The following is a 223,296-nucleotide window of genomic DNA, read 5'->3' as shown; positions in this document are numbered from 1 at the left end:
GCGCGGCTCGCGCCGCAGCGCCTTCTGAAAGTGCTCGACCGCGCCCGCGCTGTCGCCGAGCGCGTTCAGCGCCATGCCGAGGTTGTTGTGCGCGCCCGCGTGGCCGGGGCGGATCTTGAGCGCGCGGCGGAAGGCTTCGGCGGCTTCGGCGTGGCGGCCGAGCGCGTGCAGCGCGTTGCCGAGGTTGTTGTGCGATGAGGCGTCGCCGGGCTGCAGGCGCACGGCGTGGCCGAACGCGTACATCGCGTCCTCGTGGCGGCCGATCGACGCGTAGGCGTTGCCGAGGTTGTAGTGCGCGAGCGCGAAGGCGGGCGCGAGCGTGAGCGCGTTGCGAAAGCGCTCGATCGCGCCCTCCAGCTCGCCGAGCGCCTTGAGCGCGTTGCCCAGGTTCAGCTGGAGCGCGGCGTCTTCGGGACGCAGCTCGACCGCGCGGCGAACGAGGTCCGCCGCTTCGGCGTGCTGGCCCTGTTGATGCCGCAGCACGCCGAGCAGATGCAGCGCATCGACGTGCACGGGATCGGCGGCGAGCGTCGCGCGGTAACCGCGCTCGGCATCAGCCAGCCGGCCGTCGCGATGTGCGGCGTACGCGCGGACAAAGACCTGTTCCATGAACCAGTGGCGAGACGTATAGAAAACGAACCCGCCATTTTCCCACACTCGGGGGAGGCTACCGCGAAGTTGAAAGGTAACGTTGCGGTTTTATCGCATCGCGCCTAACGTATGAATGACGGTTCATATGTTGCGGATCCTGACCATGCCGACGTTTTCCGCCGAATTTCGCGGCGAATTTCGCGGCGAATTTTCCACCGAATTTTCCACCGAATTTTCCACCGACGAGCGGGTCGCGCCGCTCGCCGATTTGTTCCGCCTGCTGGGTGACCCGACGCGCCTGAAGATCGTGCTGCTCTGCGTGGCGGGACGCCGCGCCGTGGGCGCGATCGCCGACGCGCTCGGACTCTCGCCATCGCTCGTCAGCCATCATCTGCGGCGCTTGCGCGCGGCGCGCATCGTGCGGGCCGAGCGCGAGGGCAAGCAGGTCTTCTACGCCGCCGCCGACGCGCATATCGGTGCGATGCTGGCGGGCATGCTCGCGCATGTGGCCGAACCGGTCTCGGCCGGGCAGGAGCATGGACGATGACTGCCGCGCACGAGCATCCGCACGATCACGGCGATGCGCACGATCACCACCGGCACGACGCCCAGCAAGCCGATCACGCCGATCACGACGGCCACGGCCACAACCACAGCCACCACCACGCGCCCGCCCCGGGCCATCACCGCGCGTTCGCGCTGGCCGTCGCGCTGAACCTCGTCATCGTGATCGCGCAGGCGGTGTACGGCGTGATCGCGCATTCGACCGCGCTGCTCGCCGACGCGGGCCACAATCTCTCTGACGTGCTCGGCCTGCTGCTCGCCTGGGGCGCCGCCTGGCTCGCCACGCGCCGTCCGTCGGCGCGCTTCACGTTCGGCTACGGCAGCTCGTCGATCCTCGCCTCGCTTGCCAACGCCGCGTTGCTGCTCGTGGCCTGCGGCGCGATTCTCGCCGAAGCGGTGGGGCGGCTCCTGCATCCGGCGAGCGTCGCGGGCTTCGACGTCTTCGTGGTCGCGACGCTCTGCATCGTGGTCAACGGCTTTTCGGCGTGGCTGTTCATGCGCGGCCAGGCCGACGATCTGAACATTCGCGGCGCGTTCCTGCACATGGCCGCCGACGCCGCCGTGTCCGCCGCCGTCGCCGTGAGCGGCCTCGTGATCCTCGCGACCGGCTGGAACTGGGTCGATCCGGCGATGAGCATCGCGGTCGTGGGTGTGATCGTCTACGGCACGTGGGGCCTGCTGCGCGAGTCGGTGCGGCTCGCGCTCGCGGCGGTGCCGCAAGGCGTCGACATCGAGCGTATTCGCGTCTTTCTCGCAGAGCAGCAAGGCGTGACCGACGTGCACGATTTGCATGTCTGGGCGCTCTCGACCACCGGCACCGCGCTGACCGCGCATCTCGTGATGCCCGCGGGCCATCCCGGCGACGCGGTGCTCGATGCGATCGTCAGCTCGCTCGGCGAGCGCTTTCGCATGACGCATGTGACGCTGCAAGTCGATCTCGGCACCAGCGCGCATCGTTGCTCGCTCGACGGCGCGACACAGATCCATCGCTGAGCTTTTAAGTCGTTACGTCGATACGCGGTCGCCGATGCGCCATGCGTGGCAGGACACGCTGAACCTGCCGGCGCCAGCCGGACAAGCGGGTTGCGGGCGTACACTACGAGTCATGTCGACCGCATGGAGGTCTGCATGACCGAGGCTTTCTCCCAGCCGTCCGTGCTCATCGTCGGCGCGGGGCCTACGGGTCTCGCCGCCGCGCTGAGTCTTGCCCGCGCGCGCATTCCGGTCCGCGTGATCGATCGCGCGCACACGCCCGGACGTTATTCGCGCGCCATCGGCATTCAGGCGCGCACACTCGAACTGTTCGAGCAGCATCGCATCGTCGAGCCGTTTCTCGAACGCGGCCATCGCGCCCACGTCGCCAATCTCTATTCGAACGGCCAGCGCCGCGCGCGGCTCGACTTCGATCCGCTGTTCACGCGCTATCCGTATCTGTTGTTCATCGATCAGACCGAAACCGAGCGCATCCTCGCCGCGCAGCTCGCCACCTTCGGCGTGCAGATCGAGCGCGGCGTGGAGCTGATCGAATTCGTGCAGGGCTCGGCGGGCGTGAGCGCCGACGTGCGCCGCGCCGACGGCCGCAACGAGGCGCTGCGCTGCGCGTATCTGATCGCCGCGGACGGCGCGCACAGCACGGTGCGCCATCAACTGAACATGAAGTTCGACGGCGAGACGCTCGCGCAGTCGTTCCTGCTCGCCGACTTCAGCGCGAGCACGCCGTGGTCTGACGACGAATTCCACATCTTCGCCTCGGGCGACGGGCTGGCCGCGATCTTTCCGTACGGCCATGGCCGCTATCGCCTGATCGCCGATCACAAGACGATGCTGCCCGCCGCGCCCGAAGGCGCGATGCCGGTGCCCACACTCGAGGAGTGCCGCGCGGTCGTGCAGCATCGCGTGCATCATCCGGTGTCGATCAGCGAGATGAGCTGGTCGTCGTACTTTCACGTCAACAGCCGCATGGTGCGGCAGCTACGCATGGAGCGCGTGTTCTTCGCGGGCGACGCGGCGCACGTGCACAGCCCGGCGGGCGCGCAGGGCATGAACACGGGTATCCAGGAAGCCTTCAATCTGGGCTGGAAGCTCGCGCGCGCGCTCGGCGGCGCGCCTGATCGGCTGCTCGACACGTATCACGCCGAACGCTATCCGATCGAGCGCATCGTCTTGCAGCAGACAAGCTTCATGACGCAGCTCGTCGAAGCCGATCACGGTCCGCTCAAGCTGCTGCGCGAGCGCGTGATGCCGGCGCTGGTCGCGCTCGGCCCGCTGCGCGACGCGGCGCGCCAGGCGGTCAGCGAGTTGTCGATTCAGTACCGGCGCAGTCCGCTCACGCTCGAACGCGTGCTCGACGGCGGTCCGCGCGCGGGCGAGCGCGCGCCCGATGCGCAGGTGCGCGTGGTCGACGGCCCGCTCGGCAAGGCGCCGGGCAAGGGGCGCATCTTCGATCTGCACGATCCGGCGAGCTTCTCGCTGTTTCTGCTCGTCGACGACGAGGTGGCGCGCGAGATGGATGCGATCGCCGAAGGCGAGGGCACGAGCGCGGGTGCGAACGCGAAGAACGGCGTCGAGGCTTTGCGCCGGTTCACCGAAGCCGTCGAAAGCGTGCTGCCGCGCGCGGTGCGCGTCTGGTGGCTCGCCGATCTGCCCGAGGGCGAAGCGCCGCCCGTCGATGGCGGCGCGGCCTCGCTCGGCGATGCGTATGGCCGCACGCGGCCCGCGTTCTATCTCGTGCGGCCCGATGGCTATCTGTGCGCGCGTGGGCGTCCGCATTCGGATCTCAACGGGCTGTTGCGGCATTGCGAGACGTGGTTCTCGCCGGCATCGTCGCCGCATCCGGTTGCGGAGTAAACGTGAAAACGCCGCGCGGCCCGTCGAGGCCGCGCGGCGTCTTATCTACAGATAGTTAGCGTAACTAGGCAGCCGCAGGCGCCAGCGCCGCGCGATGCGTCGAGAGCGCCGCGAACACGATCTCGCTGAACCCCGCCTCTTCCTGCGCGTGACCGTCGAGCGCCGCGAGCAGCGTGCGGCGCATGCGCGGCTCCCAGAACTTGCGGATGTGCTCGGCAATCCCGAACAGCGCTTCTTCGCGATCCGGCAAGGAATCGAAGAACATGCCGATCTGGTTCGCCATCTCGATCAGATGATCTGCTTTCATCGCTTATTTCCCCGAAGTGGTCAACGGTTCGCGCGAGCGGTGCAATTCGAGCTGCGTCTCGTTGAAGCGCGAATACTCGCGCTGCCAGTCCGACGGCTGTTGCACATGGTTCACCTGCACCGCGGTCACCTTGTACTCGGGGCAGTTGGTGGCCCAGTCCGAGGCGTCCGTGGTGATGACGTTCGCGCCCGATTCGGGGAAGTGGAACGTCGTGTAGACCACGCCCGGCTGCATGCGCGTGCTGACCTTCGCGCGCAGCACGGTCTGCCCCGCGCGCGATTCGATCCCCACCCAGTCGCCTTCGCGGATGCCGCGATCGTCGGCGTCGACGGGATGGATCTCCAGCCGGTCCTCTTCGTGCCAGCGCGAGTTGTCGGTGCGGCGCGTCTGCGCGCCCACGTTGTACTGCGACAGAATCCGGCCCGTCGTGAGCAGCAGCGGGAAGCGCCGCGTGACCTTTTCCGGCGAAGCGATGAACTTCGTGATCACGAACTTGCCCTTGCCGCGCACGAACGCGTCGATGTGCATGATCGGCGTGCCGTCCGGCGCCGCTTCGTTGCAGGGCCACTGGATGCTGCCCATTTCATCGAGCCGTTTGTACGAGACGCCGTGGAAGGTCGGCGTGAGACGCGCGATCTCATCCATGATCTGCGACGGATGCGTGTAGCCCATCTCGTAGCCCAGCGCGCGCGCGAGCAGGATCGTCGCTTCCCAGTCGGCGTAACCGGCGATCGGCGGCATGACCTTGCGCACGCGCGAGATGCGGCGCTCGGCGTTCGTGAAGGTGCCGTCCTTTTCGAGGAACGACGAACCCGGCAGCAGCACGTGCGCGTACTTCGCCGTCTCGTTCAGGAAGATGTCCTGCACGACGATGCACTCCATCGACGAGAGCGCCGCCGCCACGTGCTGCGTGTTCGGATCGGACTGGACGATGTCCTCGCCCTGGCAGTAGAGACCCATGAAGGTGCCGTCGAGCGCCGCCTCGAACATGTTCGGAATGCGCAGGCCCGGCTCGCTTTGCAGCGCGACGTTCCAGGCGTCCTCGAACAGCGCGCGCGTCTCGGCGTCGCCCACGTGGCGATAGCCCGGCAGCTCGTGCGGGAACGAGCCCATGTCGCACGAACCCTGCACGTTGTTCTGGCCGCGCAGCGGATTCACGCCCACGCCTTCGCGGCCGATGTTGCCCGTGGCCATCGCGAGGTTGGCGATGCCCATCACCATCGTCGAGCCCTGCGCGTGTTCCGTGACGCCGAGGCCGTAATAGATCGCCGAATTGCCCGGCTGCGCATAGCGCCGCGCGGCGGCGCGCACGAGCGCGGCGGGCACGCCCGTGAGCGCTTCCATCGCTTCCGGCGAGCTCTCGGGCAGCGCGACGAAATCGCGCCATTGCTCGAACGCGCGCGTTTCGCAGCGCTCGGCCACGAAGGCTTCGTTCACGAGCCCTTCGGTGACGATCGTGTGCGCGAGCGCGTTGATCATCGCCACGTTGGTGCCGGGGCGCAGTTGCAGATGATGCTCGGCCTTCACGTGCGCGGTATCGACGATATCGATACGGCGCGGATCGATGACGATCAGTTTCGCGCCCTGGCGCACGCGCCGCTTCAGACGCGAGCCGAACACCGGATGGCCGTCGGTCGGATTCGCGCCGATCACCATGATGACGTCCGAGTGATCGACGGAGGCGAAGGTCTGCGTGCCCGCCGATTCGCCGAGCGTGGTTTTCAGGCCATAGCCGGTGGGCGAGTGGCAGACGCGCGCGCAGGTGTCGACGTTGTTGTTGCCGAACGCGGCGCGCACGAGCTTCTGCACGAGATAGGTTTCTTCGTTCGTGCAGCGCGAGGACGTGATGCCGCCGATCGAATCGCGACCATGCTTCGCCTGGATGCGGCGGAACTCGCTGGCCGCATAAGCGATCGCTTCTTCCCAGCTCACTTCGCGCCACGGATCGGTGATCTTCGCGCGAATCATCGGCTTCTTGATGCGGTCCTTGTGCGTGGCATAGCCCCACGCGAAACGGCCCTTCACGCAGGCATGGCCTTCGTTCGCCTGGCCGTTCTTGTGCGGCACCATGCGCACGACCTCGTTGCCCTTCATCTCGGCCTTGAACGAGCAGCCGACGCCGCAATACGCGCAGGTCGTCACCACCGAGTGTTCGGCCTGACCGAGCATCACCACGCTCTTTTCCTGCAGCGTCGCGGTCGGGCAGGCAGCCACGCAGGCGCCGCACGACACGCATTCGGAATCCATGAACGACTCGCCCGCGCCGGCCGCGACGCGCGATTCGAAACCGCGCGCGGCGATCGTCAGCGCGAACGTGCCTTGCGTTTCTTCGCAGGCGCGCACGCAGCGATTACAGACGATGCACTTCGACGGATCGTAGGTGAAGTACGGGTTCGATTCGTCCTTCTGGTTCTTCAGGTGATTTGCGCCGTCGAAGCCGTAGCGCACTTCGCGCAGGCCCGTCACGCCCGCCATGTCCTGCAGTTCGCAGTCGCCGTTGGCGGGGCAGGTGAGGCAGTCGAGCGGGTGATCGGAGATGTACAGCTCCATCACGTTGCGGCGCAGCTTTTGCAGGCGGTCGGTTTGCGTGCGCACCTTCATTCCCGCTTCGACGGGCGTCGTGCACGAAGCCGGATAGCCGCGTCGTCCTTCGATTTCGACGAGACACAGACGGCACGAGCCGAACGGTTCGAGCGAGTCGGTCGCGCAGAGCTTGGGCACGTTGATGCCCGCTTCGACGGAAGCGCGCATCACCGAGGTGCCCGCCGGAACCGTCACGGACTGGCCGTCGATTTCGAGCGTGACGTCGACATCGGCGTGGCGCAGCGGCGTGCCGAAATCGGTGTCGTCGAAGGGCGAGCGTGCGTTGGCCTTGTTCATCGCCGCGGATTTGCAGGCGCAATTGCCGGAACCGCAACCACCGGCTTGGGACATGATCGTGTCGGACATGGTGGTTCCTCGTTCAGGCGGCCGCGTTCTGTTGCGCGACGGGTTCGAGACCGAAGTCTTCCGGGAAGTGATTGAGCGCGGAGAGCACGGGGTAGGGCGTCATGCCGCCCATCGCGCAGAGCGAGCCGGACACCATCGTGTCGCACAGATCGCGCAGCAGCGTGACCTGCTTTTCGGACGTGTCGCCCGTGCGGATCTTCGCGATCACCTCGACGCCGCGCGTCGAGCCGATGCGGCACGGCGTGCACTTGCCGCACGATTCGAGCGTGCAGAACTCCATCGCGTACTGCGCGAGATCGGCGAGATTCGACGTGTCGTCGTGCACGACGAGACCGCCGTGGCCCACGACCGCGCCGACCGCCGCATACGCTTCGTAGTCCATCGGAATATCCCACTGGCTCTCGGGCAGATAGGTGCCGAGCGGGCCGCCGACCTGCACGGCGCGCGCCGGGCGGCCGCTGGCGGTGCCGCCGCCGTAGTCGACCATCAGTTCGCGCAGCGTTACGCCGAACGCGAGTTCGACGAGCCCGCCGCGCGCGATATTGCCCGCAAGCTGGAACGGCAGCGTGCCGCGCGAGCGGCCCATGCCGAAGTCCTTGTAGAACGCCGCGCCCTTCGCGAAGATGATCGGCACCGTGGCGAGCGTGATGACATTGTTGATGACCGTGGGCTTGCCGTAGAGACCGGCGAGCGCGGGCAGCGGCGGCTTCGCGCGCACGACGCCGCGCTTGCCTTCGAGCGATTCGAGCAGCGCCGTTTCCTCGCCGCACACGTAGGCGCCCGCGCCCTTGGCGACGAACAGATCGAAGCGCTTGCCGCTGCCGAGCACGTCGTCGCCGAGCCAGCCCGCGACGCGCGCGCGGCGGATCGCTTCTTCGAGCGCGGCGATCGAATGCGGATACTCGCTGCGCACGTAGATATGACCGATGGTCGCGCCCACGGTGAGGCCCGCGATCGTCATGCCTTCGATCAGCACGTAGGGGTCGCTTTCCATCACGAGGCGGTCGGAGAAGGTGCCCGAGTCGCCTTCGTCGGCATTGCAGACGATGTACTTCTGATCGGCCTGCGCCTGCGCGACCGTGCGCCATTTGATGCCGGCGGGGAAGGCCGCGCCGCCGCGTCCGCGCAGTCCCGATTCGACCAGCGCTTCGCAGGCGTCGGCGCTCGTCATCGTGAGCGCGTTGCGCAGGCCTTCGAGGCCGCCGTGCGCGATGTAGTCGTCGGTCGAAAGCGGATCGGTGATGCCGATGCGCGCGAAGGTCAGGCGCTGCTGCTTGCGCAGATACGGAATCTGTTCGACGAGGCCCACGCCGCGTGCGTGCTGGCCGCCTTGCAGGAAGTTCGCGTCGAACAGCGCGGCGATGTCGTCTTCCTCGACGTTCGCGTAGCCGACGCGGCCATCGGCCGTTTCGACTTCGACGAGCGGTTCGAGATACAGCAGACCGCGCGAGCCGTTGCGCACGAGTTCGATTTGGATGCCGCGCGCGGCGGCTTCGCGTTCGATGGAAGCGGCGATGTCGTCCGCGCCGAGCGCGAGCGCCGATGAATCGCGGGGAACGTAGATGCGCGTCATGCGGCCTCCTCGGTGCGCACGACGGCGGCCAGCGCCTTCGCGAGCAGCGCGTCGAACTTCTGCGGGCTTACTTTTGCGTGCAACGTGCCGTTAATCATCATGGCGGGCGAGAGCGCGCACTGGCCGAGGCAATAGACCGACTCCAGCGCGACATCGCCCGTGGCTTCGTGAGCGTGTGCATGGCCCGCGTGTTCATCGCCATGACCGTGCTGCGCGCCGAAACGGCAACCCGTGCGCGCTTCCACGTGCTGTGCGAGCGCTTCGCTGCCCATGCTGCGGCACGCTTCTGCGCGGCACAGCTGAACCGTGACGGGCGCGGGCGGCGCGGTGCGGAAGTGGTGGTAGTAGGTGATCACGCCGTGGACTTCGGCGCGTGAGAGATTCAGGGCTTTTGCGAGCGGCGCGACGGTGGCCGGCGGTACAAAGCCGGTTTCGTCCTGGATCGCATGCAGGATCGCAAGCAGGTTGCGGCCGGGTTGTGCGTGACGCTGCACCAGAGCATCGGATGCGGCGGCCTGTGACCCGGCGGTCAGGGTTGTCTCGTCCAAAGTGGGGCTCCTCCTGTCACATATATGCACTTGTTATTCATAAAGTGTGCATCTATGCTGGGGTTGTCTCGTTGTATGGACGAACAATAGGCCCGTAGAATGCCGGATGCAATAGGAAGGAAGACTTCATAATGATCAAGGTGGAGTGCCAGGCGCAACTGGTCGTGCGCGACGCGGATGGCCGCGAGGCAAGCCTGACGGACGTTGTGCCGCTGCTCGCGCTCGTTGCGGAAGAAGGCAGCATCGCGCAGGCCGCGCAGCGTAAGGGTTTGTCCTATCGCCATGCGTGGGGTTTGTTGCGCGAAGTGGAGGAGCGCCTCGGCGGCGCGCTGATCGCGAAAGCGCGCGGACGCGGCTCGGTGCTGTCCGAACTCGGCGAAGCGGTGCTGCGTTCGCAGCGGCTGTGCGGCGAGCGTCTTCAGGGCAATCTGCAGGCGCTCGCGAGCGAAGTGGCGAGCGACCTCAACCGTTGGCTCGCGCCCGCCGCGCAGGATCTGCGCATTCACGCTTCGCATGGCTACGCGGTGGCCACACTCGTGACGGCGCTGGTCGCCGATCAGGTGCCGGTGGAGATCAAGTACCGCGATAGCGCCGACGCCATCACGGCGCTCGCGCGTGGCGAATGCGATCTGGCGGGCTTCCATCTGCCGCGCGGCGATTTTCGCGACGCGTGCGCGGACGCCTATCGCAGCTGGCTCGATCCGCAGCGCCATGTGCTGATCCATCTCACGCGCCGCAAGCAGGGGCTGTTCGTGGGGCGCGGCAATCCGCGGCAAGTGGCGGGGCTCGCCGATCTCGCGCGCGGCGACATCCGCTTCGTGAACCGGCAGCCGGGCTCGGGCACGCGCATGCTGATCGATCTGCTGCTCACGCGCATCGGCGTCGATCCTGAGCGCGTCAACGGTTATGCCTCGTCGGAACTCACGCACTCGGCGATCGCGGCTTTCGTCGCGAGCGGGATGGCGGACGTGGGCTTCGGCGTGGAGCCGGCCGCGCATCACTTCGGCCTCGACTTCATTCCGATCGTCGAGGAAGACTATTTCTTCGCCTGCGAGCGCGCGCAGCTCGAACGCGAGCCGCTGGCGGCGGTGCTCGAACTGCTGCGCGGCGCGCAGTTCCGGCAGGCGGTGGCGCAGCTCGAAGGCTATGACCCGGACACCTGCGGCGACGTCGTGGCGCTTGACGAAGGCTGGGCGGGCGTGAGTTGAGGCGCAAGCTGGGGCGTCAGTCCGGGTGTCAGTTCGGACATCGGTTCGGACGCGCGTCCAGCGGCGCCGCGACGGTCGCGGCGCTGTAATACGACGCAACATGTCTGTCCGGCGCGGCTGCAGAGTGCCGCGCTTTTTGTGATACTTTCAAACCGTATAGGTTCTTCCCGTTCCAGATGCGCGTTGACCGCGCCGATCGACCATGAAATTTGTGCTTAATCTTTGTGCAGCCGCGGCCACCGCGGGCGTCCTGTTCGCCACCGTCAACGTTGCCTTCGCGCAGAACTCGCCGGGCGTGCCGGGCGGCATTCTCGCCGACGAGTTCAAGTTCAACGCGCATCCGCAGATGCAGTTCGCGGCTTCTGCGCCGGACGCCAAATATCAGCACGGCAAACCGACGTCCGCGCGTAAAAAGGGCGATCTCGGCGATCCGAATGGTTGTAATCTGCAATGCCCGCAGGACAATTGATATTTTTATGACAATTTAATGAAAGCCGGCGCCGTCGAACGATATTGGCGCCGGTTTTGATTTATCGCAGATTATTGCGGTGCAAAAACAAAAAACTCGCGAAGCTTGTAAAAGCTTTCGCGAGTTTTTTATTTGCTGCGCAGAAATTTTGGTGGAGCCGGCGGGAATCGAACCCGCGTCCAGAAGCAGTCCATAAACAGTTCTACATGCGTAGTTCTGTCTTTTGATTTAACCGGAGCGACGCGGACGAACACGCTGCGCTACGGCGATTCACTAAATTTTCGACTCTGGCGTCGTGACGCCGACAGAGCTTAACTGACGTATATGACCTCTGGCGGTATTGCTACCGGTCTTGCGACACTAGCCCGTCAGTGAGCCAGGCAGAGGACGGCGGCCCTTAGGCTGCCAGTGCGAACGTTTCGTCGTTTGCAGTTACGTTTTTCCCATTGATTAACGAGGTGACGGGTCCTCGGCATGCCCTGCCTACTTCATAACCCCTGTCGAAACCAGGTCGGCCCCAGAGGAAGGATCAATTATCCCATAGTTCGCGAGATGAGGCGAACCGCGCCCTTTTCAAGGGGCGCGGCGGCGGCGAACGTGTTGCGGCGCGTCAGTTGCGGTCCGCGCGGCTGGTCGGGCAGGGCCGCTCAGGCAGCGTCGCTCAGGCAGGGCCACTCAGGCGCGGTTGCCCACCGGGCGCAGCAGGGCGAGCAGGGTCTCGGCCGTGTCGGCCAGATAGTCGGCGTTCCACTGCGCGGGCGGCTCGACGTTGCCGCAGTAGCCGTAGGCGGCGGCGATCGTCGCCATGCCGGCGGCGTGGCCCGCCTGCACGTCGCGCAGGTCGTCGCCGACATACACCACGCGTTGCGGCGCGATGCCGAGCGCCTCGGCCGCATGCAGCAGCGGGGCCGGATGCGGCTTGGAGTAGGGCGTGGTGTCGCCGCTCACGACGCAGGCCGCGCGCGTGTCGAGATGCATCAGCTTCACGAGCGGATCGGTCAGCCGCGCGACCTTGTTGGTCACGATGCCCCAGCGCACGCCGCGCGCGTCGAGGTCGTCGAGTACGGCGTCGATGCCGGGGAACAGCGCCGTTTTCACGCGCAGGTTGGCCGCATAGTTGGCGAGAAATTCCTCGCGCATCGCCGCGAACTCGGGGTCGTCGGGACCGATGCCGAAGGCGCCGCCGATCAGGCCCCGTGCACCCGCGGAGGCGAGCGGACGCAGCTTCTCATAGGGCGTGGGCGCGAGGCCGCGCGCGTGGCGGATCTGGTTGACGGCGGCGGCGAGGTCGGGCGCCGTGTCGGCGAGCGTGCCGTCGAAGTCGAACAGCACGGCGTCGCAGGCGGCGAGCGCCGCAACGTCACGCAGCGCGGACGGCGTATCAAGCGGAGTCTGGGTCATGTCGGAAAGTGACGGGCGCGCCGCGTCAGGCTTCGCGCCGGCAGGCGATCATGTAATTGACGCTGGAATCGTTCGAGAGCGCGAAGTGGCGCGTGATCGGGTTGTAGGTGATGCCCTTGATCTCGACCGCGTTCAGCCCGGCCTGGCGCACGAAGCCCGCGAGCTCGGAGGGACGGATGAAGCGCGCGTAATCGTGCGTGCCCTTGGGCAGCATCTGCGCGATGTATTCCGCGCCGATCACGGCGAGCAGGTAGGACTTCACGTTGCGGTTGAGCGTCGAGAAGAACACCCAGCCGCCCGGCTTCACGAGCGTCGCGCAGGCTTTGACCACGCTCAGCGGCTCGGGCACGTGCTCGAGCATTTCCATGCAGGTGACCACGTCGAACGAGGCGGGCTCGCGCGCCGCGATCGCTTCTGCTGCGATCTCCTCGTATTCCACCGTGATCCCGCTTTCAAGACTGTGCAGATCGGCGACACCCAGCGCTTCGCTCGACAGGTCGATGCCTTTGACGTTCGCGCCGAGACCGGCCATCGACTCCGACAGAATGCCGCCGCCGCAACCGATGTCGAGCACGCGCTTGGACGGCAGGTGCGCGTGGCTGTCGATCCAGCCGAGACGAATGGGGTTCAGCTCGTGCAGCGGCTTGAACTCCGCATTCGGGTCCCACCAGCGATGAGCGAGATCGCTGAATTTCTGTAGTTCGTGGGGATCGGCGTTGGTCATGTCGAAGCGGCCTGGGGCGCGGTAGAAGGTGGGTGAAAACAAACCCCGAGTATATAGGCGAGGGCCGAAGGGGGCAAAACTCGGGGGCAGAAGCGGGGGCGAAACATCGGCCGTGGGGCGGCGCGCGGGTTGTACGTGTTGCGTGCGGCTTCGCTGCGCGTTGCACGCAGATCGGGACCTGTAAGGCGTACTTTGGCGGCGCAGAAATAAAAAAAGCCCCGCCGAGGCGGGGCTTTTTGAGTCGTGTAGCCGTAGCTCGCGATTACTGCTTTTGCGTGCCGACGACTTCGACTTCCACGCGGCGATCCGGTGCGAGGCACGAGATCAGCTGCTTGCGGTTCTTCTGGTTGCAGCCAGTCGTAACCGGGTTGCGCTTGCCCTTGCCTTCCGTGTAGATACGCTCTGCCGGGACGCCCTTGCTGACCAGGTACGACTTGACGGCTTGCGCACGGCGCAGCGACAGACGGTCGTTGTAGGCAGCCGAACCGATGCGGTCCGTGTAGCCCGTCGCAACGACGACTTCGAGGTTCAGAGCCTGGATCTTGCCTGCCAGATCGTCCAGCTTTTCCTTGCCAGCCGGCTTCAGGATAGCCTTGTCGAAGTCGAACAGAGCGTCGGCTTGATACGTGATCTTTTGGCTCGTGATAGCCGGCGGCGGCGGAGCGACCGGCGGCTGCGGTGCCTGGGCGACCAGTGCGCCATCGCACTTGGCGTTAGCCGTGGCCGGCGTCCAGAACGCGTCGCGCCAGCACAGTTCGTTCGTGCCGTTCATCCAGACGTATTCGCCCGTGCCGTTCACCCAGTTGTCATTGACGGCTTGTCGCGACGCCGGCACCGATTGTGCCTGTGCGCTTGCAGCGACTACTGCGGTAGCTGCAATGAACGCGAGCTTTGAAAAGTTATTCATATTTCTCCTCTCGAAATTGAGATTACCGCAGGTTTACTGCGAGCCATATGACGAAGACAAGTCATACATTGCTCGAAGTATAACATTGGCACGTTGTGGGGCACGTCTTGTGTAGACTTCGAGCGGTGTCTAACTTTGTGCGTTGGCATTTTGCCATATCGTTCCCTTCCAACGATAAAAAAAATCCGCCCCTTTCATTGCGGCTCGTCGAATGTGGTACACCCGCAACAAAAAGTTCCCGACGAATCTCCTGGTAGTGTGCCTGGTTATCTGCCTGTCAGTGTGTCTCGAAATAGGCCACCTGTCGCGCGGTGTCGTGTCGCCACGGAAAACCGCTTGGAGGTGGGCAAATCGGCCGAATCGCTCATCTGCCGCGCGGCAATTTCCGCGTTCCAATGACAACGATTCTTTCGCTGCGAATCATTCGCAGCAGCGCTGCGCATTGTCGGTCATATGACGCAAACGTGCGTTTCGTGTGACGTGAACGATGACACCGGTGCGCCGTCCGCGACATGTCGAATGCACGCCTGGTTCCCGCACGTTCCCATCGCTGCGTGCCCGTTCCGGGTGCGTCCAATCGCTCGATCCCATTAGCGCCGTTTTGAGCCGTTCCGGGTCACCCCTCTAATAGGTATACGTGGAGCGCTTCGAGTCGGCGGGCGGGGCTGCCGCGCATGATAGAATCGGAAGATTGCGCTGCGTCTGCGGCGTCCATGCGACAGCAAGGGCGTGTTGCGATGCGGTCAGGCCGCCAGGCCCGTCAGGTTTGGCAGGTGAGGCCCTAGCATCGCGCGTGCCCGATAACGACATCGATAATGGATCAATTCGCCAAAGAGACTCTGCCTATCTCCCTCGAGGAGGAAATGCGCCGCTCGTATCTCGATTACGCGATGAGCGTGATCGTCGGGCGGGCGCTGCCGGATGTGCGAGACGGCCTCAAGCCCGTGCACCGGCGCGTGCTGTACGCGATGCACGAGTTGAACAACGACTGGAACCGCGCGTACAAGAAGTCGGCACGTATCGTCGGCGACGTCATCGGTAAATACCATCCTCACGGCGACACGGCGGTGTACGACACCATCGTGCGTATGGCGCAGAGCTTCTCGCTGCGCTACATGCTGGTCGACGGCCAGGGCAACTTCGGTTCGATCGACGGCGACAACGCCGCGGCCATGCGTTACACCGAAATCCGCATGGCGAAGATCGGCCACGAACTGCTCGCCGACATCGACAAGGAAACCGTCGACTTCGGGCCGAACTACGACGGTAGCGAAAGCGAGCCGCAGATCCTGCCCGCGCGCATTCCGAATCTGCTGATCAATGGTTCGTCGGGTATCGCGGTCGGCATGGCCACGAACATCCCGCCGCACAACCTCAACGAAGTGGTCGATGCTTGTCAGCATCTGCTGAAGAATCCGCAGGCCACGATCGACGAGCTGATCGAAATCATCCCGGCACCGGATTTCCCGACCGCCGGCATCATCTATGGCGTCGCCGGTGTGCGCGACGGCTATCGCACGGGCCGCGGCCGCGTCGTGATGCGTGCCGCCACGCACTTCGAAGAGATTGATCGCGGTCAACGCATGGCGATCATCGTCGACGAACTGCCGTACCAGGTGAACAAGCGTTCGCTGCTGGAGCGCATCGCCGAGCTGGTCAACGAGAAGAAGCTCGAAGGCATTTCCGACATTCGCGACGAATCCGACAAGAGCGGCATGCGCGTCGTGATCGAGCTCAAGCGCGGCGAAGTGCCCGAGGTCATTCTCAATAACCTCTACAAGGCGACGCAGCTGCAGGACACGTTCGGCATGAACATGGTCGCGCTGGTGGACAACCAGCCGAAGCTGCTGAACCTCAAGGAAATGCTCGATCATTTCCTGTCGCACCGCCGCGAAGTGCTCACGCGTCGCACGGTCTACGAACTGCGCAAGGCCCGCGAACGCGGCCACGTGCTCGAAGGCCTCGCGGTCGCGCTCGCGAACATCGACGATTTCATCGGGATCATCAAGGCCGCGCCTACGCCGCCGATCGCGAAGCAGGAGTTGATGAACCGTTCGTGGGATTCGTCGCTGGTGCGCGAGATGCTCCAGCGCGCCGAGCAGGAGAATTCGGCGGCCGGTGGCCGCGACGCGTATCGTCCGGAAGGGCTCAACCCGCTGTACGGCATGCAAGGCGACGGTCTCTACCGTCTGTCCGACACGCAGGCGCAGGAAATCCTGCAAATGCGTCTGCAACGCCTGACGGGTCTGGAGCAGGACAAGATCATTGGCGAGTACCGCGAAGTCATGGCGCAGATTGCCGACCTGCTCGACATCCTTGCGCGCCCCGAGCGCGTAACGACCATGATTTCCGACGAACTCACCTCGATCAAGAGCGAATTCGGCGACGCCCGCCGCTCGAAGATCGAGATGAACGCCACGGAACTGAACACCGAAGATCTGATCACGCCGCAGGACATGGTCGTGACCATGTCGCACGCGGGTTACGTGAAATCGCAGCCGTTGTCCGAATATCGCGCCCAGAAGCGCGGCGGTCGCGGCAAGCAGGCGACGTCCATGAAGGACGACGACTGGATCGACACGCTGTTCATCGCCAACACGCACGACCACATCCTGTGCTTCTCGAACCGCGGCCGTGTGTACTGGGTGAAGGTGTATGAAGTGCCGCAGGGCTCGCGCAACTCGCGCGGCCGTCCGATCGTCAACATGTTCCCGCTGCAGGACGGCGAGAAGATCACGGTCGTGCTGCCGGTCAAGGAGTTCTCGGCCGACAAGTTCGTGTTCATGGCGACCGCGCTCGGTACGGTCAAGAAGACGCCGCTGGAGGCCTTCAGCCGCCCGCTGCGCAAGGGTATTATTGCGGTCGGCCTGGACGACGGCGACTACCTGATCGGCGCGGCCATCACCGACGGCCAGCACGACGTCATGCTGTTCTCCGACGCGGGCAAGGCTGTGCGCTTCGACGAGAACGACGTGCGTCCGATGGGCCGCGAGGCACGCGGCGTGCGCGGCATGCAGCTCGACGAGACCCAGCAGGTCATCGCGTTGCTGGTGGCCGGCGACGAGCAGCAGTCGGTGCTCACCGCCACCGAGAACGGCTATGGCAAGCGCACTCCGATCACGGAGTACACGCGTCATGGCCGCGGCACGAAGGGCATGATTGCGATCCAGACGTCGGAGCGTAACGGCAAGGTGGTCGCGGCCACGCTGGTCGACCAGGAAGCGCAAATCATGCTGATCACCAACACGGGCGTGCTGATCCGCACGCGCGTCTCGGAGATCCGTGAAATGGGCCGCGCAACGCAAGGTGTTACACTCATCAGCCTTGACGAAGGCACGAAGCTCTCCGGCTTGCAGCAGGTCGCCGAGGCCGACGCCGACGGCGATCTGGCCGAAGGCGAGGGCGAAAGCGAAGAGTAAGGCTGAGCCCGTAGTACCGGACGGCCCGCGCGAGCGGGCCGCTTCGTGTCCAGTGTCGCAGCCGGCGCGCTCGCGTATAAAATCGCGCGGGCGCCGAACGGCGAAGATGGGCGGCCACGGTACTGAATGATGGTGCTGAATGACGCCGGGTGGATTGGGCGGCGGGCGCGCAAGGCGTGCCCCGCGATCCGCGCGGCTGGCAGTTCGATTAATTTCTCTGAGGGAGTAATGATGCAAAAACGATTCAAGCAGGTTTTGTTGCTGGCCGCTCTCGTGCCGACGTTTGCCATGGCTCAGGCGCTCCAGAACCAGGCGCCCGAGCAGGCACCGGCCGCTGCCGCAGCACCGATCGATCCGGCCAAGCAAGCCGCGATCAAGGACCTGCTCGACGCAATCGACGCACAGAAGCTCGTCGGCGCGATCGGCAACAGCGCGCAGATGCAAGCCAAGCAGCTCGTCCCGGCGATCCTGTCGGACGCGCTGTCGGAAAACAAGACGATGACGGACAAGCAGAAGCAGGCTTCCGTCCCGTCGCTGCAAAAGAACGCTGTGCCGAAGCTGGTTGACTCGGCAGGCCAGGTCTTCGCGACCGACTCGTTCAAGCAGGACGCGATGCAAGCTCAGTACGAAGCCTACGCCAAGTACTACAGCACGTCGGAAATCAAGGACCTGACCTCGTTCTACCGCAGCCCGACCGGCCGCAAGTTCATCCAGGTTCAAGACCAGGTTGGCCGCGACGTCGTCAACGGTCTGATGCAGAAGTACATGCCGCAGTCGATCAAGGCAACGCGCGACCAGGCCGACAAGGAAGTCGCGTCGGTCAAGCCGGCCAAGTAAGTCAGCATCACCGTCGCGCCCGTTTGGGGCGCGATCGGTCGCAGCGTCCCGGCGAGCCCGCGTTGGCGGGTTCCCGGCGACAATGCGATAATGGCCGTTTGCGCGATATCAGCGCAAACGGCCTTTTCTTTTTCTGGCGCATCCCGGCGTCCTCAGCCGCCGCGCCTGCCTCGGGATCTCCTTACGATGCGCGTCTTCAATTTCTCCGCCGGACCGGCAGCCTTGCCGGAAGAAGTGCTCCGCCAGGCCGCCGACGAAATGCTCGACTGGCACGGCAGCGGCATGGGCGTGATGGAAATGAGCCATCGCGGGCCGGAATTCATGCGCATCCACAGCGAAGCGCTGCTCGATCTGCGCGAACTGATGCAGGTTCCCGCGAGCCACCAGATCCTCTTTCTGCAAGGCGGCGGCATCGGCGAAAACGCCATCGTGCCGCTGAACCTGTTCGGTGCGAAGCCGCGCGCGGACTTCGTCATCACCGGTTCGTGGTCGCAGAAGTCGCAGAAGGAAGCGCTCAAGTACGGCGCGTCGCACATCGCCGCCACGGGCCGCACCGAGGCGGGCTTTACGCATGCGCCGCAAAAGAGCGAGTGGCAGCTGTCCGACGATCCAGCCTACGTGCATCTGTGCACGAACGAGACGATCGACGGCGTCGAGACTTTCGAGATTCCCGACCTGGGCGATATTCCGCTCGTGGCAGACGCGTCCTCGCACATCCTGTCGCGCCCGATGGACATCGCCAAATACGGCGTGCTCTACGGCGGCGCGCAGAAGAACATCGGCATGGCGGGCGTCACCGTCGTGATCGTGCGCGAAGACCTGCTCGACCGCGCGATGCCCATCTGCCCGTCGGCGTTCGAATGGAAGACCGTCGCCGCCAACAATTCGATGTTCAACACGCCGCCCACCTACGCGATCTACATCGCGGGGCTCGTGTTCAAGTGGTTGAAGCGCCAGGGTGGCCTCGAAGCCATCGAGGCGCGCAATATCGAGAAGGCCCAGCTGCTCTACGACACGATCGACTCGAGCAGCTTCTACATCAACAAGGTGGAGCGCCGCGCGCGCTCGCGGATGAACGTACCGTTCTTCCTCGCCGACGAAACACGTAACGATGATTTCCTGGCCGGCGCGAAGGCGCGCGGGCTTCTGCAGCTGAAGGGCCACAAGTCCGTCGGCGGCATGCGGGCGTCGATTTACAACGCGGTGCCGCTCGAAGCAGTACAGGCACTGGTCGAGTACATGAAGGAATTCGAGGCGAAAGCCTGACCTCGCGTCGGGCGGCGCCTGCCGCGCGCGCTGCTGATGCCGCGCGCCTCCTTTCAGATTGCCGGTTTCACGCATGGACGACGAACTCAATTCCCAACTCAAGCCGCTGCGCGAGCGTATCGACGCCATCGATGCGCAGCTCATCGCCCTCCTGAACCAGCGCGCTTCGGTCGCACTCGAAGTGGGCGAGGTGAAGAAGCATTTCAACGCGCCCGTGTTCCGCCCGGAGCGCGAACTGCAGGTGATCGAACGCCTGCAGAACCTCAGCGCGGGCCCGCTCGGCAACGAGCACATCAGCGCAATCTGGCGCGAGATCATGGCCGCGAGCCGCTCGCTCGAAAAGACCATTTCGGTGGCCTTTCTCGGGCCGGTCGGCACCTATAGCGAACAGGCTGTCTACGGCTACTTCGGTCAGTCGATCGAAGGTCTGCCGTGCCCGTCGATCGACGAGGTGTTCCGTGCGGTCGAGGCGGGCAGCGCCGAGTTCGGCGTCGTGCCGGTCGAGAATTCGACCGAGGGCGCAGTGTCGCGCACGCTCGACCTGTTCCTGCAGACGCAGCTCGCGATCGGCGGCGAAATCGCGCTGCCGATCCACCACAACCTGATGACGCAAAGCGGCAAGCTCGCGGGCGTGACGCGCGTGTGCGCGCATCCGCAGGCGCTTGCGCAGTGCCAGCACTGGCTGACGGCGAACGCGCCGCATCTGGAGCGTCAGGCCGTGTCGAGCAACGCGGAAGCGGCGCGTCTCGCGGCGGAAGATCCCACCGTTGCGGCCATCGCGGGCGAGCGTGCAGCCACGCATTACGGCCTGCTGATCGCCAACGCGCTGATCCAGGACGATCCGCACAACCGCACGCGTTTCGTGATGATCGGCAAGCAGCCGGCGGGCGTGTCGGGCCACGACCAGACTTCGATGATCGTCTCGGTGAAGAACGAACCGGGCGCGGTCTACAAGCTGCTCGAACCGCTCGCGCGCCACGGCGTCTCGATGACGCGTTTCGAGTCGCGTCCGGCGCGCGTCGGCACGTGGGAGTACAACTTCTACATCGACTTCGAAGGCCATCGCGACGAACCCGCCGTGGCGGCCGCGCTCGACGAGCTCGGCAAGAAGGCGGCGTTCCTCAAGATTCTCGGTTCGTATCCGCGCTCGCGCTGAGCGCGCCGGGTGCCCGTGCGGCGCGCGCAGGCGCGCCTTCGCTGATTTACGTCGATGTCACGTCGATGATGCCGCGCCGCCGCACGCGAGCGGCCCTGGAGAGACACGCATGACCCAGCCATTCGGCCCTTCCTATGTGCGCGCGATCGCGCCGTATGTCGCCGGCAAGCCGATTTCCGAAGTCGCCCGCGAGTTCGGACTCGACGAGGCGCGCATCGTCAAGCTCGCGTCGAACGAGAATCCGCTCGGCATGCCCGCGTCGGCGCAGCGCGCCATTGCGCAGGCGGCGGCCGAACTGGGCCGTTATCCCGATTCGAACGCGTTCGAACTGAAGGCAGCGCTCGCGGCGCGCTACGACGTGCCGCCCGAGTGGATCACGCTCGGCAACGGCAGCAACGACATTCTCGAAATCGCCGCGCATGCCTGCGTGGAGCGCGGCCAGTCGATCGTCTATTCGCAGTATTCGTTCGCGGTCTACGCGCTCGCGACGCAAGGGCTCGGCGCGCGCCACGTGGTGACGCCGGCCGTGCAGTACGGCCACGATCTCGAGGCGATGCTCGCGGCCATCGCCGACGACACGCGCCTGATTTTCGTTGCCAATCCTAACAATCCGACTGGCACGTTCATCGACGGCGCGGCGCTCGAAGCGTTCATCGCGAAGGTGCCGGCCGAAGTGGTCGTCGTGCTCGACGAGGCCTACACGGAATATCTCGCGGCGGACAAGCGCTACGACTCGATCGCGTGGGTGCGCCGCTATCCGAACCTCGTGGTGTCGCGCACGTTCTCGAAGGCCTACGGGCTCGCGGGTCTGCGCATCGGTTTTGCGATCGCGCAGCCGGCGCTGACCGATCTGCTGAACCGTCTGCGTCAGCCGTTCAACGTGAACACGCTCGCGCAGGCCGCGGCGGTCGCGGCGCTCGGCGACGCGGCGTTTCTCGAACAGAGCGCCGCGCTCAACGCCGAAGGCTATCGCACGCTCACGGCCGCGTTCGAGCGCATGGGCCTCGAATACGTGCCGTCGGACGGCAACTTCGTGCTCGTGCGCGTCGGTCACGACGATCAGGCGGGCGAGCGCGTCAATCTCGCCTTGCTCAAACAGGGCGTGATCGTGCGTCCGGTCGGCGGCTACGGCTTGCCGCAGTGGCTGCGCGTGACCATTGGCCTGCCCGAGGAAAACGCCGCCTTCGTCGCGGCGCTCGAACGCAGCCTGGCGCCGGCATGAGCACGCAACTTTTTTTCGATCCGGTGATGGCGTGAGCGCGTTTCCCTTTAGCAAACTGGTGATTTTCGGTGTCGGCCTGATCGGCGGCTCGCTCGCGCGCGGGCTGCGCGAACGCGGCGCATCGCACGGTGTCAGCGGCCAAAGCGGCGGTCAGGTGATCGGCGTGGGCCGCCGCGCGCATTCGGTCGCGCGCGCGCTCGAACTCGGCGTGATCGATGCGGCCGCGACGCTCGACGACGAAGCGGCGCTCGCCGCCGCGCTCGACGGCGCCGACATCGTGCTGATCGCCGCGCCGGTCGCGCAGACCCAGGCGCTGCTCGAACGCATCGCGCCGCATCTTCAGCCGCACACCCTCATCACCGATGCGGGCAGCACCAAGAGCGACGTGATCGCCGCGGCGCGCGCCGCGCTTGGCGAGCGCATCGGCCAGTTCGTGCCGGGCCATCCGATCGCGGGCCGCGAGTCGAGCGGCGTCGAAGCGGCGCTGCCCGACCTCTATGTGGGCCGCAACGTCGTGCTGTGCCCGCTGCCGGAAAACGCGCCGCAAGCGGTGGAGCGCATCGCCGCGATGTGGCGCGCCACGGGCGCGGTGATCGGCCAGATGAGCGCCGCGCAGCACGACCGCGTGTTCGCGTCGGTGAGTCATTTGCCGCACGTGCTGTCGTTCGCGCTCGTCGACCAGATTCTCGATACGCCCGACGCCGAGCTGAAATTCTCGTTCGCGGCGGGCGGATTCCGCGACTTCACGCGCATCGCGGCGTCGAGCCCCGAAATGTGGCGCGATGTCTGCCTCGCGAACCGCACGGCGCTGCTCGCCGAGCTGGACGCCTACACTGAAGTGCTGGCGAAGCTGCGCGCGGCCATCGACGCCGGCGACGGCGCGGCGCTCGAAACCGTGTTCGCGCGTTCGCGCGCGGCGCGCGAGGCGTGGCAGGAGCGCGGCGGAAAGAAGTTCGCGCAGGCGGCGCCCGCGCCCGAAGCCGGTCCCGGAAAGTAAAGCGCAAACGCAGCGGTAAAAACAGCGTCAAAGAAAGCGATCAGTAGTCAAGCATCAGCCATGCGGCGCGGCGCAGTCCCGCGTCACGCCGCACCATCAGGACACGTCATGGAACACCTCGATCTCGGACCGTTCACCCGTGCGTCCGGCACGATCCGTCTGCCCGGCTCGAAAAGCATTTCGAACCGCGTGCTGCTGCTCGCGGCGCTCGCCGAAGGCGAAACCACGATCACGAATCTGCTCGACTCCGACGACACGCGCGTGATGCTCAGCGCGCTCGAAAAGCTCGGCGTGAAGCTCAAGCGCGAAGACGACACCTGCGTCGTGCAGGGCACGCGCGGCGCCTTCACGGCGGTGCGCGCGGATCTCTTCCTCGGCAACGCGGGCACGGCGGTGCGTCCGCTCACGGCGGCGCTCGCGGTCAACGGCGGCGACTATCGCATCCACGGCGTGCCGCGCATGCACGAGCGCCCGATCGGCGATCTGGTCGACGGCCTGCGCCAGATCGGCGCGAAGATCGACTACGAGGAAAACGAGGGCTATCCGCCGCTGCGCATCCGTCCGGCGCAGATCGACGTCACGGCGCCCATCAAGGTGCGCGGCGACGTGTCGAGCCAGTTCCTCACCGCGCTGCTGATGACGCTGCCGCTCGTGCGCGCCGAAGGCGGCATGACGGTCGTCGAAGTGGACGGCGAGCTGATTTCCAAGCCCTACATCGAGATCACGATCAAGCTGATGGAGCGCTTCGGCGTGAAGGTCGAGCGCCACGGCTGGCATCGCTTCGAGGTGCCGGCTGGCGTGCGCTACCAGTCGCCGGGCAAGATCATGGTGGAAGGCGACGCCTCGTCGGCGTCGTATTTCCTGGCCGCGGGCGCCATCGGCGGCGGCCCGATCCGCGTGGAAGGCGTGGGGCGCGCGAGCATCCAGGGCGACGTCGCGTTCGCGGCGGCGCTCATGCGCATGGGCGCGAACGTCACGGTCGCGGACGACTGGATCGAGGTGCGCGGGATAGGCAACGATCACGGCAAGCTCGACCCCATCGACATGGACTTCAACCTGATTCCCGACGCGGCCATGACGATCGCCGTGGCCGCGCTGTTCGCCGACGGCGCGACCACGCTGCGCAACATCGCGAGCTGGCGCGTGAAGGAAACCGACCGCATCGCGGCGATGGCCACGGAATTGCGCAAGGTGGGCGCGAACGTGGAAGAGGGCCCCGATTACCTGATCGTGCGCCCGCCCGCGAAACTCACGCCGAACGCGGCGATCGATACCTACGACGATCACCGCATGGCGATGTGCTTCTCGCTCGTGAGCCTCGGCGGCGTGCCGGTGCGCATTAACGACCCGAAGTGCGTCGGCAAGACGTTCCCCGATTATTTCGAGCGCTTCCTGGCGCTCGCCCAACCCTGAATTTTTTAGTAGCCGAGTCTCGTTGCCGAATGAAATCGACCCGTCCCTTTTATCCGACGCCCGTCATCGCGATCGATGGCCCGACCGCTTCCGGCAAAGGCACGGTGGCCACGCTGGTCGCCGCGCATCTCGGCTTTCACCTGCTCGACAGCGGTGCGCTGTACCGCCTGGCGGCGCTCGCGAGCATGCGTTACACGATCGCCGCCGATGACGCCGACGGTCTTGCCAAGCTGATCGACGATCTCCACATCACGTTCCGCGAGGGCATGGCCCAGCTCGACGGCGTTGACGTTTCGAATGAAATCCGCGCCGAGGAAGTGGGCAACCGCGCCTCGATGATCGCCGCGCATCCGTCCGTGCGCACCGCGCTGGTGGCCCGTCAGCGGGCCTTCCGCAAGCTGCCTGGCCTCGTTGCCGACGGCCGCGACATGGGCACGGTGATCTTCCCGGAAGCCGGTCTGAAGGTGTTTCTGACGGCCAGCGTGGAGGCCCGCGCGGCCCGCCGGTATAAGCAATTGATCCAGAAGGGATTTTCTGCTAATATGGATGACTTGCTCCGGGATTTGCGTGAGCGCGACGCGCGCGACAGTAACCGCGCGGCCGCGCCGCTCAAGCCCGCAGCGGATGCGAAGCTGCTGGACACCTCGGCGCTGACCATCGACCAGGCGGTCGAACAGGTCGTGCAGTGGTACCAGCAAGCTAGCGAACTGCGCAGCGAACAGCGGCCTGTGCGTCATGATGCACAAGGCAAATCGCAGTAAAGAACGCAGTACAGCAGTAGCAGTAAATGTAGTGGTGCCCTGCTGGGAAGCAGGGCGTGTCTTAAACCCTTTAACCCCGTATGGCTTTTGCATCTGTGCCACGAGCGTAAGCGCTCCGGCCTCAACGCCCAACCGGCCTAGACAGGCTGGAAGCGCAGCAGAACCATGCAAATCCAGATTTTTATGTCCGACCTGCAAACCTCCACCCCGAATACCGAATCTTTCGCGGCTCTGTTCGAAGAGTCGCTGACCCGCCAGGACATGCGCGCCGGCGAAGTGATTTCCGCCGAAGTCGTGCGCGTCGACCACAACTTCGTGGTCGTCAACGCTGGTCTCAAGTCCGAAGCCTATATTCCGCTCGAAGAGTTCCTGAACGACGCGGGTGAAGTGGAAGTGCAGGCGGGCGATTTCGTTTCCGTCGCGATCGACGCGCTGGAAAACGGCTACGGCGACACGATCCTGTCGCGCGACAAGGCGAAGCGTCTCGCTTCGTGGCTGTCGCTGGAAAAGGCCCTCGACAACAACGAACTCGTGACCGGCACGATCACGGGCAAGGTCAAGGGCGGCATGACCGTCATGGTCAACGGCATCCGCGCGTTCCTGCCGGGTTCGCTCGTCGACACGCGTCCGGTCAAGGACACGACGCCGTACGAAGGCAAGACGCTCGAATTCCGCGTCATCAAGCTCGACCGCAAGCGTAACAACGTCGTGCTGTCGCGCCGCGCAGTGATCGAAGCCACGCAAGGCGAAGAGCGCGCAAAGCTGCTCGAAACGCTGAAGGAAGGCGCGATCGTCAACGGCGTGGTCAAGAACATCACCGACTACGGCGCGTTCGTGGACCTCGGCGGCATCGACGGCCTGCTGCACATCACCGACATCGCATGGCGTCGCGTGCGTCACCCGTCGGAAGTCCTGTCGGTTGGCCAGGAAGTCACCGCCAAGATCCTCAAGTTCGACCAGGAAAAGAACCGCGTTTCGCTCGGTATCAAGCAACTGGGCGACGATCCGTGGGAAGGCATCTCGCGCCGTTACCCGTCGGGCACGCGCCTGTTCGGTAAGGTCACGAACATCACCGACTACGGCGCATTCGTCGAAGTCGAATCGGGCATCGAAGGCCTGGTTCACGTGTCGGAAATGGACTGGACCAACAAGAACGTTGCTCCGTCGAAGGTTGTCCAGCTGGGCGACGAAGTCGAAGTCATGGTCCTCGAGATCGACGAAGACCGCCGCCGCATCTCGCTCGGCATGAAGCAGTGCAAGCCGAATCCGTGGGATGACTTCAGCCGCAACTTCAAGAAGGGCGACAAGCTCCAGGGCGCGATCAAGTCGATCACCGACTTCGGCGTGTTCATCGGTCTGCCCGGCGGCATCGACGGTCTGGTTCACCTCTCGGACCTGTCGTGGTCGGAAACCGGCGAAGAAGCCGTCCGCAAGTACAAGAAGGGCGACGAAGTCGAAGCCGTGGTTCTGGGCATCGACGTCGAGAAGGAACGCATCTCGCTCGGCATCAAGCAGCTCGAAGGCGACCCGTTCAGCAACTTCGTTGCTGTCAACGACAAGGGTTCGACGGTCGACGGCGTGGTCAAGTCGGTCGACGCCAAGGGCGCTGTGATCACGCTGAACGCGGACGTCGAAGGCTACCTGCGTGCTTCGGAAATCGCGCAAGACCGCGTGGAAGATGCTCGCAACGTGCTGAAGGAAGGCGACAAGGTCAACGCGATGATCATCAACATCGATCGCAAGTCGCGTGGCATCAACCTGTCGATCAAGGCCAAGGATTCGGCTGAGACGCAGGAAGCTCTGCGCAGCATGTCGTCGGACACGACGGCCGCCACCGGCACGACGAACCTCGGCGCGCTGCTGAAGGCCAAGCTCGACGGCCAGAACCAGTAAGCCTCAAACGGGGGCAAGCTGAAGTATGACCAAATCTGAATTGGTCGCGCAGCTGGCTACGCGATTTCCGCAACTTGTCCTCAAGGATGCGGATTTCGCGGTCAAAACGATGCTCGATGCGATGTCCGAGGCGCTTGCCAAGGGCCATCGCATCGAAATTCGAGGCTTCGGCAGCTTTGGCCTGAACCGCCGGCCGTCGCGCGTCGGTCGCAACCCGAAGTCGGGTGAAAAAGTGCTGGTGCCCGAGAAGTTCGTGCCGCACTTCAAGCCAGGCAAGGAGCTGCGCGAGCGTGTGGACCGTCGATCGGGCGAGCCGCTGAAAGCGGACGAGCCGGACGACGATCTGTAAGCGCTGCAAGTTATTGCCGTGTTTGCGGTTGTCGGCAATCAATGCCAGATGGCCAGAACGCATGGACCGGAAAGCGCCGGGGTTAATAGCCCGGCGCTTTTTTTTCGTCCGCGTTTTTTGTTTGTTCGTTTTGTTCGTTCGTTTTTTCGTCCGTTTCGTGCGCATGCCGGGGCGTGGTGTGCTGCGTGCGGTTTTGTGTGTACCTGCGCGGTTTTGGCGCCGTTAAGCGTTCGCGCGCACGTGCGCGGGCGCGAGGCGTTCCATTACAATACGGGACACTTCGGCGGCGCCGCTGCTGCGGCGCAACACGCGTTGCGGCATGCTTGTGGCGTGTTTGTTGCAATTGCGCGGCGCCGGGGTTTGTTCAACTGCCAAGAGAATCCTTCATGAGATTGATCGCCTGGGTGATCCGTGTGCTGGTGTTCGTGCTGCTGCTCGTGCTCGCACTCGCCAACACGCAAACCGCGACGCTGAACTTTCTTGCCGGATATTCGTGGCAGGCTCCGCTGATCCTGATCGGCCTAGCGTTTTTCGTGGTCGGGCTGCTGGCCGGTCTGCTGTCCGCGCTGCCGGCGATTTTCCGGCTGCGCATGGAGAACGGCCGCCTCAAGCGCGAGCTGCGCACCGCGCGCGAAACGCCTGCGGTCGTCGCGGAACCGCCGCTGCCGCCGCTCATCTGATTCGACTTGCCGCCGCGCGCCCATCTGGGGGCGCGGCTTGATTACCTCTCACCATCGCTCGCATGGATCTCGATTTCTGGTGGCTCCTCGTCATTCCCGTGGCTTTCGCACTCGGCTGGATGGCGTCGCGCTACGACCTCAAGGCGCTGCTGTCCGAAAGCGCCAACCTGCCGCGCTCGTATTTCCGCGGCCTGAATTTCCTGCTCAACGAGCAACCCGACAAGGCGATCGACGCGTTCATCGAAGTCGCCAAGCTCGATCCCGAAACGGTCGAACTGCACTTCGCGCTCGGTAACCTGTTCCGCCGCCGCGGCGAAACCGACCGGGCGATCCGCGTGCATCAAAACCTGCTGTCGCGCGCCGACCTGCCCGTGAACGAGCGCGACCACGCGCTCTACGAACTGGGTCAGGACTTCCTGAAGGCCGGCATGCTCGATCGCGCCGAGGAAACCTTCAGCACGCTCAAGTCGGGCGACTATGCCCAGGGCGCGCAGCGCGCGCTGCTGACGATCTACGAGATCGAGAAGGACTGGAACCGCTCGATCGACACCGCGCGCCATCTGGAAACCATGGGCGCGCCGTCGCTCGATCTGGAAATCGCGCAGTTCCATTGCGAACTGGCGCAGGAAGCGCTCCAGCAGAAGAAGCCCGACGAAGCGCGCCGCCAGCTCGGCCTCGCGCTCAAGGCGAACGAGCACAACGTGCGCGCGACCATTCTCGCGGGCGACGTCGATGCGGCGAGCAACGACTGGGAGTCGGCGCTCGTGCAGTGGAAGCGCGTCGAAGCGCAGAATCCCGCCTATCTGCCGCTCGTGGCCGAAAAGGTCATGAAGGGCTACGAGGCGCTCGGCCGCGCGCAGGACGGCGCGCAGCTGCTCACGGAGTGGGTCGACCGCCATTCGTCGAACGATCTGCTCGACGTGGCCTATAAATATGTGTCGGAGCTCAGCGGCCCCGACGCGGCGCACACGCTCGCGCGCACGCAGATGCAGAAGTCGCCGAATCTCGCCGGCATGACGCGTCTGCTCGAAGCGCAGCAGGCCACGGCCGAGGAGCCGCGCCGCAGCGAACTCGAACTCATGCGCAAGCTGATCCAGCAGCGCACCAAGAACCTGCCGCGCTACACCTGCCAGAACTGCGGCTTCCGGGCGCGCCTGTTCTACTGGCAGTGCCCTGGCTGCAGCGGGTGGGAAACCTACGCGCCGCGCCGCGTCGAGCCGATCCCGGCTTCCAGCTGACGCGCGTCGCCGCGCACGCATTACCTCAATCCGAATCTGTTACCGGAGCGCGTATGAAAATCACCATTATCGGTACCGGCTATGTTGGCCTCGTCACCGGGGCGTGCCTTGCCGAAATCGGTCACGACGTGTTCTGCCTCGACGTCGATCCGCGCAAGATCGACATCCTGAACAACGGCGGCGTGCCGATCCATGAGCCGGGCCTGCTCGAGCTCATCCAGCGCAACCGCAAGGCGCGCCGCATCACGTTTTCCACCGACGTCGCCGCGAGCGTCGAGCACGGCGAAGTGCAGTTCATCGCCGTCGGCACGCCGCCCGACGAAGACGGCTCGGCGGACCTGCAATACGTGCTCGAAGCGGCGCGCAGCATCGGCCGCCACATGAACGGCTTCAAGGTGATCGTCGACAAGTCGACGGTGCCCGTCGGCACGGCGCAGCGCGTGCAGGCCGTGATCGCCGAAGAACTGGCGAAACGCGGCCTCGGCGCGAGCGACGCGCAGCGCTTCTCGGTGGTCTCGAACCCCGAGTTCCTCAAAGAGGGCGCGGCCGTGGACGACTTCATGCGTCCGGACCGCATCATCATCGGCATCGACGAGGACGCCAACGGCGAAGTCGCGCGCGAGAAGATCAAGCGCCTCTACGCGCCGTTCAACCGCAATCACGAACGCACGATTTACATGGACGTGCGCTCGGCGGAGTTCACCAAGTACGCGGCCAATGCGATGCTCGCCACGCGCATTTCGTTCATGAACGAAATGGCGAACCTGGCCGACCGCGTGGGCGCCGACATCGAGTCGGTGCGTCGCGGCATCGGTTCGGACCCGCGCATCGGCTATCACTTCCTGTACGCAGGTTGCGGCTACGGCGGCTCGTGCTTCCCGAAGGACGTACAGGCGCTGATCCGCACGGCTGCGGAATCGGGCCAGAACCTGCGCATTCTCGAAGCGGTCGAGGACGTCAACGACGGCCAGAAGGACGTGCTCGTGGGCAAGATCGTCCAGTCGATGGGCGACGATCTGTCGGGCAAGCGCTTCGCGGTCTGGGGTCTTGCGTTCAAGCCGAATACCGACGACATGCGCGAGGCGCCGAGCCGCCGCCTGATCGCCGAACTGCTGCGCCGTGGCGCGTCGGTGTCGGCCTACGATCCGGTGGCCACCGACGAAGCACGCCGCGTGTTCGCGCTCGATCTCGCGAGCGCGCCCGAACTGCAGGCGCGCCTGACCTTCGCGGCAAGCCAGGACGATACGCTCGCGGGTGCCGATGCACTCGTGGTCGTCACCGAATGGACGGCGTTCAAGGCGCCGGACTTCGAGTTCCTGAAGGAACAGTTGAAGGCGCCGCGCATCTTCGACGGACGTAATCTGTACGAGCCTGACGCGATGGCGGAGCTCGGTTTCGACTATCACTCGATTGGGCGTCCCCATGTCAAACACGCAAACTCGCCCGCAGTCTGACGCCATGACCGCCATCACCGACAATGCCGCGCTCGCGCCCGACGTGCAGGTCGTGCCGCGCGAGCAGTTCGCGCGCTCGCGCGTGCTCGTGGTCGGCGACGTGATGCTCGACCGTTACTGGTTCGGCGACGTCAACCGCATTTCGCCCGAAGCGCCCGTGCCGGTCGTGCACGTGCAGCGCCAGGAAGACCGTCTCGGCGGCGCCGCCAACGTCGCGCGCAATGCCGCGGCGCTGGGCGCGCAGGCCGGTCTGCTGTGCGTGGTCGGCCACGACGAGCCGGGCGAGCGCATCGTCACGCTGCTCGGCGAGAGCAACGTGCACGCGCATCTCGAACGCGATCCCGCGCTGCCCACCACCATCAAACTGCGCGTGCTGTCGCGCCAGCAGCAGTTGCTGCGCGTGGACTTCGAGAACACGCCCGCACACGAGGCGCTGCTCGCGGGCCTCGCGCGCTTCGACGCGCTGCTGCCGTCGCACGACGTGATCCTGATGTCGGACTATGCGAAGGGCGGGCTCACGCACGTCACGCAGATGATCTCGACCGCGCGCGCGGCGGGTAAATCCGTGCTGGTCGATCCGAAGGGCGACGACTGGGAGCGCTATCGCGGCGCGAGCGTGATCACGCCGAACCGCGCGGAACTGCGCGAAGTCGTTGGCACCTGGAAGTCGGAAGACGACCTGCTCGCGCGCGTGACGAAGCTGCGCCACGAATTGCAGTTCGACGCGCTGCTGCTCACGCGCTCGGAAGAGGGTATGACGCTCTTTTCCGACGAGGGCGTGCTGCACGCGCCGGCTGTCGCGCGCGAAGTGTATGATGTCTCGGGCGCCGGCGACACCGTCATCGCGACCGTCGCGGTCTCGCTGGGCGCGGGCCTTTCGCTCGTCCAGGGCGTCGCGCTCGCGAATCGCGCCGCCGGTATCGTGGTCGGCAAGCTCGGCACGGCCACCGTCGATTACGACGAACTCTTTCAATGACGTGCCGCGCGCGGCGGCCAGCCGGCTGCCGCGTGACGGACGCACCCCCGGGCCGGCTTCGGAGAGTTTTGCCGGTCCCGCGTGAACTCCTCTGCGCAGAACTACCATGACCCTCATCGTCACCGGCGCGGCCGGCTTCATCGGCAGCAATATCGTCAAGGCGCTCAACGAACGCGGTGAAGACCGCATCATCGCCGTCGATAACCTCACGCGCGCCGACAAGTTCAAGAATCTCGTCGATTGCGAAATCGACGACTACATCGACAAGACCGAGTTCGTCGAGCGCTTCGCGCGCGGCGACTTCGGCAAGGTGCGTGCGGTGTTCCATGAAGGCGCCTGTTCGGACACGATGGAAACCGACGGCCGCTACATGATGGACAACAACTTCCGCTACAGCCGTGCGGTGCTCGACGCGTGTCTCGCGCAGGGCACGCAGTTCCTGTATGCGTCGTCGGCGGCGATTTACGGTGGTTCGAGCCGTTTCGTCGAGGAGCGCGACGTGGAAGCGCCGCTCAACGTGTACGGCTATTCGAAGTTCCTGTTCGACCAGGTGATCCGCCGCGTGCTGCCCAAGGCGCAGAGCCAGATCGCGGGCTTCCGCTACTTCAACGTCTACGGCCAGCGCGAGACGCACAAGGCGCGCATGGCGTCGGTGGCGTTCCACAACTTCAACCAGTTCCGCGCCGAAGGCCGCGTGAAGCTGTTCGGCGAGTACAACGGCTACGCGCCGGGCGAGCAGACGCGCGATTTCGTGTCGGTGGAAGACGTGGTGAAGGTGAACCTGTTCTTCTTCGATCATCCGGAAAAGAGCGGCATCTTCAATCTCGGCAGCGGCCGCGCGCAACCGTTCAACGATATCGCGACGAGCGTGGTGAACACGCTGCGCGCGCTCGAAGGCAAGCCGGCGCTCTCGCTCGCGGAGCAGGTGAAGGAAGGCCTGATCGAGTACATCCCGTTCCCGGACGCGCTGCGCGGCAAGTATCAGTGCTTCACGCAGGCCGACCAGTCGAAGCTGCGCGCAGCGGGCTACGACGCGCCGTTCCTGACGGTGCAAGAGGGTGTCGATCGTTACGTACGTTGGCTGTCCGGCCAGGTGTAACGCGGGATCGTTGCTCCCTAAACTGGATTCTCCTCGCCGGCGATGGTCGCCGGCGAAGGCACAAGGGAGATCCAGCATGTTCAAGAAGCTTCTCGCCGTGGCAGCGCTCGTTGCCGCGTTCGGCCAGGCCTTCGCGGCCGTGGACGTCAATACCGCCAATGAAGACGCGCTGCGCGGCATCAAGGGCATCGGGCCCGCGCGCGCCAAGGCCATTCTCGACGAGCGCGGCGCGCACGGTCCGTTCAAGGACGCATCCGATCTCGGCAATCGCGTGAAGGGGCTCGGCGGCCATACCGTCGAACGTCTGCAGGCCGAAGGATTGTCGGTCGGGCCCGCGAACGCGCAGGCGGCCGCTGCGGCGCAAGGCGCGAAGGGTGCGCAGAGCGCGCAGGGCAAGAATGCCGCGCCGCAGCCGGCCACGGTCGCCGTCAAGAAGTAGGGCCACGCTGCAGTAGTGCGCGTGCCGGTGCGCAACGGTGCGCGCGAACCCGCTCGAAAGAGGGGGACGATTCCTTCAGGTGTCGCTTCGGCGACGTTGACCCGCGGCCCGCGCCGCGGGCTTTTTGCGCCACCGCCGCGCGTATGAGCGTCCGTTCGCGCCAATGCGCGTCCCCACCGATGTCAGGGCTAGTCGGCGAGGCCCGGCTGCGTGGTTTAGAATCGAACGATCACGTATTCGTACACGTATTCGCACAATCGCACGTCATCGCGCCTCACCATTCACTATGCCCTACAAGACTATTGAAGACACGATCGGCAATACGCCGCTCGTGCAGCTCGTTCGTCTCCCGGACGATGAAATCCGCGCCCGCAACAATGTCGTGCTGGCGAAGCTCGAAGGTAACAATCCGGCGGGTTCGGTGAAGGACCGCCCGGCGCTGTCGATGATCCGCAAGGCCGAGGAACGCGGCCGCATCAAGCCCGGCGACACGCTGATCGAAGCCACGAGCGGCAATACCGGCATCGCGCTCGCGATGGCTGCGGCCATTCGCGGCTACAAGATGGTGCTGATCATGCCCGAGGACCTCTCGGTCGAGCGCCGTCAGAGCATGGCCGCCTACGGCGCGGAAATCATGCTCACGCCGGTCAAGGGCGGCATGGAATACGCGCGCGATCTCGCCGAGCAGATGCAGCGCGACGGCAAGGGCATCATCCTCGACCAGTTCGCGAACCCGGACAATCCGCTCGCGCACTACGAGACCACCGGCCCGGAAATCTGGCGCGACACGGAAGGGCGCATCACGCACTTCGTGTCGTCGATGGGTACGACGGGCACCATCATGGGCACGTCGCAGTATCTGAAGGAACAGAGTTCGGCGATCGAGATCGTCGGCGCGCAGCCTGAAGAGGGTTCGCGTATTCCGGGCATCCGCAAGTGGCCCGAAGCCTATATGCCGAAAATCTTCGACCGCAGCCGCGTCGACCGCGTCGAGAACGTGAGCCAGGCCGCCGCCGAAGCGATGGCGCGCCGTCTCGCCTCGGTCGAAGGCATTTTCGCGGGCATTTCGTCGGGTGGCGCGTGCGAAGTGGCGATGCGCATCGCGCGTCAGGTCGAGAACGCGACGATCGTGTTCATCATCTGCGATCGCGGCGACCGCTATCTGTCGACGGGCGTGTTCCCGGCGTAAGCGCATCGCTCGCGCACTCAACGCGCACACTGAATAAAAACGGGCGGCCTGTTTGCGACAGGCCGCCCGTTCTGTTTGATGCTTGCTGCGTGGTGTTTGAACGCGATGCTTACTGCGCGCCGCCGTTGTCGTTCAGCGCCGGACCTTTGCCCACGTTCGGCTGCGTCGCGAGCATCTGCGCCTTCACGCGTTCGCCGAGCTGATACACCGCGAGCGCGTAGAAGAAACTGCGGTTATAGCGCGTGAGCACGTAGAAGTTCTTCAGGCCGAGCATGTATTCGGTCGGACGGCCAGGCGTCGGCAGGTCGATGACGGTGACGGGCGTGCCGCCTTCCGCCGCGATATCGATGTTCGGCTCGTTGAGCACGAGGCCCGAGCGCAGCAGCTGCACGAGCGGCCAGCGCGGTTCCGGCTTGCCGTCGGCGGCCGCCTGCGCGATACCGAGGCTGCCCGCGTCCTTCGCGATCTTCCAGACCACCGGGCGGCCCGGTTCCCAGCCGTTCTTGTTCAGATAGTTCGCGACGCTGCCGATCGCATCCGGCGTGCTGTTGCGCAGATCGATGTGATTGTTGCCTTCGTAATCGACGGCGTACTGGACGATGCTGCTCGGCAGGAATTGCGGAATGCCGATCGCGCCCGTGTACGAACCGAGCACCGACGACGGGTCGATCTGCGCGTCGCGCGTCCAGACCAGATAGTCCTCGAGATTCTTGCGGAACGTTGCCATGCGGTCGGCGCGGTTCGGCGTGTCGGGATAATCGAACGCGAGCGTGGTGAGCGCGTCGAGCACCCGGAAGTTGCCCATGTAACGCCCGTAAATCGTCTCCACGCCGATGATGCCGACGATCACCTCGGGCGGCACGCCGAACTGATCGGACGCGCGCTGCAGCGTGGCCTGGTTCGCGCGCCAGAAGCGCACGCCCGCGTTGATGCGCACCGCATCGAGGAAGCGCGCCTGATACGAGCGCCAGTTCTTCGCGCTCGGCGTGGGCGAGGGCGTGACGAGCTTCACGGCCGTGGCCGAATAGCTCGCGCTCGAGAACAGCGCGTGCAGCGCGTCGCTGTTGAAGTCGTAGCGCGCGACCATGTCGTTGATGAAGGCATCGACATTCGGATTGTTCGCGTAGCGCTGCGGGATGATTTCCTCTTCAAACGTTTGCCCTTGCGACGCGGCTTGAGGCTGCGTTTGCGGCGGCGTTTGCGCTTGAGGCTGCGCCTGGACTTGAGGCTGGGTCTGCGGCTGTGCCTGGGCGAGCGTGAGCGGCGCGTGCTGCGGGCTCAGCGCGTCGGGCGAGGCCGTTTGCGCCTGCGCGGCTGCGCCCCAGAACGCCGACGCGGCGCACAGTGCAAGGGCGAAAGACGAAAGGCGGGCGTGGCGGCAAGCAGGCAGAGCGGACTTGAGCGTCATGGGAGGCGGGTAGGTCGGGCAGGAGAGAACGGAATCCCGGGCAGTATACCCGAGCACCTTGCGTGAATCGGCCCTGGGCGTGCGGCGGCCGCCCATTGGCGCGGGTGCGCTGTGGTAACGTGATGACTGCCCGCGCTCGAATGCGGGCGCAGAAAAGCGGCACGAAAAGCAGCGGCTAGAAGTTTGGGAATGATTGCAGTCCCGCGCAGCGACCCCCGACGAAAGACCTGAAGGAGACCCGCGGCGTGCGTCCCGGCGCGCGCGGCGGCCAGCACGACACATGACGACCGGCTTTTTCTCGCATCCCGACTGCCTGCTGCACGAAATGGGCGAGTGGCATCCCGAATGCCCCGCGCGCCTGCAGGCCATCGAAGACCAGCTCATCGCGAGCCGTATCGAATCGCTGATCGAGCACGACAGCTCCGCGCCGCTCGCCGAAGAGTCGGCGTTGCTGCGCGTGCATACGCAAGCGCATATCGACTACCTGCGCGCGCTCTCGCCGCAGGAAGGCTACGCGGCGATCGACCCCGACACCTCGATGAATCCGCACACGTGGCAGGCCGCGTTGCGCGCCGCGGGCGCGGCCGTCGCCGCGACGGACGCCGTGCTCGCGGGCCGCTACGAAAACGCGTTCTGCAGCGTGCGCCCGCCGGGCCATCACGCCGAACCCGCGCGCGCGATGGGCTTCTGCTTCTTCAACAACGTGGCTATCGCCGCGCGTCACGCGCTCGACGTGCATGGCCTCTCGCGCGTGGCCGTCATCGACTTCGACGTGCATCACGGCAACGGCACCGAAGCGGCCTTCGCCGGCGACGAGCGCGTGCTCATGTGCAGCATCTTCCAGCATCCGTTCTATCCGTTTTCGGGCGCCGACCAGCAGGCGCCGAACATGGTCAACGTGCCGATGGCGGCGCGCACCAAGGGCATGGAAGTGCGCGAGGCGATCGACATTCTGTGGCTGCCGCGGCTGAACGAATTCAAGCCGGAAATGGTGTTTGTCTCGGCGGGTTTCGATGCGCACCGCGAGGACGATCTCGGCAATATGGGCCTCGTCGAAGACGATTACGCGTGGATCACCGAACAGATCTGCGATATCGCGAATCGCCATGCGAAAGGGCGCATCGTCAGCTGTCTCGAAGGCGGCTACAACCTCTCGGCGCTCGGGCGCAGCGTGGTGGCGCATCTGCGCGTGCTCGCCGGAATCTGATCGACTCGTTTCGAAGATGGGACGCGCGCGCTGCGTGTGTCTGCTCACGTCAACGTTAGAAGGAGTGTCGCGTCATGTGTGCCGCTGCTGTGCCGTCTTCGTCTTCCTCGTCGTCTGCCGCTCACGCTTCCCACGAATCCGCGCCGCTCGTCGAGATCGCGCATGACGCGTATGGCGTGCCCGGCGTCGTGCGCCTCACGCTCAATCGTCCCGATGCGTTTAATGCGTTGTCCGAAGCGCTGATCGACGCCGTGCAGACCGAACTCGGCGCGCTCGCGCAATCGGACGCGCGCGCGGTGGTGATCGCGGCGGCGGGGCGCGCGTTCTGCGCGGGCCACGATCTCAAGGAAATGCGCGCGGCGCCTTCGCTCGACTACTACAAGCAATTGTTCGCGCGCTGCTCGAAGATGATGCTCGCGATCCAGAAGATGCCGCAGCCCGTGATCGCGCGCGTGCACGGCGTGGCCACCGCGGCGGGTTGCCAGCTCGTGGCGATGTGCGATCTCGCCGTGGCCGCCGATACCGCGCGTTTCGCCGTGTCGGGCATCAATCTCGGGCTGTTCTGTTCGACGCCTTCGGTGCCGCTCACGCGCAACGTGTCGCGCAAGGCGGCCTTCGAAATGCTGATGACGGGCGAGTTCATCGACGCGCAAAAAGCGCTGCGCGAAGGGCTCCTGAACCGCGTCGTGGCCGCCGACGCGCTCGATGCCGAAGTGGCCGCGCTCGCTGCGAGCATTTGCGCGAAGCCGCGCGAGGCGGTGGCGGCGGGCAAGGGCCTGTTCTACCGGCAGCTCGAAATGGGTATCGAGGCGGCGTATCAACTCGCCGGGCAAACCATGGCGTGCAACATGATGACGGACCCGGCGCTCGACGGCGTGCAGGCCTTCATCGAGAAGCGCGGCGCGAAGTAAGGTTGAAAAGCGAGCGTTAAAAAAGCGAACGCCGCCTCAGCTGTGGCGTTCGATCCATTCCACCATCGACGCGATCACGCGCTCGCGATCCAGATCGTTGAGCGTTTCGTGATAGCTGCCTTCATAGAGCGTGAGCGTGCGATCCGGCGACCCCACATGCGCGCCGAACGCGCGGCTGCCGTCGGGTTCCGTGAGCTTGTCCGCGGTGCCGTGCCAGATCAGCACGGGCAGGCGCAACTGCGCGCGGCCCGCTTCGATGCGCTTCATCGCTTCCAGCAATTCCGCGCCCGTGCGCGCCGGAATCGCGCCGTGATGCACGAGCGGATCGGCGCGATTGGTCTCGACCACGGCGGCGTCGCGCGCGAGCAGGGCGGCGTCGATCTTCATCGCCGGAAAGCGCGGCCAGACGGCGCTCATCACGCGGCTCGCGGCGATCATCCAGTGCGGCACATCGCGGCCGGGCGCGAGCGCGGCGCTCGACAGCAGCAGGCCCGCGAGCGGCACGCCGCCTTGCGGCGCGCGTTCGATCGCATAGAGCGCGGCGATCGCGCCGCCCATGCTGTGGCCCATCAGAAAGAGCGGCGTGTGGCGCGCCGCGCATTGCGCGCCCGCGTGCGCGATCAGCGCCTGGGCGTCGTCCAGATATTCGTCGAACCGGTTGATCCACGCGCGCCGGCCGCTCGCGCGTCCGTGGCCGCGCAGGTCGATCGTGTAGACGTCGATGCCTGCCGCGTTCAGGCGCGCCGCGAGCGCGGCGTAGCGCTGCGCGTGTTCGGCGAGGCCGTGAATCAGCGCGATGGCCGCGCGCGGCGGCGTCCCGCGCGTGCGCCACGCGTAGAGCGGCAGTTCGGCGCCGTCGTGGATGCGCAGCGTCACCGTGTCGGGCAGGCGCGCCGCGGGCTGGGCGGCGTTGATTGGCTGGGTCGTCTCCATCTGCGCTGTCTCCGCTGTCTCTTTTAGTCGTTGTAAGTTTTTGTCTGACGGCAGAGTGTAGCCGCGGTTTCCCCGGGCTTTCCGTGCTTTTTGCCGCGCTGGGACTCTAATGAATTTCAGTAATGAATTTATCGAAATGGATTATTAAAAGGAATTTGGCTCGCCAGGGTAAAATGGCGAGTTGACTCCAGACCAGCAAACGGCGGCTGTCTGCCGGCGCGACGCGTTCAGGCGATCCCAACGATCGCGTGCACGGACGGCGCGCGGCACGCCCGCCGTTTCGTTTTTTCCATGATCGAAATTCGAAACGTTTCCCAGCGCTTCGCGGGCCCACAAGGCTGGATCGAAGCGCTGCACAACGTCAATCTGACGATTCCGCAGGGCGAGGTGTTCGGCATCATCGGCCGCAGCGGGGCGGGCAAGAGCACGCTCGTGCGCACCATCAACCTGCTGACGCGGCCGACCGAGGGCGACATCGTCGTCAACGGCCGCACGCTCACGTCGCTGTCGAGCGCGGACCTGCGCGAGGCGCGCCGCGAAATCGGCATGATTTTCCAGCACTTCAACCTGCTGTCGTCGCGCACGGTGTTCGATAACGTGGCGCTGCCGCTCGAACTCGCGGGCATGAAGCGCGCCGAGATCGAAGCCGCGGTGCTGCCGCTGCTCGAACTCGTCGGCCTCACGGCGCAGAAGGACCGTTATCCGTCGCAGATCAGCGGCGGCCAGAAGCAGCGCGTGGGCATCGCGCGCGCGCTGGCGAGCAAGCCGAAAGTGCTGCTCTCCGACGAAGCCACGTCGGCGCTCGACCCCGAAACCACGCGCGCGATTCTCGACCTGCTGCGCAAGATCAATCGCGAGCTCAAGCTCACGGTCGTGATGATCACGCACCAGATGGAAGTGATCAAACAGGTCTGCGACCGCGTGGCCGTGCTCGACGCGGGCCGCGTGGTGGAAAGCGGTCCCGTGATCGACGTGTTCCTGCAGCCGCGCCACGAAGTCACGCGCGCGCTGCTCGGCGACGTGATCGCGCAGGAACTGCCGCCCGCGCTCAAGGTGCGCGTGACCGAGCGTCTCGCGAAGGGCAACGCGCATCTGCTGCGCCTCGCCTTCACGGGCACGGGCGTCGATCAGCCGGTGCTCTCGGAAACGATTCGCCGCTTCGAACTCGATTTCAACATCCTGCACGGCCAGATCGACGAGATCCAGGGGCAGGCGTTCGGCTCGCTCGCGGTGCTCGCGGCCGGCGATCCGGTGAAGGTCGCGCAGGCGATTACGTGGCTGCGCGAGCAGGGTGTGGTGGTGGAGGAGCTGTCCCATGTGGAGTGAAATGTTCGATATGTTCGTCCAGTCCTTCTGGGAGACGCTCATCATGGTGGGCATCTCGGGACTGGTCGGCGCCGCCATCGGCCTGCCGCTCGGCGTGCTGCTCTATCTGACGGACCGCAACGGCGTGCTGCAGAACCTCGCCGTCAATCGCGTGATGGGCGTGATCGTCAACGCGGTGCGTTCGACGCCGTTCATCATCCTGCTGGTCGCCGTGATTCCGTTCACGCGCGTCGTGGTGGGCTCGTCGATCGGCACGGCGGCCGCCGTCGTGCCGCTGACCATTTCGGCCGCGCCGTTCATCGCGCGTCTGGTGGAAACGGCGCTGCGCGAAGTCGATCGCGGCCTGATCGAAGCTGCGCTGTCGATGGGCGCGAGCACGCGCCAGATCGTCTTCAAGGTGCTGCTGCCCGAGTCGCTGCCCGGTGTGGTGGCGGGTCTCACGATCACGTTCATCTCGCTCGTCGGCTATTCGGCGATGGCGGGCGCGATCGGCGGCGGCGGTCTGGGCGACCTCGGCATCCGCTACGGCTATCAGCGCTTCGAACCCGAAGTGATGCTGCTCGTGGTGGTCGTGCTGATCGTGTTCGTGCAGCTCGTGCAGTCGTTCGGCGACTGGCTCGTGCGGCGCTTGAGCCACAAGTAAGCTGCAAATAAGCCTGAAAACCAGCGGTAAACCGCGCCGATCACCGCGCCCATAACATCAACGAGACAGAGGTTTGGCCATGCAACGACGCTTCATGATCCGGCTGGCGAGCGCGCTCGGCGCGGCAACGCTGATTGCGCCGCTGTGCGCGCCGCTCGCGGCGCACGCCGACGAAACCATCAAGGTGGGCGTCACGGGCGGACCGCACGAGCAGGTGATGGAAGTGGTGAAGCGCGTGGCCGCGAAGAACGGGCTGACGATCAAGATCGTGGAGTTTTCCGACTACGTGCAGCCGAATGCGGCGCTCGCGGGCGGCGATCTCGATGCGAACAGTTACCAGCATCAGCCGTATCTCGATGCGCAGGTGAAGGATCGCGGCTACAAGCTCGTGAAGCTCGCCGACACGGTCACGTTCCCGATGGGCATCTACTCGAAGAAGGTGAAGACGCTCGCGGAGCTGAAGCCGGGTGCGCGGATTGCGGTGCCGAACGACCCGACCAACGGTGGTCGCGCGCTGTTGCTGCTGCAAAAACAGGGGCTCATCAAGTTGCGCGACGGCGCGGGTTTGAAGGCCACGCCGCTCGACATCGTGGAAAACCCCAGTAAGCTGAAGATCGTCGAACTGGACGCGGCGCAGATTCCCCGCTCGCTCGACGACGTGGACGCCGCCGCGATCAACACGAACTTCGCGATGGAAGCGGGGCTCAAGCCGAAGGCCGATGCGATCGCGATCGAGGACCCGAAAGGCCCGTACGTGAACATCCTCGCGATCCGCGAGGCCGATCGCAACAAGCCCTGGGCGCCCAAGCTGGTGGCGGCGTATCACTCGCCGGAGGTGAAGCAGTACATCGAACAGAAGTTCGGCGGCGCAGTGATCGCGTCGTGGTAAGCCCTGGGCTGACGGATTAGATAGAGAATTCAGTCGGAGCCCGGGCTTGAAGCCCGGGTTTTTTTCGACATAAAATCGCACGATCGTTCGCTACTGTTGGCCGGGCCGCAGCAAGCGGTTCGTGCGGGAAAAATGCTGGCGGCAAGCTGCGCCCTCCGGGGCTATCGCTATAATGTCCGCCAGGTTGACGTATTCGTAACTTCGGAGCATGTGAATGAAAGTCCTTGTGCCTGTCAAACGCGTAGTCGATTACAACGTGAAGGTTCGTGTGAAGTCGGACGGCACGGGCGTCGACATTGCCAACGTGAAAATGTCGATGAACCCGTTCGACGAAATCGCCGTGGAAGAGGCCGTTCGTCTGAAGGAAGCGGGTGTCGCGACCGAAGTGATCGCTGTGTCCGCAGGCGTCGCGCAAGCGCAGGAAACGCTGCGCACGGCGCTGGCGATCGGCGCGGATCGCGCGATCCTGATCGAGTCGAACGAAGACCTCCAGCCGCTGGCTGTCGCGAAGCTGCTCAAGGCGCTCGTCGACAAGGAACAGCCGCAACTCGTCATCCTCGGCAAGCAGGCCATCGACGACGATTCGAATCAAACGGGCCAGATGCTCGCCGCGCTGGCAGACCTGCCGCAAGCGACCTTCGCCTCGAAGATCACGGTCGCCGACGGCAAGGCCACGGTCGCGCGTGAAGTCGACGGCGGCGCGGAAACGCTGTCGCTCTCGCTGCCCGCAGTCGTCACGACGGACCTGCGCCTGAACGAGCCGCGCTACGTCACGCTGCCGAACATCATGAAGGCGAAGAAAAAGCCGCTGGAAACGATCAAGCCGGAAGACCTCGGTGTGGACGTCACGCCGCGTCTGAAGACGCTGAAGGTTTCGGAGCCGCCCAAGCGCAGCGCCGGCGTGAAGGTCGCCGACGTGAAGACGCTGGTCGAGAAGCTGAAGACCGAAGCCAAGGTGCTGTGAGGAGCAACGAAAAATGACGAATCTGGTTATTGCTGAACACGACAATCAGTCGATCAAGGCCGCGACGTTGAACGCGGTGTCGGCTGCACAGAAGATTGGCGGCGACGTGCACGTGCTGGTCGCGGGCCACAACGCGCAAGCGGCTGCGGATGCAGCGGCGAAGATCGTGGGCGTTTCGAAGGTGATCCTCGCCGACGCACCGCAACTCGCACAGGGCCTCGCGGAAAACGTCGAAGCCACGGTGCTGTCGATCGCGAAGAACTACTCGCACATCCTGGCTCCGGCGACGGCAGCGGGCAAGAACGTCACGCCGCGCATCGCCGCGAAGCTCGACGTCGCGCAGATCTCGGACATCACGGCCGTTGAAGCGCCGGACACGTTCGAGCGCCCGATCTACGCGGGCAACGCCATCGCCACGGTGCAATCGGCTGATCCGGTCAAGGTCATCACCGTGCGTACGACGGCGTTCGATCCGGTTGCAGCCGAAGGCGGCAGCGCACCGGTCGAAAAGATCGACGCGGCAGCGGACAACGGCAAGGCGCAATTCGTCGGCCGTGAAGTCACGAAGCTCGATCGCCCGGAACTCACGAGCGCGAAGATCATCGTCTCGGGTGGCCGCGGTCTGGGCAGCGGCGAGAACTACACCAAGGTTCTGGAGCCGCTGGCAGACAAGCTGAACGCAGCGCTCGGCGCGTCGCGCGCAGCGGTCGACGCGGGCTACGTGCCGAACGATTATCAGGTCGGTCAGACCGGCAAGATCGTCGCGCCGCAGCTTTACATCGCGGTCGGCATCTCGGGTGCGATCCAGCATCTGGCCGGCATGAAAGACTCGAAGACCATCGTCGCGATCAACAAGGACGAAGAAGCACCGATCTTCAGCGTGGCCGATTACGGTCTCGTCGGCGATCTGTTCACGGTCGTGCCGGAACTCGTCAACGAACTCGGCTAAGTATCGCGAACACCAGACGCCTGCATCACAAGACGTCTGACACAGAAAAGGGGCGCCTCGTGCGCCCCTTTTTTCGTTCATCAGCGGATGAAGGGCGCTGGCGGGTCTCGACGAGATCGGCGGGCTACCCGGCGGCGAGGACGCCACGCCCGACGCGCCTGAAGCCGTGCGGGCGCTCGCTGAAGATCAGTTCTGATTCACGGAGCTTGCAGACTGCGCGCCCATGAAAAAACGGCGGCCTCTTTGACAGAGCGCCGCCGTTTTTTTGCCGCTTTCGATGAAGCCGCGAATGAACCCCTGAAGCCTTACGCGTAAGCCGGGCGATGCGTGCCGTGCTGCTCGCCGAGGTAGCGATAGACCGAGAGGTCGTCGGCCTTGATCGCGGGCTTCTTGCCCGAGATGAGGTCGGCGAGCAACTGGCCCGAGCCGCACGACATGGTCCAGCCGAGCGTGCCGTGGCCCGTGTTCAGGAACAGGTTCGAGAGCGGCGTGCGGCCCACGACGGGCGTGCCGTCCGGCGTCATCGGGCGCAGGCCGGTCCAGAAGCTGGCCTTGGCCGTGTCGCCGCCGCCGGGGAACAGGTCGTTCACGCACATTTCGAGCGTTTCGCGGCGCGCCTGCTTCAGCGACTTGTCGAAGCCGACGATTTCCGCCATGCCGCCCACGCGGATGCGGTCGTCGAAACGCGTGATCGCGATCTTGTAGGTTTCGTCGAGCACGGTGGAGATCGGCGCGGCGTCGGCGTTGACGATCGGCGCGGTGATCGAATAACCCTTGAGCGGATAGACCGGAATCTTCACGAGACCCGCGAGCATCTTCGTGGAGTACGAACCGAGCGCGAGCACGTAGCTGTCGGCGCGCACGAGTTCGCTGCCGCATTGCACGCCCGCGATGCGGTCGCCCTGCACGGCGAGGCCGTCGATCGGCGTGTTGTAGCGGAACTTCACGCCGAGTTCGGCGGCCATCGCGGCGAGGCGCGTGGTGAACAGCTGGCAGTCGCCGGTTTCGTCGCCGGGCAGACGCAGCCCGCCCGTGAGCTTGTGCGCGACCGCGGCGAGCGCCGGCTCCGCGCGGCCGAGTTCGGCGGCGGTCAGCAGTTCGTACGGCACGTTGGCATCCTTGAGCACGGCGATGTCCTTCGCCGCGCCTTCGAATTGCTGCTGCGTGCGGAACACCTGCAGCGTGCCGCCCGTGCGGCCTTCGTACTGGATGCCGGTGTCGGCGCGCAGCGCCTGCAGGCAGTCGCGGCTGTATTCGGCCAGACGCACCATGCGGCCCTTGTTCTGCGCGTAGCGCTCGGCCGTGCAGTTCTGCAGCATCTGCCACATCCATTGCAGCTGGAACTTCGTGCCGTCGAGGCGGATGGCGAGCGGCGCGTGCTTCTCGAACATCCACTTGATGGCTTTGAGCGGCACGCCCGGCGCCGCCCACGGCGCGGCGTAACCCGGCGAGATCTGGCCGGCGTTCGCAAAACTGGTCTCGAGCGCGGGACCGGCCTCGCGGTCGATCACCGTCACTTCATGGCCCGCGCGGGCGAGATACCAGGCGCTGGCCACCCCGACCACACCACTGCCCAACACGACGACTCGCATAGCTGCTCCGTAGAGGTAATTGTTTGGGCTACGCGGTCTTGCCGGGGCTCCGCGTGGCCGTTTTGGTCGACGGCAGGGCGGATGGCATGAAAATCCGGGTGTAGCCAGTCATATCGACTATGCTATTGTTGTAAGCCTAGGTTTTGTTATTGTATTTATCTGATTTTCAGGAAAAAAGCATGAGAACGCAGCGTCAGCCGGTCCGCGCGCTCGACCGGCTCGATCACCGCATCCTCAAACTGCTCCAGCAGGACGGCCGCATGGCCATGAAAGACCTCGCGGAGCAGGTCGGTCTGTCGGTCACGCCGTGCATCGAACGGGTCAAGCGCATGGAGCGCGACGGCGTCATCACGGGCTACTACGCGCGCGTGAATCCGGGCGTGCTGGGCGCGGCGCTGCTGGTGTTCGTGGAGATCACGCTCGACCACAAGAGCGGCAACATGTTCGACCAGTTCCGCCGCGAGGTGCAGAAGATTCCCGAGGTGCTCGAGTGCCATCTGGTGTCGGGCGACTTCGACTATCTGATCAAGGCGCGCATCGGCGAAATGGCCGACTACCGCAAGCTACTCGGCGACATCCTGCTGCAACTGCCCGGCGCGGTGCAGTCGAAAAGCTATGTGGTGATGGAGGAGATCAAGGAGACGCTGACGATCGCGGTGGGCGAGTAGCGGGGGGGGGCGACCCGGCGGGCAAGCGACGCCGCCCCGTTTTTCGGGCTCGACAAAGCGTCTCGATACTGTATATTTGTACAGTATCGAGACGCTTTGTTTTTGCCCCCGTGAATCGCATCCCTCCCGCGAACGACACCGATCGCGCCCCCGACTCCGACGCCTGGTATCCCGTCGCGCCGCCCACGCCGCGCAAGGGACGCGGTGCGGTCACGAACCTGCAAGGGCGCTACGAGGTCGATCAGCGCGAGGCTTACGACGATGGCTGGCAGCACGTCGAATCGGCGTCCGACGCGCGCGAGCGCGGTGAAGAGGCGGGCGAGGAAGCCGGCGAGAGTGAAACGCCGGAGCCCGCGCTGCGCACGCAGATCTACGAGGAGCGCGCGAAAAGCATTCTCACGCGCAACCAGTCGCCGGACATTCCGTTCAACGTCTCGCTCAATCCGTATCGCGGCTGCGAGCATGGCTGCATCTACTGTTTCGCGCGGCCTACGCACAGCTATCTGGGGCTGTCGCCGGGCCTCGATTTCGAGAGCCGCCTGTACGCGAAGATCAACGCGCCCGAACTGCTCGCGCGCGAACTCGCTAAACCGAACTACGAGCCGGAACCGATCGCGCTCGGCGTGAACACCGACGCGTGGCAGCCCGTCGAGCGCGAGCTGCGTATCACGCGGCGCGTGATCGAGGTGTTGTCGGAACGACAGCATCCGTTCGCGGCCATCACGAAATCGTCACTGATCGAGCGCGATCTCGACCTGCTCGCGCCCATGGCCGAGCGTCAGCAGTTCATGGCCGCGATCACCATCACCACGCTCGATGCCGACATCGCGCGCACGCTGGAGCCGCGCGCGGCCACGCCGTCGCGCCGCCTGCGTACGATCCGCACGCTCGCGCAGGCGGGCATTCCGGTCGGCGTGAGCATCGCGCCGGTCATTCCCTTCGTCACCGAGCCGGACATGGAGCGCGTGCTCGAAGCCTGCGCCGAGGCGGGCGCAACGAGCGCGAGCTATATCGTGCTGCGGCTGCCGTGGGAAGTCGCGCCGCTCTTTCAGGACTGGCTCGCCGCGCATTTCCCGCAGCGCGCCGAGCGCGTGATGAGCCGCGTGCGCGACATGCGCGGCGGCAAGGATTACGAGTCGTCGTTTTCGCAGCGCATGAAGGGCACGGGGCTATGGGCCGATCTGCTCAAGCAGCGCTTTCATAACGCCGTGCGCCGGCTCGGGCTGAACGAGCGGCGTCACGGCATTCTCGATATGTCGGAGTTCGTGCGTGCGAAGGCGCTCGTGCAGAAGCGTCAGCTCGATCTGTTCTGAGCGCGGCGGCGTTGGGGCGGCGCTGGGGCGGCATATTGCGACGTCGTTATTGCGAAATCGCCTTGGCCGCTTCGACCTGCGATTCGAAATACGTCTGGAACGAGAGCGCGAGACCGGTCATCAGCAGGAACGCGCCGATCAGCAGCGAGAAGATCACCACGAAGATCACGGTCCAGCCCGAGCGGTTCGCGCGCTGGCCTGCGAAGGCGGCGTTGAATTGCGCGTCCCACTTCGCGTCGGGACGCAGGCCGTAGACGATCGCGGCCAGAAACGCCGAGAGCACCGAGACCGCGCCGATCACGGCGAGCCCCCAGCCCGGCACCGAGGCGCGCTCGGTCGCCATCAGCAGCAGCACGCCCGGAATGCCGATCAGCGTGCCGGCGATGTGCGCCCAGCCCCACACGTCGCGCGCGCCGTACAGATAGAAGCGGTGCGCGCCGAGGCTGCCGAGCAGGAAGGCGAGGGCGGCGGTGAGCGTCTTGTTGCGAAAGCGTGCTGCGGGTTTGTTTTGATTGGACATGAGCAGGCGAGGGCGTGATGGGCGCGCGGCTCATTGTACGTGGCGTGCGCGCGCGTCAGCAGCGCCTGGCGCTTATGTTCGCGCTCACGTGCGCGCGGTGGTCGAAGCCGCGCTTAGGGTTTCGAATACGTCACGCGATAGATCGCGCCCGCGTAATCGTCGCTGATGAGCAGCGAGCCGTCGGGCAGCGGCAGCACGTCGGCGGGACGGCCCCACTGGGTTTCGTCGGCGTTGAGCCAGCCTTGCGCGAACACCTGCTGTTTCGCGTTCTTGCCGTCCGCGTCGACGCTCACGCGCACGACGCGGTAGCCCGACTTCTTGCTACGGTTCCACGAGCCATGCTCGGCGATAAAAATGCTGTCGCGATACTCGGGCGGAAACATCGCGCCTGTATAGAAGCGCATGCCGAGCGCCGCCACGTGCGCGCCCAGTTGCGCGACCGGCGGCGTGAAGGCGCTGCACGGATGATCCTTGCCGAACTCGGGATCGCTGACATCGCCGCCATGACAGTACGGAAAGCCGAAGTCGAGGCCCGCGCGCGGCAGGCGGTTGAGCTTGTCGGAGGGGATATCGTCGCCGAGCATGTCGCGGCCGTTGTCGGTGAACCAGAGTTCGTGCGTGCGCGGATGCCACGCGAACCCGACGGTGTTGCGCACGCCGCGCGCGAGGGTCTCGTAGTGCGTGCCGTCCGGGTCCATGCGGCCGATCATGGCGTAGTGCGTGCGCTGCGGATCGTTGGCGGGCAGGCAGACGTTGCACGGCGCGCCTTGCGGCACGTAGAGCTTGCCGTCGGGACCGAAGGCGATGAACTTCCAGCCGTGATGGCGCGAATCGGGCAGCGAGGCGGTGACCACGGCGGGTTTGGGCGGATCGTCCAGATGGGTGTCGATGCCGTCGAGCCGCACGATCGACGAAACCGCCGAAATATAGAGCACGCCGTCGCGCCAGGCCACGCCCACGGGCATGGTGAGCCCCGAGGCCACCACATGCCGCTTCACGGCCCGGCCGTCGCGCAGTTCGAGCGCGTAGACGCGGCTGTCCATGCTGCCCACGTAGAGAATGCCTTGCGGCGAGAGCGTCATTTCGCGCGCGGCGGGCACGTCGTCGGAGAGGACTTCGATATGGAAGCCCGGCGGCAGCTGGATGCGCTCGATCGGCAGGGCCGCGCGCGCGAACGGCGCGAGCAGGAGCATCGACAGCGGTATCGACAGCGCGATGGCGAGGCGCATCACCGCGTTCGGCAGGCGCGATCTGTTGCGGTACAGATACAGGGTGGGATCGAACAGCGGATCAAGCGTGGCCGTCCGGGCGGCATCGTGGCGGCGGCCGAAAAAGCGGGCGAGCAGGGCGCCGGGCCGCGCCGTCAAACGCTGGAACGCCCGTGCGAGGCGGACGCGAAGCGCGGGTCGATCATCGTGCATCGTCGCTTTCCCCGGTGTTTTTCACAGGGTCTCCGAGCAGATTCCAGTTAAGTGTTTGTTATGCCATTGGTTTCGGGCTATAATCGCATGTTTCAGTAGTCCCGAACCCCCGGTTTTCAAGGATTCTAGTATGGTTATCATCCGTCTGGCACGCGGCGGCTCGAAGAAGCGCCCGTTCTACAACATCGTCGCAACCGATTCGCGTAACCGTCGCGACGGCCGTTTCATCGAGCGCGTGGGCTTCTACAACCCGGTCGCTACCAAGGGTGAAACGCTGCGTATCGCTCAAGATCGCGTGACGTACTGGCAGGAAAACGGCGCGCAAATGTCGCCGGCTGTCGAGCGTCTCGTGAAGCAATCGCAAAAGGCTGCTCCGGCTGCTTAAGTGGCTGCCTGAGTATGTGCTTGCTGGGCTGCGTCGCTTGACTACGGTTTTGTACCCGGTCTTGCCGCAGTCTTTCACCTGTTTCACCCCAGTGCGCGCAGCGTAAGCCGCGTGTACGACATCAAGCTGGCTGCGAGGTTTGTCCATGCCCGAGCATGACGACGCAAAAGCGGACGCCAAGGCTAAGGGCGAGGTATCGCAGAGCAGTGGCAAGACCGGCGGGCGCACCGCGCCGTCGTTCGGCGCGTTCGCGCGCAAGGCGCCGGTGCGCGAAGTGGTGCGTGAAAACGCCACCCAGAGCGCCGCAAAAGGCGAAGGCCTGCGCGCTGAATCTGAGGCGAGCTGGCCGGCCGACGCGGTCGAAGTCGGCGCCGTGATCGATGCCTATGGCCTCAAAGGCGGGCTGAAGATCGCGCCGCACGCCGAAGGCGGCCGTGCGCTCATCGCAGCGAAACGCTGGTGGTTCCTCAAGGGCCGCGAGCGTCCCACGCTGCATTCCGCGGTGCGCGCGAGCGCCAAGGTGCACGGCGACTCCGTCGTCGGGCAATTGAACGCAATCGCCGACCGCGACACCGCGCTGCAGTTGCGCGGTGCACGCATCTACGTGAGCCGCGCCGATTTTCCCGCGCCGGAAACCGACGAGTATTACTGGGTCGATCTGATCGGTCTCGACGTCGCCAACGAGGCGGGTGTTGAGCTCGGCAAGGTCGCCGGTCTCATCGACAACGGTGCGCAGTCGGTGTTGCGCGTCGAGTATCCCTCGGCGGGCAAAGACGGCAAGCCTGTCACCGGCGAGCGGCTGATCCCGTTCGTCGGCGTGTTTGTGAAGACGGTTGACCTGGCGGCGAAACGCATTGTCGTCGACTGGGATGCCGATTTTTGATCCTGCTGTGCTGATTCGCTGAACGGAGAGAGCGATGCAGTTCGATGTCGTCACGCTCTTTCCCGAGATGTTTCGCGCGATCACCGACTGGGGTATCACCAGCCGGGCCGCGAAGCAGGAGCGCTATACGCTGCGTACGTGGAATCCGCGCGATTTCACGACCGACAACTACCGCACCATCGACGATCGCCCTTACGGCGGCGGCCCCGGCATGGTCATGCTGGCCAAGCCGCTCGAAGCGGCCATCGGCGCGGCGAAAGCCGCGCAGGCGGAGCAGGGCGCGCCTTCACCGCGCGTGCTGCTGATGTCGCCGCAAGGCAAGCCGCTCACGCACGAGCGCGCCGTGGAGTTCGCCCAGGAATCCGGTTTCGTGATCCTGTGCGGGCGCTACGAGGCGATCGACCAGCGTCTCGTCGACCGTTACGTCGACGAGGAAGTCAGTCTGGGCGACTTCGTGCTGTCCGGCGGCGAGCTGCCGGCGATGGCGCTGATGGATGCAGTGGTGCGATTGCTGCCGGGCGTGCTGAACGACGCGCTCTCGGCGGTGCAGGATAGTTTCGTCGACGGTCTGCTCGACTGTCCGCATTACACGCGGCCGGAGGAATACGACGGCGTGCGGGTGCCCGATGTGCTGCTCGGCGGCCATCATGCGGAAATCGAGCAATGGCGCCGCCGCGAATCGCTGCGCAACACGTTTCACAAGCGGCCCGATCTGATCGCGCGGGCTCGCAAGAACAAGATGTTGAGCCGTGCCGACGAGGCATGGCTCGCTAGTCTCGCGAAGGGTTCGAGCGAAGCGTAAGGCTTCGGGCGGACAGGGCGCGAGACGCCCAAGGCGGCGCCGCTTCATGCGTGAACGGTGCCAGTTGTGAATCCATCCTCTATCGGGGCCGTGCTGCCGCAATCCGGCGCAGGTACGAACGCCGACAAGATGGCTTACGGAGTCATTCATGAATCTGATCGAAAAACTCGAGCAGGAAGAAATCCAGCGCGTGCTGGGCGAGAAAACCATCCCCGAATTCGCTCCTGGCGATACGGTGATCGTGAACGTGAACGTGGTTGAAGGTAACCGCAAGCGCGTTCAGGCATACGAAGGCGTCGTGATCGCAAAGCGTAACCGCGGTCTGAACTCGGCGTTCATCGTGCGCAAGATCTCGTCGGGCGAAGGCGTCGAGCGTACGTTCCAGACGTACTCGCCGCTGCTGGCAAGCATCGTGGTGAAGCGCCGCGGCGACGTGCGTCGCGCGAAGCTCTACTACCTGCGCAACCTGTCGGGCAAGAAGGCACGTATCAAGGAAAAGCTGGTGTCGAAAGACCGCGCAGCTGCTCCGGCCGCACAGGCGTAAAAGCTGTAAGAAAGAAGCACCCTTCGGGGTGCTTTTTTCTTTTTGGCCGCAAAATACTTTCCTGTGCCCGAATCCCGAGTCAGCCGTTGATCCGTCCAGTATTTGAACCCGAAAGCCTGCCGATCGAATCGACGGGCGCCGATCTGCCCCTCATCGCCGCCGAACGGCTTACGCCGGACGGCCTGCGTGCGCGCTTCGAGCAACGCCTGCCCTGGCAGCCGGAGCCGCAGGAGGCGCGTGTGCTGGAGATCCGCGATCCGCGCGAGGCCGCGGTGCTGATGCCGATCGCGATGCGTCCCTCGGGTCTCACGGTCCTGCTCACGCAGCGCGCCGACAATCTCAGCAATCACGCCGGCCAGGTCAGTTTCCCCGGCGGCAGCCGCGAACCCTCCGACCCCACGCCGATCGCCGCCGCGCTGCGCGAGGCGCACGAGGAGGTCGATCTCGATCCGGCGCGCGTCGAAGTGCTGGGCGCCTTGCCCGATTACCTCACGGGCACGGGTTTCCGCGTCACGCCCGTGGTGGGACTCGTGCACGAGCCGTTCACGCTCGCGGCCGATTCGCTCGAAGTGGCGAGCATCTTCGAGGTGCCGCTCGGCTTCCTGATGAACCCCGCGCATCACGAAGTGCGCGTCTGGCGCTGGGAAGGCGGCGAGCGCCGTTTCTTCGCGATGCCCTATCCGCAGCAGGGCGTGCAGCCCGGCGCGACGCGTGAGGCGGGCGGCGTGGGCGGCACGCATTTCATCTGGGGCGCGACGGCGGGCATGCTGCGCAACTTCTATCGCTTCCTGCTCGCCTGAGGCGGCGCGAGCGAGCGCCGCCGGTCCTCAAGAATGCGCATCGTTGTGCCGATATCGTGTTGCTGTTGTGTCTTTGCCGCCAGACGCTCAGGCACATCTGGCCCTGTGATATCTTTGCAGCACCTTTCTAACACTCGAATCGCACGGCGCGTCGCATGACCTTCTTTTCCGTATTGCTGGCTCTCGTCATCGAACAGGTGCGGGCGCTGTCGCCCAACAACCCGGTCATGGCGCTCGTGCGCCTCAATGCGGAATGGGCCGCCCACGGCTTCGACGCGGGCAAGCAGAAGCACGGCGTACTCGCCTGGCTCGTGGTCGTGCTGCCCTGGACGCTCGTCACGGCGCTCGTCTATTACGTGCTGTACCACATCAGCTTCGTGCTGGCGTTCCTCTGGAACGTGGTAGTGGTGTACTTCACGCTCGGCTTCCGCCAGTTCAGCCACTATTTCACCGACATCCACCTCGCGCTCAACAACGACGACGTGCCGCGCGCGCGTGAAATCCTCACCGAATGGACCGGCATCGACGCCGTGGACATGCCCGTGAGCGAGATCGTGCGCCACACGCTCATCCATGCGGTGGTGGCCTCGCATCGTCACGTGTTCGGCGTGTTCTTCTGGTTCCTCGTGCCGATCGGGCCGGCGGGCGCGGTGCTGTACCGCCTCTCCGAGTACCTCGCGCGCGAATGGTCGCGTCCGGCCGACGACCGCACCGAAGCCTTCTCGAACTTCGCGCAGCACGTGTTCTTCGTGATCGACTGGATTCCGGCGCGTCTTACGTCGCTGGGTTTCGCGATCGTCGGCAACTTCGAAGATGCGATCTACGCGTGGCGCAACCACACGAACCAGTGGCCCGACACCAACGAAGGCGTGCTGCTCGCGACCGGCAGCGGCGCGCTGGGCGCGCGCCTGTCGGGTCCGCTCGCGGAACAGTCGAGCGTCGACGCGATCGCGCAGCCGGGCGAGGGCGGACCCTACACGGTCGGCGACGACTGCACGCCGCGCACGCTGCAATCGGCCGTGGGCCTCGTCTGGCGCGCTGTGATCCTGTGGATGATCCTGCTGCTCATGCTGACCATCGCGCTCTGGGTTTGAGCGCCAGTGTGAGCCCGCGCCGCGCTGCGGCAAGCGAATAAAAAAGGCCCGTGCATCTTGCGCGGGCCTTTTGCATTTTGGCGCGGAGAAACGGCTGCTGCGCGCGCCGCCTCAATCGTCGAGCGGATCGCGCTCGCGTCCGCACTGCCAGCAGACCGTGAATTGCGGCTCCAGCGTCTCGCCGCATTGCGTGCAGCGCCACGGCCGCGCGCCGGGCGGCGGGCCGCTGGTGGCGGCGGCGATCAGCTTGCGCGCGAGCGTTTCGTCGCGCTCGTCGATGAGCCAGATCTCGGGCGCGCACTGCTCGGCCGGAATCTCGCCCATCGCGCCGCTCAGATAGCGGTTGTGCAACTCGCAGGGCACGCCGGCCGTGGCGAGGATGTTCATCCAGTGCTGGGCGATCACCACATTGGGCGCGCGGACGAGCTTGAGCATGGCTGCCGGGCGGCCTTTAGCGCACGATCTGGCTGATCTCGTGCACGAGCTGCGCGTAGAGCGCGTGACGCTCGGGCGCGACGCGGCCATCGGCGACCGCTTCGAGCACCGCGCAGCCCGGCTCGTGCAGGTGATGGCAGTTGTAGAAGCGGCAATGCGCGAGCAGCGGCCGGAACTCGGGGAACGCGCGCTCGAGCGTGCCTTCGGTCAGGTGATACAGCCCGAACTCCTGGAAGCCCGGCGAATCGATCAGCGCGCCGCCGCCGGGCAGCTTGTAGAGCCGCGTGAACGTCGTGGTGTGGCGGCCGCTGTTGAGCGCGGTCGAGATCTCGCGCGTGGCCGCTTCGGCGTCGGGAATCAGCAGGTTCACGAGCGTCGATTTGCCCATGCCCGACTGGCCGAGCAGGATCGTCTGATGGCCGTTCAGATGCGCGGAGAGAATCGCGTGCGCTTCCTCGGGATGCTGCTTTTCCGACACTTCGAGCACCGTATAGCCCAGCGCGCGATAGCGTTCCAGACGCTGGCGCGCGAGCGGCAGCACGGCCACGAGGTCGATCTTGTTGAGCAGGATGATCGGCGTGAGCCCGTTGGCCTCGGCGGCCACGAGCGCGCGCCCGAGCAGGTCCTCGCTGAAATGCGGCTCGGTGGCGAGCACGATCAGCAACTGGTCGAGGTTCGCCGCGAAGAGTTTCGACTTGAACTGGTCGGAGCGATAGAGCAGGTTGCGCCGCTCGCCGATTGCCACGATCACGCCCTGGTCGGCGGACGTCGATTGATAGTCGACGCGGTCGCCGACCGCGACTTCACTCTTTTTGCCGCGCGGGAAGCACTGCAGCGGCGCGCCGCCGTCGTCGGGGGCGACGAGGTAGTGGCGGCCGTGCGCCGCGATCACGACGCCGTGCAGCGTGGCCGCAGCAGCCTGTCCCGCCGACGAGGCGCTCGCGCCGGCGGATTTCGGGGCGCGCCGGCTCATGCGTGCGACAGCAGGCGGTCGATCCGCTGCGAAGCCGGCGGATGCGAGTAGTAGAACGCCGTGTAGAGCGGGTCGGGCGTGAGCGTGGACGCGTTGTCCTCGTAGAGCTTCACGAGCGCGTTGACGAGCTGCTGCGCGTCGGTCTGCGTGGCCGCGAAGGCGTCGGCCTCGAACTCGTGCTTGCGCGAGCTGAGGCTGCCGAGCGGCGTGACGAAGAACAGGAACACCGGCACCGCGATGAAGAACAGCACGAGCGCGAGGCCCTCGTTGCCGCCGAGCAGCGACGGACGCACGCCGAGACCTTCGTAGAACCACACGCGCTGCGTGAGCCAGCCGAGCACGCCGAGCAGCACGAGGCTGATCGCGAAGGTCACGACCATGCGCTTGATCACGTGACGGCGCTTGAAGTGGCCGAGTTCGTGCGCGAGCACGGCTTCGATCTCGCTGCCCGAGAGGCGCGCGAGCAGCGTGTCGAAGAAGACGATGCGCTTGGCCGCGCCGAAGCCCGTGAAATAGGCGTTGCCGTGCGCCGAGCGGCGGCTGCCGTCCATCACGAACAGGCCCTTGGCCGCGAAGCCGCAGCGCTGCATCAGCGCCTCGATGCGCGAGCGCAGTGCTTCGTCGCGCAGCGGTTCGAACTTGTTGAACAGCGGCGCGATGAAGGTGGGGTAGAGCACCAGCACGAGCATCTGGAACGCGACCCAGACGACCCACGTCCAGAGCCACCAGAGGCTGCCCGCCTGCTTCATGAGCCAGAGCACCACGAACAGCAGCGGAATGCCGAACAGCGCGCCGATCACGAGACCCTTGATGCGGTCGGCGAAGAAGATGCGGCGCGTCATGCGGTTGAAGCCGAAGCGCTCCTCGACCACGAACTGGCGATAGTAGTCGAGCGGTAGCTCGATCAGGCCGCTGACTGCGAGCACCGCGCCGACCAGCGCGATCTGGCCGACGTAGTCGCGCCCGAGCCAGTCGGAAATACCGAGGTCGATGGCCTGCACGCCGCCGAGCAGCGTGAGCGCGATCAGCACGATGGTGGACAGCACGATCTCGACCATGCCGAGGCGCGTGCGCGCGACCGTGTAGTCGGCGGCGCGCTGATGCGCCGCGAGCGGGATGGTGGCCGCGAACTGCGCGGGCACCGCGTCGCGATGCGCGGCGACGAAGCGGACCTGCCGCGAGGCGAGCCAGAGCTTGGTCGCGACCATGGCCAGCACCGCGGCCACGAAGAGAACGCTGAAGGCCAGCGCGGGGGAAAGATTAGGCATCCGGGAAGTCCGTGGTATCTATGCGACAATTATATGTTCTCGTCGGCCCGGCCATCGCATCTCGCGTTGGCGTTGCGCGCGCGGCGTCCCCATCGTGTTTCAGCGTTTCAGGTTCCCTTCCATGACTGACATCAATTCTGCCGATCCGGCGGGCCAGGCGACTCCGGCAATGGAGCGCACCGACATGAACCTGATCTGGCTCGACATGGAAATGACGGGGCTCGACCCCGATAACGACCGCATCATCGAAATCGCGGTGGTCGTGACCAATTCCACGCTCGACAAGATCGTCGAAGGCCCCGTGCTGGCGATCCACCAGTCCGAAGCCGTGCTCGACCGCATGGACGAGTGGAACCGCAACACGCATGGCCGCTCGGGCCTGACCGAGCGCGTGCGCGCGTCGACGGTGACCGAGGAAAGCGCGACCGAGGAAATCCTCGCGTTTCTCTCGCAGTACGTGCCGCCGGGCAAGTCGCCGATGTGCGGCAACTCGATCTGCCAGGACCGCCGCTTCATGGCGCGCTGGATGCCCACGCTCGAACGCTTCTTCCACTACCGCAACCTCGACGTCAGCACGCTCAAGGAACTGTGCCGCCGCTGGCAGCCCGCGATCTACAAGGGTTTCCAGAAGCGCGCGATGCACACGGCGCTGGCCGACATCCACGAGTCGATCGACGAGCTCAAGTACTACCGCGAGCACTTCCTGATTCCCTCGGCCAGCACGCCGGCGGATGCGCAGGCGGCGGCGAAGTAAGCCGCGCGGACCAGTGAGCATGTGAAAACGGCGCCCGAGGGCGCCGTTTCTGTTTGCTGCGTGCCTGCCGCGATGGACGGCGTGCCGCTCGGCTCAAACGCGCGGCGGACGCTGCGCGTTCTTGGGACGGAACGCCGCCACGATGGCCGGATCGGTCTCGATATACGGGCCGCCGATCAGGTCGATGCAATACGGCACCGCCGCGAAAATGCCCGGCACCTTCACGGCGCCTTCGGCGTCGCGCAGGCCTTCGAGCGTTTCCTTGATCGACTTCGGCTGTCCCGGCAGATTGATGATGAGCGCCGCGTGATCGTCGGTTTCGCGGATCACGGCGACCTGGCGCGACAGAATCGCCGTCGGCACGAAATTCAGGCTGATCTGGCGCATCTGCTCGCCGAAACCGGGCATTTCCTTGGTGGCGACCGCCAGCGTGGCCTCGGGCGTCACGTCGCGGCGCGCGGGGCCGGTGCCGCCCGTGGTCAGCACGAGGTCGCAGCCGAGGCCGTCGACGAGCGCCGTGAGCGTGGCCGAGATGGTGGCCGCGTCGTCGTGGATCAGGCGCGTTTCCGCGCGCCACGGCGATTTGAGCGTAGCGCCCAGCCATTCCATCAGCGACGGAATCCCTTTGTCCTCGTAGACGCCCGCGGTCGCGCGGTCGCTGACCGACACGAGGCCGATCACGAGTTCATCGCGCGGCGTGTCAGACCCGCTGCGCTCAGGCTTCGTCATCGTCGCGGTCCTCGTCGGCGCGCTCGTTTTCGGGGTGGTCGCCATCGTCGTCGCCCTGGGCGCTCGCGTCCTTGATCCACTGGAACAGCTCGCGGAAGTACTTGGGCGGCTTGGCCTGCTGCTGCTCGCGGCGGACGTTGCGGATCAGCGTGCGGCCTTCCTGCGGGTCGGCGGCGGGGTGCTGGCGGATGAATTCGGTCAGCGCGGCGTCGTCGGCGAGCAGCTTTTCGCGCGTGCGCTCGATCCAGTGCAGGCGCGCCGTGGCGGCCTTGTTCACGCCGCGGTACTCGTCGAAGGCGGTGCGCAGCGCGGCGACTTCGTCCTCGCGCAGACCGCGCATCATGCGGCCCACGTACTGGAGCTGGCGGCGCTTGCCTTCGTGGTCGGTGATGCGGCGCGCCTCGTGGACGGCGTCCGCGAGGTCTTCCGTCATCGGCATGCGCTTGAGCGCGTCTTTGGGCAGCTCGACGAGCGCCGTGCCCAGCTCCTGCAGCGCGGTCATTTCGCGCTTGAGCTGCGATTTGCTGGGGCGATCGTAACCGTTGTCGTCCTCTTCGGCGACAGCGTCGTTCATCGGTTGAATGCGGGTTTTGCGTTTCATGGGGCGTATTGTAGCGTGCGCGCGAGGCGGCATCGGACGGATGGGCCGCGCGCGCACGCCAGTGCGCCCGTGCGTGACCCGCGAGGCGGTGCGAGTCTGCCTGTATCCGTCGCGCGCCCGTGGTGCTGGGTGCGCGTTCGCATACCTTGCTATGATCGCGGAACGCGCCTGAACCAAGGGCGCCTGATGCGACACCTCCGACACACGACAAGCGGGCCGCCTGGCCCGAAACCGGACCGTAACGACAATGGCTGCAGACATCGAAGCCCGGCAACGTTTTTTCCCGCACACCCAGGACGAACTCAAGGAGATCGCGTCGGACATTCTCCGTCACGCGAAGACGCTCGGCGCGAGCGACGCGGCGACCGAGATCTCCGAAGGCGACGGCCTGTCGGTTTCCGTGCGGCGCGGCGAAGTCGAAACCATCGAGCATAACCGCGACAAGTCGGTCGGCGTGACCGTCTACATCGGCAACAAGCGCGGCAACGCGAGCACCTCGGACTTCTCCGCGCAGGCGCTCAAGGACACCGTGGCGGCCGCGTACAACATCGCGCGCTTCACCGCCGACGACGACTGCGCGGGCCTCGCCGAGCGCGACCTGCTGGAAACCGCGCCGCGCGACCTCGACCTCTATCATCCGTGGAGCCTGACCGCCGACGAGGCCGTCGACATCGCGCGCCGCGCCGAAGACGCCGCGTTCGCCACCGATCCGCGCGTGACCAACTCGGAAGGCGCGAGCGTGTCCGCGCAGCATTCGCAGTTCGTGCTGGCCACCTCGGGCGGCTTCATCCACGGCTATCCGTATTCGCGCCACTACGTCGCGTGCGCGCCCATCGCGGGCTCGGGCCGCAGCATGCAGCGCGACGACTGGTACACCTCGCGGCGCAGCGCGGGCGAGCTGGCCTCGCCCGAAGCGGTGGGCCGTTACGCCGCCGAACGCGCGCTGTCGCGCCTGAACGCGCGCGGCCTCGACACGCGCAAGGTGCCGGTGCTGTTCGAGGCGCCGCTGGCGGCGGGGCTGCTCGGCGCGTTCGTGCAGGCCGTGAGCGGCGGCGCGCTGTATCGCAAGACGTCGTTCCTCGTCGACAGCCTCGGCAAGCCGGTGTTCGCGCCGCATATCCAGATCATCGAAGACCCGCACGTGCCGCGCGCCGCGGGCAGCGCGCCGTTCGACGAGGAAGGCGTCCGCACGCAGCGCCGCGAAGTCGTCAAGGACGGCGTGGTGCAGGGCTATTTCCTCTCGTCGTACTCGGCGCGCAAGCTCGGCATGCAGACCACCGGCAACGCGGGCGGCTCGCACAACCTGCAACTGCAAAGCTCGCTGACGAAGCCCGAGGACGACTTCGAAGCCATGCTCAAGAAGCTCGGCACGGGCCTCCTGCTGACGGAGCTGATGGGGCAGGGCGTGAACTTCGTGACGGGCGACTATTCGCGCGGCGCGTCGGGCTTCTGGGTCGAGAACGGCAAGATCCAGTATCCGGTCGAGGAGATCACCGTGGCGTCGACGCTTCAGGAAATGTTCCACCACATCGTCGCGGTGGGCGCCGACACGCTCGCGCGCGGCACGCGTCAGACCGGCTCGGTGCTGATCGAGCGCATGACGGTGGCGGGGCAGTAAGGCACAGCAAGGGTAGTCAAGCGCGCGCGTTTCAGGCGCGCGAATGGAAAACGGCACGCCTGGGCGTGCCGTTTTTGTTTGGGCGATGAATCAAGCCATGGCTCAAGCCGCGCCGATAAGAATGTCGGCGGGGATGTGCAGTCCGGCATGCAGGCGCCGGATCATCGCGAGGCTCAACGCACGTTTGCCAGCGAGAACTTCGTAGACGCGATTCGCATTGCCGATGTACGGCTGCATATCGGGCACCGACAAGCCCTGCTGCTCCATGCGGAACTTGATCGCGTCGATCGGATCCGGGCTTTCCAGCGGGAAGTGTTCGGCTTCGTAACGTTCGACCAGGATCGAGAGAATCTCGAGCTCATCGCCTTCGGGCGTGCCGGATTCGGGGTCGGCGTCGACGAGCACGGACACAGCTGCGAGTGCAGCCTCGTAGTCTTCCTCGGTGTGCAGCGGTCGAATATCCATTGCCGTTACTCCAGTTCTACGGTTGCCGCGTCGATCCTGTCGTATGCGGTGTGCGTCCCGACGAATTTGATATAGACGACGCCGATGCGATAGGCCACCGCGACAATCAAGCGAAAGTCGTTGCCCTTGATGTTGAAGACCACACGGTTCTTGCCGACAAAACTGGCGGACGCGTAGTGCTCCTTGATGTCTTGCGGCGTTTTCCAGACGGCGCGCGTTGCTTCGGCATACCACGCGAGCAGCGCCTGCTCGGCTTGAGTGTGCTTCTGGATGAAGTCCAGCAGGGTCTTCCTGGCAACAATGCGCATGTGGGCTATTTTAGTCCCAATTTGGGACTTGGGCAAACTCGATCGTTATTTCCCGAAGTAAGGCGCGCGTCGGCGGTTTTGCGAACCGCGTGACGCCGCCCCCTCAATCCCGCCGCTCGTACGTCACGAAGGCGAAATCGAAATCGTTGGGCGCACTCCCGTGCAGCGTGTCGCGCGCGGTTTCCTGCCAGACGGCCGGATCGGGCGCGGGGAAGTGCGCGTCGCCCTCGAAGTCGGCGGCGATCTCGGTGACGATCAGCTTCTGCGCGAGCGCGATGCCTTCCGCGTAGAGCTGCGCGCCGCCGATCAGGAACGCCTCGGGCGCCTGATCCTGCGCGGCGAGCGCGAGCGCTTCCTCAAGGCTCGTGGCCGTGTCGCAGCCCGGAAAGCGCTTCGCGGCGTCGCGCGTCACGACGATGTTGCGGCGGCCCGGCAGCGCGCGGCCGATCGATTCGTGCGTCTTGCGGCCCATGACGATGGGCGCGCCCATCGTGGTGCGCTTGAAGAAGGCGAGGTCTTCGGGCAGGCGCCAGGGCAACTCGTTGTTGCGGCCGATCACGCCATTGCGGGCGCGAGCGACGATCAGGGTGAGCGTCGTCATCGAGAGTCGAAGTGCAAAAGGTTTGAAAGGTCAACCGCTTCGATTCTACCCGACGCCGTGCGCGCCCCCGCCGGCCCGCCGCCGCGGGGCGCTCGCTGCGTGCTCATTCGGCGCTTGTCTCTCGCTCATTCCGCTTCACCCGGCGCGGCCTCCGGCTGGTTCTCGGCCTCGCCGCCGAAGATCGTCTTTTCGTCGCGCAGGCCGTGCGTGCCCATGAGCCGGTAGAGCGTCACGCGCGAGATGCCGAGGTCGGCGGCCGCCTCGTTCAGACGATGCCGATGGCGCAGCAAGGCCGCTTCGATCGCGCGCTTTTCGGCGGCTTCGCGCGCGGCCGCGAGCGTGATCGTTTCCTGCTCGGAGAACTGGCCGAGGTCGAGGTCGTCGGCGGAAATGAGCTTGCTCTCGGCCATCACGATCGCGCGGCGCACGCGGTTGATCAGCTCGCGCACATTGCCGGGCCACGTGTAGTTGTACATGGCCTCGATCGCGTCGGGCGTGAAGCCGCGAATGCGCCGCGCGCTGTCCTGCTTGAACTTGTGCAGCACGTGATGGGCGAGGATTTCGATGTCCTTGCCGCGCGCGCGCAGCGGCGGTTCGTCGACGCGCAGCACGCACAGCCGATGGAACAGGTCCGCGCGGAAGCGCCCGTCGCGCATCGCGGCTTCGAGGTCGACGTGGGTCGCCGAAATGATGCGCACGTCGACGGAAATCTGCTCGCGCCCGCCGAGCCGTTCGATCTTGCCTTCCTGCAGGAAGCGCAGCAGGCTCGCCTGGCTTTCCATCGGCAGGTCGCCGATTTCGTCGAGAAACAGCGTGCCGCCGTTGGCCGCTTCCACGCGGCCGATCTTGCGCTGGTTCGCGCCCGTGAACGCGCCGCGTTCGTAGCCGAATAGTTCGGATTGCAGAAGATGATGCGGAATCGCGCCGCAGTTGATCGGCACGAACAGCGCCTTGCGGCGCGGCGAGCGCTCGTGAATCGCCAGCGCCGTCAGCTCCTTGCCGGTGCCCGATTCGCCCGAGATGAACACGGTCGCGTCCGTGTTCGCCACTTTGCGGATGGTGCGAAAGAGCTGCTGCATCGCTTCGCAGGTGCCGACCATCTCGTCTTCGTCCTGGCTCGCGGCCGCGGCAGGCGTTGCGTCGAGGTCGCAGAGCGTCACCATGCCGAACGCGTGGCCCACCAGATAGTCGAGCGTCGCGTGCGCGACCGGCAGGTGCACGTAGTCGAAGCAGTAGTGGCGGATCAGGCGGCGCACGTCGCGGTCGGCGAGGCGCTGTGCGTCGGTCAGCGCAATCCAGCCGACCTGCTGAAGACTCAGCGCCGCTTCGAGTCCGGCGATGTCGCGCGGCGCGAAGCCGGTCAGATCGACGATGCCGGCGCAGGCGGGTTCGGCCTTCACGAGACGCGCGGCCTCGTGCGCGGTCTTGGCCGTCGTGACCTGCCAGCCGCGGCTTTTCAGATGCGCGCTCAACTGCGTGTCGGGCGTGCGCGCGACGTACAGCAGCACGCGCTCCAGCTCGGCCGCGGGCCGCGCGTCGCTCGCGAGCGCAGCGGCGCCCGACGCAGCGACGCCCGTCACGGCCACGTCCGGCGCCGCCTTGCCCGGCCGCGCGGCGGAGGACGGCTGCTGGACGGCGGTCAAGGCGAGCCGCTGGCTCGCGCTGGCGAAAGATGTCACGGTGGCGCTCAGAGGTGAGGGTTCGCGCACGATCGGCCTCGTGTTCATCAGAAGGTGTAGGGGAAGCGCACGCCGACGACGAAGTTCGGCGCGTCGGGCGTGAGGCCCACCGACACCGCGCCGTTGATCGTCAGGTGCTTGTTGACCACGTGATTCAGGCCGAAATTGAGCACTGAGGCGGTCGTCTCGCTGCCCGGCACGCCGCTCCAGCCGCCGCCCGGCGCCTTGGTCTTCGACTGCGGCTCGATCGCCATCGTGTAGGAGATGCTGGCCGAATCCTTGTCGGAGAACGCGAGCGCGACGCCGCCGCCGAACTGGATGATGTCGCCGAGCTTCACTTCGGCCGGCTGCGTCTGGCCCACCACCGACGAGATATCGGAGAACGAGCGCGAGATGTTGTAGGTGTACGAAAAACTGCCGAACAGCACGACCGGGTCGTAGGTCTTGAGCACCGAGAGACCCGCCGTGACGTTCCAGAAGCCCGTGCCGGTGGGCAGCTTGCTGGGCGCGACGAGGTTGGTGTTGTCGGGTGTGAGCTGTACGACCTTGATGCCGAACGGCGAGGTGCCCGTGGGCGTTTTCACGCGCAGGCTGCCGACCACGTCGGGCATGTTGTTGGTTTCCTTCAGGAACTGGTAGTAGAGCCCGAAGTTGACGTCGCCGATCGCGTTCGAGTTCACCGACGCATCGGAGAGCGAGCTTGCCGCGCCGCCCGCGCCGCCGACGATGAAGCTGCTGTGGCGGTAGATGTACGGCACGTCCACGTCGATGCTCATGCGGTCGGTGAGACCGTAGCGCACGTCCAGATCGGCCATCACCTGGTGAGACTTGGTCTGACCGAGGTTGATGTTGCCGAGGAAGATCGCGTCGAGCGCGAGGAAGCCCGAGAGCTGAAGCTGGCGGCGATCGTAGTAGGTGTCGCTGATCCCCCAGTCGAGCGTGAGCTTGTGGTCGAACAGCGGCGCATGCTCGCGCTCGACGACGGCCTGCTCGGCCTGGGTGCGGGTCGGCTGCGCGTCCTTCTGCGTTTCGCCGACGGTCGGATTCACGCCGACCGGCGCACCTTGCTGCGGGCCGCTCGCGGCGGAAGCGCCGGTCGCGCCGCTGGTCGCGCCGGCGTCGGGCGAGGGCGGATTGACGGGCACGCCGGTGGCGGTGCCGGTGAGCGCGCCGGGCGCGTTGGCGCCGGGCAGCGCCTGGGCGAGCGGCGGCAGCGGCACCGGCAGGCCGTCGGCGCCGGGCTGCTCGCCGACGAGCGCGGCGCCCTCGGGCGCACCCGCGCCCGGCACGCCGCGTCCACGCTGCGCCATTTCGAGGTTCGTCACCTGACGCTCGAGCGACTGGATCTGACGCTGCTGCTCGTCGACCACGCGCATCAGCGTATTGAGCCGGTCCTCGATCGACTGGCCTTGCAGGGCTTGCGCGTTGGCGGTTTGCGCGAGCGTCAAAAGCAGGACTGCTGCTGGAATGGCGGCGAGCGAAAATCGCGGCGCCGCCGTTCTGGACATCATGTTCATTGTTCTTCCCCCGGATCGAAAGCGGGCGCATGACGAAACCCCCTGGTTCCGCGCCCGCGCACGTCGATGCACTTTCCCGATGCTTCTGCGCGGGGCCGTTGCCCGCGTTGTCGTCTCCTTGCTGGTCTCCTCGCTCGGACCGTCGTTGGCGGATGGACGGTCCGGCGTTGCTGGTTGCTGGCGGTCAAGGTGCTGCGTGTTCTCGATGCTCGTTGTCGGTACGCGTTGTCAGTGTTCTTTCGGTGTTTCCTCGGTGTTTCCCTTGGTGTTTCTTTTGGCGCCCGTTGTTGGCTTCTTCGTTCGCTTTTTCGTTTGCTTCGTTGTTCGCTTCGTTGTTCGTTTTGTCGTTCGCTTCCTGATTTGCTTGGTTACCCCAGCTTGTTAGCCCCGTCGTCAGCGAACATTGCGCAGCGCCTGCAGCACGCCGCTCTGCCGGATCATTTGCGCGCTCATCTGCTGCGTCTGCAGGTTGAGCTGCAACTGATTGGCGACCTTCTGGTTATTGCCCGCGATCTGCAGCAGCTGGGCGATCGCGCCGGCTTGTTGCGCGCCGCTCGGGACGATGTTCTGCGTCGCGACGCCCGCGGGTGTCTGCAGCGTCACGTTGATGCCGTTGCTGCCGAACGCGATGCCGGCGCGGATGGTGCCGTTCGCGTTCTGCGCCGAGGCGCTCGACTGGTTCATGCCGGCCTGGCCCGCGAGCTGCGCGGCCGGATTCGCGAAGTCGATGGTCGCGCCGTTGACGCCCACGTTGCTGTTGCCGGCGACCTGGGTGATCTGCGAGACGCCGTTGATCATCAGGTTCTGGCCGCCGTTGGCCGATGCGTTCGGCGAGGCGCCGCTGTTGCCCGCGTTCGTGCCGACCGGATCGGTCACTTTCGCGAGGCTCTGCACGCTCGCGCTCAGCTGGTTGGCGGTGTTCTGCGAGACCGACAGCGAGCCTTGCGCCACGGCGCTCGCGCCGTTCGGCAGCTGCCATTGCGACAGCACGGTGAGGACGAAGCCGGAGATCATGTTGCTGCCGGCGTACTTGCCGGACTGATGGGCGAGCACGTCGTCGCCGACGGGTTCGCAGCGCACAGGCTGCGCATCGACGCCGCCTGCCGACAGGAACGCAGGCGTGGCGGCCTGGGTCGCGGCGAGGCTTTCGGCGGCCGATGCACCACTCGCATACGCGCAGGCGAGCGCGCAGATGCCTGCCGCGATGCCACACTGGGAGAGGTTGCGGTTCATGACTCTTGTGTGATTCAGAACATGACGGCCTTGTCGAGGCCGTATTCGAAGAAGGGCGTCGCGGCCGTGCCGTTGAGCAGGGCGTTTTCACGCAGCTTCAGCGCCAGCGACTCGTTGTTCTGCAACAGCGGAGAGTCCTCCAGAAACGGTTTGCCGAGCACGGCGAAGACGAGGCCATTCCACGTCTTCGCGAAGTCGTCCTCGGCGACGATGCGATTGCCAAGCGCGGGATCGGCGATGAACACGCGGCCGTTTTCGGCGTGCTTGACGATCACGAAGTGTTCGTAGCCGTCGATGTTCATCAGCACGAGCACGGGAATCTGCAGGTGATAGAGCGCGTCGGTGTTGACGCGAAAGCCTCGCCCGCGCAGTCCGACCGTCTCGACGAACTTCTTCATGTCGAGCATGGAGAAGCCGTTCTTGACGACCACTTCGGGCGTGGAGAACACCATCATGCGGCGGATCATTTCGGGCTCCGGAATGTCGATTCCGTAGCCGTACTTGAGCAGCGTCGCGAGCGCGGCCGCACCACAGCTGTAGTCGTATTGCTGATTGACGATGCTGGAGTAGCGGATGTCCCTCATCGACCGCACGGGCATCTTCACTGGCACGCCGATCAGATGCGTGGCGTCGATGCTCGATTGCGCGCGGCAAGGTGCGAAAGCCGCGGTGACGGCGAACGTCAGCGCGACAAGGCACACCCTGGACGCCGGGGACGACAAAGGCCCGGACATGGAGGTCTCCTGCTGTTGAACGCGTCGGCCGGCGTTGCCGCGGCCGACGCGTGCACTACCCCTGAAGACTGCTCGCTTGCTGCTTACTTGCCGACGACCGGCACGCTCATGGCCGCGATGGCGAGGCCGTTGTGCTGGACGTTGCCGACACCGCCGGCGATATTCACGCCGATGTTGCCGGTTGCGTTGGCGAGCGCGCCTGAACCCAGCATGGCCGTACCGGCGAAGCTGCCCTGGAAGGACGTATTCGCGGTCTGGCTCGTCTGGTCGGTCGCGACCATCGCATACGACGCGTTGGCGCCGCTCGTCGTGGTCGAGGCAGCCAGGCTGTTGTTCTGCGCGTTGCCGACACCCGAGGCCACGTTCACGCCGATGTTGCCGGTGGCGCCTGCCAGGGCGTTGTTGCCGACGCCGGCGTTGAGCACGTAGTTGTTGACCTTCACGTTGCCGCCGGACGATTGCGTGTTGAAGATCTGCGCGTTGCCGAACACGTTGCCCGCGTCGACGGCGGCGAGCGAAGCGTCGTTGCTCTGCGCGTTGTTCACGCCTTCGGCGATGTTCACGCCGATGTTGCCCGAAGCGCCCTTGGCCGCGCCGTCACCGGTCGTGGCCGTCAGCGTGTTGGCCGGCTGGTTGTTGAAGTGCTGCGTGACCGAGCCCGTCACCGTCACGTCGGTCGTGGCGAGCGACGAGTCGATGCCCCACTTGATCGAGCCGCCCTTATTGGTCTTCGACGACGTGTCCTTGTAGCTCGACGACTGCTCGCCATACGCTACGTAGCCCGAACCTTCCTTGGCCTGATAGGACCAGCTCTTGCCCTGGCCCGAACCTTCCGTCGCTTCGAAGTAGCCGCCGACGCCCGAGCCCTTGGCGTAGCTCGATTCGTTGTAGCCGGCCGACAGGCTGCCCTTGGCCTGGAAGGCGTCGTAGCCCGAGTGACGGCCGTTGTAGGCGACGTAGCTCAGCGAGCCGCTAGCCTTGCCGCTGGCGGAGATATGCGCGCCCTGGCTTTGCTGCGTGTTGTAGAAGTAGCCGCCGATCCCGGCGCTTTGCTGGCTGTATTCATAGCCGCCGCCCTGGACCTGCTTGCTCTGCTGGCCATAGACGTAGCCGGCCGAAGCCTGAGAGCCCTGGGCGCTGGTTTGCTTCGACGAGCTCCACGTCGACACATCGACGAAGGCCGAGCCGCCGCCCTTGGCCGAGGTGTACGAGTTGTTGACGTGCGTCGTGATCGAGCCGCTCGTGTAGTTCGCGGGGTTCGGCTTCATCGAAATATTGTTCGACGTGACCATCTGGTTGTTGTTGACCACGGCCCCTGCCGTGCTGCTGACGCTCACGCAGCCGAACAGCGTGATCCAGCCTTCGATGCCCACGCGTTCACCGACGATGGTGGCATTGAAGATGTACGGATCTTTCGGGCTTGCGAGGGCGCTACCGGAAACGGCGGCGAGGACAGCTGCAGCAATGAGAGTGCGCTTCATGATTTCGCTCCGATACTGATCGTCAGTTAGAAAAGAGTGCCCGCCGGGGGACGGAGCACAAAACTATTTGCCGTAGCGTTACCGGCGCCAGCGGTCTGGTTCACCTGCACGAGACCCGTTGCATTCCTGAAAGCCGAGCTGGAAATACCGGCTTCACGAATGCCACTGGTCTGCACCATTTGCCCCCTACCACCGTTCGACGCAGCCGCCGCGGACAGATCGCCATCCGAGACGGTTTCAACACCCATCGCGGCAGTGCCGATCTGCGCACTGTTGCTCTGGAGATTCGCCACGCCCGCCGACTGGTTCACCATCACCGCGCCGGACGTGTTCGCAAATGCGTTGCTGCCGATCGTGGCCGTGGCGTTGTTCAGCCGCGCCGCGGCGCCCGCATCCTGCGAAATGAAGTTGCCGTTGACGACCACGGTGCCGCCGGTGGCGATCGTCAACTGGTTCGCTTGCGCGTTGTTCAGCCCCGAGGTCTCGTTCACCGCGAGCGCGCCGGTCACGCCGGTGCCGGCACCCGGTGCGATCACCGAATAGCCGCTCACGACGGCCTGGGCGTGCGCCGCGCCGCTGGCGGCCAGCGCGGCGCCGAGCGCAAGCGCGGCACCAAGACGAGACAGAGGGGCAGCCGGACGTCCGCTCAGACGTGGGTTCATTTGAGCGCTCCGAGTGCGCCGGTGAGCGGCGCGAGCGCGCTCGTCACCGAGGAGGAAATGGTGGCGCCGAGGCCGCCGCCGCCCGCCTGGGCGCCTGCGCCGAGCGGCACGTTGCCGCCGGTCTGGTTGCCCGCGAGGATGCGCGTGACGGCCTGCATGCCCGCGCCTCCGCCGCCGAGCGCGGCGCCCGTGTTGACGCCGCTCGAACCGCGCGCGTTGGTGAGGTCGGTGTCCGAAACGAGCTGGGCGATGGCCGGATCGAAACTGTTCTTCGGGAAGGTCGTGGCGCGCACGGCGACCGGATCCTGGCTCTTGGGCACGGTGTCGAACGCGCTGCGCGGCGTGATGTTGCGCTCGATGATGATGTCGCCGGGATTGGTCACCTGCTGTGCGCCGGCGCTCGCCGCGAGCAGGGCGGCGCAGGCGCCGCACACGGCTGCGGCGATGCGCGGGCGACACGCGCCCGTCACGGGCGCCGTAAGGCGTTCGTTCATGCTGGTCTCCGTCTCCACTCGGGGCGGCGTCCTGTGCGCGCCGCTCCCGGTCCGCGCCACGAACGGCGCGGTTAGTTCGCGATGATTGCGTCTGGTTGTCAGGCTTCCGTTGTTCTGCCGCGGTGCCGGCTAGCGGCGGAAGTAGCTGGCGGTGTTCCCTTGGGCCGCCTGGCTATCGACCGGAATCGGGATCGGCGTGGGCGGTGCGATCTCGTCCCACAGCGTCACGCTGCCGCCGCGCATCAGTTGCGGCGTGGCGGCGACCATCACCATGCCCACGGCGCCGCCGCGCTGGCGGGCGAGCGTCTGGTCGTCGAGCATGCCGACGCCCGCGAGAATGCCGTCGTCGCCATGGTCGCCGGCCTGGCCGGGATCGGCGGCCAGCGGCGCGCTGCCGTTCCAGCTGTCGTCGTTATGGTTTTGCGCCTCGGTCTGGGGCTGGCCCGGGTTCGGACCGATGTCGGCGGTCAGCGGGTCGGCCTTGAGCGTCGCGGGTGCGTTGGCGGGATCGGCCGACGCGGCGACTGTGATTGGAGCGGTTGTTGCAGAAACGACATCCGCGCTCGCTGCACTCACGGTCAGCGCGTCGTGCGCGGCGGTTGCGCCCGCACCGGCTGCGTCGGTGGCGCTCTGGGCGCACACGGCCGGCGAAAGGACGAACAGCGGGACGAGCAGTACGGCGGGAATCAGCACGGCCGCGAGGGCGGAACCGTAGCTCATGACACTGCGCCGGACGTTCGGGTGATTGGGTCGCATGGCGTATCTCCTGGTGCGACTCATTTAGCGAAACGTGTGCCATGCCACGCAATCCATTGATACGCCGGGGTTCCTGTTATTTTCTGCGGATTTTGAATTGCGGATTTTCGCGAAAATGTTTCAGCGCTGAAACGTCACCCTCTTTAAAGCGCTGAAATCCGTCTGTGAGTTTCAGCGGAGAACGTTTGCGAGGCAGGTTTTTGAATTACGTGTTACGCGTAACGCGTTACGTAATTTCGGTACGTTGGGAACGTCAATTGCGCCATGTATGCGAATAATTTTCCTCTTACGTATCAACGCCAAGGGCCTGGAAGCATTTCCATCGAACCCTTATGCATTCACGTCGCATAAATCCTGTTCAACTCCCGGGCGCATATAGTAAGCTTCAGAAAAACGCGTAATGCCGATAACAGATAACTAAAGCCCACGCATGGGCACGTTGACACACACGCCGCAGCTCGGGGATTCAACGTCAGCAAAAAGTTCTGTCTCTCGCCTTCGTCTGAACAGGGGTGGAGCGCAGTCCTTGCTGCGTGTCTGTACATCAGGTGCGTGCCGTCATTCCGCAACGATGTGTTGGCAAGAGGATCTGAATAATGGAATCCGCAACGCGGCAATTGGTCTACGTGACGCGCAATCCCAATGAGGCGCTGAACGAGCGGTTCCACGAGCGCGGCTGGCAAGTGGAGATTGTCGGCAATGCACGGGACGCGCGGCGGGCGCTGCGCGCGGGCCTGCCTGCGGGCGGCCTGCTGGATCTGTCGAGCCAGTTCCATCTGCACGAAATCGGCGCCTTCGAGCCGTGCCTCACGTTGCCCAACGTGGGCTGGGTCGCCGCGACCACCACCGGGCAACTGCAGGACGCCAATCTGCGCCGGCTCGTGCGCGACTACTGTTTCGATTACGTAACGGTGCCGTGGAGCGGCGACCGCATCGTCGATTCGGTCGGTCACGCCTATGGCATGGTCTCGCTGGTCGAGAACGCGTCGAACGACACCACGGGCGGCACCGAAGGCGAAATGGTCGGCTCGTGCGAGGCGATGCTCGCGCTGTTCCGCTCGATCCGCAAGGTCGCGATGACCGACGCGCCCGTCTTCATCTCGGGCGAATCCGGTACCGGCAAGGAACTCACGGCGGTGGCGATCCACGAGCGTTCGTCGCGCCGCAATGCGCCTTTCATCCCCATCAACTGCGGCGCGATTCCGCCGCATCTGCTGCAGTCCGAGCTGTTCGGCTATGAGCGCGGCGCGTTCACGGGCGCGAGCCAGCGCAAGATCGGCCGCGTGGAAGCGGCCAACGGCGGCACGCTGTTCCTCGACGAAATCGGCGACCTGCCGATGGAAAGCCAGGCGAGCCTGCTGCGCTTTCTCCAGGAAGGCAAGATCGAGCGGCTGGGCGGCCATCAATCGCAGCCCGTCGACGTGCGCATCATCTCGGCCACGCACGTCGACATGCGCGCGGCGATGGTCGAAGGGCGCTTCCGCCAGGATCTGTATCACCGCCTGTGCGTGCTGCAGATCGACGAGCCGCCGCTGCGCGCGCGCGGCAAGGACATCGAGCTGCTCGCGCGCCACATGCTCGAACGCTTCAAGAAGGACGGCAGCCGCCGTCTGCGCGGCTTTTCGCCCGACGCCATCGCGGCGCTCCACAACTACAGCTGGCCCGGCAACGTGCGCGAGCTGATCAACCGCGTGCGGCGCGCCATCGTGATGTCGGAAGGGCGCGCGATCACGGCGCGCGATCTCGAACTCGGCGATTACGTCGAAGTGGTGCCGGTCTCGCTCGCGCAGGCGCGCGAGGCCGCCGAGCGTCAGGCCATCGAGCTGGCGCTGCTGCGCCATCGCGGCCGTCTGGGCGACGCCGCCCAGGAGCTCGGGATTTCGCGCGTGACGCTCTATCGGCTGCTGTGCGCGCATGGCATGCGGCACATGGAAAGCGATCCGCTCGCGCCGCATCCGGGCGGACTGGTTTCGGGGGGCGGGGCCGTCTGAACGGCCGCGCAATCGGGGAGACCAGCGCCAGGAGCCGCTCGACGGCCGAAAAAATGTGCGCAACGTGGGTGTTCGATGTTGCTGTTCGATGTGTCGCGCAATCGGTTGTGCAGTGAATACGGGCCGGCGTGGCCCGAATGAGGGTGTTTGAGTCAGGGCGCATGCGGGCGTGCGCGGGGGCGCAGGCTCGCGTGGATGGGAGGGCGCGTTGTGCGTGCCGACTCGTTCACACCGGATGGCGTCGGGTGCCGCGTGGATCGCCGCGCGCCGCCTGACGCGGCCGGTCGATGGCGTGGCGCTTTCCGTGTCCGCGCGTCCAGTCGCTGTTTTCTTCGCAGTTTTCTTCGCAGTTTCTTTGTTGTCTTCCCCGATTGCTCTCTTGCCGATGCCGCTTTCGCGACGCGCTCGTGCGATTCGCGCGTCTATCGGTATCGGGTTACACGCGCCCGCGCTCGCGGCGCTTCCCGAGGAGCCCCGACAGGCGATCGCCGCGCATGCTATAAAATCGCTGTTTTGAATCCGCACGGGCGCCGCGCGCGCCCGCTCAGGGACTCCGCATGAAACTGTATCTCGAGCTCGTCCGCTCGATTCTCGACACCGGCAGCTGGCAGGAAAACCGCACCGGCATCCGCACCATCAGCATGCCGGGCGCGATGCTGAAGTTCGACCTCCAGCAAGGCTTTCCGGCCGTGACGACGAAGAAGCTCGCGTTCAAGTCGGCCGTGGGCGAACTGGTCGGCTTTCTGCGCGCCTCGCGCAACGCCGCGGACTTCCGCGCGCTCGGCTGCAAGGTCTGGGACGCCAACGCGAACGACAACGCCCAGTGGCTCGCCAATCCGTACCGCCGCGGCACCGACGACCTCGGCGACGTGTACGGCGTGCAGTGGCGCCAATGGCCGGCCTACAAGGTGCTCGACGCCGACGCCGGCGCGCAGATCGCCGACGCGCTCGGGCGCGGCTACGCCCAGGTGACGGCGTTCGAAGAGGGCGGCCGCCCGAAAGTGCTGCTCTACAAGGCGATCGACCAGCTGCGCCAGTGCCTCGACGCCATCATGAACAATCCGGCCGACCGCCGGATTCTGTTTCATGGCTGGAACCCGGCGAAGCTCGACGAGATCGCGCTGCCCGCCTGCCATCTGCTTTATCAGTTCCTGCCGAATGCGGCGAAGCGCGAAATCTCGCTGTGCCTCTACATCCGCAGCAACGATGTGGGCCTCGGCACGCCGTTCAACCTGACCGAAGGCGCGGCGCTGCTGCACCTCGTCGGCCGCCTGACGGGCTATACGCCGCGCTGGTTTACGTATTTCATCGGCGACGCGCATATCTACGAGAACCAGCTCGACATGCTCAACGCGCAGCTCGAGCGCGAGCCTTACGAGAGCCCGCGTCTCGTGATCGCCGACCGCGTGCCCGACTACGCGAAGACCGGCGTCTACGAACCCGAGTGGCTGGAGAAGGTCGAGCCCGCCGATTTCACGCTCGAAGGCTATCGCCACCATGCGCCGCTCACGGCGCCGATGGCCGTGTGACGCGAGACCGACGCTTGCCGATGAGGCTGGCGGACCGTTGATTTCGGCTCGCGCCTGTTGCTGAAGCCGATAAAAAAGCCCGCGAACGGCGACGTTCGCGGGCTTTTTTGTTGCCGTTTTGCACAGCGATGCGCGCCGTGCCGGTCAACCGTGACGATGATCGTCGTGATTGCCGCCCGCGTGTTCGGGCTGATGCGGCGCCGGTTGCGGATGCGGTGCTTCCTGATGCGGCTGCGGTTGAGGACGCGGCGCTTCCGCGCGCGGTTGCGGCTGGGGCTGCGGACGCGGCGCTTCCTGACGCGGCTGCGCTTGAGGCTGCGGCTGCGGATGGAACTCCTGGCGCGCCTGCTGCTGAGGCTGCGGCTGCGGACGGAACTCCTGGCGCGGCTGAGCCTGCGGCTGCGCTTGAGGTTGCGGTCGGCTTTCCACGCGCGCCTGCTGCGGCTGGGGTTGCGGCTGCGGATGGAATTCCTGACGCGGTTGCGCTTGCGCTTGCGGAGCCTGTTGCGGATGGAGGTCGGCGCGCGGCTGAGCCTGCTGGGCCGGCTGCTCCGGGCGTGCCTGCATCGGCTGCGGCGCGCGCTGCGGTTGGCCCGGCCCGGCTTCAGGCGTGCGTCCCGGCGCGGCCTCGCGCGGCTGCTGCATCGCGAGTGACTGCTGCGGCTGGCGCGACTGCTGCGGCATCTGTTGCTGCATCTGCTGCGGACGGCCCGCCTCGTTGTCGCCCGGCTGGCCGCGCATCGCCATCGGCGTATGCGGCTGGGTCCAGACCGGCTGATGCGCCTCGCCGGGCGCGCCCGCCATCGGCGCACGGCCAGTCATCGCGGCCTGCGGCTGTCCGCCTTCTGGACGACCCGAAAACTGCGGCGGACGCGGCACGCCATGCCCCTCGGCGGCTTGTTGCCCTTGCGGCCCGGCCTGCGCTGGTTGTCGCGGCGCCTGCATCGCCTGCGGCTGCTGCGCCTGGCGCGAGTCAGGCGAAGGACCGGCGTCGGGACCATGACCGTTCGTCCGGTTCGCGGCGATCGTCGGCGTACCGGGCTGACCGTGCGGCGTCATCGACGTCATCGCGGCATTCGCACCGTTCGGACCATTCGCACCATTCACGCCATTCGGCCCGCGCGGCCCGTTTTGCGCACCCTCGCGGTTCTGCGCGAAGCCGCCAGGCTGGCCCGGCGCGCCGTTCGGCCGTGCACCCGCGCCGATTACCGGCGAGCGGGGCGTCACGACGCGCACGTTCTGCTGCGGCACGCCGCCGTGAGCGGCAGGCGAAAACGGCGAGAACGACGCGTGCGACGGCGCCGACACGCGCACCACGGGCGCGCCCGCGCCCGGCACCATGCCGCCGCCGTGAGCGAAGCGTTGCGCGAGGTTGTCGTGGAACGCGGGCGGCGCGACCGGCGCGCGGGTGGCGACCACCTGACGCTGATTCAGCGAGGCGGGCGGCCGATAGTCGGCGCGGCGCATGTTCGGACCGAAGCTGCCCTTGACCGGCGCGATGCCCGGCGTACCCGACTGGATGCGCGCGTTCTGCCACTGACGCGGATCGACGTGCTGCGCGAAGCGCGAGGTCGACTGGCCATGCACGAAGGCCGTCGCGGGCACGGCGGTCACCGCGCCCGGCACGCGGTAATTCACGTACGTGTTGTGCACGTTGATGTTCGTGATGTTCACGTCGCGCCGGTAGTTGTTGACGACGACGTTCTGGTTCACGCGCTCGTAGTAGCGCGGGCTCCAGCCGCCCCAGTGCGGATGCCACGGCTCGCCCGGCCCGAGCGCGAACCACGCCACGCCCGCGGCCGCCGCGCCGCCGATCGCCAGATTCACGCCCCAGTCCGAGCCGCCGCCACCGCCGCCCACGAAGGCGACCAGCGCGGGCGCGTAGACCGGCGGCGCGGCTTCGACCATCGGGCCCGGCACCCAGGCCCACGAATCGTCGACCTGCGCCCAGCGGCCGTAGTGATACGGCGCGAAGCCCCACGGCGCGTCGTCGACCCAGGTCCAGCCCCAAGGCGCCTGCCAGACCCAGTGGCCGTCGTGATACGGCGCCCAGCCCGACGGCACCGCGTTCGGCACCCAGACTTCGCCGTACTGCGGGCTGTCGCGCCACGTGCCGTTGGCGTCGAGATCCTGATAGCCGGGCACGTCGCGCGAGACGTAGCGCGCCGAGACCGAGCGGTCCTCGGCGGCGTCGCGCGCGAGCGCCCACTGGTCGAAGGCATCGGGCGGCGGGGCGGCGTCGCTGGCCACCTGTTGCAGATCGGTGCCCGCGAAACGGATCTGCTGGCCCGCCTGCATCGGCGTCTGGCCGTTCTCGCCGTAGACCGTCGCGCTGCCGCTGCGCACTGTCACGGTCGTGCTGCTGCCGTCGGGCGCGACGTCGACGCGATAGTCGCCGGGACCGCTCACGCCGAGCGCGAGATTCGGCGTGTCGATTTCATACGCGCTGCCCGGCGGCAGTTCGCGCACGCGCGTCGAGAGCGTGCCTTGCGCGACTTTCAGCTGCGCGCTCGCATCGTCGAGATTGAGGACGTCGACGCTCGTCTGCGGTCCCATGCGCACGGCCGTCGAGCCGATATGCATTTCCGAGCGCGCGTTGGTGTCGTTCCAGAGCTGGTCGCCGGTGGTGAGCGGGCGGTTCAGCTGCGCGTAGGACCAGTCGGTCGCGCCGGCCGGTTCGGTGGTGACGGCGCCCGCCGTGTAGTCGAGACGCGCGACGCGTCCGGGCGGATCGCCAGCCTGCGCCACGGCGCCCGGCGCCGCCTGGGCGTGCGCGGGCGGACTGGCCAGATTGAGCGCGAAAGCGGCGAGCACGGCGCCGGCGATGAGCGTGTGAGCCTGCGCGCGGCGCGTGCGGCGCAGCGGCGAGAGCGGTGAAGTGCACGGTGTCATTTTGGTTCTCCACGGCCCGCCAAACATTTCGGGGAGCCATGTGAGGCACTCTATCCGCCCGGTCTGTTTCCATGCTCACGCAATTGTTATGGGCTATGCACTATATGTAACAGAACGTGTGAACTTTGATGGAAGTTGCGAATATCGCTGGGTTTTGCGGGACGTTGTCGGAAATTTGTCAGATTTTTGGGCGCATTTGTGCGGCTCGGGGGACGTCAGACGATGCCGTCAGACGGGCGCGAACGCATCGAATTCACGCTGCCCGAGCGGCGTGATGCGCAGCACGCGCGGACGGCTCGTGCGCTCGACCCAGCCGTTCGCCGTGAAGCGATCGAGCAGCGCCGCGCCGAGCGCGCCGCCCAGATGCGGACGCCGCTCGCTCCAGTCGAGGCAGGTGCAGGCGAAGCGCCGCCGCCGCGCGCGCAGCGCCGACAGATCGAGGCCCCACGCGGCGAGCCGGTCGATGCCCGCGGGCGTCGCGTCGAGATCCTCGCCGTCGCGCACGAGCAGGCCGCCGTCGACGAGCCGCTCGAACACGCGCACCGCGACTTCGCCCGCCATGTGGTCGTAGCAGGTGCGCGCGTGGCGCATCTCCACCGGCACCGTGCGCGCCGGGCGCGTGACGGGCCGCGCGGGTGCGGCGGCGTGCGCGACGTTCATCAGCGCCTCGATGGCCTGCGCGACCTCGGGCGTCGCGATGCGGTAATAGCGATGACGTCCGCGCACGTCGAGCGCGAGCAGGCCGCCCTCGGCGAGCCGCGCGAGATGCGCGCTCGCGGCGGACGGCGACAGGCCCGCGATCAGCGTCAGCTCGCCCGCCGGACGCGCGCTGCCGTCCATCAGCGACCAGAGCATGGCGGCGCGGCCGGGGTCGGCAAGCAGGGCGGCGACGCGGGCGAGGCCGGGGAAATGCTGGGTGTCGTCGCTGGCGGGCAGGATCATGGCGGTTCCTTTCGGGGGCGTCGGGTGCATCGATGACTTCGGAAAGCGGACGGCGGCGGCGCGCAGCGCGCTGCGGCGGCCCATATCGTCACTGTAGCGAACCTCGCCATTCGACGTTTCAGCGCGACGTGAAGTGTCGATGCGCCCGCGAAACTGAGGCGCTGGCGGCCCGCGCGCTAAAATCGGTGCATCACTTGAAGCAGACAGGCAGTCATGAAACGGATTCTGGTCCTCAGCGCCCTCGCAACGCTCACGCTGCTCTGCGCGGCCTGCGCAGGCGGCACGCCGGCGAGCAGCAGCGCGAGCGGCATCACCATGTACGGCACGATCGATCAGGGCATTTCGGTTCGCAACTGATCGCCATCCGAATGCTGTGGCAGTAATTGATGTCAGATTGACCTGACTGCCACAGGCGCCCATGCGATGATGGGACGTTCCCGGTTACGTCGCAGGTTGGCGCCATGTCTGACTCTTCTCCCGTGCGGCACGTGGTTTTCGCGGTCGCGCCCGAACTCGTGCTGCTCGATGCCTGCGGTCCCGTCGAGGCGTTCTGGCGCGCCGAGCTGGCGGTGCGCGCGGCCTTGTGCGACACGGCCGCATCCGTGCATTCATCCACACATTCGCCCACGCATTCTCCCTCTGAGCCGCGCGCCTACCGCGTGACGGTTGCCTCGCTGGCGGGCGGCGTGCTGCCGACTTTCGCGGGCCTGCCCGTCGTCACCGAACGGCTCGATTCGCTCGACGCCGCCGCCATCGATACGCTGATCGTCCCCGGCATTCCCGTCGACGACACGACCGTGCCCGATCCCGCCCTGGTCGCCTGGATCGCGGCGGCGGCGCCGCGCGCGCGCCGTGTCGCGTCGGTCTGCACGGGCGCGTTCTATCTGGCTGCGGCGGGTCTGCTCGACGGCCGCCGCGCCACCACGCACTGGCGCAACGCGGCGCAGCTCGCGCGCCGTTATCCGCAAATCGACGTCGATCCCGAGCCGATCTGGCTGCGCGACGAGCGCGACGGCCGCACAGTGTGGACCTCGGCGGGCGTGACGGCGGGCATCGACCTGTCGCTCGCGCTGATCGAGGAGGATCACGGCCACGCGGTCGCGATGCAGGCGGCGCGCCGTCTCGTCGTGTTCATGAAGCGGCCGGGCGGGCAGGCGCAGTTCAGCGAGGCGCTGGAGGCGCAGAGCGCGGCGGGCGGCGCGTTCGAGACGCTGCACGGCTGGATGGCGGCGAATCTGCACGTCGAGCTGAGCGTCGAGCGGCTCGCCGAGGAGGCGCGCATGAGCCCGCGCACTTTCGCGCGCCGTTACGTGGAAGCGGTGGGGCGCACGCCCGCGCGCACCGTGGCCGCGATGCGCGTCGAAGCCGCCGCGCACGCGCTCGCGCAGTCGCGCCGGCCGGTCAAGCGCATCGCCGCCGATTGCGGCTTCGGCAGCGAGCAGAACCTGCGCCGCGCGTTCGAGCGGCGTTATGGCGTGCTGCCGGTCGACTATCGCGCGCGGTTTTCGGCGGCGTGACGCGCTAGAGGCACGGGCGAGACGCGCTAAAACCCCGCCCCGGGTTTTCAACGGATCCGCAAAACACCCGTACCAAAAGCACGGCTGCGATTGCCTTGATGCGCTCGTATAATCGTTCGCTCCTATAAACGAATCGCCGCGACGATTCCACGCCGCGCAAGCGGAACCCCCACACGAGCGGAGCCGATATGAGTACGCCTTCCCAGCCGCTGGACCGTTCGGAAACGACGTTCCGTTTTCTTGCCGAGCCGACCTCCGTGAATTTCGGCGGCAAAGTCCACGGCGGTGCGTTGATGAAGTGGATCGACGAAACCGCTTACGCCTGCGCGGCCGTCTGGTCGGGCCGCTATTGCGTGACGGTGAGCGTGGGCAACATCCGCTTTCGCCGCCCGATCCTCGTCGGCAACATGGTCGAGCTGCGCGCACGCGTGGTGGCCACGGGCCGCACCTCGATGCACATCCACATCACCGTGCACGCGGGCGATCCGAAAAGCGGCCAGCTGCGCCTGACGACCGACTGCCTGATCGTGTTCGTGGCCGTCGACGAAAACGGCAATCCGATTCCCGTCCCGACCTTCGTGCCGGAAACCGACGAGCAGAAGCGCCTCGCGAAATACGCGCTCGACGTGAAGGAAGCGCTCGATGCGATCGTTGAACTGAAGCCCGAGGAAGTGGCGAAGGGCGTAGTCTGACGCACGAGATGCGTGAATAAAAAACGGGCGGCGAGGCCAGAAACCTCGCCGCCCGTTTTGCATTTCAACCCTTCAGGAAGGGCTTATTCTGCACTCAAGCCGGCACTCAGCCCTTCAGGTTGCCGACCATCTCGCCGGGCTTCACCCACTCGTCGAACTGCTGCTCGGTCACGTGGCCGAGCGCGAGCGCGGCGGCCTTGAGCGTGGTGCCGTCCTTGTGCGCCTTCTTGGCGATCTGCGCGGCCTTGTCGTAGCCGATGTGCGGATTGAGCGCCGTCACCAGCATCAGCGACTCGTTGAGCAGCGTGTCGATGCGATCGCGGTTCGGCTCGATGCCCACCGCGCAGTGATCGTTGAAGCTCAGCGCGCCGTCGGCGAGCAGGCGGATCGATTGCAGCACGTTGTGCGCGATCATCGGGCGGAACACGTTCAGTTCGAAGTTGCCGCTCGCGCCGCCGATGTTCACGGCGACGTCGTTGCCGAACACCTGGCAGCAGAGCATCGTGAGCGCTTCGGACTGCGTAGGGTTGACCTTGCCCGGCATGATCGAGCTGCCCGGTTCGTTCTCGGGAATCGACAGTTCGCCGAGGCCGCAGCGCGGGCCGCTCGCGAGCCAGCGCACGTCGTTGGCGATCTTCATGAGGCTCGCGGCCACGGTCTTGAGCGCGCCGTGCGCGAACACGAGCGCGTCGGCGGCCGCCATCACTTCGAACTTGTTGGGCGCCGTGACGAAGGGCACGCCCGTGAGCTTCGCGATGGCGTCGGCCACCTTGTGCGCGAACTGCGGATGCGCGTTCAGGCCGGTGCCGACCGCCGTGCCGCCCTGCGCGAGTTCGTAGAGATGCGGCAGCGTGGTTTCCACGTGCTTGATGCCGTGATCGAGCTGCGCGACGTAGCCCGAAAACTCCTGGCCGAGCGTGAGCGGCGTGGCGTCCTGCAGGTGCGTACGGCCGATCTTGACGATGTCGCCGAATTGCTGCGACTTGGTCGCGAGCGTGTCGCGCAGCGTCTTCAGCGCGGGCAGCAGATGCTTGACGATGCCGACGGCGGCCGCGACGTGCATGGCCGTCGGGAACACGTCGTTGGACGACTGGCCGCGATTGACGTCGTCGTTCGGATGCACCTTGCGCGCCTCGCCGCGCTCGCCGCCGAGCAGCTCGCTCGCGCGGTTCGCGATCACCTCGTTGAGGTTCATGTTGGTCTGCGTGCCCGAGCCGGTCTGCCAGACGGCGAGCGGGAATTCGCCCGCATGCTTGCCTTCGATGATCTCGTCGGCGGCCTGCACGATCGCGCGCGCCTTGGCTTCGTCGAGCACGCCGAGGCCGTGGTTCACTTCGGCGGCCGCGCGCTTGATCGTCGCGAGCGCGGTGATCAGTTCCGGCGACTGCTTCTCGGTCGAGATGCGGAAGTTCTGCAGCGAGCGCTGCGTCTGCGCGCCCCACAGCTGCGCGGCGGGCACGGCGATTTCGCCGAACGTGTCGCGCTCCATGCGGACGTTGTCTTGAGATGCGGTCATGGGTGACTCCGGTGAATGACGCGGCGCTGCATCGAAGGCGCGCGCCGCTTTCGTGACGGGTTCGATCCGCGTGATGGCTGGGCGACGGCGTCGCAGCGCGTGGCTGCGCGGCGCGAGGCCGGTGCGGGCGGGCCGCGCCCGGGGCATGCGGAACAACGCATGCAGGGCGGGACGGCGCTCGCGGCTGGCTGTGATGGCGGACGTCGAGGCCTGGCCGACTCGCCCGCGCTGAAGATCAGAGCTGATTCAGCGCTGATTCAGAGCTGGTTGTCGACCGGCAACAGCAAGAATAGCCCGGTTAGCAGATTTCGGTAGAAACCCGCACCAGGATCGAGGTTGTAGGTGCGGATCGCGCCGTCTTCCTCGTCGGTCCAGACGAGCGGCGAGGAGATCGCGCTGCCGTGCATCGACGCGAGCTGCGCGGGCGTGGCGAGCGTGACGCGGTAGCTCGCTTTGGGCGAACTCGCGAGCGCGAAATAGCCGGTCACTTCGTGCGCGATCGGCTGGCTTTCGATCGAGAGCGCGAGTTCGGTGTTGAGGTTCGCCGAGCGCGGATCGAGATTGAGCGAGCCGATCACGAGCGTGCTGTCGTCGATCACGTAGGCCTTCGCGTGCAGGCTCGCGCGCGAGCGCGACCCGACGATGCCGAAGCGCCGCTGCTCCGAGCGCTCGGCCTGGATCGGCTTGAACTCGTAAAGCTCGGCGTTGGCCTTGAGCATCGGCACGCGGTACGGGCTGTAACCGGCCTGCACGGCAATGGCGTCGGTGGCCGCGAGCGAGTTGGTGAGGATCGCTACGCGCACGCCGCGCGCGGTCAGGTCGCGGATCGCCTGCACACCCGCGTCGTGCGGCACGAAGTACGGCGAGAACACCAGCACGCTGCGGTTCGCCTGCTGGATGCGGTCGAGCAGCGAGCGCATCGCGTCGCCCATCTGGCCGTGTTCGTCGCCATCGCGCGCGCCTGCGATCTTGTCGGGCGAATCGGCCACGAAATTCCACTTCGCCCACACGAGCCCGAGTTCGCCGCGCGTGATCTGCTGCGCGAGCGGCGTCGCGTTGAGCGGCTTCGCGTTGTACGGCTCGGCGGTTTCGCGCCAGTGCTGACGCAGGTCGTCGCGCGCGCTGTCGAGGTCGTGCGCGTCGAACTTCTGATGATTGATCACGGAAAGCGGATACGAGACCGCGCTGTTCCAGTACGCGTCGAAGCTCTCGGAGACCGCGTGCGCGACCGGCCCGGCGCCCAGCACGTCGAGATCGGTGAACTGCAGCGTGGGGCTCGCGCTGAAGTATTCGTCGCCGAGATTGCGCCCGCCCACGATCACCAGTTCGTTGTCGACGATGGTCGCCTTGTTGTGCATGCGACGCGTGAACTGGTCGACGTTCGTGAAGAAGTTGCGCGTGCGCCTGAACATCGACTCGCTGGTGCTGCCGTACGGATTGAACACGCGGATCTGGATGTTCGGATGGCTGTTGAGCGCGGCCATCAGACGGTCGATGTCGTGGAAGTTCAGGTCGTCGACGAGCATGCGCACGCGCACGCCGCGATCGGCCGCGTAGAGCGCGGAGCCGAGCAGCAGCTTGCCGGTGGTGTCCTCGTTGGCGATGTAGTACTGCATGTCGAGCGTCTTCGTCGCCGAGCGCGCGAGCGCCACGCGCATCTGCAGCGAGTCGGTGCCGGTGGCGAGCAGGCGGAAGCCCGACTGGTCCGGGTGCGCGGCTTCGGGCGCGGCCAGCGCGGCGCCGAGCAGCGTGGTGTGGGCGTCGGCGGCGGACATCGCGGCGGAGGACTTGCGCGGATAGTCGCTGGCGGGCGGACGCGTCGCGCAGCCGGCGGCGAGCGCGAGGCACAGGCATGCGGCGAGCGTGGCGAACGGGCGCGCGTGGCCGGAGGCGAGGGCGCGGCGGCTCGTGGCGGCGCTTGCCGACGTTGCTGCTGAGTCCGCCGATGAATCCGGTGGCATTGCCCAGGCGCATGAAGCGTCCGAAGCGTCGTCGGCGTGGGCGGCGGCGGAGTGCAGGGCGGGCGCGTGCAAGCGGGATCTCCTCGGGGTCGGCCGCCGGTGCGGGACGCGGACTGGCTGGTTCGCAGACATGTGTCTTTTCGTCACGATTCTATCGGGAAGCGGCGGACTGCGGCGCGCGTCGGATGTCGTCCGGCGCGAGGCGCGCGCCTCGTTTCACGTCGGCTGGAAACGTCGGCGGGCGGCGGCGCGCCACACTGCCTGCATCATCAACGGCGGGAGAAGGAGCGCGCGATGGATCGGGCAATCAACGGAGTGGAGGCGCGGCGCGAAAGCACCGAAACGCTCGACGTGCCGCGCGGCGCATGCCGGCGCGTGCGCTGTGCGCAAGGCGGCGTGGTGGGCGTGCTCGAAGGGCGCGTGCTGCTGACCGTGGAAGGCGACGCGCAGGACTACTGGCTGGCGCCCGGCGAGGCGCTGCCGTTCGCGCCGGGCGAGCGCGTGTGGATCGGCGGATGGGACGAAGCCGTGCGTTGCGAGGTGCGCAGCGAGCGGCTCGGGCCGGGGTCGGGCGGCGGGGTCGCGCGGCTGGCGCGATGGACGGCGATGGCGGCGCGTTGGTGCGTGATGTTGCGTTGGGCGCGTCGTTGCGCGAAGTCGCCGCGCCGATCGGGATGGGGCGCGCAGCGCGGCTAGCGTGATGAATGCGCTGGCGCGCGCGCCCGGTTGTGCGTCGCTTAAAGGTTGTGCGTCGCTTTAAGGTTGAGCGTCGCGTTATCCGCGTCGCGCCGTGCCGGCCGCTGCATTGGCGCTGCGCGCCTCGTCGGCGTCGCGCTCGCTGCCGCGCGCGGGCTTGCCGGCCCAGTAGCCCGCGAGCAGCGAGCCCGACAGGTTGTGCCACACCGAGAACAGCGCGCCCGGCAGGGCGGCGAGCGGCGAGAAGTAGAGCTTGCCGAGCGTCGCCGCGAGGCCGGAGTTCTGCATGCCGACTTCGATCGCGAGCGTGCGGCACACGGATTCCTCGAAGCCGAGCAGACGTCCGCCCCAGTAGCCGCCGAGCAGGCCGATGCCGTTGTGCAGCACCACGCCCAGCGCCACGACCGGGCCGACCGTCGCGATGCTCGCGTGCGTGCCGCCCACCACGGCGGCGATGATCGCGAGGATCGAGACCATCGAAACGAGCGGCAGCACCGGTTCGACGCGGCGCACGAGGCCGCCCGCGAGCCGGTTGACGATCAGCCCGACGACGATCGGCAGGCCGACGATTTGCAGGATGCTCATCAGCATGCCGTGCACGTCGACGACGATCGAGGCATCGACGTAAAGGCGCGTGAGCAGCGGCGTCGCGAACACGCCGACGAGCGTCGAGAGCGCGCTGATCGTCACCGAGAGCGCGACGTCGCCGCGCGCGAGATAGATCATCACGTTCGAGGCCGTGCCGCTCGCCACGCTGCCGACGAGCACCATGCCCGCGGTCAGGTCGGCGGGCATGTGCAGCGCCTTGGCGATCACCCACGCGGCGAGCGGCATCACGAGGTAGTGCAGCAGGATGCCGGCCGCCACGGGCGCGGGACGCGTGAAGACGCGCTGGAAATCGGCGAACGAGAGCGTCACGCCCATCGCCAGCATGATGATCATCAGCAGCGTGGTGACGTGCGGCGCGATGGGCGCGACGACGCCCGGATTGAAATACGCGGCGAGCGAGACGAGCACGGCCCAGAGCGGGAACAGTCGGGTAATCGGGGCGAGCATGGAAGCGTGGTCCGTGAGAGGGTTCGTTTTCTTGATGGCGGCGCGGCGGTGCGCGGCGTGTGCGCGTTGTGTGCGGTGTGTCCGAAAGGGGCGGTTTGCTCGCGTTGCCGGGGTGGCCGGCGCGCGTCGCGCTTGCGCGGCACGTCGATCTGGCGTGTTGATCTATTTGCGTCGATCGAGCGCGGATTGTGCGTCGATCTCGCGTGATCTTGCGCAGATGTCGGTGCTGCCGACGATCTCGTCGCGCGGTGTTTTCCCGCCCTCGTGGGACGGATGGCGGCGGGCGCCAGCCGCGTATTCTAACCGCTCGCGCCAGGCGGCCCGGACGGCGCGCGGGTTTTGCGGCCCGCGTGTCGTTCGCGCGAGCCGCCGTGGCTGTTGAGGCCGCTTACGCCGTCTGCGAGCGCGCCGCCTCGTTTTCCGCGCGCAGGCTTATACGGTGAAAGCGCCACGTCATCAGCACGGCCACGCTCGCGAGACCGGCCGCGAGCCCCCACCAGAGGCCGAGCGCGCCGTAACCGAAGTGGAACGCCAGCGCATAGCCCACCGGAAAGCCGATGCCCCAGTAACCGAGCGTCGCGGCCAGCATCGGAATGCGCGTGTCCTTGAGTCCGCGCAGGCAGCCGGAGCCGACCGTCTGCATGCCGTCGACGATCTGGAAGATCGCGGCCACGCCGAGCAGCGAGGTGGCGAGCGCGACGGTCTGCGCGTTGGCCGGATCGTCGAGATGCAGATAGAGCCCGACGATCCAGTGCGGCGCGAGCACCATCACGAGCGCCGACATCGACATGAAGCCCACGCCGAGCGCCAGCGCGACGAAGCCCGCATGACGCGCCGCGCGCGGCACGCCCGCGCCGATCCAGTAACCGACGCGCACGTTGCCCGCCTGGCCGATCGAGAGCGGCACCATGAACATCACCGAGGCGACGTTCAGCGCGATCTGGTGCGCGGCGAGCGGCGTCGCGCCGAGCAGGCCCATCAGCAGGCCGGTGGCGAGAAAGAGCGTCGCCTCGACGGCGTAGGTGATCGCCACGGGCCAGCCGATGGCGAACAGTTCGCCCATCATCGGCGCGCTCGGGCGGCGCGCCACCACGAAATGCTGATGTGACGGGCGCAGATGCAGCAGCGCCATCAGCACGAAGGTGGTGAGCCAGATCGTGACGGCAGTGGCCGCCGCCGAGCCGAGAAAGCCGAGGCGCGGCAGGCCCCAGGCGCCGTGGATCAGCCCGTAGTTCAGGAAGCCGTTGAAGAACACACTGGCGATCGAGATCCAGAGCAGACGCCGCGCCGCGCCGATCGCGGGCAGGAACGAGCGCATCAGCCCCACGCCGATCAGGCTCGCGGGCGCGCCCCAGCGCAGCACGGCCGCATATTCGCCGACCTGGCGCGCGAGCACGGGCGGCTCGCCGAGCGCGTGCAGCAGCGGCTCCGCGAACGACAGCAGCGCGAACGCGGGCAGCGCGAGCACGAGCGAGAGCGCGAAACCGGTCCAGTAGATGTGCGGCACGCGATGCAGATCGTCGGCGCCGCGCGCCTGCGCGACGCTCACGCTGACCGAGGTCAGCACGCCTTGCAGCACCGTCACGACCACGAAGAACAGATTCGCGCCGAGGCCGCCCGCCGCGAGCGCGCCCGCGCCGAGCGAGCCGAGCAGGACGGTGTCGGTGACGCTCATCGCCATCTGCGACAACTGGGCGATGGCGAGCGGCGCGGCGAGACGTGCGGTGTCGGCGGCGTGGCGTTTGAGCGAGGGCGGCGCGATGGCGCGGCTGGCGCGGTCGTTGCGCGCGGTGGAGGTCGTTCGGGTCATGAAAGGCAAGCGGCGCGAATCATCGCGCCGCGTCGGAAAGTGCCTGGGGATCGCGTCCGTGAGGGCAGGCAGGGGCGGCTCAAGCGGTTGCGAGCCTACCCGGCGAGGTTACCTGTCTTTCAGACAAAAAGCACCCGCGTGGTGCATCAAAGGCAGGGGCGGCATGGATGGCAGCCGCCGCGTCGGGTGCTACTGCGCTTCGTGGATCGCGATGCGCGTGTCGCCGAGCAGTACCGACTGGCCCGCGCGGATCTTGCAGGTCTTGCGCAGTTCGACTTCGCCGTCGACCTTGACCGCACCGGACGAGACGATCTGCTTGGCCGAGCCGCCGCTGTCGGCGAGACCGGTGATCTTCAGCAGGTTGTGGAGTTCGACGTAGTCGCCGGTCAGCGTGAAATCGAGATTGGGCATGGCGCGTGGAAATCGGTTAAAGGCAAATGCGTCGGGACAAAGGCGTGCGCCGTGGCGGCGCGGAGGGTGAGCATCATAAGCGATCGCGCGGCGCGGGGCCTGGGATGCGTCGAGGTTGGCCTGGTTACATGTCGGGGCCAGATGTTATGAATTCGTCAGCAAATGAAACGCTGCGTAACGTCGCGGGACGGCGCGCGGATCTTCAGACGAGAATGGGTTCACCGAAACGAGACCGCCAACGATGTCAGGTTTGTCTGACCGGGCGGCTCCATCGAGCGGGAAGACGGCAGCACGGCAACGCGTCAGCGGCGGGCACGCCCGTTGCAAAACCGTTGCACGTCATTCCCGGAACCACTGCAAAGAGGATACGCCATGACCCAGATTCGCAAGCTGCTGACCGCTACCGCCATTGCCGCCACCGCCGCTGCCTTCGCGCAGGGCGCTTTCGCCCAGACCGCCACGCCGGCGGGCGGGGAAGCGCCGACGATGGCCCCGGGCGCCGCACCGGCCATGGCGCCGAGCCAGGCCCCGGCGGCCGCGGGCATCGCACAACCGGCGCCCGCGCCCCAGAATCTGACCGCGCCGCAGCCGACCGACCCGCTGGTGCAGAAGCGCAACGCCAATGCGGCGGCCAGCGCCGAATACCGCAGCGCCAAGAAGTCGGCGAGCACCGAATACGGCGACGCGAAAAAGCAGGCCAAGACGCAGTACAAGTCGCAGGTCAAGGACGCGAAGATCAACCGCAAGGCCGACCGTCAGGCCAATGACTCGGAAATGAAGGATCAGATGAGCGGCCAGTCGGCGCAACAGCAGGGCGGCGCGCAGCAGCCGTAACGCGCTCCGCTTGAGCCGATTAAGTCGATTAAGTCGATTGAGTCGATGTAGACGGCGGCGGCGTCCCGGCAACGGGCGCCGCCGTTTTGCATCGTGTCGCGGAGTTGGTGCATAAATGTCGCCAGATCGCGGCAGAATCCCCGTGAAATCCGGCGCTTGCGGCGCGAAGGTGTATGGATATACAGTATGCGTCGCCGCCTCTTACGGATTCTCCGCGCCCGCCCGTGTCCACCGCCGTTTCCCTCGCTGCTTCCTCCGATCCTCTCGCCGATCAACCCAGCGACGTTGCTCACGCCGTCGCTCAGGATGTCGCGGCGTATCTCGCCAAGCTCAACGAAGCGCAGCGCGCGGCGGTCGAGCATGGCGGCCCGCAGGCCTTCGCGCCGGGCGCGATGTTGCCGGAGCCGCTGCTCGTGATCGCGGGCGCGGGCTCGGGCAAGACCAACACGCTCGCGCACCGCGTCGCGCATCTGGTTGTGAACGGCGCCGATCCGCACCGCATCCTGCTGCTAACGTTCTCGCGCCGCGCGGCGCAGGAAATGACGCGGCGGGTTTCGCGCATCGCCGCCGGCGTGCCGGGCGCGGCCGCCGTGCTCGCGCAGGGGCTCACGTGGGCGGGCACGTTTCACGGCATCGGCGCACGGCTGCTGCGCGAGTACGCCGAGCAGATCGGCTTGTCGCCGGCGTTCACGATCAACGACCGTGAAGATTCCGCCGATCTGATGAATCTCGTGCGCCATGAGCTGGGATTGTCGGCGAAAGAGAAGCGATTTCCGGCTAAATCTACCTGTTTGGCGATCTACTCGCGCGTCGTCAACACGGGCGACTCGCTCGCCGACGTGCTCGCGCGCTCGTTTTCGTGGTGCCTCGAATGGGAGCCGCAACTGCGTGCGCTGTTCGCCGCCTACGTCGATGCCAAGCAAAAGCAGAATGTGCTCGATTACGACGATTTGCTGCTGTATTGGGCGCATATGGCGCAAGAACCCGCGATTGCGGCCGATCTCGCCGAGCGTTTCGATCACATCCTCGTCGACGAATATCAGGACACGAACCGGCTGCAGGCGTCGATCCTGCTCGCGCTCAAGCCCGACGGCCGCGGCCTGACCGTGGTCGGCGACGATGCGCAGGCAATTTACTCGTTTCGGGGCGCAACGGTACGCAACATCCTCGATTTCCCCGCGCAATTCGATCCGCCCGCGCGTCAGGTCACGCTGGAACGCAACTACCGGTCAACGGAGCCGATCCTCGCGGCCTCCAACGCCGTGATGGACGCCGCCACCGAGCGCTACACCAAGAACCTGTGGACCGACCGCGCGTCGCAGCAGCGTCCGCGCCTCGTCACGGTCGCCGACGAAGCGACCCAGGCGCGCTACGTCGTCGAGCAGATTCTGGAGGCGCGCGAGGGCGGCATGAAGCTCAAGCAGCAGGCCGTGCTGTTTCGCGCCGCGCATCACAGCGCGACGCTCGAAATCGAGCTCGCGCGGCGCAACATCCCGTTCGTGAAGTTCGGCGGCCTGCGTTTTCTCGACGCCGCGCATGTGAAAGACGTGCTCGCCGTGCTGCGCTGGGCCGAGAATCCGCTCGACCGCGTGGCCGGGTTTCGCGTGACGCAGCTGATGCCGGGCGTCGGGCCGGCCACGGCCGCGCGCCTGCTCGATCAGGTCGCGGCCTGCACGGGCGCGTATCGCGCCGCCGAGGCGCTCGCCGCATTCGCGCCGCCGCCGCGCGCGGCCGAGGACTGGGCCGCGTTCACGGCGCTCATCGACAGCATCGGCGCGCGCGCCACGCCCTGGCCCGCCGAGTTCGAGCGCGTGCGGCGCTGGTACGAGCCGCATCTCGAACGCAATCACGAAGACGCGCAGGTGCGCATGGCCGATCTGCTGCAGATGGAGAGCATCGCGAGCACCTTCCCGTCGCGCGAGCGCTTCCTCACCGAACTGACGCTCGATCCGCCCGACGCGACCAGCGCCGAATCGGCCGATCCGCTGCTCGACGAGGACTATCTGATCCTCTCGACCATCCATTCGGCCAAGGGGCAGGAGTGGCGCAACGTGTTCGTGCTCAACGGCGTGGACGGCTGCATTCCGTCCGATCTGGGCGCGGGCAGCGACGAGGAACTGGAAGAGGAGCGCCGTCTGCTCTACGTGGCGATGACGCGCGCGAAGGAAGATCTGCACATCGTCGTGCCGCAGCGCTTTTATGTGCACAACCAGTCGGCGTTGGGCGACCGGCACGTGTGGGCGTCGCGCACGCGCTTCATCGCGCCGACGATGCTGCCGCTGTTCGAGTCGTGCGCGTGGCCCGCGCCGCCCGTGGCGAGCGCGCCGAGCGCGGCGGGACTGGCCGCTGCGGCGCGCGCCAAGGTCGAGATCGGCGCGAAACTGCGGAAAATGTGGGACTAGGGCGCGGCGTTTCTGGCGTGCGGCACGACGCGGCGCCCCGGCTGGCGGGAGGGATTTAGCGCGGCTGGTTCTTCGGCGGCGGCACGAAGAAGTTGCGCAGCCAGGCGGCGAGGCGCGTGAAGACGTCGTCGGGTTCCTCGACGAAGATTTCCGGCTTCAACAGACGCAGATATTCCATGATCTGCTGCGCTTCCTGCTTCTGGAACGTGCCGTGCGCGATGCCGAGGCGCAGCAGGCCGCGCAGCTCGCCGAGCCGTTCGCGCGCGAGCGAGCCGGTGGCCTGCTCGCAGCCGATCTTCGCCTCATAAACACGCTGACGCACCGATTCCGCGAGCCGCCACGCGGGCGTCTGCATGATCTCTTCGAGCGTCTGGATGTCCTGCACGCCCGACTTGATCTGCGCGGCCAGCGGGTCGATCTGCGCTTCCTCGCCCTGGGCTTCCTGCACGATGGCGGCTGCCCACTCGCGGCACTTCTTCGTCAGCTCGTCGGGCGTCCACTCAGGCCGCGACGCCACGCCGAAGCCAAAATCGCCCGCCTGCCGCAGCAGCATCGAGACGACTTCGGGAAATTCCTTGTCGAGCGTGCGCTTGGCCCATGCGTACTGGCCGCCCTGCAAGAGTCGCTGCACCGCCTGCTCGGTGAGCGGCGTCATGTTGTCGAGCAGCTTCGCGCGCAGGAAGTCCTCGAACGACGGCGTCAGAAACTGCGGGTCGAGCTTCAGCGAGACGCGCAGGAACGCGTCGAAGTCCTTGCGTAGCGACGCAAGCGTTTCTTCCTTGAGGTTAAGGGTGATATTCCCCATTCTGGTTGCCCCGATTTATTCCTGGCGTTGCCTGGCTATGGCCAGGGCTTCGGCTGGCCACTGCGCCAAGGCAGGCTTCGACGGTTTAACGGCGCGCGACGGAGAAACTTGAGCGGGCGATTGAAAGGAACGTGCGAATGGGCGGCCGGGAAGGGCCGCTGATTCACCGTTTTCAGGGTTGTTTGCGCGGCTTCAGCGCGTGGATCTTCACGTGATTCAGCGCAGTACGACGCCTTGCCAGAGAAAGAACACGCCGAGGCCCACGGCGATGGTTAGCAGCGGACGCTTCGTCAGCGCGCTCACGGCGATCGCGGCCAGCGCGCCGACGAGTTGCGGATTGCGCCAGCTCAGTTCGGCGCCCTGGCCGTGCGGCGAGACCGCCATCGGCACGATGATCGCCGTGAGCACGGTCACGGGCACGAAGCCGAGCGCGGTGCGCATGAGCGGCGGAAACACGAGCCGCTCGCCGAGCACGAAGACGGCGGTGCGCACGATCCACGTGATCAGCGCCATGCCGAGGATCAGGACGACGTAGTTCATCGGGTGGTCGATCGGGCTCATTGGCTGCCTCCCGCGACGGCGTGCGCGTCGCGCGGAGCGCGCGCCTGGCGTGGCTCGCCGGTCTGGTTTTGTGCGCGCGATTGGGCGTCGGCGTCAGGGTTGCGGCGCGGCTTGCGCGGCAGCGAAAGCGCGACGCCCACCGCCACGCCCGCGAGCACGGCGCCGAGCAGCCCGAGCTTGTACGGCCACGCCTGCCAGTAGAACGCGAGCACGCCCGAGGTGACGGCGGCGGCGAGAAAGCGCAGCGCCACCAGTTGCGGCACCACGATGGCGATAAAGGTGACGACCATCGCGAAGTCGAGGCCGAGCGTCTGCAGCCCCGGGAACGCCGCGCCGAACACCAGGCCGGCGGCGGTCCAGAGCTGCCAGTTCAGATACATCGAAAGACCCGAGCCGAGGAAGTGCCACGGCGAGACATCGTCGCCGGGCGGATGGCGGCGGTAATGCGCCCAGGCGACGGCGAACACTTCGTCGACGAGCACCGCGCCGAGCGCGAGCCGCCAGCGCAGCGGCAGATGCGAAACGTAGGGCGCGAGCGTCGCGCCGTACAGCACGTGGCGCAGGTTGACGATCAGCGTGGTGGCCCAGATCACGGCGTAGCTCGCGTGCGAGGCGATCAGCCCGACCGCGATGAACTGCGCCGAGCCCGCGAACACCGCGAGCGACATCAACTGGCCGTGCCAGAGCGCGAGCGGCCCCGACGTCACGAGCGTGCCGAAAATCATGCCGAACGGGGCCGCGCCGATCATCATGGGGATCGTGTCGCGCACACCGGCGGCGAATTCCTTGTATCGATGGGGATGGGTGGTCAAGCTGTCTCTCCTGATTCGGAAAGCAGCATAGCGAGCGGCGCGTCGGGTGGCTTGTACGATCTTGCGGCGTCGCCGCGCTCAGTCGTCGCCGATGAGGGATCAGGACGACTGCCAGCGTCCCGGCGGCACGCCGAACATGCGGCGGAAGTGGCGCGTGAAGTGGCTCTGATCGGCGAAACCGCTGGCGGCGGCGACGTCGGCGACCGAAGCGCCCGCGCGCAGCGGGCCGAGTGCGCGCTGCAGGCGCACCTGCGTGCGCCACGCGTGCGGCGGCAGGCCGGTCGCCTGGGTGAAGAGGCGCGTGGCGTGGAACGGCGACAGGCCGACTGCCTGGGCAAGATCGGCCACGCGCAGCGGCGCGGGCAGATCGGCGGCCAGCAGCGCCTTCATGGTCTCGACGCGCGGATCGTTCGTGTGCGGGCCGATCGGCGCTTCACGCGTGCGCGCGTGGCGCGTGAGCAGCGCCGAGAGCGCGTCGAGCAAGGCGCCTTCGACGGCGAGCAGATCGGGTTCGGGCTGCACGGGCGCGCCGGTGTCGCTGCCCGTTGCGGGATCGGCGCGCCGAGCATCGGCATCGGCTTCGAGCAGGCGATGCGCGTACGAAAGCCGTTGCGCGAGATCGGGGTCGCGGATCACATCGGCGGCGAACCAGGGCAGCGGCTGCGCACGACCCGCGATTTCCGCCGCAAGCCCGTGCAGATAATCGACCGGCACGTAGATCACGCGATAGCGCCAGCCTTCGTCGACGGCGCGCGAGCCCGTGTGCACCTCGCCCGGATTGATGACCGGCACCGTGCCGGTTTCCGCCACGTGATGCGCGCCGCGGTAGCGGAAGCACTCCGCGCCGTCCTCGATCACCGGCACCGTGTACGCCTCGTGCCAGTGCGGCGAGAACTCGTGATCGTGATATTCGGCCGTGAGCAGATCGCCGCCGGGCAACAGCGGCGAGCGCCAGTAACGGGCGGAATCGCGAAAACGGGGAAGGTTCATGGCGGCGGCGCGCGGTCGGGTTTCAGGCGGCGTGACAGTCCAGTTTAGCGCACCGGGATGGTGGTGCCGGCGGGCATCGGCACGGCGGTTACGCTGTTCTTCGCGCTGCCGCTCACGACGCGGTCGCTGTAGGTCAGATAGACGAGCGCGTTGCGTTTGGTGTCGACCACGCGCACGACGTGCAGCGTCTTGAAGAGAAACGACATGCGCTCGTTGAAGACGTCGGCCTGTTGCTTGAGCGGGGCGCCGAAGCTGATCGGACCGACCTGGCGGCAGGCGATCGACGCTTCGGTCGGATCCTCGGCGATGCCCAGTGTGCCTTTCACGCCGCCGGTGCGCGCACGCGACACGTAACAGGTCACACCGGTCACGGCGGGATCGTCGTAGGCCTCGACGACGACCTTGTCGGAGCCGGTCATGCGGAAGTTGGTGTTCACGCTGCCGATCTGTTCGGCGTGCGCGATGCCCGATGCGCAGACGAGTGCGGCGAGCGTCGAGGCAAGGCGGATGGATTTCATGCGAATTCCCGAGGATGACGAGTGGTTATTATCGGGCAGGGCGGGGTGGGGTGGCAGGGGGAAGCTACACGTGCTCGGGCAGATCCATCGCGTCGTGCAGAATGCGCAGTACGTCGATCGTCTGCGCTTCTCGCGGATTGACGCGAAACATGACGAAGTGGCGGCCTTTGCGGCCCTGGCGAGCGACGTGAAGCGTCATCAAGCCTGGAGCGATCTCGTCGCGTTCACGTGCGCCCGGGATGGCCGGCCCGGCCGTGAGCGCTTGCAGGGCGAGCGAGAGCGTCGTGGCGTAACTGCGTGCCTGAGAGGGGCCGAAGCGTTCGGCGGTCCAGCGCACGATGTCTTGAAAATCGGATTGCGCCGATTCGGTGAGGTGAATTGTCCAGAGGATCTTGCGGCGCGTCACTGTGCGCGCTTCGTCGCGCGGGCCGTTGCCACGGCGCTGTCGGCAAGGCTGTCGAGATGTTCGGCCAAACCTTGCCCGGCGGCGAACACGTGAACGCGGCCGGCATCGGCATCGGCTTGACCGGTGCGCACGGCGTCGCGCAGTGCTTCGATCCGCGCCTGCGATTCGGCTTCGTCGCGCTCGATCAGGCGCAGGCCGGCGCGCAGCACTTCGCTCGCATTCTGGAATCGTCCCGAATTGACGAGCGTGTCGATCAGCTTTGCCTGATGGTCCGTGAGAACGACGTTTCGGGTCGGCATGGCAGCGCCCTCGATGACAGACTGGGATTGGCAGATTATGCCATGGTGCATCGGCAGGGGAGCGGTGCGGGAGACGATGCGACGCCGGGTTCGCGCAAACAGCGAACGACCAAAAGAAAAAAGCCGTTGCGCAAAAACGCAACGGCTTCGATATTTTGGCTCCCCGACCTGGGCTCGAACCAGGGACCTACGGATTAACAGTCCGGCGCTCTACCGACTGAGCTATCGGGGAACAGCAGTACATCTACAACTTTTTAACTTCATGAAAAAGCCCGTGTGCGCTGTCGCCAACGCGAACGGGCTTTTGCGAATCTTGGCTCCCCGACCTGGGCTCGAACCAGGGACCTACGGATTAACAGTCCGGCGCTCTACCGACTGAGCTATCGGGGATCAACAAAAGCAGAGAACGAGATTCTATGGGGCTTGGCGGAGTCTGTCAACACCTTGTCGCCATCTTTTTAAAACAATCCTCCTTCAAAAGGATTGTTCGACGGGTTGACCGTCTTCAGCGACGCGGCGAGACGATGCGGCCCCGGACCGTGGCTTAGCGCTCGAGCAGCGCGAGCTTGTCCTTGATGTCCTTGAATTCCTCGGCTTCCGGCAGGGCAGCCTTGGTTTTCGTGATGCTCGGCCAGTTCTTGGCGAGATCGGCGTTCAGCGCGATGAAGTCCTGCTGGTCGCCAGGCACATCTTCTTCGGCGTAGATGGCGTTCACCGGGCACTCAGCCACGCACACGGCGCAGTCGATGCACTCGTCCGGGTCGATCGCGAGGAAGTTGGGACCTTCGCGAAAGCAGTCCACCGGGCACACATCGACGCAGTCGGTATAGCGGCACTTGATGCAGCTTTCGGTCACAACGTGGGTCATTCAGGCAGCTCCTGCAAGCTTTTGTATTGGGGATGGCGCTGGATTGACGCGCGCCAAAAGCGGTATTGTAACTGAATGGGAATTTCCCTATCCACACCGCCGGCGCGCCTTTTATATCGTTTCGTGATTAGTTTATGCGGCGCGGCATGTGCTTGAACCGGCGGCCGATTCCTTGCGCAATATCCATGCGCGCGCCACGGTCGTGCAAGCAAGCCCGCGTCCGAATGCCGCATTCGGGTAACATGGGCGCACCGCTGATGTCCGCCGTCCCAGGCGCCGCCGCCAGCCCCAAAAGGCGCGACGGCGGCTCGGAAAACGAGGCGTGCATCCTCCGATTGCAGTCCGGCTAGTCAATCATGGTCATTACTTCGCTGCTCGATACCGATCTGTACAAATTCACGATGATGCAGGTGGTGCTGCATCATTTCCCCGCGGCCAACGTCGAATATCGCTTCCGCTGCCGCACGCCGGACGTCGATCTCGTGCCGTACGTCGACGAAATCCGCAGTGAGATTTCCAAGCTCTGCCGCCTGCGTTTCGCCGAACCCGAGCTCGAATATCTGCGCAAGATGCGCTTCGTGAAGGGCGATTTCGTCGATTTCCTCGCGCTGTTCCATCTGAACGAGAAGTACATCTCCGTCACGCCGTCGCCGAAGAACAACGGCGAAATCGATATCGAGATCAAGGGTCCGTGGCTGCACACGATCCTGTTCGAGATTCCGGTGCTCGCGATCGTCAACGAGGTGTATTTCCGCAACACGCAGCATCATCCGCAATACGAAGAGGGCCGCGAGCGCCTGCGCCGCAAGATCGAGCTGCTCGGCGCGAAGCCCGAGTTCGCCGACTGCAAGATCGCCGATTACGGCACGCGCCGCCGCTTCTCGAAGCGCTGGCACGAAGAGGTGATCCTCACGCTCAAGGAAGATCTCGGCGAGCAGTTCACGGGCACGAGCAACGTCTACTACGCGATGAAGCACAACCTCACGCCGCTCGGCACGATGGCGCACGAGTATCTGCAGGCGTGCCAGGCGCTCGGGCCGCGTCTGCGCGATTCGCAGATCTACGGCTTCGAGATGTGGGCGAAGGAATATCGCGGCGACCTCGGCATCGCGTTGTCGGATGTCTACGGCATGCAGGCTTTCCTGCGCGACTTCGACATGTACTTCTGCAAGCTGTTCGACGGCGCGCGCCACGATTCGGGCGATCCGTTCGAGTGGGGCGAGCGCCTGCTCAAGCACTACGAGGACAATCGCGTCGACGGCCGCACGAAGACCATGATCTTCTCGGACGCGCTCGACATTCCGAAGGTGCTGCGCCTGTACGAGCGCTTCAAGGACCGTTGCCGTCTCGCGTTCGGCGTGGGCACGAATCTCACCAACGACCTCGGTTATCAGCCGCTGCAGATCGTCATCAAGATGGTCCGCTGCAATGGTCAGCCGGTCGCCAAGCTGTCCGATTCGCCGGGCAAGAACATGTGCGACGACAAGGCGTATCTGGCCTATCTGCGTCAGGTGTTCGGCATCGAGCAGCCGACGGAAGTGGAGACCGCGGGCAAGTAAATTTGCGCATGAACCACGCAGGCGGCGCATGCTTCGTGCGCCGTATGCGTGCCTGATACGTGCCTGATACGTGCCTGAATGCGAGCGACGCCCCGGTATAATCGGCGCGTCGCTTTTCTTCATCTGACGAGGACGCACATGGATACCACGGCCGCCCGCCGCAGCATGCTCGCGCGCATCCGCGCGGCTCAGGGTCGCGACGCGACGCCCGCCGCGCACGAACGGGAAGCCGTCGCCGACTATCTCGCGCGCCATCCGCAAGGGCCGCGTCCGCCGATGGACGGCGACCTCGTCGCGCGCTTTGTCGTCGAGGCGAAGAAGATGGCGTCCACGGTCGACGAAGTCGCGCAGCTCGCCGACGTGCCCGCCGCCGCCGCGCGCTATCTCGCCTCGCTCCAGTTGCCCACGCAGGCCGTCGCCTGGGAGACGCTCGAATCGTTCGACTGGGCCGCAGCGGGCCTCACGGTCGCGTTCCGCAAACCCGAAGATCGCGATCTCGTCGGCCTCACGGGCTGCTTTTGCGCGACCGCCGAGACCGGCACGCTGGTGCTGCTGTCGGGGCCGCAAACGTGGGCCTCGGGCGCGCTGCTGCCCGAAACGCACATCGCCATCGTGCCCGCTTCACGCATCGTCGCGGGTCACGAAGATGCCTTCGCGCTCATGCGCGCCGAACGCGGCGAGTTGCCGCGCGCGGTCAATTTCGTCTCGGGGCCGTCGCGCACCGGCGACATCGAACAGACCATCGTCCTCGGCGCACATGGGCCGTATCGCGTGCACGTGATCGTCGTGCAGGGTGCGTGACGCGTTGACGGGTCCGCGCGCGGCACGCGTTTCGACACCGGCAAGGCGATTCGCGCTCGCGGCCGTGCTGGCGTGTTGCGCGGGCACGGCGCAGGCATCGGGCGGGGCGGGCGGTGCGGGCGTGGACGGCGCGGCGCTCTCCGCGACCTGGGGCCTGCCGTTCGCCTGCATGCTGCTCTCGATCGCGCTGTTTCCGATGTTCGCGGCCACGTTCTGGCATCAGCATTTCGGCAAGATCTCGGCGGCGTGGGCGCTCGCGTTTCTCGCGACGTTCGCGGCGTCGCACGGCATCGCGGCCACGTATCCGCTTTTTCTGCACGCGCTCGTCGACGAATATCTGCCCTTCATCGTGCTGCTCGGCGCGCTCTATACGATCGCGGGCGGCATCTGCGTCTACGGCAATCTGCGTGGCTCGCCGCGCACCAATACCGCGATCCTCGCGCTCGGCGCCGTGCTCGCGAGCGTGATGGGCACGACCGGCGCGGCCATGCTGCTGATCCGCCCGCTGCTGCGCGCCAACGACAATCGCCGCCACAACACGCACGTGGTCGTGTTCTTCATCTTCCTCGTGGCGAACGCGGGCGGCTCGCTCACGCCGCTCGGCGATCCGCCGCTGTTCCTCGGTTTTCTCAATGGCGTCGGCTTCTTCTGGACGGCGCAGCATCTCGCGCTGCCGATGCTGTTCGTCTGCGGCGTGCTGCTCGCCGCGTTCTTCGTGATCGACACGTGGCTGTTCCGGCGCGCGGACGAGGTGCGCGCGCCGTTTCTCGATCCGACGCCCGATACCGGACGGCTCGGCATCGGCGGCAAGGCCAACTTCGCGCTGCTCGCGGGCGTGATCGCGCTCGTGCTGACGAGCGGCGTCTGGAAGCCGGGTATCGGCGTCGATCTGCCTGGTGCGCGGCTCGAACTTCAGAACGTCGTGCGCGACGCCGGGCTGATCGTGCTGGCGATCGTGTCGTATGTGTTCACGTCGCGCGAGGCGCGTGCCGACAATGATTTCGACTGGGCGCCCATCGTCGAGGTGGCGAAGTTGTTCGCGGGCATCTTCGTGACGATCACGCCGGTGATCGCGATGCTGCGCGCGGGCGAGGCGGGCGCGTTTGCCTCGCTGATCGCCTTCGTCAACGATGCGCCGGGCCGCCCGAACGACGCGCTTTACTTCTGGGCGACGGGCCTGCTGTCGTCGTTTCTCGACAACGCGCCCACGTATCTCGTGTTCTTCAATCTCGCGGGCGGCGACGCGCAGGCGCTCATGACGGGCGGCGCGAAAACGCTCGCCGCGATTTCGGCGGGCGCTGTGTGGATGGGCGCGGTGACCTACATCGGCAACGCGCCGAACTTCATGGTCAAGGCCATCGCGCAGCAACGCGGCGTGCGCATGCCGGGCTTCTTCGGCTATCTTGGCTGGTCGTGCGCGGTGCTCACGCCCGTGTTCGCGGCGGCGACCTGGCTCTTTTTCGATTGAGCCGGGCGGGATTGCGCCGATTTGCACCGATTTGCCCCGATTCGCGCATTAGCCATTCGGCTGACTATGCCGGCGCGTGCAGGCGCGGGAAAATAGCGCCGATATCGAGACCCTGGCGGACCAGCCAACCGCGCGCGGCACAGCGGCGTGCGGATCAACCTCAGCAGTGTGGAGAGCAACGATGCAAAAGATTCTCGTGGCGCGCCCGATCTTTCCTGACGTGATCGACCGTCTCAAGCAGTATGTCGACGTGGACTGGAACAACGGCGAAACGCTGTCCGCCGACGCGCTCAAGGCGCGTCTCGCCGACAAGGACGGTGCGATTACGATGGGCGACCCCATCGACGCCTCGACCTTCGCCGCCGCGCCGCGTCTGCGCGTGGTCTCGAACATGGCCGTGGGCTACAACAACTTCGACATGGCCGCGTTCAACGCCGCGAACGTGCTCGGCACCAACACGCCCGACGTGCTCAACGAGACCACCGCCGACTTCGGCTGGGCGCTGATGATGGCCGCCGCGCGCCGCGTGACGGAATCGGAGCACTATCTGCGCGCGGGCAAGTGGCAGAAGTGGTCGTTCGACATGTTCCTCGGCGCGGACGTGCATGGCGCGACGCTCGGCGTGATCGGCATGGGCCGCATCGGCCAGGCGCTCGCGCGCCGCGCGCGCGGCTTCAACATGCGCGTGATCTATCACAATCGTTCGCGCGTCGCGCCCGAGATCGAGCGCGAACTGAACGCGGAATACCGCTCGAAGGAAGACCTGCTCAAGCAGGCCGATCACGTCGTGCTGGTGCTGCCGTACACGCCCGAAAACCATCACACGATCGGCGCGGCCGAACTCGCGCTGATGAAACCCACGGCTACGCTCACGAATATCGCGCGCGGCGGCATCGTCGACGACGCGGCGCTGGCGCAGGCGCTGCGCGAGCGCCGTATCGCCTCGGCGGGCCTCGACGTGTTCGAAGGCGAGCCGAGCGTGCATCCGGCGCTGCTCGAAGTCGATAACGTCGTGCTGACGCCGCACATCGCGAGCGCGAGCGACGCCACGCGCCGTGCCATGGCCAACCTCGCCGCCGACAATCTGATCGCCGGGCTCGGTCTCGGGCCGCGTGCGGGCCAGCCGCCCAATGCGATCAATCCGGGCGTGATCGGGAAAGCGCGCGCATGAGTGCTGAGTGGTTGATGGCGCTGGCGTTAGCGGCGCTCGCCGTGCTGGCGGTCGCGCTGGCGTTTGCCGTGATCGTGCTGCTGCGCGCGCGCGGCAGCTCGCACGACGAAGCGGCGCTCGACGCGCTCGATCAATTGAGCGACCGCGTCGCCGCCTCGACCGAGACGCAGACGCGTGCGGCCGAGCGTATCGAGCGCGAGTTGCGCAACGAGATCGCGCGCACGGCGCAGGCTTCGCGCAGCGAGTTCGGCGGCGGTTTCGCGCAGGTGCAGCAGGCGCTCGCGGCGCATCTCACGAGCATCGCGACTGTGCAGAACGGCCAGATCGATGGCTTCGCGCAACAGCTCGTCAAGCTCACGGAGAGCAACGCGCAGCAGCTCGACGCCGTGCGCCAGAGCCTGCACGTGCAGGCGCAGCAGGCGCGCGAGGAGCAGGCCACGGCGCTGCGCCACTTCGGCACGGTACTCGGTCAGCAGCTCGCGCAGCTGACCGAGGCCAACGACCGGCGCTTCGCCGAAGTGCGCGCGACGCTCGAACAGCGCCTCAAGGACATCGAGGCGAACAACGCGGCGAAGCTCGAAGAGATGCGCCGCACCGTCGACGAAAAGCTGCATGCCACGCTCGAACAGCGTCTCGGCGAATCGTTCAAGCTGGTCTCGGACCGGCTGGAGCAGGTGCATCGCGGCCTCGGCGAAATGCAGACGCTGGCGGCGGGCGTGGGCGATCTGAAAAAGGTGCTCACGAACGTGAAAACGCGCGGCACGTGGGGCGAGGTGCAGCTCGAAGCGCTGCTGGAGCAGATGCTCACGCCCGACCAGTTCGCGAAGAACGTGGCGACCGTGCCGGGCAGCAGCGAACGCGTGGAGTTTGCGATCCGGCTGCCGGGCAAGGGCATCAAGCCCGGCGGCGCGGACAGCGCGCCGGTCTGGCTGCCCGTCGATGCGAAGTTTCCGCGCGAGGACTACGAGCGGCTCATCGACGCTCAGGAGCGCGCCGATCTCGGCGGCATCGAGGAAGCGGGGCGCGCGCTCGAAACGCGCATACGCGCGGAAGCTCGCACCATCGCCGAGAAATACGTCGCGCCGCCGCACACGACCGATTTCGCGCTGCTGTTTTTGCCGACCGAAGGGCTTTACGCCGAAATCCTGCGTCGCCCGGGTTTGACCGATGTGCTCCAGCGCGATTTCCGCGTGACCGTTGCCGGGCCGACCACGCTCACGGCGTTGCTCAACAGCTTGCAGATGGGCTTCCGCACGCTCGCCATCGAGCAGCGTTCGAGCGAGGTGTGGCAGGTGCTGGGCGCGGTGAAAACCGAGTTCGGCAAGTTCGGCGACGTGCTTGCGCGAACCAAAACGCAGCTGGAAACGGTCACGCGCTCGATCGAGGCCGCCGAAGTGCGCACGCGCGCGATGAACCGCAAGCTGCGCGACGTGGAGGCCTTGCCGGGCGAGGAGGCGTCGAATCTGCTCGGCGACGCGTTGCGCAACGGAGACGAATAGACGCAGTATCGATATGCCCTTAAGAAAAACGGGCCGCCCGCATCGCTGCGGACGGCCCGTTTTTTTCGTGCCTTGCGGGGTGAGGCGAGCGCTTTAACCCGGCGCGGCGAGCTTGTCGAGCGCGTCGCCCGTCACGCGCACTACGCGCCAATCGGGGAAAACCGTCGCGCCCATCTTCTCGTAGAAGCGGATGGCCGGCTCGTTCCAGTCGAGCACGCTCCACTCGAAGCGCGCGCACTGGCGCTCGACGGCGATGGCCGCGAGCTGGCGCAGCATGGCCGTGCCGAGACCCGTGCCGCGCTGCGACGGTTCGATGTAGAGGTCTTCGAGATACAGGCCGCGGCGGCCCAGGAACGTCGAATAGTTGTGGAAGAACAGCGCATAGCCGACGATCTTGCCCGCGTCGTCGGCCACCAGCGCTTCGGCGGCCGGGTGCGCGCCGAACAGTGCGTCGGCCAGCAGTTCGGGCGTGCCGGTGAACAGGTGCGTGAGCTTTTCGAATTCCGCGAGCTGGTACATGAGCGCGTGCATGGCGCTCACGTCGCCGGGCGTGGCCGCGCGGATCGTGGCGGCCATTACGCTTCCTCTGGCACGTCGGAGAGATGAATCTCGATGCCGCCGAAGCGCGACGCCACCCAGTTGTAGAGATGGCAGGCAATCCACAGCAGCACGAAGCCGACGATTGCATTGAGGATCAGCGCGCTGAACACCGTGCCGAGTTCGAAAGTGCCGTAGCGGAAGAACGCCACCACCGCGACGAGCAGCACGATCGGCACGCTGAACGTGAGGTACACGAGGATGAGCGCTTTGGCGGTTTGCCCCGCGGCGATGAACGAGATCTGTTTTTTCATGGAAGTCGGTCCGTAGGTCGAATGGACGTAGCGTGTACAGGATGGCTGGAAAAGGGCCGCGCGCGCTAGACGAGCCCGTCAAAGAGCATGACGTCGACGGCATCGCCGACGTCGAGATCGGTGGATTCGTGCGCGAGCACGATGAAGCAGTTGGCCTCGCTCATCGTGCTGAGCGCGCCGGAGCTTTGCGAGCCCGTGGGCGTGACGCACCACTGGCCACGCGCGTCGCGTTCGGCGACACCGCGCTGGAATTCGGTGCGGCCCGCGCGTTTTTTGATCGGCGCTTCGCAGCGCGCGGGGATCAGCGGCACGGGTTGCGGCGTCGCGCCCGACATGGCGATCAGGGCAGGGCGCACGATCTGGTAGAAGCTCACCATCGTCGCGACCGGATTGCCGGGCAGGCCGAACAGCAGCGCCGGACGGCCCACGCCCGCGCGGCCGCCGGACCAGATGCGGCCGAACGCGAGCGGGCGGCCCGGGCGCATGGCGAGGCCCCAGAACGTGACGTCGCCGAGCGTTTGCAGTTGCGTGCGCGTGAAGTCGGCTTCGCCGACCGAGACGCCGCCCGAGGTCAGTACGACGTCGGCGCTCGCGGCGGCTTGCTTGAGCGTGGCGGCGAGCGCGTCGGGTTCGTCGCGGACCATGCCGAGATCGATGGCTTCGACGTTCAGGCGGCGCAGCATCGCGCCGAGCGTGTAGCGGTTGCTGTCGTAGATGCAGCCGGCGTCGAGCGGTTCGCCGGGCGAGCGCAGTTCGTCGCCGGTCGAAAAGAAGGCCACGCGCAGGCGCGGCTTCACTTCGACTTCGACGAGACCGAGCGAGGCGAGCAAGCCGATATCGGAGGCGCGCAGCTCGCGGCCCGCGCGCAGCGCCACGCCGCCGCGTGCGAGGTCTTCGCCCTTGCGGCGGCGGTTCGCGCCGGGCGCGACCTCGCGAGCGGCGAAGCGGATCGAGCCGGATTCGCCGGCGTGCGTCGGTTCCACGCGCTTCACGCGTTCTTGCGGCACGACGGTGTCGCAGCCAGCGGGCATCGGCGCGCCGGTCATGATGCGCACGCATGCGCCGGGCGTCACGCCGCCTGTGTACGGATGACCCGCGAATGCCTTGCCGGCGATCGTCAGCGCGAGCGCGCCGTCTTGCGCTTCGGCGGCGAGCGCCGCGCCGTCGAATGCGTAACCGTCCATCGCCGAGTTGTCGTGCGCGGGCACGTCGATCGGCGAGATCACGTCCACGGCGAGCACGCGCGCGAGCGCTTCGCGCAGCGGCACGCGTTCGCTCCCGGCCAGCGGTGTCACCCACTGCAGCACGATGGCTTGAGCGGCGCTGACGGGCAAGGCTTGAGGATCGAACTGGCTGAGGCTCGCGGCGCTACCGGAGAAAGTGTTAAGCGTGGTCATCGAGTGGAGAAGCGTCGCATCCGCACAATGGGTGCGGCGATCGTCCTGGGAGGCGGGCCAGGTGGGCCGGCAGCTGGCGGCGCGCGGCGTGTGTCCGGTTGCGCACGTCAGGCACGGTCGAGGTCGGCGAGTTCCTGAAAGGAATTGATATTGTAAAACGCACGCTCGTCGGCAAACGCGACTTCGGCCGCCTTGTGGCGCGCGTACCACGCACGCACCTTGCGCTCGCCCGCGTCCAGAAAGGCCGCGAGGTCGTCGGCGAGCGAGACGTGCACGAGCGCAAAAACGGGATGCAGCGAGACTTCGCCCGCCGCGTCGGTCGTGGTCGCGGTGGCGATCGGCACGCCTTGCGCGCAGGCAGCATCGGCGAGACGCGCGGCGAGATCGGCGGGCAGCCACGGCGAATCGCAGGGCGCGCTCAGCAGCCATTCGGTGCTCGAAGTGGTGTTCGAAGCGGCGCGCGCCTCGCCTTGAGCGGCGGCGCGCAGGCCGGCGAGCAAACCCGCGAGCGGACCGGGAAAGTCCGGCAGCGTATCGCCGATCACGCGCGCATGCCACGGCGCGCCCAGTTCGGCGTAGGTGTCGCGGTTGCGATTGGCGCTGATCGCGAGCGCGCCCACCTGCGGCGCGAGGCGCGCGAGCACGTGCGCGGCGAGCGGCTGGCCGTGCAGCATCTGCAGGCCTTTGTCGGCGCCGCCCATGCGCTGGCCGCGGCCGCCCGCGAGGACGAGGCCGGTGATCGACGAAGCAGGAAGGGGTGCGTTCATGCGCGGCTCAGCCGCCGATATAGGACATTTCGATGCGGCGTTCCTCGCTGGCTGCGGGCGCGTCGGCGCTGCCGCGAAGCTGCGAGTAGCGGTCGCCGCGCTGCTGCCAGACCTGGGCGATCGCGCTGGCGATGCCGGCGTCGGTCGCGTCGCCGCGCAACAGGGCGCGCAGGTCGTAGCCCATCGACGCGAACAGGCACAGGTACAGCTTGCCCTCGGTCGAGAGGCGCGCGCGCGTGCAGTCGCCGCAGAACGCGCGCGTCACGCTGGAGATCGTGCCGATCTCGCCCGCGCCGTCGGCGTAACCCCAGCGCTGCGCGGTTTCGGCTGCGCTGTGCGCGTCGAGCGGCACGAGCGCGAAGTGCTCGGCGATGCGCGCGACCACGTCGGCGGACGGCAGCACTTCGGCCATGTTCCAGCCGTTCGTGGCGCCCACGTCCATGTATTCGATGAAGCGCAGCGTCACGCCCGTGCCGCGGAAGTGGCGCGCGAGCGGGACGATTTCGCTGTCGTTGGTGCCGTGCTTGACGACCATGTTCACCTTGATCGGCGCGAGCCCCACGGCCTGCGCGGCCTCGATGCCGCCCAGCACGTCGGCGACCGAGAAATCGGCATCGTTCATGCGGCGGAACAGGGTGTCGTCGAGCGCGTCGAGACTCACGGTCACGCGCGTGAGACCCGCGTCGCGCAGCGCGCGCGCCTTGCGGGCCAGCAGCGAGCCGTTGGTGGTCAGCGTGATGTCGAGCGGCGTGCCGTCGACCGTGCGCAATGCCGCGAGCCGCTCGATCAGGAATTCGAGGTTCTTGCGCAACAGCGGCTCGCCACCCGTGAGGCGGATCTTGGTGACGCCTTGCGCGACGAAAAGCCGCGCCAGCCGCTCGATTTCCTCGAGCGAGAGCAGCGCCGAATGCGGCAGGAACGGGTAGTCCTTGTCGAACACCGCGCGCGGCATGCAGTAGACGCAGCGGAAGTTGCAGCGGTCCGTCACCGAGATGCGCAGATCGCGCAGCGGCCGCGCGAGCGCGTCGAACACCTCGCCGGTTGGCGCGCGCACGGCGTCGGCCGCCAGCCGGGGCGGCAGCGAACGGGCGTCAGCAACAGGGATGATGCGTCGGGACATAGTGGTTTCGAACTCGCTGGTCTCAAACTCGCGATAGTTTGATTTTAGCCGAAGCGCACTTTGCCCATGGACAAGGGAGAACGCTGATATATCAAAAAAAAGCCCGCCGATAGGTGGCGGGCTTTTGTTGCACTGCGATGCGAGTGCCGGTGGAGGCGGACCGGGCGCGTCTTGCGGGCGCTACCCGGTCCGCCGGCCGCCTTACGGCTGGCGGTCGGTTTCCACTTGCTGCATCGGCGTGCTGTCGACCGGCGGCAGCGGCTTGCGCTCGCGCGGCACGCGCGCGGGCTTGACCACTTGCGCGGCGGCGTCTTGCGAGGCGCGCAGCTTGCCAGCGTCGGTGTTCACCCAGACGAGGCCGGCGCCAGCCAGCACCGTGTCGAGCGATTCCGCCGCGACGGCGCTGACCGTCGTCACCTGGACCGGACGCTGAGCCACCGGCTCGGCGACAGGCGCGGTTTCGACACGGGCGGTCTCGACCGGTGCGGTCTCAACCGGAGCGGTCTCAACCGGAGCAACGCGCGTTTCGACCGGCTCGGCTTGCGCAGCGGCGGCAGCCGGTGCAGCTTCCTCGGACTTCGGCGCTTCGACGCGGTCTTCACGCGGTGCCGGCACTTCGGCGACGGCAGGTGCTTGGGCCGGCGTTTCTGCCGGAACTGCCACGACGACCGGAGCCGCTGCTTCAACCGGTGCAGCTTCGACCGGAGCGGCCGGTGCTGCGGGTTCGACGGCGACCGGTGCGACCGGTGCAGCCGGCGCGACGGGCGCAGCCGTTTCCACGACGGCCGGAGCGACGGTTTCAACCGGCGCGGGAGCGACTTGCGGCGCTGCCGGCGCGGCTTCCACGGCCTTCGCTTCGACACGTTCGACCGCTTCGACAGCGGCGACCGGCAGGGCGGTCACGACCGCAGCTTCCGTCACCACGGTCTGCACCGTCGTTTCCGTCTTGATCGACTCGACGGCGGCGTGTTCCGCTGCCGGTGCGTCGATGCCTGCGTCAACACCTTCTTCGCCCGATGCGCCGTCTTCCGACGCGCCATCGGTCATTGCCGTACCTTCCGCATCGCGTTCGCGACGGCCACCACGGCGGCCGCGACGACGGCGGCGACGCTCTTCACCTTGCGGCGATGCGCCATCGTCATCGGCACCCGACTGGCTCACGCCATCGGTCAGAGCGGCTTGAGCGGCTTCTGCGGTTTCGCTGTCGGCACCGACGCCCGCGGCTTCGATACGGGCTTCCTGCGCCTCGGCGGCCTCGTTCTGCTGCGAGCGGCGGCGTTCGCCACGCTCGCCGCGTTCACGGCGCTCGCCGCGTGCCGGCGTTTCGCCGGTTTCGCTGCGGTCCTGACCACGTTCGACGCGTTCGATGCGCTGTTCGCGCTCGCCACGTGCTTCACGCGGTTCGCGTTGCTCGCGCGGCTCACGCGGCTCGCGGGCTTCGCGCGGCTCACGTGCTTCACGCGGTTCACGCGCTTCACGATTGCCACGGCCTTCGCGTGCTTCGCGCGGCTCGCGTTGTTCACGCGGTTCGCGGGCTTCACGTGCCTCGCGCGGCTCACGGCCTTCGCGTTGCTCGCGCGGTTCGCGTTCCTCGCGGCGGCCCGACGGCTGACCGCCGCGCGTGCCAGTCGTGCCACCGGCGCCTTCGCCACGGCCTGCCGCGTCGCGGCCACCGGTGCGGCGGTTGCGGTTGCGATCGCCCGACGCGGCCTTGTCGCCACGCTCAGGACGGCCTTCGCGTGCCGGACGTGCGGCCTTTTCCTGCGTCTGGGCCGGCGCCGGTGCGGGAGCCGCAGCCGGTGCGCCGCCGAACAGGCGCTTGATGAAGCCGAAGAAACCGCCGCTGGCCGGTGCGGCCGCAACGGGTGCCGCCGCCGGAATGGCTTCCACCGGCTTCACGGGCGCGGACGGCGCCGGACGGTCCGGCGTGATGCCCTTGACCGCGGCTTCCTGCTTCGGCTTGGCTTCGGCGTTGCGCTTGCTGTAGCCGGTTTCCGATTCGAGCTCACGCGCCGCTTCCTCGGCCAGCTTCCACGAGGCGCGCGGATCGTCGAGGCGCGTATCGTCGTGACGCAGACGCTCGAGCTTGTAGTGCGGCGTTTCGAGGTGCTTGTTCGGGATCAGCACGACGCCGACCTTGAAGCGCGACTCGATCTTGTTGATTTCCGAACGTTTTTCGTTCAGCAGGAAGGCGGTCACTTCGACCGGCACCTGGCAGTGGATCGCCGCGGTGTTTTCCTTCATCGCTTCTTCCTGGATGATGCGCAGGACCTGAAGCGCCGACGATTCCGTATCGCGGATATGACCCGTGCCGTTACAGCGCGGGCAGGTGACGTGGCTGCCTTCCGAGAGGGCCGGGCGCAGACGCTGGCGCGACAGCTCCATCAGGCCGAAGCGCGAAATCTTGCCCATCTGCACACGTGCGCGGTCGTGGCGCAGCGCATCCTTCAGGCGCTGCTCGACTTCGCGCTGGCTCTTGGCCGACTCCATGTCGATGAAGTCGATCACGATCAGGCCGCCCAGGTCGCGCAGACGCAGCTGGCGAGCCACTTCGTCGGCGGCTTCGAGGTTGGTGCGCGCGGCGGTTTCCTCGATGTCGGCGCCCTTGGTGGCGCGGGCCGAGTTCACGTCGATGGCGACCAGCGCTTCGGTGTGGTCGATCACGATCGCGCCGCCCGAGGGCAGCGGCACCGTGCGCGAATACGCCGTTTCGATCTGGTGTTCGATCTGGAAGCGCGAGAAAAGCGGCACGTCGTCGTGATACCGCTTCACCTTGCTGACATTGTCCGGCATCACGATATCCATGAAGGCGCGCGCCTGGTCATAGATTTCCGTGGTGTCGATGAGGATTTCGCCGATGTCGGGCTGGAAGTAGTCGCGGATCGCGCGGATCACGAGGCTCGATTCCAGATAGATCAGCATGGGCTGACCGGACGTGCCCGCCTGCGACGCCGCTTCGATGGCGCGCCACAGTTGCAGCAGGTAGTTCAGGTCCCACTGGAGCTCTTCGGCGGAGCGGCCGATGCCGGCCGTGCGCGCGATGATGCTCATGCCTTCCGGCAGTTGCAGCTGCGCCATGGTTTCGCGCAGTTCCTGACGGTCGTCACCCTCGATGCGGCGCGAAACGCCGCCGCCGCGCGGGTTGTTCGGCATGAGGACCAGATAGCGGCCGGCGAGCGAGATGAACGTGGTCAGGGCAGCGCCCTTGTTGCCGCGTTCTTCCTTTTCGACCTGGACGATCAGTTCCTGGCCTTCCTTGAGGGCGTCCTGGATACGCGCGCCGCGCATGTCCACGCCGTCGCGGAAGTATTGGCGGGCGACTTCCTTGAACGGCAGGAAGCCGTGGCGGTCTTCGCCGTAGTTCACGAAACACGCTTCGAGCGAGGGCTCGATGCGGGTCACGATGCCCTTGTAGATGTTGCCTTTGCGCTGTTCGCGCCCGGCGGTTTCGATGTCGATGTCGATGAGCTTCTGTCCATCGACGATGGCGACACGCAGTTCTTCCTGCTGTGTCGCGTTGAACAGCATGCGTTTCATTGAACGGCTCCAGTGCGGCTTTGCGCGCGGCTCTCGCGGCGCCCGACGCTTCGACGGGCAGAACGAAAGCCGGCAGCGGCAAGCCGCGCCTTATTGTGTTGTCACAAGCACGCTGGAGCAGGAACGTTGGGGAGGAGAATTGCCTTCTGTGGGTCCGGTCCGGCGTTGTGTTGCCATGGACGGGCCGCGTGGGCACATGCGAAATACGTCTTCAACAAGCGGCCAGACATGCCGTGGAAGTGCGACGGCACGGATTTCCTGTGCTTCCGATCCGACTGCTGCGCGCGGCGGCGACATACTGCGCCTTGCACGATCGCAACAGAAGACAAACCGCAGCGGCGAACCGCGCGCGCTTGCGGCTGGATCAGCTTCGCGGCCTGGCTATCCAAGCAGGACCGCGTATGGGAAGCCTTCAGGAACGCCCGTCTTCCCCCTCGGGGTGTCTCGCCACCTTTGACGTCGCCATGTCCCGCACGTTGCCGGGACGCTTCGGGCGCTCGCCGTATTTTCGCCACCGCGGCGTGGCGTCGCGGTCACTTCGACCGCGCGGCGCCACGCCGCGGATGAATTCTTTATACCAATGTTCCGTTACCGTCGGAGGCCGCGCCGACCGAACGTGCCTGTGGGCGCCGTCCCTGCCGTGCGGATTTCCGTGCGTGCAACTCGTTGCATCTCTTCTTTCGGGGTGAGCAACCTGCCCCGGGCGCAAGTAAAATAACCGTTTATCGCTTGCTGCCTACGCATGCAGCGCGGTTCAGGTCCGGTCGAACCTCCTTGGGTATCCATCGGATGGTTCTGGAACTTTTTGGCCGTTTGGCCTACCGTCGCGTCAGCGTTGGGCAAATTATATTCAGAATGAAAGGGTTAGGCAAAACATCCCAGAATCAGGTCGCAGCCGACCAGGTTTCCATCGTCGAAATCGACGATGGCGCAGCCGGTCAGCGGATCGATAACTTTCTTCTGCGCGTCTGCAAAGGCGTGCCGAAAAGCCACATCTATCGCATTTTGCGCAGCGGGGAAGTGCGCGTGAATAAGGGCCGGGTCGATGCGCAGTACCGCCTCGAACTCGGCGACCTCGTGCGCGTGCCGCCCATCCGCATCGCCGAAAAAACGCAGCAGGAGTCGGCGCCCGTGCCGCCCGGCCAGTTCCCCGTGCTGTTCGAGGACGACGCCATGCTCGTGATCGACAAGCCCGCGGGCGTCGCCGTGCATGGCGGCAGCGGCGTGGCGTTCGGCGTGATCGAACAGTTGCGCGAGGCGCGCCCGCACGCCAAATTCCTCGAACTCGTGCACCGGCTCGACCGCGAAACGTCGGGCGTGCTGATGCTGGCCAAGAAGCGCGCGGCGCTGGTCGGCCTGCACGAGCAGATGCGTGATAACAAGACCGACAAGCGTTATTACGCCTGCGTCCACGGCGACTGGGCGAGCGATTGGGGCCGCCGTCGTGCCGTCAAGGAACCGCTGCACAAGTATCTGACCCCGGAAGGCGAGCGCCGCGTGCGCGTGCAGGCCGACGGCATGCCGTCGCACACGGTGTTCAATCTCGTCGAGCGCTGGCCGCACTACGCGCTGCTCGAAGCGGAACTCAAGACCGGCCGCACCCATCAGATCCGCGTGCACCTGGCGCATCTGGGCCTGCCGATTCTCGGCGACGCCAAGTACGGCGACTTCGCGCTCAACAAGGCGCTGGCGCGCACCGGCGCGAAGCCGGGCCTCAAGCGCATGTTCCTGCACGCGCACCGGCTCAAGCTCGCGCATCCGATCACGGGCGAGACGCTGCAGTTCGAGGCGCCGCTGCCGCCGGAACTGCGCAGTTTCGTCGACGCACTGCGTGCGCAGCGCGAAGGCGCGGACGGCGAGAGCCAGGCCGCCGCGCAGCCGGAATGACGCGGCAGCGCCGCGCCGGGGATGACGCCGGAGAACAAGCCGGACGAAAAAACAACAGTGTTTGGAGAAGGACCGTATGGCTCGACAGCAATTTGACCTGATTGTGTTCGACTGGGACGGCACGTTGATGGACTCGACCGCCCACATTACGCGCAGCATCCAGGCCGCGTGCCGCGACCTCGGCTTGCCCGTGCCCGGCGACGAGGCGGCCAGCTACGTGATCGGCCTCGGGTTGCGCGAGGCGTTGCAGATCGCCGCGCCCACGCTCGCGCCCGCCGACTATCCGCGCCTCGTGGAGCGTTATCGCGTGCACTATCTGCTCAAGGATCAGGAGACTGAGCTGTTCGCGGGCGTGCGCGAGATGCTCACGGAACTGCGCGACACCGGCTATCTGCTCGCGGTAGCGACGGGCAAGAGCCGCGTGGGCCTGAACCGTGCGCTCGCCGACGCGCGCCTGACGAGCCTGTTCGACGGCACGCGTTGCGCCGACGAAACCTTCTCGAAGCCGCATCCGGCCATGCTTCAGGAACTGACGCGCGAACTGGGGCAGGATCTGGGTCGCACGGTCATGATCGGCGACACCACGCACGACCTGCAGATGGCGGCCAATGCCGGCGCGGCGGGTGTGGGCGTGGCGTATGGCGCGCACGCGTCGAGTTCGCTCGAAGCGCTCGCGCCCCAATACATCGCCGCCGACGTGCCGGCGCTCTCGGCCTGGCTGCGGGAGCACGCATGAGCCTGCCCGCGAACGAGGCGGGCCTCGCGGCGGTGCGCGTCTGCGCGGCCGACGAACTCGCCGACGGCGGCGCCGGCAAGCGACTCGACGCGACCTACGCGGGCGGCCCCGCCGTGGTCTTTTTCGTTCGCTACGCCGGCGAGGTCTACGGCTACCTGAACCGCTGCGCGCACGTGCCGATGGAGCTCGACTGGGTCGAAGGGCAGTTCTTCGAGTCGTCGGGTCTCTATCTGATGTGCGCCACGCACGGCGCGATCTACGAACCCGAGACGGGCAAGTGCGTCGGCGGCCCGTGCCGCGGCGGCAGGCTGCGCCCGGTGCGCGTCGAGGAACGCGACACGCCCGAGGGCCGTGCGGTATTCTGGCTGCCGGACGCCGATCTGAGTCCGACCCCTTTGTGATTTTTCGCTGATTCTCACCGCACGCATGTCAGACAATCCGACCCCTGATCAGAACGAGCCGGACCGCCCGATGCACTCCGGCAAATCCGAAGCCGGCAAGACCGGCTGGGAGCGTGACGCGCTCGAGCGCATCGCCATGGCCGCGATCGTCGAGCAACGGGCGGCGCGGCGCTGGAGAATCTTCTTCCGCTTTGCGTTTCTGGCCGTCTTTCTGCTGATCGCCTGGGCGCTGCTCGATTTTTCCGGCGCGCGCGTGGAAGGCACCGGCAAGCACACGGCGCTCGTTTCGCTCGACGGCGAGATCTCGTCCGATACCGCCGCGAACGCCGACGATATCAACAGCGCGCTCGACAGCGCCTTCGACGACGACGGCACGGCCGGCGTGATCCTGCACATCGACAGCCCCGGCGGTTCGCCCGTGCAGGCCGGCATCATCAACGACGAAATCCATCGTCTGCGCGCCAAATATCCGGCCATTCCGCTCTACGTGGTGGTCGGCGACATGTGCGCGTCGGGCGGCTATTACGTCGCGGCGGCCGCCGACAAGATCTACGTGAACAAGGCGAGCATCGTCGGTTCGATCGGCGTGCTGATGGATGGCTTCGGCTTTACGGGCCTGATGGACAAGCTCGGCGTCGAGCGCCGCCTGCGCACTTCGGGTGAGAACAAGGGCTTTTACGACCCGTTCTCGCCGGATACGCCGAAGATGGATGCGCATGCGCAGGAAATGCTCGACCAGATCCACCAGCAGTTCATCGACGCGGTGAAGGCCGGGCGCGGCGCGCGCCTGAAGGATTCGCCGGATATCTTCTCGGGCCTGTTCTGGACCGGCCAGAAGAGTGTCGAGCTGGGTCTCGCGGACGGTTACGGTGACACCGACTACGTGGCGCGCGAGGTGATCAAGGCGCCCGATGTGGTCGATTACACGGTCAAGCAGAGCATTTCCGACCGCGTGGCGAAGCGCTTTGGCGCAAGCGTCGGTTCATCGGCGATGCATTCGCTGATTTCGGGCGCGAAGATGTCGTTGCGTTAAAGCGCTTCGGCGCGTTCATCGCAACAAAAACGGCCGCTGGCGATTGCGCAGCGGCCGCTTTGCTTTTGCGCGTGCGAGCGCCCGGATCGGTGCCGGATCAGTTCGCCAGCATCAGAAAGATCGCGGGCCGCTTGTGCAGATCGGGCGTGGGCGGCTTTTTCCACTCGGATATCGCGCGGCTCAGGATCGTCTCGGTCGGCAGCGTGAGATCGGCGGCCACGCAGACGAGCGTCGAGGGCGCGCAGGTCGCGACCAGCGCGTCGAGCAGCGTCTTGTTGCGATAGGGCGTCTCGATGAAGATCTGCGTCTGCTTCGCCTTGCGCGAGGTCTGTTCGAGTTCGCGCAGCTTCTTGATGCGCTCGTTGGCGTCCACCGGCAGATAGCCGTGGAACGCGAAGCTCTGGCCGTTCAGGCCCGACGCCATCAGCGCGAGCAGGATCGAGCTCGGGCCGACGAGCGGCACGACCTTGATGCCGCGCTCGTGCGCGCGGCGTACCAGCAGCGCGCCCGGATCGGCCACGGCGGGCACGCCCGCCTCGGACACGAGGCCCGTGTCGATGCCCTTCAGCAGGGGCGCGAGCAGCTTGTCGACCTGGCCCGCGGGCGTGTTGACGTTCAGTTCGCTGATCTCGATTTCCTGGATCGGCCGCGTGGTGCCGACGCGCTTCAGGAAGGCTCGCGTGCTCTTGGCGTTTTCGCCGATATAGCTCGCGAGCGCGCCGGCGCGCTCGCGCACGGGCGCGGGCAGCACGTAGGCGAGCGCGGCTTCGTCGCCGTCGCCGAGCGTGTTCGGGATCAGATAGAGCGTGCCTTTCGACGTATTGTTCGCGGTCATGCCTGGGTCTCCAGCAGCGGATAGCCCGCGGCCAGCAGCATGCGCGTGAGCGCGATGAGCGGCAGGCCGATCAGGGCGGTGGGGTCGTCGGATTCGATGGCTTCGAGCAGCGCGATGCCGAGGCCTTCGGATTTGGCGCTGCCCGCGCAGTCGTAGGGCTGTTCGGCGCGCAGATAGGCGTCGAGGGCGGCGTCCGGCAGATCGCGAAAGCGCACCTTCGTCACGATATCGACGGTATCCGTTTGGCCAGTAGCGGTATCGAGCAGACTGAGCGCACTATGGAACAACACTTCGCGGCCACGCATGCTGCGCAGCTGGTCGAGCGCGCGGTCGTGCGTGCCGGGCTTGCCGATCTGGTGGCCGTCGAAGGTCGCCACCTGGTCGGAGCCGATCACGAGCGCGCGGCCGGTGGTCGCGGGCAGGGCGGCGGCCACGGCGCGGGCCTTGGCTTCGGCGAGGCGCAGCGCGGTCGCTTCGGGTGTTTCGCCGGGTTGCGGCGTTTCGTCGAGATCGGGCACGGCGGTGTCGAACGGAATGCGCAGGCGTTCGAGCAGTTCGCGGCGGTAGCGCGAGCTGGAGGCGAGTATCAGCGCGGGGCGGCCCGTCTGCGGAGCGGGTGCGGCGGGCGCAACGGGCGCAACGGGCGCAACGGGCGAGGAAGATTCCTGCATGATCGGTCGTCGAGTCTTGAGATTGGTGGCGGCCCGTGCGGCGCGGCCGAAAAAGAGGGGGCGGATGGCTGCCCGCCGTCGAAAAACGCTGGCCGCACAGAGGCTTGCGGACGTGAGCCTAACTGTTTGACTCACAAAGATAAAGGCGTTATGATTTTGGGCTTTTCATCGGTACGCTCTATCTGTACGTCCGCGTGTGGACCTTCCGCGGGTACGATAAATTTAAGCAGGGTCAGCGCTGAAGGCGAGGCGCGATAAGCCTCCCGGGCGTGCCGAATGCAAGAAAAATGCAGCAAGAAAAGTGCAAGAATTTTTAATGCGTTTGAAATACGCAGGCCGGCAGCGTCTGCTTCTTTGCATCGCTTGCAGGCCGCATGTCTGAAGCGGGAGAGCGCACATGACCGAACAATCTGGTAAGCCTGCCGGCGCGGAATCGAGCAAGAGCGGCGCGCTCAATCCACGCGACCTCGATATCTTCGAATTCGCGCGTAGCGGGCGCGAAGCAGCAGGCGTAGTGCGCCTGTCGCAGCTGCCGCGCATGTTAAACGAAGTCCCGGCCGAGGCGCCCGATCGCGACACCGCGTTCACGTGGCAAGCCGCCGGCTTCACGCAGCAGGAATTGCAGGATAACGGCACAGAAGGGCCGCAACCTTATCTGCGGCTCGCGGTCCACGGCAGTGCGTGGCTCTCGTGCCAGCGTTGCCTTGCTCCCTATGAGCAGGCATTCGACGCAGATGCGATCTTCCGTATCGTCCAGACGGAAGAGGAGGCGGACGAGTTTCCGCTCGACGACGATGAAGTCGAAGTGATCGTAGGCTCGCGCCAGTTCGATCTCGTCGACTTGATCGAAGAGGAGCTGTTGCTCTCGCTGCCGCTCGTGCCGAAGCACGAAGTCTGTCCGGAAATTCACGAAAGTCTCGCCTCGGGTGCCGATGGCGCGGACGGTGTGGATTCCGTCGACGACGTGCCGGAGCAGGAAATCGAGACGGAAGAGCGCGTCAACCCGTTTGCGGCGCTCGAATCGCTCAAGAAGGACGGTCCCGGCAGCAAGCATTGAGCTGAGCCGCCGGTGGCGTGCAGTATTGCGCAGTTAAATTCGTGGGCCCAGTCCCGGAGTCCGGCCATCCCCCAAGGTGGCGGCGGCCGGATCGGGCTGTGTTAGAATTCGGAAAATTTTCAGGAGTTTCATCATGGCAGTTCAACAAAACAAGAAGTCGCCGTCGAAGCGCGGCATGCACCGCTCGCACGATTTCCTCACGGGCGCGCCGCTGGCTGTCGAGCCGAGCACGGGTGAAGTGCATCTGCGTCACCACATCAGCCCGAACGGCTACTACCGCGGCAAGAAAGTCGTCAAGACCAAGAACGACTAATCGTTCCAGCGTGCGGCGCTGCGGTCCTCCGGGGCTGCTTGTTGCGCCGCACATGGCGATTCCGTTCGCTTGACATTTTCTCGGCACGGCATAAAAAGGCGGCATTCAACTGCCGCTTTTTTATGCCCGAAAATCCGTCGCATTCCATGACTGTTACGCTTACGATAGATTGCATGGGAGGCGACCACGGCCCGTCCGTGACGGTGCCCGCCGCTGTCCATTTCGTCCGCTCGCATCCCGACGCCCATCTGCAACTCGTTGGTCTCGAGACGGCGATCCGCGCCCAGCTCAAGAAGCTGAAGGCGCTGGACCTCCCTGCACTTTCCGTCGTTCCCGCCACCGAGGTCGTCGAAATGGACGATCCGGTCGAAGTCGCGCTTCGCAAGAAGAAAGACTCGTCGATGCGCGTCGCGCTGAACCGCGTGAAAGAGGGCGAGGCGCAGGCTTGTGTCTCGGCTGGCAACACCGGCGCGCTGATGGCCGTGTCTCGCTACGTGCTCAAGACGCTGCCCGGCATCGAACGACCGGCCATCGCCTTCGCGCTGCCCAATCCGCGCGGCTACACGATGATGCTCGACCTTGGCGCGAACGTCGACTGCGAACCGCAGCATCTGCTGCAGTTCGCCGAAATGGGCCACGCGCTCGTGGCCGCGCTCGAAGGGAAGGACCGTCCGACCATCGGGCTCCTGAACATCGGCGAAGAGGTCATCAAGGGCAACGAGACCATCAAGCGCGCCGGCGAACTGCTGCGCGCGAGCACGCTGAACTTCCGCGGCAATGTGGAGGGCAACGACATTTACAAGGGCACCGTCGACGTTATCGTCTGTGACGGTTTCGTTGGTAATGTCGCGCTCAAGACGTCGGAGGGCCTCGCGCAGATGCTCAACGACATGATCAAGGAAGAGTTCGGCCGCTCGTGGCTCACGAAGCTCATGGCGATTGCCGCGCTGCCGGTGCTCATGCGCTTCAAGAAGCGCGTCGATCACCGCCAGTACAACGGCGCCGCCTTGCTGGGCTTGAAGAGCCTCGTCATCAAAAGCCACGGTTCCGCCGATACCTACGCGTTTGAGCAGGCGATCAAACGCGGGTATGATGCCGTCAAAAATGGCGTGCTCGAGCGCCTCGCGCACGCCATGGAAGAAAACGCCGGTTCGTTCGAACAGGCCGCTGGTGCTGCCGGAACGGCAGCGGGCGGGCAGAACGACGGCGTGGCAGGGGCCCCGGAAGCTCCGTCGGCGGATTCGCCGGCTGGCGCGTCTGGTCTGGCCGCGGGTGGCGTTCCGCCCGCCGCATCATCCTCGAAGGCATAATGGCTCAATCGACTCTTTATTCCCGCGTGCTCGGCACGGGCAGTTATCTTCCGCCGGAGCGCGTTACCAACCAGGATCTGGCTGACCGGCTCGCCGCCAAGGGCGTCGAGACGAGCGACGAGTGGATCGTCGCCCGCACCGGCATTCATGCCCGTCATTTCGCCGCACCCGACGTCACCACCAGCGATCTCGCGCTGGCCGCCTCGCAGCGCGCCATCGCCGCGGCCGACGTCGATCCGCAAAGCATCGACCTCATCATCGTCGCGACCTCGACGCCCGATTTCGTGTTCCCGAGCACCGCCTGCCTGCTGCAGAACAAGCTCGGTATCCGCAATCACGGCGCGGCGTTCGACGTGCAGGCTGTCTGCTCGGGCTTCGCGTACGCCGTTTCGGTGGCCGACAGCCTGATCCGCAGCGGTCAGCACCGCACGGCCCTCGTGGTCGGCGCGGAAACGTTCTCGCGTATCCTCGACTTCAACGATCGCACGACCTGCGTGCTGTTCGGCGACGGCGCGGGCGCGATCGTCATGCAAGCCTCGAACGAACCGGGCGTGCTCTCGAGCGCGCTGCACGCCGACGGCAGCTACGCGCACATTCTGTGCACGCCGGGCCACGTGAACGGCGGTGTGATCGCGGGTAACGCGTTCCTGCACATGGACGGCCAGGCGGTGTTCAAGCTCGCCGTCAACGTGCTGGAAAAGGTCGCGATCGAGGCGCTCGACAAGGCGCAACTGCGCGCCGACCAGATCGACTGGCTGATTCCGCACCAGGCCAATATCCGCATCATGCAGGGCACCTGCCGCAAGCTCGGCCTGCCCGCCGAACGCATGGTCGTGACCGTGGGCGAACATGGCAATACCTCGGCGGCGTCCATTCCGCTCGCCTTCGACGTCGCGGTGCGCGACGGCCGCATCAAGCGCGGCCAGAACGTGCTGATCGAAGGTGTGGGCGGCGGCTTCACCTGGGGCGCCTCCGTCATCCGCTTCTGATTTCGCGAGCGGGCTTTCGCGCTCCCGCACCCGGCCGCACGCAAGGCGTGCGGTCCGTCGCGGTCCATTCGAGCGCATCGCCTCTCCGTTTTGACCGAATTTTGAGGATCTCATGAAATTCGCATTCGTTTTTCCGGGTCAAGGTTCGCAGGCCGTCGGCATGCTCGACGCCTTCGCCGATAGCGCCGTCGTGCGCGAAACGCTGCAGGAAGCGTCCGACGCGCTCAACCAGGACATCGGCAAGCTGATCGCCGAAGGCCCGGCTGAAGAACTCAACCTCACCACCAACACCCAGCCGGTCATGCTGACGGCCGCCTACGCCGTCTATCGTGCGTGGCAGCAGGCAGGCGGCCCGGCGCCGTCGATCGTCGCGGGCCACAGCCTCGGCGAATACACGGCGCTCGTCGCCGCCGGCGTGCTCGCGTTCCGCGACGCCGTGCCGCTCGTGCGCTTCCGCGCGCAGGCGATGCAAAGCGCGGTGCCGGTGGGCGAGGGCGGCATGGCCGCCGTGCTCGGTCTCGACGACGACACCGTGCGCGCCGTCTGCACCGAAGCCGCTGCCGCGAGCGGCGGTGTGGTCGAAGCCGTGAATTTCAACGCGCCGGCGCAAGTCGTGATCGCGGGCCACAAGGCCGCGGTCGAAAAGGCCTGCGAAATCGCGAAGGCGAAGGGCGCCAAGCGCGCGCTGTCGCTGCCGGTGTCGGCGCCGTTCCACTCGTCGCTGCTCAAGCCCGCTTCGGACCAGCTGCGCGACTACCTCGCGGGCGTCACGCTGAACGCGCCGCAGATTCCGGTCGTGAACAACATCGACGTGGCTTTCGAAACCGATCCGGCGAAGATTCGCGACGCGCTGGTGCGCCAGGCCGCCGGTCCGGTGCGCTGGGTCGAGTGCGTCAAGGCGATCGGCGCGCAGGGCGCCACGCACGTGATCGAATGCGGTCCGGGCAAGGTGCTCGCGGGCCTCACGAAGCGTATCGACGGCGAACTGGTCGGCGCCTCGGTGGCCGATCCGAAGTCGCTCGAAGAAGTGCTCGCGCTCGTCAAGGGCTGATCGGCCCGACCGGGCGACTCAACGCAATCAGTAACGGATTCGAACGATGGAAAAGACTCTCGACAATCAGGCTGCGATCGTGACCGGCGCCTCGCGCGGCATCGGCCGGGCGATCGCGCTCGAACTGGCGCGCCAGGGCGCGACGGTGATCGGCACGGCGACCAGCGAAAGCGGTGCGCAGGCGATCACGGCGGCATTTGCGGAAGCGGGCCTGAAGGGCCGCGGCGCGGTGCTCAACGTCAACGATTCGGCTGCGGCTGAAGCGCTCATCGACGCCACCGTGAAGGAATTCGGCGGTCTGGCGATCCTCGTCAACAATGCTGGCATCACGCAGGACAACCTGGCGATGCGCATGAAAGACGACGAGTGGGATTCGGTGATCGACACCAACCTGAAGGCCGTGTTCCGCCTCTCGCGCGCCGTGCTGCGCCCGATGATGAAGGCGCGCACGGGCCGTATCATCAATATCACGTCGGTGGTCGGCTCGTCGGGCAACCCGGGCCAGGCCAACTACGCGGCGGCCAAGGCTGGCGTCGCGGGCATGACCCGCGCGCTCGCGCGCGAAATCGGCAGCCGCGGCATCACGGTGAATTGCGTGGCGCCGGGCTTCATCGATACCGACATGACCAAGGATCTGCCGGCCGAGCAGCAAGCCGCGCTCAAGCAGCAGATTCCGCTTGGCCGTCTGGGCAGCCCGGAAGACATCGCGCACGCGGTCGTTTTCCTGGCATCGCCGCAGGCGGGCTACGTGACGGGCACGACGCTGCACGTCAACGGCGGCATGTATATGTCTTAACCGGAATCAGGTACTATCCGCGCCTTGGTGCGTCCGGCGAGTTCAACCGTTCGTACGCCTTCGCGGATAGCCGTTCCCGGAACCTTGAGCGCCGCTTTTCTGCCAGGTCAAACCTGATAAAATGCGCGCACTCGCATTCATGAGCTAACTTTTTTCCCTTGGAGGGGTAATGGACAACATCGAACAGCGCGTCAAGAAGATCGTCGCCGAGCAACTGGGCGTCGCCGAAGCTGAAATCAAGAACGAAGCTTCGTTCGTGAACGATCTGGGCGCCGACTCGCTCGACACCGTCGAGCTCGTGATGGCCCTCGAAGACGAATTCGGCATGGAAATTCCGGATGAAGAAGCCGAGAAGATCACGACGGTTCAGCAAGCGATCGACTACGCTCGCGCGAACGTCAAGGCCTAAGGCGCTTTTCCTTTTCGGACCGCGCGCGCCCATCTTGCGCGCGGGCGGTCCGAGAGGACGCACGCCCGTGAAACCGCTTACGCCCGCCGCACCTGTTGCGGGGCATCTGCCGGTCAACTAGCCACAGGGCTCACAGGAGCATTTCCTGTGGCCTCTGTGGCTTTTGTTTTTGTCATCTATGGAAAAGGGGTTACCGTGAGCCGCCGTCGAGTTGTTGTTACAGGCCTGGGGCTGATTTCGCCTGTTGGCAATAATGTTGCCGACGGCTGGGCCAATCTGGTCGCCGGCAAGTCCGGCATCGCCAACATCACGAAGTTCGATGCGACGAACTTCTCGACCCGCTTTGCCGGCGAGGTGAAGGGCTTCAACGTCGAAGAGTACATGCCGGCGAAAGAAGCGCGCCATATGGATACGTTTATCCATTTCGGCATCGCTGCAGGCATGCAGGCGCTCAAGGACAGCGGCCTCGAAGTCACCGAAGCCAACGCTGAGCGCATCGGTGTGAACGTCGGCTCCGGCATCGGCGGTCTGCCGATGATCGAAGTCACGCAAACCGAACTGCTCAACCGCGGCCCGCGCCGTATTTCGCCGTTCTTCGTGCCGGCATCGATCATCAACATGATCTCCGGCCATCTGTCGATCAAGTTCGGCCTGAAGGGCCCGAACCTGTCGATGGTGACGGCGTGCACGACCGGTCTGCACTGCATCGGCGAAGCGTCGCGTCTGATCGAATACGGCGACTGCGACGTGATGATCGCGGGCGGTGCGGAATCGACCGTGTCGCCGCTCGGTATCGGCGGTTTCGCGGCAGCACGTGCGCTTTCGCAGCGCAACGACGATCCGGCGACGGCCAGCCGTCCGTGGGACAAGGACCGCGACGGTTTCGTGCTGGGCGAAGGCGCCGGCGTGATGGTGCTCGAAGAGTACGAACACGCGAAGGCGCGCGGCGCGAAGATCTACGCGGAAATCGGCGGCTACGGCATGAGCGGTGATGCTTATCACATGACCGCTCCGCTGGAAGACGGCGACGGCGCACGCCGCTGCATGCTGGCCGCGATGAAGAACGCGGGTGTGAACGCCAACGAAGTGAACTGGCTCAGCGCCCACGGCACCTCGACGCCGCTCGGCGACCTCGCGGAAACCACCGCGATCAAGCGCGCGTTCGGCGACCACTCGAAGGACATCGTCGTGAACTCGACGAAGTCGATGACCGGCCACTTGCTGGGCGGCGCGGGCGGTCTGGAGTCGGTGTTCACGGTGCTCGCCGTGCACAACCAGATCTCGCCGCCGACGATCAACATCTTCAACCAGGATCCGGCTTGCGACCTGGACTACTGCGCGAACACCGCGCGGGACATGAAGATCGACGTCGCGCTGAAGAACTCGTTCGGGTTCGGCGGCACGAACGGCACGCTGGTGTTCAAGCGCCACGTCTGACCGGCGCCTGATACGCCTTCGAGCCAGCCTCGGCTGAGACTCCCATGATCGCCTCGCGCGACTCCGCGGCCGCTCCGGTTCATCCGGGCGGCCGCGTTCACATTTCTGCGCCGCGGCGTTTGCACGCGCCGCGCCACGCCGTGCGCGCGTCCTGGACGATGCGCGCGGCGCTGCTGCTGGGTCTCGCGGTTGCGTGCGCAGCCTTCCATACGGCGCTCGCGCCGTGGCTCGGCGCGTGGCATGCCGTTGCGCCCGCTTTGGCGCTCGGCGCGGCGGGCGGGCTCGGTTTTGCGGCGTGGTGCCGCGCCCAGCCTGCTTTCATCGAAATCGGGACGGATCGATTCGCCGCGTTCGCGCGCTCCGGCGCGTGTCTTGCCGATGGCCGCCTGATCGGCGCCTCGCAATGGGGCGCGGCGCTGCTCGCGCTGGTGGTGGAAGAGGGCGCGCGCCGCAAGACGCTGCTGATCGCCGCCGATTCGGTCGACGCCGAGACCTTCCGCGTGCTCGCCGTGACTGCGCGCAGCGCTTCGGGCCGCTAGGCTTTCAAGCGTCGGCTTGGCCTGGCGTGGGCCGCCGCCCGGGCCGCACCGCCATCGACGCATTTTTTGCGCTTTCTTGCTGGCCTTTCTCTTGCCGTTTGCTGCGGCGTCCCCATTTGTTTTCGTTCTGCGTCCGCGCGCGCTCTGCCAGAGCGCTGTAACGACTGTAACCGCTGTAACGCGCGTAACGTGGCGCCGTGGCGGTAACGCTACAATGGTGCCCCCGCGTCCACTTCCATGAGCTAACGGATTTTTCAGGTGAGCGAAAAAGAAATTGACCAGGTGCTGGTCGAGCGCGTGCAGAAAGGCGACAAGGCCGCGTTCGAACTGCTGGTCTCCAAGTACCATCGCAAGATCATCCGCCTGATCTCGCGCCTCGTGCGGGACCCCGCGGAGGTCGAGGACGTGGCCCAGGACGCCTTCATCAAGGCGTACCGGGCATTGCCGCAGTTCCGTGGCGAATCCGCTTTCTATACGTGGTTGTACCGTATTGCTGTCAATACGGCGAAGAACTACCTTGCGACCCAGGGGCGCCGTGCTCCCACTTCTACCGAAGCTGATGCTGAAGAAGCGGAAACTTTCTCGGACGCCGATCAACTAAGGGATATCAACACGCCCGAATCGATGTTGATGAGCAAGCAGATCGCCCAGACGGTCAATGCTGCCATGGCGGTTTTACCGGAAGAGTTGCGCACCGCCATTACGCTTCGGGAAATAGAAGGTTTGAGCTACGAGGAAATTGCCGAAATGATGGGTTGCCCGATCGGGACCGTCAGATCGAGAATTTTCCGCGCTCGCGAAGCCATTGCGGCAAAATTGCGTCCGTTGCTGGACACACCGGAAGGCAAGCGCTGGTAAGCCAGTCTCGCGCCGGGCACGGACGTAATTCACTAGAGTGGGTGTGTCACTGCGGGGCTCTGTAAGAAAATGGGGAGCATCATGGGGTCGGTTTCGATGCAATCGGTGTCAGGTTCGCGCGGCGAGCAACTGTCCGCTTTCGCCGACGGCGAATTGGCGGGTGACGCGCATCTGAACGTCATTTTTTCTGGATTCGACGACGAGGACCGCAAGGCCTGGTCGGCGTATCACCTGATCGGCGACGCGCTGCGCTCCGACGACCTGGCTATGAGCCCGGCGGCGAGCCAGTCGTTCATGGCGGGCTTCGCGGCCCGCTTCGAGGCCGAGCCGCACGTGCTGGCGCCTGCGGCGTTGCCCGCTTCGTCGGCTGCGTCGGCGTCGCATGACGGCCGCGTCGCGCGCATTCTCGCGCTGCGCCGCCGCGTCGTGCCGTCGCTGGCCGTGGCCGCCGCAGCCGCCACGCTCACGTGGATCGTCGTGCCGCAAATGCGCGGCGTCGGCATGGCGGGCGGTCCGCAGATCGCCGCGATGCAGCCCGCGGGCGACAACGTGCAGCGTGTGGCCATGAACGCGGTGCCCGTGCAGACGGCCGCCGTGCAGGACGGCAACATCATTCGCGACGCGCGCCTCGACGCTTATCTCGAAGCGCACCAGCAGTTCGCGCAGCAGCCGGTCATGTCGGATTCCATGCCGCTGATCCGTTCTGCGGCCCTTACCACGCAAGGCCAGTGAGTCTGATGCAGACAGTGCGGTTGAATAACAATACATTCTGGGGGCGGTTGCCGGCATACCTGTGCTGCGCGGCCGTGATGTTCACCGCTCTGTCTGTCGCCCCGCGCGCTCACGCGCAGGGCGCGTCGGCCGCTTCCGCGGTCGACCCCGCCACGCGCCAGAGTGCGGCGCAGTGGCTGGACCGCATCCAGCAGGCCGCGCAGCAGCAGAACTACATCGGCACCTTCGTGTATCAGCGCGGCAACTTCGTGCAGTCGTCCCGCGTGACGCATTACGCCACGAAAGCCGACGGCGAGTTCGAGCAGCTCGAAAGCCTCGACGGCAAGCCTCGCAAGATGCTGCGCCACAACGACGACCTCTACACCTTCGTGCCGGAGCGCAAGCTCTGCGTCGTCGAAAAACGCCAGAACAAGGACGCCTTCCCGGCGCTGCTCGCCACGAGCGGCAACGAAGTGCTGTCCGTCTACGATCCGAAGATGCTGGGCACCGACCGCGTGGCCGGCATCGACAGCCAGGTGATCGAACTCGATCCGAAAGACGCCTATCGCTTCGCCTACAAGCTGTGGGCAGACGCGAAAACCGGCCTGCTGCTGCGTTCGCAGTTGCTCGATCCGTCGAACGGCCAGGTGCTCCAGCAACTGTCGTTTACGCAGGTGAGCATCGGCGTGCCGGTCGATAAGGCGCCGATCGCGAGCGGCATGCGCAATCTCACGGGCTGGACCGTGGTGCGTCCGCCGCTGCAAAGCGTCGATATGGAAGCGCAGGGCTGGACCTTCGCGCAGAACGTGCCGGGCTTCCGCAAGATCCGCGAGCTGCGCCGCCCGATGGCCGCGCGCGACGCGAACGATCCGCCGATTCCGGTCGATCAGGCCGTGTTCTCGGACGGCCTCTCGGCGGTCTCGATCTTCGTCGAGCCGGTCGAGCACAACAGCCGCAAGGAAGGCGCGGGCAGCACGGGCGCGACGCACGTGCTGGTGAAGCGCAATGGCGATTACTGGATCACGTTGCTCGGCGAGGTGCCCCAGGCCACGTTGCAGCAGTTCGCATCTGCCATAGAATACAAGGCTTCCAAGTAAATCCTGCGGCTGACTACGGGCTGACTACGATATGACGATCTTCCCGCTGCGCAAATTTTTCGCGGCCGCGGTGGTGGCGGCGTGCCTGCCGCTCGCCCCGCACATGGCATCGGCGGCGCCTGCCGCCAATCTGCCCGACTTCACCGATCTCGTCGACAAGGTGGGGCCTTCCGTCGTCAACATTCGCACGACCACGCGCGTGACGCTCTCGCAGCGCGGCGGCCTGCCGCCGGGCATGGATAACGGCGACATGTCGGAATTCTTCCGCCGCTTCTTCGGCATTCCGTTGCCGCAAGGTCCTCAAGGTGGACAAGGCGGGCAGGGTGGCCAGGGCGGAGGCGCGTCGCCGCGCGGCGGCCAGGGCGGCGGCGACCAGGACTCCGGTCCCGACGGCGGCAACGACTCCGAACAAAGCAGCGGCGTGGGCTCGGGCTTCATCATGACGAACGACGGTTACGTCATGACCAACGCGCACGTGGTCGACGACGCGGACAGCATCTACGTCACGCTCACCGACAAGCGCGAATTCAAGGCCAAGCTGATCGGCGTGGACGACCGCACCGACGTGGCCGTCGTGAAGATTCAGGCGAACAACCTGCCGGCCGTGACGGTCGGCGACTCGAACAAGGTGCGCGTGGGCGAGTGGGTCGTGGCGATCGGCTCGCCGTTCGGCCTCGAAAACACCGTCACCGCGGGCATCGTGAGCGCCAAGGGCCGCGACACCGGCGACTATCTGCCGTTCATCCAGACCGACGTGGCCGTGAATCCCGGCAACTCGGGCGGTCCGCTGATCAACATGCAGGGCGAGGTGATCGGCATCAACTCGCAGATCTACAGCCGCACGGGCGGCTTCATGGGCATTTCGTTCGCGATTCCGATCGACGAGGCGATGCGCGTGGCGGATCAGCTCAAGTCGACGGGCAAGGTCACGCGCGGCCGCATCGCCGTGGCGATCGGCGAAGTGACGAAGGACGTCAGCGACTCGCTCGGTCTGCCGAAGGCGCAGGGCGCGCTGGTGTCGAGCGTCGAGCCGGGCGGTCCGGCCGACAAGGCGGGCATCCAGCCGGGCGACATCATCCTGAAGTTCAACGGCGTGAACGTCGAAACCGCGACCGATCTGCCGCGCATGGTCGGCGACACCAAGCCGGGCACCAAGGCGACCGTCACGATCTGGCGCAAGGGCGCGACGCGCGACCTGCCGATCACGATCGCCGAAATGCAGGCGGACAAGGGCACGAAGGCTGACCCGAAGAAGGCGCCGGAGCCGAAGCCGCGTCCGTCGAACGCGCTGGGTCTCTCGGTCACCGACATTCCGGCTGACCAGCTCGCGCAGCTCAAGATCAAGGGCGGCGTGGTCGTGGATACGGTGGACGGCCCGGCTGCGCGCGCCGGTCTGCAAAAGGGCGACATCATCCTGCGCGTGGGCGACACCGATGTCGTCAACGCGAAGCAGTTCCAGGACGCGACCTCGCACCTCGATCCGCAGAAGATGGTGGCGATTCTCGTGCGACGCGGCGACAACACGCAGTTCGTGCCGATCCGCCCGCGCAATCCGGCACAGAAGTAAGCCCGATGCACACGCCCATGCGCTCCGCGCCGCCCATGCAGCCGGATAAGGTTGCGCGGGCGAGCGCGCATCTCGTGCTCTATGGCCGCGCGTGGTGTCATCTGTGCGACGACATGCGCGTGGCGCTCGAGCCGCTGGCTGCGGCGGCCGGTGCGCAGGTCGATGTCGTCGATGTCGATTCCGACCCCGCGCTGCAGGCGCGCTACGACGAACTCGTGCCGGTGCTGGTCTGCGACGGCATCGAGTTGTGCCACTACCGGCTCGACGAAGCGCGCGTGCGCGCCACGCTGGGACTGGGCGCGGCGCCCGCGCCACAGCCCGCGCCGCCGATGGAATAAGGCTGCGGCCCGCAACGGATCGGGCCCTGGCGCATGAACTATCCGTTACTTCTCAGCACCGTTCGCCTGCCGACACCTATTTCGGCTAAAATAGTTCGGTTTTTCATCTGTTTACGAGGCGTGCCCAGCTTTCGTTTGGGGCGCGCCTTTTTCGCTTGATCGGCACTGAATGGATCATATTCGCAACTTCTCGATCATTGCGCACATCGACCATGGCAAGTCGACGCTCGCCGATCGCATCATCCAACTGTGCGGCGGCTTGTCCGACCGCGAAATGGAAGCGCAGGTGCTCGACTCGATGGATCTCGAGCGCGAGCGCGGCATCACGATCAAGGCGCAGACCGCGGCCCTCACGTACAAGGCACGTGACGGCAAGGTCTACAACCTGAACCTGATCGACACGCCTGGCCACGTCGACTTCTCGTACGAAGTCAGCCGCTCCCTGTCCGCGTGCGAAGGCGCGCTGCTCGTGGTGGACGCGAGCCAGGGCGTCGAGGCGCAGACCGTGGCCAACTGCTACACGGCTATCGAGCTGGGCGTGGAAGTCGTGCCCGTGCTCAACAAGATCGACCTGCCCGCCGCCAACCCCGAAAACGCCATCGAGGAAATCGAGGACGTGATCGGCATCGACGCGACCGACGCCACGCACTGCAGTGCGAAGACCGGCCTCGGCGTGGACGACGTGCTCGAATCGATCATCGCCAAGGTCCCGCCGCCCAAGGGCGACCCGGAAGCACCGCTGCAGGCGCTGATCATCGACTCGTGGTTCGACAACTACGTCGGCGTGGTCATGCTCGTGCGTATCGTCAACGGCACGCTGCGTCCGAAGGACAAGATCAAGCTGATGGCCACCGGCGCGCAGTATCCGGTCGAGCACGTCGGCGTGTTCGCGCCGAAGTCGCGCAACCTGGAATCGCTGTCGGCGGGGCAGGTGGGCTTCATCATCGCGGGCATCAAGGAACTCGCCGCCACCAAGGTCGGCGACACCGTCACGCTCGTGAACCGTCCCGCGCCGGAACCGCTGCCGGGCTTCAAGGAAGTGAAGCCGCAGGTGTTCGCGGGTCTCTATCCGGTCGAGGCGAACCAGTACGACGCGCTGCGCGAATCGCTCGAAAAGCTCAAGCTCAACGACGCTTCGCTGCAATACGAGCCGGAAGTGTCGCAGGCGCTGGGCTTCGGCTTCCGCTGCGGCTTCCTGGGCCTGCTGCACATGGAAATTGTGCAGGAGCGTCTCGAACGCGAGTTCGACATGGACCTCATCACCACGGCGCCGACCGTGGTGTACGAAGTGGTCCAGGCCGACGGTACGCTGGTCAAGGTCGAGAATCCGGCGAAGATGCCGGAGCCGTCGAGGATCGCCGAAATCCGCGAGCCGATCGTCACGGTCAACCTGTATATGCCGCAGGACTATGTGGGTTCGGTCATCACGCTCTGTACGCAGAAGCGCGGCAGCCAGATCAACATGCAGTACCACGGCCGCCAGGTGCAGCTCACGTACGAAATCCCGATGGCGGAAATCGTGCTGGACTTCTTCGACCGCCTGAAGTCGGTGTCGCGCGGTTACGCGTCGATGGACTACGAGTTCAAGGAAAACCGCAGCGCGGACGTCGTGAAGGTCGACATGCTGATCAACGGCGACAAGGTCGATGCGCTGTCCATCATCGTGCACCGTTCGCAGTCGCAGTATCGCGGCCGCGAAGTGGCGGCGAAGATGCGCGAGATCATTCCGCGCCAGATGTACGACGTGGCCATTCAGGCGGCGATCGGCGCGCACATCATCGCGCGCGAGAACATCAAGGCGCTGCGCAAGAACGTGCTGGCCAAGTGCTACGGCGGCGATATCTCGCGTAAGAAGAAGCTTCTCGAAAAGCAAAAAGAAGGCAAGAAGCGGATGAAGCAGGTCGGTTCCGTGGAAATTCCTCAGGAGGCCTTCCTCGCGATCCTGCGCGTCGAAGACAAATAAGCCCGAACAACGGACCTCTACATGAATTTTGCGCTGATCCTTTTTGTGCTCGTCGTTTTGACGGGCATCGCGTGGGTTGCAGACAAGCTGGTTTTCATGCCGCGCCGGCGCCTCGCCGCCGATGCGGCCGTCGCCGAGTTCGACCGTCAGCAGCAGCGTGTGGGCGAGCGTTTCGCCGACGAGAACGCGCCGCAAACGCGTCAAAACCTGCGTAACGAAAAGCTGCGCCAGCCGTGGTGGCTCGAATACACGGCGAGCTTCTTTCCCGTGATCCTGATCGTGTTCCTCGTGCGCTCGTTCGTCGTGGAGCCGTTCAAGATTCCGTCGGGCTCGATGGTGCCGACGCTGCTGGTGGGCGACTTCATCCTCGTGAACAAGTTCGACTACGGCATCCGTCTGCCGATCACCAACACGAAGATCACGCAGGGCCGCGGCCTCGAGCGCGGCGACGTGGTGGTGTTCCGCTATCCGAAAGACGAGTCGGTCGACTACATCAAGCGTGTGATCGGCCTGCCCGGCGACGTGGTCGCGTATCAGGACAAGCAGCTCACGATCAACGGCAAGCCGGTGCCCGAAGCGCCGCAAGCCGATTACTTCGACGAAGAGCGCATCGGCTACGCGAAGCAGTTCACGGAAGATCTCGGCAACGGCCGCAAGAACAACATCCTGAACAACCCCGCCGTGCCGCCGTTCATCGTGGGCGCCGAAGACTATCCGTATCGCGACAACTGCCAGTACAACGCACGCGGCGTGATCTGCAAGGTGCCGGCCGGCCATTACTTCATGATGGGCGATAACCGCGACAACAGCGCCGACAGCCGTTACTGGGGTTTCGTGCCCGACGCGAACGTCGTCGGCCGCGCGTTCTTCATCTGGATGAACTTCAGCAGTCTGAAGCGTATCGGTTCGTTCGAGTGATGGGCGCGTGTTGCGGCTCGCCGCTGCAACACGCTCAGCCAGCATCGAGCGCGCGAACGAGTCGTCCCGCATCTTCGCGCGCTACTTGAAGAACCCGCGGTAAGGTCGCTTCATCATGGTTTTTCGCCCGCCGCCCCGCGTTTTCGCCGGGGGCGGCGGGCGCGTTATACTCTCCCCATGCCCCAATCTCCGTTGGAAAGCCGACTGCGCTACGAATTTCGCAATGCGGAATTGTTGCGCCAGGCTCTCACCCACCGCAGTCACAGTGCCACGCATAACGAACGCCTCGAGTTTCTCGGCGATTCGGTCCTGAATTGCGCGGTGGCGGCCCTATTGTTCCAACGTTTTGGCAAGCTGGACGAAGGCGACCTCTCGCGCGTGCGCGCGAATCTGGTCAAGCAGCAGTCGCTCTACGAGATCGCTCAGGCCCTCAATATCGCCGACGGCCTGCGTCTCGGCGAAGGCGAGCTGCGCAGCGGCGGCTTCCGTCGCCCGTCGATCCTCGCGGACGCGCTCGAAGCCATCTTCGGCGCGATCTTCCTCGACGGCGGTTTCGATGCCGCGCAGACGGTCATCAAGCGTCTCTACGTGCCGATCCTCGATCACATCGACCCGCGCACGCTCGGCAAGGATGCCAAGACGCTGCTGCAGGAATACCTGCAAGGTCACAAGATCGCGCTGCCCACCTATACCGTGGTCGCCACGCATGGTGCGGCGCACAATCAGCAATTCGAAGTCGAATGCACGGTGCCCAAGCTCGACGTGAAGGTGTCGGGCTCGGGCGCGAGCCGCCGCGCGGCCGAACAGGCCGCCGCGAAGAAGGCGCTCGACGAGGTCGTGGCCGCCGCGCCCGCGCTGGTGACCAAGCCGCGCCGTTCGAAGGGCGCCCGCGCGCCGAAGCCCGAACCCGAGGTCGTGCCGGGCGTGACCGGCGTGCAGGGCGCGCTCGATCTGCGCTCGCCGGAGCGCCGTGCGCGCGGAGACCGGCCCATTCTGGGCGTGCCTGCTGCAGTTGCGGCGGCGACGGGCGAGGCGGGTGAGCGCGCTCCGGTGTCGCTGGCCGCGCCGCTCGCGGTGATCCGCGCCGCGCACGTGCAGGAAAAAGGTGCGGAAAAGGGCACCGAAAAATCCGCTGAAAAACCCGTCGAAAAATCCGCTGAAAAGCCCGCTGACAAAGCCTTCGACGGCGTGCCGTCGGCCGGGTCGATCGCATCGCGCGCCACGCGCAGCCGCGAGGCGCAAAATGGCGCTTCGGGTGATACGGGCGCGTCGAATGACGCATCCAGCACCTCGTCCGGCGCCGTCGAGACGAGCGCCGAAGTCGGCGCGGCGCTGCCCGTGCGCGCCGCCGACGCCGGTCACTGAACCTGTCGAGCGCGCGCGTCGTCCGCGCGCGCCGCATCTGTCGCATCCTGTCTGTTGCAGCCCAATCTGTCGCATCCATTCTCCGATCCGATCATGAACGCTCCCACCACTACTCCTGCCGGTTTTCGTTGCGGCATGGTCGCGATCGTCGGCCGTCCCAACGTTGGCAAATCCACGCTGATGAATGCCCTCGTGGGCCAGAAGATCAGCATCACGTCGCGCAAGGCGCAGACCACGCGCCACCGCATCACCGGCATCAACACGACCGAAGACGCGCAGTACATCTTCGTCGACACGCCGGGTTTCCAGACGCGCCATAGCACCGCGCTGAACCGCTCGCTGAACCGCGCCGTGACCTCGACGCTCAGCTCGGTCGATGCCGTGCTGTTCGTGATCGAAGCGGGCAAGTTCGGTCCGGACGACCAGAAGGTGCTCGACCTGATTCCGCCGAACGCGCCCGCGATCCTGATCGCCAACAAGATCGATACGGTGAAGGACAAGGCCACGCTCTATCCGTTTATCGAAGGCGTGCAGAAGCTGCGCGAATTCCGCGAGATCGTGCCGCTGTCGGCGAAAAATACCGACGACATCAAGCGTCTGCTGGCGGTGCTCAAGCCGTATCTGCCCGAAGGCGAGCCGATCTACGGCGAAGACGACCTGACCGATCGCAGCGAGCGTTTCCTCGCCGCCGAAATCCTGCGCGAAAAAGTGTTCCGCTGGACCGGCGACGAACTGCCGTACACGAGCACGGTGGTGATCGAGAAGTTCGAGCAGGAAGGCCGCCTGCGCCGCATCTTCGCGACGATCCTCGTCGAGCGCGACACGCAGAAGGCGATGGTGATCGGCCAGAAGGGCGCCAAGCTCAAGCAGATCAGCACCGAGGCGCGCCTCGACATGGAAAAGCTGTTCGACGGTCCGGTCTATCTGGAAACCTTCGTGAAGGTCAAGAGCGGCTGGGCCGACAACGAAGCCGGTCTGCGCGCCTACGGCTACGAGTGATCCGATCCGCCGATCCGCGACGACTGACAGGATGAGCGACGGGATGAGCGACGGCGAAGCCGGAACCCTGAACGACGATTGGTCCGCGCCCGACGCGCCCGACGCGCCCGACGCGCCCGACGTGAACTCGCGCGCCGACGACGACTTCGAGTCGCCGTCCGGCGGTGGCGCACGCACGCCGCCCGCGCGCAGCCGGCGCGCGAAACCCGCACTGAAGGCCACTTCGTCGTCGCGCGACGATCTGGGCGAGGGCGCCGACGCCACGCTCGAACGCCGCGCCGAACCGCGCGCGCCCCGCAAGACCACCGCGCGCTCGCAACTGCCGCGCACGCCGCGCAGCACGGCTTCCGACTATCGCGTCGCCGAGCAGCCGGCCTTCGTGCTGCACAGCTATCCGTATCGCGAAACCAGCCTGATCATCGACGTGCTGTCGCGCGATCACGGCCGCGTCGCGCTCGTTGCAAAGGGCGCGAAGCGTCCGCATTCGGCGCTGCGCGGCGTGCTGCAAACCTTCCAGCCGCTCACGCTGAACTGGACCGGCAAGGGCGAGGTGCGCACGCTCACCGGCGCCGAATGGGTCGGCGGCATGTTGCCGCTGACCGGCGACGCGCTGCTGTGCGGCTTCTACGTCAACGAGCTGCTGGTGAAGTTTCTCGCGCGTGAAGATCCGCATCCCGCGCTGTTCAATCATTACGTCGTCACGCTCACGCGCCTCGCGCACGATCTGCCGCCCGTGCAGGTGCTGCGCTCGTTCGAGCGCGTGCTGCTGCGCGACACCGGCTACGCGCTCGCGCTCAACCGCACCGTGAACCGCAAGACCGTGGTGGCCGAAGGGCGCTACGTGTTCGATCCCGAGCGCGGCGTGCGCGAAGCCTCCGACGAGTGGCCCGCGCACTGGCCGGTGCTCTCGGGCCAGACGTTGCTCGATATGGAAGAGGACGATTACCATCGTCCCCAGACCGTCACGCAGAGCAAGGCGCTGATGCGTTTCCTGCTGAATACTTACCTTGGCGGCACGCCGCTCGCGACGCGCCAGATCCTGATCGACCTGCAGAACCTATGAGCTTCTTTCTGACTTCGCCCAACGTGATCGACCTCGGCGTCAACATCGACCACGTCGCAACGCTGCGCAACGCGCGCGGCACCGCTTATCCCGATCCGATCCGCGCGGCGCTGCTCGCCGAAGAAGCGGGCGCCGATGCGATCACGCTGCATCTGCGCGAGGACCGCCGTCATATCGTCGATGCCGACGTGCGCACGCTGCGTCCGCTGCTCAAGACGCGCATGAACCTCGAATGCGCGGTGACGGCTGAAATGCTCGACATCGCCTGCGAGATCCAGCCGCACGACGTCTGCCTCGTGCCCGAGAAGCGCGCGGAACTCACGACCGAAGGCGGCCTCGACGTCGCCGGCCAGTTCGAGGCCGTGGCCGCCGCCTGCCGTCAGCTCGCCGCCGCGGGCTGCCGCGTCTCGCTGTTCATCGACGCGGACGAAACGCAGATCCGCGCCGCGCAGGCCGCGGGCGCGCCCGTGATCGAACTGCACACCGGCCGTTACGCCGAAGCGCACGAAGCCGCCGAACAGCAGCGCGAATTCGAGCGCGTGGTGGCGGGCGTGAACTGCGGCGTGAGCCTCGGCCTGAAGGTGAACGCGGGCCACGGTCTGCACTACACGAACGTGCAGCCGATCGCGGCCATCGAAGGCATTCACGAACTCAACATCGGCCACGCGATCGTCGGGCATGCGGTGTTCGTCGGCTGGGAAAACGCGGTGCGCGAGATGAAGGCGATCATGGTGTCGTCGCGTCTCGCCGCGCAGCACGCGTAACGCCGCTGCGCCGCCGCTGCGCGGCGCGCTTATCCGCAGCATCGCGATCACGTTCATCACGAGGATTACATGGCGATTTACGGCATCGGCACGGACATCATCCAGGTGAGCCGTGTGCAGGCAGTGATGGAGCGCACCGGCGGGCGCTTCGCGCAGCGCGTGCTCGGCCCCGAGGAACTCGCGGTCTACGAGGCGCGCAAGGCCCGCTCGGCCACGCGCGGGCTCGCGTATCTGTGCACGCGTTTTTCCGCGAAGGAAGCGTTCTCGAAGGCGATCGGCCTCGGCATGCACATGCCGATGACCTGGCGCGCCGTGCAGACGCTCAACGCGCCCGGCGGCAAGCCTTACATGGTGGCGAACGGCGACCTCGTGCAATGGCTCGAGGAGCGCGGCATCACGACCCACGTGACGATCACCGACGAGCGCGATTACGCTGTCTCGTTCGTGGTCGCCGAGACCGACCGGCCGCCGGTTCAATCTGCCGCGCGCTGATTTCCGTTCGCTGATCCCATTCATCCCTTCGCGCCGCGCGCGTTCGCGTGGCGCGGCCTTCAACGCCCAACGATCGATGAAACTCATTCCCGGACCGGTCATGCTCGACGTGGTCGGCACGTCGCTCAACGAAGACGACGTGCGCCGCCTCGCGCATCCCTCCACCGGCGGCGTGATCCTGTTCGCGCGCCACTACGAGAACCGCGCGCAGCTCGTCGCGCTGACCGACGCGATCCGCGCCGTGCGCGAAGATCTGCTGATTGCCGTCGATCACGAAGGCGGCCGCGTGCAGCGTTTTCGCACCGACGGTTTCACGGTGCTGCCCGCGATGGGCCGCATCGGCGCGCTGTGGGACAAGGACGTGCTGCTCGCGACCAAGCTGGCGACCTCGGTCGGCTACATCCTCGCGAGCGAGCTGCGCGCCTGCGGTATCGACCTGAGCTTCACGCCGGTGCTCGATCTGGGCTACGGCCAGTCGAAGGTGGTCGGCGACCGCGCGTTCCATCGCGACCCGCGCGTGGTCACGCTGCTCGCCAAGAGCCTGAATCACGGCCTCGCGCTCGCGGGCATGGCGAACTGCGGCAAGCACTTTCCGGGACACGGTTTCGCGACCGCCGACTCGCACGTCGCGGTGCCGGTCGACGAGCGTCCGCTCGAATCGATTCTCGGCGAGGACGCGCTGCCGTACGACTGGCTCGGCCTGTCGCTCGCGGCGGTCATGCCGGGTCACGTGATCTATCCGAAGGTCGACGAAAAACCGGCGGGCTTCTCGCGCGTCTGGGTCAAGGAGATCCTGCGCGACCGTCTGCGTTTTCCGGGCGCGATCTTCAGCGACGATCTGTCGATGGAAGCGGCGCGCCAGGGCGGCACGCTCGCGGAAGGCGCGCGCGCCGCGCTCGACGCAGGCTGCGACATGGTGCTGGTCTGCAACCAGCCGCACGAGGCCGAAAAGGTGCTCGACGCGCTGCGCACCGACGAGCCGTCGCGCGAGCGCAAGGCGTCGTCGAAGCGCATCCGGCGCTTGCTGCCGCGCGGCAAGGCGCTGCGCTGGGACAAACTGGTGGCCGATCCCGCGTATCTCTCGGCGCAGGCCTTGCTGCGCAGCGTGCTGCCTTGAGCTGAGCGCGCGGCGCGCAGCCAGCAAGCAAAACGGCGGCCCTTCCGAAGCGAAGGGCCGCCGTTTTTTTACGTGCGCACCTTGAAGCGCGCACACCGTCGCGCGGATCCGTTGGATCAGTTCAAGCGCATGCGCTGCAGCTTGTTGTAGAGCGTCTTCGGGCTGATGCCGAGCAGCGACGCCGCGCGATGGCGCGTGCCGCCCACGGCGTCGAGCGTCGCGCGGATCAGCATTTCCTCGACATCGGCGAGCGGCGTGCCCACCGTCACCTGCACGCGGTTGCCGTTGCCGTCGCGCGCCGCAGCGCCGTTGCTTTCCTCGGCCTGCAGCGTTTCGAGCACTTCGCCGGACGCGTGCCACGCGCGCTGCACGCGCTCGTGCAATTCGCGCACGTTGCCCGGCCAGTCGTAGCCCAGACATTCGCGGATGAAGGCCGGCGAGACGAGCCGCGTCGTGCCCGTCAGGCCGCGCTGATGCGCGTCGAGATTGAGCGCGTCGACGCAGGCGGCGGCGAGGAGGGCGGCGTCTTCGTCGCGCTCGCGCAGCGGCGGCAGTTGCACGGCGGCGGCATCGAGACGCAGCCACAGATCCTCGTGCAGCACGCCTTGCTGGACCGCGTCGCGCGGGAACACGCGCGTGGCCGCGATGAGGCGGAAATCTGTGCCCACTTCGCTGCTGCCGCCGACGCGCATGAAGGTCTGCGAGTCGAGCGCGCGCAGCAGCGCTTCCTGCTGGGCGCGCGGCAGATCGGTGAGTTCGTCGATGAACAGCGTGCCGCCGGCCGCCTGATCGACGAGACCGGGTTCGCGCTGCTCCGCGCCGCTGAACGCGCCGCGCTCATGGCCGAACAGGATGCTCGCGAGCGGCCGGCCGCCCGCAGACTCGGCGGTCAGCGCGCGCGCGTCGCAGACCACGAACGGCCCTTTGCGGCGGCGGCTCAGCTGATGCAGCGTGCGCGCGGCGACTTCCTTGCCGGTGCCGGGCTCGCCGTGCACGAGGATCGCCGCCTCGGTGGGCGCGAATTGCTCGATTGCGTCGTAGACGTGCTGGATCGCGCTGCTGCGGCCGAGCATCGGACCGAAGCGGCCGAGGTTGCGCAGCGTCGCGCGCAGCGTGCGCACTTCTTCGCTGAGTTCGTACGGACGCGGAATGCGTGCGAGCAGGCTGCGCAGGCGCGGAATGTTCACCGGCTTGAGCAGATAGTCCCAGATGCCGTGGCGCAGGCCTTCGATCGCGCTTTCGACCGTGGCGTTACCGGTCATCACGATCACAGGCAGCGCGCCGCCGGGCGGCTGGGCGGGCAGATGCGGGAGCAGTTCGAGGCCGCTGCCGTCGGGTAGGTTCAGGTCGACGAGCACGACGTCGGGGATGAAGCGTCCGAGCGCCGCGCGCGCGTCGGCGAGCGTGGCGGCGGTATCGACCGAGAAGCCGTCGGCGGCCAGGATGGCGGAGAGGCCGGACAGGCTATTGGGATCGTCTTCGACAATCAGGGCGTGTGGCATGGCGCAAGGGCTGACGGATAAGCGCAAGCGCGATGCGCGCGCACGCGGACGCACGCGGCGGACGAGCCCCGCGCGGCGTCGCGGCACGCACGGGCGCGGCGCGATACGGAAGAGTTCAACGAGATCACCGAAGTGTCCCGAGGCAGGTTATTCAGTTCCGGTCCTCCCAGATTGGCGCTCGCTTGCAGCGGCCTTGCCGCCAGGTTCGTCCGCTGTCGTTTGCCTTGATTCGTTTCGCGGACCCGCCGCTGAACGTCGCGGATCCGGCAGCCGACACGCCGCGCGCTGCGCCGGCCCTGAGCGCCGCAATCCGCCGCGCCGGGCCGTTTTTTTACCCCCAACACCGGCCGCCGTTCATGCCGGGCCACCGGCGGTTTCCGCAAATCGAAGCAGCCGCTATGCCGCCGCGCCGCTCAGTCGAACGGCCGATGCGCGTCGAACCAGCGCCGTACCTCCAGTTCCGCCTCGTCACGTGTCTTGCCGTAACGTTCCTGGATCAGTCCGGCGAGGCGATCGGCGCGGCCTTCCGCCTTGGCCAGCTCGTCATCCGTGAGCTCGCCCCAGGCGGCCTTGGCCTTGCCGATCAGCTGCTTCCACTTGCCTTCTGCGATGTCGTTGTTCATCGGTTTCTCCTGGTTCAGGGAAGAGTGCTGCGGCAGCCATGATGAAAAATGGCTATCCCAGAAATAAACCAGCAGAAACCATGCCATGAGCGCCTTGCCTTGCTGCGCCGATGTGACTCGCGCTTTGCGCTCAGGCAAAACCGGTAAGGTTTTCCCATGGCACTCACAAACATACACGTTCGGCAAAAAAAGAAAAAGCGCCCCGGAGGGCGCTTTCGCGATTGCATCCGCCGAACATCGATGCGGACGCGCTCGCCTTGCCGTTCGCCTCGCGAGGCTTAGGCGCGGCTGCGGTACTCGTTCGTACGCGTGTCGATTTCGATCTTGTCGCCGATATTGCAGAACAGCGGCACTTGCAGTTCGAAGCCCGTGTTCAGCTTGGCCGACTTCAGAACCTTGCCCGACGACGTGTCGCCCTTGACAGCCGGTTCCGTGTAGATGATTTCGCGCACGAGCACGGTCGGCAGTTCGACCGAGATGGCCTTCTCGTTGTAGAACACGACTTCGCAAGCCATGCCGTCTTCGAGGTAGTTGAGGGCGTCGGCCATCATGTCGCCTTCGACTTCGTACTGGTTGTAGTCGGCGTCCATGAACACGTACATCGGGTCGGCGAAGTACGAGTACGTCACTTCCTTGCGGTCCAGCACGACGACGTCGAACTTGTCGTCCGCCTTGTACACGGTTTCCATGCCCGCGCCAGTCAGCAGGTTCTTGAACTTCATCTTCACGACGGCGGCGTTACGGCCCGATTTGTTGTACTCGGCCTTCTGCACGACCATGGCGTCGTTACCGATCATCACGACGTTGCCGACGCGGAGTTCCTGTGCGGTCTTCATAAAAAACTGTCCTGTCCAGATTAGATAGCTTTGGGTGTGCGCGACGGCAAACGTCGCAAGCGGTTCGTTGCGGCCCCTTGCTGGAACCAGCAAGGCGCGCGGAAATCGAGGCCGCTTGAGACTGCGGAGACTGCGCTTGAGACGGCTGCCGCCGGGTAACCGCTTATTTTAACTGAGTTTTTGCGAATTCGGCCAGATTTCCGGCGAGATCGCCAGTGAGGGCCAGTTCGGCTGCCCAGCCGTGCGCACGCGCCTTCAAGGCGGGCAGATGGCGGGCGAGATCGGGCCAGTTGACCCCGCCGTGGGCGAGCCCGTCCGGCGCGGTGGCGGCGTTTCCTTCAGTGTTTCCCTCAGTGCTCCCCTCAGTGTTCACCTCAGGCGCGCCAGCCGCGTGCCCGGCGTTGCCGTTCCACGCATGCCAGAAGCGTTCGAGCGCGCCGCGCGGCGCGGCGTCGAGCGTGCGCGCGTAGTGCTCCAGCGCGGCGTCGAGCTTGGGCAGATGCGCGTCGTCGGCTTGCGGATAGATGTGCCAGACGAACGGCCGCGCCGCCCATTGCGCGCGCACGAACGAATCCTCGCCGCGCACGAAATTCAGGTCGCTGACCCAGAGCAGCGCGTCGTAGCCGCGCTGCTCGGTAAAGGCGAGGCCGTGCGCCGTGAGCGAGCCGCGCTCGCCGCGCGCGCCCGCGCCGAACGCCGCCATGCCGAAAAAGCGCGCGAGCGCGCCCGAGATGCGGCCTTGCGGCACCAGCAGCACGATCGGCGTGGGGCTGTCGCGCCACTGTTCGAGCAGCGCGTCGACGGCGGGATTCTCGTAGGCGAACAGCGAGATCACCGTGGCTTCCGGGCCGGGCGGCGGCCCGCCCGTCGCGCGCTGCCACCAGGCCGCGCGCGCGTCGGGCGAGGCTTCGAAGGCGGCGCGGGCCGCGTCGAGATCGCGCTCCTTGAGCACGCCGCCCGTGCCCGCGCCGAGGCCGGGGAAGAAGAAGTGCTTGAGCAGCGCGTAGCGCGGATGCGGCGAAGGACGCAGATGGAAATCGGCGACCCAGTCCTCGGCGCTCAGATATTCGAGATTGAGCCACACGGGCGTGGGCGTGCGCTCGGCCATCGCCGCCACGTACACCGACGGCAGTTCGCAGGCGAACGCCTCGATCACCACATCGGCGATCCGCAGCGTCTCGCCCGCGTGATCGGGCTCGTGCCAGTGCTCGACGCGCACGCCTTCGACCGTCTGCGTCGCGCGCGACGCGTCGAGCGCGGGGCAGAGCCGTTCGAAGGCGTGCAGGTCGTCGACGAACAGGCGCACTTCCCAGCCGTGTTCGTGCGCGAACTGGCGCGCGAGACGCCAGCACACGCCGATGTCGCCGAAGTTGTCGATCACGGCGCAGAAGATATCGCAGGCGAGAGGCGCGTCGGCCTCGGATGGGGCGTCGGGCACGGCGGAGCGGGGAGCGTTGGACATGGCTGGCGTAGGGGCTGCGTGGCTGGCGGCGGCGGGCCGGCTGGTTCTGGCCCGCGCGGAATGATCTAAACTTGCGATTCTAGGACAGCCGCATGACCGCGTCGCGTTGCGCGCGCGGTGGTGCTCCGCCCGTCCGCGCGCAAGCATTCACCGACGCACATCGACGCTCTCAGACGTCCCCCAGACTGGATGACCGATTCCAACGATCCCGCCGATTCCGCCGGCGCCCCCGACGTACCCGCCGCTCCCGCCGCCGAAGCGTTCGACCCGAAGGAAGTGCTGGCGCAACTGCCGCATCTGCCCGGCGTCTATCGCTATTACGACACGCACGGCGCGGTGCTCTACGTGGGCAAGGCGCGCGACCTGAAGAAGCGCGTCTCGAGCTATTTCAACAAGACGCAGCTGTCGCCGCGCATCGCCATGATGGTGACGCGCATCGCGCGTATCGAGACCACGGTCACGCGCTCGGAAGCCGAAGCGCTGCTGCTCGAAAACAACCTGATCAAGGCGCTCGCGCCGCGCTACAACATCCTGTTTCGCGACGACAAGTCGTATCCGTTCCTCAAGCTCACGGGGCACAAGTTCCCGCGCATGGCGTATTACCGGGGCGCGGTCGATCGCAACAACCAGTACTTCGGACCGTTTCCGAGCGCCTACGCGGTGCGCGAGAGCATCCAGATCCTGCAGCGCGTGTTTCAGCTGCGCACCTGCGAGGATTCGGTGTTCAACAACCGCACGCGGCCGTGTCTGCTGCATCAGATCGCGCGCTGCACGGCGCCGTGCGTCGGCGCGATCAGCCAGGACGATTACGCGCGCGACGTGAGCAATGCGTCGCGTTTCCTGCTCGGCCGTCAGAACGAGGTGATGAAGGAGCTGGAGACGAAGATGCACGGGTTCGCCGCCGAGCTGAAGTTCGAGCAGGCCGCGGCGGTGCGCAACCAGATGAGTTCGCTGTCGACGGTGCTGCATCAGCAGGCGATCGAAACGGGCAGCGAAAGCGACGTCGATATCCTGGCCGTGGTCGCGCTGGGCGGGCGCGTCTGCGTGAATCTCGCGATGGTGCGCGGCGGCCGCCATCTGGGCGACAAGGCGTACTTTCCGGCCCACGTCGAGCGCGCGCTGACCGACGAGGAAGGCGGCGTGGCCGAAGCGATCGGCGAGGAAGCGGTGGTGGCGGCGACGGCGTTGAAGTCGCTGCCGTCGCTGGCGCGCAAGGCGCTGGTGGCGAGCGCGGGCGCGGCGGCGCAGGAAGAAGACGAGGAGCAGACCGGCGCGCAGGAAACCGGCGACGACAGCGATGACGCAGGCGATCAACCCGATCCGCTCGCGATCGCGGAAGAACTCGGCAGCGAAACCGAAGCGGCCGACGCCGCCGATGTTCCCGACGACGAAGCCGCCGCAAAGCCGAAATCCTCGAAACGCGCAGCCCGCGCGAACGGCATCGAATCCGAGGTGCTCGACGCCTTCATCGCGCAGCATTACTTCGGCAATCGCGTGCCGCCGGTGCTGGTGGTGAGCCATCCGCCCGCGAACCGCGAGCTCGTCGACGTGCTCTCGGAGCAGGCCGGCCACAAGGTCGCGGTGCTGCGCCAGCCGCAAGGCCAGAAGCGCGCGTGGCTCGCGATGGCCGAGCAGAACGCGCGCCTCGCGCTCGCGCGGCTGCTCTCGGAACAAGGCTCGCAGCAGGCGCGCACGCGCACGCTCGCGCAGCTGCTCGGCCTCGAACTCGACGATCTCGCGCATCTGCGCATCGAGTGCTTCGACATCAGCCACACGATGGGCGAGGCGACGCAGGCGTCGTGCGTGGTCTATCACCATCACAAGATGCAGTCGGGCGAGTACCGGCGCTACAACATCACGGGCATCACGGGCGGCGACGATTACGCGGCCATGCGCCAGGTGCTCACGCGCCGCTACGAGAAGATGGTCGCGCAGTCGGCGCGCAACGAAACCGACGAGGCGCAGGCGCTGCAAAGCACCGATCCCGCCAATCCTTCCGCGACGCCCGAAGGCGCGGAGCCGGTCGCGGCGGGCGGCACGTTGCCCAACATCGTGCTGATCGACGGCGGTAAAGGGCAGGTCGAGATCGCGCGCCAGGTGTTCGACGAACTCGGACTCGACCCTGCGATACTCGTCGGCGTGGCCAAGGGCGAAGGGCGCAAGGTCGGCCTCGAAACGCTCGTATTCGCCGATGGCCGCGCGCCGCTCGAACTCGGCAAGGAAAGCGCGGCGCTGATGCTGGTCGCGCAGATCCGCGACGAGGCGCACCGTTTCGCGATCACGGGCATGCGCGCCAAGCGCGGCAAGACGCGTCAGACGTCGCGGCTCGAAGAACTCGAAGGCGTCGGCGCGAAACGGCGTCAGCGTCTGCTCGCGCGCTTCGGCGGCCTGCGCGGCGTGATGGCGGCGAGCGTCGAGGACCTCGCGAGCGTCGAAGGCATTTCGCACGCGCTGGCCGAGCAGATCTATCAACAGTTGCATTGAGCGCTACGTCCGCGCGCGCCCGAAACAGGGCGGCGCGCGGGCGCGAACCTTACGCTTGCTTGTGGCGGTCCCGGCGACGCGGCACAATTGCATCTCCCATAATTGCAACATCCCCTGACAGACTGCGCGCGCCGATGCCGTTCAATATCCCGATTCTCCTGACGTGGCTGCGGATCGTGCTGATTCCGCTCGTGGTAGGCGTGTTCTATCTGCCGCAGTCGGTGCTGAGCCCGATGCATCAGAACGTCGCAGCCATGTGGATCTTCATCCTCGCGGCGCTCACCGACTGGTTCGACGGCTATCTCGCCCGCAAGTGGAACCAGACCTCGTCGTTCGGCGCGTTCCTCGATCCGGTCGCCGACAAGCTGATGGTCACGGCCGCGCTGCTCGTGCTCGTGCATCTGCAGCGTCTCGACGCGGTGATCGCGCTGGTGATCGTGGGCCGCGAGATCGCGATTTCGGCGCTGCGCGAGTGGATGGCGCAGATCGGCGCGTCGAAAAGCGTGGCGGTGAATCAGCTCGGCAAGTTCAAGACCGCGTGCCAGATGGTCGCGATTCCGATGCTGCTGTTCTACGCGCCGCTCACGCTCGGCGGCTCGACGCTGTTCGATTCGCGCGTGTGGGGCACGTGGCTCATCTACGTGGCCGCGGTGCTGACGATCTGGTCGATGCTCTATTACATGAAGCTCGCCTGGCCGCAGATCCGCGAGCGCGGCAGCCTCTGAGCAGGGGCGGGCGCACGGTGTTTCAACGCCTGCGCTCAACGCCTTCGCGCCACCCCCGCGAATCTTTTTTTAAAAAGTTCAGTCGAAGGGGTTGACACGATTCAGCGGCTTATACATAATCTCACTTCTCCGCTGCACGACAAGCAGCAAACGAAGCAGATGCGGTGGAGATAGCAGGAAATAGCCGAAGATAAGCAGTCAATCAACGGCGAATGCAGTAAGGCAGCAAATACGCGGGAGTAGCTCAGTTGGTAGAGCGCAACCTTGCCAAGGTTGAGGTCGCGAGTTCGAGACTCGTCTCCCGCTCCAGATTCTGGATGCGGCGTTTTGCAGAAATGTGAAACGAAGTGTCAGCAGTAAAGAGTAGTGAAGCAGTAAAAATGCGGGAGTAGCTCAGTTGGTAGAGCGCAACCTTGCCAAGGTTGAGGTCGCGAGTTCGAGACTCGTCTCCCGCTCCAGCTTATCGGGGAAGCAGCGCTTCCCCTTTTGTTTGGCAGGCCGCAAGGCCGTCGCAAAAATCTGTCGGTGGTTGTGAGCGCAAGCAGTCTTCTGCGCGCCAAACATCGAACAGTCCGCTTTTGGCGCGATAGCAAAGCGGTTATGCAGCGGCCTGCAAAGCCGTGTAGGCCGGTTCGACTCCGGCTCGCGCCTCCAAGTAGTTCCAGAAAAAGCCACCTTCGGGTGGCTTTTTCTTTTTCCGCTTCGGGTTCGGTCCTCGTTCGCCATTCGCACGCTTCGTGGCGCGTGCACAATAGCGGATCGCTTCCCACCGGATCTCCGCCATGTCCATCGAACTCCCCGACGACGAGCGCGCCGCCGCGATTGCATCGATCCAGCGTTACTTCGACGCCAACATGGAGACGCCGATCGGCAATATCGCCGCGGGCGGTTTGCTGGGCTTCTTTCTCGAAGAGATCGCACCGGCCGTCTACAACCGCGCGATCGCCGATGCGCAGGAGCGCATGCAGGCGCGCATCGTCGAACTCGATATCGACTTGCACGAGGAGCCGTTCCAGTACTGGCGCAAGTACGAGACGCCGCGTCGCCGCAAATAGCGCGGGCGCGTTGTGCGGGCGAGGATGCGTTTGTGGCGCGCTCGCGCCGCGAGGCATAATCTGCCTTTCAGCAAGCTTCGATGGAAATCCTATGACCGCGCAGTCCCCCGCATTGCCGACCGCTCAACTCGACTGGCAATGGAAAGCATTCGATGCGCTCAGCGCGCGTGACGTCTACGCCATGCTCAAACTGCGCTCCGATGTGTTCGTGGTGGAGCAGAACTGCGTCTACGGCGACATCGACGGCGAGGACGATACCGCGTGGCATCTGTTCGCCTGGGGCGAGCGCGATGGCGTGCGTGCGCTGGCGGGTTATCTGCGCGTGCTGGTGCCGAGCGCCGACGACGCCGACGTGCGCATCGGCCGCGTGGTGACGTCGCCGGCTTTTCGCGGCATCAAGCTCGGCAACGGGCTGCTCGAACGCGCGATCGGCCACATCGCGCGTCAATGGCCCGGCGTGCCGACGCGTTTGCACGCGCAGGCGCATCTGCAGAAGTTCTACGGCGCGTTCGGCTTCACGCCCGTTTCGGAGATTCACGACGAGGACGGCATCCCGCACGTGTGGATGCGCTCGGTCTGACGCCGGCATCGCCGCGACATAGGCGGCTCAAGGCGTCAATCCGCTGTCAATCAGCGGGAATTCACCTGCACCGCGCGCGTCGGCGCGCGGCTTCGCTTCGGCTGCGCGCGTTGCAGACGTCCGCGCGCCGAGAGCCGCATCCAGTGACGCAGCGCGATCAGCGCGCCGATCACGCTCATCATCGAGCCCGGAATCCACAGCAGCAGGCCGCCGATCTGCTGATCGCGCATCGGCGAGAGCCAGGTGAACGCGCGTCCGCAGATCGAGTAGATCGGATACAGCTCGTGCGACGTGAAGAAGATGAACGCGCCGAGCACGATCTGCGGCGGAATCGCGGCGATCACCACCAGTACGCGCTTGCCGGGCGCGAGGCGCGCGGGCGGCGCGGGCCGCGGATCGAGCACGAGCCACCAGAACAGCAGCCCGTCGATCACCATGCTCCAGTTCATGACGCGATAAAGACGCCAGTCGAGCATCGCGACGAAGTGGATCGGCGAGAGCAGCCAGAAATAAATCAGGCCGACGAACAGCGTCACGGCGACGACGGGATGCATCACCACATCGAGCGCGAGACGCACGGGACGCGCCGCGAGCGCGGGCCGCACGAAGCGCTGGCGCCACGCGAACGGAATGCCCGCGCGCAGCGCCGCGCCCGGATACGCCAGCGCGATGAAGAACGGCCCGAGGTGATGCAGCACGAGATGCTGCGCGCGATGCATGAAGAACTCGTGCTCGAAGAAGTAATCGAGCCGCGTATGCAGCGCGACGTAGAGCGCGCCGAGCCCGAACCAGAACGAGAGACGGCGCGCGAGCGTGACGCGCGCCTTGTGTTGCCCGCGCACGAACAGCAGCGCCGCCACGCCGATCGCGATCACGACGGTCGGCGAGGGCTCCCACGGATCGAGCCAGTAGAGCAGGTTCATCGCGATTCTCTTCGCTGGTTCATCGCGGGCTTCTGGTCGGCTTCATCGCGCACGTTGAAGCGTCAACGCCGCCTTACTGCTGCGACGGCGGCTTCACCGCGAACGGCGCATCGAGCGTCGCGCCATCCGAGAACTTCAGCTTGATGTGCACCGTGTCGCCGGGCGCGACCTTGTGCTTCGCATGCTCGAGCATCAGGTGATAGCCGCCCGGCGCGATCGCCAGCGTCCCGTGCGCGGGCACGGTCGCCTTGTGCACCATCACCATTTTCTGCGTCGAGCCGTTCGACACCGTCTGATGCAGCATCACCATGCCGTAGTCGTCGCTCGACACGTCGACGAGATCGAGCGGCTTGTCGCCGTCGTTCTTGAGCGTGACGTAGCCCGCCGCCGGCAGGTCGTTCGGCAGCCAGCGCACCCAGGCGTTCTGCGCGCTGATCGCCGCGTCGGCCGCGTGGGCGGCGGGCGCGAAGGCGGTGAACGAGCAGGCGAGGGCGCAGCCGAGCGTTGCGGTGAGGGACTTGAGTTTCATCGTCATGGCAGTTCCTGTTGCGGGTGGTACGGGAAATCGGTTCAGGGTTCGCGGCGCGCCCGTTGAGTCTTTATCGGGTCTTCATGCGGGCGCGTCGATGATGCGGCGCACGTCCTGCGCGATCGCGGCGGGTGAGTCCTTGTCGGTCGCGAGCAGGCGTGCGTGGCCCTGCGCGTCGAACACATAGAGGGCCGAGCTGTGCGTGACTTCGTAGCTGCCGTCGGGATCGCGCTTTTCCATCTGATACGCGACGCGATAGCGCTTCGCGAGCGCCTCGATCTGCGCGTCGCTGCCGGTGAGGCCGAGCGCGTGCTGCGCATCGAAGGCGCTCACGTAGGCGTGCAGGGCTTGCGGCGTGTCGCGCGTGGGATCGACGCTGATGAAGAGTATCCGCACGCGCTGCGCCCCGGGGCCGAGGTTTGCTATGACCTGCATCAGGCGCGCCATCGTCTCGGGGCACACGTCCGGGCAATGCGTGTAGCCGAAGTAGACGAGCGCGGTCTCGCCGCGCAGATCGCTGGCGGTCATCGGCTGGCCGTTGTCGGCGGTGAGCGTGAAGGCGAGGTCGGGCAGATGACCGCTGACGTTCGTCAGCTGCCAGGGTTCGGCGGGATGCGAGCACGCGCCGAGCAGCGCGGCGGCCGTTGCCACGGAGATCGACAAACCGAGCGACACGCCAAGCCGCTGCGCGACGCACGCCGATCGGCGAGCAAGCTGCAAGGGGCGGGAGGCGGTGAACGGGTGGTTCAAAGGCGGTCTCAGGCTGTCTCGGGAGGCGATGCTTCGAGGGTGTCGAGCGGCACGGGCGGCGTCGCTCGCCGGGTTGGACGGTGCGGCCGACCGTGCGTCATGCCGGTGGACTGTAGCAAAATTGCGGCCTCGCTGCCGCGCGTGCACCGGCGCGGCGCCGTCCTGTCGATAAAACGGGGACGAAATGTCGCATCGCCGCCGCATCGGAAAGCGCGCAGGCGACGCCAGCCGGACGAGGCGTCCAGGCCGCTTTTTGTGCAAGAAAGTGTGTCAAAACGCGTCTGCCGGGCCATTTTCTCGATAATTAGAGGCAGGCGCGGTAAGATTCGCACACTTTCCCCGGCAGGCGTGCGCGCCGCCGAACTTATACCCGGCGCACGCGCCGAGGGGCGAAACACACTTGATGCAAGCAACTCCGCAAGCACTTCCCGCAGGATTGCCGTTTGACAAGACGGCATTTTTCTTCGATTTCGACGGCACGCTCGTCGAGCTCGCGCCCACGCCCGACGGCGTGCTCGTGCGTCCCGACATGCTGGCGCTGCTCGCCGAGCTGCGTCGCGCGACGCATGGCGCGGTGGCGATCGTCTCCGGGCGCGGCATCGAGAGCATCGACGATTTTCTCGGCATGCCCGATCTGCCGATCGCGGGCCTGCACGGCGCCGAGCGCCGCGACGCGAACGGCGACACGCAGCGCGTCGGCTTCCACGACGCGCGCCTGCTGCACATGGAGCAGGTGCTCGCGGAAGTCGTGCGCACGCATCCGGGCACGCTGCTGGAGATCAAGGGCGCGGCGCTCGCGCTGCACTACCGCAACGCGCCCGAGCACGAGAACGTGGCGCGCGCGGCCACCGAGGCGCTCGCCGCCGAATTCGCCGACGCCTACGTGCTCCAGCCCGGCAAGATGGTCTACGAAATCAAGCCCAAGGACGTCGACAAGGGCCGCGCGATGCGCGCGTTCCTCGACGAACCGCCGTTCGCGGGCCGCACGCCGGTGTTCGCCGGCGACGATCTGACCGACGAGAAGGGCTTCGCCGTGGTCAACGAGCGTGGCGGCCTGTCGATCAAGGTCGGCGGCGGCGACACGATCGCGCGCACGCGCGTCGACTCGGTCGAGGCGCTGCTCGCCTGGCTTGCCGCACTGGTCGCCCCGGCGCGCGGCGCCTGATGGCGTCTCGCGCGTTGCTTTATCCGCTTCTTGCGCCGGCTGGTCCGGCGCATCTGTTTTTCTCCCAGCACGGAACCCGCATCTCATGAGCCGACTGATCATCGTGTCGAACCGGGTCGCGCCGATCTCCGAAGGCGGCCCGGCCGCGGGCGGTCTCGCGGTCGGCGTGTACGACGCACTCAAGGAAACCGGCGGCATGTGGTTCGGCTGGAGCGGCGACGTGCTGTCGTCCGGCCAGCCGCACATCCAGCTCGAAGAACGCGGCCCCGTCACGTTCGCGACCATCGGCCTGCTGCGCCGCGATTACGACCAGTACTACCGCGGCTTCTCGAACGCCACGCTGTGGCCCGCGTTCCACTATCGCAGCGATCTGGTCCAGTACGACCGCCACGACTACGAAGGCTATTGCCGCGTGAACGCTTGGCTCGCGCAGCAGCTCGTGCCGCTGCTGCACGACGACGACGTCATCTGGGTCCACGACTATCACCTGATCCCGTTCGCGCAGGCGCTGCGCGCGGCGGGCGTGAAGAACCGCATCGGCTTCTTCCTGCACATTCCGTTTCCGGCCTCGCAGGTGCTGCTGGCGGTGCCGCCGCATCGCGAACTGGTCGAGGCGCTGTGTTCGTTCGACCTGCTCGGTTTCCAGACCAAGCCCGATCTGCGCGCGTTCTGCGATTACATCGTCAACGAGGCGGACGGCTCGGTCGAAAAGCGCGCCGACGGTCTCACGCAGATCACGGCCTTCGGCAAGACGCTGGCCGCGAACGACTATCCGATCGGCGTCTATCCCGACGAAGTCGCCGAACTCGCCAAGGCCGGCGAGCGCGGCAAGCCGGTGCGCACGCTGAAGGCGGCGCTGCATGGCCGCAAGGTCATTATGAGCGTCGACCGCCTCGATTATTCGAAGGGTCTGGTCGAGCGTTTCCGTGCTTTTGAGCGGCTGCTCGAAGGCGCGCCGGCGCAGCGCAACAAGGTCTCGTTCGTGCAGATCGCGCCGCCCACGCGCGCCGATCTGCACGCGTACCAGGACATCCGTCTGCGGCTCGAAGCGGAGTCGGGGCGCATCAACGGACGCTTCGCCGAACTCGACTGGACGCCGATCTGGTACATCCATCGCCAGTACGAGCGCGCCGTGCTCGCGGCGCTGTTCCGCGCCTCGCACGTCGGCTATGTCACGCCGCTGCGCGACGGCATGAACCTCGTCGCGAAGGAATACGTGTCCGCGCAGGATCCTGAGAATCCGGGCGTGCTCGTGCTGTCGCGGTTCGCGGGCGCGGCGCAGGAGCTGGGCGGCGCGCTGATCGTCAATCCGCTCGATATCGACGGCATGGCCGACGCGCTCGGCAAGGCGCTGGCGATGCCGCTGGCGGAGCGCCTCGCGCGCTACAACGACATGATGGTGCAGCTGCGCGAGAACAACGTCTCGGTGTGGCGCGACCGCTTCATGCGCGATCTCACGGACGTGCCCGCGCGACGGAGCGCGTAGCGCGTAACGCACGGCGTGACGCGTCACGCCTGACACACTCGCCAGCAAAGAAAAAGCCGCTTCGAAGGAAGCGGCTTTTTTGTGCCCGATGTTTGCGAAGATCAGTGCGCTAACAACTCAGGCAACGTGCTTTTCGTCGGCTTTCTTGCTGCCCAGATGCAGCGTCGAGCCCTTGCCGTACTGCTTCGCGAGCAACTCGCGATACAGGCCCGGACGGTTGCGCAGCTCCTCGGGATTGCCGTCGTCGATCACCTTGCCCGCGCTCATCACGATGATGCGGTCGAAGTTCTGTAGCGTCGACAGACGGTGCGCGATGGCGATCACGGTGCGGCCCACCATCAGGCGGTCGAGCGCCTGCTGGATCGCTTCTTCCGAAGCGCTGTCGAGCGCCGAAGTGGCTTCGTCGAGCAGCAGGATCGGCGCGTTCTTGAGGATCGCGCGCGCGATCGCGATGCGCTGGCGCTGGCCGCCCGAGAGCTTCACGCCGCGGTCGCCCACGATCGTGTCGTAGCCTTCGGGCATCGCCTCGATGAAGTCGGCGCAGCGCGCCTCGCGGGCGGCGGCGAGCACTTCCTCGCGGCTCGCCTCGGGGCGGCCGTAGGCGATGTTTTCGTAGATCGAGCGGTGCAGCAGCGAGATGTCCTGCGGCACCAGCGCGATGGCGTGGCGCAGGCTGTCCTGCGTGACGTGCGAGATGTCCTGGCCGTCGATCTTGATCGCGCCGCCCTGGGTCTCGTAGAAGTGCTGCAGCAGCGCGAGCACGGTGGTCTTGCCCGCGCCCGACTTGCCGATCAGGCCCACGCGCTGACCGGCCTCGATGCGCAGGTCGAAGTGGTCGAGAATCGGCTTGCGATGCGGGTAGGCGAAGGTCACGCCCTCGAACTCCACGCGGCCGCCTTGCGCGACGAGCTCGCTCGCGTCGTCGCGGTCGGGCATGCCGTGCGGCTCCAGCAGCGTCTGCACGGCTTCGGCCAGACGCGCCACGTGCTGCGTGACGTCGACGAGCGCCACGGCCAGGTCGCGCGTGCCGTGCAGGATCGTGAAGCCCAGCGAGCTCACGAGCACGATGTCGCCCGAGGTGGCCTTGCCCTGATCCCAGAGCCACAGCGCCCAGCCGAGCAGGCCGGCCGACAGCATGGCCGTGATCACGGCGTGCAGCAGACGCAGCTTTTCGAGGTAGAGCAGGCTCTGGCGGCGCGCGTCGAGTTCGGCCTTGACGGTCGAACCGAAGCGCTTCTGCTCGCGAAACGTCATACCAAAGGCGCGCACGAGCGCCATGTTGCCGATTACGTCGACGAGCTCGCCGTCCACCGCCGCCGCCCGCGAGGCGAACGTGTGGTGACGCGCCGAGCCGCGCCCGGCCAGCTTGAACAGGATCACCGAAAGAATCGCCGAGCAGAGCAGCAGACCGCCCGCCATCAGCGGATTCACGGCGATGATCATGACGATCGCGCCCGCCACCGCGATGCACGGCGGCAGCACGTTCCAGGCGGTGGTGTTCTCGGCGGTGTAGACGGCGTTCGAGGTGGCGGTGATCCGGCTCGCGAGCGTGCCGGGTTGCTTCTCCGAGTAATAAGTGGGCGAGTGGCCGCTCAGGTACTGGAACAGGTCGCGCCTCAGGTCGCCGGTGACGGCGACGAAAGTGTGCGCGGCGAACCAGCCGCCGACCCGCCAGAGCAGGTTGTCGGCGGCGATCAGGCCCACGAGGATCGCGAACGCGGTCCACAGCGGACCCGGATGGTGGCGGCCGGTACCGAGCACGTCGATCAGATGCTTGATCGCGTACTGCGAGGCGAGCGCGCAGCCGACGGCCGCGAACACGCTGGCCAGCACGACGGCGTGGGCGAACGGGTGGCGCTTGATGTAGCGGAAAAGGAACGCGAGCGGCCGCCGCGCATAGCTCGCGAGCTTTGCGTTGTGGGCGTTACGCTGGGCGATGGTCAGATGTTCCAATTGATCGGTGGTCGGTCTGACGGAGCTTTGTCCGTTCGAGGTGGAAAAAGGGATAGGAAGGCGCAACGGCAAACCTGACGGAATACCCGCATTGTAAACATCCAATACGCGGGGCGCATGCCCCGTGCCCGATGCGCGCGCATCTTATCGCGACTGCGTGGCAATCGGTGTGCCTTCCTGCAAGGTGTCGTGGCCGAGGTTCAGCAGGTTTTCCCGGCCTTTTTAGAGATACAATTATGGATTGCGTTCGGGATTCGTCGAGGCGTTTTCGCATCGTGCGATCCGAATCATCCCAGGATGGACCTGGTCGCCGCGCGGCAATCGTAAGAAAAATCGTACGAACGCGCTGCGGGGCGCGCCAGGCAACATTCGACGCTCCGGTTTCGGATGCGAGCGCGGTGCGCCGCCCGGAAACGTCCCATCAATCTATAACTGTCTTTAAAAACAGTGGGTTGTGGAGTGTTTCCAGTTTGTAACAACGTAAAGACTTTGAAATGTTCTAGCCGGCCATGGGTGCAAACCCGGATAATGCCGACTCGAATGGCGTAGGGAATTTGACAGCTTGTGTGTCAACGACCGCGAACCCTGCGCGTTTACCGCCTGAGCCGCCGCGCGTGACGATCCGTTACGAAAGAACTGCGTCGGTCAGTGTGCCGGGCATCCGGCGCGGTCAGCGGTACAGAACGCCTGGCAGGGCGAGCGGCATGGATGCCGCGGCTCGCGAGGTCGATTGTCAAACTTGCAGTACTTTGCCCGATTTATTACGAGGAAGGAGTTCACCACTATGCGAATCGCTCAAATCGCTCCGTTGCACGAGGCGGTTCCTCCCAAGCTCTACGGCGGCACGGAACGGGTGGTCTCCTACCTGACCGAAGCGCTGGTCGAACAGGGTCACGATGTTACGCTGTTCGCGAGCGGCGATTCGATCACCTCGGCGAAGCTCGAAGCGTTCTGGCCGCAGGCGCTGCGCCTCGACCCGACGATTCGCGACGTGATGGCCCCGCACATGCTGCTGCTCGAAGAAGTGCGCCGCCGCGCGCATGAATTCGACGTGCTGCATTTCCACATCGATTACTACCCGTTCTCGCTGTTCCAGCGTCAGGAAGTGCCCTTCGTCACGACGATGCACGGCCGCCTGGACCTGCCGGAACTGCAGCCGATCTTCAACGCGTTCAGCGACGTGCCGGTCGTCTCGATCTCGGACAACCAGCGCCTGCCGCTGCAGCAAGCCAACTGGCAGCAGACCGTCTACCACGGCCTGCCGGAAGACGTGCTGCGTCCGATCGACAACGTCGAGCCGGGCTACCTCGCGTTCCTCGGCCGCGTCTCGCCGGAGAAGGGTCTCGACAAGGCGATCCGCATCGCCGGTCAGGCTGGCATGAAGCTCAAGGTTGCCGCCAAGATCGACAAGGCCGACCGCGCCTACTACGAAGAAGTCATCAAGCCGCTGATGGCGCAGTCGCACGTCGAGTACATCGGCGAAATCGGCGAGCATGAAAAGCGTGAATTCCTCGGCAACGCGCACGCGCTGGTGTTCCCGATCGACTGGCCGGAGCCCTTCGGTCTGGTCATGATCGAAGCCATGGCTTGCGGCACGCCGGTCATCGCGTTCAAGCGCGGTTCGGTGCCGGAAGTCATCGACAACGGCGTGTCGGGTTTCGTCGTCGAAGACGAAATCAGCGCAGTCGCCGCAGTCAAGCGCCTGCCGACGCTGTCGCGCGAGAAGGTGCGCGGCGCGTTCGAATCGCGTTTCTCGTCGAAGGTCATGGCGAAGAACTACGTCGCCGTGTACGAAGAAATGCTGCGCCAGAAGCGCCGCACCGTGCTGCGCGAAGTCAACGCCAGCTAAGCGTGTGGTTTGAGCCGTCCCTGGACGGCTCGCACGGATTTTCACAACGCCTCAGTGCTTCGCACTGGGGCGTTGTTACATTTACGCCGCACACAACGGTCCTCACCGGCGACGAGTGGGAGGCGCGGCGGCAATGTCCCTATAATGGCCGTTCCGCGAATTTGGGCGGCCTCTTTTTACGACAGCGACACAGGAGAAGTGCCTTGGCAAGAACCCGACCGACGCGCGCCGTCACCGTTCCTGGTGCCGGCACGATGTTCGCGTTGCGTGCGATCGGTCTCGTGATCCTTGCGCGCTGGCTCCACTCGATGGCGCAGATGAATTTCATCGCGGCGCTCGAGGGGATGGCCTCGTCGCCGGTCGCGTGCCTGAATCTCGTGTTCCTGTTTCTGCTGATCGTGCTGCCGGGCGCCAAGGCGCGTATGGAGCGGCCGTTCCATCCGCTGCCGCAGTGGCTGCGCCAGGCGCTGCGTGTCTTCGGCATTTTCGGCTGCCTGTTCGCGCTGTGGTCGATTGGCGCCTTCGCGTGGCTGGCGGGCTGGCGGCGCGCGGTGCATGCGGCCGCCGAGACCAACGGCTGGCTCGTGGTGCTGCCTGCGCTGTACGCAGCCGTCGTGTGGATCTGCCGTCCTCGCGCGCTGTGGCGGTCGAATTTCGCGGCACGGCGCTTTGCGATCGGGCGCTATGCCGTGTCGATCGATGTCGCGACGCGCACCACGGTGGTCTGGCTCGAAAGCCGCAAGCTCGGCCAGTACGACGCGCGCGAATTGTCGGTGCGCTGGCCGCATGGCGCGCAGGCGGGGAAGGGTGTCCCGGATCGCGCGCCGGTGACGACGGCCGCGCCGCTCGAAGCCGAAGCCGCGATCGCCGCGTCGTCGGCTGAACCCGTCACGCAGGCTGCCCCGATTACCGCGCTCGTGCCGGTTCAGGCGGCCTCGGCCGCGCCGACGCACGAACGCCGTCCGAAAATCGAACTGATGTGGGACTCGCCGGCGGCGGCGGGACACAATCGTCAGACCGTGTTCCGCCTGCGTCTCATGACCGAAGGCGACCGCGTGGCCGCTCGCGCGCTGGATGCTGCGCTGAAGCAGGTCTGATCCGCGAGCGCGGTTCGCCGCCGCGCTTTTCGCGTTTCTGCTATTCGTTGTGCTTGCCGTCGCTCGGCTTTCAGTCGATTCACTTCCAGCCGATCCGATTCCTGCCGTATCCGCGGAGCGCGCTCCGCCGCAGCTTGCCGATCCATCGTCGCTTCGAAGGAGTCGCCATGCTTGTCCGCTGGTTGCTTGCCGCCATCCATCTGCTGGCTTTTGGTTTCGCGCTCGCCTCGATCGTGCGGCGCTCGCGCGGCCTGCGCCGCTGCACCTCGACAGAAGCGCTGCCCGCCATCTTCAGCGCCGATAACGGCTGGGGCGGCTCGGCAGTCGTGCTGATCGTCACGGGCGCGATGCGCGCGTTCGGCGGTTTCGAAAAGGGCGCCGACTACTATCTCCACGAACCGCTCTTTCACGTGAAGATGGGCGCGCTCGTGCTGATCCTCGCGCTCGAAATCGTGCCGATGATGGCGCTGCTGCGCTGGCGCAACGCCGTCAAAAAAGGCGACGTGCCCGATCTCGCGCGCGCGCCGCAGTACGCGCGCATCGGGCGGTGGCAGACGCTGCTGCTCATCGTGATGGTGTTTGCCGCGACGGGCATGGCGCGCGGTATCGGGCTGGCGGGCATGGATGCGGATGGCGCGTCGTAGCGGGGCGCTCGCGCGGAAGTCAATCATCAGCAATCCGAAGCGATGATTGATGCGACGATTGCCGAATGCGAGCGACAATGAAAAAAGCCCCGTTGCTTGCGCAACGGGGCTTTTTATCTTCGGTGCTTGTCTTTACCAACACCAGAATCCTGGTGGGTAGTACTGGGATCGAACCAGTGACCCCTGCCGTGTGAAGGCAGTGCTCTACCGCTGAGCTAACCACCCGAAGAGATTCAAATTATGCCGGGCATTTTCAGTCTTGTAAAGCCCTTTTTTAAGTATTTTGCACAGTACCCGAATTTTCTTCGACGACGGGCTGCGTGCGCCAGACCGAGGTGCCCTTGATCTGCTTGTCGAGACCGTCGAGCAGGGCGTCGTGTTCGCTCATTTCGTCGGCGCTCGCGGCGATCACGGGCAGCGCGAGCGTCTCGAAGCGTACGCGCGGCGTGGCGGTCGCGTCGTCGGCATCGTGTGCGCTCGACATGTCGATCACGAGGCTTTCCTGGCCGCGCGTCATCGCCAGATAGACTTCGGCGAGCAGTTCCGAGTCGAGCAGTGCGCCGTGCAGCGTGCGGTGCGCGTTGCTGATGCCGAAGCGGTCGCACAGCGCGTCGAGCGAATTGCGCTTGCCCGGGAAGATCTGCTTGGCCTGCACGAGCGTGTCGATCACGTCGCCGCAATGTTGCTTGAGCGGCGGCTTGCCGACCATCGCAAGCTCGGCATCGAGAAAGCCGATGTCGAACGGCGCGTTGTGAATGATGAGTTCCGCGCCGCGAATGAAGTCGAGAATCTCGTTCGCGACTTCGGCGAACTTCGGCTTGTCCGAGAGGAACTCGGTGGTCAGGCCGTGCACCGCGAGCGCGCCCGGATCGCTGTCGCGTTCGGGGTTGATGTAGAAGTGCAGGTTGTTGCCGGTGAGCCGACGATTGAGCAGCTCGACGCAGCCGATTTCGATGATGCGGTCGCCCGTGCGGGCGTTCAGGCCGGTGGTTTCGGTATCGAGAATGATCTGGCGCATGGCGTTTGAAACAGGATTGCGTGGGCGGCGCGCGCGGGCGGAGCCAGGGCGCGCGGCGTTCTAGTGGCTCAGAGTGCGTTGAGGGTGGCGACGCCGCGGTTCGCGAGCGCGTCGGCGCGCTCGTTCTCCGGGTGGCCGGCGTGGCCCTTGACCCAGCGCCATTCCACCTCGTGCTGCGCGACGAGCGCGTCGAGGCGCTTCCAGAGGTCGTCGTTCTTGACCGGCGTTTTCGCGGCGGTCATCCAGTTCTTCTTCTTCCAGCCGTGGATCCACTCGCTGATGCCTTTCTGCACGTATTGCGAATCGGTGTGCACGATCACCTTGCACGGACGCTTGAGCGCCTCGAGCGCGGCGATCACGCCCATCAGCTCCATGCGGTTGTTGGTCGTGCCGGCCTCGCCGCCGAACAGTTCCTTTTCCTGCGCGCCGAAGCGCAGCAGCGCGCCCCAGCCGCCGGGGCCGGGGTTGCCCTTGCAGGCGCCGTCCGTGAAGATTTCGACGAAGTCGGGTGTGCTCATGAGTCCTTGTTGCGAGTAGGGGAAGGGGTGGTGGCCGCGGCCTTCAGGCTCGGCGCCAGCACCGGTTTCTTGACCTTCAGCGATCCGACGAGACGCATGCCGCGCACGCGCTTGATCGCCGTGACCATATAGACGGCGCCGAAAATCGCCCACCAGCGGTCGCCCGCGGCTTCCATGAAGCCATAGCGGCCGAGCCATTTGTCGGTCGAAAGCGGCGGACGATAGCAGCCGAAACGTCCGCGCTCAAGCTCGAAGCCGAGTAGCTTGATCCAGTCTTTCAGGCGCGTGAACGCGATCAGATCCTGGCGCGCGGGCAGGAACGGGCGGCCCGTGAGCTTGCCCGCCGACTGGCGCGCGCCCCACAGCGACAGCGAGTTGAAACCGACGATCACGAGCTGGCCCTCGGGCATCAGCACGCGTTCGGCTTCGCGCAGCAGGCGGTGCGGGTCGCTCGTGAATTCGAGCGTGTGCGGCATCACGATCAGGTCGACGCTCTGCGCCTCGAACGGCAGATCGAGATGATCGCACCAGACGGTGCTGCGCCCGGCGGGGGCATGCAGCGAGGGCGCGGCGCTCGTGTCGATGCGGCCGCCGTTGATTGTCGTGCCTGATGCGGCACCCGGCACGACATATGGCGCGCTGGCCGCGCTGGCGCCGTCGAGCACGAGCGCGCGGCACGACATGCGGTTTTCGCGCAGCGCGTCGAGTTGCGGCAGGCCGATTTGCAGCGCATGGTAGCCGAAAATGTTCGACACCATGCGGTCCAGTTGCTCCTGCTCCCAGTCGAGCACGTACCTTCCGGCGGGCGAAGCAGTCCAGGCGGGCCAGTCTATAATCGTTCGGTCAGACATGTCGAAGAGTACGTCGCCCCATGAAGAGTCCGCTTGAGCACGCAGGCGCACCATCCGCTGCGCTCGAATACGTGCCGGTTCCGGCTTTTGAAGATAACTACATCTGGGTCGTGTCGGATGGCCGCAATGCCGTGGCCGTCGATCCGGGCGACGCCGCGCCGGTTCGCGATTATGTGGCGAAACGAGGCTGGCGGCTCTGCGCTATTTTACTCACCCATCACCACAACGACCACGTCGGCGGAGTGGCCGATCTCCTTTCGGATGAGCGCGTGCCCGTCTACGGCCCGGCGGGCGAGGCGCTCGGCCCGCTCGATCCGTTCGTCACGCGCGTGCGTGGCGGCGACACGGTGCGTATCGGGCTCGCCGCGCAGGCGTCCGCGCTCGACCTGAAGGTGATGGACGTGCCGGGCCACACGCGCGGCCACATCGCCTACTTCCAGGCGGCGGGGGCGGGCAACGCCGTGCCCCATCTCTTTTGCGGCGACACGCTGTTCGCCTGCGGCTGCGGCCGCCTTTTCGAAGGCACGCCCGCGCAGATGCTCGCATCGCTCGATTCGTTCGCGGCGCTGCCCGGCGACACGCAGGTCCATTGCGCCCACGAATACACGCTCTCTAACATTCGTTTCGCGCTCGCCTGCGATCCCGGCAACGCCGCGCTGCGCGACTGGAGCGCGAAGGCTTCCGCGCTGCGCGAACGCGGCGTGCCGACCCTGCCGACCACGATCGCCCACGAGCGCGCCGTGAATCCCTTTCTGCGCGCCGACGATCCCGCCGTGCAGGCCACGCTGGCCGAAGCGCTGCATGAAACGGTGCCCGACCGCCTGGCCGCATTCACGCTGATGCGCGAGTGGAAGAACAGGTTCCGCTGACCCAGCGCCATGCGTGGGTATGCTCATCCCAAACGTATGGAACAGCACCCAAGCTGCGGATTTTCATGGCTTTTTCCAATTATTCCGATTGACGGAAACGTGTGCGTTCCGTACTATCGGCTGCAAATTCCAGCCTTGCGGATGTAGACGTTCATGCGATTTATCCTCAGTGCGCTGCTGGTCCTCATGCTCGCCGCGTGCGCGAGCGGCGGGCCTGCGGCGAATTCAGCCAGCTCACTTTCTCCCGCCGATCCCCAGGCGCGCGCCGACCAGATCCGTAAGACTTCCGCAGCGAAAGAAACGATTAACGTCGATAACGGCTCGGTCGATCAGCTCACGAGTCCCGACGCCGATCTTTGGGGCCGCATTCGCCGCGGCTTCCAGATGCCCGATCTGCAAAGCGATCTGGTCGACATGAATGCGCAGTGGTATGCGGAGCGCCCCGACTACGTGGCGCGCATGACCGAGCGCTCGCAAAAATATCTGTACCACATCGTCGAAGAGCTCGAAGCGCGCCATATGCCGACCGAGCTCGCGCTGCTGCCGTTCATCGAATCCGCCTATAACCCGCAGGCGCTGTCGGTCGCGAAGGCCGCGGGCATGTGGCAGTTCGTGCCGGGCACGGGCCGCACCTACAACCTCAAGCAGAACATGTGGCAGGACGAGCGCCGCGACGTGCTGGCCTCGACCAGCGCCGCGCTCGATTACCTCTCGCGTCTGCACGACATGTTCGGCGACTGGTATCTCGCGCTCGCCGCGTACAACTGGGGCGAGGGCAACGTGCAGCGCGCCATCGCGCGCAACCAGGCCGCCGGTCTGCCGACCGACTACCAGAGCCTGCGCATGCCCAACGAGACGCGCAACTACGTGCCGAAGCTTCAGGCGGTCAAGAACATCGTGATGAATCCGCAGCAGTACGGCCTCACGCTGCCTTCGATCCCGAACCACCCGTATTTCGTCACCGTCACCACGTCGCACGACATCGACGTGGACGTCGCCGCCAAGCTCGCGAACATGGCGCCCGACGAGTTCCGCTCGCTCAATCCGTCGTTCAAGAAGCCGGTCATTCTCGGCGCGACCGATCCGCAGATCCTGCTGCCGTTCGATAACGCCAGCGCGTTCGAGCGCAACCTGAAGTCGTATTCGGGCCAGCTTTCGTCGTGGACCGTCTACACGACCGACTCGCGCGCCACGCCGGCGGCCATCGCGCAGAAGATCGGCGTGGACGCGGACACGCTCATGTCGGTCAACAAGATTCCGTCGGGTATGCGCCTGAAGGCGGGCTCGACGCTCGTGGTGCCGCGTACCGACGACGGCGACGACGAAGACATCAGCGCCGACGTCGCGGAAAGCGCCGTGCTCGCGATGGAGCCGGACGTGCCCGACACGCGCAAGATGCTGATCCGCGTGCGCCGCAAGCAGTCGATGGAAACGATCGCGGGCCGCTATGGCGTCTCGGTCGGCCAGCTCAAGGCGTGGAACCGTACGCATCGCGACCTGGTTTCGCCGGGTCAGGTGCTGGTGCTGCACGTGCCGGTCGGCAAGTCGATGCCGAGCGAACCGGGCCCCGAGCGTCTGGCAACGAACGTTTCCGGTGGTGGCGTGCAGCGCATCGGCACCCGTATTGCAGACACCGGCTCGAAGTCGCGCTACGATAAGAAGCACGGTCGCGCGCATAACGATGTCGTCAAGGTTTCCGAACCGGTCAAGGCGAAGTCCTCCAGCGCAGCGCCCAGCAAGGCGTCGAAGGGTACGGCGAGCCGCTCGAAGGCCGACACCCACACGCAGAAGCACACGTCCAAATAGCGGCCGCGTAGGGTGCTCAGCCATGTGTTGCGGGGGCAACGCATGGTGTTTCGCTCCGATCACTACTAGCCTTTTGACGCCGTCACCCCGCCAGGTGGCGGCGTTTTCGTTGGTGGGTCCGTTATTGCAATAAGCGCAAGCGGCCGCGAGATAGAAGGGCGCGAGCCTGTCGGCGTTCAGCGTCCGCGGGTCGTACCCGATCCGGCATCCCCTTGCCGTGCGCGCCGCCTATATTTGAAACGGCGGTGGAAAGGGCACACGAAAGGGCGCCGATCCGGCGCTTGCCGCCGCGCCGCTCGCCCGGCGTCATCTCGAAATTTGAAGGAAAGGGCAATTTCGCGCTATAATTTCAAGGTTTGAGCTTATCAACCCGCACCCTAGCGCCTACCTCCCCCCATCCGTTCATCCGCCGCCCGCGCTTTACCGTCAAAATGGCCGGCTGCCGCCCGATCGAGCGTCACAAACGCACCTTCAGGCCCGGCGCCCAGACTGCCAGACGCACGGTCGAGCCGCGCAACGAGTGCGCCGCGCGCGCGTCCCGATCCCACCAGACAGGATGCCGACGCCGCAGCCGCTCCAGGTCGCAAGATCGCAACGTCGGATAACAGGTCGGCACAGGGTGCTCCCCCAAGGAGTCTCCCGTGTTGCCGTCATTCTCTCCCGCTCTGCTCGCGCTCGCCGACGGCACGGTCTTTCGTGGTTATTCGATCGGCGCGTCCGGCCATACGATCGGTGAAGTCGTGTTCAACACGGCCATCACCGGTTATCAGGAAATCCTGACCGACCCGAGCTACGCTCGCCAGATCGTCACCTTGACGTATCCGCATATCGGCAACGTCGGCGTCAACGCCGAAGACGTCGAAGCCACGAAAGTCCATGCCGCCGGTCTGATCATCCGCGACCTGCCCGTGCTCGCCTCCAACTTCCGCATGGAGCGCACGCTCGGCGACTATCTGAAGGACGAAGGCGTGGTTGCCATCGCCGGCATCGATACGCGCAAGCTCACGCGTATTCTGCGCGACAAGGGCGCGCAGAACGGCGCGATCCTCGCCGGTTCCGACGACGAAGCCAAGGCTATCGAACTCGCGCGCTCGTTCCCGGGCCTCGCGGGCATGGACCTCGCGAAGGTCGTCTCGACCGACAAGTCCTATACGTGGAACACCACGGAATGGCGTCTGGGCGAAGGCTACCGCACGCAGTCGGCGCCGAAGTACAAGGTCGTGGCGTTCGACTACGGCGTGAAGCAGAACATCCTGCGCATGCTCGCCGAGCGCGGCTGCGACGTCACGGTGCTGCCGGCGCAAGCCACGGCTGAAGACGCACTCGCGCTGAACCCGGACGGCGTGTTCCTCTCGAACGGCCCCGGCGATCCGGAACCGTGCGACTACGCGATCAAGGCGGCGCAGGCGTTCATCGAGCGCGGCATCCCCACGTTCGGCATCTGCCTCGGCCACCAGATCATGGGCCTCGCCGTCGGCGCGAAGACGCTCAAGATGAAGACGGGCCACCACGGCGCGAACCATCCGGTCAAGGATCTGACCGATGGCCGCGTGGTCATCACGTCGCAGAACCACGGTTTCGCGGTCGACGCCGCCACGCTGCCCGCCAACGCGCGCGTCACGCACGTGTCGCTGTTCGACGGCACGCTGCAAGGTTTCGAGCTGACCGACAAGCCGGCATTCTGCTTCCAGGGCCACCCGGAAGCGTCGCCCGGCCCGCAGGACATCGGCTATCTGTTCGACCGCTTCACGGCGCTGATGGACAAGGCCAAGGCGTAAGCCCGACGCCCGCAGGAACGAGCAGAGCAGGGTGCGCAGCGAGCCGGAATTCAGACCGGCCCACGCGCGCACCCGGCGGCAAGCAGAGCAGGCAAGCCGCCAGACGTAAAAGACACAGGAATATTTAGCGAGAGCGTTATGCCCAAGCGGACAGACATCAAGAGCATTCTCATCATCGGCGCGGGTCCGATCATCATCGGCCAGGCGTGCGAGTTCGATTATTCGGGCGCGCAGGCATGCAAGGCGCTGCGTGAAGAGGGCTACAAGGTCATCCTCGTCAACAGCAATCCGGCGACGATCATGACCGACCCGAACACGGCCGACGTCACCTACATCGAGCCGATCACGTGGGAAGTGGTGGAGCGCATCATCGAGAAGGAGCGCCCGGACGCGATCCTGCCGACGATGGGCGGCCAGACCGCGCTGAACTGCGCGCTCGACCTGCATCACCACGGCGTGCTGACGAAGTACAACGTCGAGCTGATCGGCGCATCGCCGGAAGCAATCGACAAGGCCGAAGACCGCCAGAAGTTCAAGGACGCGATGACCAAGATCGGTCTCGGTTCGGCCAAGTCGGGCGTCGCGCACTCGATGGAAGAGGCGCTCAAGGTGCAAGGCGAAATCGCCGAGCAGACCGGCACGGGCGGCTATCCGGTCGTGATCCGTCCGTCGTTCACGCTCGGCGGTTCGGGCGGCGGCATCGCGTACAACCGCGAAGAGTTCGAAGAGATCTGCAAGCGCGGTCTCGACCTCTCGCCTACGCGCGAACTGCTGATCGAAGAGTCGCTGCTCGGCTGGAAGGAATACGAGATGGAAGTGGTCCGCGACAAGGCGGATAACTGCATCATCGTGTGCTCGATCGAAAACCTGGACCCGATGGGCATCCACACCGGCGACTCGATCACGGTCGCGCCGGCGCAAACGCTCACCGACAAGGAATACCAGATCCTGCGCGACGCTTCGCTGGCAGTCCTGCGCGAGATCGGCGTGGACACGGGCGGTTCGAACGTGCAGTTCTCGATCGACCCGCGCACCGGCCGCATGATCGTGATCGAAATGAATCCGCGCGTGTCGCGTTCGTCGGCGCTGGCCTCGAAGGCGACGGGCTTCCCGATCGCCAAGGTCGCGGCGAAGCTGGCCGTCGGCTACACGCTCGACGAGCTCAAGAACGAAATCACCGGCGGCGCGACCCCGGCTTCGTTCGAACCGACGATCGACTACGTCGTCACGAAGATCCCGCGTTTCGCGTTCGAAAAATTCCGCGAAGCCGATTCGCGCCTCACCACGCAGATGAAGTCGGTCGGCGAAGTGATGGCGATTGGCCGCACGTTCCAGGAATCGTTCCAGAAGGCGCTGCGCGGTCTCGAAGTCGGCGTCGACGGTCTGGACGAAAAGACCACGAGCCGCGACGAGATCATCCGCGAGATCGGCGAAGCCGGCCCGGACCGCATCTGGTATGTGGGCGACGCATTCCGCGTGGGCATGACGCGCGAAGAGATCTTCGAAGAAACCGCGATCGACCCGTGGTTCCTCGCGCAGATCGAACAGATCATCCAGAAGGAAGAAGCGGCGAAGGGCCGCACGCTCGAAAGCCTCTCGAAGGACGAGCTGCGCTACCTCAAGCAAAGCGGTTTCTCGGATCGCCGTCTGGCGAAGCTGCTCGGTTCGAACGCCGCCGACGTGCGCAAGCGCCGTATCGAGCTGAACGTGCGCCCGGTCTACAAGCGCGTGGACACGTGCGCGGCCGAGTTCGCCACGAAGACCGCCTACATGTACTCGACCTATGAGGACGAGTGCGAGGCGAACCCGACGAACAACAAGAAGATCATGGTGCTGGGCGGCGGCCCGAACCGGATCGGCCAGGGTATCGAGTTCGACTACTGCTGCGTTCACGCCGCGCTCGCGATGCGCGAAGACGGCTACGAAACGATCATGGTCAACTGCAACCCGGAAACCGTTTCGACCGACTACGACACGTCCGACCGTCTGTACTTCGAGTCGCTTACGCTCGAAGACGTGCTCGAAATCGTCGACCTCGAAAAGCCGGTTGGCGTGATCGTGCAGTACGGCGGCCAGACGCCGCTGAAGCTCGCGCTCGACCTCGAGGCGAACGGCGTGCCCATCGTCGGCACCTCGCCGGACATGATCGACGCGGCCGAAGACCGCGAGCGCTTCCAGAAGCTGCTGCAGGACCTCGGTCTGCGTCAGCCGCCGAACCGCACCGCACGCGCCGAAGACGAAGCGCTCAAGCTCGCCGACGAAATCGGCTACCCGCTCGTCGTGCGTCCGTCGTACGTGCTGGGCGGCCGCGCGATGGAAATCGTCCACGAGCCGCGCGACCTCGAACGCTACATGCGCGAGGCCGTGAAGGTGTCGAACGATTCGCCGGTGTTGCTCGACCGCTTCCTGAACGACGCGATCGAATGCGACGTCGACTGCATCTCCGATGGCACGGACGTGTTCATCGGCGGCGTGATGGAGCACATCGAACAGGCAGGCGTGCACTCGGGCGACTCGGCTTGCTCGCTGCCGCCGTACTCGCTGTCGCAGGAAACGGTCACGGAACTGAAGCGTCAAACCGCCGCAATGGCGAAGGCGCTGAACGTGGTCGGCCTGATGAACGTGCAGTTCGCGATCCAGCAAGTGCCGCAGGACGACGGTTCGAAGAAGGACATCATCTACGTGCTGGAAGTGAACCCGCGTGCTTCGCGTACGGTGCCGTACGTGTCGAAGGCGACCAGCCTGCCGCTCGCGAAGATCGCGGCGCGTGCGATGGTCGGCCAGAAGCTGGCGGAGCAGGGCGTGACGAAGGAAGTCGTGCCGCCGTACTTCAGCGTGAAGGAAGCGGTGTTCCCGTTCATCAAGTTCCCGACCGTCGACCCGGTGCTCGGACCCGAAATGCGTTCGACCGGCGAAGTGATGGGCGTGGGCAAGACCTTCGGCGAAGCGCTGTTCAAGTCGCAGCTCGCGGCCGGTTCGCGCCTGCCGGAGTCGGGCACCGTTTTCATCACGGTGATGGATTCGGACAAGCCGAAGGCCGTCGAAGTCGCGCGCATGCTGCACGAACTCGGCTACGGTCTGGTCGCGACGCGCGGCACGGCTGCGGCGATCGAAGCGGCCGGCGTGCCGGTCAAGGTCGTCAACAAGGTGAAGGACGGCCGTCCGCACATCGTCGACATGATCAAGAACGGTGAGATTTCGCTCGTGTTCACGACCGTCGACGAGACCCGCGCGGCGATCGCCGACTCGCGTTCGATCCGCATGAGCGCGCAGGCGAACAAGGTCACGTACTACACCACGATGTCCGGCGCACGCGCCGCCGTCGAGGGTCTGCGCTACCTGAAGAACCTGGAAGTCTATGATTTACAAGGCCTCCACGCTCGCCTAAACTAAGGCTACCTTTGCCTGTCCAATACGGAACGAGGCAGGCAAAAAGCTGAATGTGCCGCGGTTAAGCGGCGTCCCAACAGGGTTTTCAGGCTGCGCTAATGTGCGCCGCCGCCCTCGCGGGATGCACTTAACCGCGGAATTTTTTTTATGGCCGTCCGCGCATGTGCGGGCGGCATCAATACGGCCCCAAGCGGCTGAACGAGTTGTTTATGAGCACGATTCCCTTGACCAAGCGCGGCGCAGATCAACTTCGCGAAGAACTGCAGCGCCTGAAATCCGTCGAGCGTCCGGCGGTCATCAATTCGATCTCCGAAGCGCGCGCCCAGGGCGATCTGTCCGAAAACGCGGAATACGACGCCGCGAAGGAAAAGCAGGGCTTCATCGAAGGCCGCATCGCTGAAATCGAATCGAAGCTGGCGGCTGCGCAGGTCATCGACCCGTCGACGCTGGAGGCCGAAGGCCGCGTCGTGTTCGGTTCGACCGTCGATCTCGAAGACCTCGAATCGGGCAATACCGTCACGTACCAGATCGTCGGCGACGACGAAGCCGACCTCGAACACGGTCTGATTTCGGTGAGCTCGCCCATCGCGCGCGCGCTGATCGGCAAGTCGGAAGGCGACGTGGCCGCGGTGCAGGCGCCGAGCGGCGTGCGCGAGTACGAAGTCATCGAGGTTCGTTACATCTGAGAAGGCGCCGATCATGGGTCACGACGTGAAGAATGACGTGAGCGCCGACATTGCTGCTGCCCGCCCGGGCGCGTCGCTCGTGCCGCACCGGCTGTTCGCGCTGATCGCGATGCTGTGGGTCGGCAGCCAGCTGACTATCGGTTATGCGGTGGCGCCCGTGCTGTTCGCGTCGCTCGACCGCATGTCGGCGGGCGCGATCGCGGCGCAGGTATTTCGCATCGAAGGCATGATCGGGCTCGTGAGCGGCGTGCTGCTGCTGGTGCTCGCGAACGTGTTCGTGAAGCGCGGCGAGGTGGGGTATCGCCGGCTGCGCTGGCTGCTGGTCGGCATGCTGCTGTGCGTGGTGGTCGGCTATTACGCGCTGCAACCGTTCATGAACGCCATGCGCATGAACGCGGCGCAGGCCGGCATCGACATCGCGCATTCGGCTTATGCGAGCCGCTTCGGCATGCTGCACGGCATTTCGAGCCTGTTCTATCTGGTGCAGAGCCTGCTGGGTGCGTGGCTTGTGTGGCTGCTGCCTTCGGCGCGCGGCGTGCGCCGATAAGTCGGGTGCGCGCGACTCGATCGCGCAATGAAAAAAGCGCGGCATGCGTGCCGCGCTTTTTTATTTCAGTCAGTCGGGCGATGTACCGCCCGAGCCTGCTTACTTGGCGTTCTGATGCGAACGCTTCGCGCTGGTCTGACGCTTCTTGGCGCGCTTGACGTTGCCGCCTTGCGTGACGCGCTCGTTGCCCTTGACCGTGACGCTTTGCTTCTTCGGCTTGCGCATCGGGTTGTCCGACGGCTTGACGACCTTCACGACGCGCGGCGAGGCGCCGCGCTTGCCGGCTTCGCGCGCGCTCGGCACATCGCCGGCCGGACGCGACACGGTGCCGCGCGCGCCGGCGCGGGCCAGGGTGGTCTTCGGCTTGGCTTGCTCGGGCTTGTAGATCACCAGCAGCTTGCCGATGTGCTGGATGGGCGCCGCGTTCAGGCGGTCGCAGATCTCTTCGTAGATCGCGAGGCGCTCTTCGCGCTCGTCGCCGAACACCCGCACCTTGATGAGCTGGTGCGCGTCGAGGTGAACCTGGATTTCCTTGAGGACGGCGTCGGTCAGTCCCTCGGCGCCGATGAGCACGACCGGTTTGAGCGCGTGAGCCGCGGAACGAAATTCGGAGCGCTGTTCGGCAGTAAGAGTGAGGGCGGGCATGGGATGTGGCAGACTCGACTAAAATGACGGCGCTCGCCATGAATCGCGGCCACACAACGAGGGGCCGCCGGGCGAAAGGCGCGTCGGAAACAACGGAAAAACCGTGGAGGACGGCGCGGCGCGGGCAGAGACCGGCAGGCGCGGCGGTGCAAACACGCCACAGAAACCGGACGGGCCGCGACGGCCGCACGAATTAAACGCGTATTATCCGCTAAAAGCGCGACATCACGCAGCAAGAGTTCATCTTTAATGGCAAAAAACCGCTTCAACACGTCGTGGCTGCACGACCATATTAACGATCCGTACGTGAAGATGGCGCAACGGGAGGGGTATCGCGCCCGCGCCGCCTACAAGCTGAAGGAAATCGACGAGCAGGACAAACTGATCCGTCCTGGCATGGTGATCGTTGACCTCGGCGCCGCGCCCGGCAGCTGGAGCCAGTACGCGCGCAACAAGCTCGTGCAGAGTTCGAAGCGCGACGAGCAGCGTCAGGGCGGCATCGACGGCACGATCATTGCGCTCGACCTCCTGCCCATGGAGCCGATCGCCGACGTCCAGTTCCTGCAAGGCGACTTCCGCGAAGACTCCGTGCTCGCGCAACTCGAAGAAACGCTGGGCGGCCGTCCGGTGGACCTTGTAATTTCGGACATGGCACCCAATCTGTCGGGGGTCGCGTCTGCGGACGCCGCGCGCATCGAGCATATTTGCGATCTCGCGCTCGAGTTTTCGCAGAATCATCTGAAATCTGATGGTGCCCTTTTAGTAAAATGCTTTCACGGCAGTGGTTACAGCCAGATCGTCGAGAACTTCAAGCATCAGTTCAAGGTCGTGGCCGCGCGCAAACCGAAGGCTTCGCGCGATAAATCGTCCGAAACGTTTATATTGGGCAAACATCTGAAGCGACCCCGTTAAACCGGGCAACGCGAAAGAATCGGTTCCAGTGCAGCAGGCGTTTTGCAAGAACTGTCATAAAGCGGTGCGAAAAAGCTTCGCGCCGCCCCGAAAGGCAGTTCCGACAAGGCGCGCGGGCTATCCCGACCTTAGCGAAACGTTATGGCGAGCCCCTGCGTACTGGATTAGAATGCTTTGGTGGTGTCGCAAGGCAAATGTAGGCGCCCGTCTATGAGTGAAGGAGTGGTGCTTTGAACAACAACATGTTTTCGAAGGCAGCGGTGTGGTTGGTAATCGCACTGGTGCTGTTTACGGTGTTCAAGCAGTTCGACAAGCCCCGTGTCCAGGAAGGCGTTTCCTATTCGCAGTTCATGGACGACGCGAAGAACGGCAAGGTCAAGAGCGTCGTGGTGCAGGGGCGGAACCTCACGGTCACTCCGGCCGACGGCCAGAAATACCAGATCGTCTCCCCCGGTGACATCTGGATGGTCGGCGACCTGATGAAATACGGCGTGCAGGTGAGCGGCAAGGCCGACGAAGAGCCGAACGCGCTCGTCTCGGCGCTGTACTACCTCGGGCCTACGCTCCTGATCATCGTGTTCTGGTTCTACATGATGAGGCAGATGCAGGGTGGCGGCAAAGGCGGAGCGTTCTCGTTCGGCAAATCGCGCGCCCGTCTGATCGACGAGAACAACAACGCGGTCAACTTCTCCGACGTCGCGGGCTGCGACGAAGCGAAGGAAGAAGTGTCCGAGCTCGTCGACTTCCTGCGTGATCCGCAAAAATTCCAGAAGCTGGGCGGTCGCATCCCGCGCGGCGTGCTGCTGGTCGGCCCTCCGGGTACCGGTAAGACGCTGCTCGCGCGCGCCATCGCCGGCGAAGCGAAGGTGCCGTTCTTCAGCATCTCGGGTTCGGACTTCGTCGAAATGTTCGTCGGCGTGGGCGCGGCCCGCGTGCGCGACATGTTCGAGCAGGCCAAGAAGCACGCGCCCTGCATCGTGTTCATCGACGAAATCGACGCGGTCGGCCGCCATCGTGGCGCCGGCATGGGCGGCGGTAACGACGAGCGCGAGCAGACACTGAACCAGATGCTGGTGGAAATGGACGGCTTCGAGGCCAACTCGGGCGTCATCGTGATCGCGGCAACCAACCGTTCGGACGTGCTCGACAAGGCGCTGCTGCGTCCGGGCCGCTTCGACCGCCAGGTCTACGTCGGTCTGCCGGACATCCGCGGCCGCGAGCAGATCATGAAGGTTCACCTGCGCAAGGTGCCGATCGCCAACGACGTGGACGCAGCGGTCATCGCGCGCGGCACGCCGGGCTTCTCGGGCGCCGACCTCGCGAACCTCGTGAACGAAGCTGCACTGTTTGCGGCGCGTCGCGGCAAGCGCATCGTCGAAATGCAGGACTTCGAAGACGCGAAGGACAAGATCTTCATGGGTCCGGAGCGCAAGTCGGCCGTCATCCGCGAAGAAGCGAAGCGTGCCACGGCGTATCACGAGTCGGGTCACGCCGTGATCGCGAAGCTGCTGCCGAAGGCCGATCCGGTCCACAAGGTCACGATCATTCCGCGTGGCCGTGCGCTGGGCGTGACGTGGCAGTTGCCCGAGCACGACAACGAAACGTACTCGAAGGACTATCTGCTGGACCGTCTGGCGATTCTGTTCGGTGGCCGCGTGGCGGAAGAGTTGTTCATGAACCTGATCAGCACGGGTGCCTCGGACGACTTTAACAAGGCAACGCAGACGGCCCGCGCAATGGTCACGCGCTTCGGCATGACCGACGCGCTCGGACCGATGGTCTACGCCGACGACGACAACGACGGCGGCGCATTCGGCAAGGGCTTCACGCGTGTGATTTCGGAAGCCACGCAGCAGAAGGTCGACGCGGAAATCCGCCGCGTGCTCGACGAGCAGTACAGTCTCGCGAAGCGTCTGCTCGACGAAAACCGCGACAAGGTCGAAGCCATGACCGCCGCGCTGATGGAGTGGGAAACGATCGACGCCGATCAGATCAACGACATCATGGCCGGCCGTCCGCCGCGCTCGCCGAAGAGCAGCCCGTCCTCCGCGGGCGACGCTTCCTCGGGTGGCAGCAGCACGGGCACCGAAGTCAAGCCCGGTAGCAGCGCCACTGCGCCGGCCTGACCGCCTGTAGTGCGTCAGATCGAGTAAAGTTGCGGGCCGGTGTGATCTTCACATCGGCCCGTTTTGCATTTCTGGCTGCATTGATGGTCGCCGCGCCGCGCGAGCCTTCGGGCTGGCGTTTGCGGGCGACCGCATTTCGTTACACCTCTGACGTTTCTTGACGTGCCCAATCTGACCTCACAGGGTAATAATCTTCACCCTGAGCTTGCCCCGGAGCCGCTCGCCTGCGGCCGTTTCACGCTGACCTTCGAGCGACCGCTCGTGATGGGGATTCTCAACGCGACGCCCGATTCGTTTTCCGACGGCGGCCGCTATGTGGCATTCGACGACGCGCTGCGCCGCGCCGAGCAGATGATGCTCGACGGCGTGGACATCATCGATATCGGCGGGGAGTCGACGCGCCCAGGCGCGCCGCCCGTGCCGCTCGATGAAGAACTCGAACGCGTGATCCCGCTGATCGAACGGCTCAAGGGCGCGAATGTCCCGCTGTCGATCGATACGTACAAGCCGGACGTCATGCGCCACGCGATTGCGGCGGGCGCGGACCTGATCAACGACATCTGGGGCTTTCGTATGCCCGGCGCCGTCGAGGCCGTGCGCGAAAGCGACTGCGGGCTGTGCGTGATGCACATGCTCGGCGAGCCGCAGACGATGCAGGTCGGCGAGCCCGACTATGACGATGTCGTGCGCGAGGTGCGCGAGTTTCTGGCCGGACGCTGCGCCGAGCTCGAAGCGGCGGGCGTCGCGAAGGCACGCATCAGCGTCGATCCGGGCTTCGGCTTCGGCAAGTCGGTGATCGAGCATAACTACGCGCTGCTCGCGCAGTTGCCGCAAACCGCGCCGGCGGTGCCGCAAGGCGTCGCGCCGTATCCGATCCTCGCGGGCATGTCGCGCAAGTCGATGCTCGGCGCGCTCGTGAACCGGCCCGCGCCGGAGCGCGTGGCGGCCAGCGTCGCCGCGGCGGTCTGCGCGGCGCAGAAGGGCGCGGCGATCATCCGCGTGCACGACGTGGCGCCGACCGTCGACGCGCTCAAGGTGTGGGGCGCCATGCGCGCCGCCGAGCGCGCTTGAGCGGGCTTAAGCGGGCGAGAAGCAAGCGATCGGGAAGGCCGTGAAGACGGCCGCCATCGCGCAGTACAGGGCAGCACGGCAGCATGAAAACGTGGCGCGCAGGCGCCGCAAAATAGAACCAAAGAGAGGTTTGAGGTATGGGACGTCGTTATTTCGGAACCGATGGGGTGCGCGGCAAGGTGGGTGTCGCGCCGATCACGCCTGATTTCGTGCTGCGGCTGGGCTACGCGGCGGGCAAGGTGCTGGCCGGCGCCGCGCCGGTGTCGGGGCCGCGTCCGTCCGTGCTGATCGGCAAGGACACGCGCATTTCGGGCTATATGCTGGAGGCGTCGCTGGAAGCGGGGCTGTCCGCCGCGGGCATCGACGTGATGCTGGCCGGGCCGATGACCACGCCGGGCATCGCCTATCTCACGCGCGCGCTGCGTCTGGCCGCAGGCGTCGTGATCAGCGCGTCGCACAATCCGTACTACGACAACGGCATCAAGTTCTTCTCGGCCGACGGCAACAAGCTGCCCGACGACGTCGAAACGCAGATCGAGGAGCAGCTCGAACTGCCGCTCGACTGCGCGCCGTCCGAGCAACTCGGCCGCGCCCGCCGTCTGCACGATGCGGGCGGGCGCTATATCGAGTTCTGCAAGAGCACGTTCCCGCAGGCGTTCAATCTGCGCGGCATGAAGCTCGTCATCGACTGCGCGAACGGCGCGGCGTATGACATCGCGCCGCACGTCTTCCACGAACTGGGCGCCGATGTGGTGCCGATCGGTGTGTCGCCGAACGGCTTCAACATCAACGACGGCGTGGGCGCGACGGCGCCGGACGCGCTGGTGCGCGCAGTGCGCGCCAATCACGCGGACCTCGGCATCGCGCTGGACGGCGACGCGGACCGTCTCCAGGTGGTCGACGCCCAGGGCCGTCTCTACAACGGCGACGAACTGCTCTACGTGCTCGTGAAGGACCGTATCGCGACCGACGGCAAGGTGGAGGGCGCGGTCGGCACGCTCATGACCAACCTCGCGGTCGAGCAGGCGCTCGACCGCCTCGGCGTGCAGTTCGTGCGCGCCAATGTGGGCGACCGCTACGTGCTCGAGCAGTTGCGCGAGCGCGGCTGGCAGATCGGCGCGGAAGGCTCGGGCCACATCCTCTCGCTGGACCGCCACACGACCGGCGACGGCATTGTGTCCGCGCTGCTGGTGCTCGCGGCCATCAAGCGCAGCGGCAAGACGCTCGATCAGCTGATCGACGGCGTCACGCTGTTTCCGCAGAAGCTCATCAACGTGCGCATCGCGCAGGGCGCCGACTGGAAGGGCAACGCGGTCATCCAGAAGTCGATCGCCGACGCCGAAGCCGAGCTCAAGGGCAAGGGCCGCGTGCTGATCCGCGCCTCGGGCACGGAGCCGGTGCTGCGCGTGATGGTGGAAGCGCGCGACGAGCGCGACACGCTCCATTACGCCGAGTCGATCGCCGACACGGTGAAGCGCGCGATCGCCTGATCCTGGACCCAGGACGGCGTCACCTGGCCTGAGCGGACTCGACCGATGCGGTTGAGGTAAGCGAGGCCGTCAAAAAGAAGCGATGCACGGCGCGACAATGCGTCGCGCATCGCTTTTTTCATGTGCGGCGCGCAGCATTCTTCAGCAGAAATTTCGCAGTTCGAGCGAACGTTCCAAAACGTTTGCGAACGCTAATCGCGCGTTTTCAAATCGCTTTCATCCGTCCCTCGGCGGTTGATGCATTCGGACCCCGCTGCGCGGCCAAACGCCCGCCAGGCGGGGCGGGGCGGCCGCAATGGCTTGCCGGCGGGGGTTTCACGGTTTTGAAGCAAACGCCTAACTGCTCCAGGTCCCGACTTTCAGGCGGTAATCGTACTGTCACGAACGCTTCATGAATCGTCACAGTACTGTCACAGAGAGGCCCTATTCTTCGCCCTGTCGTTCATCCGCTCACACACCTGGAGGTCTCATGAAATTGATGCAAACCGCGCTCGCTGGCGTTGCTGGCGCGCTCTTCGCGATGGCAGCCCACGCTGCTGACATCACCGGCGCGGGCAGCACCTTCGCAGCACCGATCTACACGAAATGGGCGGATGCCTATCAAAAGTCGGGCGGCGGCAAGGTGAACTACCAAGGCATCGGCTCGTCGGGCGGTATCAAGCAGATCGTCGCCAAGACGGTTGACTTCGCAGGTTCGGACGCGCCCCTGAAGGACGACGAACTGACGAAGGAAGGCCTGTTCCAGTTCCCGACGGTGGTGGGCGGCGTCGTGCCGGCGATCAACGTGCCGGGCATCAAGGCGGGTGAAATCACGCTGTCGGGCCAGGTGCTCGGCGACATCTACCTCGGCAAGATCAAGAAGTGGAACGACCCGGCGATCGCCGCGCTGAACCCGAAGGTCAAGCTGCCGGATCTGGACATCGCCGTGGTTCGCCGCGCCGACGGTTCGGGCACCAGCTTCATCTGGACGAACTACCTGTCGAAGGTCAACACCGAGTGGAAGAGCAAGGTCGGCGAAGGCTCGACCGTGAACTGGCCGACGGGTACGGGCGGTAAGGGCAACGACGGCGTCGCCGCCTTCGTGCAGCGTCTGCCGGGCGCGATCGGCTACGTCGAGTGGGCGTACGCCAAGCAAAATCACATGGTCTACACTGCCATGAAGAACGAATCGGGCGCGGTCGTCGAGCCGAGCACGGACACGTTCAAGGCCGCTGCCGCCGGCGCCGACTGGAAGAAGTCGTTCTACCAGATCCTGACGAACGAGCCGGGCAAGGAAGCATGGCCGGTCGTGGGCGCCACGTTCGTGCTGCTGCACACGGCACAGGACAAGCCGGATCAAGGCAAGGAAACGCTCAAGTTCTTCGACTGGGCGTTCAAGAACGGCACGCCGGCCGCCGACAGCCTCGACTACATCTCGCTGCCGCAATCGGTCGTGAGCGAGATCAAGTCGCAGTGGAAGGAAAAGGTCAAGGACGCAAGCGGCAAGGCTATCGCCGAGTAAGCGGACCGACCGTGTAGCTCACCGGGCCGCCCGCTTCGCGCGTGCGGCCCGTGCTGCTTCCGGGATACTGGTTGTGCAGTTGTAATAATTCTGCAATATTTCCGTAAATACACCCGCTACGATGTGCCGCCCTGAGTGCTGATCGACCGGTCGCTGGACCGGCGCAGGGCGGTTGGCGGTTCTGGAACCGCATCAACGTCGCGAGCCTCGCTTGCGGCAACTGGAAACAGGTCATCATGTCCGACGTCCCGCTCGTCTCGAACCCGCCCGGCAACGCCGCGCAGCAGAAAGCGCCCAGCCCGGCAGGGGACATCATTTTCGGCGGCCTCACCCGCGGCGCCGCCATCGTCACGCTGTTGCTGCTCGGCGGCATCATCGTGTCGCTGATCGTCGCTTCGATGCCGACGATCCAGAAGTTCGGTCTCTCATTCCTCTGGACGGCCGACTGGGATCCTCCCAGCGACCAGTTCGGCGCGCTCGTGCCCATCTACGGCACGATCGCTACCTCGCTCATCGCGCTGATCATCGCCGTGCCGGTGAGCTTCGGCATCGCGCTGTTCCTCACTGAGCTGTCGCCGGCCTGGCTGCGCCGTCCGCTCGGCATCGCCATCGAACTGCTGGCCGCGATCCCGTCGATCGTGTACGGCATGTGGGGCCTGCTCGTGTTCGCGCCGATCTTCGCGCAATACTTCCAGCGCCCGCTCGGCCATCTGCTCGGCGACGTCTGGCTGATCGGCCCGCTGTTCCAGGGCCCGCCGATCGGCATCGGCATTCTGTGCGCGGGCGTCATTCTCGCGATCATGATCATTCCGTACATTGCCTCGGTGATGCGCGACGTGTTCGAAGTCACGCCCGTGCTGCTCAAGGAGTCGGCCTACGGCATCGGCTGCACGACGTGGGAAGTGATGTGGAAGATCGTACTGCCCTTCACCAAGACCGGCGTGATCGGCGGCGTGATGCTCGGCCTCGGCCGCGCGCTCGGCGAGACCATGGCCGTCACGTTCGTGATCGGCAATACGAACCTGCTCGACAACGTCTCGCTGTTCTCGCCGGGCAACAGCATCACCTCGGCGCTCGCCAACGAGTTCGCCGAAGCGAGCCCGGGCCTGCATACCGCCGCGCTCATGGAGCTGGGCCTGATCCTGTTCGTGATTACCTTCATCGTGCTGGCGATCTCGAAGATCATGCTGCTGCGCCTTGAAAAGTCGGAGGGTGCGCGATGAGCGAGCCGATGCTGAAAATCCCGGGCGCCATCTACGGCCCCGAACTCGAACGCATGCGCGGCAAGCTGCAAAGCCGCCGCCGCGTGACCAACGCCATCGCGCTGACGGCGTCGCTCGGCGCCATGGCCTTCGGTCTGCTGTGGCTCGTGTGGATTCTCTACACGACGCTCTCGCTCGGCGTGGGCGGTCTGTCGGTGCAACTCTTCACGCAGTCGACGCCGCCGCCGAACACCGATGGCGGCGGTCTCGCCAACGCGATCGTCGGCAGCCTGGAACTGGTCGCGCTGGCGACGTTCGTCGGCACGCCGATCGGCATCCTGGCGGGCGTCTATCTCGCCGAATACGGCCAGAAGGGCTGGCTCGCGAGCATCACGCGCTTCATCAACGACATCCTGCTGTCGGCGCCGTCGATCGTCGTGGGTCTGTTCGTCTACGCGCTCGTGGTCGCGAAGATGGGCCACTTCAGCGGCTGGGCCGGTGCGATCTCGCTGGCGCTGCTGGAAATCCCGATCGTGATCCGCACGACCGAAAACATGCTGAAGCTGGTGCCGAACGCGCTGCGTGAAGCGGCCTTCGCGCTCGGCACGCCGAAGTGGAAAATGGTGCTGTCGATCACGCTGAAGGCGTCGATCGCGGGCATCGTGACGGGTGTGCTGCTCGCCGTGGCGCGTATCGCCGGCGAAACCGCGCCGCTGCTCTTTACGGCGCTGTCGAACCAGTTCTTCAGCATGGACATGAATCAGCCGATGGCGAACCTTCCGGTCACCATCTACAAGTTTGCGATGAGCCCGTTCTCGCAGTGGCAATCGCTTGCCTGGGCCGGCGTGTTCCTGATCACGTTGGGCGTGCTGGGTCTGAATATCCTCGCGCGCACCATCTTTTCGAAAAAGTAAGGGCGGAGTCATCCGATGAATATGGCAGAGAGTCACCTCAATCCCGCTGCAAACGGTACCGCCCCTTCGGGCCTCGACCCCGCCCAGGGCAAAAGCGGCCTCATGCTCGGCAAGCCGAAGATCGAAGTGAAGGACCTGAACTTCTTCTACGGCAAGTACCACGCGCTCAAGAACATCAACCTGCAGATTCCCGAAGGCAAGGTGACGGCGTTCATCGGCCCGTCGGGCTGCGGCAAGTCCACGCTGCTGCGTACCTTCAACAAGATGTACGCGCTCTATCCCGAGCAGCGCGCCGAAGGCGAGATCCTGATGGACGGTGAGAACCTGCTCACCTACAACAAGGACATTTCGCTGCTGCGCGCGCGTGTGGGCATGGTGTTCCAGAAGCCGACCCCGTTCCCGATGTCGATTTACGACAACATCGCGTTCGGCGTGAAGATGTTCGAGAAGCTGTCGCGCCCGGAAATGGACGACCGCGTCGAATGGGCGCTCACCAAGGCGGCGCTCTGGAACGAAGTGAAGGACAAGCTCAACCAGAGCGGCTACGGCCTCTCGGGCGGCCAGCAGCAGCGTCTGTGCATCGCGCGCGGCATTGCGATCCGTCCCGAAGTGCTGCTGCTCGACGAGCCGTGCTCGGCGCTCGACCCGATCTCGACGGGCCGCATCGAAGAACTGATCGCGGAACTCAAGAGCGACTACACGGTGGTGATCGTCACCCACAACATGCAGCAGGCCGCGCGTTGCTCGGACTACACTGCGTACATGTATCTCGGCGAGCTGATCGAGTTCGGCGACACCGAGAAGATCTTCATCAAGCCGGTCCGCAAGGAAACGGAAGACTACATCACCGGCCGCTTCGGCTAATCACCGTCGGGTGATCCAGCCAGCGCAAGAAGGGAGAAACGACATGTCCGACAAGCATCTGTCCAGCCAGTTCGACGCCGACCTGAACCTGATTTCCTCGAAGGTGCTCGAAATGGGCGGCCTCGTGGAATCGCAGATCATCACGGCGATGCAGGCCCTCAACGAGTTCGACGGCGAAGCCGCCGAGCGCGTGATTGCCGCCGAAGACCGCCTCAACACGATGGAAGTCGAGATCGACGAGGAGTGCAGCAACATCATTGCGCGCCGTCAGCCGGCCGCGCGCGACCTGCGTCTCGTGCTCGCGATCTCGAAGACCATCACGAACCTCGAGCGCGCCGGCGACGAAGCCGAAAAGATCGCCAAGCGCACCAGGCGCCTGATGGAAGACGGCGCCTCGCGCGCGGTCAATATCGCCGAGATCAAGGTCTCGGGCGAGATGGCCGTGTCGATCCTGCGCCGCGCGCTCGACGCGTTCGCGCGCCTCGACACCGTGGCCGCCGCGCAGATCGTGCGCGACGACAAGGCGATCGACGAGGAATTCCGTGCGTTCGTGCGCAAGCTCGTGAGCTACATGATGGAAGATCCGCGCACGATTTCCGCGGGCCTCGACTATCTGTTCATCGCCAAGGCGATCGAGCGGATCGGCGACCACGCGAAGAACATCGCCGAATTCATCATCTACATCGTGAAGGGCACCGACGTGCGCCACAAGTCGCGCGACGCGCTCGAACGCGAAGCGTTGAGCTGATCCTTCACATTACGTAACAACGGTTTAACAGGTCTTAGTGCCAGAGGTGCCGATGCCCAGCAGCATTCTCGTCATCGAAGATGAGCCCGCGATTTCCGAGCTGATTTCCGTGAACCTGCAACACGCGGGTCATTGCCCGATCCGCGCGTATAACGCGGAACAGGCGCAGAACCTGATCAGCGACGTGCTGCCCGACCTCATCCTGCTCGACTGGATGCTGCCGGGCAAGTCGGGCGTCAATTTCGCGCGCGATCTGCGCAATAACGAGCGCACGAAGCATATTCCGATCATCATGCTGACCGCGCGCGGCGACGAGCAGGACAAGGTGCTCGGCCTCGAAATCGGCGCCGACGATTACGTCACGAAGCCGTTTTCGCCGAAGGAACTGATGGCGCGCATCAAGGCGGTCCTGCGCCGCCGCGCGCCGCAGCTCACGGAAGACGTGGTCGCCATCAACGGTCTGAAGCTCGATCCGGCCACGCACCGCGTCGCGGCCGCCGCCGAAGGCTCGGAGATCAAGCTCGATCTCGGCCCGACCGAGTTCCGCCTGCTGCACTTCTTCATGACGCACCCGGAGCGCGTGCATAGCCGCACGCAATTGCTCGATCAGGTCTGGGGTGACCACGTGTTCGTCGAGGAGCGTACCGTCGACGTGCATATCAAACGTCTGCGTGCGGCGCTTAAGCCCGCGGGCTGCGATGCTATGATCGAAACGGTGCGCGGTAGCGGCTACCGTCTCGCCAAGAGCGCCTGAAGCTGACACTGAGCGGGCATCTGAGGAAGCGGGGCGGTTCGCCGCTCCGGTGCCCGGCCGCCTGAGGCCGGGCCGCAGTACGCCGGTGCTTTCCGTATCCGCCGCGCCCCGGTCCGGTCTCCTCTTCTCATCGATCGCAGGAACATGAACATCATCTGGGGGCGCGCCCTCGTCTCGATCGTGCTGCTCGCGCTCCTCTGCACGGGCGTCGGCGTGCTGTTCGGCGTGAAGCTCGCGCTGGTCGTCGCCGTGCTGGCGCTGTCCGCGCAAATGGTTTTCAGCACCTTCCACAAACAGCGCCTGTGGCGTCTGCTCGACGCGCCGGTCTACGGCGAAGTGCCGAGCGCGCCGGGCGTGTGGGGCGAAATCTATTACCGTCTGCACAAGCTCGCGAAGCGCTGGCATGCCCAGGTGCGCCAGGTCGAGCAGCAGCACTCGCGTTTCATCCAGGCCATCCAGGCCTCGCCCAACGGCGTGGCCATGCTCGACGATCACGATCAGATCGAGTGGTGCAACGCGATCTCCGAAGTCCATTTCGGCCTCGACGCCAAACGCGATCTGCGCCAGCACATCACGCATCTCGTGCGTCAGCCCGACTTCGTGCGCTACCTCAATTCGCACGACTATCGGGACATGCTGATCATGCGCGGCATGGGCGCGAAGCGGCAGAACGTGCTTTCCGTGCAGGTGTTTCCGTACGGCGACAACCGCAAGCTCGTGCTCTCGCAGGACATCACCGAGCTTGAACGCACCGACGCCATGCGCCGTGACTTTGTCGCCAACGTTTCGCACGAACTGAAGACGCCGCTCACGGTACTCTCGGGCTTCCTCGAAACGATGCGCGAGCTGCCGCTTTCCGAAGACGAGCGCAACCGCTATTTCGATTTGATGGAGCAGCAAGCGTCGCGCATGCGTCACATCGTGACCGATCTGCTCGTGCTGGCGAAACTCGAAGGCGAAGGGCGTTCGCCGGGCGATCAGATGATCGACATGCGCGCGGTGCTCGGCCATGTGCGCGAGGACGCGGAAAGCCTCTCGGGCGGCCATCACCGCATCAGCTTCGATTTCGACGACGGGCTCTCGCTCACCGGTTCGGAAACCGAAATTCTCAGCGCGCTCGGCAATCTCGCGACCAACGCCGTGCGCTACACGCCGGAAGGCGGCAAGGTGCATCTGGCCTGGCGCGCGGAAGGCGGGCAGGCGGTGTTCTCGGTCACCGATACCGGCTTCGGTATTCCGGCCAACGACATCCCGCGCCTGACCGAGCGTTTCTATCGCGTGGACCGCAGCCGCTCGCGCGACACAGGCGGCACGGGGCTGGGCCTTGCCATCGTCAAACACGTGCTGCAGCGCCACGACGCGGCGCTCGAAGTGAAAAGCGAGGAAGGGCGCGGCAGTACGTTCACGGTGCGCTTTCCGTCCGCGCGCACGACGCGGCGTCAGCCCGCGCCGGTTTGAGCGCAGTGTCGTTCACGGCGCATCGTTTTTTAGACGCCCAATAAAAAAGCCGCTTCGATCGAAGCGGCTTTTTTTACGCCTTGAGCGAAGGCCCAGGCTTAAACCCTCACGAGCAGAACTTCGTGAGCAGGCTCATCTGCGCGTTGCGCACGGCCTTGCCCGCGCGGCGGCGCTTGTAATGGCCGTCGCTCTGCATGAGCCACGCCGACTGGTTATCGCCGAGGAAGCACGACAGCCCTTCGGCGATCACGCGGCGCTTCAGTCGCCGGTCGTGAATCGGGAACGCCACTTCGACGCGGCGGAACAGATTGCGGTCCATCCAGTCGGCGCTCGACAGATAGACGTTTTCCGCGCCGCCCGCGTAGAAGTAGTAGATGCGATGATGTTCGAGGAAGCGCCCGACGATCGAGCGCACCGTGATGTTCTCCGAGAGTCCCGGCACGCCCGGCTGCAGCGAGCACACGCCGCGCACGATCAGATCGATCTTTACGCCCGCTTGCGAGGCTTCGTATAGCTCATCGATCACCGTCGGTTCGAGCAGCGCGTTCATCTTCGCGACGATGCGTGCCTTCTTGCCCTGGCGCGCGGCCTCGGCTTCGGCGCGGATCGACTCGATGAGCTTCGGATGCAGCGTGAACGGCGACTGCCACAGCTCGTGCAGTTGCAGTTCGCCGCCGATGCCGGTGAGCTGCTGGAACACGTGATGCACGTCCTCGCAGGTCCTGGGCTCCGAGGTCATGAGGCCGAAGTCGGTATAGAGACGCGCCGTGCGCGGATGATAGTTGCCGGTGCCGAGGTGCACGTAGCGGCGCAGCTGCATGCGGCCGTTCACGGGCACGCGGCGCACGATCAGCATCATCTTGGCGTGGCACTTGTGGCCGACCACGCCGTACACCACATGCGCGCCCACGGCTTCGAGCTGCGAGGCCCAGTTGATGTTGGTTTCTTCGTCGAAGCGCGCGAGCAGCTCCACGACCACCGTCACTTCCTTGCCGTTGCGCGCGGCCTGCATGAGCGCGTCCATCAGCGGCGAGTCGGTGCCGGTGCGGTAGATGGTCTGCTTGATCGCGACCACGTTCGGATCGTTGGCGGCCTGCAGCAGCAGTTCCAGCACGGGCTGGAAGCTCTCGTACGGATGATGCAGCAGCACGTCGCCCTGATCGATCACGTCGAACATATTGCTGTTCGCGGCGATGCGCTGCGGAATCGCGGGCACGTGCGGCACGAACTTGAGATCGGGGCGATCGACCATCTCGGGCAGCTGCATGAGGCGCACGAGATTCACGGGGCCGTCGACGTAGTAGCAGTCCTTCTCGTCCAGGCCGCTTTCGTCGAGCAGACGCCGAACGAGATGCACGGGCGTCTCCGCCGATACTTCGAGCCGCACCGCATTGCCCAGATGGCGCGCGGGCAGTTCGCCCTGCAGCGCGACGCGCAGATTGGTGATTTCGTCTTCGTCGACGAACAGCTCGCTGTTGCGCGTGATGCGGAACTGGTTGCAGCTGCGCACCACGAGGCTCGGGAACAGCTCGCCCACGAAGCGCTGCAGCAGCGAGCCGAGCAGCACGAAGCCGTGCTGGAAGCCCGACAGTTCCTGCGGCATCCGAACGAGTCGCGGCAGCGCGCGCGGCGCCTGCACGATGCCCATCACGGCCTGGCGGCCGAAGGCGTCCTTGCCTTCGAGCTCGACCACGAAGTTCAGGCTCTTGTTGAGCACGCGCGGGAACGGGTGCGCGGGATCGAGCCCGATCGGCGTGAGCACGGGCAGCAGCTCGTCGAGGAAGTACTTGCGCGCCCAGGCGGTCTGCGCTTCGTTCCAGGCGTCGGTGCCGTGAAAGTAGATGCCTTCGTTTTCGAGCGCGGGCAGCACGGTGTCGTGCAGCATGCGGTACTGGCGGTGCACGAGGCGCTGTGCGCGCTCGACCACGAGCTCGTAGACGTGTTGCAGCGACATGCCGTCGGGCGAGAGCACGCCCGGGTTGTCGCGCATCTGCTCCTGCAGTCCGGCCATGCGGACTTCGAAGAATTCGTCGAGATTGCTGCTGGTGATGCAGATGAAGCGCAAGCGCTCCAGCAAGGGAACGGAGGGGTCGGCGGCCTGTGCGAGCACACGCTCGTTGAATCCCAGAATGCCCAGTTCGCGGTTGAGAAGGGGATAGCGGATGGACATTGGCAGTGAAAGCGGAATTTCGGGGGATGATTCGAACGGACGCTCGGAAATTCTCACAGTAATATGACTTTATTGTGACAATTGGTGTGTCATAAATTCTACGCCGCATTTTCACGTGTTCGACACCTTGCGCACTAATCATGCACACTGGGTCAGGGTGTCCCCGAAGGTCCCGTTACGGGCGTTTCTGACCGTCACTCGCGCGAGGTGCGACATGACGAAGTCGGGTACGCTTAAAATGGCATATTTGGACAACGCGGCCGTCGCTCAACGAGCCCGCATGACCGCGTTCGCACGCATGGAGCCCGCCCCCTCGATGGTCAACAATCCGCAACTGCTTGCCGCCGTCGATCTCGGTTCGAACAGCTTTCGTCTGATCGTTGGCCGGGTCGAAGAAACCGATGCCGGCAGCCAGATCTATCCGGTCGACGCCCTGCGTGAACCCGTGCGCCTGGCTGCGGGCCTGTCGAAAGACAAACAGCTCGACCGCGCCTCGCAGGTGCGCGGCTGGGACGCCCTCAAGCGTTTCGGCGAGCGCCTGCGCGACTTCCATCCCGATCACGTGCGCGCCGTGGCGACCAACACGCTGCGCGTCGCCAAGAACTCGCGCGAATTTCTCGTCGAAGCCGAAGCCGCGCTCGGCTTCCCGATCGAAGTGATCGCGGGCCGCGAAGAGGCGCGCCTCATCTACGCGGGCGCCGCGCACTCGGTGCCGGCGAGCGCGGGCAAGCGCTTCGTGGTGGACATCGGCGGCGGCTCGACCGAGTTCATCATCGGTTCGCACTACACGCCGATCCGCATGGAAAGCCTGTATATCGGCTGCGTGAGCCATAGCCGCCAGTTCTTCCCGGCCGGCAACGTCGACGAATACACCATGCGCCAGGCCGAACTCGCCGCCACGCGCGAAATCCAGATTATTTCGTCGGACTACCGCGCGACCGGCTGGGACCAGGCGATCGGCTCCTCGGGCACGGCGCGCGCGCTGGCCGAACTCGTCGAAGCGAACGGCTTCAACGATCCGGGCGTGACGCACGGCATTTCGCGCGGCGGCCTCGAACGCCTGAAGCGCGCGCTGATCAAGGCGGAGAACGTCAACCGCCTGAAGCTCGTCGCGCTCAAGCCCGACCGCATTCCGGTGCTGGCGGGCGGCCTCTCGATCATGATCGCCGTGTTCGACGAACTGGGTATCGATTACGTCGATACCACCGACGGCGCGCTGCGTCTGGGCGTGCTGTACGACCTGCTGGGCCGTTCGCAGCACGAAGACATGCGCACGGTCACGGTGGAAGGCTTCATGCGCCGCTACGGCGTCGATCGCGCGCAGGCGAGCCGCATCGCCGAACTCGCGGTGAGCTTCTACGACCAGTTCGAGGAGCCCGACGCGGAGCGCCGCGAGGAAAGCCGCAATTTCCTCAACTGGGCGGCCTCGCTGCATGAGATCGGTCTGTCGATTTCGCACAGCGCGTATCACAAGCATTCGGCCTATATCGCCAGCAACGCCGACATGCCCGGCTTCTCGCGCACCGATCAGGCACGCCTCGCGGCGCTCGTGCTCGGCCACGTGGGCAAGCTCGGCAAGCTCTCGCAGGCGCGCGACGTCGAATGGCCGCTGCTGTTCTGCCTGCGCCTCGCCGCGCTGCTGAGCCGCCGCCGCGCCGACGTCGGCCTGCCGCACATCAAGGTCTTGCGCGAAGGCGAGGGCTTCGAGGTGCTGCTGCCGAACGCGTGGGTGCAGAACAATCCGCTCACCGACTACAACCTCGTTCAGGAAGCGGCGGAGTGGGGCAAGATCGGCATTCCGTATCGCGTGGTGTACACCGAGGAGTGATCGCGCGCTCCGTCTGACGATGTGACTGTCTGACGATGTGGAAAAGCAAAACGCCCGGCTTCATGGCCGGGCGTTTTGTTTGGTGACGTCCTGGCGGCTCAGCGCGCGGCGGCGTCGCCGAGGAAATGGCGCGCGTAACGCTCGTTGATGTCCGAGAGACGGAACAGCGTGAGGAAGTCGGCGGTGTTGAAGTCCGGGTCCCAGGCCGGCGCGCCGCAGATCTTCGCGCCGAGGCGCAGATAACCCTTGATCAGCGGCGGCGGCACGGCGCTGCCGCCCGTGCGCAGCTCCTCGACGGGCAGCGGCGTGTGCGGGAAGGCGCGGTATTCCGGGTCGGTCAGCGCGCTAGCGCCGAGCGAGGCGTAGAGATTGGCCGCGTAGTGGCCGCCGTCGGCCATCGCCACGCTCGCGCAACCGAGCATCGTCTCGTAGCCGTTGTGCGTCATGTAGGCGCCCAGACCGCCCCACAGCGACATGATCACCGAGCCGCTGCGGTAGTCGGGATGCACGCACGAGCGGCCCACTTCGACCATCTTCGGGCGCAGATGCGCGAGGCGCGACACGTCGAATTCGCTCTCGGCGTACAGGCGGCCGATGCGCGTGGCTTCGTGCGGCGGCAGCACGCGATAGGTGCCGACGACCTTGAGCGTGTCGAGGTCGCGCACGATCAGGTGATCGCAGTAGTGGTCGAAGGCGTCGACGTCGAGGCCGGCCGGGCCGGTCAGACGCGCGCCCATTTCCTCGGCGAACACGCGGTAGCGCAGGCGCTGCGCTTCGCGCAGTTCTTCGTCGCTGCGAGCCCAGGCCACCTGAAGTCGGTGCTGCGCGGTGACCGTTTCTTCGGCACGCGGCAGACGCCGATTCAACTCGAAAAGGCTCGAGGCGAACGGCAGGGTGGGCGTCGGCAGATCTCGCATGGGGCGTCCTGGTCGGGAAGTAAGAGAACTTTCCCGGCAATTTAGTAATACGCGGTTACGTTTCCATGAAAACGCAATGACGATTCAATGACGCTCTGTAAGCCTGACGGGCGGGATCGGGGTCTGTGCTGCGCTGGAGCGGGGTGTTTGCCGCATGTGGGCGGCGCTGGGATGGGGCTGGCGGGCAGGGCGCGCCGCGTTCATCGGCGCGCGAAGGCATGGCGACGATGGCGCGCGGCGTAACGCGCCGTCATGGAGTGTGTGGCGCCGATCAGACGGGATCGGCGCGGTTTCAGCGGATGGGGGCGAGGACGATGGCGACCCGGATCAGACCAGATCGGGCGTGATGGCGGCGAGCAGGACGGCTTCGCCGTCGCCGTTGCGCTCGCGGCTCTTGATCCAGAGCACGCCCGACTTCTTCACGGGCCAGCCGCGGCGGTCGCCATCGGGCGACAGCAGGTGCGCGGCGACTTCGCCGAGCGTCGGCTGATGGCCGACCACGACGACCGTCGACGCAATGCCGTCGGGCCAGCCGGCGGCGGTCAGCACGGCGTCGACGCTGGCATCGGGCGCGATCTCGCGCACCACGCGGTACTGGTCGGTGAGCGCTTCGGCGGTCTGGATCGTGCGGGCGGCCGGGCTCGCGAGGATCACGGCGTCGTCGGGCAGACGCGTGCGCAGCCAGCGCGCGACGTTTTGCGCCTGTTTGCGCCCGCGAGTCGTGAGCTGGCGCGCGAGGTCGCTCGACGCGAAATCTTCGGCTTCGGCGTGACGCCAGAGGATGAGATTCATGGACGGCTCTCCTGTGGAATGGGCGGGGCGCGAGGCGCGGATTGCGTCGGATTGCGTCGTTTCGCGCTGGTTGTCTTTTGTCGCCATTGTAGGGAGTCGGGAGCATTGGGTGTGCCGGCGAATGGTGCGGGTGCGTTGCGCACACTGCCGGGAAGCGCCGGAAAAACAAAAAGCCCAGCCGGTTAAGGCTGGGCTTTTTGCTTGAAGCTGTGGTCGGAGTTCGCTGGGAGCCGGGCCACACGCACGCGAACGACAGCGAATCAGGCGAAGAGGATGAAGCTGGCGAGCGGGCTGCCAGCACGGCGCGCGTCCGAAGTAGACACGGATGGATGGGAGGCAGACATGGCGAAGGGCTTCAAGACAGGCGGGCGCGCGGCGGGAACCCCGAACCGTCTCACGGCGGACGTGCGCGCCCTGGCGAACGAATACACCGCCGAGGTGCCGACGGTGCTGGTGGACCTGATGCGCCACGCCGAGAACGAGGCGAAGCGGCTGGCGGCGTCGCGCGAACTGCTCGACCCCGCCGTGGGCAGGCCGGTCCAGCGCGCCGAGGTGAGCCGCAAACTGGAAACCGCACCTGCCGACTACAAGGCGATGACCGACGAAGAATTATGGGCCGTCGTTTACGCGGGCCGCGCCGAACGCGAGGCCAAGGCAAACGGGTAATCTCGCCGCCCGCCGCGTTTGATTTTCAATCAAAGAATTCAAGGACAAACGCGCCTGCCACATCCAAATGGGATTCATCTGATTCTGCGTTGTCGCGGGCGTCGGTAGCGTCGACCGGCTGTTCGCGCACTTAATGGCGCGATTGCCCAAAGTATGACCCAGCCCGTTCGCTTTGGACACCTCTGCCATCGTCCAGTCAGGAAACGCCTATGCCCAGACAGAGCGATTTACGTTTTTCCCTGGACATATGTGCCACCCGCAAAAAACAACCGGAACAAATGGAGAATCACTGATGGGTATTCCATTCCCAGGTACGCTTGCAAGCGCAGCCAACTCGCTTCTCCAGACCATGCCCGTACCGCTGCCTTCGCCGGTTCCGGCTACGGGTTCCGCCGGAGGCGCAGGTGCTGGCACGGGCGCGGGTGGTAGTCTGGACAGCCTTCCACGCGACCGGAGCCGCGAGCGCAACAGGCCATGCAAGTGCCCGCCAGATAAGGCCGGTAAGAAGGTGCGGAGGAACCACAGCATGAACCCGGAGCCACGGCGCTACCAAGCGCGCATTACCGGCTTTGAGTATGGGATAACAACGGATGGAAAAGGGCGCGAGACCAACGAAGGCTGGAATATGGAATGGGACTGGCTTGACATCGATTTTGATGGGTTCCAGGCGTCACAATGTCTTTTGCAAGAAGCTAAGGGAAATTACGATCAATTTTTAAAAGAAAATAATGAATTGAAATTTCCATTCAAAGGATTCGCAAGAATGCAGGAGCAAATAGCAATTCAAGGAGAAGTTGTTCGTGCCAATCCACCGAGCAGACTAATGTGGTACTTCGAGACACCGCAAACACGATCCTGCATGATGAACACGCTTCGCCAGTTTGGTGTGCCGTCGGTCCATCAACCGTGAGTGATTATTGTGAATTTACTTGAACAACACAGAGATCAAGCTGCCACCCCAAAAGGTGCGTTCGACTTCCATCTTCAACGAATCAAAGCTGTTATTGATTTTATTGCAACTAAGGACGAAACCTTGGGTGGCAACTGGTATCTCGGAGGGGATTCGCTGCAAGATGCACTTCAGTATGACGTCTTCGCCAACGGAGCAATATCGAAGGCTGCAATAGATGCTTTGAAGGCAGACTACGGACACGGGAAAAAAATTGATCGACCGAAAGCCTTGGGCATATGGAACGGGAGGCAAGATGACGGTGCAACCGCAATTATGTCATTAATGATAGACACTGGAATTATTTCCAATAGCGTCGACTTGTCTCTGGATGAGAAAGCGAATGGTCTTTCACGGTTAGGTAATTACAAATCTGTGGCCGAGGTTGTAGCCAAAGTGGCCGAGCTTTATCACTCGCTATATGTGACATTCGGGCCGCGCGCCTATCAGGATCAACAGGTCTTTGATGATCGGCTAGGCGTAAGCTGGATGCTGTACCTGCCGCACGTTCTCACGCCAGCCCAGGTTCCTGAGGCGCGCGCCCTGATTCCGGTCATGCGCGACGGCCAGCAGCAAGGCACGATCATCGTTAGCGTGACGGATGAAGTGTTCGATGTGAACAACCGGGCACACGTCAAGGCTGCGAACGATATCGAAATCCGTCTTGCCGATCAGGACTTGTTGCCGCGCTTCATCGACCTTTAAGGTTACGCCCTGGCAGCGAGTATCACCGGGGCTTCAATCAATCCGCCTTTCCACGCACATATGCTGCCCACGCCTCCATCATCGGGCGGCGCGCTCCCCAATCGTCAGCAGGCGGCCCGTTCTCTGTCGCCAGCGTGGACGGCACGCCCGACGAATAGCAGGGATGCTTCGAGGTGGAGGCGGCGGCGAGATACGTTGCTGGTCGCCCACAACCGAGCGAGACGGTGGGGCGAATCACAAGACAGGGGCGGGTGGCGTTGCTCGAATTTGCCTACACGGACCCACAAAACAAAAAGCCCAGCCGGTTAAGGCTGGGCTTTTTGCTTGAAGCTGTGGTCGGAGCGATAGGATTCGAACCTACGACCCTCTGATCCCAAATCAGATGCGCTACCAGGCTGCGCTACGCTCCGAGGAGCCGCGGATTGTAGCGTCTCCATGCTGTCGGCGTCAAATCAGTTCGCTTGTTGTTTTGGCTGGCGACGGTTTTCACCGGCTCGCCGGCCCTCTATGCACGCCGACCGCCGCGTTTTCCCCAACCTCCCCGCACCGCCATCCATCCCCTTTATCCCGGCTAACGGTCTCAAAAACTCCCTTCCAGGAAGACGTCAAAATACTGTATAAATATACAGGACTGCGGCGCCACCCGATGCGCCCGCCCAACTCCCTTCGCCATGCCCCTTCATTGCCGGGCAGGGCGAACTATTCCCGATCGACAGGGCAACCCGGCAACGGAGCGCACGCATGGCCGCCGCGATTCAGCTCACCGCGCATCTGCCGTCGCGGCTGCAAAGCCGCGTCTGGCAGGGCGATCAGCTTGCGTACGCGAGCGAGCGCACGGTGTCGAGCGGCCACGCCGCGCTCGACGCCCTGTTGCCCGGCGCCGGCTGGCCCGCGGGCAGCCTGACCGAACTGCTGGTCGAGCAGGGCGGCATCGGCGAGATGCGGCTCGTCGCGCCTGCGTTGCGCGCGCTCACGGCGCAGGCGGGCCGTCATGTGCTGCTCGTCGCGCCGCCGTGGCAGCCGTACGCCTGCGCGCTCAAGGCGTGGGGCATCGCGCTCGACCGCGTGGTCTGGGTGCGCGCGAGCGAGGACGAGGCGCCCTGGGCCGCCGAGCAGGCGCTCAAGCAGGACGGCATCGGCGCCGTGATGCTCTGGCAGCCGAAGGCGCGCGCGGACGCCGTGCGCCGTCTGCAGGTCGCCGCGCAGGATTCGCAGGCGCTCGCGTTTCTCATGCGGCCGCCCGCGGCGCGCAACCAGTCGTCGCCGGCGCCGCTGCGCATGGTCTGCACGCCGGTGCCGCCGCCCGAGGCGGACACGCGTCTGAACCGGCGCGCCTGGATGCAGTTTGCCGCCGTCTCCGTCGATATCTTCAAACGCCGCGGGCCGCCGCCCGCCCAGCCACTCGTCATTACTTTGCCGTTGCAGACGTCGCTGCTGCCCCAGCCGGGCGAGGCGTCGGCGCTGCCGTGGCCCGGGGCTCATCACCATGCTGTGGATCGCCGTCACCTTGCCGTTGTTGCCGCTGGAGGCCGTCAGACCGATCCTGCCGCCGCCGTCACTGTCGTCGCGGGGCATGCGGGATGAGCATGCCGATCACGTCGATCGCGTCGATCACAGCGGCCACGATGAAGCCGCGCCGCCCGAGCGCTGCTACGCGCTCGCTGACCACGCGCGCATCCTGAGCCCCGATCTCGACGCCTTCCGCCTCGGCGTGCAGCCCGGCGCGACGCGCGCGCATGCGCTGGCGCTCGCGCCCGGTCTCGTGCTGCTCGAACCCGACGCGGCGCGCGAGCAGCGCGCATTCGAGGCGCTCGCACTGGCGCTGCTCGCTTACACGCCGAAGGTGTCGTTCGCGCAGTCACCGCAGTCGCCTACTTTGCTGCTCGAAGTCGGCTCGGGGCTGCGGTTGTTCGGCGGCGTGCGCGCGCTGCTTGCGAAGGTGACCGCCACGGTCGCGAGCTGCGGCCACGCCGCGCGCATCGCCTGCGCGCCCACGGCGTGGGGCGCGTGGACGCTCGCTCAGGCACGCGCCACGCGTGTCCCGTCGCGGCGCTGGCGCGTACTGAAGGAAACGACGCTCGCGCGCGCGCTCGATGCGCTGCCGGTCGGCCTCGCGCCGTTCGCCGCGCAGCACGAGCAGGCGCTCACGCAGATCGGCTGCGCGACGCTCGGCGATCTGCGGCGGCTGCCGCGCGACGGCATCGTGCGGCGTTTCGGCGACGGCGTGCTCGCCTGGCTCGCCCAGGCGCGCGGCGAGGCGCCCGATCCGCGCGTCTGGTTCGCCGCGCCGCCGTCGTTCCGGGCGTCGCTCGAATTGCAGGCGCGCGTCGAGAGCGCCGAGGCGCTGCTGTTCGCCGCGCGCCGCCTCGTGATGCAGCTGGCGGGCTGGCTCGCCGCGCAGCACGGCGCGCTGAGCGGCTTCGAATTGCGCCTCGAACACGAGCTCGCGTCGCGCCACGCGCCGCGCACGTCGAGCCTCGCGCTCGCGTGGGCCGCGCCGTCGCGCGACCCCGAGCATCTGCTCTGGCTGTTGCGCGAAAAGCTCAATCAGACCGAGCTGATCGCGCCCGTGATCGGGCTTGCGCTGGTCGCCGATCAGGTCAGCGAATACGCCGCGCCCACCGACACGCTGTTCCCCATGCCCGAGGCTTCGGAGGCGTCGATCACGCAGCTGTTCGAGCGCATTGGCGCGCGCGTGGGCGAGCAGAACGTGCTGCAGCTTTTCGTCGAGGACGATCACCGGCCCGAGCACGCCATGTCGGCGCGCACGTGGCGGGCGAGTGCGCGCCGCGCGGCGCCGTGCAAGCCGCGCGAGGGTCGCAAGGGCGCGCGCTCGCAAGCCGGCGAGCCGAGCGAAAGCACGCCGGCGCAGAGCGCCTTCGATCTGCCCGAGGTGCCGCTGCCGTCGCAGCCGCGTCCGGCGTGGCTGCTCGAAAAACCGCTCAAGCTCGCGATGCGCGGCGACCGGCCGGTGTATCGGCGTCCGCTCAAGACGCTCACGCGCACCGAGCGCATCGAGGCCGGCTGGTGGGACGGCGAGGGCGTCGAGCGCGACTACTACGTCGCCGCCGACGATCAGGGCCGCATGTTCTGGCTGTACCGCGAGCGCATCGGCGGCCAGTGGTATCTGCAAGGCCTGTTCGGCTAGCGTTTTTCATCGAGCATCATGTCGATCAGCGGAGCGGGCGATTCGTTGCCCGCGCAACCTTCATTGCCGTCTTCGCCACTGCCTGCGCAGCTGCCGGGTCAATTGCCCGAGTATGCGGAGCTGCACTGCCTGACCAACTTCTCGTTCCTGCGCGGCGCGTCGCGCCCGAGCGAGCTGGTCGAGCAGGCGATCCGTCACGGCTATCGCGCGCTCGCCATCACCGACGAGTGCTCGTTCGCGGGCATCGTGCGCGCCTGGAGCGCGCTCAACGACTACGACGAAGCGCGCCGCAAGGCGCACGCCGAGGCGCGCACGCCCGGCCCGTTCGTGCCGTCGCTGCAATTGCTGACGGGCAGCGAACTGAATCTCGTCGACGAAGACGGCGCGCCGTTCTGCACGCTCGTGGCGATCGCGATGAACCGCGAGGGCTACGGCAATCTCTGCGAGCTGATCACGCTCGCGCGTTCGCGCGCGCCGAAGGGGCAGTACCGCGTGACGCCGTCCGACTTCACCGATCCGCAGACGCATGCCGCCGATCCCACCCAGGATTTCACGCACCTGAAGCATCTGCGCGACTGCGTGCTGCTGCTCGTGCCGCAGCGCGCGGCCACGCTCGCGCAGACCTTGCGCGCCGCGCACTGGCTCGCGGGTTTCGCGGCCGAGCGCGCGTGGCTCGCGCTCGAACTCTGGCAGACCGGCAGCGACGACGCGCAGATCGAAATCCTGCGCCACGTCTCGCAGGAAAGCGGCCTGCCGCTCGTGGCGACGGGCGGCGTGCTGATGCACGCGCGCTCGCGCAAGCCCTTGCAGGACACGCTGAGCGCGATCCGCATCGGCAAGCCGCTGACCGCGTGCGGGCGTGCGCTGGAGGTCAACGCGGAGCGCCATCTGCGTTCGCGCGTGCGGCTCGGCGCGATCTATCCGCGCGAGGCGCTCGACGCGACGCTCGACGTCGCGCGCCGCTGCACGTTCAGCCTGGGCGAGCTGGCCTACGAATATCCCGAGGAACTCGTGCCGCCCGGCGAAACGCCGGGCACGTGGCTGCGCAAGCTCGTCATGAAGGGCGCGGACGAGCGCTGGCCCGACGGCCTGAACGAGAAGCGCAAAGGCCAGATCGAGCAGGAACTCGCGCTGATCACCGAGTTGCAGTACGAGAAATACTTCCTCACCGTGCACGACATCGTGCGTTTCGCGCGCGAGCAGAAGATCCTGTGCCAGGGGCGCGGTTCGGCGGCGAATTCGGTGATCTGCTACTGCCTCATGATCACGGAGATCGACCCCGTGCGCATGAACATGCTGGTCGCGCGGTTTCTGTCCCGCGCGCGCAACGAGCCGCCCGACATCGACGTCGATTTCGAGCATCAGCGCCGCGAGGAAGTCATTCAGTACATCTATCGCAAATACGGCACGCGCCGCGCCGCGCTGGCCGCGACGCTCATCACCTATCGCTCGCGCAGCGCGTTGCGCGACGTGGGCAAGGCGCTCGGGCTCGACACCATGCTGGTCGAAAAACTCTCGGGCGCGCATCAGTGGTGGGACGGTCCCGATTCGATCGCGCATCATCTTCAGGAGGCGGGCTTTTCGCCCGATTCGCACGTCACGCAGCAGCTGATTCGCCTCACGCGCGAGCTGCGCGGCTTTCCGCGTCATCTCTCGCAGCACGTGGGCGGGTTCGTGATCGCGCGCGACAAGCTCTCGCGGCTCGTGCCGATCGAAAACGCGGCGATGAAGGATCGCTACGTGATCGAGTGGGACAAGGACGACATCGACGCGCTGCGTCTCCTGAAAGTCGACGTGCTCGCGCTCGGCATGCTCTCGGCGATCCGGCGCTCGCTCGAATGCGTCGCGCTGCGGCGCGGGCTGCCGCAGTTCCGCGTGCAGGACATCGGCGTCGAGGACCGGGCGGTCTACGAGATGTGCACGCATGCCGATACGGTCGGCGTCTTCCAGATCGAATCGCGCGCCCAGCAGAGTATGTTGCCGCGTCTGCGGCCGCGGACGTATTACGACCTCGTGATTCAGGTGGCGATCGTGCGGCCGGGGCCGATTCAGGGCGACATGGTGCATCCGTATCTGAAGCGCCGGCATGGCGAGGAAGCGGTGGAGTATGCGAAGGAGGAACTGCGGCCGGTGCTCGAACGCACGCTCGGCGTGCCGATTTTTCAGGAGCAGGTCATGCACCTCGCGATGGTCGCCGCCGACTACACCGGCGAGGAAGCCGACAAGCTGCGCCGCGCGATGGCGGCGTGGCGGCGCGATGGCGATCTGCGTCCGTATCAGGCCGACTTGACGGAGCGCATGCTGCGCAAGGGCTATACGCCGGAGTTCGCGGAACGCATCTGCAAGCAGATCGAGGGTTTCGGCGATTACGGCTTTCCCGAGAGTCATGCGGCGAGTTTCGCGCTGCTCGTCTACACGAGTTCGTGGCTCAAGCGCTACGAGCCCGCCGCGTTTCTCACGGGCTTGCTGAACAGTCAGCCGCTCGGGTTCTATTCGCCGTCGCAACTCGTGCAGGACGCGAAGCGGCATGGCGTGAAGGTGCGCGCGCCCGATATCGGCTTGAGCGACTGGGAGTCGGTGCTGGAAGTGCGCGGCGCGCCGGGCGTGCGTCTCGCCGCCGACGCGGCCAGCGAGGCTACGCGTTGCGCCGAGGTGGCGCGCTATCGCGCGTTGCTGCGTGCCGCGACGTTCAACGATGCGAACGCGCTGACGAGGACGAAGGCGAAAGCGGAAACGAAAGCGATAGCGAAAGCGCGCCGCCGCCCGCTCATGCGCGGCTATCGCGGCGTCGTGCGCGCGCGTGTCCTGCTCGCGCCGCGCCATTACGGCCGCCACGGTCCGGCGGTGCGGCTCGGCTTCAGTCTCATCAAGGGTTTTTCGGAAGCTGCCGCGCATCGCGTGATGGCCGCGCGCGCCCAGGCGCCGTTCACCGATGTCGACGACCTCGCGCGCCGCGCCGGGCTCACGCGCCGCGAGCTGGAAGCGCTGGCGGCGTCCAATGCGCTAGCGAGCATCGCCGGGCATCGACGCGAAGCGTGGTGGGCCGTGACCGCGCAGCATGCGGTGCCGGCGCTGCTGCGCGACGCGCCCGTCGCCGAGGCGCGGCTCGACTTGCCGCGCGCGTCGGAAGGCGCGGAAATCGTCGCCGATTATGCGAGCCTGCGCCTCACGCTCAATCGCCATCCGCTCGAACTGCTGCGCGAAGGGCTCGCGAAGCAGCGGTTTCGCAGCGCGGCGCAACTCGCGCGCTGCCGCCACGGCATGCTCGCGCGCGTGTGCGGCATCGTCACGGTGCGGCAGCGGCCGGGCACGGCGAAGGGCACGATCTTCGTGTCGCTGGAGGATGAAACCGGCTCGATCAACGTGATCGTGCACGCGGCGCTCGTGGAGTCGCAGCGCAAGGAGTTGCTCGGGGCGTCGCTACTGGCGGTGGCGGGCGTCGTGCAGCGCGAGGGCGAGGTGGTGCACCTGGTCGCGCATCGGCTCGAAGATCACAGCCGTTTGCTCGGGCGGCTCGCGACGGAAAGCCGTAACTTCCACTGAGAGCGTTTTTGACGGCGAGGGGAGAGGGCGATGCGGGCAGTGTTGTCCGCATCGCCGCGAGGCTTAGTTTTTGTCCGCGTATTCGCGCGCGAACGCATCGAGCACCGCGCCGATGCCCGCGTCGAACGGCGTGCGCCGCCCGATGCCGAGCGCTTCGAGGCGGCCCGAATCGAGATGACAGTCGCGCGGACGCGGCGTCGCATCCGTCGGCTGCGTCAGCGCGATCAGCTGCGCCTCGATGCCGAGCGCGCGCGCGATGCGCTGCGCGATCTCGTACTTGGTCATCGGCTCGTCGCCGGACCATTGCGCGATGCCGCGCACGGCCTCGCCGTCCGCGCAGCGCGTGAGCAACTCGCGGATCACGAAGGCCACGTCGGGCGTGAAGGTCGGATAGCGCGTGGCCCAGGCGTCCATCGGCGCGGGCTTTGCCACGGCGTTCGCATCCGACGAAGCCGCCGCGCGGATCGGCGGCACGAGGCTCGTGACCGCCGATTCGTTCCAGTCGACGATCGGACCGTACAGCAGCGGCAGACGCAGCACGAGCGCATCGTCGCTCGCGTCGAGCAGCGCGCGCTCGCCTTCGAGCTTGCTGCGGCCGTAGGCGTTAAGCGGATTCGGCGCGGCGTCCGGCAAATACGGCGGCTGCGTGCCGTCGAACACGTAGTCGGTGGAAATCGACAGCACCCACGCGCCGCGCGCCTTCGCCGCCGTGGCGATGCTGCGCACCGCGTCGACGTTGAGCGCGCGCGCCGCAACGGGATCGTGCTCGCAGACATCGGGACGGCGCTCGGCGGCGGCGATCACGATGGCGTCAGGCGCCTCGCGCGCGACGAAGGCCGCGACCGCGTGCGCGTCGCGGATGTCGAGCGCGACCTGATGTGGCCCCACGCGGCTGTGCGCGGTCTGCACGACTTCCCAGCCGGTTTCGGCGGCGAGTTCGCGCACGAGCGCGCGTCCGAGCAGCCCGGACGCACCAATGACGGCGACCTTGAACATGGCGCGCCCGGCCTCAGGCCGCCGTGCTCTTGACCGTGTAGCCGGCTTCGTCGATGGCGGCCTTGAGCACGTCGGCGCTCTGGGTCGATTCGACGCTCACGCGGCCAGCGGCCAGGTCGATCTGGACCTTGGCGGCGGCGTCCTGTTCGTGGATCGCGCGCGTGACGGCGCCGACGCAGTGCTGGCAGCTCATGCCTTCGACGTTGAACTGGATCATGGTGATTTCCTTTTGCTGAGTGAACGGAACGGAAAGACAAACGACATATGCGGCCTGCGCCGGATTATGCCAGTGGGTGTCCGGCGCTTACCGGCAGGGCAGCCGGTGAGCGCTGGACTTTCCCATCATGGGAAGGTGTAGCATCAAAGAATCGTTGGAATTTCGGCAGGAGAGCAGCATGAACATTGGCGAAGCGGCGCGCGCATCGGGCGTCACCGCGAAAATGATCCGCTATTACGAGAGCGTGGACCTGCTCGCGCCCAAGGCGCGCACGGAAGCGGGCTACCGCGTGTACGGCATGGAGGAGGTGCACGCGCTGCGTTTCATCCGCCAGGCGCGGCGTCTGGGTTTTCTCGTCGACGACATCCGCCGCCTGCTGGCGCTCTGGCACGACCGCTCGCGCGCGAGCGCCGAGGTCAAGGCGATCGCGATGGAGCACGTTGCCGAACTCGACCAGCGCATCGCCGAACTCACGCAGATGCGCGACACGCTGCGCCATCTGGCCGCGCACTGCCACGGCGACGACCGGCCCGACTGCCCGATCATCGAGCGGCTTGCCGATCCCGAACCGGTCGCGCAGGGTAGCGAGGCCTGAGCGGCTCGATTTGCCGACCGAGTTGCCGATCGAAAGGTGCAACCTGTTCAGGCAAATTGTCGCAACCGGTGCGCTGGTGGCGGTGATTTGCACAAAAGTGGTGCGTAAAACGCCGTCAGCCCGTGACGTAGGGCGATCGTGGCGTGGAATGTGTCGATAAATCATCAAGTTGCCAAATACGCGCGGCGCATTATTCCAAACTGGAATGCACCGCATTCGAGCAATTCACTAGCAAATTCAGGTGCAACCGCTATAATGCGGGTTATCCCTTACGAGGGTAATCCCTGATGCAAAATCCACCGGGGATACACAGATCCTTGGAGAACATCATCATGTTTGCGTACCTTCTTGAAAAGCTGAGCACCTGGTTTGAAACTGCCGAACGTCGTCGCCGCGAAGCGTATCTCGCTTCCTCGTCGGACATCGTGCAACTCGAACAGCGCATCCGCTCGCTCGAATCGAACGGCTACTCGCTGTAAGCAGCCGCAGGCAATCTGCGCTGTCGCAAGCCCCGCACTGGCGGGGCTTTGTCATTTCTGGCGCTCCGGCGCTCCGGCGCTCCGGCGTCCAAAGCGCTCCGATGAAGGCAGTCTCAGCCTTCCCACCGCGGTAAGGTAAAGTCTTTTTTGCGACAAGCCGACAACACAGTGGAGTCGCTTTTATCTACCGGGGGACGGTTCATGGCGTCAGTCAGCGTGTCAGTCAGCTTTTTTCACCATTCCGTGCGCGTCGTTGCGATCGTGGCGATCGCCGCGCTGACCAGCGCGGGCGCGCAGGCGGGGCAGCCGCTGATCCTCGATACGCAGCACGGGATCAGCGACGGCCAGAAGGGCATCGTGTTGCAGAATGCGCCGCTCGGCCAGTCGCAGATGGTGCCGATGCAGCAGTTGCCGACGGACGGCAGCACTCAGCAGCAGCCGATCATCGTTGCGCCGTATGTGGAAGTGCCGGGCGGCGGGGGCGGACGGCCGCCGCGTCCGCGGCCCACGCCGCAGCAGTACGCGCCTCAGCAATAAGGCGCGGCGCTTGATGGCTGCCGCCAGGCGCGGCAACTAACGGCGGGTATCTGGACGAGATACGTGCACGAGCACGCGATACGCCGCGCCGGATGCGCGGCGAGAAAGAAATACAGCAAACGGGCATGCCGCAGGGTCGCGCCTGGCGTCAGTCGCCGCGCGATTCGAGCTTGAATTGCGCGCCGTCGTCCTCGCCGAGCGTCTTGACGAGCCAGGGCATCGTTTCCTTGAGCGCGGCAACCAGCGTGTACGGCGGGTTGACGATGAACATGCCGCTGCCGAACAGACCAAAACCATCGCGCGGCGGACGCTTCACCGACAGCGAGACGTGCAGCCAGTTCTTTTCCTGCAGACGCTTGAGCTGCTCGGGAAAGCGCTGCGATTCGGGCCGCGTGACCTGCGGATACCAGACCGCGTAGGTGCCGGTCGCAAAACGCTCCAGCCCTTCCTCGACGCACTTGACCGTGCGCGAGTAGTCGCGCTTGTCCTCGAACGACGGATCGATCAGCACCAGCGCGCGGCGCGGCGGCGGCGGCAGGAGCGTCTTGACGCCGTCGAAGCCGTCGCCCGCGTAAATCATCACGCGGCGGCCGGCGTCGTGAAAACGATGACGCAGCACGTCGATTTCGGTGCTGTGAAGCTCGAACAGACGCATGCGGTCCTGCTCGCGCATCAGGCGCCATGCGAGATAGGGCGAGCCGGGATAGAAGCGCAGATGGCCGTCGGGATTCAGCGCCGCGACTTCGTCGACGTAATCCGAGAGCATCGGCGGCAGGTCGGTGCGGCCCCAGAGCTTGCCGATGCCGGTGTCGAATTCGGCGTTCTTGGTGGCGTAGCCCTCGCGCAGCGCATAGGCGCCCGCGCCCGCGTGGGTATCGATATACCAGTACGACTTGTCCTTCTTGCTGAGGTAATGCAGCAGTTGCACGACGACGGCGTGCTTGAGGACATCGGCGTGATTGCCGGCGTGGAAAGCGTGGCGGTAGCTCAGCATGATGGGGCGGACGCGAGGAAGGTGGCGACCGGCGCGCGCGCACGCGCGCCAATGGCGGTGAAACGAAAAACGGCGGTGCTCAGGCTCTTTCGAGACGTCTCTTGAGAGACGCGCCGCTGGCGATGCGCGCCGGCGGCGTTCCGGGTGTCTCAAAGGTCTCGAGCAACATGTCGCGCCGGCGAAGCCGCGTATTGTACAGCGTCGTACAGCGCGGCCTGACTCGCAACATGACGCGCAACACGACCCGCCTTACTCGTACTGCTCGCCGACGATCGCCTCGATCTTCGCCTTCACTTCCGGCGTGATTTTCTCGGCCACTTCGCGCGCCTTCATGTTCTCGCCGATCTGCTCGATACGCGACGCGCCCGTGATCACCGTGCTCACGTTCGGGTTCTTCAGGATCCACGCGAGCGCGAGCTGGCCGACCGTGCAGCCCAGTTCCTTCGCGAAGTCGGCGAGGCGGCCGACGATGGCGTTCTTGTCCGCGTCGGTGACTTCCTTGCGCAGCCAGTCGTAGCCTTGCAGTTGCGCGCGGCTGTCCGACGGCACGCCGCTGCGGTACTTGCCGGTCAGCAGGCCCGAGGCGAGCGGGCTCCACGTGGTGAGGCCGAGGCCGATGTCTTCGTACAGACGGCGATATTCGTCTTCCACGCGGCGGCGATGGAACAGGTTGTACTGCGGCTGCTCCATGACCGGCTTGTGCAGATGATGCCGCTCGGCGATTTCCCACGCGGCGCGAATCTCGTCCGCGCTCCATTCCGACGTGCCCCAGTACAAGGCCTTGCCGCGCGTGATCATGTCGCTCATCGCCCAGACGGTTTCCTCGACGGGCGTGTTCGGGTCGGGGCGGTGGCAGAACACGAGGTCGACGTAATCGAGTTGCAGCCGCTTGAGCGACTCGTCGATGGCGTTCAGCAGATATTTGCGATTGAGCGTGTGGTACTGGTTGGGCGCTTCGTTCAAGCCCCAGAAGAACTTGGTGGAGACCACGTAGCTCACGCGCGGCCAGGCCAGTTCCTTGAGCGCCTGGCCCATGATTTCCTCGGACTGGCCGCCTGCGTAGACCTCGGCGTTGTCGAAGAAGTTGACGCCCGCGTCGCGCGCCGCGGCGAGCGATTCGCGCGCGAGATTGCGGTCGACCTGATTGCCGTACGTGACCCACGAGCCGATAGACAGTTCGCTAACCTGCAGGCCCGAGCGGCCCAGTCGCCGATAGTTCATGAACGCCTCCTTGTTGAGCACGCAAAGTTAGCACGATCGCGGCGGCGGCGCTGAGCGCGCGCTGTGTCGTACAAGCGGTTGTACAGCGGGTTGTGCGGCCGCGCGTGAAGCCGCTCCTGAAGCCGTGGCACCGGCGCGCCACGATGCGCTGCGGCAAGCACGCGCCGCCTTGCTCAGATCGGCACGCGGGGCACTCGGCTTCATGCACAATAGCGCGGTTGGCCGCGGCGCAACATCCGGCCGGATGGCGTAGGGAAAATGCAGGAAAACGCTTACGCCATTCGACAGGTTTGACGGGTTGTGCGTGTCGAGGTCTCATCTCTTCTACGTCGTTGTTCCCATTCCTGGAGGTGCTCGATGTCGTCTCTCACTCTGAATTCGAAGCTCGATGGCAAGGTCGCGGTCGTTACCGGCGCGGCCAGCGGTATTGGCAAGCAGATCGCACTGACGCTCGCCCAGGCGGGCGCGGCCGTCGCTATCGCCGACCTCAACCAGAGCGGCGCCGACGCCGTCGCCGAAGAGATCAAGGGCGCGGGCGGCAAAGCCATCGGCGTGGCCATGGACGTCACGAACGAAGACGCCGTGAATCAGGGCATCGACCGCGTGGCCGCCGAATTCGGCTCGATCGACATCCTCGTGTCGAACGCCGGCATCCAGATCGTCAATCCCATCGAGAACTACGCGTTCTCCGACTGGAAGAAGATGCAGGCGATTCACGTCGACGGCGCCTTTCTCACGACCAAGGCCGCGCTCCAGCACATGTACAAGGACGACCGCGGCGGCGTGGTGATCTATATGGGTTCGGTGCACTCGCACGAGGCGTCGCCGCTCAAGTCGGCCTACGTGGCGGCCAAGCACGCGCTGCTCGGCCTCGCGCGCGTGCTCGCGAAGGAAGGTGGCAAGCACAACGTGCGCTCGCACGTGGTGTGTCCGGGTTTCGTGCGCACGCCGCTGGTCGAAAAGCAGATTCCCGAGCAGGCCAAGGAACTCGGCATTTCGGAAGAGGAAGTGGTCAAGCGCGTGATGCTGGGCGGCACCGTCGACGGCATCTTCACGACCGTCGAAGACGTCGCGCAAACGGTGTTGTTCCTCTCGGCGTTCCCCACGGCGGCCTTCACGGGCCAGTCGTTCGTGGTGAGCCACGGCTGGTTCATGCAGTAACGCGGAGGACCGGTCATGGCGCAACGCAAGAAAGGGCAGGCCCGGTCGAGCGCCGTCGACGACGCGACCGGCGTGGGCGCCGCCTCGGGCGCGCAGGCTGACGCCGAGGCCGATTTACAAGCGGCTTTACAAGCGTCCTCACAAGCGGCTTCGAAGTCCGCTCCGCACCCCGGCGCGCAGCCGCGCGTCTCGCGCTGTGCGAGCGACTCCGATCAATGGGAGACGGTCGCGCTCACGCTGCAAGGCGGCGGCGCGCTCGGCGCGTATCAGGCGGGCGTGTACGAAGGGCTGGTCGAGGCGGGCATCACGCCCAACTGGATCGCGGGCATTTCCATCGGCGCGCTCAATACGGCGCTGATCGCGGGCAACGCGCCCGAGCATCGCGTGGCGCGTTTGCGCGAGTTCTGGGAAACGATCTGCCAGCCCGCCTGGAGTCCGCCGTTGCCGGCTTTCATCGAGCACGCGCTGTTCAATTCCGGCGACGCCGTGCGCAAGAGCTTCACGGCCTTGCAGGCGGCGGGCGCGGTGATCGAAGGGCAGAAGGGTTTCTTCACGCCGCGCTTTCCGCCGCCGCTGCCCACGGCGTCGGGCGAGCCGGGTAAGGCGAGCTACTACGACACCACGCCGCTCAAGGCCACGCTCGAACGGCTCTGCGATTTCGATCGCATCAATTCGCGCGAGACGCGTGTGTCGGTGGGCGCGGTGAACGTGGGCACGGGCAACTTCGTCTACTTCGACAACACGACCACCACGCTGCGCCCCGAGCATTTCATCGCGTCGGGCGCGCTGCCGCCGGGCTTCGCGGCGGTGGAAATCGACGGCGAATATTACTGGGACGGCGGCCTGATGTCGAACACGCCGCTCTACGAGGTCATTCAGACCACGCCGCGGCGCGACACGCTCGCGTTTCAGGTCGATCTGTGGAGCGCGCGCGGTCCGGTGCCCGACAACATCACCGACGTGCAGGGCCGCATGAAGGACATCCAGTATTCGAGCCGCACGCGTCTGGTCACGGACATGCTGCAACGCTCGCAGCGTTTCCGGCATGTGCTGCGCGAGGTGCTGGAGCGTGTCGCGCCCGAACATCGGCAGGATACGTGGGTCGAGCTGGCGGACGAACTCTCGTGCTCGAAGAAGTACAACGTGATCCACCTGATCTACCGGCACAAGGAGTACGAAGGCCACTTCAAGGACTTCCAGTTCGGTATTTCAACGATGCGCGAGCACTGGACGAGCGGCCTGCAGGACATTCGCGCGTCGCTCGCACAGCCGGGCTGGCTCGACAAGCCCGACAACGATTCGGGCTTTGTCACGCACGATATCCATCGCGACATGCGCGGGCACGGCTGAGCGTTTTATCTGCGCGGCGGCGAGCGCAGAAGCTCGCGCCAAAACAAAAGGCGTCCGTTCTTGCGAACGGACGCCTTTTTTATCGCGGCTTCAAGGCGCCGTTCGAAAACGGCGCGTCGAGGCGAATCGCTTACTTCAGCACGGCGGCGACGGCGGTCGCGACGGCGTCGAGGTTGCGCGTGTTCAGCGCGGCCACGCAGATGCGGCCCGTGCTCACGGCGTAGATGCCGAACTCTTCGCGCAGGCGGTCGACTTGCGCCGCCGTCAGGCCCGAGTACGAGAACATGCCGCGCTGCACGTTGATGAAGTTGAAGTCGCGGTCGACGCCGGCAGCCGTCAGGCGCTCGACGAGGCCCGTGCGCATCGCGCGGATGCGGTTGCGCATTTCGCCGAGTTCGGCTTCCCACATGGCGCGCAGGTCGGCCGAGCCGAGCACGGCGGCGACCACCGAACCGCCGTGCGTCGGCGGGTTCGAGTAGTTCGTGCGGATCACGCGCTTCAGTTGCGACAGCACGCGCGTCGATTCTTCCTTGCTGCTCGTGATGATCGACAGCGCGCCGACGCGCTCGCCGTACAGCGAGAACGACTTCGAGAACGACGACGACACGAACACGTTGAGTTCCGAAGCGGCGAACAGGCGCACGACTTCGCCGTCTTCGGTGATGCCGTCACCGAAACCTTGATAGGCGATGTCGAGGAAGGGCACGAGCTCGCGCGCCTTCACGACTTCGATCACCTGCTTCCACTGGTCGATCGTGAGGTCGACGCCGGTCGGGTTGTGGCAGCACGCGTGCAGCACGACGACCGTGCCCGCGGCGTAGCCGTTGAGCGCGCTCAGCATGCCTTCGAAGTTCACGCCGTTGGTCTGCGCGTCGTAGTACGGGTAGGCGATGACTTCGAAGCCCGCGCTTTCGAACAGCGCGCGGTGGTTTTCCCAGCTCGGGTCGCTGATCGCGACCTTGGCGTTGGGGTTCACGCGCTTGAGGAAGTCGGCGCCGATCTTCAGCGCGCCCGTGCCGCCCAGCGCCTGCGCCGTGACGACGCGGCCTGCGGCCAGCAGCGGCGAGTCGTCGCCGAGCAGCAGCTTTTGCACAGCGGCGTCATAGGCGGCGATGCCTTCGATCGGCAGATAGCCGCGCGGCAGGCCGGCTTCCACGCGGGCCTTTTCCGCATCGCGCACCGCGCGCAGCAGCGGAATCTTGCCGTCCTCGTTGGTGTACACGCCCACACCGAGGTTCACCTTGGTCGCGCGCGCATCGGCGTTATAGGCTTCGTTCAGACCCAGGATCGGGTCGCGGGGGGCGAGTTCGACAGCGGAAAAGAGGGACATGATGGTTCGGCAAAAGTGAAGGGAGATGCTCGGTGGACCACACGCTGCCGATATCCGCCGGTGCTTCGGCAAATTCGGGACTTCTCTGGCGCGCTCCTCGCTAGCGACGAGCGCCGGGCAGCCGGCCACGCAACTCGCTATTGTAGCGAATCCTCTGGCCGTATTTCCGCCGACTGCGACGTCAGCGGGGCCATTTCGTGTCGCCGCACCCGCGCTTGCACGTGAATTTGCGCCGCGGCGTGCGGCGCGGCCCTTGTAGCGCGGCGTGCGACGCCCCATCTGCGGTGCTTGCCAGGCTGCGCTTGCACCTTGCCGATGGTGCAGACCGTGCCGGCGGCGATTAACGGTTCCAGACCGCGCGCCGAACCCGCACCGCCTCGCCTGGCGGCCTCCCAGGCTCGCCCCCCGGCAAGATCGGGCGAGACGCTAGAATAGTTGTTTGCTCCGCGCACAGGATGTCACCCATGTCCGACCATTCCGTGGCCGACGCGCCCGCGCTCGACGAGTCGAAATTCGTCCAGTACGAAGGCTCGCCGTTCCAGCTTTATCAGCCGTATCTGCCGGCCGGCGACCAGCCGACGGCCATCGAAACGCTCTGCGAGGGCGTGGGCGACGGTCTCTCGTTCCAGACGCTGCTCGGCGTGACGGGCTCGGGCAAGACCTACACGATGGCGAACACCATCGCGCGCCTCGGCCGTCCGGCCATCGTGTTCGCGCCGAACAAGACGCTCGCCGCGCAGCTCTACGCCGAGTTCCGCGAGTTCTTTCCGCGCAACGCCGTCGAGTATTTCGTCTCGTACTACGACTACTACCAGCCGGAAGCCTATGTGCCGCAGCGCGATCTCTTCATCGAGAAGGATTCGTCGATCAACGAGCACATCGAGCAGATGCGGCTGTCGGCGACCAAGAGCCTGATGGAGCGCCGCGACGTGGTGATCGTCGCGACCGTGTCGGCGATCTACGGTATCGGCAATCCGTCCGAGTACCACAAGATGATTCTCACGCTGCGCCAGGGCGACAAGCTCGGTCAGCGCGACGTCATCGCGCGCCTGATCGCCATGCAGTACAGCCGCAACGAGCAGGATTTCCAGCGCGGCACCTTCCGCGTGCGCGGCGACACCATCGACATCTTCCCGGCCGAGCACGCCGAAATGGCCGTGCGCGTCGAGCTGTTCGACGACGAAGTGGAAACGCTGCAACTGTTCGATCCGCTCACGGGCCGCGTGCGCCAGAAGATTCCGCGCTTCACGGTGTATCCGTCGTCGCACTATGTGACGCCGCGCGAGACCGTGCTGCGCGCCGTCGAAACGATCAAGACCGAATTGCGCGACCGGCTGGAGTTCTTCCACACCGAAGGCAAGCTCGTGGAGGCGCAGCGCCTCGAACAGCGCACGCGCTTCGACCTCGAAATGCTCCAGGAACTGGGCTTCTGCAAGGGCATCGAGAACTATTCGCGGCACTTTTCGGGCGCGCTGCCCGGCGAGCCGCCGCCCACGCTGGTCGACTATCTGCCGTCCGACGCGATGATGTTCCTCGACGAGTCGCACGTGCTGATCGGCCAGTTCAACGGCATGTACAACGGCGACCGCGCGCGTAAGGAAAATCTCGTCGATTACGGTTTCCGTCTGCCGTCGGCGCTCGACAACCGGCCGCTCAAGTTCAACGAGTTCGAGCACAAGATGCGCCAGGTGGTCTTCGTGTCGGCGACGCCTGCCGACTACGAGAAGCGGGTCACGGGCCAGATCGCCGAACAGGTCGTGCGGCCCACGGGTCTCGTCGATCCGGTGATCGAGGTGCGTCCGGCGTCCACCCAGGTCGACGACGTGCTCGGCGAGATCAACGAGCGCGTGGCGGTGGGCGAGCGCGTGCTGGTCACCACGCTGACCAAGCGCATGGCCGAGCAGCTCACCGAATTCCTCGCCGATCACGGCGTGAAGGTGCGCTATCTGCATAGCGACATCGACACGGTCGAGCGCGTGGAAATCATCCGCGACCTGCGTCTGGGCACCTTCGACGTGCTGGTCGGCATCAACCTGCTGCGCGAGGGCCTCGATATTCCCGAGGTTTCGCTCGTGGCGATTCTCGACTCGGACAAGGAAGGCTTCCTGCGCGCCGAGCGCTCGCTGATCCAGACGATCGGCCGCGCGGCGCGCAACGTGAACGGCAAGGCGATTCTCTACGGCGACCGCATCACCGACTCGATGCGCAAGGCCATCGACGAAACCGAGCGCCGCCGCGCCAAGCAGATGGCCTTCAACGAGGAGCACGGCATCGTGCCGCGCGGCGTAGTCAAGCGCATCAAGGACATCATCGACGGCGTCTACAACGTGGACGAAGCGCGCGCCGAGCTGCGCGAGGAGCAGGAGCGCGCGAAGTTCGAGGACATGTCCGAGAAGCAGATCGCCAAGGAAATCAAGAAGCTCGAAAAGCAGATGATGGACTACGCGAAGAACCTCGAATTCGAGAAGGCCGCGCAGACGCGCGACCAACTGGCCGTCCTGCGCCGGCGCGTGTTCGGCGCAAACGTGGACGACCATCCGGCGTGATCGCGATGCGCGCGAAAGCCGGGGGCGCGCGGTGTTTCGAGGCGCGCCTTGTGTTTGGCTTTCGCCGGTCGCGGCACTTTTTAGTGCACGATCCTGCGATTCGCTTTCGCCTCGATAAAACCCGAAAATAGAATCGGAAGCAGCCGTAAGCTTCCGTTAACATAACGCTGCTAAAACCCTGTGGGGATAGGGTTTTCTGGCTTTCACAAATTGTTCCGCACTGTCTTAGGTGTTAAACTCCGCCATTATTGAGAATTGTTCGCATTAACGTTTTCAGGTTGATGCGCGTTGTCGGTTCGGTGGTATCACTCATAAAAAAATCAGGAGTTTCGATGCGGATCCAATCTTTCGTGCGCGGCACCGTCGTCATGGCGGCCGCAGCGGCGGCGTTCTCGGCCCAGGCGGCTGAATACCCGATCGGCAAGCAGGTCATCCAGGGCGGCATGGAAATCGGCGCGGTCTATCTGCAGCCGATCACCATGGAGCCGGAAGGCATGATGCGCAAGGCGTCGGACTCGGATATCCACCTGGAGTCGGACATCCACGCGGTCAAGAACAACCCGACCGGTTTCGCCGAAGGCGACTGGATGCCGTATCTGCAGGTCCACTACGAACTCTCGAAGCCGGGTTCGAGCTATGTGCAGAAGGGCGACCTGATGCCGATGGTCGCCAACGACGGTCCGCACTACGGCGACAACGTCAAGCTCGCCGGTCCCGGCAAGTACCATCTGAAGCTGATCGTCGAGGCGCCGATGCAGACGGGCCACATGGCGTTCGGCCGTCACGTCGACAAGGAAACCGGCGTGGGCGCGTGGTTCAAGCCCATCACGATCGAATACGATTTCCCGTTCGCGGGCATCGGCAAGAAGGGCGGTTACTAAATCCGCATGCGGCCCGCGCGCGCCAGACGCTGCGCGGGCCGCGTCGCGATGCATCCAGCAGGACCCCGAGTCGCGCGCAGCGAATGCGCGCCGCACACGAAGGAGCAGGTAAGACTGATGACTGGAATTCGCAAGTTTGCGGCGCTCGCGCTCAGCGCGTCTTTTGCGGCGTCGCTGGCGGGCGTGGCCACGGTGGCGCACGCCGAGGATCTGCCGACGTTCAAGCTCGAAATGACCGACGGCAAGCTGAATCCCGCGCGCATCGAAGTGCCGGCGGGCAAGCGCATCAAGATCGAGGTGCGTAACACGGGCAAGGGCGCGGCCGAGTTCGAGAGCGTCCAGCTGCGCAAGGAAAAAGTGCTGGCGCCGGGCGCGGATTCGTTCGTCGTGATCGCGCCGCTCGATCCGGGCGAGTACAAGTTTTTCGACGATTTCCATCAGCAGGCGCAGGGCGTGATCGTCGCGAAGTAAGGCGAGCGTCGGGTTCCGACAAGGGCGGCGATCGTCGCGAAGTGAAGAACGTGGCCGGCGCATGAGCCGGCGGCAGGAGGTAAGGAATGGGTCAGGTATTGTTCATCGTCTGGCGCGAGAGCGTGGAAGCGCTGCTCGTGGTCGGCATTCTCTATGCGTGGCTGAAGAACGGCGACGCCGACGCGCGCCGCGGCCTGCCGTATCTGTGGGCCGGCGTGGGTCTGGGCATTCTCGCGGCGATCGCGCTGGGCGCGGCGCTCGTGGGCTTCACCGAAGTGCTCTCGGGCGACGCCCAGGATTACTTCCAGACCGGCATGGTGCTGGTCGCCTGCGTGCTGATCGTGCAGATGGTGCTGTGGATGAAGCAGCACGGCCGCACGCTCAAGCGCGAGATGGAAGAGTCGCTGGAGAAAAGCACGCGCGACGCGAACTGGTGGGGCATCACGGTGCTGGTCGCGCTCGCCATCGCGCGTGAAGGCAGCGAAACGGTGATCTTCCTGTACGGCCTCGGCTTCGGCCAGTCGGGTCACGTCGATCTGAGCCAGTACGTCGCCGTGCTGCTCGGCCTCGGCCTCGCGTTCCTGACGTTCTACATCCTGCAACTGGGCGGCAAGTACTTCTCGTGGCGCTACTTCTTCCGCGTCACCGAGATCATGCTGCTGTTCCTCGGCGCGGGCCTGTTCCAGACGGGCGTCGACAAGCTGATCGACAAGGAAATCCTGCCGACCATCGTCGACCAGGTGTGGAATTCGTCGGCGATCCTCGACGATTCGAGCACCTTCGGTTCGCTCGTCGCGACGCTCACGGGTTATCGTGCGCATCCGGCGCTGATGAACCTGATTGCTTACGCGGCATACTGGCTGGTGGTGTGGTTCCTCGCGCGCCGCGCGAGCGGACGTCACGCCGCCGTGACCAAAAGGAAGGCAGCATGAGTTGTGCATCGGCCCCGCCGCTTCAGAAGCGGGGCAAGCTGGCCCAGGCGGGCCAATGGATGCAACGGCACAGTGCGGTGATCCGCGCTGTGCAGTGGGTCGTCGTCGCCGTTTACGCGTTCCTGATTCTCGTGCCCGCGGTCATCCCGCTGCCCGACGACACGGCGCACCTCTGGAACAACCTCACGCTCGCGGCGCAGTTCGTGTTCTGGGGCATCTGGTGGCCGTTCGTGCTGCTCTCGATGGTGATGCTCGGACGCGTCTGGTGCGGCGTGCTGTGCCCCGAAGGCGCGCTCACCGAGTTCGCCAGCAAGTTCGGGCGCGGCTGGGCGATCCCGCGCTGGATGCGCTGGGGCGGCTGGCCGTTCGTGGCCTTCGGCCTGACCACCATCTACGGCCAGATGGTGAGCGTCTACCAGTACCCGAAGGCGGTGTTGCTGGTGCTGGGAGGATCGACGCTCGGCGCCATGATTATCGGATTCCTGTACGGACGCGAGAAACGCGTCTGGTGCAAATACCTCTGCCCCGTGAACGGGGTTTTTGCGCTTCTGGCGCGCCTCGCGCCGTTCCGCTTCAAGGTCGACGAAGACGCCTGGCGCAACTCGTACACGCACGGCGAGCACGGCGGGCAGCGCGTGATTCCCGTGAACTGCGCGCCGCTCGTGCCCCTGCGCAACATGAAGGGCGCCGCGCAGTGCCATATGTGCGGACGCTGCAGCGGCCACCGCGACGCCATCGCGCTGACGTGGCGCTCGCCCGCGGAAGAAGTGGTCGAACTCGGCGACAGCCAGGCCAGCGGCTGGGACACGGCGCTGATTCTCTACGGCCTGCTCGGCATCGCGATCGGCGCGTTCCACTGGACCGGCTCGCCGTGGTTCATCGACATCAAGCAGTGGCTCGCGGGCTGGCTGATCGACCGCGACATCACCTGGCCGCTCGAAACGAATGCGCCGTGGTTCCTGCTCACGCACTATCCGGCGCAGAACGACGTGTTCTCGTGGCTCGACGGCACCATGATCGTCGGCTACATCATGACGACGGGGCTGATCTACGGCACGGTGCTGTTCGCGATTCTCGCGGCGTCGAGCGCGATGCTCGGCCGCTTCGAGATGCGCCGCCTGCATCACCTCGCACAGTCGCTGATTCCGCTCGCGGGCGCGGGCGTGTTCCTCGGCCTGTCGGCCACGACGCTCTCGCTGCTGCGCGCCGAACACGTGCCGCTCGACTGGGCGACCGAGGTGCGGATCGGCATTCTCGTCATCACGAATCTGTGGAGCGCGTGGCTCGCGTGGCGCGTGACGGGCCGCTACAGCACGCGTTTCTGGCAGCGCGGACTCGCCTTCGTGGGCTTCGCGCTCGCGCTCGCGGTGGTCGACAGTGCGTGGTGGCTGATGTTCTGGGGCTGGACGCGCTGATCGTCGTTCACGGATCGTTCACTAAGCGCTTCATCGCGAGCGGACGCTATATGCGGGATCAGCGTGTCGCGGCGCGCCGCCGGATGTTAATCTCAAAAACCGGGTTGGCCCTTGCCACCCGGTTTTTGACTTTTCGGAGAGACGTATGCGAACGCGAGCAGTTCTGACCGAAGAAGATGTGACGAAGGTGGCCGATGCGGCCGCCGCGCACGCCCGTGCGAACGAATGGAACGTGACGATCGCGATCGTCGACGACGGCGGGCATCTGCTGTTCTTGCGCCGCCTCGACGGCGCGCCGCCGATCAGCGCGGAGATGGCGCCCGGCAAGGCGCGCACGGCGGCGCTCGGACGTCGCGAAAGCCGGCTCTACGAGGAGGCGATCCGCCAGGGCCGCACGGCGTTCCTGAGCGCGCCGATGACGGCGATGCTGGAGGGCGGGGTGCCGATCGTCGTGAACGGCGATGTGATCGGCGCGGTGGGCGTGTCGGGCGTGAAGTCCGATCAGGATGCGGAGATCGCGCGCGCCGGTATCGCGGCGCTCGGCATCGAGTAGATTCGGTCGTCTTACGTCCGAATACGCTTAGGGATGCTCATCGATTGCCCGGAGTGATCCGGCAATCCCGAGCAAACCGCCAGGGTTTACGCGCGGCGACGCGGAGCTGTGGTTATAATCGCGGCTCACGCATCGCTGCTGTATCGAGCAGCACAGTCGAACAAGACGGCGAGCGTTGGCTGCCATCCCCAGGCGGCACACAAAAAATACCCCATAGCAATGACAAACGCCGCGGACATTGCCGCGGCGCTCGCCTCGGGCGGGCACGCTTCGCGCGCCGCTCCGTCATCACAGGTGAGAACAAAAAAATGGCTTGGCTTGCTGTGACGGCTGGCTTGAAGGATGTCTGCACGAAGGGGTCTAGATCTCGCGTGCAAGCCGTCGTTGCTGGCTACTGCCCAACGCCTCTCGATGGAGGCGGTCCCCACAATACTCGGTACTACAACAAACTCGTCTGCCTCACTTGGTGAGAATCAGCTTGCCCAGACGCGTGGCGCGCAGCTGATACGTCTCGCCGTTGTGCAGGATGCTCACGTGGCTGCGGCCTTGCAGCAGGGCCGTGCTGTCGAGCGTCCGCTCGCTGCTGGCGGGTGCTGCCGTGCTGGCGGTGTCGGCGCTCTTGCGGGCGGCAGCGGCGACGGTGACGGGTTTCGCGGGTCGCGAGCCGGTCAGCGCGGAACCGTTGCGGCGCAGGCTGAGTGTCGATGAGCGGTTGAATTCAGTCATGAACGTGACGTCTTGTGCGTGTCTCGATTCGATGGATGAATTCTAAATGATAATCGTTCCTATTTTCAACTGCGATAAATTCATCGGATTCGTGCGTCGATAGCTTTATGCGTGTCGCGTGAAAAATAGCTTACAAATCAAGCCTGACGCGGCCCGGTACAAGCTCGGTGCGCGCGCGGTTTTACCCGCGCGCGTGCCTCCAAACCTCAATGCAGCGGCGCGTCCAGCTCGCCGGGCATGCCCTGCACGTACTGGCGGATCAGCCGCACGGTGTCGATATCCGACTCGCGATACGCCGACTTCACGATCTCCGAGGTCTGACGATCGTCTTCGTTCTCGGCGGTCGGCAGGGTGGTGCGGTACTCGAAGCGCAGGAACAGCTGCGCCTCCTCCGGTTCCTCGATCGTCATCGTCAGCGAGCCGCCGACGTGCTCGGCCGTCGGCAGGATGTCGTAGCGCACGCTCTCGTTGAGCGTGAACGTCACGCGGTCGCGCACCGTGGCCTGGCCGTAATGCAGCTCGCGCTCCATGGTGTTCGCCTCGTGCGAGAGGATCGTGCAGCCGTCGAGGCCGATCACGAACAACTGCGGCTGCTCCGCGCGCAGCACGAGGCCTTCCCAGAGCTGTTCGCGCGTCATGGGCAGGACGAGCGGGTTCTGCGGGTCGTTGATCTGGATAAGGTGTTCGAAATTCAAGGCTACGTCCTGTGTGTCTATGTCCGTGCGCCGGGCGCGCCGTCTTCAGGCGACGACGAGACCCGAGCGGATCGTGATCGTATTCGTGAGCACTTTATGTACCGGGCACGCGTTCGCGATCTGCAGGAGGCGCTCGCGCTGGTCCTCCGAGAGATTGCCTTCGAGCGCGATCTGGCGGTCGATCGTGGTGCCCGCACTGCCGGTTTCCATCGAGAGCTTCACGCGCACGCCGTCGAGCGGCCATTCCTTGCGCTGCGCGTACATCTTCAGCGTGATCGACGTGCAGGCGCCCAGGCTCGATAGCAGCAGCGAGAAGGGCGTGGGCCCGCGGTCGCCGCCGCCGAGCGAGGCCGGTTCGTCGGCGATCCAGGTGTGGGTGCCGTCGTCGAACTGGACTTGGTAGTTGGTCGAGCCGATGTGTGCGGTGACTACGGAATCGCTCATGCGCTTCTCGCTAACGGAACGGTTGAACGGAGAGTGGCCGCGGCGCCCGCGATGCAGCGGGCGGGGTGCGGCCAGTGAACGCTTATTGTGACAAAAAGCGGCGCTACGCGCCGCTGGGGGCTTTCGCCCCCCGTCCCCCGGGTGCTTTCGTCTCCCCAGTGCTTCCCCCCCCTTTGGGGGGGGGGCTAGGGGGGGCTCAGTGCGTAATACGACCCATACGACCAGCCTGATAGTCAAGCACCGCCTGGCGGATCTCGTTTTCGGTGTTCATCACGAACGGGCCGTAGCGCACCACCGGCTCGTTGAGCGGCAGGCCGCCGATCAGCAGCACTTCGACCGGCTCCGTCGCGTCGGCGGGCGCGGCGATCGTCACCGTTTCGCCGTCGCCGGCGAAAGCCACCATGTTCTGCGCGTCGATCGCCTCGGCGTGATCGCCATACAGCGCCTTGCCCGCGAGACCGTAAGCGAACACGTTCCACGCGTGCGGCACCGGCTGCTCGACGCGCGCGCCGGGCGCGAGCGTGAAGTGCAGATAGAGGATCGGCGTGCGCGTCTCGATCGCCGCCTGCGCGCCGAGCGATTCGCCCGCGATCACCTTGACCGTGGCCTTGCCGTCCGCCGAGCGTCCCTGCGGAATGCTCGCGTGCGGCATCTCCTGATAGCGCGGCGCGATCATCTTGTCGCGCGCAGGCAGGTTCACCCACAGCTGCAGGCCGTGCATGCGGCCGCCCGTGCGCGTGAACTCGGGGTCGGGCATCTCGCTGTGGATCACGCCCGCGCCCGCCGTCATCCATTGCACGTCGCCGGGGTTCAGCGTGCCCGACTGGCCCGACGAGTCCTTATGGCCGAAGCGGCCCGCGAGCATGTACGTGACCGTCTCGAAGCCGCGATGCGGATGGTCGGGCGCGCCCTTGGCGGCGCCGGGCGCGTAGTCGGTCGGGCCCATTTCGTCGAGCAGCAGAAACGGGTCGAAATCCATCAACTGACGGGTGGGGAACGGGCGGTGGACGATGAATCCTCCGCCCTCGGTGGTGCGAACAGCAGGAAAGACGCGTTCGATCGAGCGGATGGCCGGCATGGATATCACCTCGGAAAAATGGGAATTGCGCGATATGCGAAACAAACCGCTATTATAGGTAGCCGATTTGGCCTGTTTGACCGCCTGATCGCAATGGATTGTCCCATCGCTGGAACGACGACATGAAAATCGATTCGCACAACCTGAACGACCTGATGTACTTCTCGCAGGTGGTGGAGCACGGCGGATTCTCGGCGGCCGAACGGGTGCTCGGCATCTCGAAGTCGCGGCTGTCGCGGCGCGTGAGCGAGCTGGAGTCGTCGCTCGGCGTGCGTCTGTTGCAACGCTCCACACGCAAGCTCGCGCTCACCGAGGCGGGCGAGCTGTTCTACCAGCACTGCCGCGCCATGCTCGCCGAGGCGCAGGCCGCCGTGAACGTGGTGCAGTCGCTGCGTTCCTCGCCGCGCGGCACGGTGCGCGTGAGCGTGCCGGTCACGCTGTCGCAGACCATCTTTTCGCAGATCATCCCCGAATTCATGCATCGCTATCCCGAAGTGCGGGTGGTGATGCGCGTGACGAATCGCGTAATCGATCTGTTCGAGGACTCCGTCGATATCGCCTTGCGCGTGCGCTCGGAGCCGCCGCAGAACGCCAATATCGTCGTGCGTCCGCTGTGGCGCACCGAGCAGATGCTGGTGGGCGCGCCGAGCCTGCTCGCGCAGAACGCGCCGCCGCTCACGCCCGACGATCTGTCCCGCTTCGAGACGCTCGACACGCCCACGGGCGACGGCCGCCACGTCTTTCAGCTGATCGCGCCGGACGGCACGCGCCACGCGCACGAACACGAGCCGCGCCTCATCAGCGCCGACCTCACGACGATCCGCGAGGCTGCGTTGCAGGGCCTCGGTATCGCCGCGATGCCGGAGATGATGTACGGCGCCGCGCTGCGCTCGGGCAAGCTTTCGCCGGTGATGCCGGGCTGGACGCTGCCGGTGCCGCAGCTCTATGCGGTGTTTCTCTCGCGTCAGGGCATGGTGCCCGCCGTGCGCGCGTTCGTCGATTACCTCGTCGAAGTGCTCGACGCCGACAAGGGTCTTCAGCAGGAATGTCCGCTTCGCAGCGAGATCGCCGCGCTTGCCGCACAGAACCAGGCGCAGGGCAATCAGGGACCCAGCAGTTCGCTTTCGACGGGCGGCCGGCCGCGCACGAAGTCGCCGAGCAATATCGAAACGGCTTGAGTCGAAACGGCTTGCGTCGCGTTGCGGGTCAACGCGCTCGAAGCTTTGCGAACATCCGCGCGCGCGTGTCACGTCTTTGCCTTTTGGCATTTAAGCGCGGCCGGCAATCGTTACTTTCAATGGCCGAACTATTGAACGTGTGCGGCGGGAGGCATATATTGAAGCCGTCTCGCCAAGCACCGGTCTTGAGCGGGATTAGATGGCCGCTATCATAGTGGGCCTTCAGGGCTGAAAGCGCAGTCCGTGTCGACCACGGCAGTCGCATGTGCCGATGTGAACCGATCGATTGTCGGGGAGTGTCGCCACCGCCCGAATGCGCTGCGTGCGCACGAAAAAAGGCCTTCATCTGACGATGAAGGCCTTTTACTTTTGGGCCCTGAAAACAAGGCCTGAAAACAAAAACGCGCGGCGATGAGCGCCGCGCGTTTTATCCCGCGTTTGACGTGCGGATCAACGCATCAGTGATGCGCCGGATCGGTCACGAAACCGAGCTTCGTCAGACCGCCGCTCTGCGCGGCCGACATCACCTGGGCAACCTTTTCGTATTGCACCTTGCGGTCGGCGTTCAGATGCAGTTCGGGCTGCGGCTGCTGCTGCGCGGCCGCCGCGATCTTCGCCGTGAGCTGATCGTCGTTGACGGCGTCGCCGTCCCACAGCACCGTGCCGTCCGCTTCGATCGATACGTTGATCTGCGCGGGCTTGCTGTCTTCCTTCACGCTGCTCGCGTGGGGCAGGTCGATCTTCACGGCGTGGCGGATCACGGGGATCGTCACCATGAAAACAATCAGCAGAACCAGCATGACGTCGACGAGCGGCGTCATGTTGATCTCGTTCATCAGGCCATCGTCGTCATCGCTGGCAAAGGGGCTCATCGCCATGTTTGCTTGCCTCCGCGAATTAGTGGCTGCGTGCGGCGACGCGCAGGTTGCCGTTCTTCGCCGTGGTCGACGACAGACGCGCGCCCGTCACGAAGAACGCGTGCAGGCCGTGCGCGAAGCGGTTGAGCTTCGTCACGATCGACTTGTTGGCGCGCGTGAGCGCGTTGTAGCCGAGCACTGCCGGAATCGCCACGAACAGGCCGAACGCCGTCATGATGAGCGCTTCGCCGACCGGACCCGCGACCGCGTCGATCGAGGTCTGGCCCGTCGCGCCGATCGAGAGCAGGGCGTGATAGATGCCCCACACCGTGCCGAACAGACCGACGAACGGCGCCGTGCTGCCGATCGAGGCCAGGATCGCGAGACCGCTTTGCATCTTCGCGACCGACTCGTCCATCGTGTCCTTCAGGCAGCGCGTGACCCAGTCCGACACGTCCATGCGGTCGTGCAGATGCGGCTGCGTCTGGTGATGGTGATCGGCGGCTTCCTGGCCCGAGAGCGCGAGCGCGAGGAACGGATTGTCCTCAGGCGTGCCGGTGCCGAGCTTCTTGACGCCGTCGGCGAGGTCGTCCGAGTGCCAGAACTGCTGTTCGGCGTTCTTCGTGAGGCGCTTGAGGCGCGCGACGTTCCAGCCCTTGATGACGATCACGCACCACGACAGCACCGACATGATCAACAGCGCGAGCGCGATGCCGCGTGTGACGAAATCCCCTTGCGCCCAAACGTGGGCGATACCGTAGCTCTGCATGCTTTTTTCCTTGATTCGATGCGTTAAACGTTGTGATTCTCATTCAGACGGATGGCGCTGCCGTTACACCGGGCGTCGTCAATCGTCGAGGGTGAAACCGAAAGGCTGCGTGTAGGCGGCGCGCACGGGCTGGCCGTCCTCCAGGTACGGCTTGCACGAGCTGTCGCGCATCGCGCCCATCGCGGCGTCGTCGAGACGGCTGTAGCCGCTGCTCTTCTTCAGCTCGATATTCTCGATCTTTCCGGTCAGGCCCACCACGAAGTGGACATAGGCGGTGCCGGTTTCGCCGCGGCGGCGCGACAGCGTCGGGTAGTCGGGCTTGACGATGTTGCACTCCAGGTGCGACACGTTTTTCGGCGCCGTCAGGGCCATGGTCGGCTTGCCGACCGCGGGTGCGGCCTGGGCGGCCGGAGCCGGCGGCGTGGGCGCGGGCGGAGCCGGCTGCGACGGAGCGGGCGTTTCCACGACGTGCTGCGAAGGCGAGTCGGCGACCGGTAGCGGCGGGGTGGGCGTGGGTTTCGGCTTGGGCTGGACCTTGGGCTTTTCGTGCTTGACCGGTACCGGTTTGGGCGGTGGCGGCGTGGGCGTGGACTGGATCGCGGCGGGCGCGGCGACCGGTTCGGGCTTGAGCAGCTCGGCCGTGATCGTCTGCGATTCGAGGGCGACCGGCGTGACGGCGTCGCGTTTCATGAGCACGACGGCGATGAGCGCGGCGTGGAGCGCGATGACGATCGCGCTCGCCGTCACGACTCGGCGGTTCGTGCGGACGGCGGGAAACGAGAACGCGCTAGCGGTGGTTTGGGTAGCCTGCATATTAGCGTTGCCGCCCGGATAACGACGGCGCGCAGGCTGGGCAACGCGTCGCTACAGGCAGCTTTATGGGCGAAAAATCAACAGCGAGATGCACACGGTGGTCACGAATCCGATCAGCAATTCCATAGCGGGCATCCTCCGGGAAAAAGGAAACAGGCGCTAGCTGGCTGGTCAAGAAACTGGCTTGCTGTCGGCGGTAAAGCGCTCGGCTAGCGAGCGGTGAAGCACGGCGCGCGGGAGCTGCGAACGCGCGCCGGAAACTCGGTGCAAGCGCCGGTTCAGGCCGCCTTGCGCTCGTAGAACGTCATCGGCACCACGTGCGGGACGACAGCCACTTGCGGGCGGGTCACGCCGCAGCGGCTCGCACAGACGCCGCTTTGCGCCATCACGTCGCGAACGGATTCTTCGCACTTGCCGCAGCAGGTCGCGACGCCAAGCTCGAATTGCAGCTCGTCGAAAGAGTCCATGCCCTCGGCGATCGAGGCACGAATCGTCCGGTCGGAGACGGACTTGCACACGCAGACAATCATGATGGAGCGCAATAGAGAGAGTTAATGCGAATTATTATCATTATGTTTGGACCATTTGGCAAGCATGCGCAGGGAATTTTTGTAACGAAACTCGGGGCTTAGCAGAGAAATTGCTGTTTGAGATCAAGGGGTGGGATCGGGGCGGGGTGCGGCGAATCGGGGCGCGATGTGGGCCGCCGAGAGGGCCGATAGCGCGAAAGCCCCGCTGGATGGGCGTCGCGGGATGGGGACGTGAGCGCCGGTCGAGCGCGTGCGCGGAGACGGGCTGCGAGAAAAAGGGGCGCGAGCGACGTAGCGCGCGTGGCGAAAAATCGCCGAGCGACCCTGACGCCGATGGGGAGATTAGAGCGAGGCGAGTTCGCGCGTGCGGCGCGACGGAATGCTCACGCGTTCCACCTGCGCCTCGATGCCGAGCAGCGCCGCCGCGAGCGTGCGCAGATGCGCGCCGTCGCTGGTCGAGCAAAAGCGCGCCTCGGGGCTTTCGGAACCGGACGCCAGCGCGTCGGCGCGCAGGCCGTGCTGATCGAGCACGCGTTCGAGCTGACGCGCGATGGCGACGCTCGTATCAACGAGCGTCATCCGTTCGCCGACGATCGAGCGGATCGCGGCATCGAGAAAAGGGTAGTGCGTGCAGCCGAGCACGAGCGTGTCCGCGCCCGCATCGAGCATGGGCTCGACATAGCCGCGCAGCAGTTGCACCAGTTCGGGCGAGTCGACGTCGCAACGCTCGACCGCTTCCACCAGACCGTGGCCCGGCTGGCTCAGCACGCGCAGATCGGCGGCATGACGTTCGACCAGCGCCTGGAAACGCGCGCTGCGCAAGGTGACCTGGGTGGCGAGCACGCCCGCGACGCGCGAGCGCGACAGCAGCGCGGCGGGCTTGATGCCCGGCTCGACGCCCACGAGCGGAATCGGCAGACGCGCGCGCACGAATTCGATGGATTGCGCCGTGGCCGTGTTGCAGGCCACCACGAGCGCCTTGGCTCCCTGCGCCACCAGCCATTCGCCGATCGCGAGCGTGCGGTCGGCGATGAAGTCGTCGTCGCGCTGGCCGTAGGGCGCATAGCGCGAGTCGGCCACATAGACGAGCCGTTCGGCGGGCAGCAGCGCGCGCACGGCGCGCAGCACCGAGAGGCCGCCCAGACCGGAATCGAAGATGCCGATGGGCGCGGCGCGAGTGGAAGCCGGAAGGTTCAAGTGCGTCGGGAAAGCGGAAAAGAATCAGGGCTCGCGGACGGCGTGACTATATAGAGAAGCTAGAGAAGCCACGCCGCGCTCGGGGCCGCACCCGCAATCGCTGCGGATGCGCCGCGTGAGCCCGGGCGATCAGGATTCTACCGAACCCATCATCGTTTGCTGATAGTTCTGGAGGCCGACCTTGTCGATCAGGTCGATCTGCGTTTCGAGCCAGTCGATATGTTCTTCGGTGTCGTCGAGAATCTTCGTAAAGATTTCACGCGAAATAAAGTCACGCACCGATTCGCAATAAGCGATGGCTTCCTTACACGTGGATTGCGAAATCTGTTCGAGCTTCAGATCGCATTCGAGGATTTCCTTGGTCTCTTCGCCGATCAGCAGCTTATGCAGATCCTGGAGATTAGGCAGGCCGTCGAGCATGAAAATGCGTTCGATAAGCCAGTCGGCGTGCTTCATTTCGCCGATCGATTCGTCATATTCATGCTTGCCAAGTTTCTCGAGCCCCCAGTGCTTGTACATGCGCGCATGCAGAAAATACTGGTTGATCGCGGTGAGCTCATTCTTGAGTTGCGCGTTCAAATACTCGATGACTTTTTTGTCGCCTTGCATGATCTTTCCTTCCTTGTGGGGCGTGGGTTTTCAAACACTGGTTCGAACAATAAACGCTCAATTCGCAAATGCCAAGGCCGAATCCCGGCTGAAATCAAACACTTGCACGTGCTGAGAATTAATCTCGTTACGTTTTGCGTTTTCCAAAACAAAAACCGGGGCGTAAGCCCCGGTTTTTAGATTTCGGTGTGAAACCGAATCATACACATCATGCGGTCGCGACGGGGATTTTCCCGATCTTCGCCTGCCATTCGGCCGGGCCGGTCTTGTGAACCGAGGTACCCGACGAATCGACGGCGACCGTCACCGGCATGTCGAACACGTCGAATTCGTAGATGGCTTCCATGCCGAGGTCTTCGAACGCGACGACCTTCGAGCCGCGGATCGCCTTCGACACGAGGTAGGCGGCGCCGCCCACGGCCATCAGGTACGCAGCCTTGTGCTTCTGGATCGCCTCGATCGCGACCGGACCGCGCTCGGCCTTGCCCACCATCGAGATGAGGCCCGTTTGCGAGAGCATCAGTTCGGTGAACTTGTCCATGCGCGTGGCCGTCGTGGGACCTGCCGGGCCGACGACTTCGTCGCGCACCGGATCGACCGGGCCGACGTAATAGATCACGCGGTTCTTGAAATCGACCGGCAGCTTTTCGCCCTTGGCGAGCATGTCGGCGATGCGCTTGTGCGCCGCGTCGCGGCCCGTGAGCATCTTGCCCGACAGCAGCAGCGTCTGGCCCGGCGTCCACGAAGCCACTTCTTCCGGCGTGAGCGTGTTCAGGTCGACGCGCTTGCTGGTTTCCGTGTTCGGTTCCCAGTTGACCTTCGGCCATGCGTCGAGCGAGGGCGCTTCGAGCTTCGCGGGACCCGAGCCGTCGAGCACGAAGTGCGCGTGGCGCGTGGCGGCGCAGTTCGGGATCATCGCGACCGGCTTCGAGGCCGCGTGCGTCGGTGCAGCGTGAATCTTCACGTCGAGCACGGTGGCGAGACCGCCCAGACCCTGCGCGCCGATGCCGAGCGCGTTGACCTTTTCGTGCAGTTCGACGCGCAGTTCTTCGATCCAGTCCTTCGGACCGCGCTTGATGATGTCCTGAATGTCGATGGACTCCATCAGCGATTCCTTCGCCATCAGCATCGCCTTTTCAGCGGTGCCGCCGATGCCGATGCCGAGCATGCCCGGCGGGCACCAGCCCGCGCCCATCGTCGGCACGGTCTTGAGCACCCAGTCGACGATCGAGTCGGACGGGTTGAGCATGACGAACTTCGACTTGTTTTCCGAGCCGCCGCCCTTGGCCGCGACCTGCACGTCGACCTTGTCGCCCGGCACGATCTCGTAGTGGATCACGGCCGGCGTGTTGTCCTTCGTGTTCTTGCGACCGCCTTCGGGCGGCGACACGATCGACGCGCGCAGCACGTTGTCCGGGTTCAGGTAACCGCGGCGCACGCCTTCGTTGATCATGTCGGTGACGCCCATCGTCGCGCCATCCCAGCGCACGTCCATGCCGACCTTCACGAAGATCGTGACGATGCCGGTGTCCTGGCAGATCGGGCGGCGGCCTTCGGCGCACATGCGGCTGTTGGTGAGGATTTGCGCGATCGCGTCCTTCGCTGCCGGGCTCTCTTCGAGCTCGTAGGCGCGGCCGAGCGCTTCGATGTAATCCTGCGGATGGTAGTAGCTGATGTACTGGAGCGAATCCGCGATGCTCTGGATCAGGTCTTCCTGCTTGATGACGGTCATGGCTAGCTTCTGTGGGGACAGGGGTGTTTCGAATTGTGGCCGGTGCGCCGGTATTACTCCGACGTCGCCGTTTCGCGCACGACACGCTCCGGCACCGGATGGCGCGCGGCGAGGTCGTGGTAATGCTCGGGATGCGTGTGCGTCGTGATGCGGTCGATCCAGGCCATCACGAGCGCGGAGAGCAGGAAGGCGACGTGGATCGCCACCTGCCAGATCACGGTGCGCTCGGAAACGGCATCAGGATTGATGAAGGTTTTCAGCAGATGAATCGACGAAATGCTGATGAGCGCCATTGCGAGCTTCACCTTGAGCACGCCGGCGTTCACATGGTCGAGCCATTCGGGTTCGTCGGGGTGGCCTTCGAGGCCCATGCGCGAGACGAAGGTCTCGTAGCCGCCGACGATCACCATGATGAGCAGATTCGAAATCATCACCACGTCGATCAGGCCGAGCACGGCGAGCATGATGCTCGTCTCGTCGAGCGACGTCGCGTGGCTGACGAGATGCCAGACTTCCTTGAGGAACAGCACGCAATAGACGATCTGCCCGACGATCAGGCCGAGGTACAGCGGCACCTGCAGCCAGCGGCTCATGAAGATGATGCTGGGCAGCAGCGGCATGCGATGGCGGGACGGCGGCTGGGGACGAGCGGCTGACATGTGCGTTGTGGGTCGCGATGATCGTGGGAACCGGACGAAACGCCCGCAGCAGGCGCAACGGACGGTTCTGACGATTCGGGCAGGGCCGCGACGGCGCGCGCCGCGCGCGCTGGCACGTATTTCACGTTCGCGCGCTGCGCCGCAATGCCGCAGGGGCCGGGCGGGCGCTATTGTAACGCGTCGGCGGCGCGCGTCGCCGGGATGCGGGCAGACAAACTTTCAGGTCGCTTACGTCAGGACAGGGCCGAGGCGATTCAAACGCCGCCAGGCAAGGCGCTGCGGCAGGGCCAGTTCAGCACGCCAATTCAGAGCGCCAATTCAGCGCACCGCTTGCAGTCCACCGGCTCAGGACGCCACGGGCGGCAGCCGCTT

The 223,296-nt window shown here is 65.7% G+C and carries 209 protein-coding genes, 7 tRNA genes and 1 other RNA gene (2 of these 217 only partly in view); 126 read left to right on the top strand and 91 right to left on the bottom strand.

From position 1 onward, the window contains the following. On the bottom strand, positions 1 to 609 hold the 5' portion of the coding sequence (locus tag U4Y88_RS08050) for a tetratricopeptide repeat protein (protein WP_310631452.1). The gene continues 1,302 nt to the left of window position 1, outside the view; 609 of the gene's 1,911 nt are visible here — the first part of the coding sequence; its start codon is at positions 607 to 609; its stop codon lies off the left edge, out of view. A 145-nt stretch (positions 610 to 754) separates the two neighbouring features. On the opposite strand from U4Y88_RS08050, the gene U4Y88_RS08045 reads away from it, so the two are divergent. The 3 genes from U4Y88_RS08045 to U4Y88_RS08035 all read left to right on the top strand — a co-directional run bounded on the left by U4Y88_RS08045 (position 755) and on the right by U4Y88_RS08035 (position 4,002). Then, on the top strand, positions 755 to 1,138 hold the full coding sequence (locus U4Y88_RS08045; RefSeq protein WP_321783277.1) for a metalloregulator ArsR/SmtB family transcription factor: 384 nt from the start codon (positions 755 to 757) through the stop codon (positions 1,136 to 1,138). After that, the gene (locus U4Y88_RS08040) at positions 1,135 to 2,148 is read left to right on the top strand and encodes a cation diffusion facilitator family transporter (protein ID WP_321783275.1); all 1,014 of its coding nucleotides are present in this window, start codon (positions 1,135 to 1,137) and stop codon (positions 2,146 to 2,148) included. The genes U4Y88_RS08045 and U4Y88_RS08040 overlap by 4 nt, the downstream gene beginning before the upstream one ends. Before the next feature lie 135 nt (positions 2,149 to 2,283). Further along, positions 2,284 to 4,002, top strand: a complete 1,719-nt coding sequence (locus U4Y88_RS08035; protein WP_310631450.1) for an FAD-dependent monooxygenase — start codon at positions 2,284 to 2,286, stop codon at positions 4,000 to 4,002. Between the two features lie 64 nt (positions 4,003 to 4,066). On the opposite strand, the gene U4Y88_RS08030 is transcribed toward U4Y88_RS08035, so the two are convergent. The 4 genes from U4Y88_RS08030 to U4Y88_RS08015 are packed head-to-tail and all read right to left on the bottom strand — an operon-like array spanning position 4,067 to position 9,379. Next, complete coding sequence (locus U4Y88_RS08030; protein ID WP_224012206.1) at positions 4,067 to 4,309, bottom strand: formate dehydrogenase subunit delta; 243 nt, start codon at positions 4,307 to 4,309, stop codon at positions 4,067 to 4,069. 3 nt (positions 4,310 to 4,312) lie between these two features. Then, positions 4,313 to 7,258, bottom strand: a complete 2,946-nt coding sequence (gene fdhF, locus U4Y88_RS08025) for a formate dehydrogenase subunit alpha (RefSeq protein ID WP_321783273.1) — start codon at positions 7,256 to 7,258, stop codon at positions 4,313 to 4,315. Between the two features lie 13 nt (positions 7,259 to 7,271). After that, complete coding sequence (locus U4Y88_RS08020; RefSeq protein WP_321783271.1) at positions 7,272 to 8,831, bottom strand: formate dehydrogenase beta subunit; 1,560 nt, start codon at positions 8,829 to 8,831, stop codon at positions 7,272 to 7,274. Continuing rightward, complete coding sequence (locus tag U4Y88_RS08015) at positions 8,828 to 9,379, bottom strand: NAD(P)H-dependent oxidoreductase subunit E (RefSeq protein ID WP_310631447.1); 552 nt, start codon at positions 9,377 to 9,379, stop codon at positions 8,828 to 8,830. The genes U4Y88_RS08020 and U4Y88_RS08015 overlap by 4 nt, the downstream gene beginning before the upstream one ends. Before the next feature lie 131 nt (positions 9,380 to 9,510). Here U4Y88_RS08015 and U4Y88_RS08010 point away from each other — a divergent pair, with 131 nt between their 5' ends. After that, the gene (locus tag U4Y88_RS08010) at positions 9,511 to 10,587 is read left to right on the top strand and encodes a substrate-binding domain-containing protein (RefSeq protein WP_321783269.1); all 1,077 of its coding nucleotides are present in this window, start codon (positions 9,511 to 9,513) and stop codon (positions 10,585 to 10,587) included. A gap of 202 nt (positions 10,588 to 10,789) precedes the next feature. Next, positions 10,790 to 11,056, top strand: a complete 267-nt coding sequence (locus tag U4Y88_RS08005; RefSeq protein ID WP_224012211.1) for a hypothetical protein — start codon at positions 10,790 to 10,792, stop codon at positions 11,054 to 11,056. A gap of 149 nt (positions 11,057 to 11,205) precedes the next feature. On the opposite strand, the gene ssrA is transcribed toward U4Y88_RS08005, so the two are convergent. The 4 genes from ssrA to ompA form a co-directional block, all read right to left on the bottom strand. Further along, positions 11,206 to 11,575, bottom strand: a transfer-messenger RNA (tmRNA) gene (gene ssrA, locus U4Y88_RS08000). 156 nt (positions 11,576 to 11,731) lie between these two features. Further along, positions 11,732 to 12,457: a phosphoglycolate phosphatase gene (gene gph, locus U4Y88_RS07995; protein ID WP_321783267.1), complete on the bottom strand. Its 726-nt coding sequence runs from the start codon at positions 12,455 to 12,457 to the stop codon at positions 11,732 to 11,734. Between the two features lie 25 nt (positions 12,458 to 12,482). Continuing rightward, entirely contained in the window at positions 12,483 to 13,181 is a 699-nt protein-coding gene (gene ubiG / locus U4Y88_RS07990) for a bifunctional 2-polyprenyl-6-hydroxyphenol methylase/3-demethylubiquinol 3-O-methyltransferase UbiG (protein WP_224012213.1), read from the bottom strand. Positions 13,182 to 13,443: 262 nt separating this feature from the next. Then, positions 13,444 to 14,088 (bottom strand): outer membrane protein OmpA, encoded by a 645-nt coding sequence (ompA, locus tag U4Y88_RS07985; protein ID WP_065058274.1) that lies wholly within the window; start codon positions 14,086 to 14,088, stop codon positions 13,444 to 13,446. An 815-nt stretch (positions 14,089 to 14,903) separates the two neighbouring features. Here ompA and gyrA point away from each other — a divergent pair. From gyrA to cysM, 17 genes are all read left to right on the top strand, one after another. After that, positions 14,904 to 17,507: a DNA gyrase subunit A gene (gene gyrA, locus U4Y88_RS07980; protein ID WP_224012214.1), complete on the top strand. Its 2,604-nt coding sequence runs from the start codon at positions 14,904 to 14,906 to the stop codon at positions 17,505 to 17,507. Positions 17,508 to 17,738: 231 nt separating this feature from the next. Next, positions 17,739 to 18,344, top strand: a complete 606-nt coding sequence (locus tag U4Y88_RS07975) for a DUF2059 domain-containing protein (protein ID WP_065058310.1) — start codon at positions 17,739 to 17,741, stop codon at positions 18,342 to 18,344. A gap of 186 nt (positions 18,345 to 18,530) precedes the next feature. After that, positions 18,531 to 19,610 carry a 3-phosphoserine/phosphohydroxythreonine transaminase gene (serC, locus tag U4Y88_RS07970; protein ID WP_224012215.1) on the top strand — a complete coding sequence of 360 codons (1,080 nt, stop codon included), beginning with the start codon at positions 18,531 to 18,533 and terminating at the stop codon, positions 19,608 to 19,610. A 73-nt stretch (positions 19,611 to 19,683) separates the two neighbouring features. Further along, positions 19,684 to 20,766, top strand: a complete 1,083-nt coding sequence (pheA, locus tag U4Y88_RS07965; RefSeq protein ID WP_224012216.1) for a prephenate dehydratase — start codon at positions 19,684 to 19,686, stop codon at positions 20,764 to 20,766. Between the two features lie 109 nt (positions 20,767 to 20,875). Continuing rightward, positions 20,876 to 21,988: a histidinol-phosphate transaminase gene (hisC, locus tag U4Y88_RS07960; protein WP_321783265.1), complete on the top strand. Its 1,113-nt coding sequence runs from the start codon at positions 20,876 to 20,878 to the stop codon at positions 21,986 to 21,988. A gap of 31 nt (positions 21,989 to 22,019) precedes the next feature. Next, a complete protein-coding gene (locus U4Y88_RS07955) occupies positions 22,020 to 22,985 on the top strand; it encodes a prephenate dehydrogenase (protein ID WP_321783264.1) in 966 nt (321 codons plus the stop codon). Between the two features lie 108 nt (positions 22,986 to 23,093). After that, entirely contained in the window at positions 23,094 to 24,398 is a 1,305-nt protein-coding gene (gene aroA / locus U4Y88_RS07950; protein ID WP_224012219.1) for a 3-phosphoshikimate 1-carboxyvinyltransferase, read from the top strand. Positions 24,399 to 24,427: 29 nt separating this feature from the next. Next, on the top strand, positions 24,428 to 25,159 hold the full coding sequence (gene cmk, locus U4Y88_RS07945; RefSeq protein ID WP_224012220.1) for a (d)CMP kinase: 732 nt from the start codon (positions 24,428 to 24,430) through the stop codon (positions 25,157 to 25,159). A gap of 165 nt (positions 25,160 to 25,324) precedes the next feature. Beyond that, on the top strand, positions 25,325 to 27,052 hold the full coding sequence (gene rpsA / locus U4Y88_RS07940; protein ID WP_224012221.1) for a 30S ribosomal protein S1: 1,728 nt from the start codon (positions 25,325 to 25,327) through the stop codon (positions 27,050 to 27,052). Between the two features lie 25 nt (positions 27,053 to 27,077). Continuing rightward, positions 27,078 to 27,401 carry an integration host factor subunit beta gene (locus U4Y88_RS07935; RefSeq protein WP_028226806.1) on the top strand — a complete coding sequence of 108 codons (324 nt, stop codon included), beginning with the start codon at positions 27,078 to 27,080 and terminating at the stop codon, positions 27,399 to 27,401. Between the two features lie 386 nt (positions 27,402 to 27,787). Beyond that, positions 27,788 to 28,081 carry a lipopolysaccharide assembly protein LapA domain-containing protein gene (locus U4Y88_RS07930; RefSeq protein WP_065058283.1) on the top strand — a complete coding sequence of 98 codons (294 nt, stop codon included), beginning with the start codon at positions 27,788 to 27,790 and terminating at the stop codon, positions 28,079 to 28,081. 62 nt (positions 28,082 to 28,143) lie between these two features. Beyond that, positions 28,144 to 29,319: a lipopolysaccharide assembly protein LapB gene (lapB, locus tag U4Y88_RS07925; RefSeq protein ID WP_224012222.1), complete on the top strand. Its 1,176-nt coding sequence runs from the start codon at positions 28,144 to 28,146 to the stop codon at positions 29,317 to 29,319. Between the two features lie 53 nt (positions 29,320 to 29,372). Then, positions 29,373 to 30,773 (top strand): UDP-glucose/GDP-mannose dehydrogenase family protein, encoded by a 1,401-nt coding sequence (locus U4Y88_RS07920; protein ID WP_321783262.1) that lies wholly within the window; start codon positions 29,373 to 29,375, stop codon positions 30,771 to 30,773. 4 nt (positions 30,774 to 30,777) lie between these two features. Continuing rightward, positions 30,778 to 31,749, top strand: coding sequence for a D-glycero-beta-D-manno-heptose-7-phosphate kinase (rfaE1, locus tag U4Y88_RS07915; protein ID WP_224012224.1), 972 nt, complete (start codon positions 30,778 to 30,780; stop codon positions 31,747 to 31,749). Between the two features lie 106 nt (positions 31,750 to 31,855). After that, complete coding sequence (gene rfaD, locus U4Y88_RS07910) at positions 31,856 to 32,848, top strand: ADP-glyceromanno-heptose 6-epimerase (RefSeq protein ID WP_205992223.1); 993 nt, start codon at positions 31,856 to 31,858, stop codon at positions 32,846 to 32,848. A 76-nt stretch (positions 32,849 to 32,924) separates the two neighbouring features. Further along, positions 32,925 to 33,287, top strand: a complete 363-nt coding sequence (locus tag U4Y88_RS07905) for a ComEA family DNA-binding protein (protein ID WP_321783260.1) — start codon at positions 32,925 to 32,927, stop codon at positions 33,285 to 33,287. 286 nt (positions 33,288 to 33,573) lie between these two features. After that, the gene (cysM, locus tag U4Y88_RS07900; RefSeq protein ID WP_224013008.1) at positions 33,574 to 34,476 is read left to right on the top strand and encodes a cysteine synthase CysM; all 903 of its coding nucleotides are present in this window, start codon (positions 33,574 to 33,576) and stop codon (positions 34,474 to 34,476) included. A 109-nt stretch (positions 34,477 to 34,585) separates the two neighbouring features. Here the strand turns inward: cysM and mltB are convergent, their stop codons facing one another. After that, complete coding sequence (gene mltB / locus U4Y88_RS07895) at positions 34,586 to 35,884, bottom strand: lytic murein transglycosylase B (protein ID WP_310631440.1); 1,299 nt, start codon at positions 35,882 to 35,884, stop codon at positions 34,586 to 34,588. Between the two features lie 280 nt (positions 35,885 to 36,164). Here mltB and U4Y88_RS07890 point away from each other — a divergent pair, with 280 nt between their 5' ends. Continuing rightward, entirely contained in the window at positions 36,165 to 37,091 is a 927-nt protein-coding gene (locus U4Y88_RS07890; RefSeq protein WP_310631439.1) for a histone deacetylase family protein, read from the top strand. A 74-nt stretch (positions 37,092 to 37,165) separates the two neighbouring features. After that, a complete protein-coding gene (locus U4Y88_RS07885; RefSeq protein WP_321783258.1) occupies positions 37,166 to 38,002 on the top strand; it encodes an enoyl-CoA hydratase in 837 nt (278 codons plus the stop codon). Between the two features lie 36 nt (positions 38,003 to 38,038). Here U4Y88_RS07885 and U4Y88_RS07880 read toward each other — a convergent pair whose 3' ends face one another. Further along, a complete protein-coding gene (locus tag U4Y88_RS07880) occupies positions 38,039 to 38,872 on the bottom strand; it encodes a lysophospholipase (RefSeq protein WP_415774412.1) in 834 nt (277 codons plus the stop codon). Positions 38,873 to 39,226: 354 nt separating this feature from the next. Between U4Y88_RS07880 and U4Y88_RS07875 the strand changes: the two genes are divergently transcribed. From U4Y88_RS07875 to U4Y88_RS07855, 5 genes are all read left to right on the top strand, one after another. After that, positions 39,227 to 40,261 (top strand): methionine ABC transporter ATP-binding protein, encoded by a 1,035-nt coding sequence (locus tag U4Y88_RS07875; RefSeq protein ID WP_224013013.1) that lies wholly within the window; start codon positions 39,227 to 39,229, stop codon positions 40,259 to 40,261. Further along, positions 40,251 to 40,904, top strand: a complete 654-nt coding sequence (locus tag U4Y88_RS07870; protein WP_224013014.1) for a methionine ABC transporter permease — start codon at positions 40,251 to 40,253, stop codon at positions 40,902 to 40,904. Before U4Y88_RS07875 ends, U4Y88_RS07870 begins: the two co-directional genes overlap by 11 nt. 79 nt (positions 40,905 to 40,983) lie before the next feature. Continuing rightward, positions 40,984 to 41,793 carry a MetQ/NlpA family ABC transporter substrate-binding protein gene (locus tag U4Y88_RS07865; RefSeq protein WP_321783254.1) on the top strand — a complete coding sequence of 270 codons (810 nt, stop codon included), beginning with the start codon at positions 40,984 to 40,986 and terminating at the stop codon, positions 41,791 to 41,793. Positions 41,794 to 42,007: 214 nt separating this feature from the next. Then, on the top strand, positions 42,008 to 42,757 hold the full coding sequence (locus U4Y88_RS07860) for an electron transfer flavoprotein subunit beta/FixA family protein (protein WP_224013016.1): 750 nt from the start codon (positions 42,008 to 42,010) through the stop codon (positions 42,755 to 42,757). Between the two features lie 13 nt (positions 42,758 to 42,770). Beyond that, positions 42,771 to 43,706, top strand: coding sequence for an electron transfer flavoprotein subunit alpha/FixB family protein (locus tag U4Y88_RS07855; RefSeq protein WP_224013017.1), 936 nt, complete (start codon positions 42,771 to 42,773; stop codon positions 43,704 to 43,706). A gap of 305 nt (positions 43,707 to 44,011) precedes the next feature. On the opposite strand, the gene U4Y88_RS07850 is transcribed toward U4Y88_RS07855, so the two are convergent. Further along, complete coding sequence (locus U4Y88_RS07850; RefSeq protein WP_321783252.1) at positions 44,012 to 45,298, bottom strand: D-amino acid dehydrogenase; 1,287 nt, start codon at positions 45,296 to 45,298, stop codon at positions 44,012 to 44,014. Between the two features lie 179 nt (positions 45,299 to 45,477). On the opposite strand from U4Y88_RS07850, the gene U4Y88_RS07845 reads away from it, so the two are divergent. Both U4Y88_RS07845 and U4Y88_RS07840 read left to right on the top strand, forming a co-directional pair. Further along, positions 45,478 to 45,966 carry an Lrp/AsnC ligand binding domain-containing protein gene (locus U4Y88_RS07845; RefSeq protein ID WP_224013019.1) on the top strand — a complete coding sequence of 163 codons (489 nt, stop codon included), beginning with the start codon at positions 45,478 to 45,480 and terminating at the stop codon, positions 45,964 to 45,966. Positions 45,967 to 46,085: 119 nt separating this feature from the next. Next, the gene (locus U4Y88_RS07840; RefSeq protein WP_321783419.1) at positions 46,086 to 47,279 is read left to right on the top strand and encodes a PA0069 family radical SAM protein; all 1,194 of its coding nucleotides are present in this window, start codon (positions 46,086 to 46,088) and stop codon (positions 47,277 to 47,279) included. Between the two features lie 46 nt (positions 47,280 to 47,325). Here the strand turns inward: U4Y88_RS07840 and U4Y88_RS07835 are convergent, their stop codons facing one another. Continuing rightward, the gene (locus U4Y88_RS07835) at positions 47,326 to 47,799 is read right to left on the bottom strand and encodes an NINE protein (RefSeq protein WP_224013020.1); all 474 of its coding nucleotides are present in this window, start codon (positions 47,797 to 47,799) and stop codon (positions 47,326 to 47,328) included. Positions 47,800 to 47,912: 113 nt separating this feature from the next. Then, positions 47,913 to 49,028, bottom strand: a complete 1,116-nt coding sequence (locus U4Y88_RS07830) for a sorbosone dehydrogenase family protein (RefSeq protein WP_321783417.1) — start codon at positions 49,026 to 49,028, stop codon at positions 47,913 to 47,915. A gap of 322 nt (positions 49,029 to 49,350) precedes the next feature. On the opposite strand from U4Y88_RS07830, the gene rpsP reads away from it, so the two are divergent. The 6 genes from rpsP (at position 49,351) to U4Y88_RS07800 (ending at position 53,728) form a co-directional block, all read left to right on the top strand. Next, positions 49,351 to 49,605, top strand: a complete 255-nt coding sequence (gene rpsP, locus U4Y88_RS07825; protein ID WP_065061258.1) for a 30S ribosomal protein S16 — start codon at positions 49,351 to 49,353, stop codon at positions 49,603 to 49,605. A 145-nt stretch (positions 49,606 to 49,750) separates the two neighbouring features. Continuing rightward, positions 49,751 to 50,488, top strand: a complete 738-nt coding sequence (gene rimM, locus U4Y88_RS07820) for a ribosome maturation factor RimM (RefSeq protein ID WP_321783415.1) — start codon at positions 49,751 to 49,753, stop codon at positions 50,486 to 50,488. A gap of 34 nt (positions 50,489 to 50,522) precedes the next feature. Beyond that, a complete protein-coding gene (trmD, locus tag U4Y88_RS07815) occupies positions 50,523 to 51,290 on the top strand; it encodes a tRNA (guanosine(37)-N1)-methyltransferase TrmD (protein WP_310631432.1) in 768 nt (255 codons plus the stop codon). Positions 51,291 to 51,438: 148 nt separating this feature from the next. Continuing rightward, complete coding sequence (gene rplS / locus U4Y88_RS07810) at positions 51,439 to 51,834, top strand: 50S ribosomal protein L19 (protein WP_224013022.1); 396 nt, start codon at positions 51,439 to 51,441, stop codon at positions 51,832 to 51,834. Between the two features lie 86 nt (positions 51,835 to 51,920). Next, positions 51,921 to 52,634 (top strand): CoA pyrophosphatase, encoded by a 714-nt coding sequence (locus tag U4Y88_RS07805; RefSeq protein ID WP_310631431.1) that lies wholly within the window; start codon positions 51,921 to 51,923, stop codon positions 52,632 to 52,634. A gap of 155 nt (positions 52,635 to 52,789) precedes the next feature. Further along, positions 52,790 to 53,728 (top strand): CobD/CbiB family protein, encoded by a 939-nt coding sequence (locus U4Y88_RS07800; protein ID WP_224013024.1) that lies wholly within the window; start codon positions 52,790 to 52,792, stop codon positions 53,726 to 53,728. A 111-nt stretch (positions 53,729 to 53,839) separates the two neighbouring features. On the opposite strand, the gene U4Y88_RS07795 is transcribed toward U4Y88_RS07800, so the two are convergent. From U4Y88_RS07795 to U4Y88_RS07785, 3 genes are read right to left on the bottom strand one after another with little or no spacing between them, the layout of a single operon-like run. Then, positions 53,840 to 54,163 (bottom strand): DUF2007 domain-containing protein, encoded by a 324-nt coding sequence (locus tag U4Y88_RS07795; protein WP_321783250.1) that lies wholly within the window; start codon positions 54,161 to 54,163, stop codon positions 53,840 to 53,842. Between the two features lie 16 nt (positions 54,164 to 54,179). After that, positions 54,180 to 55,136: a ribosome small subunit-dependent GTPase A gene (gene rsgA, locus U4Y88_RS07790; protein WP_224013026.1), complete on the bottom strand. Its 957-nt coding sequence runs from the start codon at positions 55,134 to 55,136 to the stop codon at positions 54,180 to 54,182. After that, positions 55,133 to 56,404 (bottom strand): M48 family metallopeptidase, encoded by a 1,272-nt coding sequence (locus U4Y88_RS07785; protein WP_224013027.1) that lies wholly within the window; start codon positions 56,402 to 56,404, stop codon positions 55,133 to 55,135. Before U4Y88_RS07785 ends, rsgA begins: the two co-directional genes overlap by 4 nt. 121 nt (positions 56,405 to 56,525) lie before the next feature. Between U4Y88_RS07785 and orn the strand changes: the two genes are divergently transcribed. Next, positions 56,526 to 57,158 (top strand): oligoribonuclease, encoded by a 633-nt coding sequence (gene orn / locus U4Y88_RS07780; protein ID WP_224013028.1) that lies wholly within the window; start codon positions 56,526 to 56,528, stop codon positions 57,156 to 57,158. 93 nt (positions 57,159 to 57,251) lie between these two features. Here the strand turns inward: orn and mog are convergent, their stop codons facing one another. Continuing rightward, positions 57,252 to 57,887 (bottom strand): molybdopterin adenylyltransferase, encoded by a 636-nt coding sequence (mog, locus tag U4Y88_RS07775; RefSeq protein WP_224013029.1) that lies wholly within the window; start codon positions 57,885 to 57,887, stop codon positions 57,252 to 57,254. Then, entirely contained in the window at positions 57,874 to 58,488 is a 615-nt protein-coding gene (yjgA, locus tag U4Y88_RS07770; protein WP_224013030.1) for a ribosome biogenesis factor YjgA, read from the bottom strand. Before yjgA ends, mog begins: the two co-directional genes overlap by 14 nt. Before the next feature lie 247 nt (positions 58,489 to 58,735). On the opposite strand from yjgA, the gene pmbA reads away from it, so the two are divergent. Beyond that, on the top strand, positions 58,736 to 60,106 hold the full coding sequence (gene pmbA / locus U4Y88_RS07765; RefSeq protein ID WP_224013031.1) for a metalloprotease PmbA: 1,371 nt from the start codon (positions 58,736 to 58,738) through the stop codon (positions 60,104 to 60,106). A gap of 102 nt (positions 60,107 to 60,208) precedes the next feature. Here the strand turns inward: pmbA and U4Y88_RS07760 are convergent, their stop codons facing one another. The 11 genes from U4Y88_RS07760 to U4Y88_RS07710 form a co-directional block, all read right to left on the bottom strand. Next, positions 60,209 to 60,571, bottom strand: a complete 363-nt coding sequence (locus U4Y88_RS07760) for a transcriptional regulator (protein WP_310631428.1) — start codon at positions 60,569 to 60,571, stop codon at positions 60,209 to 60,211. Between the two features lie 5 nt (positions 60,572 to 60,576). Continuing rightward, on the bottom strand, positions 60,577 to 60,879 hold the full coding sequence (locus tag U4Y88_RS07755) for a type II toxin-antitoxin system HigB family toxin (RefSeq protein ID WP_310631427.1): 303 nt from the start codon (positions 60,877 to 60,879) through the stop codon (positions 60,577 to 60,579). Positions 60,880 to 60,982: 103 nt separating this feature from the next. Beyond that, complete coding sequence (locus U4Y88_RS07750) at positions 60,983 to 61,480, bottom strand: dihydrofolate reductase (protein WP_224013032.1); 498 nt, start codon at positions 61,478 to 61,480, stop codon at positions 60,983 to 60,985. Between the two features lie 125 nt (positions 61,481 to 61,605). Continuing rightward, entirely contained in the window at positions 61,606 to 63,189 is a 1,584-nt protein-coding gene (locus U4Y88_RS07745) for a sigma 54-interacting transcriptional regulator (RefSeq protein ID WP_415774407.1), read from the bottom strand. A gap of 17 nt (positions 63,190 to 63,206) precedes the next feature. Beyond that, positions 63,207 to 64,667, bottom strand: a complete 1,461-nt coding sequence (locus U4Y88_RS07740; RefSeq protein ID WP_224013047.1) for a hypothetical protein — start codon at positions 64,665 to 64,667, stop codon at positions 63,207 to 63,209. A gap of 402 nt (positions 64,668 to 65,069) precedes the next feature. Then, positions 65,070 to 65,909 (bottom strand): peptidase C39, encoded by an 840-nt coding sequence (locus tag U4Y88_RS07735; RefSeq protein ID WP_224013035.1) that lies wholly within the window; start codon positions 65,907 to 65,909, stop codon positions 65,070 to 65,072. Between the two features lie 14 nt (positions 65,910 to 65,923). Further along, positions 65,924 to 66,643, bottom strand: coding sequence for a C39 family peptidase (locus tag U4Y88_RS07730; RefSeq protein WP_321783246.1), 720 nt, complete (start codon positions 66,641 to 66,643; stop codon positions 65,924 to 65,926). Positions 66,644 to 66,726: 83 nt separating this feature from the next. Next, entirely contained in the window at positions 66,727 to 68,124 is a 1,398-nt protein-coding gene (locus U4Y88_RS07725) for a hypothetical protein (protein WP_224013037.1), read from the bottom strand. A gap of 26 nt (positions 68,125 to 68,150) precedes the next feature. After that, positions 68,151 to 68,786 carry a hypothetical protein gene (locus U4Y88_RS07720; RefSeq protein WP_321783244.1) on the bottom strand — a complete coding sequence of 212 codons (636 nt, stop codon included), beginning with the start codon at positions 68,784 to 68,786 and terminating at the stop codon, positions 68,151 to 68,153. Continuing rightward, positions 68,783 to 69,280 (bottom strand): hypothetical protein, encoded by a 498-nt coding sequence (locus U4Y88_RS07715; RefSeq protein WP_224013039.1) that lies wholly within the window; start codon positions 69,278 to 69,280, stop codon positions 68,783 to 68,785. The genes U4Y88_RS07720 and U4Y88_RS07715 overlap by 4 nt, the downstream gene beginning before the upstream one ends. 129 nt (positions 69,281 to 69,409) lie before the next feature. Then, on the bottom strand, positions 69,410 to 70,000 hold the full coding sequence (locus tag U4Y88_RS07710; protein ID WP_321783242.1) for a hypothetical protein: 591 nt from the start codon (positions 69,998 to 70,000) through the stop codon (positions 69,410 to 69,412). A gap of 632 nt (positions 70,001 to 70,632) precedes the next feature. On the opposite strand from U4Y88_RS07710, the gene U4Y88_RS07705 reads away from it, so the two are divergent. Beyond that, positions 70,633 to 72,027, top strand: coding sequence for a sigma-54 dependent transcriptional regulator (locus tag U4Y88_RS07705; RefSeq protein WP_224013041.1), 1,395 nt, complete (start codon positions 70,633 to 70,635; stop codon positions 72,025 to 72,027). A 557-nt stretch (positions 72,028 to 72,584) separates the two neighbouring features. Beyond that, positions 72,585 to 73,556 carry a thymidylate synthase gene (locus U4Y88_RS07700; protein ID WP_321783241.1) on the top strand — a complete coding sequence of 324 codons (972 nt, stop codon included), beginning with the start codon at positions 72,585 to 72,587 and terminating at the stop codon, positions 73,554 to 73,556. Between the two features lie 144 nt (positions 73,557 to 73,700). On the opposite strand, the gene U4Y88_RS07695 is transcribed toward U4Y88_RS07700, so the two are convergent. Next, positions 73,701 to 76,448, bottom strand: a complete 2,748-nt coding sequence (locus tag U4Y88_RS07695) for a DUF6600 domain-containing protein (protein WP_321783239.1) — start codon at positions 76,446 to 76,448, stop codon at positions 73,701 to 73,703. Between the two features lie 228 nt (positions 76,449 to 76,676). Next, positions 76,677 to 77,384 (bottom strand): helix-turn-helix transcriptional regulator, encoded by a 708-nt coding sequence (locus U4Y88_RS07690; protein ID WP_310632244.1) that lies wholly within the window; start codon positions 77,382 to 77,384, stop codon positions 76,677 to 76,679. Positions 77,385 to 77,603: 219 nt separating this feature from the next. Between U4Y88_RS07690 and U4Y88_RS07685 the strand changes: the two genes are divergently transcribed. The 3 genes from U4Y88_RS07685 (at position 77,604) to U4Y88_RS07675 (ending at position 79,599) form a co-directional block, all read left to right on the top strand. Then, entirely contained in the window at positions 77,604 to 77,747 is a 144-nt protein-coding gene (locus U4Y88_RS07685) for a hypothetical protein (protein ID WP_224008207.1), read from the top strand. 104 nt (positions 77,748 to 77,851) lie between these two features. Continuing rightward, on the top strand, positions 77,852 to 78,907 hold the full coding sequence (locus U4Y88_RS07680) for a GlxA family transcriptional regulator (protein ID WP_321783237.1): 1,056 nt from the start codon (positions 77,852 to 77,854) through the stop codon (positions 78,905 to 78,907). Positions 78,908 to 79,095: 188 nt separating this feature from the next. After that, positions 79,096 to 79,599: an acyl-CoA thioesterase gene (locus U4Y88_RS07675; protein WP_224008213.1), complete on the top strand. Its 504-nt coding sequence runs from the start codon at positions 79,096 to 79,098 to the stop codon at positions 79,597 to 79,599. Positions 79,600 to 79,705: 106 nt separating this feature from the next. Here U4Y88_RS07675 and fumC read toward each other — a convergent pair whose 3' ends face one another. Both fumC and U4Y88_RS07665 read right to left on the bottom strand, forming a co-directional pair. Next, positions 79,706 to 81,115, bottom strand: a complete 1,410-nt coding sequence (gene fumC, locus U4Y88_RS07670) for a class II fumarate hydratase (protein ID WP_321783235.1) — start codon at positions 81,113 to 81,115, stop codon at positions 79,706 to 79,708. Positions 81,116 to 81,372: 257 nt separating this feature from the next. Beyond that, positions 81,373 to 83,076 (bottom strand): phospholipase D family protein, encoded by a 1,704-nt coding sequence (locus U4Y88_RS07665; protein ID WP_321783233.1) that lies wholly within the window; start codon positions 83,074 to 83,076, stop codon positions 81,373 to 81,375. A gap of 294 nt (positions 83,077 to 83,370) precedes the next feature. Here U4Y88_RS07665 and U4Y88_RS07660 point away from each other — a divergent pair, with 294 nt between their 5' ends. Beyond that, complete coding sequence (locus U4Y88_RS07660) at positions 83,371 to 83,772, top strand: DUF2917 domain-containing protein (protein ID WP_321783231.1); 402 nt, start codon at positions 83,371 to 83,373, stop codon at positions 83,770 to 83,772. A 78-nt stretch (positions 83,773 to 83,850) separates the two neighbouring features. Here the strand turns inward: U4Y88_RS07660 and panS are convergent, their stop codons facing one another. The 3 genes from panS to U4Y88_RS07645 form a co-directional block, all read right to left on the bottom strand. Continuing rightward, a complete protein-coding gene (gene panS, locus U4Y88_RS07655) occupies positions 83,851 to 84,828 on the bottom strand; it encodes a ketopantoate/pantoate/pantothenate transporter PanS (protein ID WP_224008221.1) in 978 nt (325 codons plus the stop codon). A 388-nt stretch (positions 84,829 to 85,216) separates the two neighbouring features. Further along, on the bottom strand, positions 85,217 to 86,638 hold the full coding sequence (locus tag U4Y88_RS07650; protein ID WP_310631797.1) for an MATE family efflux transporter: 1,422 nt from the start codon (positions 86,636 to 86,638) through the stop codon (positions 85,217 to 85,219). A gap of 189 nt (positions 86,639 to 86,827) precedes the next feature. Next, complete coding sequence (locus U4Y88_RS07645) at positions 86,828 to 87,049, bottom strand: RNA-binding S4 domain-containing protein (protein WP_224008225.1); 222 nt, start codon at positions 87,047 to 87,049, stop codon at positions 86,828 to 86,830. 372 nt (positions 87,050 to 87,421) lie between these two features. Here U4Y88_RS07645 and U4Y88_RS07640 point away from each other — a divergent pair, with 372 nt between their 5' ends. Both U4Y88_RS07640 and U4Y88_RS07635 read left to right on the top strand, forming a co-directional pair. After that, positions 87,422 to 87,883, top strand: a complete 462-nt coding sequence (locus U4Y88_RS07640) for a hypothetical protein (protein WP_224008227.1) — start codon at positions 87,422 to 87,424, stop codon at positions 87,881 to 87,883. Between the two features lie 173 nt (positions 87,884 to 88,056). Then, positions 88,057 to 90,285, top strand: a complete 2,229-nt coding sequence (locus U4Y88_RS07635; RefSeq protein ID WP_321783229.1) for an ATP-dependent helicase — start codon at positions 88,057 to 88,059, stop codon at positions 90,283 to 90,285. Positions 90,286 to 90,340: 55 nt separating this feature from the next. Here U4Y88_RS07635 and U4Y88_RS07630 read toward each other — a convergent pair whose 3' ends face one another. The 10 genes from U4Y88_RS07630 to fdxA all read right to left on the bottom strand — a co-directional run bounded on the left by U4Y88_RS07630 (position 90,341) and on the right by fdxA (position 95,544). Further along, positions 90,341 to 91,090 (bottom strand): DUF4088 family protein, encoded by a 750-nt coding sequence (locus U4Y88_RS07630; RefSeq protein WP_224008230.1) that lies wholly within the window; start codon positions 91,088 to 91,090, stop codon positions 90,341 to 90,343. Between the two features lie 216 nt (positions 91,091 to 91,306). After that, complete coding sequence (locus U4Y88_RS07625; protein WP_321783413.1) at positions 91,307 to 91,630, bottom strand: AzlD domain-containing protein; 324 nt, start codon at positions 91,628 to 91,630, stop codon at positions 91,307 to 91,309. A 17-nt stretch (positions 91,631 to 91,647) separates the two neighbouring features. Beyond that, positions 91,648 to 92,403 carry an AzlC family ABC transporter permease gene (locus tag U4Y88_RS07620; RefSeq protein WP_321783411.1) on the bottom strand — a complete coding sequence of 252 codons (756 nt, stop codon included), beginning with the start codon at positions 92,401 to 92,403 and terminating at the stop codon, positions 91,648 to 91,650. Positions 92,404 to 92,562: 159 nt separating this feature from the next. Further along, entirely contained in the window at positions 92,563 to 93,453 is an 891-nt protein-coding gene (locus tag U4Y88_RS07615; RefSeq protein ID WP_321783227.1) for an AraC family transcriptional regulator, read from the bottom strand. A gap of 44 nt (positions 93,454 to 93,497) precedes the next feature. Further along, entirely contained in the window at positions 93,498 to 93,971 is a 474-nt protein-coding gene (locus U4Y88_RS07610; RefSeq protein ID WP_224008233.1) for a CreA family protein, read from the bottom strand. 64 nt (positions 93,972 to 94,035) lie between these two features. After that, positions 94,036 to 94,377: a type II toxin-antitoxin system RelE/ParE family toxin gene (locus tag U4Y88_RS07605; protein WP_321783225.1), complete on the bottom strand. Its 342-nt coding sequence runs from the start codon at positions 94,375 to 94,377 to the stop codon at positions 94,036 to 94,038. Beyond that, the gene (locus U4Y88_RS07600) at positions 94,374 to 94,727 is read right to left on the bottom strand and encodes a type II toxin-antitoxin system ParD family antitoxin (RefSeq protein WP_321783223.1); all 354 of its coding nucleotides are present in this window, start codon (positions 94,725 to 94,727) and stop codon (positions 94,374 to 94,376) included. Before U4Y88_RS07600 ends, U4Y88_RS07605 begins: the two co-directional genes overlap by 4 nt. Before the next feature lie 105 nt (positions 94,728 to 94,832). Next, positions 94,833 to 94,908 (bottom strand) — tRNA-Asn (locus U4Y88_RS07595). An 82-nt stretch (positions 94,909 to 94,990) separates the two neighbouring features. Next, positions 94,991 to 95,066: transfer RNA gene (locus tag U4Y88_RS07590), tRNA-Asn, on the bottom strand. Positions 95,067 to 95,220: 154 nt separating this feature from the next. Continuing rightward, entirely contained in the window at positions 95,221 to 95,544 is a 324-nt protein-coding gene (gene fdxA / locus U4Y88_RS07585) for a ferredoxin FdxA (protein WP_065061288.1), read from the bottom strand. A gap of 356 nt (positions 95,545 to 95,900) precedes the next feature. On the opposite strand from fdxA, the gene pncB reads away from it, so the two are divergent. From pncB to rmuC, 5 genes are all read left to right on the top strand, one after another. Then, positions 95,901 to 97,103 (top strand): nicotinate phosphoribosyltransferase, encoded by a 1,203-nt coding sequence (gene pncB / locus U4Y88_RS07580; protein ID WP_224008239.1) that lies wholly within the window; start codon positions 95,901 to 95,903, stop codon positions 97,101 to 97,103. A gap of 138 nt (positions 97,104 to 97,241) precedes the next feature. After that, positions 97,242 to 97,904 (top strand): lactate utilization protein C, encoded by a 663-nt coding sequence (locus U4Y88_RS07575; RefSeq protein ID WP_321783221.1) that lies wholly within the window; start codon positions 97,242 to 97,244, stop codon positions 97,902 to 97,904. 64 nt (positions 97,905 to 97,968) lie between these two features. Further along, a complete protein-coding gene (locus U4Y88_RS07570; protein ID WP_321783410.1) occupies positions 97,969 to 99,372 on the top strand; it encodes a sodium:proton antiporter in 1,404 nt (467 codons plus the stop codon). Positions 99,373 to 99,553: 181 nt separating this feature from the next. Beyond that, entirely contained in the window at positions 99,554 to 100,543 is a 990-nt protein-coding gene (locus U4Y88_RS07565) for a D-glycerate dehydrogenase (RefSeq protein WP_321783219.1), read from the top strand. After that, positions 100,540 to 102,042, top strand: a complete 1,503-nt coding sequence (gene rmuC / locus U4Y88_RS07560; RefSeq protein WP_321783217.1) for a DNA recombination protein RmuC — start codon at positions 100,540 to 100,542, stop codon at positions 102,040 to 102,042. Before U4Y88_RS07565 ends, rmuC begins: the two co-directional genes overlap by 4 nt. Before the next feature lie 93 nt (positions 102,043 to 102,135). On the opposite strand, the gene U4Y88_RS07555 is transcribed toward rmuC, so the two are convergent. The 6 genes from U4Y88_RS07555 to U4Y88_RS07530 all read right to left on the bottom strand — a co-directional run bounded on the left by U4Y88_RS07555 (position 102,136) and on the right by U4Y88_RS07530 (position 109,714). Continuing rightward, on the bottom strand, positions 102,136 to 102,618 hold the full coding sequence (locus tag U4Y88_RS07555) for a GNAT family N-acetyltransferase (RefSeq protein ID WP_224008247.1): 483 nt from the start codon (positions 102,616 to 102,618) through the stop codon (positions 102,136 to 102,138). Beyond that, positions 102,618 to 102,893: a hypothetical protein gene (locus tag U4Y88_RS07550; protein ID WP_065061294.1), complete on the bottom strand. Its 276-nt coding sequence runs from the start codon at positions 102,891 to 102,893 to the stop codon at positions 102,618 to 102,620. The genes U4Y88_RS07555 and U4Y88_RS07550 overlap by 1 nt, the downstream gene beginning before the upstream one ends. Positions 102,894 to 102,958: 65 nt before the next feature. Further along, positions 102,959 to 104,290, bottom strand: a complete 1,332-nt coding sequence (gene glp / locus U4Y88_RS07545) for a gephyrin-like molybdotransferase Glp (RefSeq protein WP_321783215.1) — start codon at positions 104,288 to 104,290, stop codon at positions 102,959 to 102,961. Between the two features lie 107 nt (positions 104,291 to 104,397). Continuing rightward, on the bottom strand, positions 104,398 to 105,057 hold the full coding sequence (mobA, locus tag U4Y88_RS07540; protein ID WP_321783213.1) for a molybdenum cofactor guanylyltransferase MobA: 660 nt from the start codon (positions 105,055 to 105,057) through the stop codon (positions 104,398 to 104,400). Positions 105,058 to 105,064: 7 nt separating this feature from the next. Then, positions 105,065 to 106,177 (bottom strand): GTP 3',8-cyclase MoaA, encoded by a 1,113-nt coding sequence (gene moaA / locus U4Y88_RS07535; protein ID WP_321783211.1) that lies wholly within the window; start codon positions 106,175 to 106,177, stop codon positions 105,065 to 105,067. A gap of 201 nt (positions 106,178 to 106,378) precedes the next feature. Continuing rightward, complete coding sequence (locus tag U4Y88_RS07530; RefSeq protein ID WP_321783209.1) at positions 106,379 to 109,714, bottom strand: Rne/Rng family ribonuclease; 3,336 nt, start codon at positions 109,712 to 109,714, stop codon at positions 106,379 to 106,381. Positions 109,715 to 110,569: 855 nt separating this feature from the next. Between U4Y88_RS07530 and U4Y88_RS07525 the strand changes: the two genes are divergently transcribed. From U4Y88_RS07525 to U4Y88_RS07510, 4 genes are all read left to right on the top strand, one after another. Continuing rightward, entirely contained in the window at positions 110,570 to 111,601 is a 1,032-nt protein-coding gene (locus U4Y88_RS07525) for an RluA family pseudouridine synthase (RefSeq protein WP_224008463.1), read from the top strand. A 76-nt stretch (positions 111,602 to 111,677) separates the two neighbouring features. Then, positions 111,678 to 112,337, top strand: coding sequence for an HAD-IIIA family hydrolase (locus U4Y88_RS07520; RefSeq protein WP_224008262.1), 660 nt, complete (start codon positions 111,678 to 111,680; stop codon positions 112,335 to 112,337). Beyond that, positions 112,334 to 112,738 (top strand): Rieske (2Fe-2S) protein, encoded by a 405-nt coding sequence (locus U4Y88_RS07515; RefSeq protein WP_321783208.1) that lies wholly within the window; start codon positions 112,334 to 112,336, stop codon positions 112,736 to 112,738. The genes U4Y88_RS07520 and U4Y88_RS07515 overlap by 4 nt, the downstream gene beginning before the upstream one ends. A 25-nt stretch (positions 112,739 to 112,763) precedes the next feature. Beyond that, entirely contained in the window at positions 112,764 to 113,771 is a 1,008-nt protein-coding gene (locus U4Y88_RS07510; protein ID WP_321783207.1) for a S49 family peptidase, read from the top strand. 97 nt (positions 113,772 to 113,868) lie between these two features. On the opposite strand, the gene U4Y88_RS07505 is transcribed toward U4Y88_RS07510, so the two are convergent. Together U4Y88_RS07505 and U4Y88_RS07500 are read right to left on the bottom strand one after the other, a co-directional pair. Next, entirely contained in the window at positions 113,869 to 114,606 is a 738-nt protein-coding gene (locus U4Y88_RS07505; RefSeq protein ID WP_321783206.1) for an SAM-dependent methyltransferase, read from the bottom strand. After that, entirely contained in the window at positions 114,603 to 115,277 is a 675-nt protein-coding gene (locus tag U4Y88_RS07500) for a Maf-like protein (protein WP_321783205.1), read from the bottom strand. The genes U4Y88_RS07505 and U4Y88_RS07500 overlap by 4 nt, the downstream gene beginning before the upstream one ends. Before the next feature lie 397 nt (positions 115,278 to 115,674). Between U4Y88_RS07500 and U4Y88_RS07495 the strand changes: the two genes are divergently transcribed. The 22 genes from U4Y88_RS07495 (at position 115,675) to nagZ (ending at position 136,430) form a co-directional block, all read left to right on the top strand. Further along, positions 115,675 to 116,334 carry a DUF177 domain-containing protein gene (locus U4Y88_RS07495; RefSeq protein ID WP_224008272.1) on the top strand — a complete coding sequence of 220 codons (660 nt, stop codon included), beginning with the start codon at positions 115,675 to 115,677 and terminating at the stop codon, positions 116,332 to 116,334. A gap of 133 nt (positions 116,335 to 116,467) precedes the next feature. Further along, on the top strand, positions 116,468 to 116,647 hold the full coding sequence (gene rpmF / locus U4Y88_RS07490; protein WP_018441573.1) for a 50S ribosomal protein L32: 180 nt from the start codon (positions 116,468 to 116,470) through the stop codon (positions 116,645 to 116,647). 146 nt (positions 116,648 to 116,793) lie between these two features. After that, positions 116,794 to 117,957, top strand: a complete 1,164-nt coding sequence (gene plsX / locus U4Y88_RS07485) for a phosphate acyltransferase PlsX (RefSeq protein ID WP_224008466.1) — start codon at positions 116,794 to 116,796, stop codon at positions 117,955 to 117,957. Next, positions 117,957 to 118,946: a beta-ketoacyl-ACP synthase III gene (locus U4Y88_RS07480; RefSeq protein WP_224008273.1), complete on the top strand. Its 990-nt coding sequence runs from the start codon at positions 117,957 to 117,959 to the stop codon at positions 118,944 to 118,946. Before plsX ends, U4Y88_RS07480 begins: the two co-directional genes overlap by 1 nt. Positions 118,947 to 119,058: 112 nt before the next feature. Further along, on the top strand, positions 119,059 to 119,997 hold the full coding sequence (gene fabD, locus U4Y88_RS07475) for an ACP S-malonyltransferase (RefSeq protein ID WP_321783204.1): 939 nt from the start codon (positions 119,059 to 119,061) through the stop codon (positions 119,995 to 119,997). Positions 119,998 to 120,043: 46 nt separating this feature from the next. Next, positions 120,044 to 120,793: a 3-oxoacyl-ACP reductase FabG gene (gene fabG / locus U4Y88_RS07470; RefSeq protein ID WP_224008277.1), complete on the top strand. Its 750-nt coding sequence runs from the start codon at positions 120,044 to 120,046 to the stop codon at positions 120,791 to 120,793. Positions 120,794 to 120,962: 169 nt separating this feature from the next. Beyond that, positions 120,963 to 121,202 carry an acyl carrier protein gene (gene acpP, locus U4Y88_RS07465; protein ID WP_004197638.1) on the top strand — a complete coding sequence of 80 codons (240 nt, stop codon included), beginning with the start codon at positions 120,963 to 120,965 and terminating at the stop codon, positions 121,200 to 121,202. A gap of 195 nt (positions 121,203 to 121,397) precedes the next feature. Beyond that, a complete protein-coding gene (fabF, locus tag U4Y88_RS07460) occupies positions 121,398 to 122,639 on the top strand; it encodes a beta-ketoacyl-ACP synthase II (RefSeq protein WP_224008279.1) in 1,242 nt (413 codons plus the stop codon). A gap of 140 nt (positions 122,640 to 122,779) precedes the next feature. Further along, positions 122,780 to 123,178 (top strand): hypothetical protein, encoded by a 399-nt coding sequence (locus U4Y88_RS07455; protein ID WP_321783202.1) that lies wholly within the window; start codon positions 122,780 to 122,782, stop codon positions 123,176 to 123,178. 258 nt (positions 123,179 to 123,436) lie between these two features. Further along, positions 123,437 to 124,036, top strand: a complete 600-nt coding sequence (gene rpoE / locus U4Y88_RS07450; RefSeq protein WP_027795258.1) for an RNA polymerase sigma factor RpoE — start codon at positions 123,437 to 123,439, stop codon at positions 124,034 to 124,036. A gap of 81 nt (positions 124,037 to 124,117) precedes the next feature. Next, on the top strand, positions 124,118 to 124,768 hold the full coding sequence (locus U4Y88_RS07445; protein ID WP_310630030.1) for a sigma-E factor negative regulatory protein: 651 nt from the start codon (positions 124,118 to 124,120) through the stop codon (positions 124,766 to 124,768). A gap of 5 nt (positions 124,769 to 124,773) precedes the next feature. Further along, the gene (locus U4Y88_RS07440; protein WP_310630031.1) at positions 124,774 to 125,844 is read left to right on the top strand and encodes a MucB/RseB C-terminal domain-containing protein; all 1,071 of its coding nucleotides are present in this window, start codon (positions 124,774 to 124,776) and stop codon (positions 125,842 to 125,844) included. Positions 125,845 to 125,875: 31 nt separating this feature from the next. Beyond that, positions 125,876 to 127,411, top strand: coding sequence for a DegQ family serine endoprotease (locus tag U4Y88_RS07435; protein WP_310630032.1), 1,536 nt, complete (start codon positions 125,876 to 125,878; stop codon positions 127,409 to 127,411). A 5-nt stretch (positions 127,412 to 127,416) separates the two neighbouring features. Next, positions 127,417 to 127,749 carry a glutaredoxin family protein gene (locus tag U4Y88_RS07430; RefSeq protein ID WP_321783200.1) on the top strand — a complete coding sequence of 111 codons (333 nt, stop codon included), beginning with the start codon at positions 127,417 to 127,419 and terminating at the stop codon, positions 127,747 to 127,749. Positions 127,750 to 127,918: 169 nt separating this feature from the next. Further along, positions 127,919 to 129,712, top strand: a complete 1,794-nt coding sequence (gene lepA / locus U4Y88_RS07425; RefSeq protein WP_224008315.1) for a translation elongation factor 4 — start codon at positions 127,919 to 127,921, stop codon at positions 129,710 to 129,712. Between the two features lie 21 nt (positions 129,713 to 129,733). After that, complete coding sequence (gene lepB / locus U4Y88_RS07420) at positions 129,734 to 130,630, top strand: signal peptidase I (RefSeq protein ID WP_224008318.1); 897 nt, start codon at positions 129,734 to 129,736, stop codon at positions 130,628 to 130,630. 177 nt (positions 130,631 to 130,807) lie between these two features. Continuing rightward, positions 130,808 to 131,995 (top strand): ribonuclease III, encoded by a 1,188-nt coding sequence (rnc, locus tag U4Y88_RS07415; protein ID WP_321783198.1) that lies wholly within the window; start codon positions 130,808 to 130,810, stop codon positions 131,993 to 131,995. A gap of 93 nt (positions 131,996 to 132,088) precedes the next feature. Beyond that, the gene (gene era / locus U4Y88_RS07410; RefSeq protein WP_224008323.1) at positions 132,089 to 132,994 is read left to right on the top strand and encodes a GTPase Era; all 906 of its coding nucleotides are present in this window, start codon (positions 132,089 to 132,091) and stop codon (positions 132,992 to 132,994) included. A gap of 31 nt (positions 132,995 to 133,025) precedes the next feature. Then, positions 133,026 to 134,057, top strand: a complete 1,032-nt coding sequence (recO, locus tag U4Y88_RS07405; RefSeq protein WP_321783196.1) for a DNA repair protein RecO — start codon at positions 133,026 to 133,028, stop codon at positions 134,055 to 134,057. Continuing rightward, positions 134,054 to 134,821: a pyridoxine 5'-phosphate synthase gene (pdxJ, locus tag U4Y88_RS07400; protein ID WP_224008329.1), complete on the top strand. Its 768-nt coding sequence runs from the start codon at positions 134,054 to 134,056 to the stop codon at positions 134,819 to 134,821. Before recO ends, pdxJ begins: the two co-directional genes overlap by 4 nt. 69 nt (positions 134,822 to 134,890) lie before the next feature. Next, a complete protein-coding gene (gene acpS / locus U4Y88_RS07395; RefSeq protein ID WP_224008332.1) occupies positions 134,891 to 135,313 on the top strand; it encodes a holo-ACP synthase in 423 nt (140 codons plus the stop codon). Positions 135,314 to 135,389: 76 nt separating this feature from the next. After that, entirely contained in the window at positions 135,390 to 136,430 is a 1,041-nt protein-coding gene (nagZ, locus tag U4Y88_RS07390) for a beta-N-acetylhexosaminidase (protein WP_224008335.1), read from the top strand. 116 nt (positions 136,431 to 136,546) lie between these two features. On the opposite strand, the gene U4Y88_RS07385 is transcribed toward nagZ, so the two are convergent. From U4Y88_RS07385 to earP, 4 genes are all read right to left on the bottom strand, one after another. Next, a complete protein-coding gene (locus tag U4Y88_RS07385) occupies positions 136,547 to 137,932 on the bottom strand; it encodes a sigma-54-dependent transcriptional regulator (protein ID WP_224008338.1) in 1,386 nt (461 codons plus the stop codon). 413 nt (positions 137,933 to 138,345) lie between these two features. Further along, on the bottom strand, positions 138,346 to 138,555 hold the full coding sequence (locus U4Y88_RS07380) for a CsbD family protein (protein WP_224008469.1): 210 nt from the start codon (positions 138,553 to 138,555) through the stop codon (positions 138,346 to 138,348). Positions 138,556 to 138,833: 278 nt separating this feature from the next. Beyond that, positions 138,834 to 139,391, bottom strand: a complete 558-nt coding sequence (gene efp / locus U4Y88_RS07375; protein WP_224008341.1) for an elongation factor P — start codon at positions 139,389 to 139,391, stop codon at positions 138,834 to 138,836. Between the two features lie 163 nt (positions 139,392 to 139,554). Beyond that, positions 139,555 to 140,853: an elongation factor P maturation arginine rhamnosyltransferase EarP gene (gene earP, locus U4Y88_RS07370; protein WP_321783194.1), complete on the bottom strand. Its 1,299-nt coding sequence runs from the start codon at positions 140,851 to 140,853 to the stop codon at positions 139,555 to 139,557. A 189-nt stretch (positions 140,854 to 141,042) separates the two neighbouring features. On the opposite strand from earP, the gene uvrC reads away from it, so the two are divergent. From uvrC to U4Y88_RS07335, 7 genes are all read left to right on the top strand, one after another. Then, on the top strand, positions 141,043 to 143,337 hold the full coding sequence (uvrC, locus tag U4Y88_RS07365) for an excinuclease ABC subunit UvrC (protein ID WP_321783192.1): 2,295 nt from the start codon (positions 141,043 to 141,045) through the stop codon (positions 143,335 to 143,337). 134 nt (positions 143,338 to 143,471) lie between these two features. Then, positions 143,472 to 144,062, top strand: coding sequence for a CDP-diacylglycerol--glycerol-3-phosphate 3-phosphatidyltransferase (gene pgsA / locus U4Y88_RS07360; RefSeq protein WP_224008349.1), 591 nt, complete (start codon positions 143,472 to 143,474; stop codon positions 144,060 to 144,062). A 233-nt stretch (positions 144,063 to 144,295) separates the two neighbouring features. Further along, a tRNA-Gly gene (locus U4Y88_RS07355) sits at positions 144,296 to 144,371 on the top strand. A 73-nt stretch (positions 144,372 to 144,444) separates the two neighbouring features. After that, positions 144,445 to 144,520 (top strand) — tRNA-Gly (locus U4Y88_RS07350). A gap of 122 nt (positions 144,521 to 144,642) precedes the next feature. After that, positions 144,643 to 144,716: transfer RNA gene (locus U4Y88_RS07345), tRNA-Cys, on the top strand. Positions 144,717 to 144,844: 128 nt separating this feature from the next. Then, positions 144,845 to 145,117 (top strand): DUF2164 domain-containing protein, encoded by a 273-nt coding sequence (locus U4Y88_RS07340; RefSeq protein WP_310630040.1) that lies wholly within the window; start codon positions 144,845 to 144,847, stop codon positions 145,115 to 145,117. A 91-nt stretch (positions 145,118 to 145,208) separates the two neighbouring features. Continuing rightward, positions 145,209 to 145,697, top strand: a complete 489-nt coding sequence (locus U4Y88_RS07335) for a GNAT family N-acetyltransferase (RefSeq protein WP_321783189.1) — start codon at positions 145,209 to 145,211, stop codon at positions 145,695 to 145,697. A gap of 50 nt (positions 145,698 to 145,747) precedes the next feature. Here the strand turns inward: U4Y88_RS07335 and U4Y88_RS07330 are convergent, their stop codons facing one another. The 3 genes from U4Y88_RS07330 to U4Y88_RS07320 all read right to left on the bottom strand — a co-directional run bounded on the left by U4Y88_RS07330 (position 145,748) and on the right by U4Y88_RS07320 (position 147,806). Continuing rightward, the gene (locus U4Y88_RS07330) at positions 145,748 to 146,620 is read right to left on the bottom strand and encodes a cytochrome c oxidase assembly protein (protein WP_321783187.1); all 873 of its coding nucleotides are present in this window, start codon (positions 146,618 to 146,620) and stop codon (positions 145,748 to 145,750) included. A 73-nt stretch (positions 146,621 to 146,693) separates the two neighbouring features. Then, a complete protein-coding gene (locus U4Y88_RS07325; RefSeq protein ID WP_321783185.1) occupies positions 146,694 to 147,155 on the bottom strand; it encodes a copper chaperone PCu(A)C in 462 nt (153 codons plus the stop codon). A gap of 75 nt (positions 147,156 to 147,230) precedes the next feature. Beyond that, complete coding sequence (locus U4Y88_RS07320; protein WP_415774411.1) at positions 147,231 to 147,806, bottom strand: SCO family protein; 576 nt, start codon at positions 147,804 to 147,806, stop codon at positions 147,231 to 147,233. A gap of 496 nt (positions 147,807 to 148,302) precedes the next feature. On the opposite strand from U4Y88_RS07320, the gene otsB reads away from it, so the two are divergent. Together otsB and otsA are read left to right on the top strand one after the other, a co-directional pair. Further along, entirely contained in the window at positions 148,303 to 149,064 is a 762-nt protein-coding gene (gene otsB, locus U4Y88_RS07315; RefSeq protein ID WP_224008488.1) for a trehalose-phosphatase, read from the top strand. Positions 149,065 to 149,149: 85 nt separating this feature from the next. Next, on the top strand, positions 149,150 to 150,550 hold the full coding sequence (gene otsA / locus U4Y88_RS07310; RefSeq protein WP_224008362.1) for an alpha,alpha-trehalose-phosphate synthase (UDP-forming): 1,401 nt from the start codon (positions 149,150 to 149,152) through the stop codon (positions 150,548 to 150,550). A gap of 117 nt (positions 150,551 to 150,667) precedes the next feature. Here the strand turns inward: otsA and U4Y88_RS07305 are convergent, their stop codons facing one another. Further along, complete coding sequence (locus tag U4Y88_RS07305; protein ID WP_310630044.1) at positions 150,668 to 152,503, bottom strand: ABC transporter ATP-binding protein; 1,836 nt, start codon at positions 152,501 to 152,503, stop codon at positions 150,668 to 150,670. A gap of 784 nt (positions 152,504 to 153,287) precedes the next feature. On the opposite strand from U4Y88_RS07305, the gene U4Y88_RS07300 reads away from it, so the two are divergent. The 3 genes from U4Y88_RS07300 (at position 153,288) to U4Y88_RS07290 (ending at position 156,093) form a co-directional block, all read left to right on the top strand. After that, positions 153,288 to 154,352: a glycosyltransferase family 4 protein gene (locus tag U4Y88_RS07300; RefSeq protein ID WP_224008367.1), complete on the top strand. Its 1,065-nt coding sequence runs from the start codon at positions 153,288 to 153,290 to the stop codon at positions 154,350 to 154,352. Positions 154,353 to 154,555: 203 nt separating this feature from the next. Continuing rightward, positions 154,556 to 155,449, top strand: coding sequence for a hypothetical protein (locus U4Y88_RS07295; protein ID WP_310630045.1), 894 nt, complete (start codon positions 154,556 to 154,558; stop codon positions 155,447 to 155,449). Positions 155,450 to 155,616: 167 nt separating this feature from the next. Further along, entirely contained in the window at positions 155,617 to 156,093 is a 477-nt protein-coding gene (locus U4Y88_RS07290) for a DUF2214 family protein (protein ID WP_321783183.1), read from the top strand. Positions 156,094 to 156,243: 150 nt separating this feature from the next. Here the strand turns inward: U4Y88_RS07290 and U4Y88_RS07285 are convergent. The 4 genes from U4Y88_RS07285 to U4Y88_RS07270 form a co-directional block, all read right to left on the bottom strand. After that, positions 156,244 to 156,318: transfer RNA gene (locus U4Y88_RS07285), tRNA-Val, on the bottom strand. Between the two features lie 49 nt (positions 156,319 to 156,367). After that, positions 156,368 to 157,111, bottom strand: a complete 744-nt coding sequence (dnaQ, locus tag U4Y88_RS07280; RefSeq protein WP_321783181.1) for a DNA polymerase III subunit epsilon — start codon at positions 157,109 to 157,111, stop codon at positions 156,368 to 156,370. A gap of 68 nt (positions 157,112 to 157,179) precedes the next feature. Next, complete coding sequence (gene rnhA / locus U4Y88_RS07275) at positions 157,180 to 157,629, bottom strand: ribonuclease HI (protein WP_321783179.1); 450 nt, start codon at positions 157,627 to 157,629, stop codon at positions 157,180 to 157,182. After that, positions 157,626 to 158,480 carry a class I SAM-dependent methyltransferase gene (locus tag U4Y88_RS07270; RefSeq protein ID WP_224008380.1) on the bottom strand — a complete coding sequence of 285 codons (855 nt, stop codon included), beginning with the start codon at positions 158,478 to 158,480 and terminating at the stop codon, positions 157,626 to 157,628. Before U4Y88_RS07270 ends, rnhA begins: the two co-directional genes overlap by 4 nt. Before the next feature lie 20 nt (positions 158,481 to 158,500). Between U4Y88_RS07270 and gloB the strand changes: the two genes are divergently transcribed. The 6 genes from gloB (at position 158,501) to U4Y88_RS07240 (ending at position 167,556) form a co-directional block, all read left to right on the top strand. Next, positions 158,501 to 159,349 (top strand): hydroxyacylglutathione hydrolase, encoded by an 849-nt coding sequence (gene gloB, locus U4Y88_RS07265; protein WP_321783177.1) that lies wholly within the window; start codon positions 158,501 to 158,503, stop codon positions 159,347 to 159,349. A gap of 153 nt (positions 159,350 to 159,502) precedes the next feature. Next, complete coding sequence (locus tag U4Y88_RS07260) at positions 159,503 to 161,155, top strand: transglycosylase SLT domain-containing protein (RefSeq protein WP_310633837.1); 1,653 nt, start codon at positions 159,503 to 159,505, stop codon at positions 161,153 to 161,155. A 641-nt stretch (positions 161,156 to 161,796) separates the two neighbouring features. After that, the gene (gene carA / locus U4Y88_RS07255; protein ID WP_224008390.1) at positions 161,797 to 162,933 is read left to right on the top strand and encodes a glutamine-hydrolyzing carbamoyl-phosphate synthase small subunit; all 1,137 of its coding nucleotides are present in this window, start codon (positions 161,797 to 161,799) and stop codon (positions 162,931 to 162,933) included. Between the two features lie 138 nt (positions 162,934 to 163,071). Continuing rightward, positions 163,072 to 166,326 carry a carbamoyl-phosphate synthase large subunit gene (gene carB, locus U4Y88_RS07250; RefSeq protein ID WP_224008393.1) on the top strand — a complete coding sequence of 1,085 codons (3,255 nt, stop codon included), beginning with the start codon at positions 163,072 to 163,074 and terminating at the stop codon, positions 166,324 to 166,326. Positions 166,327 to 166,532: 206 nt separating this feature from the next. Further along, on the top strand, positions 166,533 to 167,009 hold the full coding sequence (gene greA, locus U4Y88_RS07245; protein ID WP_224008396.1) for a transcription elongation factor GreA: 477 nt from the start codon (positions 166,533 to 166,535) through the stop codon (positions 167,007 to 167,009). 79 nt (positions 167,010 to 167,088) lie between these two features. After that, a complete protein-coding gene (locus U4Y88_RS07240; RefSeq protein WP_310633843.1) occupies positions 167,089 to 167,556 on the top strand; it encodes a DUF4149 domain-containing protein in 468 nt (155 codons plus the stop codon). Positions 167,557 to 167,655: 99 nt separating this feature from the next. Here U4Y88_RS07240 and U4Y88_RS07235 read toward each other — a convergent pair whose 3' ends face one another. After that, a complete protein-coding gene (locus tag U4Y88_RS07235; protein ID WP_224008398.1) occupies positions 167,656 to 168,201 on the bottom strand; it encodes a YhbY family RNA-binding protein in 546 nt (181 codons plus the stop codon). A gap of 249 nt (positions 168,202 to 168,450) precedes the next feature. Between U4Y88_RS07235 and U4Y88_RS07230 the strand changes: the two genes are divergently transcribed. The 4 genes from U4Y88_RS07230 to glmM all read left to right on the top strand — a co-directional run bounded on the left by U4Y88_RS07230 (position 168,451) and on the right by glmM (position 173,800). Then, positions 168,451 to 169,113 (top strand): RlmE family RNA methyltransferase, encoded by a 663-nt coding sequence (locus U4Y88_RS07230; RefSeq protein WP_321783175.1) that lies wholly within the window; start codon positions 168,451 to 168,453, stop codon positions 169,111 to 169,113. 230 nt (positions 169,114 to 169,343) lie between these two features. Then, positions 169,344 to 171,239, top strand: a complete 1,896-nt coding sequence (ftsH, locus tag U4Y88_RS07225) for an ATP-dependent zinc metalloprotease FtsH (RefSeq protein WP_224008418.1) — start codon at positions 169,344 to 169,346, stop codon at positions 171,237 to 171,239. Between the two features lie 264 nt (positions 171,240 to 171,503). Then, complete coding sequence (gene folP, locus U4Y88_RS07220) at positions 171,504 to 172,310, top strand: dihydropteroate synthase (protein ID WP_224008494.1); 807 nt, start codon at positions 171,504 to 171,506, stop codon at positions 172,308 to 172,310. A 137-nt stretch (positions 172,311 to 172,447) separates the two neighbouring features. Continuing rightward, on the top strand, positions 172,448 to 173,800 hold the full coding sequence (gene glmM, locus U4Y88_RS07215) for a phosphoglucosamine mutase (RefSeq protein WP_321783173.1): 1,353 nt from the start codon (positions 172,448 to 172,450) through the stop codon (positions 173,798 to 173,800). Here glmM and U4Y88_RS07210 read toward each other — a convergent pair. Next, positions 173,755 to 173,922 (bottom strand): hypothetical protein, encoded by a 168-nt coding sequence (locus tag U4Y88_RS07210; RefSeq protein WP_321783171.1) that lies wholly within the window; start codon positions 173,920 to 173,922, stop codon positions 173,755 to 173,757. The two genes, glmM and U4Y88_RS07210, sit on opposite strands and share 46 nt — an antisense overlap. A gap of 347 nt (positions 173,923 to 174,269) precedes the next feature. Between U4Y88_RS07210 and pstS the strand changes: the two genes are divergently transcribed. From pstS to phoR, 7 genes are all read left to right on the top strand, one after another. Beyond that, positions 174,270 to 175,301: a phosphate ABC transporter substrate-binding protein PstS gene (pstS, locus tag U4Y88_RS07205; RefSeq protein WP_224008426.1), complete on the top strand. Its 1,032-nt coding sequence runs from the start codon at positions 174,270 to 174,272 to the stop codon at positions 175,299 to 175,301. Between the two features lie 236 nt (positions 175,302 to 175,537). Next, positions 175,538 to 176,524 (top strand): phosphate ABC transporter permease PstC, encoded by a 987-nt coding sequence (pstC, locus tag U4Y88_RS07200; RefSeq protein ID WP_065061350.1) that lies wholly within the window; start codon positions 175,538 to 175,540, stop codon positions 176,522 to 176,524. Next, complete coding sequence (gene pstA / locus U4Y88_RS07195; RefSeq protein WP_321783169.1) at positions 176,521 to 177,417, top strand: phosphate ABC transporter permease PstA; 897 nt, start codon at positions 176,521 to 176,523, stop codon at positions 177,415 to 177,417. Before pstC ends, pstA begins: the two co-directional genes overlap by 4 nt. Before the next feature lie 102 nt (positions 177,418 to 177,519). Continuing rightward, the gene (gene pstB, locus U4Y88_RS07190; RefSeq protein WP_405045003.1) at positions 177,520 to 178,281 is read left to right on the top strand and encodes a phosphate ABC transporter ATP-binding protein PstB; all 762 of its coding nucleotides are present in this window, start codon (positions 177,520 to 177,522) and stop codon (positions 178,279 to 178,281) included. Positions 178,282 to 178,324: 43 nt separating this feature from the next. Continuing rightward, positions 178,325 to 179,029: a phosphate signaling complex protein PhoU gene (gene phoU, locus U4Y88_RS07185; protein WP_321783168.1), complete on the top strand. Its 705-nt coding sequence runs from the start codon at positions 178,325 to 178,327 to the stop codon at positions 179,027 to 179,029. 52 nt (positions 179,030 to 179,081) lie between these two features. Then, positions 179,082 to 179,783 (top strand): phosphate regulon transcriptional regulator PhoB, encoded by a 702-nt coding sequence (gene phoB, locus U4Y88_RS07180; protein WP_042261377.1) that lies wholly within the window; start codon positions 179,082 to 179,084, stop codon positions 179,781 to 179,783. Between the two features lie 144 nt (positions 179,784 to 179,927). Then, positions 179,928 to 181,241, top strand: a complete 1,314-nt coding sequence (gene phoR, locus U4Y88_RS07175; RefSeq protein WP_224008433.1) for a phosphate regulon sensor histidine kinase PhoR — start codon at positions 179,928 to 179,930, stop codon at positions 181,239 to 181,241. A 106-nt stretch (positions 181,242 to 181,347) separates the two neighbouring features. On the opposite strand, the gene ppk1 is transcribed toward phoR, so the two are convergent. Beyond that, the gene (ppk1, locus tag U4Y88_RS07170; protein ID WP_224008436.1) at positions 181,348 to 183,411 is read right to left on the bottom strand and encodes a polyphosphate kinase 1; all 2,064 of its coding nucleotides are present in this window, start codon (positions 183,409 to 183,411) and stop codon (positions 181,348 to 181,350) included. Between the two features lie 238 nt (positions 183,412 to 183,649). Between ppk1 and ppx the strand changes: the two genes are divergently transcribed. After that, positions 183,650 to 185,239 (top strand): exopolyphosphatase, encoded by a 1,590-nt coding sequence (ppx, locus tag U4Y88_RS07165; protein ID WP_321783166.1) that lies wholly within the window; start codon positions 183,650 to 183,652, stop codon positions 185,237 to 185,239. A 98-nt stretch (positions 185,240 to 185,337) separates the two neighbouring features. On the opposite strand, the gene U4Y88_RS07160 is transcribed toward ppx, so the two are convergent. Further along, entirely contained in the window at positions 185,338 to 186,156 is an 819-nt protein-coding gene (locus U4Y88_RS07160; protein WP_224008442.1) for a GNAT family N-acetyltransferase, read from the bottom strand. Between the two features lie 327 nt (positions 186,157 to 186,483). Then, on the bottom strand, positions 186,484 to 186,948 hold the full coding sequence (sixA, locus tag U4Y88_RS07155; protein ID WP_224008445.1) for a phosphohistidine phosphatase SixA: 465 nt from the start codon (positions 186,946 to 186,948) through the stop codon (positions 186,484 to 186,486). Between the two features lie 342 nt (positions 186,949 to 187,290). Between sixA and U4Y88_RS07150 the strand changes: the two genes are divergently transcribed. The 3 genes from U4Y88_RS07150 (at position 187,291) to U4Y88_RS07140 (ending at position 189,268) form a co-directional block, all read left to right on the top strand. Then, entirely contained in the window at positions 187,291 to 187,614 is a 324-nt protein-coding gene (locus tag U4Y88_RS07150) for a hypothetical protein (protein ID WP_321783164.1), read from the top strand. A gap of 526 nt (positions 187,615 to 188,140) precedes the next feature. Then, a complete protein-coding gene (locus U4Y88_RS07145) occupies positions 188,141 to 188,524 on the top strand; it encodes a restriction endonuclease fold toxin 5 domain-containing protein (protein ID WP_321783162.1) in 384 nt (127 codons plus the stop codon). Further along, positions 188,525 to 189,268 carry an immunity 52 family protein gene (locus tag U4Y88_RS07140; protein ID WP_321783159.1) on the top strand — a complete coding sequence of 248 codons (744 nt, stop codon included), beginning with the start codon at positions 188,525 to 188,527 and terminating at the stop codon, positions 189,266 to 189,268. 333 nt (positions 189,269 to 189,601) lie between these two features. On the opposite strand, the gene U4Y88_RS07135 is transcribed toward U4Y88_RS07140, so the two are convergent. Continuing rightward, a tRNA-Pro gene (locus tag U4Y88_RS07135) sits at positions 189,602 to 189,678 on the bottom strand. 331 nt (positions 189,679 to 190,009) lie between these two features. On the opposite strand from U4Y88_RS07135, the gene imuA reads away from it, so the two are divergent. The 3 genes from imuA to U4Y88_RS07120 are packed head-to-tail and all read left to right on the top strand — an operon-like array spanning position 190,010 to position 195,959. Beyond that, positions 190,010 to 190,852 (top strand): translesion DNA synthesis-associated protein ImuA, encoded by an 843-nt coding sequence (gene imuA / locus U4Y88_RS07130; RefSeq protein WP_224008448.1) that lies wholly within the window; start codon positions 190,010 to 190,012, stop codon positions 190,850 to 190,852. Further along, positions 190,755 to 192,416, top strand: coding sequence for a DNA polymerase Y family protein (locus U4Y88_RS07125; protein ID WP_321783157.1), 1,662 nt, complete (start codon positions 190,755 to 190,757; stop codon positions 192,414 to 192,416). Before imuA ends, U4Y88_RS07125 begins: the two co-directional genes overlap by 98 nt. Before the next feature lie 18 nt (positions 192,417 to 192,434). Then, complete coding sequence (locus U4Y88_RS07120; protein WP_321783155.1) at positions 192,435 to 195,959, top strand: error-prone DNA polymerase; 3,525 nt, start codon at positions 192,435 to 192,437, stop codon at positions 195,957 to 195,959. Between the two features lie 63 nt (positions 195,960 to 196,022). On the opposite strand, the gene U4Y88_RS07115 is transcribed toward U4Y88_RS07120, so the two are convergent. Together U4Y88_RS07115 and U4Y88_RS07110 are read right to left on the bottom strand one after the other, a co-directional pair. Next, on the bottom strand, positions 196,023 to 196,955 hold the full coding sequence (locus tag U4Y88_RS07115; protein WP_321783153.1) for an SDR family oxidoreductase: 933 nt from the start codon (positions 196,953 to 196,955) through the stop codon (positions 196,023 to 196,025). Between the two features lie 13 nt (positions 196,956 to 196,968). Then, positions 196,969 to 197,172: a heavy-metal-associated domain-containing protein gene (locus U4Y88_RS07110; protein WP_224017939.1), complete on the bottom strand. Its 204-nt coding sequence runs from the start codon at positions 197,170 to 197,172 to the stop codon at positions 196,969 to 196,971. Positions 197,173 to 197,350: 178 nt separating this feature from the next. Here U4Y88_RS07110 and cueR point away from each other — a divergent pair, with 178 nt between their 5' ends. The 3 genes from cueR to U4Y88_RS07095 all read left to right on the top strand — a co-directional run bounded on the left by cueR (position 197,351) and on the right by U4Y88_RS07095 (position 198,783). Beyond that, entirely contained in the window at positions 197,351 to 197,767 is a 417-nt protein-coding gene (gene cueR / locus U4Y88_RS07105) for a Cu(I)-responsive transcriptional regulator (protein ID WP_224017937.1), read from the top strand. Positions 197,768 to 198,099: 332 nt separating this feature from the next. Continuing rightward, on the top strand, positions 198,100 to 198,246 hold the full coding sequence (locus U4Y88_RS07100; RefSeq protein WP_074986432.1) for a DUF3563 family protein: 147 nt from the start codon (positions 198,100 to 198,102) through the stop codon (positions 198,244 to 198,246). A 216-nt stretch (positions 198,247 to 198,462) separates the two neighbouring features. Further along, positions 198,463 to 198,783 (top strand): hypothetical protein, encoded by a 321-nt coding sequence (locus U4Y88_RS07095; protein ID WP_321783152.1) that lies wholly within the window; start codon positions 198,463 to 198,465, stop codon positions 198,781 to 198,783. Positions 198,784 to 198,931: 148 nt separating this feature from the next. Here the strand turns inward: U4Y88_RS07095 and U4Y88_RS07090 are convergent, their stop codons facing one another. After that, positions 198,932 to 199,777: a 23S rRNA (adenine(2030)-N(6))-methyltransferase RlmJ gene (locus U4Y88_RS07090; protein ID WP_224017933.1), complete on the bottom strand. Its 846-nt coding sequence runs from the start codon at positions 199,775 to 199,777 to the stop codon at positions 198,932 to 198,934. Between the two features lie 249 nt (positions 199,778 to 200,026). Then, positions 200,027 to 200,998, bottom strand: a complete 972-nt coding sequence (locus tag U4Y88_RS07085; RefSeq protein WP_224017931.1) for a potassium channel beta subunit family protein — start codon at positions 200,996 to 200,998, stop codon at positions 200,027 to 200,029. A gap of 357 nt (positions 200,999 to 201,355) precedes the next feature. Here U4Y88_RS07085 and U4Y88_RS07080 point away from each other — a divergent pair, with 357 nt between their 5' ends. Both U4Y88_RS07080 and U4Y88_RS07075 read left to right on the top strand, forming a co-directional pair. Beyond that, positions 201,356 to 202,159: a 3-hydroxybutyrate dehydrogenase gene (locus U4Y88_RS07080; RefSeq protein WP_183038243.1), complete on the top strand. Its 804-nt coding sequence runs from the start codon at positions 201,356 to 201,358 to the stop codon at positions 202,157 to 202,159. A 15-nt stretch (positions 202,160 to 202,174) separates the two neighbouring features. Then, entirely contained in the window at positions 202,175 to 203,509 is a 1,335-nt protein-coding gene (locus U4Y88_RS07075; protein ID WP_321783149.1) for a patatin-like phospholipase family protein, read from the top strand. A gap of 130 nt (positions 203,510 to 203,639) precedes the next feature. Here U4Y88_RS07075 and U4Y88_RS07070 read toward each other — a convergent pair whose 3' ends face one another. Beyond that, positions 203,640 to 204,839 (bottom strand): amino acid aminotransferase, encoded by a 1,200-nt coding sequence (locus U4Y88_RS07070; protein WP_310634314.1) that lies wholly within the window; start codon positions 204,837 to 204,839, stop codon positions 203,640 to 203,642. A gap of 464 nt (positions 204,840 to 205,303) precedes the next feature. Here U4Y88_RS07070 and uvrB point away from each other — a divergent pair, with 464 nt between their 5' ends. The 6 genes from uvrB to U4Y88_RS07040 all read left to right on the top strand — a co-directional run bounded on the left by uvrB (position 205,304) and on the right by U4Y88_RS07040 (position 211,637). Next, positions 205,304 to 207,385, top strand: coding sequence for an excinuclease ABC subunit UvrB (gene uvrB / locus U4Y88_RS07065; RefSeq protein WP_224017925.1), 2,082 nt, complete (start codon positions 205,304 to 205,306; stop codon positions 207,383 to 207,385). Positions 207,386 to 207,717: 332 nt separating this feature from the next. Then, positions 207,718 to 208,266: an iron transporter gene (locus U4Y88_RS07060; protein WP_224017923.1), complete on the top strand. Its 549-nt coding sequence runs from the start codon at positions 207,718 to 207,720 to the stop codon at positions 208,264 to 208,266. A gap of 117 nt (positions 208,267 to 208,383) precedes the next feature. Further along, the gene (locus tag U4Y88_RS07055) at positions 208,384 to 208,737 is read left to right on the top strand and encodes a cupredoxin domain-containing protein (protein WP_065061371.1); all 354 of its coding nucleotides are present in this window, start codon (positions 208,384 to 208,386) and stop codon (positions 208,735 to 208,737) included. Between the two features lie 86 nt (positions 208,738 to 208,823). Further along, entirely contained in the window at positions 208,824 to 209,669 is an 846-nt protein-coding gene (locus U4Y88_RS07050) for an FTR1 family iron permease (RefSeq protein ID WP_224017920.1), read from the top strand. Next, complete coding sequence (locus U4Y88_RS07045; protein ID WP_224017918.1) at positions 209,666 to 211,084, top strand: 4Fe-4S binding protein; 1,419 nt, start codon at positions 209,666 to 209,668, stop codon at positions 211,082 to 211,084. Before U4Y88_RS07050 ends, U4Y88_RS07045 begins: the two co-directional genes overlap by 4 nt. Positions 211,085 to 211,229: 145 nt before the next feature. Continuing rightward, positions 211,230 to 211,637: a GlcG/HbpS family heme-binding protein gene (locus tag U4Y88_RS07040; protein WP_224017916.1), complete on the top strand. Its 408-nt coding sequence runs from the start codon at positions 211,230 to 211,232 to the stop codon at positions 211,635 to 211,637. A gap of 459 nt (positions 211,638 to 212,096) precedes the next feature. On the opposite strand, the gene hemP is transcribed toward U4Y88_RS07040, so the two are convergent. The 4 genes from hemP to U4Y88_RS07020 all read right to left on the bottom strand — a co-directional run bounded on the left by hemP (position 212,097) and on the right by U4Y88_RS07020 (position 214,580). Further along, positions 212,097 to 212,363: a hemin uptake protein HemP gene (gene hemP / locus U4Y88_RS07035; protein ID WP_224017914.1), complete on the bottom strand. Its 267-nt coding sequence runs from the start codon at positions 212,361 to 212,363 to the stop codon at positions 212,097 to 212,099. 206 nt (positions 212,364 to 212,569) lie between these two features. Continuing rightward, the gene (locus U4Y88_RS07030) at positions 212,570 to 213,058 is read right to left on the bottom strand and encodes an SRPBCC family protein (protein WP_224017912.1); all 489 of its coding nucleotides are present in this window, start codon (positions 213,056 to 213,058) and stop codon (positions 212,570 to 212,572) included. A 45-nt stretch (positions 213,059 to 213,103) separates the two neighbouring features. Then, entirely contained in the window at positions 213,104 to 213,502 is a 399-nt protein-coding gene (locus U4Y88_RS07025; protein ID WP_224017910.1) for an OsmC family protein, read from the bottom strand. 196 nt (positions 213,503 to 213,698) lie between these two features. Beyond that, a complete protein-coding gene (locus tag U4Y88_RS07020; RefSeq protein WP_310634311.1) occupies positions 213,699 to 214,580 on the bottom strand; it encodes a pirin family protein in 882 nt (293 codons plus the stop codon). Positions 214,581 to 214,702: 122 nt separating this feature from the next. Between U4Y88_RS07020 and U4Y88_RS07015 the strand changes: the two genes are divergently transcribed. After that, a complete protein-coding gene (locus tag U4Y88_RS07015) occupies positions 214,703 to 215,758 on the top strand; it encodes a LysR family transcriptional regulator (RefSeq protein WP_321783148.1) in 1,056 nt (351 codons plus the stop codon). A gap of 458 nt (positions 215,759 to 216,216) precedes the next feature. Here the strand turns inward: U4Y88_RS07015 and U4Y88_RS07010 are convergent, their stop codons facing one another. The 9 genes from U4Y88_RS07010 to U4Y88_RS06970 all read right to left on the bottom strand — a co-directional run. After that, positions 216,217 to 216,636, bottom strand: a complete 420-nt coding sequence (locus tag U4Y88_RS07010; RefSeq protein WP_224017905.1) for an ExbD/TolR family protein — start codon at positions 216,634 to 216,636, stop codon at positions 216,217 to 216,219. A 19-nt stretch (positions 216,637 to 216,655) separates the two neighbouring features. After that, a complete protein-coding gene (locus U4Y88_RS07005) occupies positions 216,656 to 217,384 on the bottom strand; it encodes a MotA/TolQ/ExbB proton channel family protein (protein ID WP_224017904.1) in 729 nt (242 codons plus the stop codon). A gap of 78 nt (positions 217,385 to 217,462) precedes the next feature. Then, positions 217,463 to 218,197, bottom strand: a complete 735-nt coding sequence (locus tag U4Y88_RS07000) for an energy transducer TonB (protein WP_310634308.1) — start codon at positions 218,195 to 218,197, stop codon at positions 217,463 to 217,465. 278 nt (positions 218,198 to 218,475) lie between these two features. Further along, positions 218,476 to 218,727 (bottom strand): bacterioferritin-associated ferredoxin, encoded by a 252-nt coding sequence (locus U4Y88_RS06995; RefSeq protein ID WP_065061382.1) that lies wholly within the window; start codon positions 218,725 to 218,727, stop codon positions 218,476 to 218,478. 342 nt (positions 218,728 to 219,069) lie between these two features. Continuing rightward, a complete protein-coding gene (murI, locus tag U4Y88_RS06990; protein ID WP_321783146.1) occupies positions 219,070 to 219,924 on the bottom strand; it encodes a glutamate racemase in 855 nt (284 codons plus the stop codon). A gap of 129 nt (positions 219,925 to 220,053) precedes the next feature. Beyond that, positions 220,054 to 220,533: a bacterioferritin gene (gene bfr / locus U4Y88_RS06985; RefSeq protein WP_074986406.1), complete on the bottom strand. Its 480-nt coding sequence runs from the start codon at positions 220,531 to 220,533 to the stop codon at positions 220,054 to 220,056. A 208-nt stretch (positions 220,534 to 220,741) separates the two neighbouring features. Then, positions 220,742 to 222,265, bottom strand: a complete 1,524-nt coding sequence (locus U4Y88_RS06980) for a fumarate hydratase (RefSeq protein ID WP_224017898.1) — start codon at positions 222,263 to 222,265, stop codon at positions 220,742 to 220,744. Positions 222,266 to 222,318: 53 nt separating this feature from the next. Further along, positions 222,319 to 222,924 (bottom strand): TIGR00645 family protein, encoded by a 606-nt coding sequence (locus U4Y88_RS06975; RefSeq protein WP_224017896.1) that lies wholly within the window; start codon positions 222,922 to 222,924, stop codon positions 222,319 to 222,321. 345 nt (positions 222,925 to 223,269) lie between these two features. Next, positions 223,270 to 223,296: the end of a DMT family transporter gene (locus U4Y88_RS06970; RefSeq protein WP_310634305.1), read on the bottom strand. It continues 867 nt past the right edge of the window; only the last 27 of its 894 coding nucleotides appear in the window; its start codon lies off the right edge, out of view; its stop codon occupies positions 223,270 to 223,272.

It is taken from the genome of Paraburkholderia sp. J94 (assembly GCF_905220285.1).
Lineage (GTDB): Bacteria > Pseudomonadota > Gammaproteobacteria > Burkholderiales > Burkholderiaceae > Paraburkholderia > Paraburkholderia tropica_A.
Note: the sequence above shows the minus strand (reverse complement) of the source record. Positions and strands in the feature narration are given on the sequence as shown.

What these genes read in the sequence shown, in the direction of transcription:
- U4Y88_RS07750 (WP_224013032.1), bottom strand. Translation starts at nt 61,480, where the DNA reads ATGACGACGCTCACCCTGATCGTCGCTCGCGCCCGCAATGGCGTGATC.
- U4Y88_RS07330 (WP_321783187.1), bottom strand. Translation starts at nt 146,620, where the DNA reads ATGAACCTGCTCTACTGGCTCGATCCGTGGGAGCCCTCGCCGACCGTC.
- U4Y88_RS07230 (WP_321783175.1), top strand. Translation starts at nt 168,451, where the DNA reads ATGGCAAAAAACCGCTTCAACACGTCGTGGCTGCACGACCATATTAAC.
- cmk (WP_224012220.1), top strand. Translation starts at nt 24,428, where the DNA reads ATGAAATCGACCCGTCCCTTTTATCCGACGCCCGTCATCGCGATCGAT.
- folP (WP_224008494.1), top strand. Translation starts at nt 171,504, where the DNA reads ATGGGGATTCTCAACGCGACGCCCGATTCGTTTTCCGACGGCGGCCGC.
- U4Y88_RS07715 (WP_224013039.1), bottom strand. Translation starts at nt 69,280, where the DNA reads ATGAACGAACGCCTTACGGCGCCCGTGACGGGCGCGTGTCGCCCGCGC.
- acpS (WP_224008332.1), top strand. Translation starts at nt 134,891, where the DNA reads ATGGCGATTTACGGCATCGGCACGGACATCATCCAGGTGAGCCGTGTG.
- rplS (WP_224013022.1), top strand. Translation starts at nt 51,439, where the DNA reads ATGAATCTGATCGAAAAACTCGAGCAGGAAGAAATCCAGCGCGTGCTG.
- gyrA (WP_224012214.1), top strand. Translation starts at nt 14,904, where the DNA reads ATGGATCAATTCGCCAAAGAGACTCTGCCTATCTCCCTCGAGGAGGAA.
- U4Y88_RS08005 (WP_224012211.1), top strand. Translation starts at nt 10,790, where the DNA reads ATGAAATTTGTGCTTAATCTTTGTGCAGCCGCGGCCACCGCGGGCGTC.
- U4Y88_RS07435 (WP_310630032.1), top strand. Translation starts at nt 125,876, where the DNA reads ATGACGATCTTCCCGCTGCGCAAATTTTTCGCGGCCGCGGTGGTGGCG.
- ompA (WP_065058274.1), bottom strand. Translation starts at nt 14,088, where the DNA reads ATGAATAACTTTTCAAAGCTCGCGTTCATTGCAGCTACCGCAGTAGTC.
- U4Y88_RS07710 (WP_321783242.1), bottom strand. Translation starts at nt 70,000, where the DNA reads ATGAGCTACGGTTCCGCCCTCGCGGCCGTGCTGATTCCCGCCGTACTG.
- U4Y88_RS07845 (WP_224013019.1), top strand. Translation starts at nt 45,478, where the DNA reads ATGAGAACGCAGCGTCAGCCGGTCCGCGCGCTCGACCGGCTCGATCAC.
- ubiG (WP_224012213.1), bottom strand. Translation starts at nt 13,181, where the DNA reads ATGACCAACGCCGATCCCCACGAACTACAGAAATTCAGCGATCTCGCT.
- U4Y88_RS07000 (WP_310634308.1), bottom strand. Translation starts at nt 218,197, where the DNA reads ATGCAGGCTACCCAAACCACCGCTAGCGCGTTCTCGTTTCCCGCCGTC.
- U4Y88_RS07785 (WP_224013027.1), bottom strand. Translation starts at nt 56,404, where the DNA reads ATGCCTAATCTTTCCCCCGCGCTGGCCTTCAGCGTTCTCTTCGTGGCC.
- U4Y88_RS07650 (WP_310631797.1), bottom strand. Translation starts at nt 86,638, where the DNA reads ATGACCCGAACGACCTCCACCGCGCGCAACGACCGCGCCAGCCGCGCC.
- U4Y88_RS07740 (WP_224013047.1), bottom strand. Translation starts at nt 64,667, where the DNA reads ATGTCCAGAACGGCGGCGCCGCGATTTTCGCTCGCCGCCATTCCAGCA.
- fabG (WP_224008277.1), top strand. Translation starts at nt 120,044, where the DNA reads ATGGAAAAGACTCTCGACAATCAGGCTGCGATCGTGACCGGCGCCTCG.
- ppk1 (WP_224008436.1), bottom strand. Translation starts at nt 183,411, where the DNA reads ATGTCCATCCGCTATCCCCTTCTCAACCGCGAACTGGGCATTCTGGGA.
- lapB (WP_224012222.1), top strand. Translation starts at nt 28,144, where the DNA reads ATGGATCTCGATTTCTGGTGGCTCCTCGTCATTCCCGTGGCTTTCGCA.
- otsA (WP_224008362.1), top strand. Translation starts at nt 149,150, where the DNA reads ATGAGCCGACTGATCATCGTGTCGAACCGGGTCGCGCCGATCTCCGAA.
- U4Y88_RS07440 (WP_310630031.1), top strand. Translation starts at nt 124,774, where the DNA reads ATGCAGACAGTGCGGTTGAATAACAATACATTCTGGGGGCGGTTGCCG.
- ppx (WP_321783166.1), top strand. Translation starts at nt 183,650, where the DNA reads ATGGCATATTTGGACAACGCGGCCGTCGCTCAACGAGCCCGCATGACC.
- U4Y88_RS07090 (WP_224017933.1), bottom strand. Translation starts at nt 199,777, where the DNA reads ATGCTGAGCTACCGCCACGCTTTCCACGCCGGCAATCACGCCGATGTC.
- fdxA (WP_065061288.1), bottom strand. Translation starts at nt 95,544, where the DNA reads ATGACCCACGTTGTGACCGAAAGCTGCATCAAGTGCCGCTATACCGAC.
- U4Y88_RS07270 (WP_224008380.1), bottom strand. Translation starts at nt 158,480, where the DNA reads ATGTCTGACCGAACGATTATAGACTGGCCCGCCTGGACTGCTTCGCCC.
- U4Y88_RS07735 (WP_224013035.1), bottom strand. Translation starts at nt 65,909, where the DNA reads ATGAACCGCAACCTCTCCCAGTGTGGCATCGCGGCAGGCATCTGCGCG.
- hisC (WP_321783265.1), top strand. Translation starts at nt 20,876, where the DNA reads ATGACCCAGCCATTCGGCCCTTCCTATGTGCGCGCGATCGCGCCGTAT.
- orn (WP_224013028.1), top strand. Translation starts at nt 56,526, where the DNA reads ATGACTGACATCAATTCTGCCGATCCGGCGGGCCAGGCGACTCCGGCA.
- pgsA (WP_224008349.1), top strand. Translation starts at nt 143,472, where the DNA reads ATGCCGTTCAATATCCCGATTCTCCTGACGTGGCTGCGGATCGTGCTG.
- U4Y88_RS07070 (WP_310634314.1), bottom strand. Translation starts at nt 204,839, where the DNA reads ATGTCCCTCTTTTCCGCTGTCGAACTCGCCCCCCGCGACCCGATCCTG.
- U4Y88_RS07615 (WP_321783227.1), bottom strand. Translation starts at nt 93,453, where the DNA reads ATGAACCTTCCCCGTTTTCGCGATTCCGCCCGTTACTGGCGCTCGCCG.
- nagZ (WP_224008335.1), top strand. Translation starts at nt 135,390, where the DNA reads ATGAAACTCATTCCCGGACCGGTCATGCTCGACGTGGTCGGCACGTCG.
- U4Y88_RS07875 (WP_224013013.1), top strand. Translation starts at nt 39,227, where the DNA reads ATGATCGAAATTCGAAACGTTTCCCAGCGCTTCGCGGGCCCACAAGGC.
- rnhA (WP_321783179.1), bottom strand. Translation starts at nt 157,629, where the DNA reads ATGAGCACACCCGACTTCGTCGAAATCTTCACGGACGGCGCCTGCAAG.
- U4Y88_RS07575 (WP_321783221.1), top strand. Translation starts at nt 97,242, where the DNA reads ATGGATACCACGGCCGCCCGCCGCAGCATGCTCGCGCGCATCCGCGCG.
- earP (WP_321783194.1), bottom strand. Translation starts at nt 140,853, where the DNA reads ATGTCCAACGCTCCCCGCTCCGCCGTGCCCGACGCCCCATCCGAGGCC.
- pdxJ (WP_224008329.1), top strand. Translation starts at nt 134,054, where the DNA reads ATGAGCTTCTTTCTGACTTCGCCCAACGTGATCGACCTCGGCGTCAAC.
- mltB (WP_310631440.1), bottom strand. Translation starts at nt 35,884, where the DNA reads ATGACGCTCAAGTCCGCTCTGCCTGCTTGCCGCCACGCCCGCCTTTCG.
- lepB (WP_224008318.1), top strand. Translation starts at nt 129,734, where the DNA reads ATGAATTTTGCGCTGATCCTTTTTGTGCTCGTCGTTTTGACGGGCATC.
- U4Y88_RS07145 (WP_321783162.1), top strand. Translation starts at nt 188,141, where the DNA reads ATGAACCCGGAGCCACGGCGCTACCAAGCGCGCATTACCGGCTTTGAG.
- fdhF (WP_321783273.1), bottom strand. Translation starts at nt 7,258, where the DNA reads ATGTCCGACACGATCATGTCCCAAGCCGGTGGTTGCGGTTCCGGCAAT.
- trmD (WP_310631432.1), top strand. Translation starts at nt 50,523, where the DNA reads ATGCAGTTCGATGTCGTCACGCTCTTTCCCGAGATGTTTCGCGCGATC.
- fumC (WP_321783235.1), bottom strand. Translation starts at nt 81,115, where the DNA reads ATGACCGCATCTCAAGACAACGTCCGCATGGAGCGCGACACGTTCGGC.
- U4Y88_RS07695 (WP_321783239.1), bottom strand. Translation starts at nt 76,448, where the DNA reads ATGACACCGTGCACTTCACCGCTCTCGCCGCTGCGCCGCACGCGCCGC.
- U4Y88_RS07500 (WP_321783205.1), bottom strand. Translation starts at nt 115,277, where the DNA reads ATGCAGGAATCTTCCTCGCCCGTTGCGCCCGTTGCGCCCGTTGCGCCC.
- aroA (WP_224012219.1), top strand. Translation starts at nt 23,094, where the DNA reads ATGGAACACCTCGATCTCGGACCGTTCACCCGTGCGTCCGGCACGATC.
- U4Y88_RS07515 (WP_321783208.1), top strand. Translation starts at nt 112,334, where the DNA reads ATGAGCCTGCCCGCGAACGAGGCGGGCCTCGCGGCGGTGCGCGTCTGC.
- U4Y88_RS07050 (WP_224017920.1), top strand. Translation starts at nt 208,824, where the DNA reads ATGGGTCAGGTATTGTTCATCGTCTGGCGCGAGAGCGTGGAAGCGCTG.
- glmM (WP_321783173.1), top strand. Translation starts at nt 172,448, where the DNA reads ATGGGACGTCGTTATTTCGGAACCGATGGGGTGCGCGGCAAGGTGGGT.
- U4Y88_RS07520 (WP_224008262.1), top strand. Translation starts at nt 111,678, where the DNA reads ATGGCTCGACAGCAATTTGACCTGATTGTGTTCGACTGGGACGGCACG.
- U4Y88_RS07110 (WP_224017939.1), bottom strand. Translation starts at nt 197,172, where the DNA reads ATGATCCAGTTCAACGTCGAAGGCATGAGCTGCCAGCACTGCGTCGGC.
- glp (WP_321783215.1), bottom strand. Translation starts at nt 104,290, where the DNA reads ATGACCACGCTTAACACTTTCTCCGGTAGCGCCGCGAGCCTCAGCCAG.
- era (WP_224008323.1), top strand. Translation starts at nt 132,089, where the DNA reads ATGAACGCTCCCACCACTACTCCTGCCGGTTTTCGTTGCGGCATGGTC.
- U4Y88_RS07795 (WP_321783250.1), bottom strand. Translation starts at nt 54,163, where the DNA reads ATGCTCAAGCTCGTCCGCGCGCCCAATGTGGTGATCGCCCAGCACTGG.
- efp (WP_224008341.1), bottom strand. Translation starts at nt 139,391, where the DNA reads ATGAAGACCGCACAGGAACTCCGCGTCGGCAACGTCGTGATGATCGGT.
- U4Y88_RS07610 (WP_224008233.1), bottom strand. Translation starts at nt 93,971, where the DNA reads ATGAAATCCATCCGCCTTGCCTCGACGCTCGCCGCACTCGTCTGCGCA.
- U4Y88_RS07725 (WP_224013037.1), bottom strand. Translation starts at nt 68,124, where the DNA reads ATGAAGCGCACTCTCATTGCTGCAGCTGTCCTCGCCGCCGTTTCCGGT.
- U4Y88_RS08040 (WP_321783275.1), top strand. Translation starts at nt 1,135, where the DNA reads ATGACTGCCGCGCACGAGCATCCGCACGATCACGGCGATGCGCACGAT.
- U4Y88_RS07005 (WP_224017904.1), bottom strand. Translation starts at nt 217,384, where the DNA reads ATGCAGAGCTACGGTATCGCCCACGTTTGGGCGCAAGGGGATTTCGTC.
- U4Y88_RS06975 (WP_224017896.1), bottom strand. Translation starts at nt 222,924, where the DNA reads ATGTCAGCCGCTCGTCCCCAGCCGCCGTCCCGCCATCGCATGCCGCTG.
- rmuC (WP_321783217.1), top strand. Translation starts at nt 100,540, where the DNA reads ATGAGTGCTGAGTGGTTGATGGCGCTGGCGTTAGCGGCGCTCGCCGTG.
- cueR (WP_224017937.1), top strand. Translation starts at nt 197,351, where the DNA reads ATGAACATTGGCGAAGCGGCGCGCGCATCGGGCGTCACCGCGAAAATG.
- U4Y88_RS07730 (WP_321783246.1), bottom strand. Translation starts at nt 66,643, where the DNA reads ATGTCCGGGCCTTTGTCGTCCCCGGCGTCCAGGGTGTGCCTTGTCGCG.
- mog (WP_224013029.1), bottom strand. Translation starts at nt 57,887, where the DNA reads ATGACGAAGCCTGAGCGCAGCGGGTCTGACACGCCGCGCGATGAACTC.
- U4Y88_RS07020 (WP_310634311.1), bottom strand. Translation starts at nt 214,580, where the DNA reads ATGCCGGCCATCCGCTCGATCGAACGCGTCTTTCCTGCTGTTCGCACC.
- rfaE1 (WP_224012224.1), top strand. Translation starts at nt 30,778, where the DNA reads ATGACCGCCATCACCGACAATGCCGCGCTCGCGCCCGACGTGCAGGTC.
- acpP (WP_004197638.1), top strand. Translation starts at nt 120,963, where the DNA reads ATGGACAACATCGAACAGCGCGTCAAGAAGATCGTCGCCGAGCAACTG.
- rsgA (WP_224013026.1), bottom strand. Translation starts at nt 55,136, where the DNA reads ATGAGCCGGCGCGCCCCGAAATCCGCCGGCGCGAGCGCCTCGTCGGCG.
- recO (WP_321783196.1), top strand. Translation starts at nt 133,026, where the DNA reads ATGAGCGACGGGATGAGCGACGGCGAAGCCGGAACCCTGAACGACGAT.
- carB (WP_224008393.1), top strand. Translation starts at nt 163,072, where the DNA reads ATGCCCAAGCGGACAGACATCAAGAGCATTCTCATCATCGGCGCGGGT.
- uvrC (WP_321783192.1), top strand. Translation starts at nt 141,043, where the DNA reads ATGACCGATTCCAACGATCCCGCCGATTCCGCCGGCGCCCCCGACGTA.
- U4Y88_RS07755 (WP_310631427.1), bottom strand. Translation starts at nt 60,879, where the DNA reads ATGCGCATTGTTGCCAGGAAGACCCTGCTGGACTTCATCCAGAAGCAC.
- U4Y88_RS07905 (WP_321783260.1), top strand. Translation starts at nt 32,925, where the DNA reads ATGTTCAAGAAGCTTCTCGCCGTGGCAGCGCTCGTTGCCGCGTTCGGC.
- U4Y88_RS07835 (WP_224013020.1), bottom strand. Translation starts at nt 47,799, where the DNA reads ATGTCCAATCAAAACAAACCCGCAGCACGCTTTCGCAACAAGACGCTC.
- mobA (WP_321783213.1), bottom strand. Translation starts at nt 105,057, where the DNA reads ATGAACGCACCCCTTCCTGCTTCGTCGATCACCGGCCTCGTCCTCGCG.
- U4Y88_RS07340 (WP_310630040.1), top strand. Translation starts at nt 144,845, where the DNA reads ATGTCCATCGAACTCCCCGACGACGAGCGCGCCGCCGCGATTGCATCG.
- U4Y88_RS07625 (WP_321783413.1), bottom strand. Translation starts at nt 91,630, where the DNA reads ATGAACTACGTCGTCCTGATCCTCGGCATGGCGCTGATCACGTGGATC.
- otsB (WP_224008488.1), top strand. Translation starts at nt 148,303, where the DNA reads ATGCAAGCAACTCCGCAAGCACTTCCCGCAGGATTGCCGTTTGACAAG.
- U4Y88_RS07675 (WP_224008213.1), top strand. Translation starts at nt 79,096, where the DNA reads ATGAGTACGCCTTCCCAGCCGCTGGACCGTTCGGAAACGACGTTCCGT.
- imuA (WP_224008448.1), top strand. Translation starts at nt 190,010, where the DNA reads ATGGCCGCCGCGATTCAGCTCACCGCGCATCTGCCGTCGCGGCTGCAA.
- U4Y88_RS07565 (WP_321783219.1), top strand. Translation starts at nt 99,554, where the DNA reads ATGCAAAAGATTCTCGTGGCGCGCCCGATCTTTCCTGACGTGATCGAC.
- U4Y88_RS07930 (WP_065058283.1), top strand. Translation starts at nt 27,788, where the DNA reads ATGAGATTGATCGCCTGGGTGATCCGTGTGCTGGTGTTCGTGCTGCTG.
- U4Y88_RS07290 (WP_321783183.1), top strand. Translation starts at nt 155,617, where the DNA reads ATGCTTGTCCGCTGGTTGCTTGCCGCCATCCATCTGCTGGCTTTTGGT.
- gph (WP_321783267.1), bottom strand. Translation starts at nt 12,457, where the DNA reads ATGACCCAGACTCCGCTTGATACGCCGTCCGCGCTGCGTGACGTTGCG.
- U4Y88_RS07530 (WP_321783209.1), bottom strand. Translation starts at nt 109,714, where the DNA reads ATGAAACGCATGCTGTTCAACGCGACACAGCAGGAAGAACTGCGTGTC.
- U4Y88_RS07160 (WP_224008442.1), bottom strand. Translation starts at nt 186,156, where the DNA reads ATGCGAGATCTGCCGACGCCCACCCTGCCGTTCGCCTCGAGCCTTTTC.
- U4Y88_RS07705 (WP_224013041.1), top strand. Translation starts at nt 70,633, where the DNA reads ATGGAATCCGCAACGCGGCAATTGGTCTACGTGACGCGCAATCCCAAT.
- pmbA (WP_224013031.1), top strand. Translation starts at nt 58,736, where the DNA reads ATGGCTGCAGACATCGAAGCCCGGCAACGTTTTTTCCCGCACACCCAG.
- U4Y88_RS07620 (WP_321783411.1), bottom strand. Translation starts at nt 92,403, where the DNA reads ATGATGATCGGCGCGGCCCCGTTCGGCATGATTTTCGGCACGCTCGTG.
- U4Y88_RS07300 (WP_224008367.1), top strand. Translation starts at nt 153,288, where the DNA reads ATGCGAATCGCTCAAATCGCTCCGTTGCACGAGGCGGTTCCTCCCAAG.
- U4Y88_RS08030 (WP_224012206.1), bottom strand. Translation starts at nt 4,309, where the DNA reads ATGAAAGCAGATCATCTGATCGAGATGGCGAACCAGATCGGCATGTTC.
- U4Y88_RS07055 (WP_065061371.1), top strand. Translation starts at nt 208,384, where the DNA reads ATGACTGGAATTCGCAAGTTTGCGGCGCTCGCGCTCAGCGCGTCTTTT.
- U4Y88_RS07335 (WP_321783189.1), top strand. Translation starts at nt 145,209, where the DNA reads ATGACCGCGCAGTCCCCCGCATTGCCGACCGCTCAACTCGACTGGCAA.
- U4Y88_RS07125 (WP_321783157.1), top strand. Translation starts at nt 190,755, where the DNA reads ATGCTGTGGATCGCCGTCACCTTGCCGTTGTTGCCGCTGGAGGCCGTC.
- U4Y88_RS07760 (WP_310631428.1), bottom strand. Translation starts at nt 60,571, where the DNA reads ATGGATATTCGACCGCTGCACACCGAGGAAGACTACGAGGCTGCACTC.
- U4Y88_RS07800 (WP_224013024.1), top strand. Translation starts at nt 52,790, where the DNA reads ATGACCTTCTTTTCCGTATTGCTGGCTCTCGTCATCGAACAGGTGCGG.
- U4Y88_RS07080 (WP_183038243.1), top strand. Translation starts at nt 201,356, where the DNA reads ATGTCGTCTCTCACTCTGAATTCGAAGCTCGATGGCAAGGTCGCGGTC.
- U4Y88_RS07720 (WP_321783244.1), bottom strand. Translation starts at nt 68,786, where the DNA reads ATGAACCCACGTCTGAGCGGACGTCCGGCTGCCCCTCTGTCTCGTCTT.
- U4Y88_RS07865 (WP_321783254.1), top strand. Translation starts at nt 40,984, where the DNA reads ATGCAACGACGCTTCATGATCCGGCTGGCGAGCGCGCTCGGCGCGGCA.
- U4Y88_RS07010 (WP_224017905.1), bottom strand. Translation starts at nt 216,636, where the DNA reads ATGGCGATGAGCCCCTTTGCCAGCGATGACGACGATGGCCTGATGAAC.
- U4Y88_RS07860 (WP_224013016.1), top strand. Translation starts at nt 42,008, where the DNA reads ATGAAAGTCCTTGTGCCTGTCAAACGCGTAGTCGATTACAACGTGAAG.
- U4Y88_RS07640 (WP_224008227.1), top strand. Translation starts at nt 87,422, where the DNA reads ATGACCCAGATTCGCAAGCTGCTGACCGCTACCGCCATTGCCGCCACC.
- U4Y88_RS07975 (WP_065058310.1), top strand. Translation starts at nt 17,739, where the DNA reads ATGCAAAAACGATTCAAGCAGGTTTTGTTGCTGGCCGCTCTCGTGCCG.
- U4Y88_RS07260 (WP_310633837.1), top strand. Translation starts at nt 159,503, where the DNA reads ATGCGATTTATCCTCAGTGCGCTGCTGGTCCTCATGCTCGCCGCGTGC.
- U4Y88_RS07015 (WP_321783148.1), top strand. Translation starts at nt 214,703, where the DNA reads ATGAAAATCGATTCGCACAACCTGAACGACCTGATGTACTTCTCGCAG.
- rpmF (WP_018441573.1), top strand. Translation starts at nt 116,468, where the DNA reads ATGGCAGTTCAACAAAACAAGAAGTCGCCGTCGAAGCGCGGCATGCAC.
- pstS (WP_224008426.1), top strand. Translation starts at nt 174,270, where the DNA reads ATGAAATTGATGCAAACCGCGCTCGCTGGCGTTGCTGGCGCGCTCTTC.
- U4Y88_RS08035 (WP_310631450.1), top strand. Translation starts at nt 2,284, where the DNA reads ATGACCGAGGCTTTCTCCCAGCCGTCCGTGCTCATCGTCGGCGCGGGG.
- U4Y88_RS07645 (WP_224008225.1), bottom strand. Translation starts at nt 87,049, where the DNA reads ATGCCCAATCTCGATTTCACGCTGACCGGCGACTACGTCGAACTCCAC.
- U4Y88_RS07325 (WP_321783185.1), bottom strand. Translation starts at nt 147,155, where the DNA reads ATGACGATGAAACTCAAGTCCCTCACCGCAACGCTCGGCTGCGCCCTC.
- pstC (WP_065061350.1), top strand. Translation starts at nt 175,538, where the DNA reads ATGTCCGACGTCCCGCTCGTCTCGAACCCGCCCGGCAACGCCGCGCAG.
- U4Y88_RS07075 (WP_321783149.1), top strand. Translation starts at nt 202,175, where the DNA reads ATGGCGCAACGCAAGAAAGGGCAGGCCCGGTCGAGCGCCGTCGACGAC.
- rfaD (WP_205992223.1), top strand. Translation starts at nt 31,856, where the DNA reads ATGACCCTCATCGTCACCGGCGCGGCCGGCTTCATCGGCAGCAATATC.
- fabD (WP_321783204.1), top strand. Translation starts at nt 119,059, where the DNA reads ATGAAATTCGCATTCGTTTTTCCGGGTCAAGGTTCGCAGGCCGTCGGC.
- U4Y88_RS07850 (WP_321783252.1), bottom strand. Translation starts at nt 45,298, where the DNA reads ATGCGAGTCGTCGTGTTGGGCAGTGGTGTGGTCGGGGTGGCCAGCGCC.
- hemP (WP_224017914.1), bottom strand. Translation starts at nt 212,363, where the DNA reads ATGACTGAATTCAACCGCTCATCGACACTCAGCCTGCGCCGCAACGGT.
- moaA (WP_321783211.1), bottom strand. Translation starts at nt 106,177, where the DNA reads ATGTCCCGACGCATCATCCCTGTTGCTGACGCCCGTTCGCTGCCGCCC.
- U4Y88_RS07680 (WP_321783237.1), top strand. Translation starts at nt 77,852, where the DNA reads ATGTCTGACTCTTCTCCCGTGCGGCACGTGGTTTTCGCGGTCGCGCCC.
- U4Y88_RS07885 (WP_321783258.1), top strand. Translation starts at nt 37,166, where the DNA reads ATGTGTGCCGCTGCTGTGCCGTCTTCGTCTTCCTCGTCGTCTGCCGCT.
- U4Y88_RS07150 (WP_321783164.1), top strand. Translation starts at nt 187,291, where the DNA reads ATGGCGAAGGGCTTCAAGACAGGCGGGCGCGCGGCGGGAACCCCGAAC.
- plsX (WP_224008466.1), top strand. Translation starts at nt 116,794, where the DNA reads ATGACTGTTACGCTTACGATAGATTGCATGGGAGGCGACCACGGCCCG.
- U4Y88_RS08010 (WP_321783269.1), top strand. Translation starts at nt 9,511, where the DNA reads ATGATCAAGGTGGAGTGCCAGGCGCAACTGGTCGTGCGCGACGCGGAT.
- U4Y88_RS07045 (WP_224017918.1), top strand. Translation starts at nt 209,666, where the DNA reads ATGAGTTGTGCATCGGCCCCGCCGCTTCAGAAGCGGGGCAAGCTGGCC.
- U4Y88_RS07235 (WP_224008398.1), bottom strand. Translation starts at nt 168,201, where the DNA reads ATGCCCGCCCTCACTCTTACTGCCGAACAGCGCTCCGAATTTCGTTCC.
- U4Y88_RS07060 (WP_224017923.1), top strand. Translation starts at nt 207,718, where the DNA reads ATGCGGATCCAATCTTTCGTGCGCGGCACCGTCGTCATGGCGGCCGCA.
- rimM (WP_321783415.1), top strand. Translation starts at nt 49,751, where the DNA reads ATGCCCGAGCATGACGACGCAAAAGCGGACGCCAAGGCTAAGGGCGAG.
- pncB (WP_224008239.1), top strand. Translation starts at nt 95,901, where the DNA reads ATGGTCATTACTTCGCTGCTCGATACCGATCTGTACAAATTCACGATG.
- U4Y88_RS07665 (WP_321783233.1), bottom strand. Translation starts at nt 83,076, where the DNA reads ATGCCACCGGATTCATCGGCGGACTCAGCAGCAACGTCGGCAAGCGCC.
- pstB (WP_405045003.1), top strand. Translation starts at nt 177,520, where the DNA reads ATGCTCGGCAAGCCGAAGATCGAAGTGAAGGACCTGAACTTCTTCTAC.
- pstA (WP_321783169.1), top strand. Translation starts at nt 176,521, where the DNA reads ATGAGCGAGCCGATGCTGAAAATCCCGGGCGCCATCTACGGCCCCGAA.
- U4Y88_RS07920 (WP_321783262.1), top strand. Translation starts at nt 29,373, where the DNA reads ATGAAAATCACCATTATCGGTACCGGCTATGTTGGCCTCGTCACCGGG.
- U4Y88_RS07495 (WP_224008272.1), top strand. Translation starts at nt 115,675, where the DNA reads ATGACCGAACAATCTGGTAAGCCTGCCGGCGCGGAATCGAGCAAGAGC.
- U4Y88_RS07385 (WP_224008338.1), bottom strand. Translation starts at nt 137,932, where the DNA reads ATGCCACACGCCCTGATTGTCGAAGACGATCCCAATAGCCTGTCCGGC.
- rnc (WP_321783198.1), top strand. Translation starts at nt 130,808, where the DNA reads ATGCCCCAATCTCCGTTGGAAAGCCGACTGCGCTACGAATTTCGCAAT.
- U4Y88_RS07040 (WP_224017916.1), top strand. Translation starts at nt 211,230, where the DNA reads ATGCGAACGCGAGCAGTTCTGACCGAAGAAGATGTGACGAAGGTGGCC.
- phoR (WP_224008433.1), top strand. Translation starts at nt 179,928, where the DNA reads ATGAACATCATCTGGGGGCGCGCCCTCGTCTCGATCGTGCTGCTCGCG.
- U4Y88_RS07630 (WP_224008230.1), bottom strand. Translation starts at nt 91,090, where the DNA reads ATGGGGAATATCACCCTTAACCTCAAGGAAGAAACGCTTGCGTCGCTA.
- uvrB (WP_224017925.1), top strand. Translation starts at nt 205,304, where the DNA reads ATGTCCGACCATTCCGTGGCCGACGCGCCCGCGCTCGACGAGTCGAAA.
- U4Y88_RS07600 (WP_321783223.1), bottom strand. Translation starts at nt 94,727, where the DNA reads ATGCACCATGGCATAATCTGCCAATCCCAGTCTGTCATCGAGGGCGCT.
- U4Y88_RS07505 (WP_321783206.1), bottom strand. Translation starts at nt 114,606, where the DNA reads ATGACCGCGAACAATACGTCGAAAGGCACGCTCTATCTGATCCCGAAC.
- lepA (WP_224008315.1), top strand. Translation starts at nt 127,919, where the DNA reads ATGGATCATATTCGCAACTTCTCGATCATTGCGCACATCGACCATGGC.
- U4Y88_RS08020 (WP_321783271.1), bottom strand. Translation starts at nt 8,831, where the DNA reads ATGACGCGCATCTACGTTCCCCGCGATTCATCGGCGCTCGCGCTCGGC.
- U4Y88_RS08045 (WP_321783277.1), top strand. Translation starts at nt 755, where the DNA reads ATGCCGACGTTTTCCGCCGAATTTCGCGGCGAATTTCGCGGCGAATTT.
- U4Y88_RS06995 (WP_065061382.1), bottom strand. Translation starts at nt 218,727, where the DNA reads ATGATTGTCTGCGTGTGCAAGTCCGTCTCCGACCGGACGATTCGTGCC.
- U4Y88_RS07510 (WP_321783207.1), top strand. Translation starts at nt 112,764, where the DNA reads ATGTCAGACAATCCGACCCCTGATCAGAACGAGCCGGACCGCCCGATG.
- U4Y88_RS07550 (WP_065061294.1), bottom strand. Translation starts at nt 102,893, where the DNA reads ATGAAAAAACAGATCTCGTTCATCGCCGCGGGGCAAACCGCCAAAGCG.
- rpsA (WP_224012221.1), top strand. Translation starts at nt 25,325, where the DNA reads ATGCAAATCCAGATTTTTATGTCCGACCTGCAAACCTCCACCCCGAAT.
- U4Y88_RS07525 (WP_224008463.1), top strand. Translation starts at nt 110,570, where the DNA reads ATGAAAGGGTTAGGCAAAACATCCCAGAATCAGGTCGCAGCCGACCAG.
- dnaQ (WP_321783181.1), bottom strand. Translation starts at nt 157,111, where the DNA reads ATGCGCCAGATCATTCTCGATACCGAAACCACCGGCCTGAACGCCCGC.
- rpsP (WP_065061258.1), top strand. Translation starts at nt 49,351, where the DNA reads ATGGTTATCATCCGTCTGGCACGCGGCGGCTCGAAGAAGCGCCCGTTC.
- U4Y88_RS07555 (WP_224008247.1), bottom strand. Translation starts at nt 102,618, where the DNA reads ATGGCCGCCACGATCCGCGCGGCCACGCCCGGCGACGTGAGCGCCATG.
- yjgA (WP_224013030.1), bottom strand. Translation starts at nt 58,488, where the DNA reads ATGAAACGCAAAACCCGCATTCAACCGATGAACGACGCTGTCGCCGAA.
- phoB (WP_042261377.1), top strand. Translation starts at nt 179,082, where the DNA reads ATGCCCAGCAGCATTCTCGTCATCGAAGATGAGCCCGCGATTTCCGAG.
- U4Y88_RS07380 (WP_224008469.1), bottom strand. Translation starts at nt 138,555, where the DNA reads ATGAACAACGACATCGCAGAAGGCAAGTGGAAGCAGCTGATCGGCAAG.
- U4Y88_RS07660 (WP_321783231.1), top strand. Translation starts at nt 83,371, where the DNA reads ATGGATCGGGCAATCAACGGAGTGGAGGCGCGGCGCGAAAGCACCGAA.
- pheA (WP_224012216.1), top strand. Translation starts at nt 19,684, where the DNA reads ATGGACGACGAACTCAATTCCCAACTCAAGCCGCTGCGCGAGCGTATC.
- phoU (WP_321783168.1), top strand. Translation starts at nt 178,325, where the DNA reads ATGTCCGACAAGCATCTGTCCAGCCAGTTCGACGCCGACCTGAACCTG.
- U4Y88_RS07210 (WP_321783171.1), bottom strand. Translation starts at nt 173,922, where the DNA reads ATGAAAAAAGCGATGCGCGACGCATTGTCGCGCCGTGCATCGCTTCTT.
- U4Y88_RS07830 (WP_321783417.1), bottom strand. Translation starts at nt 49,028, where the DNA reads ATGCGCCTCGCCATCGCGCTGTCGATACCGCTGTCGATGCTCCTGCTC.
- U4Y88_RS07685 (WP_224008207.1), top strand. Translation starts at nt 77,604, where the DNA reads ATGAAACGGATTCTGGTCCTCAGCGCCCTCGCAACGCTCACGCTGCTC.
- U4Y88_RS07935 (WP_028226806.1), top strand. Translation starts at nt 27,078, where the DNA reads ATGACCAAATCTGAATTGGTCGCGCAGCTGGCTACGCGATTTCCGCAA.
- U4Y88_RS06980 (WP_224017898.1), bottom strand. Translation starts at nt 222,265, where the DNA reads ATGACCGTCATCAAGCAGGAAGACCTGATCCAGAGCATCGCGGATTCG.
- greA (WP_224008396.1), top strand. Translation starts at nt 166,533, where the DNA reads ATGAGCACGATTCCCTTGACCAAGCGCGGCGCAGATCAACTTCGCGAA.
- U4Y88_RS07115 (WP_321783153.1), bottom strand. Translation starts at nt 196,955, where the DNA reads ATGTTCAAGGTCGCCGTCATTGGTGCGTCCGGGCTGCTCGGACGCGCG.
- cysM (WP_224013008.1), top strand. Translation starts at nt 33,574, where the DNA reads ATGCCCTACAAGACTATTGAAGACACGATCGGCAATACGCCGCTCGTG.
- U4Y88_RS07700 (WP_321783241.1), top strand. Translation starts at nt 72,585, where the DNA reads ATGAAACTGTATCTCGAGCTCGTCCGCTCGATTCTCGACACCGGCAGC.
- U4Y88_RS07430 (WP_321783200.1), top strand. Translation starts at nt 127,417, where the DNA reads ATGCACACGCCCATGCGCTCCGCGCCGCCCATGCAGCCGGATAAGGTT.
- U4Y88_RS07085 (WP_224017931.1), bottom strand. Translation starts at nt 200,998, where the DNA reads ATGAACTATCGGCGACTGGGCCGCTCGGGCCTGCAGGTTAGCGAACTG.
- U4Y88_RS07480 (WP_224008273.1), top strand. Translation starts at nt 117,957, where the DNA reads ATGGCTCAATCGACTCTTTATTCCCGCGTGCTCGGCACGGGCAGTTAT.
- U4Y88_RS07100 (WP_074986432.1), top strand. Translation starts at nt 198,100, where the DNA reads ATGTTTGCGTACCTTCTTGAAAAGCTGAGCACCTGGTTTGAAACTGCC.
- U4Y88_RS07025 (WP_224017910.1), bottom strand. Translation starts at nt 213,502, where the DNA reads ATGAGCGATTCCGTAGTCACCGCACACATCGGCTCGACCAACTACCAA.
- U4Y88_RS07120 (WP_321783155.1), top strand. Translation starts at nt 192,435, where the DNA reads ATGTCGATCAGCGGAGCGGGCGATTCGTTGCCCGCGCAACCTTCATTG.
- U4Y88_RS07445 (WP_310630030.1), top strand. Translation starts at nt 124,118, where the DNA reads ATGGGGTCGGTTTCGATGCAATCGGTGTCAGGTTCGCGCGGCGAGCAA.
- U4Y88_RS07635 (WP_321783229.1), top strand. Translation starts at nt 88,057, where the DNA reads ATGGATATACAGTATGCGTCGCCGCCTCTTACGGATTCTCCGCGCCCG.
- bfr (WP_074986406.1), bottom strand. Translation starts at nt 220,533, where the DNA reads ATGCAAGGCGACAAAAAAGTCATCGAGTATTTGAACGCGCAACTCAAG.
- U4Y88_RS07870 (WP_224013014.1), top strand. Translation starts at nt 40,251, where the DNA reads ATGTGGAGTGAAATGTTCGATATGTTCGTCCAGTCCTTCTGGGAGACG.
- U4Y88_RS07855 (WP_224013017.1), top strand. Translation starts at nt 42,771, where the DNA reads ATGACGAATCTGGTTATTGCTGAACACGACAATCAGTCGATCAAGGCC.
- gloB (WP_321783177.1), top strand. Translation starts at nt 158,501, where the DNA reads ATGAAGAGTCCGCTTGAGCACGCAGGCGCACCATCCGCTGCGCTCGAA.
- sixA (WP_224008445.1), bottom strand. Translation starts at nt 186,948, where the DNA reads ATGAATCTCATCCTCTGGCGTCACGCCGAAGCCGAAGATTTCGCGTCG.
- U4Y88_RS07890 (WP_310631439.1), top strand. Translation starts at nt 36,165, where the DNA reads ATGACGACCGGCTTTTTCTCGCATCCCGACTGCCTGCTGCACGAAATG.
- serC (WP_224012215.1), top strand. Translation starts at nt 18,531, where the DNA reads ATGCGCGTCTTCAATTTCTCCGCCGGACCGGCAGCCTTGCCGGAAGAA.
- panS (WP_224008221.1), bottom strand. Translation starts at nt 84,828, where the DNA reads ATGCTCGCCCCGATTACCCGACTGTTCCCGCTCTGGGCCGTGCTCGTC.